The 230,686-nt window shown below is 64.7% G+C and carries 191 protein-coding genes and 3 pseudogenes (1 of these 194 cut by a window edge); 110 read left to right on the plus strand and 84 right to left on the minus strand.

What is annotated here, in order from left to right; translation table 11 throughout:
• Positions 1 to 65 precede the first annotated feature (65 nt).
• Positions 66 to 9,995, plus strand: a complete 9,930-nt coding sequence (locus tag AKN83_RS28610) for a filamentous hemagglutinin family protein (protein WP_063695576.1) — start codon at positions 66 to 68, stop codon at positions 9,993 to 9,995.
• A gap of 744 nt (positions 9,996 to 10,739) precedes the next feature.
• Positions 10,740 to 11,569: pseudogene (locus tag AKN83_RS28615) on the plus strand (ArdC family protein).
• Here the strand turns inward: AKN83_RS28615 and AKN83_RS28620 are convergent.
• Positions 11,542 to 12,444: a LysR substrate-binding domain-containing protein gene (locus AKN83_RS28620; protein ID WP_050404173.1), complete on the minus strand. Its 903-nt coding sequence runs from the start codon at positions 12,442 to 12,444 to the stop codon at positions 11,542 to 11,544. The pseudogene AKN83_RS28615 and the gene AKN83_RS28620 overlap by 28 nt on opposite strands.
• Before the next feature lie 104 nt (positions 12,445 to 12,548).
• On the opposite strand from AKN83_RS28620, the gene metC reads away from it, so the two are divergent.
• From metC to AKN83_RS41450, 6 genes are read left to right on the plus strand one after another with little or no spacing between them, the layout of a single operon-like run.
• Positions 12,549 to 13,754 carry a cystathionine beta-lyase gene (gene metC / locus AKN83_RS28625; protein WP_050404174.1) on the plus strand — a complete coding sequence of 402 codons (1,206 nt, stop codon included), beginning with the start codon at positions 12,549 to 12,551 and terminating at the stop codon, positions 13,752 to 13,754.
• Between the two features lie 28 nt (positions 13,755 to 13,782).
• Positions 13,783 to 14,622 carry a transporter substrate-binding domain-containing protein gene (locus AKN83_RS28630; RefSeq protein WP_050404175.1) on the plus strand — a complete coding sequence of 280 codons (840 nt, stop codon included), beginning with the start codon at positions 13,783 to 13,785 and terminating at the stop codon, positions 14,620 to 14,622.
• Positions 14,622 to 15,266 (plus strand): amino acid ABC transporter permease, encoded by a 645-nt coding sequence (locus AKN83_RS28635; protein WP_050404176.1) that lies wholly within the window; start codon positions 14,622 to 14,624, stop codon positions 15,264 to 15,266. The genes AKN83_RS28630 and AKN83_RS28635 overlap by 1 nt, the downstream gene beginning before the upstream one ends.
• The gene (locus AKN83_RS28640; RefSeq protein WP_050404177.1) at positions 15,266 to 16,036 is read left to right on the plus strand and encodes an amino acid ABC transporter ATP-binding protein; all 771 of its coding nucleotides are present in this window, start codon (positions 15,266 to 15,268) and stop codon (positions 16,034 to 16,036) included. Before AKN83_RS28635 ends, AKN83_RS28640 begins: the two co-directional genes overlap by 1 nt.
• A 10-nt stretch (positions 16,037 to 16,046) precedes the next feature.
• The gene (locus AKN83_RS28645; RefSeq protein ID WP_050404254.1) at positions 16,047 to 17,054 is read left to right on the plus strand and encodes a succinylglutamate desuccinylase/aspartoacylase family protein; all 1,008 of its coding nucleotides are present in this window, start codon (positions 16,047 to 16,049) and stop codon (positions 17,052 to 17,054) included.
• Complete coding sequence (locus AKN83_RS41450; RefSeq protein WP_050404178.1) at positions 17,051 to 17,434, plus strand: hypothetical protein; 384 nt, start codon at positions 17,051 to 17,053, stop codon at positions 17,432 to 17,434. Before AKN83_RS28645 ends, AKN83_RS41450 begins: the two co-directional genes overlap by 4 nt.
• A 355-nt stretch (positions 17,435 to 17,789) precedes the next feature.
• On the opposite strand, the gene aspT (AKN83_RS28655) is transcribed toward AKN83_RS41450, so the two are convergent.
• Positions 17,790 to 19,484 carry an aspartate-alanine antiporter gene (gene aspT / locus AKN83_RS28655; RefSeq protein ID WP_050404179.1) on the minus strand — a complete coding sequence of 565 codons (1,695 nt, stop codon included), beginning with the start codon at positions 19,482 to 19,484 and terminating at the stop codon, positions 17,790 to 17,792.
• 15 nt (positions 19,485 to 19,499) lie between these two features.
• Positions 19,500 to 21,191, minus strand: a complete 1,692-nt coding sequence (gene aspT, locus AKN83_RS28660) for an aspartate-alanine antiporter (RefSeq protein ID WP_050404180.1) — start codon at positions 21,189 to 21,191, stop codon at positions 19,500 to 19,502.
• Between the two features lie 335 nt (positions 21,192 to 21,526).
• On the opposite strand from aspT (AKN83_RS28660), the gene aspD reads away from it, so the two are divergent.
• On the plus strand, positions 21,527 to 23,158 hold the full coding sequence (aspD, locus tag AKN83_RS28665; RefSeq protein WP_050404181.1) for an aspartate 4-decarboxylase: 1,632 nt from the start codon (positions 21,527 to 21,529) through the stop codon (positions 23,156 to 23,158).
• 1 nt (position 23,159) lies between these two features.
• Here the strand turns inward: aspD and AKN83_RS40050 are convergent, their stop codons facing one another.
• A complete protein-coding gene (locus AKN83_RS40050; RefSeq protein WP_157113619.1) occupies positions 23,160 to 23,333 on the minus strand; it encodes a hypothetical protein in 174 nt (57 codons plus the stop codon).
• Positions 23,334 to 23,354: 21 nt separating this feature from the next.
• On the opposite strand from AKN83_RS40050, the gene AKN83_RS28670 reads away from it, so the two are divergent.
• Together AKN83_RS28670 and AKN83_RS28675 are read left to right on the plus strand one after the other, a co-directional pair.
• Complete coding sequence (locus AKN83_RS28670; RefSeq protein ID WP_050404182.1) at positions 23,355 to 23,543, plus strand: hypothetical protein; 189 nt, start codon at positions 23,355 to 23,357, stop codon at positions 23,541 to 23,543.
• A gap of 79 nt (positions 23,544 to 23,622) precedes the next feature.
• Positions 23,623 to 23,940 (plus strand): hypothetical protein, encoded by a 318-nt coding sequence (locus AKN83_RS28675; RefSeq protein WP_050404183.1) that lies wholly within the window; start codon positions 23,623 to 23,625, stop codon positions 23,938 to 23,940.
• A gap of 36 nt (positions 23,941 to 23,976) precedes the next feature.
• On the opposite strand, the gene AKN83_RS28680 is transcribed toward AKN83_RS28675, so the two are convergent.
• Entirely contained in the window at positions 23,977 to 24,372 is a 396-nt protein-coding gene (locus AKN83_RS28680) for a hypothetical protein (protein ID WP_050404184.1), read from the minus strand.
• Positions 24,373 to 24,534: 162 nt separating this feature from the next.
• Between AKN83_RS28680 and AKN83_RS28685 the strand changes: the two genes are divergently transcribed.
• A complete protein-coding gene (locus AKN83_RS28685) occupies positions 24,535 to 25,614 on the plus strand; it encodes an AI-2E family transporter (RefSeq protein ID WP_050404185.1) in 1,080 nt (359 codons plus the stop codon).
• Positions 25,611 to 26,045: a potassium channel family protein gene (locus AKN83_RS28690; protein ID WP_050404186.1), complete on the plus strand. Its 435-nt coding sequence runs from the start codon at positions 25,611 to 25,613 to the stop codon at positions 26,043 to 26,045. The genes AKN83_RS28685 and AKN83_RS28690 overlap by 4 nt, the downstream gene beginning before the upstream one ends.
• Before the next feature lie 8 nt (positions 26,046 to 26,053).
• On the opposite strand, the gene AKN83_RS28695 is transcribed toward AKN83_RS28690, so the two are convergent.
• On the minus strand, positions 26,054 to 26,722 hold the full coding sequence (locus tag AKN83_RS28695; protein ID WP_050404187.1) for a helix-turn-helix domain-containing protein: 669 nt from the start codon (positions 26,720 to 26,722) through the stop codon (positions 26,054 to 26,056).
• A gap of 243 nt (positions 26,723 to 26,965) precedes the next feature.
• Here AKN83_RS28695 and AKN83_RS28700 point away from each other — a divergent pair, with 243 nt between their 5' ends.
• The 3 genes from AKN83_RS28700 to AKN83_RS28710 all read left to right on the plus strand — a co-directional run bounded on the left by AKN83_RS28700 (position 26,966) and on the right by AKN83_RS28710 (position 30,068).
• Positions 26,966 to 28,810, plus strand: a complete 1,845-nt coding sequence (locus AKN83_RS28700) for a sensor histidine kinase (RefSeq protein WP_050404188.1) — start codon at positions 26,966 to 26,968, stop codon at positions 28,808 to 28,810.
• A gap of 67 nt (positions 28,811 to 28,877) precedes the next feature.
• Positions 28,878 to 29,510 carry a response regulator transcription factor gene (locus tag AKN83_RS28705; protein WP_083992306.1) on the plus strand — a complete coding sequence of 211 codons (633 nt, stop codon included), beginning with the start codon at positions 28,878 to 28,880 and terminating at the stop codon, positions 29,508 to 29,510.
• 54 nt (positions 29,511 to 29,564) lie between these two features.
• Complete coding sequence (locus tag AKN83_RS28710) at positions 29,565 to 30,068, plus strand: response regulator (protein WP_347336842.1); 504 nt, start codon at positions 29,565 to 29,567, stop codon at positions 30,066 to 30,068.
• Positions 30,069 to 30,084: 16 nt separating this feature from the next.
• Here the strand turns inward: AKN83_RS28710 and AKN83_RS28715 are convergent, their stop codons facing one another.
• Positions 30,085 to 30,633 carry an invasion associated locus B family protein gene (locus AKN83_RS28715; RefSeq protein ID WP_244522144.1) on the minus strand — a complete coding sequence of 183 codons (549 nt, stop codon included), beginning with the start codon at positions 30,631 to 30,633 and terminating at the stop codon, positions 30,085 to 30,087.
• 66 nt (positions 30,634 to 30,699) lie between these two features.
• The gene (locus tag AKN83_RS28720) at positions 30,700 to 31,587 is read right to left on the minus strand and encodes an alpha/beta hydrolase family protein (RefSeq protein WP_050404190.1); all 888 of its coding nucleotides are present in this window, start codon (positions 31,585 to 31,587) and stop codon (positions 30,700 to 30,702) included.
• A gap of 162 nt (positions 31,588 to 31,749) precedes the next feature.
• Here AKN83_RS28720 and AKN83_RS28725 point away from each other — a divergent pair, with 162 nt between their 5' ends.
• From AKN83_RS28725 to AKN83_RS28735, 3 genes are all read left to right on the plus strand, one after another.
• The gene (locus AKN83_RS28725) at positions 31,750 to 33,444 is read left to right on the plus strand and encodes a SulP family inorganic anion transporter (RefSeq protein WP_050404257.1); all 1,695 of its coding nucleotides are present in this window, start codon (positions 31,750 to 31,752) and stop codon (positions 33,442 to 33,444) included.
• 175 nt (positions 33,445 to 33,619) lie between these two features.
• The gene (locus AKN83_RS28730; protein WP_050404191.1) at positions 33,620 to 36,370 is read left to right on the plus strand and encodes a decarboxylase; all 2,751 of its coding nucleotides are present in this window, start codon (positions 33,620 to 33,622) and stop codon (positions 36,368 to 36,370) included.
• An 84-nt stretch (positions 36,371 to 36,454) separates the two neighbouring features.
• The gene (locus tag AKN83_RS28735) at positions 36,455 to 36,889 is read left to right on the plus strand and encodes a hypothetical protein (RefSeq protein WP_050404192.1); all 435 of its coding nucleotides are present in this window, start codon (positions 36,455 to 36,457) and stop codon (positions 36,887 to 36,889) included.
• Positions 36,890 to 36,928: 39 nt separating this feature from the next.
• Here the strand turns inward: AKN83_RS28735 and ppk2 are convergent, their stop codons facing one another.
• A complete protein-coding gene (ppk2, locus tag AKN83_RS28740) occupies positions 36,929 to 37,729 on the minus strand; it encodes a polyphosphate kinase 2 (protein WP_050404193.1) in 801 nt (266 codons plus the stop codon).
• A gap of 25 nt (positions 37,730 to 37,754) precedes the next feature.
• Positions 37,755 to 38,207, minus strand: a complete 453-nt coding sequence (locus tag AKN83_RS28745) for a hypothetical protein (protein WP_050404194.1) — start codon at positions 38,205 to 38,207, stop codon at positions 37,755 to 37,757.
• 155 nt (positions 38,208 to 38,362) lie between these two features.
• On the opposite strand from AKN83_RS28745, the gene AKN83_RS28750 reads away from it, so the two are divergent.
• The 10 genes from AKN83_RS28750 (at position 38,363) to AKN83_RS28795 (ending at position 52,282) form a co-directional block, all read left to right on the plus strand.
• Positions 38,363 to 38,806: a hypothetical protein gene (locus AKN83_RS28750; protein ID WP_050404195.1), complete on the plus strand. Its 444-nt coding sequence runs from the start codon at positions 38,363 to 38,365 to the stop codon at positions 38,804 to 38,806.
• Positions 38,799 to 40,031: an HlyD family secretion protein gene (locus AKN83_RS28755; RefSeq protein ID WP_050404196.1), complete on the plus strand. Its 1,233-nt coding sequence runs from the start codon at positions 38,799 to 38,801 to the stop codon at positions 40,029 to 40,031. Before AKN83_RS28750 ends, AKN83_RS28755 begins: the two co-directional genes overlap by 8 nt.
• Before the next feature lie 24 nt (positions 40,032 to 40,055).
• A complete protein-coding gene (locus AKN83_RS28760) occupies positions 40,056 to 40,469 on the plus strand; it encodes a hypothetical protein (protein ID WP_244522145.1) in 414 nt (137 codons plus the stop codon).
• Positions 40,470 to 40,578: 109 nt separating this feature from the next.
• A complete protein-coding gene (locus AKN83_RS28765; protein ID WP_244522146.1) occupies positions 40,579 to 41,889 on the plus strand; it encodes a type 2 periplasmic-binding domain-containing protein in 1,311 nt (436 codons plus the stop codon).
• 86 nt (positions 41,890 to 41,975) lie between these two features.
• Complete coding sequence (locus tag AKN83_RS28770) at positions 41,976 to 43,661, plus strand: DUF3300 domain-containing protein (protein WP_050404259.1); 1,686 nt, start codon at positions 41,976 to 41,978, stop codon at positions 43,659 to 43,661.
• Positions 43,658 to 44,590 carry a DUF2950 domain-containing protein gene (locus tag AKN83_RS28775; protein ID WP_050404198.1) on the plus strand — a complete coding sequence of 311 codons (933 nt, stop codon included), beginning with the start codon at positions 43,658 to 43,660 and terminating at the stop codon, positions 44,588 to 44,590. The genes AKN83_RS28770 and AKN83_RS28775 overlap by 4 nt, the downstream gene beginning before the upstream one ends.
• Positions 44,591 to 44,618: 28 nt before the next feature.
• Positions 44,619 to 45,041 (plus strand): hypothetical protein, encoded by a 423-nt coding sequence (locus AKN83_RS28780; protein ID WP_244522147.1) that lies wholly within the window; start codon positions 44,619 to 44,621, stop codon positions 45,039 to 45,041.
• A gap of 358 nt (positions 45,042 to 45,399) precedes the next feature.
• A complete protein-coding gene (locus tag AKN83_RS28785) occupies positions 45,400 to 48,504 on the plus strand; it encodes a DEAD/DEAH box helicase (protein ID WP_050404260.1) in 3,105 nt (1,034 codons plus the stop codon).
• Between the two features lie 784 nt (positions 48,505 to 49,288).
• Entirely contained in the window at positions 49,289 to 50,839 is a 1,551-nt protein-coding gene (locus AKN83_RS28790; protein WP_063695578.1) for a porin, read from the plus strand.
• 732 nt (positions 50,840 to 51,571) lie between these two features.
• Positions 51,572 to 52,282, plus strand: a complete 711-nt coding sequence (locus AKN83_RS28795) for a hypothetical protein (protein ID WP_050404200.1) — start codon at positions 51,572 to 51,574, stop codon at positions 52,280 to 52,282.
• A 27-nt stretch (positions 52,283 to 52,309) separates the two neighbouring features.
• Here AKN83_RS28795 and AKN83_RS28800 read toward each other — a convergent pair whose 3' ends face one another.
• The 5 genes from AKN83_RS28800 to AKN83_RS28820 form a co-directional block, all read right to left on the minus strand.
• Positions 52,310 to 53,092, minus strand: coding sequence for a tetratricopeptide repeat protein (locus tag AKN83_RS28800; protein WP_050404201.1), 783 nt, complete (start codon positions 53,090 to 53,092; stop codon positions 52,310 to 52,312).
• Between the two features lie 302 nt (positions 53,093 to 53,394).
• The gene (locus AKN83_RS28805) at positions 53,395 to 54,429 is read right to left on the minus strand and encodes an LLM class flavin-dependent oxidoreductase (protein WP_050404202.1); all 1,035 of its coding nucleotides are present in this window, start codon (positions 54,427 to 54,429) and stop codon (positions 53,395 to 53,397) included.
• Positions 54,430 to 54,672: 243 nt separating this feature from the next.
• Positions 54,673 to 55,596, minus strand: a complete 924-nt coding sequence (locus tag AKN83_RS28810; protein ID WP_050404203.1) for a glutathione S-transferase family protein — start codon at positions 55,594 to 55,596, stop codon at positions 54,673 to 54,675.
• 108 nt (positions 55,597 to 55,704) lie between these two features.
• The gene (locus AKN83_RS28815; protein WP_050404261.1) at positions 55,705 to 56,463 is read right to left on the minus strand and encodes an SDR family NAD(P)-dependent oxidoreductase; all 759 of its coding nucleotides are present in this window, start codon (positions 56,461 to 56,463) and stop codon (positions 55,705 to 55,707) included.
• A gap of 37 nt (positions 56,464 to 56,500) precedes the next feature.
• Positions 56,501 to 57,097 (minus strand): TetR/AcrR family transcriptional regulator, encoded by a 597-nt coding sequence (locus AKN83_RS28820; RefSeq protein WP_244522148.1) that lies wholly within the window; start codon positions 57,095 to 57,097, stop codon positions 56,501 to 56,503.
• Positions 57,098 to 57,175: 78 nt separating this feature from the next.
• On the opposite strand from AKN83_RS28820, the gene AKN83_RS28825 reads away from it, so the two are divergent.
• Positions 57,176 to 57,964 (plus strand): crotonase/enoyl-CoA hydratase family protein, encoded by a 789-nt coding sequence (locus AKN83_RS28825; protein WP_050404205.1) that lies wholly within the window; start codon positions 57,176 to 57,178, stop codon positions 57,962 to 57,964.
• 207 nt (positions 57,965 to 58,171) lie between these two features.
• Complete coding sequence (locus AKN83_RS28830; RefSeq protein ID WP_172803636.1) at positions 58,172 to 59,023, plus strand: division plane positioning ATPase MipZ; 852 nt, start codon at positions 58,172 to 58,174, stop codon at positions 59,021 to 59,023.
• Between the two features lie 21 nt (positions 59,024 to 59,044).
• Here AKN83_RS28830 and AKN83_RS28835 read toward each other — a convergent pair whose 3' ends face one another.
• The 4 genes from AKN83_RS28835 to AKN83_RS28850 form a co-directional block, all read right to left on the minus strand.
• Complete coding sequence (locus tag AKN83_RS28835) at positions 59,045 to 60,496, minus strand: glycosyl hydrolase family 79 N-terminal domain-containing protein (protein WP_050404262.1); 1,452 nt, start codon at positions 60,494 to 60,496, stop codon at positions 59,045 to 59,047.
• Positions 60,497 to 60,613: 117 nt separating this feature from the next.
• Positions 60,614 to 61,468 carry a sugar phosphate isomerase/epimerase family protein gene (locus tag AKN83_RS28840; RefSeq protein ID WP_050404207.1) on the minus strand — a complete coding sequence of 285 codons (855 nt, stop codon included), beginning with the start codon at positions 61,466 to 61,468 and terminating at the stop codon, positions 60,614 to 60,616.
• 3 nt (positions 61,469 to 61,471) lie between these two features.
• Positions 61,472 to 62,767 carry an MFS transporter gene (locus AKN83_RS28845; RefSeq protein ID WP_244522149.1) on the minus strand — a complete coding sequence of 432 codons (1,296 nt, stop codon included), beginning with the start codon at positions 62,765 to 62,767 and terminating at the stop codon, positions 61,472 to 61,474.
• Between the two features lie 176 nt (positions 62,768 to 62,943).
• A complete protein-coding gene (locus tag AKN83_RS28850; protein WP_050404209.1) occupies positions 62,944 to 63,816 on the minus strand; it encodes a phytanoyl-CoA dioxygenase family protein in 873 nt (290 codons plus the stop codon).
• Between the two features lie 97 nt (positions 63,817 to 63,913).
• Here AKN83_RS28850 and AKN83_RS28855 point away from each other — a divergent pair, with 97 nt between their 5' ends.
• Positions 63,914 to 64,924 carry a LacI family DNA-binding transcriptional regulator gene (locus AKN83_RS28855; protein ID WP_050404210.1) on the plus strand — a complete coding sequence of 337 codons (1,011 nt, stop codon included), beginning with the start codon at positions 63,914 to 63,916 and terminating at the stop codon, positions 64,922 to 64,924.
• A gap of 183 nt (positions 64,925 to 65,107) precedes the next feature.
• Here the strand turns inward: AKN83_RS28855 and AKN83_RS28860 are convergent, their stop codons facing one another.
• From AKN83_RS28860 to AKN83_RS28895, 8 genes are all read right to left on the minus strand, one after another.
• Positions 65,108 to 65,641: an NADH-quinone oxidoreductase subunit B family protein gene (locus tag AKN83_RS28860; protein ID WP_050404211.1), complete on the minus strand. Its 534-nt coding sequence runs from the start codon at positions 65,639 to 65,641 to the stop codon at positions 65,108 to 65,110.
• 12 nt (positions 65,642 to 65,653) lie between these two features.
• Positions 65,654 to 67,165: a hydrogenase large subunit gene (locus AKN83_RS28865; RefSeq protein ID WP_050404212.1), complete on the minus strand. Its 1,512-nt coding sequence runs from the start codon at positions 67,163 to 67,165 to the stop codon at positions 65,654 to 65,656.
• A gap of 16 nt (positions 67,166 to 67,181) precedes the next feature.
• Complete coding sequence (locus tag AKN83_RS28870) at positions 67,182 to 68,630, minus strand: hydrogenase 4 subunit F (RefSeq protein ID WP_050404213.1); 1,449 nt, start codon at positions 68,628 to 68,630, stop codon at positions 67,182 to 67,184.
• Entirely contained in the window at positions 68,627 to 69,289 is a 663-nt protein-coding gene (locus AKN83_RS28875; protein ID WP_050404214.1) for a hydrogenase-4 component E, read from the minus strand. The genes AKN83_RS28870 and AKN83_RS28875 overlap by 4 nt, the downstream gene beginning before the upstream one ends.
• Positions 69,289 to 70,245 (minus strand): respiratory chain complex I subunit 1 family protein, encoded by a 957-nt coding sequence (locus AKN83_RS28880; RefSeq protein WP_050404215.1) that lies wholly within the window; start codon positions 70,243 to 70,245, stop codon positions 69,289 to 69,291. The genes AKN83_RS28875 and AKN83_RS28880 overlap by 1 nt, the downstream gene beginning before the upstream one ends.
• Positions 70,236 to 72,251: a hydrogenase 4 subunit B gene (gene hyfB, locus AKN83_RS28885; RefSeq protein ID WP_050404216.1), complete on the minus strand. Its 2,016-nt coding sequence runs from the start codon at positions 72,249 to 72,251 to the stop codon at positions 70,236 to 70,238. Before hyfB ends, AKN83_RS28880 begins: the two co-directional genes overlap by 10 nt.
• Entirely contained in the window at positions 72,248 to 72,520 is a 273-nt protein-coding gene (locus tag AKN83_RS28890; protein WP_050404217.1) for a helix-turn-helix domain-containing protein, read from the minus strand. Before AKN83_RS28890 ends, hyfB begins: the two co-directional genes overlap by 4 nt.
• Positions 72,521 to 72,674: 154 nt before the next feature.
• Positions 72,675 to 73,502 carry a CHAD domain-containing protein gene (locus AKN83_RS28895; RefSeq protein WP_050404218.1) on the minus strand — a complete coding sequence of 276 codons (828 nt, stop codon included), beginning with the start codon at positions 73,500 to 73,502 and terminating at the stop codon, positions 72,675 to 72,677.
• Between the two features lie 381 nt (positions 73,503 to 73,883).
• On the opposite strand from AKN83_RS28895, the gene AKN83_RS28900 reads away from it, so the two are divergent.
• The 3 genes and pseudogenes from AKN83_RS28900 to AKN83_RS28910 all read left to right on the plus strand — a co-directional run bounded on the left by AKN83_RS28900 (position 73,884) and on the right by AKN83_RS28910 (position 76,150).
• On the plus strand, positions 73,884 to 74,318 hold the full coding sequence (locus AKN83_RS28900) for a MarR family winged helix-turn-helix transcriptional regulator (protein ID WP_050404219.1): 435 nt from the start codon (positions 73,884 to 73,886) through the stop codon (positions 74,316 to 74,318).
• A 77-nt stretch (positions 74,319 to 74,395) separates the two neighbouring features.
• Positions 74,396 to 75,163, plus strand: coding sequence for an enoyl-CoA hydratase-related protein (locus AKN83_RS28905; RefSeq protein ID WP_050404220.1), 768 nt, complete (start codon positions 74,396 to 74,398; stop codon positions 75,161 to 75,163).
• Positions 75,164 to 75,269: 106 nt separating this feature from the next.
• A pseudogene (locus AKN83_RS28910) lies at positions 75,270 to 76,150 on the plus strand (aldose 1-epimerase family protein).
• A 21-nt stretch (positions 76,151 to 76,171) separates the two neighbouring features.
• Here AKN83_RS28910 and AKN83_RS28915 read toward each other — a convergent pair.
• Together AKN83_RS28915 and AKN83_RS28920 are read right to left on the minus strand one after the other, a co-directional pair.
• Positions 76,172 to 76,375 carry a hypothetical protein gene (locus tag AKN83_RS28915; protein ID WP_050404263.1) on the minus strand — a complete coding sequence of 68 codons (204 nt, stop codon included), beginning with the start codon at positions 76,373 to 76,375 and terminating at the stop codon, positions 76,172 to 76,174.
• 132 nt (positions 76,376 to 76,507) lie between these two features.
• A complete protein-coding gene (locus tag AKN83_RS28920) occupies positions 76,508 to 77,242 on the minus strand; it encodes an SDR family NAD(P)-dependent oxidoreductase (RefSeq protein WP_063695579.1) in 735 nt (244 codons plus the stop codon).
• 200 nt (positions 77,243 to 77,442) lie between these two features.
• Here AKN83_RS28920 and AKN83_RS28925 point away from each other — a divergent pair, with 200 nt between their 5' ends.
• The 3 genes from AKN83_RS28925 (at position 77,443) to AKN83_RS28935 (ending at position 80,078) form a co-directional block, all read left to right on the plus strand.
• Positions 77,443 to 77,856, plus strand: a complete 414-nt coding sequence (locus AKN83_RS28925; RefSeq protein WP_021077459.1) for a DUF3830 family protein — start codon at positions 77,443 to 77,445, stop codon at positions 77,854 to 77,856.
• Between the two features lies 1 nt (position 77,857).
• Positions 77,858 to 78,796, plus strand: coding sequence for an allantoinase PuuE (puuE, locus tag AKN83_RS28930; protein ID WP_050404221.1), 939 nt, complete (start codon positions 77,858 to 77,860; stop codon positions 78,794 to 78,796).
• A 139-nt stretch (positions 78,797 to 78,935) separates the two neighbouring features.
• Entirely contained in the window at positions 78,936 to 80,078 is a 1,143-nt protein-coding gene (locus tag AKN83_RS28935; protein ID WP_050404222.1) for a mechanosensitive ion channel family protein, read from the plus strand.
• A 13-nt stretch (positions 80,079 to 80,091) separates the two neighbouring features.
• Here AKN83_RS28935 and AKN83_RS28940 read toward each other — a convergent pair whose 3' ends face one another.
• Genes AKN83_RS28940 through AKN83_RS28960 form a run of 5 tightly spaced genes read right to left on the minus strand, consistent with a single transcriptional unit; the run spans position 80,092 to position 85,466 of the window.
• Positions 80,092 to 81,624 carry an ABC transporter ATP-binding protein gene (locus tag AKN83_RS28940; protein WP_083992309.1) on the minus strand — a complete coding sequence of 511 codons (1,533 nt, stop codon included), beginning with the start codon at positions 81,622 to 81,624 and terminating at the stop codon, positions 80,092 to 80,094.
• Positions 81,621 to 82,304: a biuret amidohydrolase gene (gene biuH, locus AKN83_RS28945; RefSeq protein WP_050404223.1), complete on the minus strand. Its 684-nt coding sequence runs from the start codon at positions 82,302 to 82,304 to the stop codon at positions 81,621 to 81,623. The genes AKN83_RS28940 and biuH overlap by 4 nt, the downstream gene beginning before the upstream one ends.
• A gap of 18 nt (positions 82,305 to 82,322) precedes the next feature.
• Positions 82,323 to 83,249, minus strand: a complete 927-nt coding sequence (locus tag AKN83_RS28950; RefSeq protein WP_063695580.1) for an ABC transporter permease — start codon at positions 83,247 to 83,249, stop codon at positions 82,323 to 82,325.
• A gap of 1 nt (position 83,250) precedes the next feature.
• Positions 83,251 to 84,360 (minus strand): ABC transporter permease, encoded by a 1,110-nt coding sequence (locus tag AKN83_RS28955; RefSeq protein ID WP_050404224.1) that lies wholly within the window; start codon positions 84,358 to 84,360, stop codon positions 83,251 to 83,253.
• Positions 84,357 to 85,466: a BMP family ABC transporter substrate-binding protein gene (locus tag AKN83_RS28960; RefSeq protein ID WP_050404225.1), complete on the minus strand. Its 1,110-nt coding sequence runs from the start codon at positions 85,464 to 85,466 to the stop codon at positions 84,357 to 84,359. Before AKN83_RS28960 ends, AKN83_RS28955 begins: the two co-directional genes overlap by 4 nt.
• Positions 85,467 to 85,838: 372 nt before the next feature.
• On the opposite strand from AKN83_RS28960, the gene AKN83_RS28965 reads away from it, so the two are divergent.
• From AKN83_RS28965 to AKN83_RS28975, 3 genes are all read left to right on the plus strand, one after another.
• Positions 85,839 to 87,110, plus strand: coding sequence for an allantoate amidohydrolase (locus AKN83_RS28965; RefSeq protein ID WP_050404226.1), 1,272 nt, complete (start codon positions 85,839 to 85,841; stop codon positions 87,108 to 87,110).
• Positions 87,111 to 87,259: 149 nt separating this feature from the next.
• On the plus strand, positions 87,260 to 88,498 hold the full coding sequence (locus AKN83_RS28970) for an ATP-binding protein (protein WP_050404227.1): 1,239 nt from the start codon (positions 87,260 to 87,262) through the stop codon (positions 88,496 to 88,498).
• Between the two features lie 149 nt (positions 88,499 to 88,647).
• Positions 88,648 to 88,869: a hypothetical protein gene (locus AKN83_RS28975; RefSeq protein WP_050404228.1), complete on the plus strand. Its 222-nt coding sequence runs from the start codon at positions 88,648 to 88,650 to the stop codon at positions 88,867 to 88,869.
• Here the strand turns inward: AKN83_RS28975 and AKN83_RS28980 are convergent.
• The gene (locus AKN83_RS28980; RefSeq protein ID WP_050404229.1) at positions 88,817 to 89,788 is read right to left on the minus strand and encodes a LysR family transcriptional regulator; all 972 of its coding nucleotides are present in this window, start codon (positions 89,786 to 89,788) and stop codon (positions 88,817 to 88,819) included. The genes AKN83_RS28975 and AKN83_RS28980 overlap by 53 nt on opposite strands.
• 86 nt (positions 89,789 to 89,874) lie before the next feature.
• On the opposite strand from AKN83_RS28980, the gene AKN83_RS28985 reads away from it, so the two are divergent.
• Entirely contained in the window at positions 89,875 to 90,957 is a 1,083-nt protein-coding gene (locus AKN83_RS28985; RefSeq protein WP_050404230.1) for a YeiH family protein, read from the plus strand.
• A 13-nt stretch (positions 90,958 to 90,970) separates the two neighbouring features.
• Here AKN83_RS28985 and AKN83_RS28990 read toward each other — a convergent pair whose 3' ends face one another.
• Entirely contained in the window at positions 90,971 to 91,984 is a 1,014-nt protein-coding gene (locus tag AKN83_RS28990; RefSeq protein WP_050404231.1) for a formamidase, read from the minus strand.
• Between the two features lie 295 nt (positions 91,985 to 92,279).
• On the opposite strand from AKN83_RS28990, the gene AKN83_RS28995 reads away from it, so the two are divergent.
• Complete coding sequence (locus tag AKN83_RS28995; protein ID WP_050404232.1) at positions 92,280 to 92,957, plus strand: cysteine hydrolase family protein; 678 nt, start codon at positions 92,280 to 92,282, stop codon at positions 92,955 to 92,957.
• A 97-nt stretch (positions 92,958 to 93,054) separates the two neighbouring features.
• Here the strand turns inward: AKN83_RS28995 and AKN83_RS40055 are convergent, their stop codons facing one another.
• Both AKN83_RS40055 and AKN83_RS29000 read right to left on the minus strand, forming a co-directional pair.
• The gene (locus tag AKN83_RS40055; protein ID WP_157113622.1) at positions 93,055 to 93,216 is read right to left on the minus strand and encodes a hypothetical protein; all 162 of its coding nucleotides are present in this window, start codon (positions 93,214 to 93,216) and stop codon (positions 93,055 to 93,057) included.
• Between the two features lie 376 nt (positions 93,217 to 93,592).
• Entirely contained in the window at positions 93,593 to 95,281 is a 1,689-nt protein-coding gene (locus AKN83_RS29000; protein ID WP_050404233.1) for an aspartate:alanine exchanger family transporter, read from the minus strand.
• A gap of 569 nt (positions 95,282 to 95,850) precedes the next feature.
• On the opposite strand from AKN83_RS29000, the pseudogene AKN83_RS41455 reads away from it, so the two are divergent.
• Positions 95,851 to 95,982 (plus strand): annotated as a pseudogene (locus AKN83_RS41455) (cysteine hydrolase); the annotation flags it as partial.
• Between the two features lie 361 nt (positions 95,983 to 96,343).
• On the opposite strand, the gene AKN83_RS29005 reads toward AKN83_RS41455, so the two are convergent.
• The 4 genes from AKN83_RS29005 to AKN83_RS29020 all read right to left on the minus strand — a co-directional run bounded on the left by AKN83_RS29005 (position 96,344) and on the right by AKN83_RS29020 (position 100,393).
• The gene (locus AKN83_RS29005) at positions 96,344 to 97,168 is read right to left on the minus strand and encodes a carbohydrate ABC transporter permease (RefSeq protein WP_050404234.1); all 825 of its coding nucleotides are present in this window, start codon (positions 97,166 to 97,168) and stop codon (positions 96,344 to 96,346) included.
• Positions 97,165 to 98,103, minus strand: a complete 939-nt coding sequence (locus AKN83_RS29010; protein ID WP_050404235.1) for a carbohydrate ABC transporter permease — start codon at positions 98,101 to 98,103, stop codon at positions 97,165 to 97,167. Before AKN83_RS29010 ends, AKN83_RS29005 begins: the two co-directional genes overlap by 4 nt.
• The gene (locus AKN83_RS29015) at positions 98,100 to 99,422 is read right to left on the minus strand and encodes an ABC transporter substrate-binding protein (protein ID WP_050404236.1); all 1,323 of its coding nucleotides are present in this window, start codon (positions 99,420 to 99,422) and stop codon (positions 98,100 to 98,102) included. The genes AKN83_RS29010 and AKN83_RS29015 overlap by 4 nt, the downstream gene beginning before the upstream one ends.
• A gap of 116 nt (positions 99,423 to 99,538) precedes the next feature.
• The gene (locus tag AKN83_RS29020) at positions 99,539 to 100,393 is read right to left on the minus strand and encodes a VOC family protein (RefSeq protein WP_050404237.1); all 855 of its coding nucleotides are present in this window, start codon (positions 100,391 to 100,393) and stop codon (positions 99,539 to 99,541) included.
• Between the two features lie 78 nt (positions 100,394 to 100,471).
• On the opposite strand from AKN83_RS29020, the gene AKN83_RS29025 reads away from it, so the two are divergent.
• On the plus strand, positions 100,472 to 101,845 hold the full coding sequence (locus AKN83_RS29025) for an NAD(P)/FAD-dependent oxidoreductase (protein ID WP_050404265.1): 1,374 nt from the start codon (positions 100,472 to 100,474) through the stop codon (positions 101,843 to 101,845).
• Between the two features lie 9 nt (positions 101,846 to 101,854).
• On the opposite strand, the gene AKN83_RS29030 is transcribed toward AKN83_RS29025, so the two are convergent.
• The 4 genes from AKN83_RS29030 to AKN83_RS29045 all read right to left on the minus strand — a co-directional run bounded on the left by AKN83_RS29030 (position 101,855) and on the right by AKN83_RS29045 (position 107,044).
• Positions 101,855 to 103,480 carry an ABC transporter ATP-binding protein gene (locus AKN83_RS29030; protein ID WP_063695581.1) on the minus strand — a complete coding sequence of 542 codons (1,626 nt, stop codon included), beginning with the start codon at positions 103,478 to 103,480 and terminating at the stop codon, positions 101,855 to 101,857.
• On the minus strand, positions 103,477 to 104,307 hold the full coding sequence (locus AKN83_RS29035) for an ABC transporter permease (RefSeq protein WP_050404238.1): 831 nt from the start codon (positions 104,305 to 104,307) through the stop codon (positions 103,477 to 103,479). Before AKN83_RS29035 ends, AKN83_RS29030 begins: the two co-directional genes overlap by 4 nt.
• A 2-nt stretch (positions 104,308 to 104,309) precedes the next feature.
• A complete protein-coding gene (locus AKN83_RS29040) occupies positions 104,310 to 105,287 on the minus strand; it encodes an ABC transporter permease (protein ID WP_050404239.1) in 978 nt (325 codons plus the stop codon).
• Between the two features lie 143 nt (positions 105,288 to 105,430).
• Positions 105,431 to 107,044, minus strand: coding sequence for an ABC transporter substrate-binding protein (locus AKN83_RS29045; RefSeq protein WP_050404240.1), 1,614 nt, complete (start codon positions 107,042 to 107,044; stop codon positions 105,431 to 105,433).
• 433 nt (positions 107,045 to 107,477) lie between these two features.
• Here AKN83_RS29045 and AKN83_RS29050 point away from each other — a divergent pair, with 433 nt between their 5' ends.
• The gene (locus tag AKN83_RS29050; RefSeq protein ID WP_021077434.1) at positions 107,478 to 107,777 is read left to right on the plus strand and encodes an HU family DNA-binding protein; all 300 of its coding nucleotides are present in this window, start codon (positions 107,478 to 107,480) and stop codon (positions 107,775 to 107,777) included.
• Positions 107,778 to 107,898: 121 nt separating this feature from the next.
• On the opposite strand, the gene AKN83_RS29055 is transcribed toward AKN83_RS29050, so the two are convergent.
• Both AKN83_RS29055 and AKN83_RS29060 read right to left on the minus strand, forming a co-directional pair.
• The gene (locus AKN83_RS29055) at positions 107,899 to 108,678 is read right to left on the minus strand and encodes an SDR family oxidoreductase (RefSeq protein ID WP_050404241.1); all 780 of its coding nucleotides are present in this window, start codon (positions 108,676 to 108,678) and stop codon (positions 107,899 to 107,901) included.
• Positions 108,679 to 109,002: 324 nt separating this feature from the next.
• A complete protein-coding gene (locus tag AKN83_RS29060; RefSeq protein WP_157113623.1) occupies positions 109,003 to 109,989 on the minus strand; it encodes an ABC transporter substrate-binding protein in 987 nt (328 codons plus the stop codon).
• 471 nt (positions 109,990 to 110,460) lie between these two features.
• Between AKN83_RS29060 and AKN83_RS29065 the strand changes: the two genes are divergently transcribed.
• The 11 genes from AKN83_RS29065 to AKN83_RS29115 all read left to right on the plus strand — a co-directional run bounded on the left by AKN83_RS29065 (position 110,461) and on the right by AKN83_RS29115 (position 124,310).
• Entirely contained in the window at positions 110,461 to 111,558 is a 1,098-nt protein-coding gene (locus AKN83_RS29065) for an ABC transporter substrate-binding protein (RefSeq protein ID WP_430641584.1), read from the plus strand.
• Positions 111,536 to 112,552, plus strand: a complete 1,017-nt coding sequence (locus AKN83_RS29070; RefSeq protein ID WP_050404242.1) for an ABC transporter permease — start codon at positions 111,536 to 111,538, stop codon at positions 112,550 to 112,552. Before AKN83_RS29065 ends, AKN83_RS29070 begins: the two co-directional genes overlap by 23 nt.
• Positions 112,546 to 113,343 carry an ABC transporter ATP-binding protein gene (locus tag AKN83_RS29075; protein ID WP_050404243.1) on the plus strand — a complete coding sequence of 266 codons (798 nt, stop codon included), beginning with the start codon at positions 112,546 to 112,548 and terminating at the stop codon, positions 113,341 to 113,343. Before AKN83_RS29070 ends, AKN83_RS29075 begins: the two co-directional genes overlap by 7 nt.
• Positions 113,337 to 114,509, plus strand: a complete 1,173-nt coding sequence (locus AKN83_RS29080) for an acyl-CoA dehydrogenase family protein (RefSeq protein ID WP_050404244.1) — start codon at positions 113,337 to 113,339, stop codon at positions 114,507 to 114,509. The genes AKN83_RS29075 and AKN83_RS29080 overlap by 7 nt, the downstream gene beginning before the upstream one ends.
• A gap of 33 nt (positions 114,510 to 114,542) precedes the next feature.
• Positions 114,543 to 115,637 carry an LLM class flavin-dependent oxidoreductase gene (locus AKN83_RS29085; RefSeq protein WP_050404245.1) on the plus strand — a complete coding sequence of 365 codons (1,095 nt, stop codon included), beginning with the start codon at positions 114,543 to 114,545 and terminating at the stop codon, positions 115,635 to 115,637.
• Entirely contained in the window at positions 115,634 to 116,575 is a 942-nt protein-coding gene (locus AKN83_RS29090; protein WP_050404246.1) for an ABC transporter substrate-binding protein, read from the plus strand. Before AKN83_RS29085 ends, AKN83_RS29090 begins: the two co-directional genes overlap by 4 nt.
• A 399-nt stretch (positions 116,576 to 116,974) precedes the next feature.
• Positions 116,975 to 117,820, plus strand: coding sequence for a CmcJ/NvfI family oxidoreductase (locus tag AKN83_RS29095; RefSeq protein ID WP_050404247.1), 846 nt, complete (start codon positions 116,975 to 116,977; stop codon positions 117,818 to 117,820).
• A 156-nt stretch (positions 117,821 to 117,976) separates the two neighbouring features.
• Positions 117,977 to 119,236, plus strand: coding sequence for an MFS transporter (locus AKN83_RS29100; protein WP_050404248.1), 1,260 nt, complete (start codon positions 117,977 to 117,979; stop codon positions 119,234 to 119,236).
• Between the two features lie 29 nt (positions 119,237 to 119,265).
• On the plus strand, positions 119,266 to 120,924 hold the full coding sequence (locus tag AKN83_RS29105; RefSeq protein ID WP_050404249.1) for a hydantoinase B/oxoprolinase family protein: 1,659 nt from the start codon (positions 119,266 to 119,268) through the stop codon (positions 120,922 to 120,924).
• A 7-nt stretch (positions 120,925 to 120,931) separates the two neighbouring features.
• On the plus strand, positions 120,932 to 122,971 hold the full coding sequence (locus tag AKN83_RS29110; protein ID WP_050404250.1) for a hydantoinase/oxoprolinase family protein: 2,040 nt from the start codon (positions 120,932 to 120,934) through the stop codon (positions 122,969 to 122,971).
• A gap of 106 nt (positions 122,972 to 123,077) precedes the next feature.
• Positions 123,078 to 124,310, plus strand: a complete 1,233-nt coding sequence (locus AKN83_RS29115; RefSeq protein ID WP_050404268.1) for an ABC transporter substrate-binding protein — start codon at positions 123,078 to 123,080, stop codon at positions 124,308 to 124,310.
• Between the two features lie 177 nt (positions 124,311 to 124,487).
• Here the strand turns inward: AKN83_RS29115 and AKN83_RS29120 are convergent, their stop codons facing one another.
• Together AKN83_RS29120 and AKN83_RS29125 are read right to left on the minus strand one after the other, a co-directional pair.
• Positions 124,488 to 125,702, minus strand: coding sequence for a mandelate racemase/muconate lactonizing enzyme family protein (locus AKN83_RS29120; RefSeq protein WP_050404251.1), 1,215 nt, complete (start codon positions 125,700 to 125,702; stop codon positions 124,488 to 124,490).
• A 336-nt stretch (positions 125,703 to 126,038) separates the two neighbouring features.
• Positions 126,039 to 127,280 carry an amidohydrolase family protein gene (locus AKN83_RS29125; protein WP_050404252.1) on the minus strand — a complete coding sequence of 414 codons (1,242 nt, stop codon included), beginning with the start codon at positions 127,278 to 127,280 and terminating at the stop codon, positions 126,039 to 126,041.
• A gap of 154 nt (positions 127,281 to 127,434) precedes the next feature.
• Between AKN83_RS29125 and AKN83_RS29130 the strand changes: the two genes are divergently transcribed.
• Positions 127,435 to 127,854 carry a nuclear transport factor 2-like protein gene (locus tag AKN83_RS29130; RefSeq protein WP_050404253.1) on the plus strand — a complete coding sequence of 140 codons (420 nt, stop codon included), beginning with the start codon at positions 127,435 to 127,437 and terminating at the stop codon, positions 127,852 to 127,854.
• A 117-nt stretch (positions 127,855 to 127,971) separates the two neighbouring features.
• On the opposite strand, the gene AKN83_RS29135 is transcribed toward AKN83_RS29130, so the two are convergent.
• On the minus strand, positions 127,972 to 128,730 hold the full coding sequence (locus AKN83_RS29135; RefSeq protein WP_063695582.1) for a GntR family transcriptional regulator: 759 nt from the start codon (positions 128,728 to 128,730) through the stop codon (positions 127,972 to 127,974).
• A 203-nt stretch (positions 128,731 to 128,933) separates the two neighbouring features.
• Here AKN83_RS29135 and AKN83_RS29140 point away from each other — a divergent pair, with 203 nt between their 5' ends.
• From AKN83_RS29140 to AKN83_RS29190, 11 genes are all read left to right on the plus strand, one after another.
• On the plus strand, positions 128,934 to 129,788 hold the full coding sequence (locus AKN83_RS29140) for an ABC transporter ATP-binding protein (RefSeq protein ID WP_050405935.1): 855 nt from the start codon (positions 128,934 to 128,936) through the stop codon (positions 129,786 to 129,788).
• A gap of 2 nt (positions 129,789 to 129,790) precedes the next feature.
• Entirely contained in the window at positions 129,791 to 130,567 is a 777-nt protein-coding gene (locus tag AKN83_RS29145; protein WP_050405874.1) for an ABC transporter permease, read from the plus strand.
• 42 nt (positions 130,568 to 130,609) lie between these two features.
• The gene (locus AKN83_RS29150) at positions 130,610 to 131,635 is read left to right on the plus strand and encodes an ABC transporter substrate-binding protein (RefSeq protein ID WP_050405875.1); all 1,026 of its coding nucleotides are present in this window, start codon (positions 130,610 to 130,612) and stop codon (positions 131,633 to 131,635) included.
• A 136-nt stretch (positions 131,636 to 131,771) separates the two neighbouring features.
• A complete protein-coding gene (locus tag AKN83_RS29155; RefSeq protein ID WP_050405936.1) occupies positions 131,772 to 133,214 on the plus strand; it encodes an amidohydrolase family protein in 1,443 nt (480 codons plus the stop codon).
• A gap of 176 nt (positions 133,215 to 133,390) precedes the next feature.
• The gene (locus AKN83_RS29160; protein WP_050405876.1) at positions 133,391 to 135,814 is read left to right on the plus strand and encodes a CaiB/BaiF CoA transferase family protein; all 2,424 of its coding nucleotides are present in this window, start codon (positions 133,391 to 133,393) and stop codon (positions 135,812 to 135,814) included.
• Positions 135,814 to 136,890, plus strand: a complete 1,077-nt coding sequence (locus tag AKN83_RS29165) for an ABC transporter ATP-binding protein (RefSeq protein ID WP_050405877.1) — start codon at positions 135,814 to 135,816, stop codon at positions 136,888 to 136,890. The genes AKN83_RS29160 and AKN83_RS29165 overlap by 1 nt, the downstream gene beginning before the upstream one ends.
• Entirely contained in the window at positions 136,887 to 137,909 is a 1,023-nt protein-coding gene (locus AKN83_RS29170; RefSeq protein ID WP_050405878.1) for an ABC transporter ATP-binding protein, read from the plus strand. The genes AKN83_RS29165 and AKN83_RS29170 overlap by 4 nt, the downstream gene beginning before the upstream one ends.
• On the plus strand, positions 137,906 to 139,453 hold the full coding sequence (locus AKN83_RS29175) for an ABC transporter substrate-binding protein (RefSeq protein WP_050405879.1): 1,548 nt from the start codon (positions 137,906 to 137,908) through the stop codon (positions 139,451 to 139,453). Before AKN83_RS29170 ends, AKN83_RS29175 begins: the two co-directional genes overlap by 4 nt.
• A 3-nt stretch (positions 139,454 to 139,456) precedes the next feature.
• Positions 139,457 to 140,413 carry an ABC transporter permease gene (locus tag AKN83_RS29180; protein WP_050405880.1) on the plus strand — a complete coding sequence of 319 codons (957 nt, stop codon included), beginning with the start codon at positions 139,457 to 139,459 and terminating at the stop codon, positions 140,411 to 140,413.
• Complete coding sequence (locus tag AKN83_RS29185) at positions 140,410 to 141,294, plus strand: ABC transporter permease (RefSeq protein WP_050405881.1); 885 nt, start codon at positions 140,410 to 140,412, stop codon at positions 141,292 to 141,294. The genes AKN83_RS29180 and AKN83_RS29185 overlap by 4 nt, the downstream gene beginning before the upstream one ends.
• Before the next feature lie 17 nt (positions 141,295 to 141,311).
• Positions 141,312 to 144,614: an acetyl-CoA carboxylase family protein gene (locus AKN83_RS29190; protein ID WP_050405937.1), complete on the plus strand. Its 3,303-nt coding sequence runs from the start codon at positions 141,312 to 141,314 to the stop codon at positions 144,612 to 144,614.
• A 93-nt stretch (positions 144,615 to 144,707) separates the two neighbouring features.
• Here the strand turns inward: AKN83_RS29190 and AKN83_RS29195 are convergent, their stop codons facing one another.
• On the minus strand, positions 144,708 to 146,342 hold the full coding sequence (locus AKN83_RS29195; protein ID WP_050405882.1) for a flavin-containing monooxygenase: 1,635 nt from the start codon (positions 146,340 to 146,342) through the stop codon (positions 144,708 to 144,710).
• Positions 146,343 to 146,604: 262 nt separating this feature from the next.
• On the opposite strand from AKN83_RS29195, the gene AKN83_RS29200 reads away from it, so the two are divergent.
• From AKN83_RS29200 to AKN83_RS29210, 3 genes are all read left to right on the plus strand, one after another.
• On the plus strand, positions 146,605 to 148,206 hold the full coding sequence (locus AKN83_RS29200; protein WP_050405883.1) for a GMC family oxidoreductase: 1,602 nt from the start codon (positions 146,605 to 146,607) through the stop codon (positions 148,204 to 148,206).
• Positions 148,207 to 148,223: 17 nt separating this feature from the next.
• The gene (locus tag AKN83_RS29205; RefSeq protein WP_050405884.1) at positions 148,224 to 148,673 is read left to right on the plus strand and encodes a hypothetical protein; all 450 of its coding nucleotides are present in this window, start codon (positions 148,224 to 148,226) and stop codon (positions 148,671 to 148,673) included.
• A 90-nt stretch (positions 148,674 to 148,763) separates the two neighbouring features.
• Complete coding sequence (locus AKN83_RS29210; RefSeq protein WP_050405885.1) at positions 148,764 to 149,798, plus strand: S1C family serine protease; 1,035 nt, start codon at positions 148,764 to 148,766, stop codon at positions 149,796 to 149,798.
• A 286-nt stretch (positions 149,799 to 150,084) separates the two neighbouring features.
• Here the strand turns inward: AKN83_RS29210 and AKN83_RS38865 are convergent, their stop codons facing one another.
• Positions 150,085 to 150,369 (minus strand): hypothetical protein, encoded by a 285-nt coding sequence (locus tag AKN83_RS38865; protein WP_347336843.1) that lies wholly within the window; start codon positions 150,367 to 150,369, stop codon positions 150,085 to 150,087.
• Positions 150,370 to 150,551: 182 nt separating this feature from the next.
• On the opposite strand from AKN83_RS38865, the gene AKN83_RS29215 reads away from it, so the two are divergent.
• The 4 genes from AKN83_RS29215 (at position 150,552) to AKN83_RS40060 (ending at position 153,182) form a co-directional block, all read left to right on the plus strand.
• A complete protein-coding gene (locus AKN83_RS29215) occupies positions 150,552 to 151,460 on the plus strand; it encodes a LysR family transcriptional regulator (RefSeq protein ID WP_050405938.1) in 909 nt (302 codons plus the stop codon).
• A gap of 100 nt (positions 151,461 to 151,560) precedes the next feature.
• Complete coding sequence (locus AKN83_RS29220; protein ID WP_063695592.1) at positions 151,561 to 152,451, plus strand: NAD-dependent epimerase/dehydratase family protein; 891 nt, start codon at positions 151,561 to 151,563, stop codon at positions 152,449 to 152,451.
• Positions 152,452 to 152,454: 3 nt separating this feature from the next.
• Complete coding sequence (locus AKN83_RS38870; RefSeq protein WP_083992311.1) at positions 152,455 to 152,772, plus strand: DoxX family protein; 318 nt, start codon at positions 152,455 to 152,457, stop codon at positions 152,770 to 152,772.
• A gap of 245 nt (positions 152,773 to 153,017) precedes the next feature.
• Complete coding sequence (locus tag AKN83_RS40060) at positions 153,018 to 153,182, plus strand: hypothetical protein (RefSeq protein WP_157113625.1); 165 nt, start codon at positions 153,018 to 153,020, stop codon at positions 153,180 to 153,182.
• Between the two features lie 590 nt (positions 153,183 to 153,772).
• On the opposite strand, the gene AKN83_RS29230 is transcribed toward AKN83_RS40060, so the two are convergent.
• The 5 genes from AKN83_RS29230 to AKN83_RS29250 all read right to left on the minus strand — a co-directional run bounded on the left by AKN83_RS29230 (position 153,773) and on the right by AKN83_RS29250 (position 161,273).
• The gene (locus AKN83_RS29230; protein WP_050405888.1) at positions 153,773 to 154,552 is read right to left on the minus strand and encodes an alpha/beta fold hydrolase; all 780 of its coding nucleotides are present in this window, start codon (positions 154,550 to 154,552) and stop codon (positions 153,773 to 153,775) included.
• Between the two features lie 4 nt (positions 154,553 to 154,556).
• Positions 154,557 to 155,852: an O-acetylhomoserine aminocarboxypropyltransferase gene (locus tag AKN83_RS29235; protein ID WP_050405889.1), complete on the minus strand. Its 1,296-nt coding sequence runs from the start codon at positions 155,850 to 155,852 to the stop codon at positions 154,557 to 154,559.
• A 45-nt stretch (positions 155,853 to 155,897) separates the two neighbouring features.
• On the minus strand, positions 155,898 to 157,202 hold the full coding sequence (pncB, locus tag AKN83_RS29240; RefSeq protein ID WP_050405890.1) for a nicotinate phosphoribosyltransferase: 1,305 nt from the start codon (positions 157,200 to 157,202) through the stop codon (positions 155,898 to 155,900).
• Positions 157,203 to 157,263: 61 nt separating this feature from the next.
• Complete coding sequence (locus AKN83_RS29245) at positions 157,264 to 160,806, minus strand: molybdopterin cofactor-binding domain-containing protein (protein ID WP_050405891.1); 3,543 nt, start codon at positions 160,804 to 160,806, stop codon at positions 157,264 to 157,266.
• Positions 160,806 to 161,273 carry a (2Fe-2S)-binding protein gene (locus tag AKN83_RS29250; protein WP_050405892.1) on the minus strand — a complete coding sequence of 156 codons (468 nt, stop codon included), beginning with the start codon at positions 161,271 to 161,273 and terminating at the stop codon, positions 160,806 to 160,808. The genes AKN83_RS29245 and AKN83_RS29250 overlap by 1 nt, the downstream gene beginning before the upstream one ends.
• A gap of 278 nt (positions 161,274 to 161,551) precedes the next feature.
• On the opposite strand from AKN83_RS29250, the gene AKN83_RS29255 reads away from it, so the two are divergent.
• From AKN83_RS29255 to AKN83_RS29290, 8 genes are all read left to right on the plus strand, one after another.
• On the plus strand, positions 161,552 to 163,000 hold the full coding sequence (locus AKN83_RS29255; protein WP_050405893.1) for a hypothetical protein: 1,449 nt from the start codon (positions 161,552 to 161,554) through the stop codon (positions 162,998 to 163,000).
• Positions 162,997 to 163,905, plus strand: coding sequence for a UPF0280 family protein (locus tag AKN83_RS29260; RefSeq protein WP_050405894.1), 909 nt, complete (start codon positions 162,997 to 162,999; stop codon positions 163,903 to 163,905). The genes AKN83_RS29255 and AKN83_RS29260 overlap by 4 nt, the downstream gene beginning before the upstream one ends.
• 16 nt (positions 163,906 to 163,921) lie before the next feature.
• Complete coding sequence (locus AKN83_RS29265; RefSeq protein ID WP_050405895.1) at positions 163,922 to 164,506, plus strand: amino acid synthesis family protein; 585 nt, start codon at positions 163,922 to 163,924, stop codon at positions 164,504 to 164,506.
• 29 nt (positions 164,507 to 164,535) lie between these two features.
• Complete coding sequence (locus tag AKN83_RS29270) at positions 164,536 to 165,750, plus strand: ABC transporter substrate-binding protein (RefSeq protein WP_050405896.1); 1,215 nt, start codon at positions 164,536 to 164,538, stop codon at positions 165,748 to 165,750.
• A 151-nt stretch (positions 165,751 to 165,901) separates the two neighbouring features.
• Positions 165,902 to 167,791 carry an ABC transporter permease gene (locus tag AKN83_RS29275; RefSeq protein WP_050405897.1) on the plus strand — a complete coding sequence of 630 codons (1,890 nt, stop codon included), beginning with the start codon at positions 165,902 to 165,904 and terminating at the stop codon, positions 167,789 to 167,791.
• Positions 167,788 to 168,579, plus strand: a complete 792-nt coding sequence (locus AKN83_RS29280) for an ABC transporter ATP-binding protein (protein ID WP_050405898.1) — start codon at positions 167,788 to 167,790, stop codon at positions 168,577 to 168,579. The genes AKN83_RS29275 and AKN83_RS29280 overlap by 4 nt, the downstream gene beginning before the upstream one ends.
• Entirely contained in the window at positions 168,576 to 169,280 is a 705-nt protein-coding gene (locus tag AKN83_RS29285) for an ABC transporter ATP-binding protein (protein WP_050405899.1), read from the plus strand. Before AKN83_RS29280 ends, AKN83_RS29285 begins: the two co-directional genes overlap by 4 nt.
• Positions 169,281 to 169,295: 15 nt before the next feature.
• Complete coding sequence (locus AKN83_RS29290) at positions 169,296 to 169,751, plus strand: MarR family winged helix-turn-helix transcriptional regulator (protein ID WP_050405900.1); 456 nt, start codon at positions 169,296 to 169,298, stop codon at positions 169,749 to 169,751.
• Positions 169,752 to 169,812: 61 nt separating this feature from the next.
• On the opposite strand, the gene AKN83_RS29295 is transcribed toward AKN83_RS29290, so the two are convergent.
• The 3 genes from AKN83_RS29295 to AKN83_RS29305 form a co-directional block, all read right to left on the minus strand.
• Complete coding sequence (locus AKN83_RS29295; protein ID WP_050405901.1) at positions 169,813 to 170,490, minus strand: hypothetical protein; 678 nt, start codon at positions 170,488 to 170,490, stop codon at positions 169,813 to 169,815.
• A 2-nt stretch (positions 170,491 to 170,492) separates the two neighbouring features.
• The gene (locus AKN83_RS29300) at positions 170,493 to 171,893 is read right to left on the minus strand and encodes a selenium-binding protein SBP56-related protein (protein ID WP_050405902.1); all 1,401 of its coding nucleotides are present in this window, start codon (positions 171,891 to 171,893) and stop codon (positions 170,493 to 170,495) included.
• A gap of 194 nt (positions 171,894 to 172,087) precedes the next feature.
• Entirely contained in the window at positions 172,088 to 173,284 is a 1,197-nt protein-coding gene (locus tag AKN83_RS29305) for an amidohydrolase family protein (protein ID WP_050405903.1), read from the minus strand.
• A gap of 172 nt (positions 173,285 to 173,456) precedes the next feature.
• Here AKN83_RS29305 and AKN83_RS29310 point away from each other — a divergent pair, with 172 nt between their 5' ends.
• Entirely contained in the window at positions 173,457 to 174,230 is a 774-nt protein-coding gene (locus tag AKN83_RS29310; RefSeq protein WP_050405904.1) for a ferredoxin--NADP reductase, read from the plus strand.
• Positions 174,231 to 174,316: 86 nt separating this feature from the next.
• On the opposite strand, the gene soxA is transcribed toward AKN83_RS29310, so the two are convergent.
• The 9 genes from soxA to AKN83_RS29355 form a co-directional block, all read right to left on the minus strand.
• Positions 174,317 to 175,090, minus strand: coding sequence for a sulfur oxidation c-type cytochrome SoxA (gene soxA, locus AKN83_RS29315; RefSeq protein WP_050405905.1), 774 nt, complete (start codon positions 175,088 to 175,090; stop codon positions 174,317 to 174,319).
• Positions 175,087 to 175,407 carry a thiosulfate oxidation carrier complex protein SoxZ gene (soxZ, locus tag AKN83_RS29320; protein WP_050405906.1) on the minus strand — a complete coding sequence of 107 codons (321 nt, stop codon included), beginning with the start codon at positions 175,405 to 175,407 and terminating at the stop codon, positions 175,087 to 175,089. Before soxZ ends, soxA begins: the two co-directional genes overlap by 4 nt.
• The gene (locus AKN83_RS29325) at positions 175,407 to 175,871 is read right to left on the minus strand and encodes a SoxY-related AACIE arm protein (protein ID WP_050405907.1); all 465 of its coding nucleotides are present in this window, start codon (positions 175,869 to 175,871) and stop codon (positions 175,407 to 175,409) included. Before AKN83_RS29325 ends, soxZ begins: the two co-directional genes overlap by 1 nt.
• A gap of 13 nt (positions 175,872 to 175,884) precedes the next feature.
• Positions 175,885 to 176,334 (minus strand): sulfur oxidation c-type cytochrome SoxX, encoded by a 450-nt coding sequence (soxX, locus tag AKN83_RS29330; RefSeq protein WP_244522150.1) that lies wholly within the window; start codon positions 176,332 to 176,334, stop codon positions 175,885 to 175,887.
• The gene (locus AKN83_RS29335; protein ID WP_050405909.1) at positions 176,327 to 177,598 is read right to left on the minus strand and encodes an NAD(P)/FAD-dependent oxidoreductase; all 1,272 of its coding nucleotides are present in this window, start codon (positions 177,596 to 177,598) and stop codon (positions 176,327 to 176,329) included. Before AKN83_RS29335 ends, soxX begins: the two co-directional genes overlap by 8 nt.
• Before the next feature lie 56 nt (positions 177,599 to 177,654).
• Positions 177,655 to 179,835 (minus strand): xanthine dehydrogenase family protein molybdopterin-binding subunit, encoded by a 2,181-nt coding sequence (locus tag AKN83_RS29340; RefSeq protein ID WP_050405939.1) that lies wholly within the window; start codon positions 179,833 to 179,835, stop codon positions 177,655 to 177,657.
• 13 nt (positions 179,836 to 179,848) lie between these two features.
• Positions 179,849 to 180,298: a (2Fe-2S)-binding protein gene (locus AKN83_RS29345; protein WP_050405910.1), complete on the minus strand. Its 450-nt coding sequence runs from the start codon at positions 180,296 to 180,298 to the stop codon at positions 179,849 to 179,851.
• A gap of 153 nt (positions 180,299 to 180,451) precedes the next feature.
• On the minus strand, positions 180,452 to 181,864 hold the full coding sequence (locus AKN83_RS29350) for an MFS transporter (protein WP_050405911.1): 1,413 nt from the start codon (positions 181,862 to 181,864) through the stop codon (positions 180,452 to 180,454).
• 213 nt (positions 181,865 to 182,077) lie between these two features.
• Positions 182,078 to 182,866: an IclR family transcriptional regulator gene (locus tag AKN83_RS29355; RefSeq protein ID WP_050405912.1), complete on the minus strand. Its 789-nt coding sequence runs from the start codon at positions 182,864 to 182,866 to the stop codon at positions 182,078 to 182,080.
• A gap of 123 nt (positions 182,867 to 182,989) precedes the next feature.
• Between AKN83_RS29355 and AKN83_RS29360 the strand changes: the two genes are divergently transcribed.
• Entirely contained in the window at positions 182,990 to 184,810 is a 1,821-nt protein-coding gene (locus tag AKN83_RS29360) for a flavin-containing monooxygenase (RefSeq protein ID WP_083992312.1), read from the plus strand.
• Positions 184,811 to 184,853: 43 nt separating this feature from the next.
• Positions 184,854 to 186,797 carry an alkyl/aryl-sulfatase gene (locus tag AKN83_RS29365; protein WP_050405913.1) on the plus strand — a complete coding sequence of 648 codons (1,944 nt, stop codon included), beginning with the start codon at positions 184,854 to 184,856 and terminating at the stop codon, positions 186,795 to 186,797.
• A 143-nt stretch (positions 186,798 to 186,940) separates the two neighbouring features.
• Here AKN83_RS29365 and AKN83_RS29370 read toward each other — a convergent pair whose 3' ends face one another.
• The 6 genes from AKN83_RS29370 to AKN83_RS29395 form a co-directional block, all read right to left on the minus strand.
• Positions 186,941 to 187,645 carry an ABC transporter ATP-binding protein gene (locus AKN83_RS29370; RefSeq protein ID WP_050405914.1) on the minus strand — a complete coding sequence of 235 codons (705 nt, stop codon included), beginning with the start codon at positions 187,643 to 187,645 and terminating at the stop codon, positions 186,941 to 186,943.
• On the minus strand, positions 187,638 to 188,387 hold the full coding sequence (locus tag AKN83_RS29375) for an ABC transporter ATP-binding protein (protein WP_063695593.1): 750 nt from the start codon (positions 188,385 to 188,387) through the stop codon (positions 187,638 to 187,640). The genes AKN83_RS29370 and AKN83_RS29375 overlap by 8 nt, the downstream gene beginning before the upstream one ends.
• Positions 188,388 to 188,394: 7 nt before the next feature.
• Entirely contained in the window at positions 188,395 to 189,381 is a 987-nt protein-coding gene (locus tag AKN83_RS29380) for a branched-chain amino acid ABC transporter permease (RefSeq protein ID WP_050405915.1), read from the minus strand.
• Positions 189,381 to 190,250: a branched-chain amino acid ABC transporter permease gene (locus AKN83_RS29385; RefSeq protein WP_050405916.1), complete on the minus strand. Its 870-nt coding sequence runs from the start codon at positions 190,248 to 190,250 to the stop codon at positions 189,381 to 189,383. Before AKN83_RS29385 ends, AKN83_RS29380 begins: the two co-directional genes overlap by 1 nt.
• Before the next feature lie 16 nt (positions 190,251 to 190,266).
• Positions 190,267 to 191,517, minus strand: a complete 1,251-nt coding sequence (locus AKN83_RS29390) for an ABC transporter substrate-binding protein (RefSeq protein ID WP_050405917.1) — start codon at positions 191,515 to 191,517, stop codon at positions 190,267 to 190,269.
• Positions 191,518 to 191,825: 308 nt separating this feature from the next.
• Positions 191,826 to 192,893, minus strand: a complete 1,068-nt coding sequence (locus AKN83_RS29395) for a glycosyltransferase family 4 protein (RefSeq protein ID WP_050405918.1) — start codon at positions 192,891 to 192,893, stop codon at positions 191,826 to 191,828.
• A 310-nt stretch (positions 192,894 to 193,203) separates the two neighbouring features.
• Here AKN83_RS29395 and AKN83_RS29400 point away from each other — a divergent pair, with 310 nt between their 5' ends.
• From AKN83_RS29400 to AKN83_RS29420, 5 genes are all read left to right on the plus strand, one after another.
• Positions 193,204 to 194,967: an ABC transporter ATP-binding protein gene (locus AKN83_RS29400; RefSeq protein ID WP_050405919.1), complete on the plus strand. Its 1,764-nt coding sequence runs from the start codon at positions 193,204 to 193,206 to the stop codon at positions 194,965 to 194,967.
• A gap of 85 nt (positions 194,968 to 195,052) precedes the next feature.
• On the plus strand, positions 195,053 to 197,254 hold the full coding sequence (locus AKN83_RS29405) for an amylo-alpha-1,6-glucosidase (RefSeq protein WP_050405920.1): 2,202 nt from the start codon (positions 195,053 to 195,055) through the stop codon (positions 197,252 to 197,254).
• A gap of 48 nt (positions 197,255 to 197,302) precedes the next feature.
• On the plus strand, positions 197,303 to 197,887 hold the full coding sequence (locus AKN83_RS29410; RefSeq protein ID WP_063695583.1) for a PRC-barrel domain-containing protein: 585 nt from the start codon (positions 197,303 to 197,305) through the stop codon (positions 197,885 to 197,887).
• An 88-nt stretch (positions 197,888 to 197,975) separates the two neighbouring features.
• A complete protein-coding gene (locus AKN83_RS29415) occupies positions 197,976 to 199,214 on the plus strand; it encodes an MFS transporter (RefSeq protein ID WP_050405921.1) in 1,239 nt (412 codons plus the stop codon).
• A 245-nt stretch (positions 199,215 to 199,459) separates the two neighbouring features.
• On the plus strand, positions 199,460 to 201,007 hold the full coding sequence (locus AKN83_RS29420; protein WP_244522154.1) for a L,D-transpeptidase: 1,548 nt from the start codon (positions 199,460 to 199,462) through the stop codon (positions 201,005 to 201,007).
• Between the two features lie 80 nt (positions 201,008 to 201,087).
• On the opposite strand, the gene AKN83_RS29425 is transcribed toward AKN83_RS29420, so the two are convergent.
• Together AKN83_RS29425 and glgA are read right to left on the minus strand one after the other, a co-directional pair.
• On the minus strand, positions 201,088 to 202,146 hold the full coding sequence (locus tag AKN83_RS29425; RefSeq protein WP_050405923.1) for a class I SAM-dependent methyltransferase: 1,059 nt from the start codon (positions 202,144 to 202,146) through the stop codon (positions 201,088 to 201,090).
• A 191-nt stretch (positions 202,147 to 202,337) separates the two neighbouring features.
• Positions 202,338 to 203,765 carry a glycogen synthase GlgA gene (gene glgA, locus AKN83_RS29430; protein WP_050405924.1) on the minus strand — a complete coding sequence of 476 codons (1,428 nt, stop codon included), beginning with the start codon at positions 203,763 to 203,765 and terminating at the stop codon, positions 202,338 to 202,340.
• Positions 203,766 to 203,915: 150 nt separating this feature from the next.
• Between glgA and AKN83_RS29435 the strand changes: the two genes are divergently transcribed.
• The 8 genes from AKN83_RS29435 (at position 203,916) to AKN83_RS29470 (ending at position 213,036) form a co-directional block, all read left to right on the plus strand.
• Complete coding sequence (locus tag AKN83_RS29435) at positions 203,916 to 205,154, plus strand: CaiB/BaiF CoA transferase family protein (RefSeq protein WP_050405925.1); 1,239 nt, start codon at positions 203,916 to 203,918, stop codon at positions 205,152 to 205,154.
• A 180-nt stretch (positions 205,155 to 205,334) separates the two neighbouring features.
• Entirely contained in the window at positions 205,335 to 206,813 is a 1,479-nt protein-coding gene (locus AKN83_RS29440; protein WP_244522151.1) for an ABC transporter substrate-binding protein, read from the plus strand.
• Between the two features lie 6 nt (positions 206,814 to 206,819).
• Positions 206,820 to 207,770 (plus strand): ABC transporter permease, encoded by a 951-nt coding sequence (locus AKN83_RS29445; RefSeq protein ID WP_050405927.1) that lies wholly within the window; start codon positions 206,820 to 206,822, stop codon positions 207,768 to 207,770.
• Positions 207,757 to 208,626, plus strand: coding sequence for an ABC transporter permease (locus AKN83_RS29450; protein ID WP_063695584.1), 870 nt, complete (start codon positions 207,757 to 207,759; stop codon positions 208,624 to 208,626). Before AKN83_RS29445 ends, AKN83_RS29450 begins: the two co-directional genes overlap by 14 nt.
• Positions 208,623 to 209,609, plus strand: coding sequence for an ABC transporter ATP-binding protein (locus AKN83_RS29455; protein ID WP_050405928.1), 987 nt, complete (start codon positions 208,623 to 208,625; stop codon positions 209,607 to 209,609). The genes AKN83_RS29450 and AKN83_RS29455 overlap by 4 nt, the downstream gene beginning before the upstream one ends.
• Entirely contained in the window at positions 209,606 to 210,574 is a 969-nt protein-coding gene (locus AKN83_RS29460; protein WP_050405929.1) for an ABC transporter ATP-binding protein, read from the plus strand. Before AKN83_RS29455 ends, AKN83_RS29460 begins: the two co-directional genes overlap by 4 nt.
• A gap of 143 nt (positions 210,575 to 210,717) precedes the next feature.
• A complete protein-coding gene (locus AKN83_RS29465) occupies positions 210,718 to 211,788 on the plus strand; it encodes an alcohol dehydrogenase (RefSeq protein ID WP_050405930.1) in 1,071 nt (356 codons plus the stop codon).
• Between the two features lie 165 nt (positions 211,789 to 211,953).
• The gene (locus tag AKN83_RS29470; RefSeq protein WP_050405942.1) at positions 211,954 to 213,036 is read left to right on the plus strand and encodes an isocitrate/isopropylmalate dehydrogenase family protein; all 1,083 of its coding nucleotides are present in this window, start codon (positions 211,954 to 211,956) and stop codon (positions 213,034 to 213,036) included.
• Positions 213,037 to 213,074: 38 nt separating this feature from the next.
• Here the strand turns inward: AKN83_RS29470 and AKN83_RS40065 are convergent, their stop codons facing one another.
• The 3 genes from AKN83_RS40065 to AKN83_RS29485 form a co-directional block, all read right to left on the minus strand.
• A complete protein-coding gene (locus AKN83_RS40065) occupies positions 213,075 to 213,386 on the minus strand; it encodes a hypothetical protein (protein WP_050405931.1) in 312 nt (103 codons plus the stop codon).
• Positions 213,387 to 213,607: 221 nt separating this feature from the next.
• Positions 213,608 to 214,936 carry a L,D-transpeptidase family protein gene (locus AKN83_RS29480; RefSeq protein WP_050405932.1) on the minus strand — a complete coding sequence of 443 codons (1,329 nt, stop codon included), beginning with the start codon at positions 214,934 to 214,936 and terminating at the stop codon, positions 213,608 to 213,610.
• A gap of 316 nt (positions 214,937 to 215,252) precedes the next feature.
• Entirely contained in the window at positions 215,253 to 215,648 is a 396-nt protein-coding gene (locus AKN83_RS29485) for a helix-turn-helix domain-containing protein (RefSeq protein ID WP_094194089.1), read from the minus strand.
• 571 nt (positions 215,649 to 216,219) lie between these two features.
• Between AKN83_RS29485 and AKN83_RS29490 the strand changes: the two genes are divergently transcribed.
• Complete coding sequence (locus AKN83_RS29490; RefSeq protein WP_157113627.1) at positions 216,220 to 216,531, plus strand: hypothetical protein; 312 nt, start codon at positions 216,220 to 216,222, stop codon at positions 216,529 to 216,531.
• A 51-nt stretch (positions 216,532 to 216,582) separates the two neighbouring features.
• Here AKN83_RS29490 and AKN83_RS29495 read toward each other — a convergent pair whose 3' ends face one another.
• The 3 genes from AKN83_RS29495 to AKN83_RS29505 form a co-directional block, all read right to left on the minus strand.
• Positions 216,583 to 217,902: a dicarboxylate/amino acid:cation symporter gene (locus AKN83_RS29495; protein ID WP_050405934.1), complete on the minus strand. Its 1,320-nt coding sequence runs from the start codon at positions 217,900 to 217,902 to the stop codon at positions 216,583 to 216,585.
• Between the two features lie 100 nt (positions 217,903 to 218,002).
• Entirely contained in the window at positions 218,003 to 219,511 is a 1,509-nt protein-coding gene (locus AKN83_RS29500) for a sensor histidine kinase (RefSeq protein WP_083992314.1), read from the minus strand.
• A 124-nt stretch (positions 219,512 to 219,635) separates the two neighbouring features.
• Positions 219,636 to 220,910 carry a serine hydrolase domain-containing protein gene (locus AKN83_RS29505; protein ID WP_050404609.1) on the minus strand — a complete coding sequence of 425 codons (1,275 nt, stop codon included), beginning with the start codon at positions 220,908 to 220,910 and terminating at the stop codon, positions 219,636 to 219,638.
• A gap of 144 nt (positions 220,911 to 221,054) precedes the next feature.
• On the opposite strand from AKN83_RS29505, the gene AKN83_RS29510 reads away from it, so the two are divergent.
• The 9 genes from AKN83_RS29510 to AKN83_RS29550 all read left to right on the plus strand — a co-directional run.
• Positions 221,055 to 221,969: a dioxygenase family protein gene (locus AKN83_RS29510; RefSeq protein ID WP_050404608.1), complete on the plus strand. Its 915-nt coding sequence runs from the start codon at positions 221,055 to 221,057 to the stop codon at positions 221,967 to 221,969.
• Between the two features lie 343 nt (positions 221,970 to 222,312).
• Entirely contained in the window at positions 222,313 to 223,623 is a 1,311-nt protein-coding gene (locus AKN83_RS29515; protein ID WP_050404607.1) for a CmpA/NrtA family ABC transporter substrate-binding protein, read from the plus strand.
• Between the two features lie 61 nt (positions 223,624 to 223,684).
• Positions 223,685 to 224,587, plus strand: a complete 903-nt coding sequence (ntrB, locus tag AKN83_RS29520) for a nitrate ABC transporter permease (protein ID WP_050404606.1) — start codon at positions 223,685 to 223,687, stop codon at positions 224,585 to 224,587.
• Between the two features lie 10 nt (positions 224,588 to 224,597).
• Entirely contained in the window at positions 224,598 to 225,392 is a 795-nt protein-coding gene (locus tag AKN83_RS29525; RefSeq protein WP_050404605.1) for an ABC transporter ATP-binding protein, read from the plus strand.
• Positions 225,393 to 225,471: 79 nt separating this feature from the next.
• Entirely contained in the window at positions 225,472 to 225,894 is a 423-nt protein-coding gene (locus AKN83_RS29530) for a globin family protein (RefSeq protein ID WP_050404604.1), read from the plus strand.
• Between the two features lie 205 nt (positions 225,895 to 226,099).
• Complete coding sequence (locus AKN83_RS29535; protein WP_172803638.1) at positions 226,100 to 227,002, plus strand: SMP-30/gluconolactonase/LRE family protein; 903 nt, start codon at positions 226,100 to 226,102, stop codon at positions 227,000 to 227,002.
• A 207-nt stretch (positions 227,003 to 227,209) separates the two neighbouring features.
• Positions 227,210 to 228,049: an aldo/keto reductase gene (locus tag AKN83_RS29540; RefSeq protein ID WP_050404614.1), complete on the plus strand. Its 840-nt coding sequence runs from the start codon at positions 227,210 to 227,212 to the stop codon at positions 228,047 to 228,049.
• A gap of 194 nt (positions 228,050 to 228,243) precedes the next feature.
• Entirely contained in the window at positions 228,244 to 229,233 is a 990-nt protein-coding gene (locus AKN83_RS29545) for a DMT family transporter (RefSeq protein ID WP_050404613.1), read from the plus strand.
• 197 nt (positions 229,234 to 229,430) lie between these two features.
• Positions 229,431 to 230,686: the beginning of an autotransporter domain-containing protein gene (locus AKN83_RS29550; protein WP_063695586.1), read on the plus strand. Its footprint extends 3,007 nt past the window's final position; 1,256 of the gene's 4,263 nt are visible here — the first part of the coding sequence; its start codon is at positions 229,431 to 229,433; the stop codon falls past the right edge of the window.

The following is a 230,686-nucleotide window of genomic DNA, read 5'->3' on the forward strand; positions in this document are numbered from 1 at the left end:
CGAGGGCACGGTCCTCGCCGGTGTGATCGACGGCGAAACCCAGATCGCCAAACGTCCTCGCCGGTGTGATCGACGGCGAAACCCAGATCGCCAAACGCCCGGCCGGCGTCACCGACGGCTACAAGCTGACCCAGAACACCCTGCCGCTCGCCGGCACGCTGGCGCTCGGGCAGTACAACGGCTACGGCCTCGCCGGCGCCTACACCACCGATGTGACGTTCGGCAATGTCGCGCCGGTCACCGGCAATCTCGGCTTGACCTCCGCGCTGCCGACGGATCGCGCCAACACGGCCTGGTTCGACGCGCCGACGCTCAACAGCTTCGGCCTCGGCGGCGTCAACATCAACACATCAAACAAGATCGCGATCAATGCACCGCTCGAGTTCTCGGCCGGGGCGCAGGTCAAGCTGATCGCGCCGACCGTCGATATCGCAGCCGACATCACCGCGCGCTCCGGCAGCGTCACGGTCAGCAACATCCTCAATGCCGCAACCGGCACGGTCACGCTGACCAATGCGACCGGAGGCGCGTCGCTGACGCTGGAATCCGGCGTTACCATCGATACCCGCGGGCTCTGGGTCAATGCGCAGCTTGACCCGAACAGCGCATCAGGTCTCGGCTTCCTCGACGGCGGCAACGTCACCTTCGATTCCACCGGTGACGTGACGCTCGCCGGTGGCAGCGCGATCGATGTCTCATCGGGCGGAGCCATTCTTGCCAACGGCAAGACGAAGGGCGGCAAGGGCGGCAATGTCACCCTCATCGCCGTGGATCCCGCCGGCGGCGGCACCGCCGTCAATGGAACGTTGACGCTCGGCAGCAGCATTCGTGCGGCCGGCGTCAGCGGCGGAGGCACACTGACCATCTCGACGCCGGGGACCGTGGTCATCAGCGATCAAGCAAGCCTGTTCGGCGGCACGCTGCAAGCGAACACGCCCGCGAAGGCGAACCTCGTCCTGGCGCAGCCGCTGACGATTCCCGCCGGCCAGCCGCTGCCGATGCCGTACAGCACGGTGCTGACGCAGACGCCTCTCGATACACCGCTGCCGGGCGGCGTTGTGCCAGGAGATCAGCGCACGGATGGCAGCGGGCAGAACGGCGTCACCGTTCAACAGGATTGGATCGTGCCGACTAGCATGTCGGCCATCGATTACAATACTCTCACAAACTACACGTCCGGCCAGACGATTCCGGCGGGCACGAACGTTTCTGCTTTCGGTGGCGCCTTCCCGGTCGGCTATGTCGTCCCGTCCGGGACATTTCCGAATGGCATCAGAACGACGGCCTTCACCTACACGATTGCCGCCGGGAATGTGAGCTCGACGGCCACCACGTATGCGCCCGGCGCCGTGATCCCTGCCGGAACCAGCCTCGGCGTCACCGTCGCGGTCCAGTCGCCGGTCGTCCTCACACCAAGCCTCTTCGCATCCGGTTTCGCCAACTACGACGTCAACGGCGGGACCGAGACGCTGGTGACGAATGGGACGGCCGTTGCGCCGACCATGCCGGTCTACCGGTTCACGGCCAGCAGCTACGCCGCGCGGAGCGGTGCCGATCCGGCAACGGCACTGACGTTGTGGCAGCCGCCGCTGTTCACCGAAAACCCGCTGAGCGCGACGCTGACGCAGCGGACCGGCGCCAGCGTAACGCTGCATGCATTGATCAAGGGCGGCCTGGAACACGGCGGCGGCCCGATCGTGATCGGCGACGGTGCGTCGATCACGGTCGATCCCGGTCAGAGCATCAAGCTCGATGCCTATAATCAGATCACGATGGACGGCCGGCTGACCGCGCATGGTGGCAGCATCACGCTGATCAACGAGTCCGACAATTCACTGGAGGCCTCGCGCAACTTCGACGCATACGGCCAAGGCCGTGCCCTGTCGCTCTGGATCGGCGCAAACGCCGCGCTCGACGTGTCGGGCGCGGCTTATACGGCCACTGACAATGCGGGGCGGGCCTATGGCACCGTCACCGATGGCGGCAGCATCAACCTGGGCGGCGCAACCGGCTTCGTAATCGTCCGGCCCGGCGCCGAACTCAACGCCGACGGCGCCAACATCACCGTCAATTCCGCTGCCGGCATGTCACCAAATGCGGTCGGCAGCGCGCAGGCGGTCGTGAGCAATGGCGGCTCCATCACACTCAGCTCGTCGAGCGGCCTCTATCTCGACGGCAATATTCACGCCGCGGCCGGCGGTGCAGGGGGGGCGGGCGGCAGCCTGTCGATCTCGTTGCTCAGCGCAGTCTTCCCCGCCGACGGCTCCTTCGTGCCCGCAAATGCGCTTGTACCCAGCACGATCATCGTGACCCAGACGCACCAAGCGTTGCTGCCCGTCGACATCGCACCGGGGACCGATGCTTCGAACCTGACATTCGGCCAGGCCTTGGTCAGTGCCGACATGGTCAAGGCCGGCGGCTTCGGCAATCTGTTGCTGAGCTCGGGCGACTACATGCAGTTCTCCGGCAATGTGTCGCTCGCGCTTGGCCAAAGCATTACGCTCACGGCTGCGGCCTTCACGTCGGGCGCCGCGGTGCCGGGCCTGCCGGTGCCCGTCGGCTCGCCGAGCCAGCCAGATCCTTCCGCGCCGATTCCGACCGGCGACGTCCTGCTGTCGGCGCCCTATGTATTGCTGCGCGAACCAGTGGCAACCACCGCCGGATTCATCGGCAATCCCGGCTCGGCCGGCGTGCCGAGCAGGGCGAGTTTCGAGGTCGATGCCAACCAGATCGACGTGCAGGGGGTGATCCAGTTCTCCGCGTCCTCGCCGAACAGCATGTATGCGCCCGGCTTTGCCGACATCAGGTTCGTGAGCAAAGGCGACATCCGCTTCCTGGGCATCCCCACGGCGGGGCAGCCGACGAGGCTCTCGACCGACTGGAATCTCGAACTCATCGCCGCCCAGCTCTATCCGGCCACGGGCGTTGTCGCGATCGTCACCGCCGGGCAGAACAATTTTACCGCTGCGCAGTTGGATCAGCCGCCCACGCTGACCATCGGCCGCAGCACCGACACCATTCCGGATGCACCGCTATCCGTATTCGGCAGCCTCGCGCTCGCCGCGCCAATTGTCGAACAGGGCGGCATCGTCCGTGCGCCATTCGGCAGCGTCGTGCTCGGCAACAACAATCCGTTCGACAACCGAATTCCGACGCAACGGGTGGACGTGCTGCCGGGCAGCCTGACCTCGGTCTCGATGGCGGGCATGACCATCCCTTATGGCGGCACCGTCGATGGCGTGACCTACAGCTACAACGGCGCGAGTGTTCGTCCAATCGGGCTGACTAACCTGACCTCGGAAGGCAATCCGCTCTCCGGCATCATGCTGGATGGGCAATCGGTCAACGTCCAGGGCGGCGCCACGCTCGACCTGTCCGGTGGCGGAAATCTGACCGGCGCGGGCTTCATCTCGGGCCGCGGCGGCTCGGTCAACGTGCTCAACACGCCGCTGATCAACGCCAACCCGGCTACGCCTGTCAGCAAGGCAAGCGACAAGGTCTATGCCATTTTGCCCGGCTACACGTCGGCCTATGCGCCCGTTGCGCCGGAAAATGGCGCCGGCGATCCGGCGATCGGCCAGCAGATCACGATTCCGGCAGGCGTGCCGGGCCTGCCTGCCGGCACCTACACGCTGTTGCCGTCGAACTACGCGCTATTGCCCGGGGCTTATCGCATCGAACTTGGTGCGGCCGCGCGCACGCCGATCAGCAGTCCAGTTGCGATCGGCAACGGCACCTACGCGGTCTCCGCCTACACGGGGGTTGCCAATACCGGGATCAGAAGCGCACTTGCATCTCAGGCGTTGATCACGGCCGGAGTAGCGGTACGCAAGTATTCTCAATACAATGAGCAGAACTACAGCGACTTCCTGATCGCGAACACGACGCAGTTCGGCGGCGTGCGGCCACTGCTGCCTGCGGACGGCAAGACGCTGGTCGTTGCGTTCGAGCAGCCATCGACGACGCCGGCTGCAGAGGCATTGTCGTTCGAGGGCACCGCATTGTTCCAACCCGGCCAAGGCGGCTTTGCCGGCCAGCTGGTCACCCGCGGCGTCGGCGAGATCTACGCCGATGCTCCGACCGCGGGCTTTGCCGGCGTATCGGTCCGTGCGGCAGACCTGGATGCGATCGGCGCGCCGCGGTTGATCGTCAACGGCTACGACGCCATCGTCAACGGCACGGTGACCTATATCGGCGGGAGCGACATCTTCATCCGCGACGGGGTTACGCTGACGGCAAGTGAAGTGTTCCTAGTCGGCGGCAATATCACGATCGGCAACAACGTCACGCTCAGCACCATCGGGCAGGGGCCCGCGCCGTTCGACTCCACCTCCCTCGGCATGAGCTACACCACCGCCAGCGGCACCACGGTGCTGGCGCTGTCGAACGGCAACCTCAATTTTCTCGGGTCGAACGGAGGTTCCGGTTCGATCACGATCGGTGCCAACTCGCAGCTCTATTCCGAAGGCACGCTGGTGTTCGCCACCAACGGTGCATCGAGCATCGATCCGTCCGCGCATTTCGGATCGCGCAACATCACGCTCGCGGTCGGCAGCATCAATATCGGGGACAGCGGTACGATTGCCGCGGCCGGCGCGCCGGCCGGCTTCCTTTTCAATCAGGCCCTGTTCGATGTGCTCGTGCACGGCGACCCCACCCATGCCGCGCCGGCGCTGGAGAGGATCACGCTGAGCGCGGCGAGTTCCGTCAACCTGTTCGGTTCGGCCGGACTCGACGCCACCGGCACCGGCATCAATCTCGTGCTGAATACGCCGGCGATCTACGGCTACGGCAGCGCGGGCGATACCGCGACCATTGCAGCTGGCAAGATCACCTGGAACGGTATCGCCGGCGCGACCCCGCCGGCGCTTGGCGCGGGTGGACTTGGGAGCGGTCTCGGCACGCTCAATCTCGTCGCAAGCGAGATCGACCTCGGCAAGTTCGCATCGCTGGACTCGACCACCCCGAGCCGCGTCATCTACGGCTTCGACAACGTCAATTTCACCGCGAGCTCGCAGATCGTCTCCGCCGGCAACAGCTCGCTCTACGTCTTCCAGGCGCCGAGCACGGCTGCCGGCGCGGTGTTCGGCCAAAGCGGCACCGGCGGCAATTTGACGCTGTCGACGCCGCTGCTGACCGGCACGCAGAAGTCGATCATGAACTACACCGCCGGCGGCGCGCTTGATATCACCGTGCCCGCGGGGCTCGCGCCGAGCGCGGCGACCTCCACGGTCTCCGGCGCCGAGATCGACCTGACCGGCGACAGCGTTGCGATCGCCAGCACCGTCCTGTTGCCGAGCGGCAAGCTGGTGGTGAACGCGACCAACGGCATCTCGCTCGGCAGCACCAGCCGCATCGACCTCTCCGGCCAGCCCTCGACGATCCAGCGAGCGACCGTCTACGGCTTCGGCGGCACCGCGATCTTCACCACCAGCCAGGGCGGATTCACGCAGGCGGCCGGCTCGGTGATCGATGTGTCCGCTACCAACGCCAGCGCGGGATCGATCAGCGTCAGTGCGCGTAACGGCACCGTTTCGTTCGGCGGTCGCCTCGTCGGCAGTGCCACCGGCAGCAACACCAGCGGCGATTTCAGCGTCACCGCCGCGAACATGAGCAGCGCCGATTTCGCCGCGCTCAATGCTCTCCTGACTCAAGGCGGCTTGTTCGACGCCCGCAGCTTTGACATCAGGACCGGTGACCTCGTGATCGGCGACGGCGTCAAGGCGCACAGCATGACCGTGTCGGTCGACAGCGGCGGCTTGATTGTCGCCGGCACGATCGACGCCAGCGGCGCCGCCCCCGGCACGATCCGCCTTTCCGCCGGCCACGGCCTCACGCTTGCATCGAACTCCGCGCTCGATGTTCACGGCACGGTGCTGCAGACGGACAGCTACGGCCAGCCGATCGAGGCCAAGAACCGTGGCCATATCGAATTGACGGCGGCGGGCGGTGCGCTCACGTTGTCTTCGGGCGCAACCATGGATCTCTCGACGCCAGACGGCATTGCTTACGGTGACGTAGTGCTGAACGCGCAGCGCACCGGCGAAACCTCTGGTGACATCGCGATCAGCGCCTCAGGCTCGCTCACGATCAAGGGAGCGAACAGTATCGCGCTCAATGCGTTCTGGACCTACGACCTGCCTGCTGGCAGCACCATCAACCAGGCAACGCTCGATGGTTACGACGTGGCGAGCACGGCGTTCATCAACGCGGCGCTCGGCAATACGCGCCTGACGGCGAACTTAGCCGGTTTGTCCGCCTACGGCAGCAGGTTCCATCTGCGTCCGGGTGTCGAAATCACCTCGAGCGGCGACCTTTCGACGTCGGGCAACATCGACCTCTCGATATATCGCTACGGACCGAGTGCGGATACCAATACGGCGTCGGCGACCTACGGTGCGGGAGAGCCGATGGCTCTCGTGGTTCGCGCCGCCGGCAATTTCGCCGTCAATGGAAGCATCTCGGACGGCTTCCAGATGGCAGGCGAGGCGCCAGCGCTCTATTCGGCGGTTGCCGACATCACCGTGAGTTCTGCCTTCCGGATTGTCCGCACAAACTATCTGTTGAGCATTGGTCAGACGGTGCAAACGACTGCCGCCTGGACTGTTCCGACAAGCTGGGGCCTGTTGGTGCCGTTCTATCCGAGGGACCTAAGCGGCCATCGCTATGCCCCCGGGCAGACCATTCCGGCCAATACTATTCTTAACCTGGTGGTCGTTCCGGTCTCCGAGGCATCTTCCGTCGGCGGCGTATTCGCCGCGCCGTCGGGGCCCGCCATCCCGGCCGCAAGCGACGGTACCTCGCCTTGGTCCACCATGTTGGCGAGCGGTTCGCAATCGGCATCGCTGCGGCTGACGGCCGGCGCCGACCTCTCGGCCGCCGACCAGCGCGCGCTGCAACCGGCTCGCGCGCTCAACGGCGGGGGCAATCTGACGCTCAGTGATCCCGCCTATGGCGACTCCGCCAATGGCGCCTACTTCAGCGTGGTTCGCACCGGCACCGGTAGCCTCGAATTGCTCGCGGGCGGCAGCTTCAGCGAAGCAACGCCGTATGGCGTCTACACCGCCGGCACGCAGGCCGCCCCGATTCTGGTCAACGGCAGCAATCCATACGACGTGATCGGCGCGATACGAAATGGCGTCACGCATGCCTGGTATCCGGAGCATGGCGGCGATCTGCTGCTGGTGGCGCAGCAGGATGTCACCGGCTACATCGCGACCGCAGACAACTCGTCCCGCTATGTCGACTCGAATCGGATCGGCAACTGGCTGCAAACCCAGGGGGGCGGCGGGCTGTCGGCGGATCCGACCGCGTGGTGGATCAACTTCGGCACCTTCGTCAAAGCCGACCAGAATGCATCCGGCGCTTCCCTCGTCGGCTTCCAGGGGATCGGTACGCTCGGCGGCGGCAACCTGACGGTCATCGCAGGCCGCAATGCCGGCGCGGCCGACGGCGGCGGCGCAAATACGTCGACCGGGCTCGATCTTGCGGTCGCTTCGACCGGGCGGCTGCTGCCGAACGGAACGCTGTTGCAGACCGGCGGCGGCGACCTGACGCTGAGCGTCGGAGGCATTCTCAATCCCATGAATCCACTCACCGCGTCCGGCGCCTTCGTGCCCGATTATTTCGGTTCGGTTGCCGATCTGCGCGGCAACATCAGCGTTCGTGCCGGCGCGGTCGGAGATGTGGCCCAGAATGGCAGGAGCGGAGGCGCCTCGTCGGTCGATCCGCGCACGCTTGATCCATCCACCTTCAAGGATTCGATGAAGACGCAGGGTCCGACGTTCACGCCGGGCGACGGCACCGTCAGCATCACCACGCGCGGCGACCTCGTGATCGGCGGGGCGAGCGACGCCGGCATGGCGGCACCGGTCAGCGTGAATGGCGGGCCCTACACCCAGGTCAACGGCGACGGATCGACCACGCTGATGAGTTCGGGCGGGCGCACCAATTTCACGCTGTGGACGTCAGCCACCGCGATCGATCTCTACGCGGCGGGCGGCGATGTGGCGCTATTGGCGGGAGACAGCGCCGGCAGGCAGAACGCGAACGGCTTCTATCCGGGAACGCTGATCGTGGCAGCCGCCAACGGCGATATCCGCTTTGGCGGGGGTCTCTCGATCGAGATGATACCGTCGCAATACGGCCAGCTCGATTTGCTGGCGGCGGGCTCGATCTACGGGCAGGGCCAGGTACTGTCGATGTCGGGCGCCGACATGACCTCACTCGCGACGCCGCTCCATCCGGTGCTCGACCTCGGCGCGACAAGAACCAACGCGTCGCCGGACGCGGCCTACCGCACCAAGCCTTTCAATCCGATCGCCTTCGGCGAGGACACGCCCGTCTCCAACCTGCATCAGGGGGATACCCAGCCCGCGCGGGTCTATGCGGGGGTCGATATCGACGATCTCGAGCTTGGGGCGACGCTGAGCATGTTCCGCAGTGCCTCCAGCGGCTTCTATCCCCTTCATAGCACCTGGTATCTCGCGGCCAAGCCGTTCGAAGTGATAGCCGGTCGCGATATCGTCGGCCTCGGTGCTGTGCCGGATGTGTTCTTCAACACCGATCCCACCAGTGTTTCGCTGATGCAGGCCGGCCGCGACATCATCTACCAGTCGGTCAACGTGGCCGGTCCGGGCCTGCTTCAGATCCAGGCCGGCCGCAACCTGTACCAGGGCTACTATGGTTCGCTGACCAGCGTCGGGGATCTCGTCAATCCTGCCAACAATGCGGGCGGCGCCGACATCGCGGTGCTGACCGGCGTCGGCGCGAACGACCCGGACTATTCCGATTTCGCTCGACGCTATTTCGACCCTGCCAATCAGCTGGCAAGCGACGGCACACCGCTCGCCGGCAGCGGCAAGGTGGTGCATGCCTATGGCGCCGAGCTGTTGGCATGGCTCCAGAAGCGTTACGGGTACAGCGGAAGCGCAGCCGATGCGCTCGCCTTTTTCCTGGCGCTGCCGAGCGAGCAGCAGGGCGTGTTCGTCCGCCAGGTGTTCTATGAAGAACTCACCCTCGGCGGTCGCGAGTATAATGATACGGCCGGGCCGCGTTACAAGAGCTATCTGCGCGGCCGCGAGGCGATCGCGATGCTGTTTCCCGACCAGGATGCGAACGGCAGGCCGCTCACTTACTCAGGCGGGCTTACGATGTTCAGCGGCTTCGCGAAGGACGCTTCCAACAATCCGTATCAGGCCGATACCGGTATCCACACCCAGTACGGCGGCGCGATCCAGGTCCTCAATCCGGGCGGGCCAACCATCCTCGGTGTTGAAGGCCTTGTGCCGGGCGCAGGTTCAGGCCTGATCACGCAGGGACGCGACAGTCCGATCGACATCTATTCGCTCGGCAGCATCCTGCTCGGCCAGAGCCGCATCATGACGACCTTCGGCGGCGACATCCTCGCCTGGTCCGCCACCGGCGACATCAACGCCGGCCGCGGCTCGAAGACCACCACGATCTTCACGCCGCCGCTGCTGAGCCATGACAGCTACGGCAATGTCACGCTGTCGCCGGCTGCGCCAGCGAGCGGCGCCGGCATCGCCGCGCTCGCGACCATTCCGGGCACGCCGCCGAGCGACGTCGATCTGATCGCGCCGCTCGGTACCATCGATGCGGGCGAAGCCGGCATCCGCGTCTCCGGCAACGTCAATCTCGCCGCGTTGCAAGTCATCAATGCTGCCAACATCCAGGTGCAGGGCACCTCGACCGGCATTCCGACGGTGCAGGGACCGCCGGTCGCTGCGCTGACAGCCGCGTCAAACACCACCGCAGCCAGCCAGCAAGCCGCTGCGCCGCCGCCAAAGACGAATGACCAGCCTTCGATCATTATCGTCGAGGTCATGGGTTACGGCGGCGGCGACGGCACCCCGTCCGAGGCGGCGCCGGAGCAGCAGCGCAACCCGCGCGACAAGCGGACCTACAACGAGAACAGTGCTTTCCAGGTCATCGGGCTGGGTGACTTGACTGGGTCTCCGCACGGCAATCGTTGATCGGGGAGAAAATCGGGACCGCAGTTGCAGGAAGTCGGGTCGGGATGCACGAACATCGACAGCGTCGGCACGCCGTCATGCTGCAAGCGGCGCGCGACAGGCTGGGCTTGGTCTTCCGCCGCGCCAAATGAAGCGCCCAAACCCGCGAAACAACCGACTCTAAAGATGGCTTCGCTCAGGCCTCCAGCTTCATCTCATGGATGTCCAAAGATTACAGTGCAATTTCAATGTTATAGGAGTTCGCAGTTTTGTTCTGGGTGGCGCGCCATAAATCTCAATGACTTAGATTCATTTTGGCAAAGTCGTCGAATATCGGTTGATGAGCTTCGGCGAACGTTGGCGAACTCGGCCAAGCTAATCAGCAGGCTCAACAGCCCTCATTGAGGGGAGCAGATCGGAGTATCGCGGGGCCAAGCAATGGTGACGACCAGGCACGGGCGGTCTCTTCGGTTGAGAGAAACGGCGATTGCTTGACTGCCAGTTTGCTCAGCAAACGATCCGGCTCACCAACTCGATTCCGCTGTTCGTTCTCGGCGCCATTTTTCGATGTACTCCATTGTGGCGGTCGATCGAGCCAATCTGGGCTTTGCGAGGCCTTCATTCACAGCAAGTAGCCAGTCTGCAATGATAAGTTGCGAGGCCCGGACGCGCCGACGGATAGAGTTCATATACATAGAGTGCCGGCCGGGTTCTGCCGTGACGGGTTACAGGCTGCGAGAGAGGCTCGCGGCGCCCGTCGCGGAGATCCGCGATGTCCAGACACCATCTTCGGGCGTGCGCCGGCGAGGCGGCCGCGTGCCGTGGGTACCGCTCTGGGGTACCGCGGGGCGCGGCGTCGTTGGCCATGCCGAAAAGCGCCGCGACCGGCCGTCAATACAGCGGCATCAAGGTTCTCACTGCCACCGAACGCGCATTCACAGGCCAGAGCTGGCTTACGTTCCGCTAGGCGCTGTCATTCCGTGGTCACGTCCGCAAGGGCGAGCGAGGGACCACCGTTGTTTATGCCGACCGCTTTGTACCAGTCGACGAAAAGCGGCGCGCCAGCGAAACAGTCGACGATGCGCAGGCCATCCCGTTGCTGAAGCGCTTCACGGTGTTCAACATCGATCAGTGCGATGGCTTACCTTCTGAGATCGCAGTGACGGCGCCACCTCCGCCGTCGGGCCTCATCGCGCCAGATGTTGAATACTGATCAAGGCGAGCGGGATCGACTTCCGCATTTGCGGCAATCGCGCCTTCTACGTGCCGGCGGAAGACTACAGGTGCCGCCACCGCAAACCTATCTCGAGCCGATCAACTGGTATCGAACGGCCTTGCACGAGTTGGCGCATGCCAGCGGCCATGCATCGCGTCTCAACCGCCTCGCTGGCGAGCAAGGGTCGCGGATTATCTCCTCCGTTTCGTTACCAACTTCGCTCCAACTTAAAGCCTCCGAAGCGGGAATCGGCGACCACAAAGCCGCGCGACATGGTTCACCGACCGCTCCCGCCGTATCCTCACTAAGGGCAGCGGCCACGTCGTCGACACCCGGACGAACTCCAAGCCGTCAACCGGCGCCTTTGAAGCTAAAATAGCTGCGCGCTTTCAAGAGCTCGTCAATCATGCCTTTGTAGGTTTGAGAGGTGCGGATGTCTTCGCGAAACAGAAGCACGCTGCGGAACTCGATCTGCGGCCGAAGTGGCCGCAAAATCAACCCAGTGTCAGTGAGACCCGCAGCGGAGGTCGGATTCACCATGCCAATTCCGACGCCTGCGAGAACCAGCGCACACACCGTTATAGAACTCGGCGTTTCCGCCACGATCTGCGGCCGGATATCCTGATTTCGCAGCACCGCCTCCAACCGGTGCCGCGCGCGGTCCTCGGGCGCCAAGGCAATGAAATTGCGCTTATGCAAATCGGCGGCTTCAACGAACGGCTTTTTGGCAAGTGGATGGCCGGGGGGTAGCGCGCAGACCGCGTGCACCATCCCAAAGTCCTGGTGGTGTACACCAGTGAGATCGACCTCGTCGGCGGCCAACCCCATATGAAAGCTTCCGCTGACCACCAGTTCCCGAACCATGGACGAGGCGTGAATCTGCAGCGTCAGCGGAATACGGGGATGCCGCTTCTGAAACGCGCGGATTGCACGAGGCACGAGCGTGTTACCGAGGGCCGACAGGCTTGCGATGCGGATCGCGCCCATGCCGAAATCCCTAATGCGCGCGGCCTCGGCGCGCAGCTTGTCGAGACCGACAAAAGCTTTGTCGACTTCAGTGAAGAGAAGGCTTCCCTCGGCGGTCGGCGTCAACCGACCACTCGTTCGGTCGAAAAGGGGAAAACCGACAGATTTCTCGAGTTCAGCAATCGCGCGGCTCACCGCCGGCTGAGTTATGTCGAGCATTTTCGCGGCGCGCGAAGCCGAGCCCGAGATGATGACGGCCCGGAATGTATCGATCTGCCGATAGTGCATCGCTCAGCCTATAAAATGAACTCATAGGTCTATACCATTACGTCAATTGAATGCATACCCCAGCCGGCTATCCTCGATCCGATCCGATCCGATCCGAGGTTTCCATGCATGATCTGACACGCTGCGTCCATCATCCTGCCGTCTCACATGAAGGTTTCGCCAGCCTGGCAGTCCCAACTTATCGCGCCTCGACCATTGTCTATCCCGATCTGCAATCTTTCGCCGAACGGTCCAAGCGCGGTACGGATGGATACAGTTACGGCCTGCACGGCACGCCGACAACGCGGACGCTAGAAGCTCAACTAACGGAACTGCACGGGGGTATCCGGACCGTGTTGGTACCTTCGGGCCAGGCCGCGGTGACGGTCGTTTTTCTTTCCGTACTAAAGCCCGGCGACAAGGTGCTCATCCCCGATACGGTCTATCCGCCGGTGCGCCGGTTTTGTTCGGACTATCTAGTGCCGCGCGGCATCCTGTTCGAGGTCTATGATCCCCTGATTGGTGCCGATATTGCCGGTCTCATCGACGACCGGACCCGTCTGATCTGGGTGGAGTCGCCGGGCTCCGGCACCATGGAAGTCCAGGATGTGCCGGCGATCGTTCGCGCCGCCAAGGCGCGGGGCGTGCTGGTCGGCTGTGATAACACCTGGGCCAGCCCGCTCTTGTTTAAGCCGTTGAAGCATGGCGTCGACTTTGCGGCGGAGGCGCTCACGAAATACGTCGGCGGCCATTCTGATCTTTTGCTTGGATCGATCACCGTGGCCGACCTCGAACTCCGCAATGCGCTCAAGGACACCATGCGCATGCTCGGCATTGGCGTCTCGCCAGACGAGGGATCCCTTGCTCTACGCGGCATCGAGACGATGGGCGTGCGCGTCAAGCACATGGGACACGTTTCCGAAAAGTTCGCGAGACTTCTCGGCGCCTTTCCCGCCGTGGAAAACGTCCTCCATCCGTGCCTGCCATCCTGTCCCGGCCACGACATCTGGGTACGCGATTTTGCGGGCTCCAGTGCGGTGTTCAGCATTCAGTTGAGGCCCGAATTTAGAAATCGGCTGGCGGCGGGATTGTCCGCTCTCAGAATTTTCGCAATCGGCGCATCCTGGGGGGGCACGAGAAGCCTGATTGCGCCAATGAACATGGAAGGCGATCGCAGCGTGCGGCCCTGGGACGAAGCCCGTCCTCTGATACGCATCAGTGTCGGTCTCGAAGATCCCGAGGATCTCTGGCTCGATCTCGTTCACTTCTTTGAAGCGCTTCAGCTAAGGCGATCGGGCGTTGAGACAACTCGCGATCGCTCGAACGTCTAACCTACTAGCTGTCACAGGGAGAGCACGCATGAAGTCGAAGTATGTCCCATTGCTGTTCGCATCGTCATTGGCCGCTTTGGCTATCACCTCACCGGCATTCGCTGACAACGATACTAAGCTGGCGAGCATTCGAAGCAAGGGCGTCATGCGTGTCGCAATCACCCAGACAAGTCCTCCTTGGACCTATCTCGGAGATGACAATCAGCCTGCCGGTTACGACGTCGAAGTTGTCAAGGAAGTTGCCAAACGTATGGGCGTCGCCAAGTTGGAATTCGTTATCGACAGTTACAAGAATTTTGTCGAAGGGTTGGAAGCGGACAAATACGATACGGTCTTCAACGATCTATCGCCGACCAAAGAACGCAGTCTGCGCGTGGATTTTGCCGAGCCCTATGGCGTAGAGGACTTTCGCATTTTCGTTAAAGCCGGCAACAAATCCATTCGCGGCATAAACGATCTCAAAGGAAAATCGGTCGGCGTCACCACGGGTAGCGCCAATGAGGCATGGTCAATCTCGCATCTGCCGGGCGCGACCATCAAGGGATACGATAATGGCAGCTTCATCTTTCAGGATTTGAACAACGGCCGGCTCGACGCCGTGATCATCTCTCATTTCGGCGGGCTGAAATACGCGAAGGCAACAAATATGGGCGTCGAGGAAGCCAGTGATCCTCTGACTTATTCGATCGCTGCGCCAGCGTTGCGCAAGGGTGAGCCATCGCTCAAGGCGGCGCTCAGTTCGGCGATCAAGTCAATGTCAGGGGATGGAACACTCGACAGTTTTGCCCATCGTCTAACGGGCGTGACCTATTCGATCACGCAGGCGATTGCAACGGCCCAAAAAGAAGCAGCCGGAGAATCGCAATAATGGATCTCTTCCTGCGCGCGTTGCCGTTGTTTGCAATGGCGCTTCCCATCACATTATTTCTGGGAACGTCGTCCTTCATTTTCGGGTCTGTGTTGGGAATGCTGGTCGCGCTCATGCGGTTGTCGGGAGTGACACTGTTGCGATGGGGCGCCTTCGCCTATGTTTCCATCTTTCGCGGAACGCCGTTGCTGGTGCAGATCCTGCTCGTCTATTTCGGGCTTCCGCGCCTGGGCATTGTACTCAATCCGCTTGCGTCTGCCATTCTGGCGCTAACGTTATTCTCGGCGTCGTATTTGAGCGAGAATTTCCGCTCCGGCATCCTTGCCGTTGAAAAGGGACAATGGGAGGCAGCCGCAACCCTCGGGATGAGCCGGATCAAGACATTCACACGGATAATTATGCCGCAGGCGCTTCGCATCGCTACGCCGACAGTGGGCAGTCGTCTGATCGCACTGATGAAAGACACCTCCCTCGCATCGACGGTCACGGTGGTAGAACTCACGCGCGTCGCCGAACAGGTGGGAGCAGCGAGCTTCCGCTACCTCGATATGTTTCTCATGGCCGGCGTGATCTACTGGACCATCAATCAGCTTCTGACCGTCCTGCAAATGATAATTGAAGACCGCCTGTCGAGGCACATGTGATGACATCGACCGATCAAGATTTGGTTTGCGTCTCTAATCTCACTAAGCGCTTTGGCGATCTCGAGGTGCTTAAAGGCATCGATTTTTCCGTCCGGGCCGGGGAAGTCGTCGTTATCGTCGGACCCTCCGGTTCCGGCAAGACGACGCTATTGCGGTCGCTCAATTTTTTGGAAATGCCGACATCGGGTTCGGTTTCCGTCTGCGGCGTCGAGGCGGTGTTCGAAGGCGGCAAGTGTATATCGCCGCATGCTGCAAGGCTCTTTCGCGACATCCGATCCAAAACCGCTATGGTGTTCCAGAGTTTCAATCTTTTTCCGCATATGACGGCGCTCCAAAACGTCATCGAAGGCCTCGTCAGCGTCAAGAATGTTAAGAGACCGGAAGCCGCCGACGAAGGCAAGCGGCTCCTCACTCTGATGGGGTTGATGGACAAAATCGATGTCTACCCCTCAAGGCTTTCGGGCGGCCAGAAGCAGCGAGTCGCCATTGCCCGCAGTCTTGCCATGAAACCGGAGGTCATGTTGTTCGATGAGCCGACATCGGCATTGGATCCCGAACTTCGAGGCGAAGTGCTGGCTGTGATGCGGGACATCGCCAAGTCAGGGACAACCATGATTGTTGTGACTCATGAGATGCAGTTTGCGCGCGATATAGCCGATCAGGTCGTTTTCATGGATAATGGGGTTATCGTCGAAACCAATCCTCCTGAGCGCTTCTTCGGCGCTTCGGAAAACATGCGCGTTCGCGCCTTCCTCAACGGAATTGCGTGATGGATCGATGATGAAAAGTCGGATCTGGACGGAAATCGATTTCGGCAAAACGGGCGTGCAATCCGACTTTGCCCGAGTGCCTTATTCCTCTAACACCTCGGCCTACGGCTGGATTCCCGTGCCCATGGTCTGCATCAATGGGCAAAGCGGCCCAACAGCGTTGTTTACCGCGGGTACGCATGGTGATGAATATGAGGGACAAGTGGCCCTTCTCAAACTCGCTCGCGAACTTTCGTCGGCCAAAATTGCCGGACGTGTTATCATTCTTCCCGCGTTGAATCAGCCCGCCGTGGCTGCGGGACGCCGCAATTCACCATTGGACGACGGTAACCTCAATCGTCTGTTTCCAGGCGACGCCCAAGGCACGCCGACAGAAATGATCGCGCATTATGTGGTCACCGAATTATTGTCTATGGCAGATGTGATTATCGACCTTCATTCGGGCGGCTCGTCGCTTGATCATTTGCCATTGGCGCTGGCTCGCGAAGGGAAGGCCGAGGAAGAAACAAAGCAGATCCATCGCCTTCTCAGAAGTTTTGCAGCGCCCTTCAGTGTTATCACCAAGGGCACTGGGGGAGGAGCGGCAAGCACGCTTTATGCAGCTGCCGAGCAGCTTGGTGTTCCCGCCATCACGACGGAGCTAGGCAGCGGAACGACGCTCTCGCGGCAAGGGCTGGAATTTGCCGAAGCCGGACTTCGACGCGTGCTGCGCGACTACGGGATCGCGCCTGATCTGGACGTCGTTCAAGCGCCTGTCACGCGCTTCGCGCGATCTTTGGGACCAGCGAGTTCGATTTTTGCTGTCCATGCCGGTCTGTTCGAGCCCTTCGTGGAGCTTGGACAGGCGGTGACGCGCGGACAAGTGGCTGGAAACCTGCACCGTCTCGACGACCCCCTGGCGAACCCATCGGTGCTGACTTTCAAAGCCGATGGCATCGTTTGCTGGCGCCGATTTCCGACATTAACCGCGGCAGGTGATGCTCTGTATGGAATGATGTCAAACTCAATCGAAGAATGATTGTTACGGGCGCGGATCAGCCGAATCTGAGCCCGATCATCTCGGCAATCGTGAAACGCCCAACCGGCCGTGATGTCCCGATTCTCGTTACCGCAAAAAGCATGACAGACGGCGGCGTTTTGCGTGATCTGTTCGAGCATGACAATGGCGGACATTTGCAAGACGTTGCCTTGTTGGACCGCCTTGTCACCGACAAGCTGAAACTGGAAGCCGAACAGGTCGCCACCGAAGGCTGGAAGTGGATTTCGGTGGCGGTCGACTTCCCCTACGGCCATGCCAAACGTGCGTCGAAAGCCTCGATAAGTCGTTCCAACAATCGGGAGGCAAGGAAGTACCGGCATATTTTCATACCGACCGATGGATCGGAAATGGCGGGGTAGCGCAAGGGCTGGCGCTCGCAAAATCCCTCGGCGCCAAAGTATCGGTCATCTTCGTCGTGGAGCGCTCCTTTCGGAAATAGGAGCACGGAATGGCGAGATGCTCGCAGGATACGCCGAGGTGCGCAAGGAACGGGCCGCCAGCGCACTGGATCGCGCGGTGCCTGCGGCCAAGGAGGCCGGGTGCTCCTGCGAGACGATTCAAGCGGGGAGCCGGCAATCCCATTGGGCCATCATGCACCGGCCAAGGATAGGGCTGCGACCTCATGGTCACGTTCTCGCGCGGGCGCAGCGGACTTTCCGCGCTTCTGATCGGCAGTGTAACCATGTTTGGCTATGCCACTACGTGCGCGTCGGCTCATCCAGCGAAAACCACCACCATGACCGATCCCCAGGTGGTTAGCAGAATGTTTGAGATCGGATAAGCGGGCGTATAGCCCAGCACTACCACCGAGCTGCCGGAGCGCTCCTGGATCGCGGCCATCGCAGCCGTGACCGTCTGCGCTCCGGTCAATGCGCCGAGCAGGAGGATCGAATTCATGTGCAGCACGAAATGACCGAAGCAGAAGCCGACGATCTGCGGCAACAGGGTCACGATCATGCCGCCCAGAAGCAAGCCGATGCCCGCCTCGCGGATGGCGGAAAGGAAAATCGGCCCCGCATGAATCCCGGTCAGGCCGACAAAAGCCGCCAGTCCGAGCGACGTCATCAGGCTGATGGCGCCATCCGGGATCCGGCCGAAATACGGCAGACGAGTGCGGAGATAGCCGACCAGAAGTCCGGCGAGCAGAGTGCCGACGCTGGTGCTCAGTGAGATCGTGATACCGCTAACCGTAAAACTCACGAGAACGCCAACGAGCCCGCCGAGGAAAATCGCGAGCCCCAGCACGACGAAATCGATGCTGGTGCTCGGCGCGATGATGACCCCGATGCTCTTGGCCGCATTCTGCACCACCGGCTCAGGACCTACGAGGCGAAGCAGATCGCCGCGCTGCAGGACCACGCCGGCCGCGATCGGGAGCGATTCACCACCTCGGCTCAATGAGCGCAAATAGAGGCCGCGCGCCCAGTTCTGTTCCGAGGCCTGCCCGAGACTCATCCCCGCAAGCTTGGGATTGATCAGGAACACATCAGCCGGGACCAGAGGGATATCGAGCAGTTCCCGGTCCTCCACCTCCGCGCCGCGCGGTTCGATCAGTTCCACGATCATCTGGCGCGGCGCGGACACCGCGACAACATCGCCTGCCGCGAGCATTGTTCCGGGGTCCGCCTCGAGGATGTGCTCGGCGCGTCGGATGCGGTGAATAAAGACGCGTTGCCCGGGGACGCGCGCTTCGGCGGCGGCAACCGTCAGTCCGGCGATCGCCGCGTGGTCATCAAGGCGGTAGGCGCGCAGCTCGAACTTGCGCCAGGCGGACGCCAGGTCAGGCCGGGCGCGCGTGATGCCCAGGGTTCGTTCTAATTTGAGCGCCTCGGTCTTCAGATCGATCTTCAGCAGCGCCGGAACGACGATCGTGCAGAACGTGATCACGCCGGCATAGCCGAAGATGTAGCAGACCGCATCGGCCACTGCGATGTGCGAGACAAACAGCGCGCGCTGAGCGTCGGACACGGGCAGCGAATTGACGGCGTCGGTCGCCGTACCCATTGCAGCGCTCTGGCTGAGTGCGCCGGACAGGAGTCCGGCGGCAAAGCCGGGGTCAAGTCGCAGCACGTGTGCCACGACGATCGCGGCGGCAAGACCGGTGAGGCTCACGACGACAGCCATCAGCATCGGCTTCAGCCCATCGCGCTTCATCGCCAACACGAATTGCGGGCCGACCGAATAGCCCACCCCGAACAGGAACAGCAGGAACAAGAACGATTTGGTCATGCCGGAGACCGGCACATGCGCGAAATCGCCGACCGCAAGGCCCGCGAACAGCGCCCCCGTGACCGGGCCAAGGCTGAAAGCGCCGATCCTGAAGCTTCCGATCCAGTAGCCCGCGGCGATCACCAGGAACAGCGCGAGCTCTGGATAACGGACGAGGAACTGCTGCAGCCAGATCAACATCGTCGCGCGCTGCGGCTATGTCATCATCATCACCAGCACCATGCCCCAGATGGTCAGCAGCGTGTTTCCGACCGCGTAAGTGACGGTATAGCCGAGGCCGGGAATCTGGCTCTTGGCGCGATCGTTGATCATGCCGAGCGAAGCAGTCGTCGTGCGCGCGCCGGAGCAGCATCCGAGCAGGATCGCGTCGTGGAAGCGGAACAGGTATTTGCCGACGAACATCGCCAGAATCAGCGGCACGGTGGTCACCACGACGCCCCACAGGAAGAGGCTGAAGCCGAGCTTTTGCAGTCCGGCGACAAATCCCGGCCCCGAGGAGATGCCGACCACGGCAATGAAGACGTTCAGGCCGACCGAGTTCATGAACCACACGGTGGGTGACGGGATGCGACCGAACGTCGGGTGCACGGACCGGAGCCAGCCGAAGAACAGGCCCGAGATCAGCGCGCCGCCGGAGGTGGAGAGGGTGAGCGGCACGCTTCCGATCTTGTAGACGAAGGCACCGACAAGGGCGCCGATCGCAATTGCCGCGCCGATGAAGGCGACGTCGGCAATGTCGGTCGCACGATCCGGGCGGCCCAGCATCTTTGTGGTGGCCGCGACATCGGACGTGCGGCCGACCAGGGTGACGATGTCACCGCGGTTGATCTTCGTGTTCGGCAGGATCGGAATCTCGGTCGCGATCGCGCCGCGGGCGATCCTGCGCAGGAAAACGCCGCGGGCGCCCGGTTCTTTCGCCAGTTGCTCCAGCGTCTTGCCATCGACGTCCTTGCTGGTCACGTAGATATCGACGCCCTCGATCGGCACCGCCAGCAGCTCGCGATCGTCGACTTCCTCGGCCTGCTCGCCGATCAGCTGCACGAGCACATCGCGGCGGCCTGCTACGGCAACGACGTCGCCGGCGTGAATCACGGTGTCGGAGGTCGCCTCCTCGATCTTCCCTCCTTGCCGCAGCCGGAGGACGAAGACGCGATGATCAGGAATCAGTGCTTCAGCCTGTGCGACCGTCTTGCCGACCACAGGTCCGCGTTCGCGAACGCGGTAGGCGCGCAAATCAAACTGGTGCCAGGCCGTTCCAGGGCCGCCCAGCTCCTTTTTGCCGCCGTGCTGCTCTTCGTATTTCTTGCATGCGGTCTCGAGATCGATGCCGAGCAGCGCCGGTCCGAGCAGCGCCAGCACGATCGCCGACCCGACCGTGCCGAAGATGTAGGTTACGGCGTAGGCGACCGGCATGGCATCGAGCAGCTTCTTGGCTTCGTCCGCGGGCAGGCCAAGGCGATTGATGGCGTCGGTCGCGAGCCCCATCGATGCTGAGATCGTCTGCGAGCCGGCATAGAGCCCGACGGCCGACCCGACGTCGTAGCCGGCGAGCTTCGCGCCGAGATACGCCGAGAGCAGACAGAAGACACAAACCACGGCCGCGAAGACAGCCTGCGGAATGCCGTCCTGCGCGATGCCACGCACGAATTGTGGTCCGACGCCGTATCCGATCGCAAACAGGAACATCAGGAAGAAGAACGGCTTCAGTGGACCGGAAATCGTGATTCCGATCTGGCCGATGATGACCGCGGCGACCAGCGTCGCGGTGACTGCGCCCAGGCCGAGGCCCTTGTAGGTGAAGGATCCGAAATAGTAGCCGAGGGCCAGCGAAAGGAAGATCGCGATTTCGGGATAGGTGCGGAGCGTCTGGAAGAACCAATTGATCATGATGTCACCCGTTCATGCTGTCCCGGGGCTTCGGCATGCGATCGCTTCGATCTCGCGGGGTAGCCGAAGAGGGCGAGCAACCGTATCGACCGACATCAGACGGCGGCTGGGGAGGACGATGTTGATCTATGTCAACCGCAACTGCCAGAGCCGCGTGATTCCATTGTCTTGCCGACAACGCATCCGTGCGCCTCCGTGATCGCAAGGCCTGCACGAGACCGTTGACATAGATCAAGCCTCGTCAGCGGCTGCCGATCATGCTGCGCGCGATTGCGCAGGCAACAGAGCCTGTCGTTTCCATTCCACCAGCTTGCATCGCCCCGGGAGTGTCAAAAATGGCCGATCTTCTGACCTTAAAGAAATTCGAGGCGCTGAGCCCGTTCGAGATCAAGGATGAGCTGATCAACCTCGCGAAGAGCAATTCGAAGCGGAGTCAGATGCCCTTCCTGAACGCCGGCCGGGGCAACCCCAACTGGATCGCCACGACGCCGCGCGAGGGCTTCTTCCTGCTCGGCCAATTCGCCGTCACCGAGAGCAAGCGGGTGATGGAGCATCCGGCGGGGATCGGCGGCATGCCGCAGGCAAAGGGCATTGCCGGGCGGTTCGAGGCCTGGCTCGCACAGCACAAGGACATGCCGGGCGCGAGCTTCCTGACAGAGATGCTGCCCTTTGCGGTGAAGAAATTCGGTTTCGATCCCGACGCCTTCGTCCACGAACTGGTCGATTCGATCATCGGCGACAATTACCCGGTGCCCGACCGCATGCTGGTGCACAACGAAAAGATCGTGCACGAATATTTGATGTGGGCAGTCTGCGGCGAGCCCCGGCCGGCCGGAAAGTTCGACATCTATGCCGTCGAGGGCGGTACGGCGGCGATGTGCTACCTGTTCAAGTCGCTGAAGGCCAATCGTTTGCTGGTGCCTGGTGATACAATTGCGCTGGCTACGCCGATTTTCACACCCTACATCGAGATGACGCATCTGGAAGATTACGATCTGAAGGTCGTTCAGATCAGGGCTCCTCAGGAAAACAAATTCCAGTTCACCGACGAGGAAATCAGGAAGCTGGAGGATCCGAAGGTCAAGGCCTTCTTCGTCGTCAATCCGTCCAACCCTCCGGGGATGGCGTTGAGCAAGGAGACGGTCGCCAAATTGGCCAATCTGGTCAGGACCAAGCGCCCCGACCTGATGATCCTCACCGACGATGTCTACGGAACTTTCGTGCACGACTTCCGCTCGCTGCTCGGCGAGCTGCCGCACAACACCATCGGCGTCTACTCCTATTCGAAATACTTCGGCTGCACCGGATGGCGGCTCGGGGCCATCGCCATCCACGAGGACAACATCTTCGACAAGAAGATCGCCAATCTTCCGGACGAGGCCGTGAAAGCGCTCGACAAGCGCTATGGGCCGCTGACGCTTGAGCCGCGCAAGCTCAAGCTGATCGATCGCATCGTCGCCGACAGCCGCGACGTGGCGCTCAATCACACCGCCGGATTGTCGTTGCCGCAACAGGTGATGATGAGCCTGTTTTCGCTCTCGGAAATGATGGACGTGAACAAGGCCTATCAGGCTGCCTGCATGGAAATCGTCAACAAGCGCCTGTGGTCACTGCTCGACGGGCTCGGTCTTGCCGACAAGCTAGTCCCGAATCCGAACTACGATGCCTATTACGCCCTGATCGATTTCGAGTTCTGGGCCCGAAAGAACATCGGCGATGATGCCGTTGAATACTTGAAGAAGAATGTTCACCCGCTGGACCTAGCGTTCAGGCTGGCCGAAGCTCACGGAATCGTGCTGCTGAACGGAGGCGGCTTCGATGCACCCGAGTGGTCACTTCGTGTATCGCTTGCGAACCTCCCTGACGATGTCTACGACGATATCGGTCGAGGCGTCCGGACCATCGCCAGAGGCTATCGCGATGCCTATGAGGCGGCGACCGGGACCCAGGGCGGCGCGCGGCGTTGAGTTATCCAGCTGATTGAACCGTGGTTGGCGCCCCGGCGCGAAAGCTGTCGCGGATGATGCTGCCCAGGCGTTCGCCATTGAGGCGTCGGGCCGTCAACCCGGCGATATAGTCCGATTGGGTGAGCCGGCTTGTCGCACGCCAGACGGATTGTTTGGCACAAGCTGCACTGGTCATTCGTGGTATCCGTGATCTACCATGATCATCATGGAGAACGGCAGCGACATATTTCGGCGAACGTTTCACGCCCGGGAGGCGGGCGACGTACGCAATTGGCTGCATCGCCGGCTTGAAGCGATCGACGGCGATTTTGTTTTCAGGATAACGGTCGTGCTGGCCGGGATGCTGTCGACTGTCGCGTTTGCCTTCGGCTTGCTGTCGCTCTGAGCCTTCCGTCCGGAGCGAACGAACTCATGTCGGCGATGAGTTGGCCGCCTGCAGCTCAAGGCCCAGCCGGTGGCGATCAATGCGTTTCAAAATAGCGGCACATTCGACCGGACGCCGGACCCGTCCGGCGGCAAGGGCAGGGATCGGCGCCGCGGCCGCGATTGCGCTGTTCTGCTGTGCGCAGCAGACCGTCGCGTTGCCGCTGACGCCTTTCGGTTCCGAGACCCAGGCTCGGCGGCATTGTCCTGGCGATACCGTGGTCTGGCTCGATTTTCGCCGGGGACGCTACTACTTCAAGGGGCAGAGCCGCTACGCCAGAGGCTTCGACGGCGGTTTCGTGTGCGGGACCGAAGCCCGAGAGAGCGGCTACCGTCGTTCGTTGTTCGGCCTGCGATGATTTCACCCTGAGCGAGCCAGGCGCCCGACGGTCGATTCACCAACCGTAGTAACGCGGCTGGGCGTAGTAGGCCGGCGAATAGCCGTAGCCGTAACCTGCGCCAGGCGGGCAATAGCCGTATCCGGAGCCATAGCCGTATCCGCCGTAATAGGGATATCCGCTGTAGGCCGAACTCGCGATAGCCCCGCCAACGATCGCACCGGCAGCGGCCGCGCCCCAGCCGCGATAGCCCCAGCCGCCATAGCCTCCTCTCCAACCGCGATAGCCCCAGCCACCGCGCCAGCCACCACCCCAACGGACCTGAACGGCGTCGTTGTCGACCGCGCCCTTCATGGCAGCGATGTTGGTCGGTAGTGGCGCCGCCTGGCTCACGCCAATCCCGACCGTGCTCGCAAGCAGGGTCAGAGCCAGCAAGGTTTTGGTGTTCTTCATGACATCCTCCAGATCTGGGTGACGCGCGCGACTGTCATCGAAGCGCCGGAGGCAAACCTGTCAGCCCGCGCCATTCGACGCTTGATCTGGATCAAGCAGCGTCTGTCGAGTCGATGGCACCGCTTCCCATCTGCCTGCTGACGCGCAATCGAAAGCACGCTCTTGAAAACCATTCGCCAGCTCGTGGCCGGAGATGAATTCATCCAGCTCGCAATTCGTCTCGGATTGTTGGCGCTGCTGATCTACTGGTCGTTCGTCCTGGTCCGCCCGTTCGTGCCGATCCTGGCCTGGAGCGTGGTGCTCGCGGTTGCGCTGTATCCGGTGTTCAACTGGCTCACCGGCATGCTTGGAGGCCATACAGGCATCGCGGCCCTCGTGCTGACCTTGACCGCCTTGGCAATCGTCATCGGACCGGCCGCCTGGCTCGGAATCGGGGCAGTGGAGGGGGTGAGGGAGCTCGCCGAACAACTGAGCGCCGGCAACGTCGTCGTGCCATCGCCAATGCCGGAGATCAAGGATTGGCCGTTGATCGGCGGCCCGCTCTATGACTTCTGGGATCGGGCCTCGACCAATCTGCGCGCCGTGCTGCGGGAAGCCGTGCCGCATCTCAAGCCCCTGGCCGGGATCCTGTTTGCGTTTGCGAGCAATGCCGGGGTCGGGGCGCTGAAGTTCCTGTTGGCGGTGGTCGTGGCCGGGTTTCTGTTTCCGAACGGACGGCAGCTTGCCGCCGCGTGCCGCGGCTTCTTGTCCCGTATCGTGCCGGAGCAGAGCGAGCACTTCCTCGATCTTGCCGGCGCGACCATCCGGGCCGTCTCCCAAGGCGTGATCGGCGTCGCCGTCCTGCAATCATTGCTGGCCGGCGTCGGGTTCAAGCTGGCGGGCATTCCGAACGCCGGCCTGCTGGCGTTCGTCGTGATGCTGCTGGCGATCGTGCAGATCGGAGCGGCGATCGTGCTGTTCCCCGTCATCATCTGGCTCTGGTCGACCAAAGACTTCACGACGGCGCTCGCGCTGACGCTGTTCTTCCTGGTGGTCGGCGTCCTCGACAATGTGCTGAAGCCGCTGGTGATGGGGCGAGGCCTGACCACGCCGGCGCTCGTCATCTTTGTCGGGGTGATCGGCGGGACGCTCGCCCATGGCATCGTGGGGCTGTTCATCGGCCCGATCATTCTCGCGGTCGCCTGGGAGTTGATCACGGCGTGGATCCGCGACGACCGTGCCCGCCCGGCAGGCGCGCGATGACACTGCTGCAACTCATCGTGGGATCGACGGTCAGCGCGATCAATATCGTGTTGCACTCGTTGTTCACCGTCATGGTAATCCGGCTGGTGCGGAACGTCGCCCTCAGCTCCCCGGGCCGGTTTGGATTGCTGCTCAGCGGTATGATGGTTGCGACCGCGCTGAGCCTGATGGTGGCTCACACGCTGGAGATCATGGTGTGGTCACTGGCCTATTATGCAACGAGTGCAGCACCCGAGGGTAGCGATCTGATCTATTTCGCCTTTGTGAACTACACCACGCTTGGCTACGGCGACGTGATCCCGGTGAAGGCATGGCTGTTGCTCGGACCGATGGCTGCCATGAACGGCATTCTGATGTTCGGCTGGTCGACGGCGGTGCTGTTCGAGGTGCTGCAAAAGACCATCGAGCGTCACGGGATGCGGTCCTCGTAGCGTCCCGCTCAGTCGTCCAGCCTGGAGAGCTGGTCGCGGTCAACCAGCATGATTTCACGCTGGTTCGAGCCGAGGAAATTGAGCGCTCCGTAGGCGTGCAGCTTGGATAGCGCCCGCGAGACGGTCTCCAGAGTGAGTCCGAGATAGTCGGCGATATCACGCCGGCACATCGGCAGGGCGACGACGCCGACACCGGTCAGCCGGCGATCCATTTCGAGCAGGAACGCGGCCACCCGCTCCAACGCTGTCTTGCGGCCGAGCAACAGCATGTGGTCTTCGGCATGCTGCAGGTTGCTGGTGGTCATGATTAGCAGGTTGCGAGCCAGCGCGGAATCGGAATGCGCCACCCGTTCGAGACTGCTCCGCCTGATCAGGCGCACATCGGTGTCGACGATCGCTTCGGCTGTGAAGCGATGGAATTCGGTATTCTCAAGGCCGAAAATGTCTCCGACGAGATGAAAAGCGCCGATCTGGCGCCGTCCGTCGGAGAGCAGCTTGTAGCTACGGGCAGCTCCTGAAAGCACCTGGTAGACATACTCCGCGGGCTCGCTCTCGCCGTAGATCTCGGCGCCCCTTCTGTAATGGAATTCGCTGGTGATGAAGGTGGCGTGCGGGGCGGTCAGCCCACCGAGGACGCTCGGTACATCGGCCGGTCTGACATTGACGCGAGCGAACATGGACCAACTCTCTGTACGATGACTTGCGGCGCGGGTCGCGCCTCGAAATGCTTGTCCGCGCGCAATGACTACGACACGTCCCGACCGGGCTCTATTGATCTTGAGGCCATTGTCCCAAAGGACAGGGGCGGAATGCGGCAATTTGTTCGTAATTGCTACGCAAGTCCTGGACTACTTTTCAATTTTCACGACGATAGCCTGGTGCTAGCTTTCTGAACCACTGGTCTTCGGGCTCCGAACGCTATGGGCAAGGCAATTCGGCTCTCTGGACTGATCATCCTGCTGGCTACGTTGCTGGCGCCGGCTGGTCTCGCGGCGCAAGAGACACGTCGGCATTCCATGCTGGTGCTGGACCAGTCCGATCGGCGGGACGCCTTCTACTATCAGGTTTTCGCCGGACTGCGCGATGCCGTGAGCGCGCACGGTCACGCTCCGACCACCGTCTATACCGAAAGTCTCGATCTCAATCGCTTCGGCGGTGAGACCTATCAGGACGGTTTCCGCAGATTTCTCGAGGAGAAATATCGGGACCGGCCGATCGGCGTCGTGGTTGCCGTTGGCGCAGCGGCGCTTGAGCTTGCGATCCGCTGGCGCCCCCAGCTCTGGCCCAATACGCCGATCGTCTTCGCACTGGTCGAGGAAGCCGACTTCAGGCGAATGCGACCGCCTCCCGATGTCACCGGCAGCATACTCAGCCTGAAGTTCAAGGATGCCGTCACGGCCGCGCGAGCCGTCGTGCCCAAGCTCAATACCGTCGTGGTGGTTGGCGCGGATTGGGAACAGCAGGTCCTGTTTCACAACTGGAAGGACCAGGTTGCGGCCGGCATCCCGGGCCTCGACATTGTCGAGATCGTCGGACGTCCGATGCCTGACGTCATCGAACAGCTCGCCGCGCTTCCCGACCACAGCGCGATCATTTACACCGGCCTCTACAGCGACGGTAAGGGTAACTACTATCCGCCCTCGGATGCCCTCGCCGCTGTCGCAGCGAAGGCACATCGTCCGATCGTAGTCGCGGCGGAGACGTTGCTCGAGCCGGGCGGCATCGGCGGATTTGTCATCGTGCCGTCCCTGATCGGCGCCGACGCGGCACAGCGGGCGCTGCGGATACTGGATGGCGAAGCGCCGGAGAGCCTGCCGCCGTCGGTCATCGATGCCGTGAAACCGATCTTCAATTGGCGTCAGATGCGGCGCTGGAACGTGAGCGAAGCCAATCTGCCGCAAGGCAGCGAAATTCGCTTCCGCGAACCGAGTTTTCTTGAAAGATATCGTTGGCGCGCGATTGCGCTCGGCACCGCGCTGCTGGTCCAGACCTTGCTGATTGGATTCCTGCTGCACGAGCGGCTTATGCGGCGCAAGGCGGAGGTCGACGCCAGCAATCAGCAGTCCCAGCTTGCCCACATCAATCGTCAGGCGACCGCCGGAGAGCTGTCGTCCTCGATCGCCCATGAGCTCAATCAGCCGCTCGGCTCGATCTTGACCAATGCGGAGAGCGCGGAGCTGATCCTCAGTTCGCCCGCGCCGGACCTTCAGGAGGTGCGGGAGATCATTTCCGACATCAAGCGCGACGATCTGCGCGCGAGCGAGGTGATCCGACGGATGCGCAGCCTGCTGAAGCGTGCGCCGTTCGAGAAGAAGGAGATCGACCTGAACCAGACCATGCGGGAGGCTTTCGACTTCCTCAAGCTGCAGGCCTCGGCGCGCAATGTCGCGATCTACCTGCAGACGTCGCCGCAGACCCTGTGGGTGAAGGGTGACCCGGTTCAGTTGCAGCAGGTTATCCTCAACCTCGCGGTCAACAGCATGGACGCGATGGCCAAAATGCCATACGGGCGCACGATCATCGGGCGTACCGAAGTCAACGGCGCGGCGTCGGCCGTGATTTCGATCTGCGATTCCGGTCCCGGAATTCCCCAGGAGCGGCTGAACGAGATTTTCGATCCGTTCTTCACCACCAAAGAGCAGGGAATGGGCATCGGCCTGTCAATCGCCAGGACGATCGTGCTGGCGCATAGCGGTCAAATCTGGGCCGAGAACCAATCGGGCGGCGGAGCGGCTTTCCATCTTTCATTGCCGCTGGCGGCATAGTCCGTTTGGGCTCTTCCTTCGGCAGGAGGCAGTGCTAATTTAAAGCGGTCGTGGAGGAGAGAGGGCAATGCACGCTTACGTGCATATTGTCGACGACGACGCCTCGTTTCGCACAGCGCTCGAGCGCCGGCTCAAGCTCGCCGGCTACCAGGTTGCGACATATGCATCGGCCCGGCAACTGCTCGATCGATTGCCAGGCGACGAAGAAGCCGGCTGTATCCTGCTGGACGTTCGCATTCCCGGAATGAGTGGCCCGGAGCTGCAGACTCGTCTTAACGAGCTGGAGTCGACGCTTCCGATCGTCTTCCTCACCGGACATGCCGACACCGCGACCACCGTGCAGGCGATCAAGGCTGGAGCCGAGGATTTTCTGACCAAGCCGATCGCGTCGGGACAGCTGATCGAGGCAATCAATCGCGCCGTTGCCCGACACGAGCTGGTCCGCAGCCGGCGAACCAGGCTCGACGCGCTTCGCGCGCTGCTGGCGAGGTTGACGCCACGCGAGCGGCAGGTGTTCGATCAGATCGTGCGCGGCCGGATCAACAAGCAGATCGCCTATGAGCTCGGTACCACGGAGCGCACCATCAAGGCGCATCGTCACCAGGTCATGGAGAAGATGCAGGTGCAGTCGCTTGCCGAACTGGTCTCGATCGCCGAGCGGCTCGGCGCGCGGGAGCTCGATGATGAGGTCAAGGGTTGACCGGTGCGGGCGGCCTAAGGCGGTTCATGTCCCATGGTACAATATGAAAGCTCTGTGACGGCGCGTATTTCCAAAATTGGCCGCGACGATGTCGCGCGCCGGCGAGACGTCGATGCGTCCGTCGCCAAGGCGAGGACGCTGGGCATCACGTCGAGATTCAGCGATAAGGTAGAGGCGCCCGATTTGCCGACCGCGAAAATTGTCCTCGTCGTAGACGATAATCCGTCGATGCTCCGCGGAATTGGGCGGCTGCTACGGGAATGCGGATTTGCATCCAGATTGTTCGAGAGCGGAAATGCCTTGTTGATGGATGGCGAGTTGGATTGCGCATTGTGCCTGATCCTGGACGTCAATCTCAGCGATGGTTCAGGGATTGAACTGCGACACCGCCTGACGGATCGAGGCATCGAGGTTCCCGTCATCTACATCACCGGAAATGACAACCCGGCGACGCGCATGGCCGCAATGGCATCGGGATGCGTGGCCTATCTGACCAAGCCGTTCACGGCAAAATCGCTGATGCAGCCGATCGAACAATTGCTGGCTGGGGTGGTCTAGCGATCGCGGGTCTCGATCATTCGTCAATGGCCTGGTCGAGTGTCAGCGCCGGTGCGCCCTTGCGCACGGTCGCAAAGCCGCCGAGTGGCACAGATGTCGTCACCGTCAGAATGCTGGTGTCGACCACGTCGATCGCGAGCGCCTTTCCGCCGTCCATTTCCTCGATCAGCCTGGGATCGGCAATATCAGCCGCAATACACATGTTGCTCACGCACCAGGTATAAGGCATGCGATGGACCTGCTGCTGGTCAACGGACAGTTTGACCCCGGCTTGCAGGTACATCCCGACCGGAAGGAACAGCTGGAGACGGGAAGACCCGTCTTCGCGCTCGATCAGATCGACGCGAACGGCGGTCTGGCCGGTCCCGAAAGTGCCGGTGATCGTCGTTCGGCATAATGTCTTGGCGCCGCCTGCGGTGAAGCAGAGCTTCCGCCAATCGCCAAATTTGACGTCCCGCGCCACGCGTGCGCCTCGCGAGACGACCTCGGCGCCGTCCTTGACTGCCGCGGGCGGCGGGGGCGACTGCTGGCTGTGCGCAGCGCTGGTGCCGGCAACGAACAGCACCGACGTCGCCAAGGCACCGTACAGGGTACGAGATCGGACCATGGGCACTCCTCCAGCAAATTGCGCCTAGCGAACCTTGTCGAGAAATCGCTCGACCAATGGCGACCAGATGGGAATGGAATCGGGAGAACCGATCAGGAAATGCCCTTCGTCGCCGAATGGCGGCAACAGGTGGTACTCGGCTCGGCCACCGGCGCTCGTGAACGCTTCATACATTCGCTTCGAGAGGGCCGGACCGAAGAAGGTGTCGTTCTCGATGTAGAGCCACAGCATGGGTACCCGTGACGTATGGCCGAAGAAGCCGGTCGCTTTGACCAAACGATCGGGATTGCAATTGTTGTTGGGCTTGCCATCGACCCGGCCGCCGCGGCCGGCTGCAAAGGTGATGATGGCCTTGACTTGCGGAGGATTGAGGCTCGACAGTGCGATTGCGGCCCAACCACCGGCCGATTGCCCGACGACGATGACGCCATCCCGCAGGGTGCGCTGTTCGGCGGCCATGTAGTCGATGATCCAGAGATCGACCTGCGCGACCGCGAGGCCCGGATCGAGGAAATTGGGATTGCTGCATTTCCCGACCTTGGAAAAGAACGGACCATAGAGACCGCGTTCCGGAATATCGATGGCCGCCGCGCCGTAGCCGGTACCGACTGGCGCAATCACGAGATAACCGCGCCGTGCAAACCACATCGCGGCGTCGCGAAACTCGACCAGCGGGAAGAAGCTCCGATCCCTAGCGTTCAGCGACACGCCATGATTCATGATGACCAGCGGGAAGGGGCCGTCACCCACCGGGCGGACCAGGTAGGCGAACATCGGCAGTGGGAGCGGCAGTGCCCAGATCTCCTCCTGGATGCGTTGGGATGCGCCTTGGTCATCGGTATGTGCCGGAGCGGTCAGGCCAAGCAGCACAACGGTTGCGGTTGCGAGGATCCGTAAGCGGTGCTGACGCATGCCATGCGCTCCAGCGGTCGTCCGGCAAACGTGTGGGTCACGATAATCAAGCCGAGCCTGGTTAGAAGCACATCGCCGGCAACGAGGTTTGATCTGAGTCAACGAGCATCGGCCCTTGCGGCGCGACGACATCCGACCATTGCGTTTCATATGGCGGGCATGATGTCGGTCCAGGATGAGACGAGCTGGATCCGCTGGTTTCCGCCGGCGAATTGGCTCGCTGGCTATTGCGGATCCTGGCTCGGAGCGGATGCGATCGCCGGAGTCACGCTGGCGGCCTACGCGATTCCGGTGTCGCTGGCATACGCCGGGCTCGCCGGCCTGCCGCCGCAGATCGGCGTCTACGGCTATCTGCTTGGCGGCGTGGGCTACGCCTTGTTCGGCTCGTCCCGGCAGCTCGCGGTGGGACCGACCTCGGCGATCTCGCTGATGATTGCCGGCGCCGTTGGCATACTCGCCGGCGGCGATGCCACGCGTTATGAACAAATCGTCAGCCTCGTTGCCTTCAGCGTCGCGGTGCTCTGCGTGATTGCCTGGCTGTTCAAGCTCAGCCTGCTGGTACGGTTGATCAGCGATAGCATCCTGGTCGGCTTCAAGGCCGGAGCAGGGCTCACCATCATCATGAGCCAGCTGCCGAGCCTGTTCGGCGTAGCGGGCGGCGGCCACAATTTCTTCGACCGTGCGATCAAGATCGCCGGCCAGCTCGGCGATACAAGGCCACTGGTGCTCGGAATTGGTGTGGCTGCGACCATGCTGCTCCTGCTCGGCGAGCGCAGGCTGCCCGGAAAGCCCGTCGGGCTCGCCGTGGTCGCGCTCTCGATCCTCACCGTCTCCATCCTTGGCCTTGCGGAAATAGGATTGCCGGTGACCGGAAAGATTCCGACCGGATTGCCGGCGCTCGCGCTGCCGACGTTCGGCCTGCTCGAATTTGACGACCTCTTTCCGATTGCCGCCGGATGCCTGGTGCTGGCCTATGTGGAAGGTGTGTCCGCTGCGCGAAGCTTCGCGGCAAAGCACGGCTACCCGCTGAATGTCCGGCAGGAGTTCTTGGGACTCGGCGCGGCCAATCTCGCTGCAGCGTTGGGGCATGGCTATCCCGTCGCCGGCGGCCTGTCGCAGTCGGCGGTCAATGACGCTGCCGGCGCCCGGACGCCCTTGGCTCTCGTATTCTGCTCTGTGACCCTTGCACTCTGCCTGCTGTTCTTCACCGGTCTTCTAACCAATCTGCCGAAGACCGTGCTTGCCGCGATCGTCTTTTCGGCGGTCTACAAATTGGTCGATATTCGAGCACTCGCCCGAATGTGGCGGATCAGCCGGATCGATTTCTATGCGGCGGTCATCGCACTCGTATCCGTGCTGTTCCTCGGAATCCTGCAGGGCGTGCTGCTGGCGGCCGCCGCCTCGATCTTCCTCCTGCTGCTGCGAGCGTCCCAACCCAACGTCGCGTTTCTTGGCCGTCTCCCGGGTAGCGGCCGCTATTCCGACCGGGCGCGCCATGACGGCGTGGAGCCGCTAAACGGGGTGGTCGCCTTTCGCCCTGAGACCTCGTTGCTTTATGTCAATGCCGAGACGATCTTCGAAGCGGTGCTGACCGCACTGCAGACGTCCCCCAACGTCAAGCTGGTGGCCTGTGACCTGTCGGCCTCGCCATTCATCGACCTGGCGGGGTCGCGCATGCTGCACGATCTCCACCAGGAACTCACATCGCGCGGAATCACGTTCTGCATTGTCGGCGCACACGCGCAGTTGCGCGATCTGCTTCAGGCGGATGGTCTTGCCGACAAGACCGACAGCGGAGACTGGATGCGCACGCTCGACAGCGTATTGAGCAGCAGAATGGCATCGGCAAGCCACTGACGCGTGTGGCGGGGCGGGCCGCTCCCGGCTCCAGCTCGGTTGCATCGCAAGATATCCCGGTCGCTCAGCCAATAGGGTTTGTCTCAATCTGGTTGCGGCTTGACTTGGATCAAGCCGGGCGGTGGGCACCGTTCCTACGATTGGAGCGAACCAGCGCCAAAATCGGGAGATATCGATGGCCAACGACGCGAAGCCGGCACAGCAGCGCATCGACCAGTTCTTCTCCGGACCCGGCGGGCGCGCGGACAATTGGCGCGATCTGGTCGAGGCGGCAAAGGCGTGGAGCGGCGGCGGCGACCGTGCGCCGTATGACGCGGCGCTGTCGGCGATTGCGGTCACGGAGGAGTTTCACGGCTACCCGGGCCTGCGCTTGATGACGGCGCTGAAGGAAGCCGCGGCGGCGGGCGACGCCGCCGCCTCGCATATGCTCGCGGCGCGGATCGCGCAGGCGCTTCAGACAAAATCGTTCCGCCAGCATGCCGGTGACTGGAGCACGCAGGACGACGGCAACGGCGACGTTCCGGATTTGCTCCCACCAACGCTCGGACATTCGGCTGCGCGCCGTCCCTACTTCGAGACCCTGATCGTGACGGGAGTGCCTGCCAGCAACTGGCCGGGACTCCTGGCGGAATGGCGCAAGCTGCGGCGTCCGTTCGACGCCTTCATCTATGAGCCTGTGGTCGTCGGCAGCCTCGAGGACGCGTTCTGCGCCACCATCCTGAACCCCAATTTTGCAGCGGTCGTGATCAATGAGGGCTTCGCCCTGCGTTCGCGTCACGACGCGCCGGTGCTTCGATCCATGATGACCGCGATGGGGCTCAGCCATGAATCCGACGCGTCTGCATTGGGGCTGGCTCACATCCTGAAGCGGGTTCGTCCGGAGCTCGACATCTACCTGATGTCGAACCGCGACGTGGAAACTATCGCTGGCAATCCCGCGGCCGACGTGGTGCGCCGGGTGTTCTACTCGGTCGAGGATATCCTCGAACTGCACCTTTCAATCCTCGAAGGCGTACAGGATCGCTTCGACACGCCGTTCTTCGACAATCTGAAGAAATACGCGCAGCGGCCGATCGGGACCTTCCACGCGCTGCCGATCGCACGGGGCAAGTCGGTCTTCAAGTCCGACTGGATCCGCGACATGGGTGAATTCTACGGGCTGAACCTGTTCCTGGCCGAGAGCAGCGCCACCACCGGCGGCCTCGACAGCATGCTGGAGCCGACCGGCAACATCAAGAAGGCGCAGGAGAAGGCCGCACGCGCGCTCGGCGCAGATCGCGTCTACTTTGTCACCAACGGCACCTCGACCTCGAACAAGATGGCGGTGCAGGCGCTGCTGGGTCCCGGCGACATCGCGATCGTCGATCGCAACTGCCACAAGTCGCACCACTACGGCATGGTGCTCGCCGGCGCGCAGCCGCTCTACGTCGAGGCATTCCCGATGACGGAATACTCGATGTACGGCGCGGTGCCCCTGAAGACGATCAAGCAGGCGCTGCTGAACGCAAAGGCCGATGGCCGGCTCGACCGGGTCAAGATGATCGACCTGACCAATTGCACCTTCGACGGTCACATATACAACACTCGGCGGGTGATGGAGGAATGCCTCGCGATCAAGCCCGACCTGATCTTCCTCTGGGATGAGGCCTGGTTCGGCTTCGCGCGGTTCTCGCCATTCCTGCGGCGGCGAACCGCGATGGGCGCGGCGAACGAGATCGAAGCCTGGATGCGCGATCCAAAATCGGTTGCCGCCTACGAGAAGCAACAGGCCGAGCTCGGCAAGAACCCGTCGGACGAGGTGCTGCTCAAGACCAGGCTTATTGCTGATCCGCGTCAGATCCGGTTGCGGGTCTACCAGACCAACTCGACGCACAAGTCGATGTCGGCGATTCGGCAGGGTTCGATGCTGGCGGTCAAGGACATCGAGTTTCACACGGTCGAAGCGCAGTTCAAGGAGGCCGTATTCACGCACGCATCGACCAGTCCGAACCAGCAGCTGATTGCAAGCCTCGACGTCTCGCGGCGCCAGATGGAGCTCGAAGGTTACGGACTAGTGGCCAATGCCATGGAAATCGCGTTTGCCATACGCAATGCGGTCAACACCAATCCACTGATCTCCAAGTATTTCCGTGTCCTCGGCGCGGACGCGATGGTGCCGAAGCAATATCGCCAGAGCGGGTTCACCGATTACCTCGCTGATGGCACCAACTGGGCGAGCGCGCTGAAGAGTTTAAACGACGACGAGTTTTGCCTCGATCCGACCCGCATGACGCTGGTCTGCGGCACGGCCGGCTACGACGGAACGCAGTTCAAGGGTCTGCTTGCCAGCCGCTACAACATCCAGGTCAACAAGACCTCGCGTAACTCTGTCCTGATCCAGTCCAACATCAACAACACGCGGAGCGACGTCGCGCATCTGGTCCGGGTGCTGGCCGAAATCTCCGGCGAAATCGATCGCGGCCTGGCCAAAGGCGGAGCGAACGCCAGGGTCGATTTCGACATGCGGGTCAACAGTCTGATGAAGGACGTGCCCGACCTGCCGAACTTCTCGCATTTCCACGAGGCCTATCGCGGCGATGCGGGCACGAAGACGAACGAAGGTGACATCCGCAGCGGGTTCTATTCAGCCTATGATGCTGCCGGATGTGAATACATTCGCTTGAACGATCCCGAGATCGACCGGCGCCTGAAGAACGGTCCGGCTCTCGTCTCCGCGAGCTTCGTGATCCCGTATCCGCCGGGCTTCCCGATCATGGTCCCTGGCCAGGTCATCACGCAGGAGACCATCGACTTCATGCGCAAGCTCGATGTGAAGGAGATCCATGGCTATGACGCGGCCGAGGGTCTGAAGCTCGTGACCACCGAGGCGCTGGCCAGGATGGGCAGGCCGCGGGCAGCCGCGCCGAAGCTGAAGGCTGCGTCATAAAGGGAAGATATCCCGCAAGGCGCCTTCGCATTCTTGCGGCGATGATCCTTGCGCAACAGGTCGTAACGCAACCGGAGGGACACTATGAGGAAAGTGAGTTTGATCGGAGCTCTTGCTGCACTGTTGTTGGGATTGGCCGGCTTCAGCACACCGTCGCTGGCCGAAACCGGCTCGGTCGCCGTCATCTTCACCAAGGGTGGCTTCATCGTCGGTGTCGGAGGTGGCGAGGGCGTCTTGACCCTGCGCGGCAAGCACTATCCGTTCACGGTATCGGGCATGAGCGTCGGCTTCACGATCGGCGCCTCGACCACCAAGCTTGTCGGTCGCGCCTTCAACCTCAGAGGCCCCGCGTCGATCGAAGGCTCCTACAGCGCGGCAGGCGCCGGCGGGGCGATCGCCGCGGGTGCCGGCGGCGTGCAGTTGCAGAATGCCAATGGCGTGATCTTGCAGCTTAGCGGGCCCAAGGTGGGTGCCGAGGTATCGGCCGCGGTGGGCGGCGTTTCCATCCGCTTGAAATAGGTCTGAAAGACGAGGCCGCGCCCTGCGCGGCCTCATCTTTCAATAGCGCTCTTCGACGAACTTCATCCCGCGCAGACCGGCTTGATCGTTGTAGCGACCCTTGTTGGAGCGTCTGGGCAGCTTGACTTTGTCGCGTTTGATCCGTCCGTGCGGAATTGTCTTCAGCAGAAACGAGATGCAGTTCAGCCGCGCCCGCCGCTTGTCGTCGGAGCGGATGATGTGCCAGGGCGCATGCTTCGAGCTCGTCGCCTTGAACATCAGATCGCGTGCCCGGGAATAATCGTACCAGCGCCGGTAGGATTCCGTGTCCATCGGGCTCAGCTTCCATTGCCGCAGCGGATCGTCGATCCGGGCCCTGAAGCGGCGTTCCTGCTCGTCCATCCCGACCTCGAGCCACAGCTTGATCAGGATGATGCCGCCCTCGATGATGTACTGCTCCATCTGCGGGCAAAGCGAGAGGAAGCGCTTGTGCTCCGCCGGCGTGCAGAATCCCATCACGTATTCGACGCCTGCGCGATTGTACCAGCTACGATCGAAGATCACGATCTCGCCGGCAGCCGGAAATTGCTGCATGTAGCGCTGGAGAAAGAGCTGGGTCTTTTCACGGTCAGATGGTGCCGGGAGGGCCACCACGCGGAACACGCGCGGGCTGACCTTCTCGGTCAGGGCCTTGATGGTTCCGCCCTTGCCGGCCGCATCGCGTCCCTCGAACAGGATGATGACCCTGAGCTTGTGAGTCTGCACCCATTCTTGCAGATGGCAGAGCTTGACCTGCAGCTTTTGCAGCTCTTCCTCATAATCCTTGCGCTTCATCTTCTCTGCGGACTTGTCTTTCGCCATCGATACCCGTCCGTCGTTTGAGCTCTTAGCCCCAGGCAATGACGATGCCGATGTCGCCGGGCATGCCACCGGGGTAGTCGACGACCTGGTAGCGGATGCGGTAGCCGCGCGGCTGCAGATAGTCCGCCCAGAGCTGGTATATTTCCTTGGGAATGCCCGTCAGCGTCTTCTCCCAGCCAGCCTCCATCTGATTGATGGCCCGCCCGTTGTCGGTGCACAGCGTGTTGGGGAAGCGATAGACCTGCACTTCAGTCAGTCCGTTGCGCATCGCGCGCTGAATCACGGTCGAGGCCAGCTTGACCTTCTCGTCCTCGCTGAGGCCGGACGGCTTGCTCAACCGCTCGATCAGGGCGCGCTTCTCGGCCTCAACAGCCGCCGCGCGCTTGGCATGCTCCTCTGCCTTTTCCGTTTCCTTGAGCGCTGCCTGCCTCTGGATCTCGTGCGCATTCGGGATCAGGTCATCGATTTTCTCTCGCATGGCTGGGGTCTCCTGGGCCCGATCTTCCACCGTGCCTGCGAACGGTAGGGGCGAGCCGACCAGCTTCCTTGATCCAGATCAAGCAAGCGCGGTAGGATGATCAGCAGTGTCGATCAAGATTTGCCTGCGTTTATGTTGCAACCGGGAGACTTGGCTTGAACGAACAAATCCATCCGGCAGCCCCGCATCATCTGCCGTTCTTCATTCCCGGCGCCGACGGGTCGGATACCCTGATGGTGGTGATGGGCATCTTCCTTGTAGCGACTGTCCTGTGGGTCGGCACGCTCTACTGGAAACTGCACAGCCTGCCGGAGCGCATGGCGCACAAAAGCCAGAAGCTTCAGTTTGAATTCGTCGCCGTCCTCGGCCTGATATCGCTTTTCACCCACATGCATATCTTCTGGATCGCCGGCCTGCTGCTGGCACTCATCGACCTGCCGGATTTCGGCACGCCGATCCGCAGCATTGCCGGCTCCGTCGAGCGCATCGCTGATGCCACGCCGGGCGCGCCCGCTGCCGAACCGGAATCCGAAGCCGCATCTGACAGCAGCCCCGACGCCCGGACGCGCTCGAAGCAGGAGGTGCACGACCATGCTTGAGCTCATGATCTGCTCGCTGGTGACGATCCTGCCGGATTACCTCTACCGCCGCTATCGGCAAGGCAAGCGGTTCGGCAAGGAGATCACGTTCTTTTCCGTCTGGTACGAACTGAGATGGGGGATCACCGGCTGCCTGATGCTTACGATCTCGCTGATCACGATGATCTTCTACTTCCATCCATCGACAACCTCCGCGGCGATCTACTTCAGGACCGTGCCGATCCTGCCCGAAGGTTCCGGCCGGGTCGTCGAGGTCAATGTCGACTTCACCGCGCCGGTGAAGAAGGGCGATGTCCTGTTCCGGCTCGATAGTTCGAAGCAAGAGGCTGCCCTCGAGACAGCCAAGCGGAAGGTCGCCGAAGTCGACGCGTCGCTGGTCTCGGCGCAGGCCGACGTCGTCAAGGCGGATGCTCAGATCGGGGAGGCGAAAGCATCCTTGCAGCAAGCCAAGGATGAACTGGACGTGAAGAGCGAATTGCAGCGCCGCAATCCGGGCATCGTGCCGCAACGGGACATCGAAAAGCTGCAGGTGCTGGTTGACCAGCGGCAATCCGGCGTCGACGCGGCCAATGCCGTCAAGGAATCGGCGGCGTTGCGCGTCTCCACGTTGTTGCCGGCCGAGAAGGCGAGCGCCGAGGCCGCGCGCGCGCAAGCGCAAGTGGATCTCGACAAGACCTTCGTCCGTGCCGGCGTCGACGGCCGCGTCGAGCAATTTCTGGTTCGCCCCGGGGACCTCGTCGCCCAGATCATGCGGCCGGCCGGAATCATGATACCGGACGAAGCGGGCCGCAACAGGTTGCAGGCGGGCTTCGGGCAGATCGAGGCCCAGGTGATGAAGCCCGGCATGGTCGCTGAAGCCGCCTGCATGTCGAAACCCTGGGTGATCATCCCGCTGGTTGTCACCAGCGTGCAGGATTTCATCGCCGCCGGTCAGTTTCGGTCCAGCGAGTTGTTGGTCGACCCGCAGAACCTGCAAAAGCCGGGTTCGATCCTCGTGTTCCTTGAGCCGCTCTACAAGGGTGGCCTTGACGGCGTCACACCGGGCAGCAGTTGCATCGTCAATGCCTACACCAGCAACCATGACGTGATTGCCGATCCGAAAACCGGCGCGTTGAAGGGTTTTGCCCTCCACGCCGTCGACGCGACCGCACTCGTTCATGCACTGCTGCTTCGGATCCAGGCTCTGCTGCTGCCGATCCAGACGCTGGTGCTCGGTGGTCACTGACGGGCGCGAACAGGGAGACTGCAGATGAAGCCGGACGGCAAGCTTCGCGCAATCGTGGTGGCGGGCATGATCTTCGCACTGCCGGATCATTCGCTCGCGTTCGATCTCGCCGGCGCTTGGGCCACGAGCGCGAACCAATGCGGCAAGGTGTTCGCCCGCAAGGGCAGGGCAAACCAGGTCACGTTCACGAATTTCTCCGGGGTCTATGGCGGCGGCTTCATCGCAGAGGCCGATCGCCTGAGGGGCAAGTTCGAGAACTGCAAGATCAAATCGCGCAAAGATGACGGCAAGGACATCAATATCATCGTGGGTTGCGCTTCGGGGATCATGGTGTCCAACGTGCAGTTCTTCCTCAAGGTCGTCGACGACGACACCATCACGCGCGAGTTTCCGGGTATCGAGGGGATGCAGGTCTCCTATTATCGCTGCAAGCTCTAGCGGCATGCAGCCTTTGACCAAATTCCGCGGCCCGATATGATTGAGCGTTGTGAAGCAAAATCCGATCAACATCGGATTGACCGAGTAGCGCGCCGTGGATCCGAGCAATTTGCCAAGGTCGTTGCGCATCGCCCTGGTCGCCGGGCTCGTGCTGATGCTCGCGGGGGCCACTTTGTTGGCCTATCGCTGGTATCTTCGGCCGACAACGCTCACGGTGGCGGTCGGTTCGCTCGATGGCGAGGCGAACAAGCTCGTTTCGGCGATCGCCGGCAAGCTCACGGAGTCGAAGGCCACGGTCCGGCTTCGCCTGGTCCAGACCACGGGGCCGCTCGAGTCTGCCGCTGCGTTCGCGTCCGGAAAGGTTGATCTCGCGGTGGTGCGTGGCGATGTCGGCGACCTGTCACAGGCCCAGGCCGTGACCGTGCTGGCCCATGCCGCCGTGCTGATCGTTGCTCCGCCCGGGGTTTCGATATCTGACGTGACGGAGCTGAAGCGCACCACGCTCGGCGTGATCGGGGTCGACACCAATCAGAAGCTGATCAAGGTGTTGTCGGGCGAATACGATCTTGCGCGCGCAGGCGTGACGTTCAAGCCGCTTCTGCCCTCGGACGCGCGCCGGGCGCTGGAAACTAAGGAAGTCCGCGCCATCCTGCTCGTGATTCCTCTGACCGAGAAATATCTGTCCCTCCTGCGGAGCGTTGTCCCGCACACATCGCGAACCGGCCCCGTGATGATTGCCATCGAGTCCGCGGGCGCGATTGCAGAAAAGGAGCGCGCCTACGAAAGCTTTGACGTGCCAAAGGGAACATTGCGGGGCTCGCCGCCAATTCCTCCCGATGACCTGACGACACTGCGGACCTCATTCTACCTGGTGGCGCAGAAGACGCTCGGCAACGACCTGATCGGCGACCTGACTCAGTCGATCATGACCGCACGGCACGATCTGCTTGCTGAATTGCCCGGGCTGGCGCAGATCGTGACGCCCGACACCGACGCGGACGCCTACATCCCCGTACATCCAGGCGCTGCCGCGTTCTACGAAGGGACCCGGGAGAGCTTTCTCGATCAATGGGGAAATGCGATTTTCCTGGCGCCGATGATCGCTGGGGGCCTTGCATCGGTGCTTGCCGCCGCCTGGAAATTTCTCCGGCCGGCCGAGACCCCGAGCCGCAAGGAAGCGCTCGACATGCTTTATGCGCTGGGACCTCGGATCCGCGCGGCCGAGCATGTGCCGGAACTGGAAGAGATCGAGCGGGAAATCGACCAGGTGCTGCGGATGCAGCGCAGCCAGCCGGTCGGGGACGACAAGGGCGAGCGTGCCGTCACCGCGGTGAACGTTGCGGCCCATCGGCTCGAAAGTCTGATCCACGATCGCCGCGCCCATCTTGCGTTGCGGCAAGCGGACCAGGTCGGAAGCTGAGCGAGCTGGCGCTTTCCTTGATCTCGATCAAGGGGCGGACGTGGCCGTGCCCGATGCTGTCGACCGTCGTGTCGATGGAGGTGGCCATGTTCCGTTGGGGCAAGACCCTGCTTGCGGTTGCGCTGGTGTCGGTGACATCAGTTGCGGTAGTCGCGCAAACCGCTGACAAGCCGCCGGTCCAGGCCAGCCAGCCGACCGCGGCAGCGGCGCAGCCGGCTGATCAGTTGCTGAAGCCCGAGCAGCTGGAAGCACTGGTGGCGCCGATCGCGCTCTATCCGGACTCGCTGCTCGCCAACGTATTGGCGGCTTCGACCTATCCGCTGGAGGTGGTGCAGGCCGATCGCTGGCTGAAGGAGCGCAAGAGCCTGAAAGGCGACGCGCTGAAGGCCGAGGTCGAGAAGCAAGCTTGGGATGACAGCGTCAAGGCGCTTGCGAGCACCGCCGACGTGCTCGCGATGATGAGCGACAAGATCGACTGGACGAAGAATCTCGGCGATGCGGTGCTGGCCCAGCAGGCCGACGTGATGGACGCGATCCAGCGCCTGCGCAGCAAGGCGCAGGCGAACAACAAGCTGGTGACAACCAAGCAGCAGAAGGTCAGCGTCCAGACCCAGGAGAACAAGCAGGTCATCGTTATTGAGCAGACCGATCCGGACACGGTCTACGTGCCGTATTACGATCCCGCTACTGTCTACGGCACCTGGCCTTACGCTGAATACCCGCCGTACTATTTCGGCTATCCGTCCTATATCGGTGCCGGTGTCATCGCGGCAGGCCTGGCCTTCGGCACAGGATGGGCGATCGGACGCTGGGGCAATTACTGGGGCGGCGGCTGCAACTGGGGCAATCGCAACGTCTATGTCAATCACCGGACCGCCAACATCGCAAATGGCTGGCAGCACAATTCCGCGCATCGCCAGGGCGTTCGCTACAACAACAGCAGTGTGCAGCAGCGCTTCGGCGGCAACACCAACCGGGCCGGTGTCAGCGACCGGATGAACTACCGCGGCCGCGACGGTCAGCAGGTCCTCAACCCCGGCGGCGATCGGCAAGGCGCGGACCGCGCAGGCGACCGGGCGGGAGACCGCGGTGGTGATCGCGGCGGAGACCGTGCAGGTGATCGTGCCGGAGATCGTGGAGGCGATCGCGCCGGAGATCGTGCCAAGGGTGGCGACCGTGCCGGTGCAACCGATCGTGCCAAGGGTGGCGACCGCAGGGGGACCAGCAACAAGGGCGGTGGCGATCGCGCAAAGGCCGCCAACCGAGGCAATACGGGCAATCGCGCGGCTGCGGCAAACCGTGGCGGCGGTGGGAACCGCGGCGGTGCCATGAACGTGTCGTCCGGACGGGCAGCTGCGGCGGCGTCGGCGCGCGGGCGATCGAGCATGGCCAGCATGCCGCGCGGCGGCGGCGCAAGCTTCGCCGGCCGCGGTGGCGGCGGAGGTGGTTTTCGAGGCGGTGGAGGAGGTGGTGGCTTCCGTGGCGGCGGGGGTGGACGGCGTTCCGACATCGCGCTCAAGCACGATATCGAGCTGCTTGGATATCTCGCCAACGGCCTCGGCTATTACCGTTTCAGCTATCTCGGCAGCAGCAAAGCCTATGTCGGCGTGATGGCACAGGAAGTCGAGCAAGCAATGCCGGCGGCGGTGACACGCGGCGCCGACGGCTATCTCAGGGTCTATTACGACAAGCTCGGGCTCAAATTCCGCAGCTACCACGACTGGCTTGCCGCCGGTGCCAAGATTCCATCTCCGTCGGAGGCTTCACGATGACAGGCACTTCGTACTTGCGATTGGATCGCCTGGCTTTGATCGGCATCACGGTGGTAGCGGCATTCGTCTTGCTGCTAGCTCCGGCTCGCGCTCAGCAAGGCTTCCCCAATCCGGAAGATGCGGCATCGGCGCTGGCAGCGGCCGTCAAGGCCGGTACGAGCCGGGCCATGCTGAAGGTGCTGGGTCGCGATGCTGCCGACATCATCGAGTCCGGCGACGATGTCGCCGACGCCAATGCGCGAGAGCGCTTCCTGTCGGCCTACGACGCCAGGCACTCGATCAAGGCCGACGGCAACAAGAAGGCCACCCTGATACTGGGGCCGGACGATTTCCCGTTCCCGATCCCCCTCGTCAACAATCAGGACGGCTGGAGTTTCGACGCGGCTGCGGGACGTCGCGAAATCCTCTACCGCAGGATCGGCCGCAACGAGCTTGCGGCGATCCAGACTTGTCTCGCCTATGTCGACGCGCAGAATGAATATGCCGAGAAGGATCGCGGCGAGGGCGTGGGCACCTATGCCCAGCGCATCGTCAGCAGGCCGGGCAAGACCGACGGATTGTTCTGGCGCGACGACAAGGATCCGAGCCCGCTCGGTGAGCTGGCGGCCCAGGCCGCGGCGGAAGGCTACAAGGTCGGCGAGCAGGCCGAGCCGTACCACGGATACTACTATCGCATCCTGAAGGCCCAGGGCTCCGATGCCCCGGGCGGTGCGCTGAACTATGTCGTGAAGGGCAAGATGATCGGTGGATTTGCACTGGTCGCCTGGCCCGCCGAGTACGGCAATTCCGGCGTCATGACGTTCCTGGTCAACCACGCAGGCATTGTCTACCAGAAGGACCTCGGCCCACGCACCGATTTTCTCGCCAAGCGCATGATCGCTTTCGATCCGGATCACACCTGGAAGAAAGTGGATCTTACCAATCCTTGAACGAGGAGGAGCTGCCGCGATGCGATGCATGATCCGCTCCGTCGTATTGGCGCTTGTGGCGATGGTCTTGTTGGTCACGCCATGCTCGGCGCAGGCGACCGGTCATGTCCAAGTCAAGTTCGTGAAGGCAGCTCTCGTCGTGGGCGGCGGCGGAGGGAGCGGCACGCTCATCTACCGCGGCCGTCACTATCGGTTCATCGTGTCCGGCTTCAGCCTCGGCGTAAGCGCGGGTGCCTCAGTGACCTGGCTGGAAGGTACTGCCTCAGGCATCAGGGAGGTCAACGATTTCGCCGGCAGCTATACGCTGGTCGGAGGAGGCGGTGCGTGGGCCGCCGGTGTCGGCGGCGTGAGCATGCGAAATGAACACGGTGTTCTGCTTACGCTCAAAGGGCCGAAAGCAGGACTGGAATTTGCGGCAAATCTGGGCGGGCTTACCATCTCGCTCAGATGAACTTCACGGCACATGCAAGACGATTCGGGCGTCACTCCGCGCGGCCTGATCCGATGTGCGGGTTGAGTTACAATAAGGACGGTGGCGCGGAGCGAGACATCCCCAACGCCGCAATTGATCCCGAACCCGACGCTATCCAACGCGAGTGCGAGACTGTATTGAGGTCGCCGGCTGCGGGCGTCGGGGGGCGCCGGCGGCCCGCGATCGACCTCGGCTGCTTGTTACCGGGCGATCGAACTTGCGCAATAACGATGGATTTGACGTGGCGAAGACCAAGAAGGCCCGCGCGGCTGCTGGCGCGAAGAAGAACAGCAAGGGATCGACGCGTTTCGGGATCTCATCCTCCTCGCCACTCGGCATGCTGGGGCTGCATCTTCTCGAGCAGTGGAAGAACTCCGGGCGTGACGGCATCGTCTTCCTTGCGGACAGCGAGAACAGGGCGGAGCGCCTCGGCAGCGTGCTGCATTCGCTCGATCCTTCGCTCGAGGTGCTGGTGTTTCCGAGGCTGAATACCTTGCCGTTCGACGGGCTGGAGCCGTCGCGCGAGATCGCCGGCCGGCGGAGCTCGGTGTTGCGGCGTCTTGCGAAGAGCAGGAAGCCGGTCTTCCTGGTGTCGACGGCCGAGGCGATCATGGAGCGGTTGCCGCTGCCCGCCAGCTGGGGCCGCCTCAGCATCAGCCTGAAGGTCGGTGCGCGCCATTCCGAGCAGGATCTCAAGGATCGTCTGGAAGCTCTGGGATACGATCTCGACGAAGAGGCGGATTATCCCGGAAGCGTCCTGTTCCACGGCATGACGTTCGAAGTGTTTCCTGCCGGCGCGCTTGGGCCGTTCAGGATCGAGCATTCCAATGGCGTGATCCGCAGGATCGCGGGGGTGGATCCCAACGAACACGACGTCGTCTTCGATACGGAGGAGCTGCTGATCGATCCGATGTCGGAACGGATCGCATTGGGAGGCAAGCGGGCCCAGCGGGCGGCGCTGCCGGATTATTGTCAGCGCGCCCGCTGGATCGCTGACGCGGGCGTCGCAGGTCACGCCGACAGCTGGCTGAGCACGATCAAGGAGGCGGCCGGCCGCAGAGAGGCGGACCGCGAGTATTTTGCGCCTGCCGACTGGAAGCGGCTGACCAAGCGCATGACTGCGCTGCCTCGCAAGGCGGCGTTCACTCCGACGCCTGATTTCTCGAAGGTGGCCTCGTCGCGAAAAGCGCTCCGCGCATTCGTCGCCGACACGCAGCGCGCCGGATCGCGGCTGCTGTTTGTTGCGGCGGTGGAGGACGACCTGCGCGCGATGGAGCGCATGAGCGGGATCAAGGCGGAGCGCCTCGCAGATTGGAGCGAGGCGGCGAAGGGGTGGAGCGGCGAAGCGGCATTGCTGGCTGACTTCGACACCGGCTTCGTCGGTTCTGGCCGCAAGCCGCTTGTCGTCGTGACGGCGACCGACGTGCTCGGCAGCCGCGCGCATCATCCGCAGCCGATGGCCAGAGCCTGGAGTGCGGCTTTCGATCATCCCGACGTGCCGGACCGCGGCGCGGTCGTCGTTCATCTGCAGCGCGGGCTGGCCGTGCTCGATGGTTTGCAAACCTACGACCTGGGGAAGGAATCATCGCGCGAGATGATCCGCCTGGCATTCGCCGGCGATGACGCCGTGCTCGTTCCGCCCGCCGACCTTGCGCTGATCTGGCCGTATGCGGCCGAGCGCGGCAGACTGACACTGGACAAAGCGGACGGAAGCACGTGGTGGGCGCGACGCACCAAAGCGGAGCAGGAGATTCAGCTTGCCGCCAAGGCGCTTGCCAAACACATCGCGCAGCGCCGCCGCCGGCGCGCGCCCAAGCTGGTCGCTCCCGGTCCCGCATACGAGCGGTTCGTCGCGCGCTTTCCGTATTTCACGACAGTCGACCAGGCAAAGGCAATCCGGGACGTGCTGGATGATCTTGCATCGGGTCATCCGATGGACCGGGTGGTCTGCGGCGATGTCGGGTTTGGCAAGACCGAGGTTGCGTTGCGCGCGGCGGCGGCGGTTGCCCTGTCAGGCAAGCAGGTTGCCGTCGTCGTGCCGACGACCGTTCTGGCAAGACAGCACGTCGCAACGTTCCGCAAACGGTTCGCGCCGCTCGGCATCGACGTCGGCAGCTTGTCACGCGCAACGTCGGCTGCGGAGATGAAGCAGACGAAGCAAGCTCTGCGAAGCGGAAAGATGAAGGTTGTGGTCGGCACCCAGGCGATCGCCGCGAAGGACGTCAAATTCGCCAGGCTGAGCCTCGTCATTGTCGACGAAGAGCAACACTTCGGGGCGGCGGAGAAGGCCAAGCTTTCGGGCCTGGCGAAGAGCGTCCATACGCTCTGGATGAGTGCTACGCCGATCCCGCGCACGCTTGCGGCAGGTCTCGCCGGATTCAGGGACCTCAGCGTGATCGCATCCCCGCCGGTGCATCGGCTTCCGGTCGTGACCAAGATTGCGCCGCTTTCGGATGCCGCTATTGCCGCCGCCCTGCTGCGCGAGCAGCGACGTCACGGACAGAGTTTCCTGATCTGTCCGCGCATCCAGGACCTAGATCCGCTACTGGCGCGCGTGCAGGCGATGGCCCCGGAGCTGCGCATCGTTTGCCTGCATGGCAGGCTGCCGGCCGACGAGCTTGACGACCGAATGATGAGCTTCGTCGAAGGCGAGGCCGACGTGTTGCTGGCGACCAACATCGTGGAAAGCGGTCTCGACATTCCCCGGGCGAACACCATCGTGGTCTGTTGGCCGGAGAAGTTTGGTCTGGCGCAGCTCCACCAACTCAGGGGGCGGGTGGGACGCGGCGGCACGCGCGCCTTCGCGTACATGCTGACGGAAACGAATTCGGAGCAATCGGGCAAGCGGTTAGCCGTTCTCGAGGAGTTCAGCAAACCAGGCGCCGGTTTCGCGATCAGCGAGCGCGATCTGGACCTCAGAGGTGCGGGGGATCTGCTTTCCGAGCGGCAATCCGGCCACGTGCAGGTATTCGGGCCGGTGCTCTACAGCCACCTTCTGAAACAGGCTTCGGAGAAAACCAACGACAGGGCTGCGGATCTTTGGGTGCCCGATCTCAACCTTCCACTCGCGGATCTGCTGCCGAGAAGTTACGTGCAATCGGAATCAATGCGCCTCGAAATCTATGGCCGCGTCGCGCGGTGCCGGAGCGAAGACGATCTGGAAGATCTGGAGGAAGAGACCTCTCGCCGTTTCGGCAAGCTGCCGTCGGCCGGGAGGGATTTCTTCACGGCGGCAAGGCTCAGGATTGATTGCAAGCGGCGAGGTATCGTGAGGCTCGACGTCGGGCCGGAGGCCGTCGCAGCGACATTCCTCCCGGGGCGGCTGCCGAAATCCAGAGCACGATCATTACAACGCGACGGCGATCGCGTTTTTTACTCAGGCAAGACCAACGAACCGCCGTTCGAGCGGATCGACGAGCTGCTCGATATATTGGACGAGTGAGTACGACGTTACTCCTGGCCGAGCCTTCATCGTCGGTATTCCCTGACGCGAACGATCACGTCGCCGCTTCGCGGCTCGTGCTCTCTCTTTTCAGCGACGGACTTCATCGCGCGGCGGCTGCAGAGAACAAATCGACTGATTCCGTCCGCTGACATCGCCGTGACATGTAGCGCCGGTAGTGCAGGTGCGAGGCGGTCCGTCCGCCGTCTTCCAGCCTGCTCCGAGCAATCGGAATGCCCCCTTCCAGGTATGAGTCGACGGTATCTGGAGCGGGCTATGTCGTTCAGATACCGGCATTTTTGAGCTCAAATATTGTGCACGGAGCCGGAATCAGCGGCGCCGGAGCGGGCTTCGATTTTCGCTTTCTCAGTAGGAGTACGCGTTTTGCACATCGTTCCGCCCGGTGTTGCCCAAACTTGTGCCCGCTAGCGGTATCTCAAATATTTACGTTGTATTTCAATGACTTGACGAAATACCGCAGTTCAAATGCCCGTGATATTTGTGCAACATTTGCCCGAAAACAGCCGTAACTTACCTCAACGCGAGCGGTCTTTTGTTGCGTGATCGGGGGCCTTCTGTCTCATATGGAACTGCGACGGAGGGGGGCATCCCAAGGTCGTCCCGTTCTAGGTGGTTCGCTTAAGTCCCTCGCGTTCATGCGGGTGTGTCCGAAGGCGCGAAGCGACTGAGCGGGGATTTAAGGGACAAAGGGAACCAACCTGAGGGTGTTGCTACCCGGCGGAACCGGAACCTTCCCTGAGATAGAGCAACTTGGAGGTTTAACATGAAGATGGTTAAGAGCCTTATCCTCGGCTCGGCGGCGGCTCTCGTCGCGGTCGGCGGAGCTCAGGCGGCCGATCTTCCCGTCAAGGCCAAAGCGGTCGAGTACGTGAAGGTTTGCTCCCTGTATGGTCCCGGTTTCTATTACATCCCGGGCACCGATACCTGTATCAAGCTGGGCGGCTACCTGCGCGTCGACGTCCTGGCGAACACCAACTCGGACCACACCGGCAACACCTCGGGTGCCGCCGGCGCACAGAACCGGTTCACCAACGGCTACACCTGGCGCTCTCGTGAAGACCTGAACATCGATACGCGCACCGCGACCGAGTACGGCGTCGTCCGCACCTTCTTCGATGCGACGTTCTCGTGGACGACGGACACCTACGCTGGTCTGGGCAACGGCGCGACCGTTTACTCGCCGATCGGTACGGTTGGTGCGCCGAACAACGCTGGTTCGGGCAACGTGGCCGCCGGTACCGTCGGCGTCTACTACGCCTTCATCCAGTTCGCCGGCTTCACCATGGGTAAGGCGGTCTCGCAGTTCTCGGCTCCGTGGGCCAACTATCCGGGCAACAACTTCGACGGTCTCGTCGGCGGCGGCGGTACGATCACTGGTGTGAACCAGTTCACCTACACCGCTCAGTTCGGCAACGGCGTGTCGCTGTCTCTGTCGGCTCAGGATCAGACGGCCTACTACCAGGCTGGCGTGAACAACATCCTCGCGGGTGGCGCTTACGGCACCAGCGACTACGCCGGCACGATTTCGCCGGACCTCGTCGCGATGCTGCGCGTCGACCAGGCTTGGGGTCTGTTCCAGGCGTCGTTCGCGGCGCATGACAACCACGCGGCCTACTACGGCGGCACTGAGTTGACCGGTCATCCGGACGACAAGTGGGGCTGGGCTGGTCAGTTGGCCTTGTCGATCAAGAACATCCCGACCGGACCTGGCGACACCATCAACTTGCAGGGCGTCTACACCAACGGTGCGACGCGCTACAACATTCAGGACCTCGCTGGTTCGGCTGGTGCCAACACCATTTATGGTGGAACCAATCTGCCGGGCGTGTACCAGAGCGTTGGTCTCGGTATTGCTCCTGACAGCGTGTTCGGTGCCATCGGCGGCGTGAACACCGGGCAGCAGCTGGTCACGACCTGGGGTTTCCGCGGTGCATACGTGCACAACTGGAACCCCTACTGGAACACCTCGATCTACGGTGCTTATGCCGGCATCACCTACAACGATACGGCTAAGACCCTGCTCTGCGGCGTCGGTGGCGTGGGCGGCTCGGTCCGTACCACCCTCAATGCTCTGGGCGGCGCGATCACCACCTGCAACCCCGACTACAACATCGCGCAGATTGGTACCCAGACCCAGTGGACCCCGGTCAAGAACCTGACTTTCACGGCAGACCTGACCTACACCCACCTGGATCAGAAGTACGCTGGTACGGTCTCGGCGCCCAGCGCCACGATCGGCAAGCCTGCTGCTCTTTACGAGCTGAAGGACCAGAATACGGTTACCCTGCTGCTCCGCGCTCAGCGCAACTGGTAATACCGGTTGATCTGACTGCAAGCTAACAGAGCCCCCGGTGGAAACGCCGGGGGTTTTGCTTTACCCGGTGGGGACTGCTCACTAGCCATTTTTCTTTCGCGCGACGTCATAATTGGGTCATTGACGCAGACCAATCCACGGCGGACGTTTGTCCTGCCATGACGGTAGCCCAACAAATAGTTCGTATAATCCGCGAGCAGCCAGGTCTCACAGAGCGCCAACTTGCTGAGCGCATCTTCGGGGAGGGAGCCTCCATACAGCGCGTCAATCCAACGTGCCGAAAGTTAGTGGCGATGGGTTGGCTGCAACGGCATGGCCGAGGATGGGCGGCGGATCCGTTCACCTATCATCCTGCGAAACCTAACCTCTGAGCCGAGAGAGTTCGGCTGATCCGTTTATCGCGATGAAGGGCTATCGCAAGGATTCGAAATTGCCCATAGGGAGGCGTCGATAGGGCGAGTTACAAATTGATCTAACGCTCGTTAAACGAACGCTCCAGCATAACGAGATTCTATGACGTTGAAGCTTGCTCTCCCCCCGGAATTCCATAAACCGACAAAGAACTTTTAAGCCCATAGTTGTTCCGCTGGTGTGTGTCAGAGCCAACAAAAGGCCCTGTCCTCCAGCACTTCTTAGTCTGCTAGCGACCGTAGACGTTCACGCTTGTTCGCGAAAACGCGCTTGAATGGCTGCGACGCGTTGATGTCGTCCATCAGGAGATCGGAGCGCCCAATGTCCACCACCAACAAGCTGACGCTCAATTTCCGCTGCCCGGCGGAGCTTGAGGGGCTGATACCGCGGCCCATTCCGGCAGCGCAGGGCATTCCCGACTGGCTCAAGGCCATGCCTGCGACGGCCTTCTCTTCGATCAACCTGCACGACGAGGACACCATCAAGCGCTGCCCGCCATTCGTGGACGCGATGACCTGCGGGTTCCTGCTGCCGCTGGTCTGCGATCTCAAGGTCGAGGATGGCGAAATCACCTGGGACCACGACCTCCCGCCGGGAGGCACACCCGAATTTCCGCGTTCGCCGATCGGATTTCACGATCCGGGTCAGGTCAGCGGCACACCATTGTTCGAAGCGGGCCGCTTCTTTCTGAAATTCCACAATCTGTGGACCGTCGAGGCGCCTGAAGGCTACGCGATCTACTTCACGCATCCCGTCAACCGCTTCGACCTGCCGTTCACCACACTCAGCGGCCTGGTCAATTCCGACCTCTATACCGACAATTGGGTGCACTTCCCGGCATACTGGCACGACCGGAATTTCCGAGGTGTCCTCCCGAAGGGGACCCCCATCGCGCAATGCATTCCGGTCAAACGAGACGACTGGATCGCAGAGACATCTTCCTTCACCGCGGAACAAGCCAAGCGCGTCGGTGAATTCCGGAGTGAGCTCAAGCGCCAGCCCAACCTCTACCGCAGAAAATTCAGGGCCTGAGGCGCGACGAGATTTCGTTCAATCCGCTCAGCCTGCTTCCCCGCCGAGGAATTTCGCAGCGTCGCTCTGCGCGAAGAAGAAGCGGCCACGCGATCCCGCGGCCATGACGAACGCCGCGCGTCCCAGAAGCTGGGGCTGACCACGAATGACGGAACGCAGCTCCGCTTCGGCAGCGTCCCGCTCACCCTGCTCGAATAGCGATGTGGCAAGGTAGGCGCGGGTCGAGCGATCATCGGGGTACTGGGCAAGCACGCGACGGAACGCATCGGCGGCCGCGGTGTAGTCGCCGTGCAGGATCAGGACCCGCCCGAGTTGGTTGAGAACGTCGGGGCGTCCCGGCGCAGCATCGCGCGCGGCGGTCAGGACACGCGCAGCCCGCGCGAAGTCATTGGTATCATGCAGCAGCCGCCCGAGATCAAGCTTCAGATCGACGCTGTCAGGGGCCAGCGCGAGGCCGGCCTCGACCGTGCTGATCGCCTCGTCGTATTGACCGGCCTTGGCAAGCTGCCCGGCGAGTTCCTGAAATGAAGGGAGATATGGCGGGCGGCGTGCAACCGTGCGCCGAAGCTGTGCCAAGCCGTCCGTGGCCCGCCCCGCACCGCACAACAATGCGCCAAGCAACGTCTCGACCTCGCCATCGTCGCCGCGGCGCGCAACCCGCTCGAGCGGCGCAATCGCCTCGGCTTCCCGCTTCTGTCCCCTCAAAGCATGGGCGAGCAGAAGCGCCGCGTTCCTGTCTGTGCGGCTGGATTTCAGGATATTGACTGCAATCTGCTCCGCCTGAGCGAATTGCTGCGTTCGTAACGCCATTGCGCCTTGTTGCAGCGCTTGAGCGAGGAAATTGTTTTGCCTGCCACTCACGGGAAGCTTCCGGAGAATGCGAGAGAGAATGTCATTCGGACTTAGCCTGCGCCCCTCTGCGCGTCCATCAACAGTCTCGTGAAAGCACGACATGATGACAACCGGAGCAATCCGCTTGCCAGAACACCCTGACCATGATGCTCAAAGTCCAGCGCAACTGGTGGATCCCGGTCGACCACTGAGATGATCTAACAGAGCCCCCGGCGCTAAAACGCCGGGGGTTTTTGCCTTCAAGAGCTGGCTCTCGTCGATCAGGCGGCGAGCATGTCGCGCACCATCGGCACCACCTTGCTGCCGTAGAGCTCGATGCTCTTCATCAGTTTCTCGTGCGGCAGCGGCCCCGCCGAATATTTCAGCTGGAAGCGCGCCGCGCCGAGCGCCTTCACGGTCGCCGCGATCTTGCGGGCGACGGTTTCCGGCGCGCCGACATAGAGCGACCCATGCTCGGCCTCGGCGACGAACTCGTCGCGGCCCATCGGCGGCCAGCCGCGCTCCTTGCCGATTCGGTCGCGCATCACCTTGTAGTCGGGCCACAGCTCCTCGCGGGCCTGTGCGTCGGTCTCGGCGACGTAGCCTGGCGAATGCACACCGATCGGCTGCGGCGTCCGGCCGAACTGCTGGTAGGCGCGCTGGTGCAGGTCGACATAGGGCGCAAACCGCTTGGGATCGCCGCCGATGATCGCGAGCATCAGCGGCAGGTCGTAATGCGCCGCGCGCACCACCGATTCGGGGCTCCCGCCGACGCCGATCCAGGTCTTGAGCCGGCCGTGCTCGACCGGCGGATAGACCGACTGGCCCTTGAGCGGCGGCCGCAGCTTGCCTTCCCAGCTCACCGGCTCCTGCTTCAGGAGCTCGGTGAACAAATCGAGCTTCTCCTCGAACAGCTCGTTGTATTGCCTGAGGTCGAAGCCGAACAGCGGGAACGACTCGGTGAACGAGCCGCGGCCGAGGATCACCTCGGCGCGGCCGTTCGAGACCGCGTCGACGGTGGCGAAGCGCTGGAACACGCGGATCGGATCGTCCGAGCTGAGCACGGTCACCGCGGAGCCGAGGCGGATGTTCTGGGTGCGCGCGGCGATCGCCGCCAGCACGGTCTCGGGAGAGGAGATCGCAAAGTCGGCCCGGTGGTGCTCGCCGAGCCCGATGAAATCGATCCCGAGCTGATCGGCCAGCACCGCCTCGTCGACGACGTTGCGGATCACCTGGGCGTGGGGCAGCGGCGCGCCGGCCGCACCCTTGGTGACGTCGCCGAATGTGTCGAGCCCGAATTCGAGAGAGGTCGTCATCGCATAGTCCAGTTGTCGGCGTGGCGGTGAATCCGCCACGGGCCACCCATCGCACGCGGGCCGAAAGATCGTGGTGCTGCGGAGATATCCGCAAGCCTGCGCTGTGGAGCCTTTGGTTGGAGATGCAGCAGAACTATGGCCTGTTCGCCGACCGGCAAGGTCACGTCGCGAAACGCAGCGTTTCCAGGCCGCTTGTATCCGGCCGTGGTTTCGAGGCTGCGGCGATCAGCCCGCGGTGACCAGTCAGCCCGGGATGACCAGGAAGCCGGCCCGCGGGAAATGCACCACCACGTCGCCTGTGCGATCGTCTGACCGGCGGATCGCGATGTGCTGTGCCGACAGCGAGACGATCTCGCCGCGGACCGGGATCTTGCCGTAGTCATCCGGCATCACGCTGACGATATCGCCGGGCTTGCGGCCGTTCGGATCCGCGGGGTCGCCGAAAACCGGCGACTCCGGCTGCGCCTTCGCCGCGATCTCGAGCGCGTCGGCGGACGATATCTCTGTGCGCGCGCCGTGGCCGATGGCACGGATGCGCTGCTCCCAGGCCGCAACGCGCGGGAAGTGCTTCATGATCTCGTCCATCGTGGCGAGGCTCTGCCGCGCGTACCACACGTTCATGTAGGCGCTGACGTCGGCGAGGCTGAACTCGCCGAACAGCCATGATCGGCCGTCGCCGAGTTGCGTCTCGATCCAGTCGACATTGGCGCGGAACTGGTCGCGCATCTGCGGCAGCGCTGCGGTCATCGCCGCGACGTCGAACTTGGCGCCGCGCAGCTTCTCGCGATCCGCGATGAATTCCTGCGGGACCTTGTCGCCGATGAAGCCGAACACGAGGTTCACGGTGTTCTGGAAGAACGGCCGGTCGCTCCACATGCCGATCGCCCAAGGCATGCCGGCATTGCCGGCGGGAAACAGCGTCGGCACCGGATAGCGCCGCTCCAGCTCGCGGACGATGATCTGGGTGTCGCAATAGATGTCCGCGCCGATCTGCATCGTCGGCGTGCGGCGATAGCCGCCGGTCATCGGCATCAGTTCCGGCCGCGGCATGATGCGGGAGATCCGCACCGAGTTCCAGGCCAGCTTCTTGAATCCGAAGATGACGCGGATCTTCTCGGAGAACGGCGACTGATCGAAATGATGCAGGATCGGCGTGGGCTGCGACATGGCCTTCTCCCGGGATATGGGCGTGATCTCCTCGGATATTGCCACTTAGCCTGACAAGATTTCGCGGTATCGCAACCCATTTCTCCCCGGAAAATGACGCGCGCGCCGTCAGAACGGCTCCGCCCATGGCCGCAGGTCGAGCTCCAGCGTCCATGCACTGCGATGCTGGTGATGCAGCACCCAATAGGCGTCCGCGATCGCCGCGATGTTGAGCAGCCCATCCGGCCCGCGGTCGTCCTTCAATTGCGGACGCAGGCTCAGCAGCCGATCGCCCTCAATGCCGCCGTCGACCACGACATGGCCGACATGGATGCCTTGCGGCCCGAATTCCCGCGCCACGCTCTGCGCCAGCGCGCGCAGCGCGGCCTTGGCGGAGGCGAACGGTGCGTAATTGGCCTTGCCGCGCAGCGATCCGCTGGCGCCGGTGAACACCAGCGTGCCGCCTCCCCGCGCCAGCAGGGCGGGGATCGCGGCCTGTGCGAGCTGGAAGCCGCCGAGCGCGTGCTCGCGCCAGTGCTCCTCGAAGCGCTGCTCGCTGACCTTGAGAAACGGCGCCGGCCGGTTGGAGCCGGCGTTGTGCACCGCCATCGCGAGCGGCGCGAGCTTCCCGGCCGCCTCGACGAAGCGGGCGGCACCCCCTGCCGTCGAGGCATCGCCGACGACATGGGCGACCCTGGCGCCGGTTGCCGCGAGTTCGGCCGCCGTTGCGGCAAGCTTCTCGGCGTTGCGCCCGGCGATCGCGACGGGATAGCCGCCGGCCGCAAAGCGGCGCGCAATCGCGGCGCCGAGGCCGTTGGATGCGCCGACGCCGGCGATCAGCACGCTGCCTTGCACCGCGGTCGGCTCGAGGTTGGATCGGTCGTTCATGGCTTGCTCCATCCAGGTGCCCGCGGTGCAGGCGACATCATTCGTCGGACGCCATCGCGACGATGCCGTCGCGCACCGTGCGCAGAACCGCGTCGGATCGCTTCGGATCGGTCAGCACGCGCGAGATCGCAAGCGCGCCGACCATCGCGCTGACCGCGACGATCGCACGGGAATCGTCATCGTCGCCGAACGTCTCGGCGACCTTGGCGATGAAGGACTCGATGTGCGGCTCCATCACCGCGCGGCATTGTTCGTCGGCGCGGCCGACATCGGAGATCAGCGCGCCGATCGCGCAGCCTGATTCCGGCTGGTCGCGATGGGTACGGCTGAGATAGCTGCGGACCAACGTGTTGATGCTGACCGGCTTGTCGGGATCGCGCGCTGCGTGCGCCGAAGCTTCGCCTGCATTCAGCGCCTGCTGCAGCGCCGCGGCGATCAGCTCGGAACGCGAGGCAAAATGCCCATAGAAGCCGCCATGGGTCAGCTTCACCTGCTGCATCAGGCTGCCGATACTGAGCGCGTCGAGTCCCTTGTCGCGGATCTGGCTCGCCGCCTCGTTCAGAATCCGCTCACGGCTCCTGGCCTTGTCGGCCTGGGAATGGCCCATGTCGGTCAACCCCTGTTTGACTCTCATTCTGGATTATGACCATCATGCATCTGGATGACAAGCATCATCCAGAAAAATTGTCAGTCACAAGGCAGGGAGGAGCAGATGTCCGGCAGCGCGAGCGAGGGGCGGGTCCGTCACGAGCGGCACGACCGCATCCTGAAGATCATCATCGACAATCCCGCGAAGAAGAATGCCTTCAGCCCGGAGATGATGGCTGAGCTGTCCGACGCGCTGACACTGCTCGACACTGACGACGGTCTCTGGGTCGGCGTGCTCTGTGCCGCCGGCGGCAGTTTCACCGCAGGCCTCGACATGCCGAAATTCTTCGGTCCGACCGCGTCGCGCAAGCCGCTGCCGGAGGGCAACGTCGATCCGTTCGGATTGTCGAAGCGGTGCCGCAAGCCGATCATCACGGCGGTGCAGGGCATCGTGTTCACCGTCGGCATCGAGATGATGCTGGCCGGCGATATCGTTATTGCCGCGGACGACAGCCGCTTCTGCCAGATGGAGGCGAAGCGCGGCATCGCGCCGCTGGCCGGGGCGCATTTCCGCTACATCAGTCGCGCCGGTTGGGGCGATGCGATGTATCACCTCCTGCTGTGCGACGAGTTCACCGCCGCGGAAGCGCATCGGATCGGCCTCGTGCAGGAAGTCGTGCCGGCCGGTCAGCAAATCGAACGGGCGATGGCGCTAGCCGAGATCATCGCGCGCAACGCGCCGCTCGGAATCCAGGTGACGAAAGAGGCCGGCCGCAAGTTCATCGAAGCCGGCGAGCAGGCGGCGATTGCGATCATCCCGCAGATCCGCGAACGCGTGCTCAACACGGCTGACGCGGCCGAGGGCATCAAGTCATTCGTAGAGCGCCGGGCCGCGGTGTTCCAGGGACGCTAATCCCAGGGCGCAAGCCTAGCGAGACTCGCTGCGTTCACGATACGTGCACGGATGGCGCCTGTGACAATGTTGTCGCAGCCGCATCTATTTCGATCGCGACGACCGTACGACGACTCTTGTCGGGATTCATCGAATCAGGGAGATTCGAATCCATTCATTAAATTCGATTTCGTCCCGCTTTCACTCAAGCGTCCGGTATGGATTCCCATGACAAACGCACGAGTAATTGTAATCGGAAATAACAAGGGCGGCTCGGGCAAGTCGACAATTGCCATGCACGTCGCTGTCGCGCTGATCAAGGCAGGTCAGCGTGTCGCCACCATCGATCTCGACAACAAGCAGAAATCGCTGACGCATTACGTCGAGAACCGGCGGGATTGGGCGCGGGAGTCCGCGCTCGAGCTGGGCATCCCGACGCATATGTGCTTCGAGACCGTGAGCGGCCGGAGCAGCGAGGTCGAGACGCTCGGGCGCAGCGCGCTTGCCGAGATCGTCGAGCGGCTCAGCCGGTCGCATGATTTCGTCGTCATCGACTGCCCCGGCCACGACACCTATCTGACGACGTTCACGCATTCGCTGGCCAACACGCTGATTACGCCGCTGAACGACAGCTTCGTCGACTTCGACGTGCTCGGCACCGTCGATCCGAACGACTTCAAGGTGACCGGGATCAGCCATTATTCGAAGATGGTGGAGGAAGCGCGCCGCGAGCGCAGCGCGCACGATCAGCCGGCATTCGAGTGGGTGGTGCTGCGCAACCGCCTCTCGACGCTCGGATCGCGCAACAAGCGTCTGGTCGGCGAGGCCCTCAGCGAACTGTCGAAGACGCTGAATTTCCGCCTGGTCGACGGCCTGGCCGAGCGCGTGATCTTCCGCGAGTTCTATCCACGCGGACTGACCGCGGTCGACGATGTCAATCAGCTCGCGCTCGGCGGCCGGCCGACCATGTCGCACGTCACCGCATGGCTTGAGATGGAGCGGCTGATGACGGCGATCATGCTCAGTCATCTGGTGGCGCGCCCGGCGGAGTCGGTCGACGCCAACCGCGACGCGGCATAGGCAAAGTCGGATCGCTGATCGCTACCGGCAGTCGGCGTTGCCCGCATTGGCAATGGTCAGGAACGTGATCGTTGCGGGAGCGAAGATGATCGCTCCCGCGGGAGCCGGCTCGCCATTCAGGGCGGGCATCTGATCGGAAGGCCCAAGCGCAAGCGTGCTGCCGTTGAGCCGAACATTGCCGTCGACAAGCCTTTCGCTCGCCAATGTGTAGCGTTGCGAGGCCGCCGGCAGTGTCAGCCTGCGCCGCATCCGCCGATCATTGTTGATGACGAGCAGGGCTATTCCATCAGGCGTATCGCGCGCGCAATGTGCGTAGACGTGCAGACCAGGCTGCTCGGCGACGCGGGCATCGAGCACGGTGGTTCCCATGAGCCGTCGCCACAGCAGCGCGGCCCAGTAGTTCGGCCGCGGCAGATGATTTTCCTCGTCGAGCAGCCCGTAGTCGCTCGCGGCAAGCGTGTTGTGCATTACCACCTGAACGCCGGCCTTGGCGAGCCGCCCGAGCTGATCGAGATAGCGGAACGTATCGGTGAAGGTCGCGGCCCAGGGATTGCCGCCGCATGCAGTCTCCGCGGTCTCGGTCAGCCAGATCGGCTTGCCCGGCGCAAGCCGGTCGCGCAGCGCTCGGTACAAGGCGAATGTCCTGCCGGTTCGTGACAGCCATTGGTCCGACAATGCCCGCGTCGCGGTGCGATCGCCGGCGCATCGCGCCGAGAGCGCGCCATAATGATGGTAGGAGACCGCGTCGATGCCTTGTGCCGAGACGGTGAAGCGCGCTCGAGCATCCGCGCCGGTGCCGATCGTGCCCGGGCCGAGGATCGCCACGTCGGGTGCGGCCTCCTTCATGAATGCGCGGAACGTTGCAAAATCGCGGCCGTAGGCCGCGGCATCGTAGTGCTCGGGGGCGCTGCCGATGGCCGGCAGATCGGGCTCGTTCATGAACTCAGCTGCAGCGATCTGGCCGCCGGTCGATTTCGTGAAAGCGAGAAGTTGCCCGGCCTGTTCGGAGGTCCATCGGCCTCCAGCGTCACGCGTGCCGGTGCTGATCGCAAAGGACGTGACGATGGGAGCGCCGACGGCAAGCGAGAAGTCGATCACGTCCCGCCACTGCCGTCGCGTCAGCACGCCCTTGAAGCCAGCCGGCGGCGCAGCCGGTGGCGCGTCGGAATCCGCAAAGAACGTGCTGTTGGCCCAGGTCCCGCTGACGCGTAGGTATGCGGGCGCGAGAGCCGCTGCGAGCTTGCGTAGCCTGCCATCGTGCAGATCGATCGGCGTGCGCGCCGCGAACCGTTCCGGCTTTGCACCCGGCCTTGCGGCGGCATAGGGCTTCCAGAATTGCCCGCCGGTCACCTCAACCATCTCGATGTTGTAGGACTGGAAGCGCGGGTCGATGGTCGCGACGCGCGGCATCGTCGCGACGTCAAGCGTCGGTTCTGCCGCGCTCGCCCTCGCGTAGACGAAGACGGCGGCCATGGCCCAGGCGACGCATGCGATGCGGCGACGCGGATATGCGCTTACGACGCGCACGGCTCCTCGCGGCGTTCGAGTTGCGGTGGCTCACAATGCCGCCGCGACCCGCCTGAATCAACGCTATGGCGCGCCCTGCGGCTCGTTCGCGATGCGGTCCCACAGCGCACGGATCATGTCCTTCATGACCAGCGCGTCCTGCCAGCGGTCGGACAATTCGCGGCCGTCGGGCCCGGTGATGGCATAGGGCGGCGGACCGAGCTCGCACAGGAATGTCAGCGTCGCATCCGGCCCGGCGCGCCTCCGCCAGGAGCGGATGCCGTAGTCCCACCAGTCCATGAACAGCGACACCCAGTCCTGATGCTGCGGAAAGCGGGGCGAAATCTGCACCTGCTCGCGGCTCGCGATGCGGCCGTGGATGCCCCAGGCATGGTCGAGGATGCGATGGATCATCGCATGATTGACGTCATCGACCGGCCAGGCAAATTCACGTCCGACCAGATAGTGCGAGAGATCGGCAGTCAGCCGCAGATCGGGAAAGCAGTCGAGCAGATCGAGCGTGAACAACAGGTCGGTCGTCATGCGGTCGCGATGGGTCTCGACATGCACGGCGACGCCGGCCTCCGCGGCGAGCCGTCGCCAGCCTTCGAGCAGCGGGACGCAATCGGCGAGCCGGCGCGGCCGAACGTCTGGCTGCAGGTTGACATGATCGGCGCCGAGTTCGGCGACCAGCTCCAGCACCGGCTTCAGGTCGTCGACGTTCTTCGGATAGCATTGCGCCTGCCAGATCATGCCGTGCGCGCGCAGGAAGCTCGTCACCTCGCGTGCAAAGCTAGGATCGATGAAGCGCACGCCGGCGCCGTCAAACCCGGCATCGCGGATCATCGCGAGCTGGGTTTGCAGCGGCCATTCGTCCTCATCGGCCACCCGCCGCTCCATCGCCCAGAGCGACTGCAGGACGCGCAGCTGCTGCGTCACCGATCAGGCCCGCGCCGGGATCGCCGCGGGCAGCTCGGCCTGTTCGCTCATGTCGGCGGCGATGTTCTCCTGATAGGTCTCCGGACCGATCCAGATCGCAATCACCGTGCAGGCCGACAGGAACATCGCGTAGCAGGCGACCGGCCACCAGGTGCCGTAAGCCGCCACCAGTGCGGTGGCGACGAACGGCGCCGGGCCGCCCGACAGCAGCGAGCCGAGCTCGCGCGCGAAGGCAAAGCCGGCGAAGCGACGCTGCGGCGGGAACAGTTCGGCGAAATACGCCGCCTGCGGCCCGAACATTGCCGCCGTCACCACGGCGCGCGCCAGTATGAAGGCGAGCGCGATCATGATCCACTCCTTGGTGCCCACCATCCAGAAGAACGGGAAGGCGAGCGCGACGCCGGCAAGTGCGCCGAACATGTAGACCGGCCGCCGTCCGATCCGGTCAGACAAGGCGGCAAAGCCGAGGATCGCAAACAGCTCGACCGTGAAGGCCAGCATCAGCGCGCTGAGCGCATCGGCTTTCGGCACGCCGAGTGTAGTAATGACGTAGCTCAGCCCGAATACCGGGAAGAAATAGCCGAGTCCGTTTTCGGCCATGCGCGCGCCGAGCACGACGAAGAAGTTGCGCGGGTGCCGGCGCAGCGCCTCCATCGCGGGATTGCTCTCGACCTTGCCGCGCGCCACCACCGCATCGGTATAAACCGGCGTCTCGGTGATGCGCACGCGGACGAAGATGCCGACCACGATGAGCAGGAAGCTCGCCAGGAAGGGTAGGCGCCAACCCCAGCTCATCAGCTGCTCGCGCGGCAGCATCGTCACCAGCGCGAAGGCGCCGGCAGCGAGCAGATTGCCGACGGAAACACCGAGCGGCGCGAAGCCGCCCCAGAAGCCGCGATGCTTCGGCGGCGCGTTCTCGACGAGGTAGATCACCGCGCCGCCATACTCGGCGCCGGCGCCGAGGCCCTGGATGACGCGCATCGCGACCAGCAGGATCGGCGCCCAGATTCCGATCTGTGCATAGGTCGGCAGGAAGCCGATCGCGGTGGTGCCGATACCGATCATCAGCAGCGTTGCGACCAGCACTGGCTTGCGGCCGTAGCGATCGCCGAGGATACCGAACAAGAGGCCGCCGAACGGCCGCACCACGAAGCCGACGCCGAAGGTCAGGAACGACAGCAGCGTGCCGACGACAGGATCGCTCTTCGGAAAGAACAGCTCGCCGAACACCAGTGCGGCCGCCGTGCCGTAGAGGAAGAAGTCGTACCACTCGAGCGCGGAGCCGATGCTAGCGGCCATGATCACACGCAGGCGCGATGTGCGAGCACCATCTCTTGCCATCTCGGTCATTCGTTTCCCCGTTATGTCTGTTTTTATGGTCATTTTGATCGAGCACGATCTCCGCGTTTGCCGCGTGGGATCGTGCCCGTGAAAGCAGCAATGCCCGCGGCTGGCCGCGGGCATCGTCGTCAGTCTCAGGCGGCGCGCGTGAAATACGATTTCTTCGACGCCGACTGCGTCTCGTAGATCGATCCTTGTCGCTTGGCCGGCGGCAGCGGCATCCGCACCGGCACGTCGGTCAGCCGCGGGGTGACCACCGGCGGCCCCGCCAGCAGCCGGCTGTTGAACTCGTCGAAATCCTTCACGCCCATCAGCGGCCAGGCGTCGCTGGCCGCCACTTCATAGAGCAGCAGATTGCGCGGCCGGTTCGACGTGTTGGTCGCCGAGCCGTGCAGCGCGCGGACGTGGTGGAACGACATGCTGCCGGCCTTGCCCATGCAGGGCACCGCGCGCTTGATGTCGTCCTGGATCAGGTCCGGATCGATCAGCCCGGCGAAACAGCCGTCCTCGCCGTGATGATCCCACATCGTATCGCCGGTGTGCGATCCCGGCGTCACCAGCATCGGGCCGTTCTCGATGTCGCAATCGTCGAGCAGCACGCCGATCGCGAGGATGTCGTCATTGGTGTGCGGATAGAACGCCCAGTCCTGATGCCACTCGACCGGCGAGCCGTATTGCGCCGACTTCATGTTGAGCTTGGAGCCATGCAGCCGGAGTCCGGGACCGATCAACTTCATCAGGATCGAGATCACAGCCGGGCTGCGGACGATTTCGTCGAAGATCGGGTGCACCTTGTGCGGCGCCTTGATGCGGCGGACGCGCGGATTGTCCGGCGTGTGGCCGGGCTCGAGGTCGTAGACGTCGGTGTGCTCGGTCACGGCAGAGGCCCCGGCGACCAGTTCCGCGAGCACGGTACGCACCCTGGCGAGGGTCTCTTGGTTGAGCACCTCGGGGACCACGATCACACCGTCGCGTTTGTAGGCTTCGGCCTGTTCGTCCGAAATCATGCCGTTTCTCCTTTTTGCTTCATGTTAGCGCTAACATTGAGCAATGCTAGCGCTAACATCATGGCTTGGCAATCCGGAATCGTGCAGGCTCCGGCCTATGAGCTCCGAACTAACCGCCCCTGGGACCGGCCCGGCCGGTGCCGCGCCCACCCTTTCAGAGGTGGCCAAGCGCGCCGGCGTCTCCTCGATCACGGTGAGCCGGGTGGTGCGAATGCCGGACCTGGTCGCCCCTGAGACGAGGGCGCGGGTCGAGCGGGCGATGCGCGACCTCGGCTATGTCCCGAACCTGGTCGCAGGCGCGCTGGCGAGCGCGCGGACCAACTCGGTCGGCGTGCTGGTGCCGACCATCGCCAACGCGATCTTTGCCGACACGGTGCAAGGTCTGTCCGACAAGCTCGAACCGCTCGGCTTCTCGGTGATCCTGGCGCAGTCGCGCTACGATGCGACGCGCGAGGACCGCATGCTGGCGGCGCTGCTGTCGCGCAGGCCGGAGGCGATCATCATGGTCGGCTCGCCCGCGACGGAGGAGGGCAGTCGCCTGCTGCGCAATGCGCGGATTCCGATCGTCGAGACCTGGGATCTGCCGGCCAATCCGATCGATGCGGTCGCGGGCTTCGACAATTACAAGGCCGGTGTCGCGGTCGCCAAGCATCTGGTTGCGCAAGGGCGCAAGCAGCTCGCCTTCATCGGCGGCGACGATCCGCGCGGCACGCGGCGCTGGTTCGGCTTCAGGGACGAGGCGCTGGCCAGCGGCCTCTCCGAGCCGCGCCGGCTGATCCTCGACCGCAAGGACTCCGGCAGCGTGGCGGCGCATGCACGCCTGCCCGGCGTCGATGCGGTGTTCGCCGCCAACGATGCGCATGCGATCGGCTTCATGTCGGGTCTGCGCAAGGCCGGCCTGCTGCGTGACGGGCCTGCGTCAGTGCAGCCGGTCGCCGTGATCGGGCTCGGCGACCTCGAGATGGGCCAGCTGATCTCGCCGACATTGAGCACGATCAGCGTGCATGGCGATGCGATCGGCCGCACCGCGGCGACACTGACACTGGAGCGCGGTGGCGAGCGCCGCATCGATCTCGGCTTCGAGCTGGTGCTGCGCGACAGCGGCTAAAGCGCGATGAGTTTGGATCGAATCGGTTCGGCCACGGATTCGGCTCACCTCTCCCCGATGGGAGAGGTCGATTTGCGAAGCAAATCGGGTGAGGGGCTGCAGCTCCACAGAGAGACCGTAACCCCTCACCCGGCGCTTCGCGCCGACCTCTCCCAAGGGAGAGGTAAATCTGCGCGCGTGCTCTCACCGTGCCGCGACGCCGGAGTCCACCGCCTCGAGCAGACCGATGAGGCCGCGTAGAATGGCTATCGGCGAAGGTGGACAACCCGGAATGTGGAGATCGACGGGAACGACCGCGGAGACCCCGCCGACCACCGCATAGCTGCCGGCAAAGCATCCGCCATCCCTTGCGCAATCGCCCGCAGCGACGACCCATTTGGGATCTGGCGTCGCCCGGTATGTGCGCTCCAGCGCCTCGCGCATGTTGTTCGTGACCGGACCTGTGACGAGCAGGACATCGGCGTGGCGGGGCGAGGCCACGAACCGGATTCCGAACCGTTCGACGTCGTAATAGGCATTGCCGAGCGCGTGAATCTCCAGCTCGCATCCGTTGCACGAGCCCGCATCAACCTCGCGGATCGAGAGGCTGCGGCCGAGACGGCGTCGTGCGGTGCGGCCGACCGCGGCCGCGAGCTCCGCAAGCGCCGCATCGTCCGGCCGCGGCGCCTGTTCGGTCAATGGCTGGCGAAACAGGCTCTCGAACAAAAGTTTGCGCATCGCCCCCGGTCCTCAGAGGTCCTGCCCCGAATAGGAGCAGTTGAACGATTTGTTGCAGAGTGGGAAGTCCGCCACGATGTTGCCTTCGATGGCCGCCTCGAGCAGGGGCCATTGAAACCATGACGGATCGCGCAGATGACATCGGTCGATCCGATCGCCGTTCAGGCGGAGCCAGACCAGGATGTCGCCCCGGAAACCTTCGACCAGCGCGATGCCTTCGGCCGCTTCGCTCGCAGCCCGCAGCGACACCCTGACCGGGCCGGCCTCGAGGCCAACGAGGATCTGGTACGCCAGCGCAAGGCTCTGCTGGACCTCGCGGATCCGGATCCAGACCCGGGCGTTGACGTCGCCGTCGCCGAGAACAGGGACTTCGAAACGCAAGCCATCATAGGGGAGATAGCCGGGCTTGCGTCGGGCATCATGGTCGCGGCCGCTCGCACGCCCGACATAGCCGCCGGCGGCGAATTGCCGGGCGAGCGCCGCGGTCACGATGCCGGTGCCGACGGTGCGATCCTGCAACGAGGCGGTGTTGTCGTAGAGTTCGATCAGCGCAGGGAAATGCCGGCGGATCTGGTCGAGCGCGGCCCGGATTGCGTTGGGTCCATCGCCGGCGATGTCGCGCGCCACGCCGCCGGGAACGACAAGGTCGCGCATCAGGCGGTGGCCGAATGCAGCGTCGGCCGCGCGCAATACAGCTTCGCGCAGCACGGCGCAATGCGCCTGCATCAGTGCAAATGACGCGTCGTTGCAGATCGCACCGATGTCGCCGAGGTGATTGGCCAGTCGCTCGAACTCGGCCATCAGTGCGCGCAGCAAGACCGCGCGGGGCGGCACCGCGATCTGCTGCGCGGCCTCGACCGCTTGCGCGAATGCCAGCGCATAGGCGACCGTGCTGTCGCCGGAGACCCGGCCGGCGAGGCGCGCGGCCTGCTCGACGGCGCTCCCCGTCATCAGTCCTTCGACGCCCTTGTGGGTGTAGCCGAGCCGCTGCTCGAGGCGGACCACCGTCTCGCCGCTCGCCGTAAAGCGGAAATGTCCGGGCTCGATGATGCCGGCATGCACCGGGCCGACCGGAATCTGATGCAGACCGTCGCCTTCGGCCGGAAGGAATTGATAAGGCGCCGGATCCGGTGCTGCATCGAGGCGCTCGCCCAGCGGGAAACGCATCGGCCATCGGCCATGATCGAGCCAGGGACGGGGATCCGGCGTGCCCGCGGCCTGAAGCCCGAAAAGGTCGTGGATGGTGCGCTCCAGGCGAAGCGCCGGAGGATGGCAGGCCGCGACCGAGGGGAAGCGGCGGTCGGGACAATCGAGGCTGACCACGCCGATGTCGGAGGTGCGCTCGTCGACGATGGCCATATGCACGCAGGATGGTTCGCCCCAAAGCCCGAGCAGGCTCAAGCCGCCATCGGCGAGGGCGCCGGCGGCGGCACGCCAGGCATCGCTGTCCACCACCGCACGCGGCCATGGATGGTGCCGTTCGACCTTGCGGCCTGCCCGGATCAAATCGATCAACGTCGGCATATCCCGTTCTCCCTCGCTAACCCAGGAGGTTGGCGACGTGCTGGAACCAGACGACGAGCGGCCCCGGAAGGTAGATGCCCGCAGTCAGCACCAGCGCGAAATGCGCGAACATCGGCAGATAGGATGCATCGGCCGGCGCGGCACTGCCGCGCGGCTCGCCGAACGCAAGGCTGGTCAGGCGCAGGATCAGCGCGCCGAAGGCGAGCAGCAGGCCGAACACCAGCGGGATGGCGAGCAGCGGCTGGCGTGCGAACGTGGAGCTGACGATCAGAAATTCGCTCATGAAGATGCCGAGCGGCGGCAGGCCGGCGATCGCGATCACGCCGATCACGAGACTCCAGCCGAGGGCCGGATGGGATTCAGTCAGGCCGCGAATGTTGGCGATCCGCTGCGTGCCCTTCACCTGTGCGATGTGGCCGACGGCGTAGAAGATCCCCGACTTGGTGAGGCTGTGCATCACCATGTGCAACAGGCCGGCGAAGTTGGCGAGCGGCCCGCCCATCCCGAACGCAAACACGATGATGCCCATGTGCTCGATCGAGGAATAGGCGAACAGCCGTTTGATGTCGCGGCGGCGGTAAAGCATGAAGGCCGCGAACAGCAGCGAGGTCAGTCCCATCGTCACCATCAGCGGGCCCGGCGATATCGCATCCGGATTGACGGTGAGCAGGATCTTGAAGCGGAGCACCGCATAGAGCGCGACATTGAGCAAGAGGCCGGACAGCACGGCGGAAATCGGCGTCGGTCCTTCGGCATGCGCGTCGGGAAGCCAGGCGTGCAGCGGCGCCAGGCCAACCTTGGTGCCGTATCCGAGCAGCAGGAAGATGAAGGCGACGTTGAGCAATGCCGGATCGAAGGTTGCGGCGCGGCTGATCAACACCGTCCAGACCATGGCGTCCTGGCCCTCGCCGATGACCGGCAGCGCGGCCATGTACACCAGGATGGTGCCGAACAGCGCGAGCGCGATGCCGACGCTGCCGAGGATGAAATACTTCCAGGCCGCTTCCAGCGCCGCATGGGTCCGGTAGATGCCGACCATCAGGACGGTGGTGAGCGTGGCGATTTCGACTGCGACCCACATCAGGCCGATATTGTTCGACACGAACGCGAGGTTCATGCCGAACATCATGATCTGATACATGGCATGGTAGAATCGCAGATAGCCCGGCGTCAGCCGCCCGGTCTCGAGCTCATGGGCGATATAGCTCGCGCTGAACACGCTTGTGGTGAATCCCACGAAGGTGTTGAGCACGATGAAGACGATGTTGAGATCGTCGATCAGCAGGTACTGGCCGGGCTGCGGGCGCTCGATGACGAGCAGCGAAAGTGCCGCCAGCAAGGTGCCGAGGCTGGCCAGGATATTGAGCGCCGCGGTCAGCCGGTAACCGGGCAGCGCCGCAAGCACGGCCGCGGCACAGATCGGTATCAGGAGAATCCAGGCGACGGCATCCGACGCGGCGGTCATCGACGCTCCCCCCTGAATTCATCGAGCGCGCCGACGTCGACGGTGTCGAACCGTTCCCGGATCCGGAACAGGAACACGCCGATGACGATGAATGCGATCAGGATCGAGAACGCGACGCTGATCTCCACGACGAGCGGCATGCCCTTGGCGCCGGTCGCGGCCAGCACCAATCCGTTTTCCAGCGACATGAAGCCGACGACCTGGCTGACGGCGTTGCGACGCGTCACCATGACGAGCAGTCCCAGCAATACCACCGACAGCGCGAAGGCGAGGTCTTCGCGCGCCAGCGGATCGGCGGCGCCGGTCACGCGGAGCATCACCATCATGGAAAGCGCGACGAGCCCCATGCCTGCCAGCATGGTCAGGCCGATACCTACCGAGGTCTCGATATCGCGATGAATACCGAGCTGCTTGACGATCCGGTGCAGCGCCACCGGGATGATGGTCGCCTTGAAGACCAGCGCGATCACGGCCGTTACGTAGAGATGCGGTGCGTTCTGGACGAATGCCTGCCAGGCCACGGAAAGCGCGAGCACCACTGCATGCAACGCGAAGATGTTGAGCAGCGCATACAGGCGGTCCTGGTAGAGCATCATGAAGCTGATCAGGACGAGCCCGCCGGCGAGCAGATGGGCGATGTCGAAGGCGAGGTTGTGCATCAGAAGCCCCGTGACACGAAACGAAGCAGCGTACCGAGCAGGCCGAGCATGAGCGCGGCGCCGAGGAACTCGGGGACACGGAAAACCCGCACCTTCGCCGTCGCGGTCTCGAACACGGCAAGCAGGAAGCTTGCGACCGCAAGCTTGAGGATATAGGCGGCAACGCTCACCAGATAGGACAGCGGACCCGCGCCTTCGGTGGTGATCCGCCAGGGGAAGAACACGCAGATGATCAGCGAGATGTAGAGCAGCAGCTTGAGGAAGGCGCCGAACTCGATCATGGCGAGGTGACGTCCGGAATATTCGAGGATCATCGCCTCGTGCACCATGGTCAGCTCCAGATGCGTCGCCGGGTTGTCGACCGGAATGCGGGCATTCTCGGCGAGCGCCACCATGATGAGGGCGATCATCGCCATGCCGAGCGAGACGCGCAGTCCGACTTCCGACGACGCCATGAAGGTCGCGACCGTCGACAGCTGGGTCGAGCCGGCAATCAGCGCGACGCAGAACACCATCAGCAGCATGGCCGGCTCGGCCAGCGCGGCGATCATCACCTCGCGGCTGGAGCCGATGCCGCCGAAGCTGGTGCCGACATCCATGCCGGCAAGCGCGAGGAAGAAGCGCGCGCTGCCGAGCAGGGCGACGATCGCGATCAGGTCGGCGCTCCAGCTGAACTCCAGGCCTGTTGCGAATGTCGGGACCAGCGCCGCGGCGACCCAGATGGCCGCGAACGTCACATAAGGCGTGACGCGGAACAGCCAGGATGCGTTTTCGGCGAGCACCACCTCCTTGCGCAGCAGCCGCAGCAGATCGCGATAGGGTTGGAAGACCGACGGTCCCCTCCGGCGCAACAGGCGGGCCTTGACCTTGCGCACGACGCCGGTCAGGAGCGGCGCGAGCAGCAGCACGAGCGCCATCTGGCCCAGCTGAACAAAGATGTCCGAGATCACGACCATATCGCGAGCACCAGCAGCAATGTGATCAGGGTTGCAAACACCAGACTGAGGTAGCGGCGGATGGTCAGGAACTGGAGCTGGTTCAGCCGATCGGCGAAGAACCAGACGACTTCGGTGACGGGCGTGTACAGCCGCTCCCAGACCAGATCGTGCATCTCGACCTTGAAGCGGGCCGGCCGCAATTCGCCCGGCGCGGGCATGTCGACATGCTCGCGGGCCTGGAAAACCAGGGTGCCGAACACGCGGCGGATCGGCTGGACGAAGCTCGTTCCGGAATACTGCGCCGCCGGCGTCGGATCGGTGAAGCCACAGCCCCAGGCAGGTCCGCGCCGGATCGCGCGCGAGGCAAAGCGATGGATGAAATACACCGCAAGCGACGCCGCCGCCGTGATGAATACAAACACCAGCAATCCGTTGTAGGAACTGCGGCTCTCCGCGATCGGCGCGATCGAAAGCCAGGGATCGTCCGCCTGGAGCGGCATCCGGTGGCCGGTCATGGCCTGCGCGACCGGCGAGAGCGCGTCGATCACCAGGCCCGGCAGAATGCCGGCGAGGAAGCAGAGCGCGGCGAGGCAGAACATCGCGGCAAGCGAATAGCGATCGACCTCGCCGGCGGCTTCCGCGGCCGGGCTGCGCGCGCGGCCGAGAAATGTGATTCCGAAGGCCTTGACGAAGCATGCGGCGGCGAGCGCCGCCGCCAGCGCCAGCAAGGCGCCGACCGCGGGCACCATGATCTTCAGCACCCATTGCGGCAGATCGGGGCTCTGGAGGACGGCCTGAAACATCAGCCATTCGGAAACGAACCCGTTGAACGGCGGAAGCGCCGAGATAGCGACGCAGCCGACGAGAAAGGCGAAGCTCGTGAGCGGCATGCGGTGGATCAGGCCGCCGAGCTTCTCCATGTCGCGTTCGCCGGTCGACGTCAGCACGGCGCCGGCCCCGAAGAACAGCAGGCTCTTGAAGAACGAATGGTTGAGCACGTGGAACAGCGCGGCCGTGAAGGCGAGGGCCGCGGCCAGGCCGAGGCCGCTCGCCTGAAATGCCAGCGCAAGGCCGAGGCTTGCGAAGATGACGCCGATGTTCTCGATCGTGCTGTAGGCGAGCAGGCGCTTGAGATCCTTCTCCATCAATGCGTAGAGGATGCCCATCACGGCGGTCGCGCCGCCGAGGATGAGCACGACGGCACCGGCTGACCAGCTAGGCGGCCCGAGCAGATCGAACACGACGCGGATGAATCCGTAGATGGCGACCTTCGTCATCACCCCGCTCATCAGCGCCGAGACATGGCTCGGTGCTGCGGGATGGGCCAGCGGCAGCCACACATGCAATGGAACCAGGCCGGCCTTCGATCCGGCGCCGAGCAGCATCAGCGCGAGCACCAGTGCGGCTTCGGACGGGGTGTGCTGGGCGGTGCGGATAGCCACAAAACTATAGCTCCCGCCCGCTCCCGCCAGCAGGCCGAAAGCGAGCAACAGAGCCAGCGTCCCGAAGCTTGCCATCACGAGATAGACATAGCCTGCGCGCGTGTTGTCTGCCTCACGGTGATGCGCCATGACGAGCGCCCAGGATGCGAGCGACATGAATTCCCAGCATAGCAGATAGGTGAACGCATCGTCGGCCAGCACAACGAGGTTCATTCCGGCCAGGAACGCCGGAAAGAAGGGCAGGATGCGCTTTGGCGCTGACTCGTGATTGCCATAGCCGAGGCCATAAAGACTTGCGGCCGCACCGCCGAGATTGACCACTGCGAGAAAGAATGCGGCGAGCGCGTCGAGGCGGAAATGCGATCCCAGCCACGGCAAGCCGACAGGTAATGTCAGTGCGGTCGTGCCGGGGTGGGCGATGAGCGCGAACAGGGCGCCAGCCAATGCGACCAACGAGATCGCAAAGGTCGTGCCGTAGACAATGGCCGTCGATCGACGCGATCCGCCTGCTGCGATCGCGAGAGCGGTCGTTCCCAGCAGTGCAGCAACACACCAGACCTGCTGAGTGACCGCCGGGATCATGTCTGCACCTTGGGCGAGCCGGATCCGGCCTTCAATCGCACGCCGCGGCCGCCGCCGTTGCTGGCGGCACCCTCGTTGATGACTTCGACCCCGGCCGTGCCGAGCGCGTCGATCAGTTTCACAAGCGAATCGACATTGCCTCGGATGGTGCCCTCGCTCGCCTCCATGCGCTGGATGGTTGGCACCGAAAGTCCGGACAGCTCGGCGAGCTGCCGTTGGTCGATGCCGAGCAAGGCTCTGGCAGCTCGTAGCTGGGCCGCGGTGATCATCGATTGAGGCCGAGAGTCGAGTTTATTTGAATATCAGTTATGCACAATAAGTAGTAATGCTACAAGAGTAATAAATGATGTTTCATACATCAATTCTGGGCAGCCGGAGCTTGGGCCGCAGCGGCGCGCCGACGGAAGATGCACGGCTGCGCGCTCAATCGGAGATTTTTCGGTAGATCGCCGCGGCGCGGCGCAGCAGCCGGCCCTTGCGCTTCCGCGCGTGCATGCGCTGGTGCTTGGCCTTGCGCTGCCGGGCGCGTTGCGCCAGCGCATCGGCGCTCTCGAACAACTCGCGACGCACCTCGTCATCGTTCAATTCGCCCAGCAGCTGCTGTCCCTTGCGCAGATGCTTCAGGACGGTCCGCCATGACGCGTATTCGTCGGGAGGCAATCCGCCTTCCGAGAACTCGATGGCGTAGCGCAGCCGCTTGCTGGCAAGCCGGACACGGTGCCGCTTGTTCTTGCCCATGCCCTGCAGCCCGCGGCTCTTCTGGCACAGCTTGCCATGCCACCGTGCCAGCCGGCGGGCATGAAACACCGACACCGGCACGGCCCGCCGTTGCGCGGCACGGCGGTCCTGCCGCGTGGTCCAGGGGCCGCTGCCGACCCAGTCCCACATGCCGTCGAACCATTGCCAGTAACGGTCGCTCTGCAAGGCTTCCTTGAGGGCTTCGAACGCATCGGCGCGTGCCGTCCTGAGCATCAGCTCTTCCGGCAAGCCCTTGCTGTTCTCGATCGCGACGTCGAGATCGCGCGTCGCACCCAGATGCGCGCTCAGCCACTTCAGCTCGGACTTCAGCCGCTTCCATTCGGTGTCCGCCACCATCGGGCCGTAGAAGGCGACCGCGGCCTTCAGCCGCGTCAGTGCAATACGGGTCTGGTGGAGCGCAGCCGGGTCGCCATTGCTCACGGCCTCGTGGTTGGTCGCGACTTCCTCGAGACATTCGGACAGGATCAGGCGAAACGCGGTTTCGCAACGCATGGCTTCGCTGAGGTGGCGCGGCCGCTTTGGGCGGACAACGCGCCCCCTGTCCGGACTTGCCGCTGACGTCATGACACTCCCGTGGCGCCGCCGCCGTCGCAACGCGACACATGGCTCCGGGCGGAAGATTTCCCGTTTGATCGTTGTCGATCAAGGGTTTTCTGCTGGGACGCAATGCAGCGATCCAGCGGCGCAATTAAAATGTCGCAATCAATCCTGTCGCGGGGGCTCATTCCAGTCAATGTGCGGAGCTCGCACTGTCGGAGGCGCCGGAGTTTTGGCGCTGCCGCAGAACGCGACGCGACAGTGGATTTCGGCGATCATAAATATTTCGTGCGCGAAATATCTTGATATTTCGCATGCGAAATATATAACAACGCCATGAAAGCGGAACACCGGCTGATCTTTCTCCTGACCGTGGCCTATCGGCGGCTGCAGCGCGCCATCGATCAGGAGACGGCCGCGCACGACCTGACGTCGGCGCAGGCGGGCGTGCTGTTCTTCCTCGGGCGCAACGACGGCGCGCTGATCGGCGACGTCTCGCAGGCGCTCGACATCGTGCCGTCGGCGATGACAGGACTCGCCGACCGGATGGAGCGTGCCGGCCTCGTCAAGCGCCGCCGCGACGGTGAGGACGGGCGCAGTCAGCGGCTGCATCTGACCGCGGCGGGGCAGGAACTCGGCAAGCGCGCCGCAACCAGGACCCGGGTGATCAACAATCGCCTGATGGACGGATTTTCGGAAGCCGAGATCGACGTGGTGTCGCGCTGGCTGACCAGCCTGCAAGACAAGTTTCCGAAGGACAAAGACGGCTAGCGCGCCTTCAGGCGAAACGGGTACCAGTTCGCGTCAAGCAGACGCATCAAACAGGAAGCAAGCAATAGGAGCGAGAGATGAGTGAAGTGGTCGTAGCGCTGGACGGTGGCGTTCTCACCGTGACGATGGAGCGTCCGGACAAGAAAAACGCGATCACCAACGCGATGTATGGCGCGATGGCCGACGCGCTCGAGCGCGCGGAAAGCGATACTGCGATCCGCGCCGTGCTGCTGCAGGGCGACGGCGACAGCTTTACCGCAGGCAATGACCTTGCCGATTTCGCGGCGGTGTCGCGCGGCGTGCAGGGCGAGCGTCACGTGTCGCGCTTCCTCGCCGGGCTTGCCAAGGCGACGCGGCCGCTGGTTGCCGCGGTGCAGGGCAATGCGGTCGGGATCGGCACCACCATGCTGCTGCATTGCGACCTCGTCTACCTCGCGCCGACCGCGCGGCTGATCACGCCGTTCGTCAATCTCGCGCTGGTGCCGGAAGCGGCCTCGACCTATCTGCTGCCGCAGCGCATCGGCCATGCGCGGGCCTATGCGATGTTCGCGCTCGGCGAGCCGGTCGAGGCGGAGACCGCGGTCTCCATCGGCCTTGCCAATGCCGTGGTGCCGCTTGCGGATCTCCGCGCCAAGGCACGTGCGGCGGCGGACGCGCTGGCGAAGCGGCCGTTCGGCTCGCTCCAGCACACCAAGGCCTTGATGCGGGATCCCGCAGGGATCAGCGCGCAAATGGCGCGCGAGAGCGAAATCTTCCAGCAGCGGCTGATGAGTGCGGAAGCCCGCGAGGCCTTCGCCGCCTTTGCCGAGCGCCGCCAGCCTGATTTTTCCAGGATCGCCGGGTAGGCAAGCAGGGCCGCCCCGCCGGGGCGGCCCGATCGCTTTGGGGTTGACGGCATCGCCAGCATCGAACATCTCCTGTCGGGGCATGACGCAACCCGCGAGGCGAGGCATGGGCGACAGTTACACGCTGCGCGGCGATGGAATCGCCGCAATCATTCAAGCCCAGGGCGCCGAACTGTCGTCGCTCAGGAATGCCCAAGGCACCGAATTGCTGTGGCAGGCCGGCGCGCAATGGCCGCGCCACGCGCCGATCCTGTTCCCGATCGTCGGCCGGCTGAAGGACGACACGCTGCGCCACAACGGCAAGACCTATCCGATGACGCAGCACGGCTTTGCGCGCGATCGCCGCTTTGTCTGGGTCGAGCAGGGACCGCGATCGTGCAAGCTCGCACTCACCGACGATGCGGAAACGCGCGCACGCTATCCTTTCGCGTTCAGGCTGGAGGTCACCTACACCGTCGGTGACGCCGATCTCGACGTCGCCTTCGAACCGGCGACGACATCCTGCCCGCCTCGCTCGGCGGTCATCCCGCTTTCAACTGGCCGCTGGTGCAGGGGCTGCCGAAGGAGGCTTACACGCTGACCTTCGGCAAGGCTGAACGCGCGCCGATCCGGCGGTTGACGGGTGGATTGATGCGCCAGCAGCCTGAACCCAATCCGGTCAAGGGCAGAACGCTTGCGCTGTCGGAGGAACAGTTCGATGACGACGCGATGGTCTTCGATCAGGTCGCAAGTACATCGATCCTCTTCACGGCGACACTAGGCCCAGCAGCAGCCACCCAAGGCCCGGCGATCGAAATGTCCTGGCGCGGCTTCCGCGAGCTCGGCATCTGGTCGAAGCCTGGCGGCGCGCCGTTCCTCTGCATCGAGCCGTGGCACGGCTTTGCCAGCCCCGCGGAATTCGACGGTGAGTTCGCCGACAAGCCCGGCCTGATGCACATTGCGCCGGGCGCACGTCGGTCGCTGGGCTATCGCATTCGCGTCAGCTGAGGGGTCGTTTTCCCGATCGGCTCAATGCGCTGCGCGGGTGCTGAGCACGCTCGTGATGGCGCCGACCGATGGCGGATTTTCATGCGCCCAAGCCTCGTGCGCGGCCAGGTCGCGATAGTGTTCGGCCATGCGCAGCAGCCGCTCCCGGATCCCGGCATTTGCCTCGTCCTTGGCCTGATCGGCCAGCTGTGCGGCGCGTTCGAGAAGCGTTTTCGGATCGATCACGACAGGCTCCAAATCCGGTTTCGCCTAGCGGACAACTGTTACAGCCAAGCACAGTTCCTGCCATGGTTTGATGACAACGCCGGTGATGCGCCGCAGGTCCAACGTTCGATGCCGTCGAGGCTGCTCGGGAACCTAGTTGAACGCCATGCCGCCGCTCATCGCGATGGTCTGACCGGTCATGTAGGGATTGTTGACCAGCAGCATCACGGCCTGTGCGACTTCCTCGGCGGTGCCGAAGCGGCCGATCGGGATCCGGCTGACGAGGCCGCTCTGTCCTTTCATCATGTCGGTCTCGATCAGCGACGGCGCGACGGCGTTGACGGTGATGCCCTCCTTGACGAGGCGCGCGGCATAGCCGCGGGTCATGCCCTCCATCGCCGCCTTCGACGCGTTGTAGTGCGGCCCGATCGCGCCGCCGCCGCGCGCCGCGCCCGAGGAGATGTTGACGATGCGGCCCCATTTCCGGGTGCGCATCATCGGCAGCACGGCCTGCGTGCAGAGAAATGCCGATTTGAGGTTCACCGCGATGGTGCGGTCGAAATCCTCTTCAGTGAGATCGTCGACACCCCTGACGATGGCGATGCCGGCATTGTTGACGAGGATGTCGACCGGGCCGAGCTCGGATTTGGCGCGCGCGACGAGGCCCGTGACGGCCGCCGCATCCGAGACGTCGGCGGCGATCGCCACGGCCCGGCCGCCGGCAGCGATGATGCCCTTTGCCAGCGTCTCCGCTTCAGCCGACCGCTCGCGGTAATTGATGGCGACGGCAGCACCAGCCTCCGCCAGCATCTTGACGATGGCCGCACCAATGCCGCGCGAGCCGCCGGTCACCAGCGCCACATGTCCGTGAAGGCTGTTTGTCGTCATCGGCCGTCCTCCCTTGCGAATGCGGAGAGGTTCGCAAACGGGGAGCCGGGGAGCAACGCAACCCTGCTCAAATCTGCGTTGCCGCAGGCGCTCTTGCGGGCAAAAAACCGGCATCCGGAGCCGGAATCGGCCTTGCGTCCGGCGCGGGCCGGCGTCAAAGGTTGGGGCATCATTCTGTCCAGCCCACCCACGAGAGTCCGATGAGCAAACTGATTGTCCGCGCCGGCGATTTCACCTTTGACGCCCGTTTCGAGGAGCAGCTTGCCCCGAAGACGGTGGCCGCGTTCCGCAAGGCGATGCCGTTCGAGAGCCAGGCGATCCATGTGCGCTGGAGCGGCGAGGGCGTCTGGATGCCGCTCGGCGATCTCGACTTCGGCGTCTCCTATGAGAACCACACCAGCTATCCGGCGCCGGGCCAGATCATCCTCTATCCCGGCGGCATCAGCGAGACCGAGATCCTGCTCGCCTATGGCGGCGTGCATTTCGCCAGCAAGATGGGCCAGCTCGCCGGCAATCATTTCATCACGCTGACCTCGGGGCTGGAGAACCTCACCGCGTTCGGCAAGACCGTGTTGTGGAAGGGCGCGCAGAACATCCGCTTCGAGGAAATCTGATGTGACCGAGGCCCGCTATCCGCGCGATCTCCGCGGCTACGGCCGCAATCCGCCGGATCCGAAATGGCCCGACGCGGCGCGCGTTGCCGTGCAGTTCGTGGTCAATTTCGAGGAGGGCGGCGAGAACAACATCCTGCACGGCGATCGTGCCTCGGAAGCGTTCCTGTCCGACGTGCTGGGCGCGCAGCCTTGGGTCGGCCAGCGACACGCCAATATCGAGACCATGTTCGAATACGGCTCGCGCGCCGGCTTCTGGCGGCTGTGGCGGATGTTCACCGAGCGCAAGCTGCCGGCCACGGTGTTCGGGGTCGCGATGGCGCTGAAGCGCAATCCGGATGTCGTCGCGGCGATGCAGGAAGCCGGCTGGGATATCGCCAGCCACAGCCTGCGCTGGGTCGAGCACAAGGACATGTCTGAGGACGAGGAACGGGCGGAGATCGGCCGCGCCATCGCCGTGCACACCGAGGCGACCGGCGCGCGGCCGCTCGGCTGGTACACCGGTCGCTCCTCGATCAACACGCTGCGGCTTCTGATGGAGGCGGGCGGCCTGCGCTATCTCTGCGATTCCTATGCCGACGATCTGCCGTACTGGATCAAGGCCGCCGGCACCGAGCCGCATCTCGTGATCCCCTATACGCTCGACGCCAACGACATGCGCTTCATCAACCCGCAGGGCTTTGGCGGCGGCGACGAGTTCTACACCTATCTGAAGGACAGTTTTGACGTGCTCTATGCCGAGGGCGCAACGTCACCCAAGATGATGTCGGTCGGCCTGCACTGCCGCGTCGTTGGCCGTCCCGGCCGCGCTGCCGCGCTGATGCGCTTCCTCGATTACATCCAGAAGCACGACCACGTCTGGGTGCCGACCCGGCTTCAGATCGCCGAGCACTGGCACGCCAATCTGAAGCATCTCGCAGCGGACGCGTTCGAGATCGCCTAGCGCGGTTCCGCGTCAGCCGATCCAACGCGCCATCCCGAGTGTCCGAGTTGCACCGAACGAATTGCTGCGTTGCACAGACGTCAGAAGCGATCCGGGATTCCGCGCGTTAGCGGCCTGCAATGCGGGAGCAGGCGGGTTGATGCGGAATATCCTTGCCGAAGTGGAACACACGTTTCGATGGGTTCCCGATTGGGTCGTAGGTCTCGGCCTGATTACGGGCGCGATCGTCGTTGCGCTCATCGTTCACTCGATCGCGCAGCGTCTCGTCCATCGGATGGTTGGATCGAAGAACTCGGTCGCGCCGTTGCTGCTCGACCGGACATCGGGGCCGTCACGGCTGGCGCTGTGTCTTGCCGCCGTCGCGCTGGTGCTACCGCTGGCGCCGCTCGACGATCTGCTGCGGCAGACGCTCAGCCATGTCTTCGGCGTCGCCGTGATCGCGCTGGTTGGTTGGATCTCGATCCGGGCCGTCGATATGGCGTCGGCCAGGTATCTCAACAGATTTCGCCTCGACGTCGCCGAGAATTTCCTGGCGCGCAAGCACGTCACCCAGGTCCGCGTCTTCAAGCGGGTCACCGACACGCTGATCGTCATCATTGCGGTTTCCACCGCGCTGATGACATTCGACTCGGTCCGGCAATACGGCGTCAGCCTGTTCGCTTCGGCCGGCGCCGCCGGCTTGATCGTCGGTCTTGCGGCAAGGCCGCTGCTCAGCAATCTGATCGCCGGCGTGCAGATCGCTGTCACACAGCCGATCCGGATCGAGGACGCCGTCATCATCGAGAACGAATGGGGCTGGGTCGAGGACATCGCCTCCACCTATGTCGTGATCCGGCTGTGGGACTGGCGGCGCATGGTGGTGCCGCTGTCCTATTTCATCGAGCGTCCGTTCCAGAACTGGACGCGGGACGCGCAATCGCTGATCGGCGCAATCGCGCTGCATGTCGACTACAGCGCCGACGTGCCGGCGATCCGCAAGCGGCTGGAGCAGGTGGCCAAGGAGTCGCGGCTCTGGGACGGCGCCGTCGTCAATCTGCAGGTGATCGACACCCATCCGCGCACCATCGAGCTGCGCGCGCTGGTCAGCGCACGCAATGCGCCGCAGTCCTGGGACTTGCGCTGCGAAATCCGCGAGAAGCTGTTGGCGTTCATCCGCGACGAAATGCCCGACGCGCTGCCGCGGGATCGGGCGATCCTCGCGCCTGCCGTCGATGATTTCGGCCGGGCGTTCCTGCGCGGTGCGCCGGCACGCCAGCGCGGGGCGGCGCCGTCACGCAATTAGCTCATGACCTGCTTCAGTGCCCGGCCATATGCCGGCCGATCTCCGTGAGGTCGGCCTCGCTGGCGCGGGCCTCGTGCACGAACGCGCCGTGGAACATCACGACCAGCCGGTCCGACAATTCCAGCAGCTCGTCGAGGTCTTCGCTGACCAAGAGCACCGCAGCGCCCCGATTGCGCGCCGCCATGATCTCGGCGTGGATCTGCGCCACCGCCGCAAAGTCGAGCCCGAAGCACGGATTGGCCGCGATCAGGACCTCGACGTCGCCCGAGAGCTCGCGCGCCAGCACCGCGCGCTGCACATTGCCGCCCGACAGCGCCGCGATCGGCGTTTCCGGCGTGCGGGTCTTGATCTTGTAGCGGTTGATCTTGCGCTCGGCGTCTTCGCGGAACGCCGACCGATCCAGCCACCAGCCGCCGCGTGCGAACGGGGCGCGGTCGAATTCGCGGAAAGCGATGTTGTCGGCGACGCTCATGCCGCCGACGCAGGCGTTCTTCAGCGGCTCCTCGGGCAGCAGCGACATCTTGTGGCGGCGCATCTCCTCGCGGCTCGCCGCATAGGCTTCGCCCTGGACGCGGATCACACCGCTCTCGGCTTCGCGCTGGCCGGCCAGCACTTCGACCAGCTGGCGCTGGCCGTTGCCGGAGACGCCGGCGATGCCGACGATCTCGCCGCTCTTCACCGTCAGCGACACGCCGTGCACGGCGATCGCGCCGGCATCGTCGAGCGCGGTGAGCTTGTCGAGCTCGAGCCGCGGCGCGCCGGTCTCGCCGGTGCGCGGCGGCTGCACGGTCAGCTGCTCGGCGCCGATCATGGTGCGGGCCATCTCGTCGGGCGTGAGGTCGGCAACGCGGCCGGTGCCGGCGAGCTTGCCGCGGCGCAGGATCGTGACGTCATCGGCAAACGCCATCACCTCGCGGAACTTGTGTGTGATCATCAGGATGGTCAGTTCGCCCGCGACCACCATGGCGCGCAGCATGCCGAGCACCTCGTCGGCCTCGCCCGGCGTCAGCACCGAGGTCGGCTCATCCAGGATCAGGAAGCGGCGCTTCAGATAGAGCTGCTTGAGGATTTCGCATTTCTGCCGCTCGCCGGCGGAGATGTCGGAGACCTTTGCGTCGAGCGGCACCTTGAACGGCATCCGCGAAAGGAAGGCCTCGAGCTCCTTCTTCTCCTTGCGCCAGTCGACCACAGAAGGCACATCATCGCGCGCCAGCACCAGGTTCTCGGCGACCGTCATCGCCGGCACCAGGGTGAAATGCTGGTAGACCATGCCGAGCCCGAGCGCGTGCGCGTCCTTGGGATTGGCGATGGCCTGCTGGCGATCGCCGACGATGATATCGCCCTCGGTCGCGTGGTAATAGCCCATGATGCACTTGACGAGCGTGCTCTTGCCGGCGCCGTTCTCGCCGAGCAGCGCGTGGAACGAGCCCGGGCGCACCTTGAGCTCGACATTGTCGAGCGCAAGGAAATCGCCGAACCGCATCGTCATGGCGATGGCGTCGACGCCGAACGCGCCTGTGGGTAGCGGCGGTTCGCCGATGATCACGACAGCGCCCCGATCAGATCGGCGGACTTCGTCACCGCGCCGAACACACCGCCCTGCATCTTGATCATCTTCAGCGCATGATCGTGGTTGCTCCTGTCGGTCGCGCCGCAGCAATCCTCGACCAGCACGCATTCGAAGCCGCGGTCGTTGGCCTCGCGCATCGTGGTGTGGACGCAGACGTCGGTGGTGATGCCGGTCAGCACGATGTTCTCGATGCCGCGCAGCCGCAGCATCAGCTCGAGATCGGTGGCGCAGAACGAGCCTTTCCCCGGCTTGTCGATGATGGGTTCGCCCGGCAGCGGCGCGAGATCGGGAATGATCTCCCAGCCCGGCTCGCCGCGCACCAGGATGCGGCCGCACGGCCCGGGATCGCCGATCCCGGCGCCGATCTGGCGCGAGCGCCAGCGCTTGTTGGCGGGCAGGTCGGCGAGATCAGGCCGGTGGCCTTCGCGGGTGTGGATGATGTGAAAGCCCTGCGCGCGCATCACCGCGAGCAGCTTCCTGATGGGCTCGATCGGCGCACGGGTCAGCGAGAGGTCGTAGCCCATCTTGTCGACATAGCCGCCGACGCCGCAGAAATCGGTCTGCATGTCGATGATGATCAGCGCGGTATTCTCTGGCCGCAAATCGCCATTATAGGGCCAGGCGTAGGGCTCGGACTTGATGAAGCGCTCGGACATGGAATGATCTCGCTGGCTCTATCGGGTGATCGACAATTCGGCGGGCGCGCCGGTCAGCGTGCGCTTCGGCGAGCAGGTGATGATCATGATCGCCAAGGTGAGGATGTAGGGCGCGGCGTTGAACAGATGATAGCCGGAGGTGATGCCGACCGATTGCAGCGCGGGCCCGAGGGCTGCGGCGCCGCCGAACGCAAGCGAGGCCCACAGGCACAGCATCGGATCCCAACGCGCGAAGATCACCAGCGCCACCGCCGTGATGCCCTGTCCGGAGGAGAGGCCTTCGTTCCAGCTGCCGGGATAGAACAACGACAGGAACGAGCCGCCGATGCCGGCGAGGAAACCGCCGACCATGGTGGCGCGCAAGCGGATCAATAACACGGAATGGCCCATCGCGCGCGCCGCGTCGGCGCTCTCGCCGGCGGTGCGGATCAACAGGCCCCAGCGCGTGGTTTTGAACGCCCAGTACAGCAGCGGTGCGATCGCGACGCCGATCAGGAACAGCACGTTGATGCGCAGCGCCGCGCGCACCTGCGGCACGTCGCTCCACCAGCCGAAATCGATCGCCGGCAGCCGTGCCGCGGTCGGCTCGATCAGCGGCTTGCCGAGGAAGAACGCCAAGCCAGTTCCGAGCAGCATCAGCGCGATGCCGACCGCGATGTCGTTGACGCGCGGCAGCGAGCAGATGCCGGCATGCAGCGCGCCGAACAGCGCGCCAGTGATCCCGGCCGCGAGCACGCCGAGCCAAGGCGAACCGGAGAGATAGGAGATGCCGTAGGCGCTCATCGCGCCCATCACCAGCGTGCCCTCGAGGCCGAGATTGATGCGGCCGCTTCGCTCGGTGATGCACTCGCCGAGGCTGACGAACAGGAACGGCGTCGAGACGCGGATGGCGCCGCCGAACACGGCGAGCGGAACGGTCCAGAGCCCGAGCGATGCGTCCGCCATGTCAGGACTTTCCCTTCAGGAAGCCGATCCGCCCGTAGAGCGCGTCGCTCGCCAGGACGAACACGAAGATGATGCCTTGCAACACCAGCACCGAGGCGTCGGGCAGGCCGAGCCGCCGCTGCAACAGGCCGCCGGAGGCCGAGATGCCGCCGAGCAGGATCGCCACCGGAATGATCGCGAGCGGATTCTGCCGCGCCAGGAACGCGACAAGGATGCCGGTGAAGCCGTAGCCGGCCGCGAGGTTGGCATTGGTGCGGCCCTGCACGGCCGCGACCTCGATCATGCCGGCGAGGCCCGCGCTGCTGCCGGCAAGGAAGCAGACGGTCAGGATCAGCTTGCCGACCGAGAGCCCGACGATCTTGGCGGCGCGGATGTTGCCGCCGGCAACCCGCGCGGCGAAGCCGAAGGTGGTGTGATAGATCAGGATGTAGGCGGCGACGGCCGCAACAAGGCCGAACACCAGCCCCCAGTGCACGTCGGTGCCGGGAATGGTGCCGATCATGTTGGCGGCGCCGATCTCGCGGGTCGACGGCTTGTTGAGGCTCGCCGGATCGCGCATCGGTCCCTCGACCAGATGGTTCAGAACCGCGAGCGCGATATAGACCAGCAGCAGGCTCGAGATCGTCTCGTTGACCCCGCGATATTGCCGCAAGCCTCCGGACAGCGTGATCCAGAGACCGCCGCCGATCATGCCCGCGATGACCATCGCGATCTGCACCACGATCGGCGCCGCACCCTGCAGCGCCAGCGCTGCCGATGTCGCCGCCAGCGCGCCGATCAGCAGCGCGCCTTCGCCGCCGATGATCACCATGCCGAGCTGCGCCGGCAGCGCCGTGCAAAGCGCGGTCAGGATCAACGGCGCGGCGCGGGTCAGCGTGTTCTGCCAGGAGAACCACGTCCCGAACGCGCCGTAATACATGTAGAAATAGAGGTCGAGCGGGTTCTTGCCGTAGAGCGCGATGAAGCCGCCGAACACCCCGAGCGCGCCGACCAGCGCCGCGCCCGGGATCAGGATGTATTCGATGCTCGCGCCGTAGCGCTGGAGGAAACCGGGATCGGCGGCCGGAGCAACGCCGGCCGCCTCCACCGATTCCGCCGCCTCGGTCGTCACGCGGTGGCTCCGATCACGCCCTCGACCAGATAGTCCATCTTCTCGAGTTCGGGATCCTGCTGGCCGCGGTCGGTGCCGGAAGCAATCACCGTCTTGCCCTTGTTGTCGGCGATCGGACCCTTGAAGATGGTGTAGTCGCCGGACATGAACTTGGCCTTGACGTCGTCGGCAGCTTTGCGCGCCTCCGCCGAGACCATCTCGCCATAGGGCGAGACCTTGACGATCTCTTCCTTGAGGCCGCCGCGATAGAAGTTCGGGATCGCCTCTCCAGCCACGATCATCTTGACGAATTTCGGATAGAGCGCTTCCCAATTCCATTCGGCGCCGGTGAGATAGGCCTTCGGCGCCAGCGGCGACTGGTTGACGTGATAGCCGCACACCATCGCGCCGCGGCGCGCTGCGTTCTCGACCATCGTCTTCGGTCCGTCGACATGGCAGGTCAGCACGTCGACGCCTTGGTCGATCAGGCTGTTGGTGGCCTCGGCTTCCTTGACCGGCATCGACCAGTCGCCGGTGAAGATCACCTGCGTGGTCGCCTTGGGATTGGCGAGCCGGGCGCCGAGCGTGAACGCGTTGATGTTGCGCAGCACCTGCGGGATCGGCTTGGCCGCGACGAAGCCGAGCTTGCCGCTCTTGGTCGAATAGCCGGCGACGATGCCGGAGATGTATTGCGCCTCGTCGATGTAGCCGAAATAGCTGCCGGCGTTCTTCGGGTCCTTGTCGGTCCACAGCCCGCCGCAATGCTCGAAGCGCAGCTTCGGAAATTTGGCCGCCATCTTGAGAACGTGCGGGTTGTAGTAGCCGAACGAGGTCGGGAACAAGAGTGTGGCACCGTCGAGGTTGATCATGGACTCGATGGTCTTCTCGACCGCATCGGTCTCCGGCACCTTCTCTTCCTCGACCACCTTGATGCCGGGAAGCTTCTTCAGCGCCGCGGCGCCCTGCGCGTGGGCCTGGTTGTAGCCGTAGTCGTCGCGCGACCCGACATAGATGAATCCGACCGTGGTTTCCGCTGCCGCTGCGCCGCGAACGCCGAGCGTGCTGCCGAGCGCCAATGCTGCGCTTCCCTGCAATAAATGCCTTCTTGAAATCCTGCCAAAATCCATCGCCTGCTCCCTCCGGCGGGCCGGCCCGCCTGTCCTTGCCGCAGCCGCCATAGCGACGGCGCTTGACGGAGTGTCGCAAGCTTCGTGCCAGAGCCTGTTTGGCGATCACAATTCCATAAGCGTTTGAATATGAAAGAGAACGTTGAACGGCACGTGGCGGTTCGGACCGCGATCGGCGTCGATTTGCCTATTTTTCGAGCTATCTATCGGTGTTGTATGCAATACCGTTAAGCAGTCGCTAACCGCCGGACGGCCGATGCAAGTCCTCATGGGACGGGATGCTCAAACCGCGATTTGCCGGCTGGTGAATCGGATCGGGCCTGCTACGAGTGAGGCGGGCTGCAGCGCCGGGGCGGACTGATGGGAAACAGCATGAGCGAGACCAAACCGTCCTCGAATCCGTCGTCCCTTGGCGAGGAGATCGTGGCGCGGATCGATCAACTCGCGGCGATCTCCGAGACGCCGGAGTATCTGGCGCGCGTCTTCCTCACCGACGAGCATCGCAAGGCGGCCGATCTCATCCTGTCGTGGATGCGCGAGGCCGGCATGAGCGCGCATCTCGACGCCATCGGCAATGTCTGCGGCCGCTACGAGGGTGAGCGGCCAGGCCTGCCGGCCCTGATGCTCGGTTCGCACTACGACACCGTGCGCGACGCCGGCCGGTGGGACGGCCCGCTCGGTGTCATCACCGCGATCGCCTGCGTCGCCGATCTCAACCGGCGCGGCAGGCGGCTGCCGTTCGCGATCGAGATCGTGGGTTTTGCCGACGAGGAGGGCGTGCGCTTCGCCTCGACCCTGCTCGGCAGCCGCGCGGTCGCCGGCACCTTCGACGAGAGCGTGCTCAACACGCGCGATCGCGCCGGCACCTCGATGCGCGATGCGCTGATTCAATTCGGGCTCGACCCCGATCATATCGGCAAGGCGGCGCGCGCCCGCCGCGAGCTGCTCGGCTATGTGGAGCTGCATATAGAGCAGGGGCCGGTGCTGGAACAGAACGCGCTGCCGGTCGGCGTCGTGTCAGCGATTTCAGGCGCGACGCGGCTCGCTGCCAATCTCACCGGCGTCGCCGGCCATGCCGGCACCGTGCCGATGAAGCTGCGGCGCGACGCACTGACGGGCGCGGCCGAATGCATCGTTGCGATCGAGGAGTTCTGCAGGAGCGACGAGGCCGGCCTGGTCGGCACCGTCGGCTACATCAACGCGATGCCCGGCGCCACCAACGTGATCCCGGGCAAGGTGTCGTTCACGATGGACATCCGCTCCCAGAGCGACACGCATCGCAAGCGTGCTGTCGCCGATATCGTGCGGCAGATCGAGGCGATCGCAAGGCGTCGCGAACTCGCCTTGCAGATCGACGTCACCCACGAGAACCGCAGTGTGCCCTGCGCGCCATGGCTCAAGACGCAGATCGCCGCGGCGGTCGCGGCCGAGGGGCACGCCGTGTTCGAGCTGTCGAGCGGCGCCGGCCACGACGGCATGGCGATGGTCGACGTCGCCGATATCGGCATGATCTTCGTGCGCTGCCGCGGCGGGATCAGCCACAATCCCGCCGAGCATGTCGAGCTCGCCGACGCCGACACCGGCGCGCGCGTGCTGCTGCGCCTCGTCGAGAATTTCCGAGCGCACGGTACAGTGAATAGCTGAGGCCGCCGCGAGGCGGCAGGTACCGATCCCGGCTCCGCCAACCTCAACCCGTGCCGATTCTGGACAGGGCCGACGCCAATGCCGGCTTGGCTCCGCCTATTGCGGGAACATCGTGAACCGCTAGACTTGGCGTCAACGGGGGGAAGGACATGCGGTCGTCCGTCGTCCAGGACGTTCAGTTCCCAAAGCAACCGGCGCTGCAGCTGATCTATGACACGGCGCCGATCGGTCTTGCTTACCTCTCTCCGGATTGCCGTTACCTCCAGATCAACCAGCGGCTCACCGAGATATGTGGCATCTCGGTCGAAGGCCATCTCGGACGCACGGTGCATGATTGCGTGCCCGGACTCGCCACCGCGGTCGAGGGCATCGTTCGCTCGATCATGGAGACCGGAGAACCAGTGACCGGCGTCGAGGTGTACGGCCAGCGTCCGGGCCACAATGACGAACGATGCTGGATCACGCATTGGCATCCGCAGCGCGAGCCGAACGGCAGCATCGTCGGGGTCAACGTCGCGGCCGAAGAGATCACCGACCGCAAGCGCAGCGAACGCGAGATCCGCGCCGCGCGCGATGCAGCCGAGAAGGCCTTGCATCATTTGCAGGAGACCCAGGCGTCGCTGATCGAAGCGGAAAAACTTGCGGCGCTGGGTAGGCTGGTGGCCGGCGTCGCGCATGAGATCAACAGTCCGGTCGGCACCAGCCTCACGGTCGCCTCGGTGCTGGAGCAGAAATGCGCGGCCTTCGCCGCCGAGGCCGCGCGCGGCAAGCTGAAGCGCTCGACCCTCAGTGATTTCATCGAGGTGGTCGAAAGCGCGTCGGCGCTTTTGGTCGGCAACCTCAAGCGCGCGGCGGACCTGGTGCAATCCTTCAAACAGGTAGCGGTCGATCGCAGCTATTTCGACCGCAGCCAGTTCGATCTCGGCGAGGTGACCGAGCAGGTGCTTTCGAATTTGCGTCCGGCCTTGCCGAAGAACAATCTGGCGCTCGGGGTCGATTGCCCGTCCGGTCTTGCGATGAACAGCTATCCCGGCCCCTACGGCCAGGCGCTGACCAATCTGTTCGTCAACTCGGTCGTGCACGCATTTCCGGACGGCAAGGGCGGCACCATCACGATCCGGCTGCGCGCGCTGTGTACCGACCAGGTGGAGATCCTGTTCGCCGACGATGGCTGCGGGATGAGTCACGACGTGCTGCGGCAGGCCTTCGATCCCTTCTTCACCACGCGCCGCGACATCGGCCGCATCGGGCTCGGCCTCCACATCGTGCACAACATCGTCACGAACCGGCTGGGCGGCGAGCTCCTTCTGGACAGCGCCCCGGGCATGGGGACCAGCGTGCGGATCACGCTGCCGCGCCTGGCGCCGCAGCGCGCGATCGATCATTGAGGCCGGACTGGCGGGCTGAGAAGGAAATGCTCTCCGGCTTTCGGGCTGGAAAACGTCCTTCCAAGGTACCGGCGCAAAAGGCATTCCGTGACCCTTGCTTCTGCCCCCGTCGTCGCGACATTGTTGCGGTATTCTTTGTTGGTACGACGATGAGCCAATCCGCATTCGAGCCCTTCGGTGAGCCGGTTCCCGCGGTCGATTCCTCGGCCGCGAGCGAGGGTTTGTCGAAATGGCTGAAGACCGCGGGCACCAGCGTGTTCTGGGTGCTGGTGGTCGGCATCGTGCTGGCGCGCGCGGTCTATTTCGAGCCCGGCGTGTTCAGCTTCGAGCACGCGATTGCGTGGGCGCAGGGTCTGTTCGCCGCGCTTTAGCCGCCGGCATGCGCGGCGCCGTCTTCGCGGCCCGCGTCTCCCGAATGATCCCCTCGAACGCCACCGCCGCCGGCACGTCCAGCCGGCCGGGCGATTTCAATTGCCACAGCGTGCGCTCGATTTGGACGCCCTTGATCGGGATCACCTTGAGCTTTCCGAGCTTGACCTGATCGTCGATCGTCGCGACCGACACGATGGCGACGCCGACCCCGGCCGCCACCGCCTGCTTGATCGCCTCGGTGCTGCCGATCTCGAGCGTGCGCTGCGGTTCGACGCGGTGGGCGGCCAGCGCCTGTGCCACCACCTCGCGGGTGCCGGAGCCGGGCTCGCGCACGATCAGGATTTCGTCGTTCAGCAGGCGGACGTCGATCGGCCCTGTGGCGGCTGCGAAGCGATGATCCGGACCCGCGATCAGGACCATCACATCGGTGCGCCAGGCGGCGCTGATCAAGTTCTCGTCCTCGACCGGCCCCTCGACCAGCGCGATCTCGATCTCATGTCCCAGCATCAGCGCAGCGATGTCAGAGGTGTTGGCGCTCACCACATGCAGGTCGATGCCGGGAAACGCGCGGTGAAACACGCCGAGATATTCCGGGATCATGTAGGTCGCGATCGTGGTGCTGGCGCCGATGCGCAGCGAGCCGCTATCGAGATTGCGCAGTGCCTGCAATTCGTCCTCGGCGGCCCGCTCGGCCGCGAACAGCGTCTCGGCATGGCGGGCCAGCGCCGCGCCCTCCCGGGTCGGCCGCACCCCCTTCGGCGTGCGGTCGAGCAGCCGGCAGCCGACCTGCAGTTCGAAATCTCGCACGCCCTTGGAGATCGCCGGCTGGCTGATGTGCAGCAGATCGGCGGCGCGGGAGAAGCTTCCAGTTCTCGCCACGGCCGCGAACAGGCGGAGCAGGTGCAGGTTGAGGGACATAACTTCTCTCTATCGGGGCAGTTCGAAAAGATATTAGCCAAGAGGCGCCCATAGGCGCATAAAATCTTCTCTGAAAAGAGGATTTCGTGCCGCAACAAGAACAAGACCAGGGGCAGAAGCAGGGCGTGCTGAGGCGCGTATTCCTGCTCATTCCGGGCATTCTGCTCTGCGGGGTGGTCACGATCGTCTCGCTCGGCATCCAGGCCGCCGAAGAGCGGGTTTTCGAGCACCCCTATATCGAGGCCCTGGTCGTTGCGATCCTGCTCGGCATGGCGGTCCGCACCGCCTGGGAGCCCGCGGAGCGCTGGCGCTCGGGCATCGCCTTCAGCGCCAAGCAGCTGCTCGAGGTCGCGGTGATGCTGCTCGGCGCGTCCATCAGCTTCGCCGCGATCCTGGCCTCGGGCTGGCTCCTGATCGGCGCGATCGCGCTGACCGTCGTCATCATGCTTGCGGTGAGCTATGGCCTCGCCCGCCTGCTCGGGCTCAAGGCCAAGCTCGCGATCCTGATCGCCTGCGGCAACTCGATCTGCGGCAACTCCGCGATTGCGGCGGTAGCGCCGGTGATCGAGGCCGATGGCGATGACATCGCCTCGTCGATCTCGTTCACCGCCATTCTCGGCGTGCTGATGGTGCTCGGCCTGCCGCTGCTGATCCCGCTCTTGAAGCTGACGGCGACGCAATACGGCATCCTCGCCGGCCTCACGGTCTATGCCGTGCCGCAGGTGCTGGCGGCGACCGTGCCGGCCGGCATCGTCTCGACCCAGATCGGCACGCTGGTGAAGCTGGTGCGCGTCCTGATGCTGGGCCCGATCGTGGTTACCCTTTCGCTGCTCGTGGCGCGGCGGCGCAAGGCAGGCACCGAGGCCGGCACGGCCGAGGAGGGTCCTGCAAAGGCAGCCGCGATCAGCCCGTTCAAGCTGGTGCCCTGGTTCATCATCGGCTTTTTGGTGCTGGCCGCCCTGCGTTCGTTCCAGCTGGTGCCCGACATCGCAATCGCGCCGGTGACGAAGACGGCCGCGATTCTCACCGTCGTGTCGATGGCCGCGCTCGGGCTCGGCGTCGATGTGCGCGTGCTCTCGACCGTCGGCGGCCGCGTGACGGCGGCCGTCACGCTGTCGCTGATGCTGCTGCTGGCCCTGAGCATCGGCCTCGTGCACTTCTTCAAGTAGCCGCGAGGGGGCGCTACTCGGCGGCCTTCGCGGTCTTGCCGAACAGCCGGGTCGGTGCAGGAAAGCCGCAGGACGTGCCGTCGGTGATCTTGACCTGGTCTTCCCAGGGCAGGCGGAAGCGGCCGGACACCATGTCCTGCATGAAGGTGTAGGGGCAATCCATCGCGCCGCCCTTCACCGCGACATAGCCGCGGTGCCAGAGTTGATAGATGTTGTTCTCGACGCCCCAGTTGATCCGCGCCTCGCGCACGAGGTCGGGCCGCACCTCGGCGGTGATGATCTCGTCGGCCCGCCCCGTGGTCCCGTGCGCGATGATGCTGCCGTCGAAATTGACGATCATGCCTTCGCCCATCGAATCGAACGAGCCGTCCGAGCCGCACATGCAGACATTGGCCGTCACCATCAGGTTCTGGAACGCGTTGGCCTGGTTGGTGAAGCGCCAGCTGTCGCGGATCGGCGCGGTGTAGCCTGCGGTGCGGATCATGATCTCGGCGCCCTTGTAGGCGCATTCGCGCGCCATCTCCGGGAACATGCCGTCGTGGCAGATGATCAGCGCGATCTTCGCGCCCTTCGGCCCGTCGATCACGGGAATGCCGATGTCGCCCGGCTCCCACGGCTCGACCGGAATCCAGGGATGGAATTTGCGGTAGTAGAGCTTGATCTCGCCGTGATCGTCGATGATCAGCCCGGAGTTGTAGGGGTTGCCGTGCGGATTGAACTCCATGATGGAGAAGCAGCCCCAGATCTTGTTGTCGATGCAGGCCATCTTGAACGCCGCAACTTCAGGCCCGTCGAGCCGGCACATGATCTCCGGGTTGGTATCCATCGATAAACCATGCAGCGAATACTCCGGGAAGACGACCAGATCCATGGTGGCGAGATTGCGCCGCGCCTTGCCGACCATCCAGACGATGCGCTCGGTCTGCCGTGCCAGATCGGCCTTGGTCGCGACCGCGGGCAGCTGCAGCTGCACCAGTCCGATCACCACGCCGTTGGGTGATTTGTTGAGGCCGCCAAGTCCATTCATGCCTGTCCTCTCGCCTGTTTGAAATGGGCTGTCTTTCGCGAACGATGGTTTTCGTTCGGTCGGGCTTCCCGTCCGGCTTCCGGTTAGCAACGATCATGCCAGCAAGATCGAACGACCGGCAAATCAGGTGCCGGTGAGAGCGCGGGAGGATGGCGCGGAGAACGGCTGCGCGCGTGTCCCAACAGATTGAGATGCCGGACGTTTCGGGCGGTTGCGGTCGGCGGGCGTATCATTGCGCGATGGCACGCGGTTTGCTTAATCAGGCGCAGGTCTTCTCGCAGTCGGGGTGTGCGTCATGGCGAATTCAAGCGGGACAATCGCGGCGGAGCCGGCGCCGATCACGCTGGACTGGAGCAGGACCGCGCTCGTCATCATCGACATGCAGCGCGATTTCATGGAGCCGGGCGGCTTCGGCGAAACGCTCGGCAACGACGTCAGCCAGCTTGCCCGTGCGGTGCAGCCGATCGCCGCGGTGCTCGCGGCAGTGCGTGACGCCGGCTTGCTCGTGGTCCATACCCGCGAGGGCCATCTGCCCGATCTCTCCGATGCGCCGCCGGCGAAAGTCGAGCGCGGCGCGCCGTCGCTGCGGATCGGCGATCCCGGACCGATGGGGCGGATCCTGATCCGCGGCGAGGCCGGACACGACATCATCCCCGAGCTTTATCCGCTCGAGAGCGAGATCGTGATCGACAAGCCGGGCAAGGGCGCGTTCTACGCCACCGAATTCGGCGACATCCTGCAGAAATACGGCATCGAGAATCTCCTGGTCTGCGGCGTCACCACCGAGGTCTGCGTCAACACCACGGTGCGCGAGGCCAACGACCGCGGCTACCGCTGCGTCGTGATCTCCGACGGCTGCGCGTCCTACTTCCCGGAATTCCACGAGATGGGCCTGAAGATGATCAAGGCCCAGGGCGGCATCTTTGGTTGGGTCACCGATTCAGCCGCGGTGCTGCAGGCACTGACTGGTTAAAGCGCGATGAGATCGAGTTGAATCGTCATCGCGCTTTAGCTCCTTGTTTGAGCATGATCTTCTCGGAAAACCGCTTCACACTTTTCCGGATCATGCTCTAGAATGCTTCCTCGTTAGCAACACCCACGCGCGCCAACAGCACGCAGCGGCCGAACTCTGATGGTCTGGCTCCCCGGCCCAGGCCTTCTTGTTCATCATCGGCTAGCATCTCGAGTTGTTTTGCGAGCCCCGAAAGGCTGTTGGCGATGTTACGCAGCACATTCGCCTGCTTTGGGGAGACTGCGCGGTCTTTTGATTGACTCCTGTAGCTCCGGGCCAAGTCTCGGCATTCCGCTGCTGTTAGCACCAAAGGGCTCCGCGTCAATCCAGACAAAAAGGCCGCCGGCCCTTGGGGAAGCCAGCGGCCCTGGGGCAGGGTATTGCTCGCGTAGTGGGGGCTACGCGCTTTCTGATTAGCCCACCCACCGCCGGCCAACTTGAGCGAGATCAACTCCGCTTCCACGTGGGGCGCGCGGCCGGGTAACGTCCTGTTGTTGGCTTATGGTCCAACCGGACTTCGCGGCAACGCTCCGAAGCCGAACATCAATCGCTCCGGCCGACGAAATCGATCAGACAGCAGACGATGTGACAAGCCCTCAGCCGCCATATGTGCTGGCCACGATGATCGGGCCGAGCACCGTCAAGATCACATTGCCAACGGCGTAGGGAACGGCAACGCCGAGGACCGGGGTCTGGCTCTCCGCCATCTCGCAGGCGCCGGTTACGGCGGCATCGACGGTCATCGCGCCTGCCAGCGCGCCGCAGGTCACCACGGGATTCATGCGTAGCACGTAAAAGGCAAACAGTGTGGCGACCACCAGTGGCACGATGGTAATGACAAGGCCCATGCCGACAAGCATCAGGCCGTGCGCCTGAATCGCGGTCCAGGCGGCTGCGCCGTTGCCAAGACCTATCGCCGCGATGAAGCCGCCCAGTCCGACATCGATCAGCGTTTGCTGCGCGGCCGGCGGCAGCGCGCCTATGGTTGGCCGGCGCGAACGCAACCAGCCGCAGACGAGGCCGGCGATCAGCGCGCCGCCGCCGCCACCAAGAGTGAGCGCGACGCCGCCAACTTTAATACTGGCAAGACCCGCCAGCAGGCCGACGGCGATACCGGCGGCAAGGAAGGCGATATCGGCGCGGTCGCCTGTCCGCAGGATCTGGCCGACGTTGCCGGCGGCTCCCTCGATATTCCTTGTGCTGCCGACCAACGTCATGACGTCACCCACATAGACACGCGTATCCGCGCTCAACGGCACTTCGCGGCCCATCCGCGTCAGCGCACGCAGGAAGACGCCGCGCGCATTGCCGCCGACCTGTTCGGCCACGTCTCTGAGCGACCGACCGTGAAGCTTGCGATTGTCGACCAGCACTTCGATCACATTGCCGGGAATTGCCTTAAGGATCTCGTCGGCGTCGATTTCGTTGCCTATGATAGGTCTGGCGGCGACGAGGGCTGCGGTGCGTCCGGCGATGACGATGTTGTCGCCAGCCTCCAGCGCGGTGTCCAGATGCGGCTCTATGTCGATCCCTTGACGAACGATGCGTTCAACGACGGTCCGGCTGCCGATTTGCTCCTCAATCGATTTGACCGATCGCCCAGCGGCGGTCGACACGAGATAGGCGCGAGCTTGAAACTTCCGGTACGAGAGATTTTCGGCTGGCGGTGCTTCGCCCCCGGCAAGCTCGGCTTCCAGCTTCTTGGCCTCGGCTTTAAGGTCGACGCGCATCAGCTTCGGTGCGACGAACGGTACAAATAGCAGTGTCAGAATGTAGCCGAGCACATAGGTGACGGCGTAGCCGGCTGCGATATTGGCTTCCTGCTGCTTCAGCACGTCGTCTGGCAGGCCGAGCTGGGCCAGCGCGCCCGACGCGGTGCCGATAACGGAGGATTGCGTCAGCGCACCCGCGGCGATTCCCGATGCCGTGCCAGGATCAAGTCTGAAGCTGAATGCGAACGCAAGCACGATCAGAAGCCCGGTGCCTCCCAGCACCAGCGCCATCGCGACCTGCGCCAGCGTACGCAGGCTGAGCGAAGCGAAGAACTCAGGCCCGGAGCGGTAGCCGATCGTGAATACAAAGAGGCTGAAGAGGATGACGCGGAGCACGGGAGGGAATGCAAAGCTGCCAAACTGCCCGATCAGCACCGCCACGATGAGAACACATGCCGTGGTCCCGATCGCAAATCCGTGAATCTTGACGCGGCCCAGGATCGTGCCGACGGCAATGGCCAACAGCAAGAAGATTTCCGGAGCAGCGGAAATGATCCACCTGATGGTGCTCATATTGCATTTCTCCTGACCAGCCTTGCGGGAGTGTAATTCCGGAAATTCAAGGGATTGCTTGATTCATATCAAGCGGAGGCATGCAGCGCTTGCGAGGGAAGAGCGGACGCCGTTGCCTCACTCGTCGGCTGGCCAGTGCCTTGCGCGGCTCGTCGACACAACGCGGATAGCCGTCCCGCGAAGTGTTCTCATCTGCCGCGCGTCAGGGTTCGGCTTAAGAATTCCGGCGAATTCAGCTGGGAGAGCGGGAAACTCAACGCCCAAGACTGAGTAAGAGGACTCCAAAGATTTGACGCGGCTCAAAATTGTCTGATGCCTTGAGCAGTATGATTCAGCTCCAAGACGCGGGAGTTGTCTCATGGACGACGAAATCCTTTATACGGCGAGCATTGTGATCTTGGGACTAACCCCATTTGCGTTCGCTGCGATCGCAATCTTTATGTGAGAAGCTGGCCTCGGTTCGCGGTTTCTTCATTTCTGCGCATCGGCTAACGGCCCAAAGGCGGAGACCGAGACATCGGATCCCGCGCCGCTGTCAACACCGCGGCGGCCAACGACCGCGCGGCTAACGCTGCGTCGTGATCTCTGACGGCTGCGCATCCTACTTCCCGGAATTCGACGAGATGGGCCTGAAGATGATCGGGGCCCAGGGCGGGATCTTTGGCTGGGTCGCCGATTCAGCCGCGCTGCTGGAGGCACTGGCTGGCTGGAGCGTGCGACGGCGAAGACACTCCGATCCTCTTACGCTTGCGGAACGGAGAAGAGTTCGTAGCCCGGATGCAGCGCAGCGAAATCCGGGACCGGTCTCCGCGGCCCGGAATCCCGGATTGCGCTGCGCTGCATCCGGGCTACTGGCCCGGCGGAGCGGCGGCAGAAGTTCACCTCACCCTTGGGTAAGCGCAGCATGCCGCACAATTTCGGAATATTAGAAATATATCCCTGAGTTGCCCGACGTGTCAAGTTGCCTGATCGCGCACCGGCTGCCGTCAGCTACTGTGCATGGGGTTGTTTTCGATATTTTGGCAGCGGCCCCCTGCGACAGCCCGATATCATCATCTTGCCCTAGCCGCCTTTCACCGCGCCCGCGGTGAGACCGGCGACGATCTGGCGCTGCGCCATCACGGTGAGCAGCAGCACCGGTGCCGTCACGATCAGCGCTGCGGCGGCGAGCGGGCCCCAGCTCAGCTGGTCGAACGAGATCATGTTGTAGACCGCGACCGGCAGCGTGCGGGTCTCGCGCCCGGCCAGCACGATGCCGAAGACGAAATTGTTCCAGGAGAAGATCACCGCGAGGATGAAGGCGACCGCGAGCCCGGGCCTCGCGATCGGCAGCGCGACATGGCGGAACACCTGCCAGCGCGTGGCGCCGTCGATCAGCGCGGCTTCCTCGAGCTCCAGCGGCGTGGTCTCGAAATAGCCGATCATGATCCAGATCACGATCGGCACCGTGACCACGAGGTGGATGATGATCTGCGGCACCAGCGTGCCGAGCAGGCCGAGCCACTGGAACAGCAGGAACAGCGGGATCAGATACGAGAGGCCCGGCGTGATGCGCGCGATCAGGATCACGATCGCCGATTTATGTGCGGCCATCCGCGCAATGCCGTAGCCCGCGGGCACGCCGACCAGCATCGCAAGCGCGGTGGCGCAGCCGGTGACGACGAGGCTGTTGCTGAAATAGGTCAGGAAGCGGTTGGATGCGAACACATCGGCATAGTTCCTCCAGGCGAAATGCTCCGGGATGAACACCGGCGGATAGGAGGCGTTGTCGATCTCGAATTTCAGCGACAGCGAGGCCATCCAGAGGAAGAACAGGATCGCCGGCGAGACGATGACGAACACCGACAGCCACAGCCCGATCCGGCCGAGGATAGCGCGCGGGTTCATGCCTCGCTCCCGAGCTGCGACGTCCACAGCAGGCGCTTGCGCAAGTAGAGCAGCAGCGCCGCCAGCGCCACGATCAGCAGGAAGAACACCACCGCGATCGCCGAGCCGTAGCCGAGGTCGTAATAGACGAAGGCGACGCTGTAGAGATAGACATTGATGGTCTCCGACGCCGATCCCGGTCCGCCTTGCGTGATCGCGAAGATGATGTCGAAGCTCTTCACCGCGTCGATCATGCGGATCATCCCGGCGATGAACAGGAACGGCATGATGAGAGGAAGCGTGATGAAGCGGAACACCTGCCAGAAATTGGCGCCGTCGATCTGCGCGCTCTCATAGGGCTCGGTCGGGATCGCGGCGAGGCCGCCGAGCACGATCAGCATCACCAGCGGCGTCCATTGCCAGGTCTCGACCAGCACCAGCGAGGGGATCACCGTCGTCGGGTTGAACACCCAGAGCTGCGGCGGCAGGCCGACCAGCGACAGCAGATAGTTCAGGATGCCGAGCTGCGGGTGGAACATCATGGTCCACACCAGCGCGATCGCCACCGGGGTCGCCATCATCGGCATGATGAAGATGCCGCGCAGGAAGCCGCGCGCGGCGAATTTCTGATGAAACACCACCGCCGCCAGCGTGCCGAACACCAGCGGCAGCACCACCGACAGCGCGGTGTAGGACAGCGTGTGCCCGACCGCCTCGACGAAGCGCGGATCGGTCGGCAGCCGCAAATAGTTGGCGAGCCCGACGAAGACGGTCGGCGAGCCGACCTTCCATTCCTGCAGGCTCATCCAGATCGTGAACACCCATGGAAAGATGATCACCGCCAGCACCACGACGAGTGCCGGGATCACGAACGGCCAGTAGGACGGCGGCCGCCATTCACGCGCCGGCGGCTGGTTCTCGACCGCCGCCAGCTCAGCCTGTGTCACCACGCTCACGCTTTTTCACTGCGCTCCAGGATGGGGCGAAATTGCTCGTGTGCCTTCTTCAGCTCGGTGGCGGGATCGGCGCCCGACAGGGTCGCGGTCAGCGCCGCGCCGACGATGTCGCGGAATTCGGCGACCGGGATGATGACGGGCAGGCCGAGCTTCGAGATCTTGGCGGAATCGACCACCGATTGCAGCCATTCCTTGGTCTTGACGCCCTTGGCGACCTCGGCGTCGTCGACGATCGAATTGCGGAACGGCACGCCGCCGCCGGCCTGCAGCAGGCGCGCGCCCTGTCCCTTCGAAACCACCCATTGGCAGAGCAGATAGGCGGCTTCCTTGTTCTTGCTGGCCGCGGCGATGCCGACGCCGTCGCCATAGGTCGAGGAGAACTTGCCCTTGGGGCCGGCGGGCACCAGCGTGTAGCCGACCTTGCCGACGACGCGCGAGGCGGCGGGGTCTTCCAGTGGCGGCGCCCAGCCGTCGGCGTCGATCCACATCGCCGCGCGGCCTTGTGTGAACGAGGCCATCGACTCCATCCAGTTGAAGCCGGCGACGCCGGGCGGCGCGCATTTCGTCAGCAGCCGCTGATAGAGTTTCGTGGCCTCGATCGCCTCGGGGCCGTCGGTCAGGATGTTGCCCTTGGCATCGAGGAATTCGCCGCCATAGTTCAGATAGAAGTTGGTCCACATCGCCATGTTGGCGTTGCGCAGGCCGCGGCCGACGAAGCCGTAGATGCCTTCCTTGGAATCGGTCAGCTTTTCGGCGGCGACCACCATCTCATCCAGCGTCTTCGGGACCTCGACGCCCTTCTTCTGGAACAGCTCCTTGTTGTAGTAGAGGATGAAATAGTCGACCGACCATGGCAGCGACAGCATCTGGCCCTTGTCGTTGCGCGCATATTGCAGGCCGGCGGCCGAGAAATCGCTCTCGACGAGGTCCGGCAGCGTCATGCTCGGATCCTTGAGGTAGCCCGACATGTCGGCGAGCCAGCCGGCCTTCTCGAATTGCCGCTTCTGCACGTGATAGCTCAGATGCACGACGTCGAAGCTCGGCTTGCCCGACGACAGTTCGATCACGCATTTCTGGCGCTGCTGCTGCTCGGGGACCTGCTCGGATTCGACCTTGATGCCGGTGAGCTCGGTGAATTCCTTGATGTATTTTTGCAGATTGTCGCCGCGCGGTCCCTTGACGAGGCTGACTTCCAGCGTGGTGCCGGAATATTTCTTCCAGTTGACCTCGGCGCGGGCCGGAAATCCGGTCAATCCAACGGCGCCCGCGGCGGCGGTGCCGGCAAGCATCTGCCGGCGCGAGATCAGGTGATGCGACATTCTTCCCTCCCAGGACGGTTCTTGTTTGGGAGAGATACTAGCGTCTCAACTTTCCGTGCCTAGCCCCCACATGCGCGGCGCCGCTGCATAACGTTGCGCCGCGCATGGTATGGCAGTTATGCCTTGACGAAGGCGAGCAGGGTGCCGTTCGCCGCCGCCGGCGGCACGGTGATGCCGCCGCTGCTCTTGACGCCGGCAGAGCCCAGCGCCTTCTCGGTGGCGGCGAGGTCGGCCGCGATCACGAGACCGGCGCCGCCGCGCTCGGGCAGGCCATCCAGCGATACGCCGGGATAGCGCTTGCCGAGCTGGTCCCTGGTCAGGAACACGAAGTCGGCGCGATCGCCGCCGGACGGCACCGCAACCGCACTGTCGGAATCATTCCTGACCGCGATATCGATCATCCTGGAGAGATGCGCGGCGTCGGTTGCGGGATCGGGCGAGACGATCAGCACCTGCTTGAGACGTTTTGCCCCATTGGCGTGCGTCATCAATTCGGGAATCCACACCGTCTCGCGGGTCTTGTGCTGGCAGGCGAAGATCCGGACGCCGCCCGGCGCCTCGGCGGTCGGCCACTGGAAGGTGCGGAATTTCGCCGCCGAGACGGTGCCGTTCGGCAAGGTCACTGGGCGCTCGAAATCGGTCGGCCCGACCGGCGGATAGCCGCGCGCGCGGATCTCCTCGGCGCCGGCGGTGGAATCGACGGCGGTGAACGCGATGCGTTCGATGCCTTCGCCGCGCTTCTCGAGGAAGGCGCGCGCCGGCGCATTGTGTTCGGTCGGCGTCAGCACGCCGAGCAATTCCATGTAGTCGGGGTCGAACATGATGGTGTAATTGCCCGATCCCATATGCGCGCTATGGGTGCCGCGCGGCGACACGGTGAAGCCGAGCCGCCTGTAGTTCTCGGCGGCCTTGTCGAGGTCCTTCACCATGACCACGGCGTGATCGATTCCAATGACGTTCTTGAGTGCCACTTGTTGTCTTCCCGGCTGAAATAGGAGAGTAGAGTAAAGCTAACCAGAATGGCCGGGCGCCCGCAAGAAAGGATCATGATGAGCAGCAATGCCGTGCGCTGGCCCAATTCGCTCTGGGCAGCAGTGACGCCTTCAGGCCCTGATTGTCCCGAATTGACCGGTGCGCAGCAAGCCGATGTCGTCATCATCGGCGGCGGCTTCACGGGCCTGTCGACCGCGCTGCATCTGCGCGAGGCCAATGTCGGCGTCGCGATCGTCGAGGCCGCCGAGCCGGGCTGGGGCGCGTCCGGCCGCAACAACGGCCAGGTGATCCCGACGCTGTCGCGCCCGGATCCCGATGACATCATCAAGCGGCACGGCGCTGCCGGCGAGCGCTTCGTCGCGATGCTGCGCGACAGCGCGGCCATGCTGTTCGACGTCGTCAAGCGCTACAATATCGAGGCCGAGCAGGAGCAGGCGGGCTGGGTGCAGCCGGTGCATTCGCCGGGCCGCATCAAGATCGCGGAGCGGCGGGTGCAGCAATGGTCGAAATTCGGCGCGCCGGTCGAATTGCTGTCGCGCGACCAGACCAGGGACATGCTCGGCTCGGATGCCTGGTACGGCGGTTTCTGGAACAGGACCGGCGGTCACGTCAATCCGCTGGCGCTGGCGCGGGGCCTTGCGCGGACCGTGCTCGACCTCGGCGCGCGGATCTATGCCCGTTCGCCCGCGCTGAGCTTCGAGCGTCGCGGCGATCGCTGGGTGGTGAAGACCGAGCGGGGCGAGATCTCCGGCCGCGCGCTGGTGGTCGCAACCAATGCCTATAGCGGCGAGTTCGCGAAATCGCTGGTGCCCGAGATCGCGACCGAGGTGATGCCGGTGCTGTCGTGGCAGATGGCGACGCAGCCGCTGTCGGACAATGTCCGCAAGACCATCATCCCCGGCAGGCAGGCGATGTCGGATACCCATGGCGAGCTGTATTTCGCGCGCTACGACGCCCGCAATCGCCTCGTCACCGGCGGGGCCGTGCTCGGTCCGGGCGACAAGACCGGGCGGCTCAAGACACGAGTGACCGAGCGGTTGCAGCGGCTGTGGCCGCAGATCGGCGACGTCTCCTTCGACTATGTCTGGAACGGCTATGTCGGGATGACCGCGGATTTCCTGCCGCGCATGCATCGGCTCGGACCGAACGCCTATGGCTGGACCGGCTGCAACGGTCGCGCCGTCGCGCTGACGCTTCCGCTCGGCCGCGAACTGGCGAAAGCGGTGCAGGGCGTGCCGGAAAGCGAGCTGGCGCTGCCGTTCACCGAGCCGGTGCAGTACATGGCGCACGGACTGCTGCGCAAGCTCGCGCCCTGGATGCTGGTGCTGTACCGGCAGCGCGATGCGCAGGAGCTGGTCAAGGGCGATCGCTTCGAGCTGCTGCGTTGGGCGGAGCATTTGCTCGCCGCGCGCCGCTCGCAGCAAAGGTGAGCGGCCCGATCAGGCGATCAAGGCATCGCGCTTGCGCGTGAAGTCGCCGCCGGGGATCGCCGACAGCAGCGCCTGCGTATAGGGATGCTGCGGCCTACCGAACACCTCGGCGGTCAGCCCTTGCTCGACCACGGCGCCGTCCTTCATCACGGCGACGAGATCGCAGATCTGCGCCGCGACCCGCAGATCGTGTGTGATGAAGATGATGGAGAGGCCGAGCTGCTGGCGCAGTTCGGCGAGCAACCTCAGGACTTGGGCCTGCACCGAGACGTCGAGCGCCGAGACCGGCTCGTCCGCCACCAGCACATCGGGCTTCAGCGCCAGTGCCCGTGCGAGCCCGATGCGCTGGCGCTGGCCGCCGGAGAATTCATGCGGGAATCTGTCGCCGGCGGACGGATCGAGGCCGACCAGTTCGAACAGTTGTCGGGCTTCGGCGATCGCGATCGCCCGATCGGCGCCGTGCACGATCGGTCCCTGCGCCACCAGCTCGGCCGCCTTGCGGCGCGGATTGAGCGAGGCGAACGGATCCTGGAACACCATCTGGATGTGCCGGGTCGCGCGCCTGATCTCTTCGCGGCCGAGCCTCGCCCAGTCCTTGCCGTTGAGCACGATCGATCCGCTGTCGGGATCGATCAGCCGGACGATGCAGCGCGCCAGCGTCGATTTGCCCGATCCGGATTCGCCGACGATGCCGAGCGTCGCGCCGCGCGGCAGGCGCAGCGAGACGTTCTTCACTGCCTCAGTCACTCGTGCGCCGCGGCCGAGGAAGCCGCCGGTGCGGTAGGTTTTCGAGACGCCGTCGATGGTCAGAATGTCCTTGCCGGAGAGGATGCGCGGCGGCGGCGCCGTCAGCGGCGGGACCGCCGCGATCAGCTGCCTGGTATAGACATGCTGCGGGTCGTTCAGCACCTTGTCGGCCGTGCCTTGCTCGACGATCGCGCCGTGCTGCATCACCACGACGCGGTCGGCGATCTCGGCCACCACGCCGAAATCATGGGTGATGAACAGCACCGCCGTCTTCTTGCGCTGCTGCAGATCGCGGATCAGCTTTAGGATCTGCGCCTGCGTCGTGACGTCGAGCGCGGTGGTCGGCTCGTCGGCGATCAAGAGCTTCGGATCCAGCGCCAGCGCCATCGCAATCATGGCGCGCTGGCGCTGGCCGCCAGACAGCTCGTGCGGATAGGCCTTTGCGGCGGCCTTGGGATCGGGGATGCGCACGTCCTCAAGCAGCGCGAGCACGCGCCCATTGATCTCGGCTTTCGAGAGAGCGGTGTGGATCGCAAACATCTCGCCGATCTGGTCGCCGATGGTGCGCAGCGGATTGAGCGCCGTCATCGGCTCCTGGAAGATCATCGCAATCCCGGCGCCGCGCACCTCGCGCATTTCGGCGCTATCTGCAGCGCAGAGGTCGCGGCCGTCGAACATCATGCGGCCCCGTTCGATCGTGACCTCATTCGGCAGCAGCCGCATGATGGCGTTCGCCATCATCGATTTGCCGGAGCCGGACTCGCCGACCACGCAGAGGATCTCGTTGGAGGCGACCGAGAGGGAGACATCGGACAACGCATGCGGCCGGTCGGCGCCCTTGGGCAGGCGCACCGTCAGGCCGTCGAGCGAAAGGACGGTGTCGCTCATCGGCTCTTCAGCCTCGGATTGAGTGCATCGTTGAGGCCCTGGCCGACCAGCGACACCGCGAGCACGGTGACGAGGATCGCAATGCCGGGGATCGCCGAGACGTACCACTGCACCCGGAGCACGTCGCGGCCGAGTCCGATCAGATTGCCCCAGGAGGCGACGTTGGGATCGGACAGCCTCAGGAACGCCAGCGCGCTTTCCAATAGGATTGCGACCGCCATCACCACGCTGGCATAGACGATCACGGGCGGCAGCGCGTTGGGAAGGATCTCGCCGAGAATCAGCTGAAGGTCTTTCATGCCGAGCGTCTTGCCGGCCTGGACGAATTCGCGGTTGCGCAGCGACAGGAACTCGGCGCGGGTCAGCCGCGCCGGCGCCGGCCACGACACCACGCCGACCGCAATCGTCACCGTGGTCAAGGTCGAGCCGAACACCGCGACCAGCACCAGTAGCAGCACGAAGTTCGGCAAGGTCTGGAACGCTTCCGTGATCCGCATCAGAACGTTGTCGACCCAGCCACCGTAATAGCCGGCGAAGGCGCCGACCAGGATGCCGATCAGAATCGCGATCACGGTGGCGACGCCGCCGATCAAGAGCGATATCCGCGCGCCGTAGAAGATCTGCGCGGCGATGTCGCGGCCGGAATTGTCGGTACCGAGCAGGAAGCGCGGGTTGGAGAACGGCCAGACTAGCGGCCGGCCCGCCAGGGCGAGCGGATCGCGCGGATAGAGGAAGCTGGCGCTGACCGCCATTGCGACGATCAGCAGCAGCAGGATCAGGCCGATCACGGCGGCCGGGCTGCGGAAGTAGCGTTTCGCTGCGTCCATCGTCAGCCCTCCGCCGCGATGCGGGGATCGAGCCGTGCGTAGAGCAGGTCGACCACGAAGTTCACGACAATGACCAGCAGCGCCGACACGAAGACGATGCCGAGCAAGGTGTTGAGGTCGCGCTGCACCACGGATTCATAGGCGAGGCGGCCGAGGCCGGGCAGCGAGAACACGCTCTCGACCACGACCGAGCCGCCGAGCATGGTGCCGGCCTGCAACCCGATCAGCGTCACCATCGGCAGCAGCGCGTTGCGCAGCACGTGGCGGGTGATGACATGGGTCTCGTCCAGACCCTTGGCGCGGGCGGTGCGGACGAAATCGAGGTTCAGGACCTCGAGCATCGAGGCGCGCATGATGCGCAGATAGATCGCCAGGAAGATCAGCCCGAGCGTCAGCGTCGGCAGCACCAGATGCGCGGCGATATCGAGCACGCCCCGGACTCCGGTCTGTACCGTTCCGATGTCCTGGAAACCGCCGGATGGCAGCCATTGCAGATAGACCGAGAACACCACGATCGCCATCAGCCCGAACCAGAACGAAGGGGTGGCGTAGAAGATCAGGCCGAGTGTCGAAATCAGGGTGTCCGGCCAGCGGTTGACGCCGCGCGCGGCGATCACACCGAACAGGAGGCCGAAGAAGAACGCGAACGATAGCGAAGCGGTCATCAACAGGATGGTCGGCGGCAGCCGTTCCAGGATCACGGTCGCGACCGGCTTGCCGTAGATCGAGGAGAACCCGAGATCGAGCCGCACCAGGTGCCACAGATAGTTGCCGAGCTGCGCCGGAACCGAGAGGTCGAGCCCGTAGAATTTGCGCAGCTGTTGTGCGGTCGCGGCGTCGCCGCCGCCCATCTGCGCCATCAGAGCGTCGACGGTGTCGCCCGGCGCGAGCTGCAACAGCAGGAACACGCCGATCAGGATCAGGAACAGGGTCGGGATCGAGGCGGCCAGCCGCCGCCCCGCAAGGCTTAGGATACGCATGACTTTTACTCTGTCATTGCGAGCGAAGCGAAGCAATCCATCGCGCAGCGCGCGCGGAAGGATGGATTGCTTCGTCGCTTTCGCTCCTCGCAATGACGGTGTGGATGGATCCGCGCTCCATTGAGATTGAAACTGCGGTCAACTCACGCGCTCAGCCAAAGATCGTGCCAGCTCGCCGAGCCCCAGCGCGGCGTGTTGGAGTGGTTGCGCGCCTTGGCCGTGATCACGGTGACGAAGATCTGCTCGATCGGCATCCAGACCGGCAGCTCGGTGTTCACCTCCTTGACGAAATCGGCATAGAGCGCCTTGCGCTTCACCGGATCGACCTCGGTCGCGGCATCGTCGATGGTCTTGTCGACCGTCTTGTCCTCCCAACCCCACTGGTTGGTCCACGGCGCGCCCTTGGGCTGGCCGGAGCGGTACCACACCGTGGTCGAGACCGCGGGGTCGTTACGGTACTGGTGCCAGCCGGTGGCGAGATCGAAGGCGTGGTCGTCATAGACCTGCTTGAGGAAGCCGCCGCCGTCGTTGCGCACGATGTCGACCTGGATGCCGACTTCGCCGAGCGACTGCTGAATGAAGGTCGACCACAGCGAGATGTCCTCGCCCCACGGCGCCGGCAGCAGTTTCAGCGCGAAGCGGTTGCCGCCGGTGGCCTTGAAGCCGGCCTCATCCAGCAGCGCGATCGCCTTGGCCTTGTCGTAAGGGTATTGCGGTGTGTTCGGTCCGGGATAGAAATCGGTGGAGGTCGACGGGATCGGGCCGGTGCCGAGCTTGGCGAAATCGCCCAAAAAGTTCTCGATGAAGAACGGCACGTTGATCGCATGCGCGATGGCGCGGCGGACGCGGATGTCGGACAGTTCCTTGCGGCGGAAGTTGAACTCGATGGTGTTGGTGCGGGCGTTGCCCTCATTGCCCTTGGTCTGGACGATGAAGCGCTTGTCCTTGCCGAGCCGGGCCATGTCCGAGATCGTCAGCCCCGAGAACGGGCTGTAGTGCAGTTCGCCGGCCTCCATCTGCGCGGCCGCGGCGGCGCGGTCGGTGATCACCTTCCAGACGATGCGGTCGAGATAGGGGGCGTTCGGGCGCCAGTAGTCGGGGTTGCGTTCAGCGATGATGTATTGGCCGCGCTCGTATTTGACGAATTTGAACGGGCCGGTGCCGACCGGCGCCAGATTGGTCGGGTTCTGCCTGATGTCGCCGCTCTCATAGAGATGCTTGGCCGAGACGTAGCCGAGGTCGGGCAGGGCGCGCAGCAGCAGGTTCAGCGGCATCGGCCGCTCGTAGCGGAAGATCGCGGTCTGGGGATCGGGTGTATCGACCGAGGTGAGGAACAGCTGCAGCGTCGATCCGTAGTTCAGGATCTTCTTCCACATGTTCATCGCGGTGAAGGCGACGTCCTCCGAGGTGAACGGCTTGCCGTCGTGCCAGGTGATGCCCTTGCGCAGCTTGAAGGTGACGGTCTTGCCGTCCGGCGTCGCCTCCCAGCTCTCGGCGAGCACGCCGACCGGCTGGCCGCTGGCGTCGAGGTCGACCAGATTCTCCTGGATCTTTCCGCCGATGATGTAGACGCCGGTCGAGGCCTGGATGCTCGGGTTCAGCTGGCGCTGCTCGGCGCCGTAATGGACGTTGAACACGCCGCCCTTGCGCGGGGTTTCCTGCGCGAATGCCCGCATCGGATTGATGACGTTGGCCGCAATCGCGGCCGAGGTCAGCAGGGCCGTGCGGCGGTTGATCTCGAGGCGGGACAAATCCATACGCGGGGTCTCCAGAACATACATAAAGGCTTGCGGCAGGGGCCGGCCGATCGGCCGTGGCGCCCTTTACGATGTTACGATGGAATGGGAACCCGAGTCATTTTCTAATGCCTCGGTCTTTTGGAGGATCGTTTCCGAAACCTGAAGTGGCGCGCTGCGACGCGCCGCAACCCGAACTGTACGCAACATTGTCGCGCGCGGGCGGCGCGGGATGCGTCGAGTGATTCTCTCGGGGGGGGCCGTTTCGGGAGCCCCGAAGCCGCGCAAACGCTGTAATTTTAGGGGTCGGAAGCGACTTGACTGGAGAAAACACTGGAAAAAACCCTGATTCGGGGGCTGTCCACAGCGATATTGTCGTGGCGAGTGCAGAAAACACTGTTTTTCTCGGCGTTTTCCGCCATATCGTGCCCACTCCAGAATCAATGGAGCAACCATGGCTACCCAACTGTCGAAGTCGCAAGTGATCGAGAAGATCGCGACCACCACCGAACTCTCCAAGCGCGACGTCAAGAACGTTTTGGACTCGCTCGTCGATGTCGGCCACAAGGAGCTGAAGAAGGCCGGGGTGTTCCTCGTCCCCGGCTTCGCGAAGTTCGTTGTGGTCAAGAAGCCTGCGACCAAGGCGCGCAAGGGCACCAACCCCTTCACCGGCGAAGAGATGATGTTCAAGGCCAAGCCGGCCCGGAAGATCGTCCGCGCACGGCCGGTCAAGGCCGCCAAGGACGCGGTTTAAGATGGAAAGGCCTCCGGTGACGGAGGCCTTTTGCTTTTGAGCCGTCGCTACCTGCCCTAGGTTGCTGCCTGCCAAAGCAAGACCCTGGAGCTTCGACTTCGGCTGGATCGAAGCCGAAGCTCTAGACCACCGGCGACCGGCCACCATCGACATTGATGGCGGTGCCGGTGATATAGGAGCCTTGCTCCGAGGCCAGGAAGCAGGCGAGGTTGGCGAACTCCTCCGCCGTGCCGATCCGGCCGAGCGGCGTGCCCTTGGCAAGGTTCTTGGCGAACTCCCCGAAATCGGTGTCCGGCGCTTGGGCGGCGTGCCGCTTGACCCACTGATCACTCATGATCAGCCCGACCAGGAGCGCATTCACCAGGATGTTGTGCTCGCCGCCTTCATTGGCCATGACCTTGGTCAGGGCCATGCCCGCGGCGCGCGACACCGAGGTCGGCGCGGAATTGCCGGCCGGCGCCTTGGCGAAGGTGTTGAGCACGTTGATGATGCGGCCCCATTTGCGCTGCTTCATGCCCGGCCACACCAGCCGGCTGAAGCGGATCGCAGCGAACAGTTTCAGGTCGAGGTCTTCCTGCCAGGCTTCGTCGCTGATGCTCTCGAACGCCAGCGTGCGCGCGGTGCCCGCGTTGTTGACCAGCACGTCGATCTTGCCGAGATCGGCGACGATCTGGTCGTGAGCCTTGTTGATGTCGGCGGCTTTCGCGACGTCGCAGACATAGTCGCGCACCACGAGGCCGTCCCTGGCGAGTGCCTCGCGCGCGGCGGCGAGATCGGCCGCGCCGCGGGCGAGGATCGCGACCTTGGCGCCGGATTCCGCAAACCGCCGTGCCACGGCGATCCCGATGCCCTTGCTGCCGCCGGTGACAACCGCGACGCGGTCCTTCATGGATAGGTTCATTGTTGTTCTCCCTGGGGCTGGCCCTCGGAGAACGCTATCAAACCGACAGCGCGACCAACAAGGTCATGCAGAGCAGATGTGCTGTGACGATGATCGCGAGATGGAGTGGGCCGGGCACCTGTCTGCTGTGGCTCTGCATGTGCGTTCTCCCGGTTGCACGGTGAGGCGAGCACCGCTGCCTGTCTCCCTCCCCCTGGAAGGGGGAGGGCCGGGTGGGGGGTTGCTCTCCACGGACGCCGGCGCTCGCGGAGGCAGGATCCCCACCCGGTTTGCGCGTTCGCGCAATCCGACCTCCCCTTTTCAAGGGGAGGTGAAGAACCGCCGCTAGTTCAGGCTCGCGCCGGCGGTAAAGCTGCGGTCGACGGCCTTGCTAACATCCAGCGTCTTGCCGAGGATACCGTAGCGCGTGGCGCGGTCGGAGGCGGCCTGAACCTCCTTCACCACGGCCTCGTCGATCGCGATCGGGCTCGTCTTCTGTGCGGTGTAGGCGGCAAGCAGCACGTCTTCCGGCAGTTTCGTAAGTTCGGCCGTGCTCTTCGCGTATTCGGCAAGATGGTCGAGCGACCACAGCCGCGCCTTGTTCAGCCGCTGTACGAGGTCCTGCACCGCCGCGCGCTTGGTCGCGATCGCATTGTCGGAGGCGACGATGAAAGTGACGGTCGGTGTCAGCCCCTCGCCGTCGGCGACCACGCGCGCGTTGTCCTTCAGCGTCGCGTAGGAGACGTAGGGCTCCCACACCGCCCAGCCGTCGATCGAACCGGCAACCAGCGCGATCTTGGCGTCGACCGGGCCGAGCGGGGCGAAGCTGGCATCCTCGATCTTGTTGCCGGCCTTCTCCAAGGTCGCGTCGATCAGGAACTGGCCCCAGCCGCCGCGGGTGCCGGCGAGGCGCTTGCCCTTCAAATCGGCTGCGGTCTTGATCGGCGAATCCGCCCGCACCAGGATCGCCTGGGTCTTCGGATCGGCGCGCGTGCCGCCGATCGCCTTGATCGGTGCGCCCGCGGCATAGACCGTGAGGAAGGCGAGGTCGCCGGTGTAGCCGACGTCGAGCGCACCGGCATTGAGTGCTTCGAGGATCGGCGCTGCGGCCGGGAATTCCGACCATTCGATCTTGTAGGGCAGGTCCTTGGCGAAGCCGGAAATCTCGAGCAGCGAGCGGTTGCCGCCCTTCTGGTCGCCGACGCGCAGCACGATCGGGTCTGCCGCGAACGCCGCGGCCGACGTCGACAGCGTGATCACGGCGGTGATCAGCGCGGCCGCGGTGCGGCGGGTGAGAGTGTTGGGAGAACCCGAGCGGGTCAGTTTGCGCATATGCATTTTCTTTCTGATTCATTCGCTGCTCGTCGGGAAGCGCGGCAGCGTTCGAGCAAGTCTATGAGCAAGCCGTTCGCCGTCAACGAAACGGAAAACTGAAATCAGCCCGCGCGCAGCAAGGATGATCTCGCCGGACCGTCATGCGTAGAAGACATCGCGCAAGCGGCGATGTTTCGCTCAAATTTGGTGCAACCGGAGGCGTTCTGTTTCAGGTCTGCGCCGTTATGAGGGCGAAAATCCTTTCATCGTCGCGCGCTGCGATCGTGGAGAGTTCGGCTGCCGCGCCGACCACATTCGAAATTCCATTTCATTGACGATGAAGTTGCCGCGCCGCATCATTCCCGGGTTGCTTTGAGTGCAATAGCGCCGGAGAAATCCGCTTTTTCTGAACCATGAGCTTCGAACGACGGGGCGCGCAGACGGAGACCTTCTGCGTGCGGGGCGGAGCCTTGCCGAAATGCAGGAGTGATGATGTCGACGAACAACAAGAAGACGGTGATGGATCGCCGCACCTTGCTGCGCGCGGGCGCCGCCGCAGCCTTTGCCGCGCCGATCGGCGCCTATCACGCACAGGCCTTTGCGCCGCGCGCGATCACGCCGGCGATCGATTTCTCCGAATTTCCGATCTGCAAGACCGCATCCGATGCGCCGCCGTTGACCGGCGCGCCGCGCAAGCTGAAACTGTCCTGGAACGCCGGCGCGGTCTGCCTTGCGCCGCTGCCGGTTGCCATCGACCACGGCTTCTTCCAGAAGCAGAATCTCGACGTCGAGCTCGTCAACTATTCCGGCTCGACCGACCAGCTGCTGGAGGCCATCGCCACCGGCAAGAGCGATGCCGGGCTCGGCATGGCGCTGCGCTGGCTGAAGCCGCTCGAGCAGGGCTTCGACGTCAAGATCGCCGCCGGCACCCATGGCGGCTGCATGCGCGTCCTGACCCGGACCAATTCCGGTGTCGACAAGCTCGCCGATCTCAAGGGCAAGATCGTCGCGGTCGGCGATCTCGCAGGTCCTGACAAGAACTTCTTCTCGATCCAGCTCTCCAAGCTCGGCATCGATCCGGTCAGGGATGTCGACTGGCGCGCCTATCCCGGCAATCTCCTGAACGTCGCGGTCGAGAAGGGCGAGGTGCAGGCCTTCCTGTCGTCGGACCCGCTGGCCTATCTCTGGCTCAAGGACACGCAGTACAAAGAGGTCGCCTCCAACCTCGACGGCGAGTACCGCGACAAGAGCTGCTGCATCGTCGGCCTGCGCGGCAGCCTGGTGCGCGAAGAACCGCATGTCGCGCGCGCCATCACCCAGGCGCTGCTCGATGCCGCGATGTTTACGTCGCAGAATCCGGACAAGGCGGCAAAGTCGTTCCAGCCCTATGCGCCGAAGGCGGCGAGCCTCGCCGATCTCGAGGCGATGGCGCGCTACCACACTCATCACCATCATCCGACCGGCGAGGTGCTGAAGCGCGAGCTCAAGGGCTACGCCGACGACCTGAAATCGGTGCAGGTGTTCAAGCAGAGCACCGACACGGCCAAATTCGCGGAGCGGATCTATGTCGACGTATTCAGTGTCTGACACGGCGGCCACCGCCGCGCCGCGCGCCGCGGTCACCTTCTCGAATCTGTCCGGCAGCTATGGTGTCGGGCTTGCGGCGAGCCTCGTCTGGCTCGCGTTCGGGCTGTCATGCCTCTATTGGCCCGATGTCGGCGACTGGTCGCGAACCTCTTCGCTCGGCATCGGCGCGATCGTCATCGCGGCCTTCATCCTGTTCGGCACGTTCAGCGCCGATTATCTCGGCGGCGCCGGGCAGGCGCTGCGCAAGCGCGCACCATGGCTGGTGGCGTTCGGCGCCTTCATCACGCTGTGGGAGGTTGCGACCGCGAAATTCGCCTGGCTGCCGCTGCCGTTCTTCCCGCCGCCGCAGTCGATCCTCGAGGTCTATACCGACGATCTGCCGAAACTGCTCGACAGCGTGTTCGCCTCGATCAAGCTGCAGCTGGGCGGTTACATCATCGGCGCGACCGTCGGCTTCATCACGGGCGTCTCGATCGGCTGGTCGCAGAAGATCGGCTACTGGGTGCATCCGGTGCTGCGCTTCATCGGGCCGTTGCCGGCGACCGCCTGGTTGCCGATCGCGTTCTTCACCTTCCCGTCGAGCTGGAGCGCCTCGACCTTCCTGATCGCGCTCGCCACCGGCTTCCCGGTGACGGTGCTGACCTGGTCCGGCGTGGCAAGCGTCAGCAGCGCCTATTACGACGTCGCGCGCACGCTCGGCGCCAAGCCGTCGTTCCTGGTACTGAAAGTCGCGATCCCCGCCGCGCTGCCGCATGTGTTCGTCGGCCTGTTCATGGGGCTCGGCTCGTCCTTTGCGGTGCTCGTGGTCGCCGAGATGATCGGCGTCAAGGCCGGCCTCGGCTGGTACCTGCAATGGGCGCAAGGCTGGGCGGCCTATGCCAACATGTACGCGGCGCTGATCGTGATGTCGCTGCTCTGCTCCGGCGCGATCACGCTGCTGTTCAAGACCCGTGATCGCCTGCTGGTCTGGCAGAAGGGCGTCGTCAAATGGTAGTGCAATCCGCAGCCGAGGCGATCACCTATCCCGCGGTCGGCGCCGAGCTCGATATCGAGGGCGTCAGCCACGCGTTCGATATCGACGGCACAACCTTGCCGGTGCTCGACAACGTCAGCCTTTCGATCGCGCCGGGCGAGTTCGTGGCGCTGCTCGGCCCGTCCGGCTGCGGCAAGTCGACCCTGCTGCGGCTGGTCGCAGGGCTGGAGAAGCCGCGCAGCGGCTCGCTGCGCGAGGATGACGCCCGCATCAGCGGCCCGCATCCATCGCGCGTCGTCGTGTTCCAGGACCCGACGCTGTTTCCGTGGCGCTCGGTGTGGGACAATGTCGCGCTCGGGCTGGAAGCGCAGGGCATCCTGAAGGCGCAGCGGCATCGGGTCGATGCCGTCATCGAGCTGGTCGGGCTGTCCTCGTTCCGCAACGCCTATCCGCACCAGCTTTCCGGCGGCATGGCGCAGCGCGTGGCGCTGGCGCGCGCGCTGGTCAATGATCCGAAGATCCTCGTGCTCGACGAGCCGCTCGGCAAGCTCGACTCGCTGACGCGGATCGCGATGCAGGCCGAACTCGTGGCGCTGTGGCAGCGCAAGGGTTTTACCACGCTGCTCGTCACTCACGACGTCGAGGAAGCGCTGGTGCTCGCCAACCGCGTCATCGTGCTCTCCGATCGTCCGGCGCGGATCAAGGCCGACATCGCGGTCGCCCGGCCATATCCGCGGCATCGCGGCGATCCATATTTGGCTGATCTGCGCAAGCAGATCCTCGGCCTGCTCGGACTGGAGGCGACATGGTGACGACAGCGGCGCGGGAGCTGCCGCCAGCGAACGAGCCTGAGCACATCGCGCGCGCATTGCGGCTCGCCGAGGTGTTTGCCGCGCGCGCCCCCGCACATGATCGCGACGCCAGCTTTCCGTTCGAGAATTTCGCCGATCTCTCGCGCGAAGGCCTGCTGGCGCTGACGGTACCCGCCGCGCTCGGCGGCGCAGGTGCCGGTGCCCGCGATGCCACGCGCGTGCTCGGCATCATCGGCAAGGCCGATCCGTCGACCGCGCTGGTGCTGTCGATGCATTACATCCAGCATCTGGTGATGGCGCGCAGCACGCGCTGGCCTACCCGGCTGTCGCGCAAGCTTGCGAAGGAGACGGTCGAGGGCGTGGCGTTGATCAACGCGCTCCGCGTCGAACCCGAGTTGGGCTCGCCCGCGCGCGGCGGCCTGCCCGCGACCACGGCGCGGCGCACCGAGACCGGCTGGCGGCTGACCGGCCGCAAGATCTATTCGACCGGCACGCCGATCCTGAAATGGTATTCGGTCTGGGCGAAGACCGACGAGCAGGACGCCCGTGTCGGCTTGTTTCTGGTTCCTGCCGGATTGCCGGGAACGCGGATCGAGCAGACCTGGGATCATCTCGGCCTGCGCGCCAGCGGCAGCCACACCGTGGTCTTCGACGACGTCGTGTTCCCGCTGGATTACGAGATCGACGTCCGCAAGCCCGACGACTGGAAGGTTCCTGACGTCACCCAGGCGACCGTGCACGCGATCTTCGTCGCCGCGATCTATGACGGCATCGCCCGCGCCGCGCGCGACTGGCTGGTCAAGTTCCTCACCGAGCGGGTGCCGGCCAACCTCGGCGCGCCGCTGGCGACGCTGCTGCGCATGCAGGAGGTGGTCGGCGGCATCGAGGCCCGGCTTGCGGTCAATGCCCGCCTGATCGACAGCTTCGCCGCCGATTTCGATAACGGCTTCCCGCTGTCCGCGATCGAGTCTAACATCATCAAGCTGACGGTGACCAATAACGCCGCAGCAGTGGTGGAGGATGCCTTGTCGCTGACCAGCAATCACGGCCTGTCGCGAACCAACCCGCTGGAGCGGCACTACCGCGACGTGCTGTGCGGCCGCGTCCATACCCCGCAAGACGATGCCACCCGCGTCTCCGCCGGACGCTTCGCGCTGGGCGTCTGAAAACAACAGCCAACAACAACGGAGTTGCCAGTCATGCCGGTCGAGTTCATCGGCTTCATCACCAACAACAATTCGTCCGAGACCATCGTCCGGTCCGGCCCGGTACTCGATCCGCCCTATATCGAGACGGTGGCGAAGGCCCATGAGCTCGCCGGCTTCGACCGCGCGCTGCTGGCGTTCCACTCGACCACGCCCGATGCGCTGCAGGTCGCGCAGCATGTCCTGACTATCACCAAGCAGCTGAAAGTGATGATCGCGCAGCGGCCGGGCTTCACGGCGCCGACGCTGCTGGCGCGCCAGCTTGCGACGCTGGATCAGTTCTATGGCGGCCGCGTCTCGCTGCACGTCATCACCGGCGGCAACGCCATCGAGCTGCGCCAGGACGGCAACACGCTCGACGACAAGGACGAGCGCTACGCCCGCACCAGCGAGTTCCTCGATATCGTACGGCTGGAGTGGACCAGCGAGAAGCCGTTCAACTACAGCGGCAAGTATTACAACGTCGAAAACGGCTTCTCGCAGGTGAAGCCGTTGCAGAAGGGCGGCATCTACACCTTCGTCGGCGGCGGCTCGGACGCTGCGGTCGAGGTCGCGGGCAAGCATGCCGACACGTTCGCGCTGTGGGGCGAATCCTATGCGCAGGTGCGCGACGTCACCGCGCGGGTTCGCGCCGCGGCGGCCAAGCACGGCCGGCCGACGCCGCGCTTCAGCCTGTCGGTGCGGCCGATCCTCGCCGACACCGAGGAGAAGGCATGGGCGAAGGCGGAGCATATCCTCGCGCGCGCCACCGCGTTGCAGGACCAGACCGGCTACCGTCGTCCCAATCACGCGACCGACGGCGCAAAGCGGCTCTTGGCGCTGGCCGATCAGGGCACGCGCATCGACAAGCGGCTGTGGACCGAGATCGCAAAGCTCACCGGCGCCAACAGCAATACCACCGCGCTGGTCGGTACGCCCGAGCAGGTCGCCGATGTGTTCGCGGACTACTATGATCTTGGTGTCAGCCATTTCCTGATCCGTGGCTTCGATCCGCTGGTCGATGCCATCGACTATGGCCGCGAGCTGATCCCGCTCACGCGCAAGTTGATCGAAGCGCGCGACCAGCAGCGCGGGATCGCCGCCGAATGATCCGTCTCATTGTCGCGGCGGCGCTTGCGCTCGCCGCCATCGACGCCGCCTTCGCGCAAGTGACGCTGCGCGTCGGCGACCAGAAGGGCAATTCGCAGGCCGTGATGGAAGCGGCCGGCGTGCTCAAGGACGTTCCCTACAGGATCGAGTGGAAGGAGTTCGCCGCCGCGGCGCCGCTGCTGGAGGCGATTGGCGCGGGCGCGATCGACACTGGTCTCGTCGGTGACGCGCCGTTCACGTTCGCGGCTGCCGCGAAAATTCCGGTCAAGGCGATCGCGGCGGTGCGGCAATCGCGCGACGGGCTTGCGATCGTGGTGCCGGAGAATTCCGCGATCAAGAGCTTCGACGATCTGCGCGGCAAGAAGATCGCAACCGGCCGCGGCTCGATCGGCCATCAACTGATCCTGGCGGCGCTGGAATCCAAGGGCTGGCAGGCGAGCGACGTGCAGATCGTGTTCCTCGCGCCGTCGGATGCCAAGGTCGCCTACACGCAAGGCTCGGTCGATGCCTGGTCGACCTGGGAGCCGTATGTCAGCCAGGAAGAGGTGCTGTTCAAGTCGCGCCGCGTCATCACGGCCGACGGCATCACGCCCGGTCTCGGCTTCCAGGTCGCGACGCCGGATGCCATCAAGGACAAGCGCGCCGAGCTCGAGGATTTCGTGCGGCGGCTTGCAGCCGCGCGCGCCTGGTCGCAGAACAATATCGAGGGCTACGCTGCGACCTGGGGCCGGCTGATGAACATCCCGCCCGCGGTGGCGGTGAACTGGCTGACGCGGGCCAAGATCCGCATCGCGCCGATCGACGACAGCGTGGTGGCCGACGAGCAGAAGACCATCGACCTCTACGACCGCTGGGGCCTGATCCGGCAGAAGATCAACGCGGCCAATGTCGTCGACCGGTCGTTTGGCGCGGCGGTGGAGAAGGGCGCCGGGCTGTAGCTTTGCGAATGCGCGATCTCTGCTGCTTGCTGCACATCTTGAGAGAGCGCGGCGTGTGACACCCCCTCTCCCTAACCCTCCCCCGCAAGGGAGGAGGAAACCCTTCCGTTGGTGCCTTCCTCACATCGATGCAGCTAGCGCAGGATGTTTACCTTCGTGAGGTGAACACATTGGTCGGGCTCCCTCTTGCGGGGGAGGGCTGGGGAGAGGGGTAAGCCGCGGGCGCGCCTGTTGGCGTGATCGCGAAATAACCATCCACTTCGCGATGGCGACGCCGGAAGGATTTTTCCGGGTTCTTACCGGGGGGACTAGCAACGTTGCTATTTTCTGGACGCCCTTGCGGCGTCGTCCGGCACCGCCAAGATCAAACAGACGAACAATCGAGTCCGGGAGATCACCGTGGGCCTTCAAGAAACTCGCATCGAGTCGCTGCCGTTTGTGACCGCTGAACTGAATTATCTCGCGCCGACGCCGGGCAAGCCCCGGACCTACGCTTTCGATCCGCCGCCCGGCGAACCCAAATCCACCGCGCTGCCCGAACCTCACAATGTCCCGATCTTCGACGGGCGCCTGATCGCCGACAGCTTCTCGCTCGATCGCGAGGGTTTTGCGCTGGTCAAGCATCCGACCATCGTGAAGGATTATTACGACGACAACGAAGTCCGCAACGTCTACTACCCGGCCGTCGAAGCCTTCCTCAAGGCAACGCTGAAGGCGGATCGCGTCTTCATCTTCGATCATACCGTGCGCAAGCGGGTCGAAGGTGCGGCCGATATCCGCGGCGGCGGCCCGCGCCAGCCGGCAACCCGGGTCCATGTCGACCAGACCGCCGTCTCCGGCCGCAACCGGGTGTTCGAGCATTTGCCGGACGAGGCAGAGCAACTCGTCAAGGGCCGCGTCCAGGTGATCAATCTGTGGCGCCCGATCCGCGGCCCGTTGCTCGATTCACCGCTCGCGATGGCCGACGGCACCACGGTCGCCCCGGAGGATCTGGTCGCGTCCGACCTGATCTACCCGAACCGCAGCGGCGAGACCTATTCGGTGAGGTACAATCCGAACCATCGCTGGTTCTACATTCCCGAGATGACGCCGGACGAGGCGATCCTGCTGAAGTGCTACGATTCGGCGACCGACGGCCGGACCCGGTTCGGGCCGCATACCGCCTTCGTCGACCCGACCACGCCTGCGGACGCCGCGCCGCGCGAGAGCATCGAGCTGCGGACGCTGGTGTTCCATAAGCAGTAGCAGTCATCACAGGTGCGCTCCCTCTCCCGCTGCAAGCGGGAGAGGTGAGATGAGCCTGCGGATAGGCTGAACCCACCAGCTCTGCCGCCAAAGTTGGCACCATCAGCCCAATAATGTTACGCCCGCCCCCGCAACTGCTCGGGGAAAGGGCTGCTCATGGACGGCGTGGTGACGAAGGAAGCAGCGGGGATCGGGTTCCGCGCCCTGGTCCTTGCACTTCTGGCATTGGCCTCTGGCCACATGCTGTCGACGCTGCTGCGCACGATCCCTGCGATCAGCCTCGATCTGATGGCGCGTGATTTCGGCACCTCGCCGCAGGCGCTGGCGAGCCTCACCTCGATCTATCATTTCTCCTTTGCCGCCTCGCAAATCCCGGTTGGCGCCGCGATGGACCGTTTCGGCGTGCGGCCGGTGTCGCTGAGCCTTCTCGGAGGTACCGTGGTCGGGACTTTGGTCTCGGCGCTCGCCACGGGCCGTGCGAGCTTCGTGCTCGGGCAACTGATGCTCGGCATCGCCACCTCCGGCATGCTGATGTGCCCGATGACGCTGGCGGCCAAGCAGATGTCGGCGGCGAAGTTCGGCCTGTGGTCCGGCCTGATCCTCTCGATCGGCAATATCGGCATGCTGCTGTCGGCAAGCCCGCTGGCCTTCGTGGTCGATCAGTTCGGCTGGCGCGCCGGCTTCTGGGGCTCGGCCGGCTTCGGCATTGTGGTGCTGATCGCGGTGTTCGCGCTGGTGCCGCGGCAGCCGGCGGCGCATGCCGATGATTCCTCGCCCTTGCTGCAGATGGCCGAGGTGCTGCGGCTCGGCCTGTCGCGCGGCCTGCGCGGACTGATCGCGCTGTCGCTGGTGTCGCTCGGTGCCTCGCTGGTGCTGCGCGGCCTATGGGGCGGGCCGTGGCTGATGGATATAAAGGGGCTCAGCCGCATCGAGGCCGGCAATGTGCTCGGCCTGTTCACGCTGGCGATGATCATTGGCCCGGCCTGTATCGGCGCCATCGATCGCAAGTTCGGGCATCGCCGCACCATGGTGGCGTCGACCCATGCCATTGCCGCGGTGCTGCTGGTGCTGATGGCCGCCGGCGCGCCGCACTTCCCGGTCTCGAACCTGCTCGGCGTTGCCGTGATGCCGGTGCAATATGACCTGGTGCTGCTGGTTCTGATCGGGTTTGCGACCTCGGCGCAGCCGCTGATCTACGGCATGACGCGGCAACTCGTCGCCGCCAAGGACACCGGCAAGGCGCTGTCGTCGGTCAATCTCGCGTTCTTCCTCGGCGCGGCGCTGCTGCAATTCAGCACCGCTGGCGTTGCCGCGCTGTTCGGGCTGCCCGCGGTGCTGCTGTTCATCGCCGGTGCGCTGGTGATCGGGATCGTGCTGTTTTGGCTCTATACCTCGGCGGCGGTGGCGATAAGATAGCGGTCTGTTCCACCGCTCCCGGAAATCACGTGTCCACGCCTGCCAAGATCGATCCGATCACCCGTTCCGTCGTCCAGCACCGCCTGTCGTCGATCGTGAAGGAGATGGGCGAAGCCATGCTTCGCACCTCCTATTCGCAAATCCTCAATTCCAGCCGCGATTTTTCGCTGGCGATCTGCGACACCAGCGGGCGGCTGATCGCGCAGGCCGACCATATCCCGGTGCATGTCGGCGCCCTGCCGTGGGCGACGCTCGCGGTCGAGGAACGCTTCAAGGATGTCGCGCCCGGCGACGTCATTCTGCTCAACGACCCCTATCAGGGCGGCAGCCATCTGCCTGATCTCACCGCCTTCGTGCCGGTGTTCGACGGCGGCAAGCGATTGCTCTGGACCATCGTGCGCGCGCATCAGAGCGACATCGGCGGCGCCACCCATGGCGCCTACAATCCGGCCGCGACCGAGATCTACCAGGAAGGCATCCGGATTCCGCCGATCAAGCTCTACGAGGCCGGCAAGCCGCGCGAGGACCTGCTGGACCTGCTGGCGCTCAATATCCGCAACCCCCGTGAATTCCGCGGCGACCTTGCGGCGATGCTGGGTGCCGCGCATCTCGGCGAGCGCCGCGTCGCAAAGCTGTTCAGCGAGTTCGGCGTCGAGACCGTCGAAGCCGCGATCGAGGCCATTCTCGACGCGACCGAGCAGCAGACCCGCGCGGTGGTGTCGAGCTGGAAGGATGGCATATTCTACGGCGAGGCGCTGCTCGACGACGACGGCCATGGCCGTACCGACATCAAGATCGCAGCCAAGGTGACCAAGAAAGGCAGCGACATCGAGGTCGATCTCACCGGTTCCGATCCGCAGTCGACCAGTTTCGTCAACTCGTCGCATGCCAACATGCAGGCTGCGGTCGCGATGGCGTTTGCCTATCTGATCGACGCCGATATCCCGAAGAACACCGGCGCGCTGCGGCCGCTGAAGGTGGTGGCGAAGCAAGGCACCATCGTGTGGGCCGATCCCGGCCGTCCCGTGACCTTGTGTACCAGCCATCCCTCCAACGAGATCGTCGAGGCCATCATCAAGGCGATGTCGGCGTCCTGCCCGGATCGCGTGATGGGCGGCTGGGGCCGCAGATTCCGCATCGCGATCCAGGGCGAGGATCCGCGCAACGGGCGCAATTTCATCTGGCACATGTTCCAGGCACGGCCCGGCGGCGGCGCATCGCCGGGCGGTGACGGTTATTCCTCGATCGGTGAGTGGCACTCGGTGGGCGGACTCAAATTTGGCAGCATCGAGGTTGCCGAGGTGCGCTTTCCCTTGCATTTCCGCCAGCACGAGTTCCGACCGGATTCCGGTGGCGACGGCCAGCATCGCGGCGGCCTCGGCGTCGCGCTCGACATGGTGCTGGAGACTGAGAAACTCGCCAAGGGCAACACCGCCGGCGACGGCGCGCGCCACGGCCCCTGCGGCATGCTGGGCGGCAAGGACGGCCAGCCGCATCGCTACCGCCTCCTGTCGGAAGGCCGCGCGCCGCGGGTGCTGAAGACCAAGGAGGTCGGCATCGAGCTGCGCCCCGGCGATTGCCTGGAGATCCGCTCGTCCGGCGGTGGGGGCTGGGGGCCGCCCGAGAAGCGATCAGCGGAGGCGCGGGCGCGCGACGCGGCTCAAGGTCTGGTTTCGAAGGCGTTATAGGGCAGCGATGTACACGATTGGGGTTGACGTCGGCGGCACCTACACCGACCTGGTTGCGACTGATCAAACCGGGCGCACCGTGTTCGCGAAATCACCATCCACGCCGGCCGATCAGTCGGTCGGCGTCATGGCGGGACTCGAAGAGCTGGCGCGCCGCCTCGGCGTTACGCGCGCGGCGATGCTGGCTGCGACCGATCGGCTGGTGCACGGCACGACGGTTGCGACCAATGCGCTGCTGGAACGCAAGGGCGCCAAAGTCGCGCTCTTGACCACCGAGGGCCATCGCGACGTCGTCGAGATGCGCGAGGGACTCAAGCCGGATCGCTACGATCTGCGCACGCCGCCGCCCGAGCCGCTGGTGCCGCGCGAGCGGCGCTTCGGCGTGCGCGAGCGGCTGAAGGCCGACGGCAGCGCCGCGGTTGCGCTCGATGCGACGGCACTCGGCGATGTCATCGCCGAGGTGAAGCGGTCGGGCGCGAACTCCGTCGCGGTCTGCTTCCTGCACGCCTATCTGAATCCGGCGCATGAGCTCGCCGCGGTCGAGCGGCTTAGCAAGGAGCTGCCCGATGTCAGCGTGTCGCGCTCGAGCGACGTGCTGCCGCAGATCAAGGAATACGAGCGCGTCTCGACCACGATCGTGAACGCCTATGTCGCGCCGACGGTGCGGCGCTATCTCACCAATCTGGAGCGCAGCCTGCACGAGGCCGGCTTCAAGGGCTCGCTGTTCGTCGTGCTGTCGCATGGCGGCATGGCGCCGGTCGAGGAAGCCTCGCGGCTTGCCGCGGGCACCGTGCTGTCGGGGCCGGCCGGCGGCATCTCCGGCAGCCGCCGCTGCGCCGAGATGCTCGGGATTCCCGATCTCGTGCCGTTCGACATGGGCGGCACCTCGACCGACATCTCGCTGATCGCAGACGGCGAGGCGTCGCTGTCGGCCGACGGCATACTGGCCGGCCAGCGCATCGCGCTGCGCAGCCTCGACATCGCCAGCATCGCGGCGGGCGGCGGCTCGATAGCCGGCGTCGATGGCAGCCGCACGCTCCGGGTTGGGCCAGAGAGCGCGGGCTCGGTGCCGGGGCCGGCCTGCTACGGCAATGGCGGCACGGCCGCGACCGTCACCGATGCCAACGTCGTACTCGGCTATCTCGATGCGAGCGCCTTCATGGGCGGCGCACGGCCGCTCGATCGCGCGGCGTCGGAAGCCGCGGTCGACCGCATCGCCGAAGCGCTCGAATTGTCGCGGATCGAGGCTGCCGCCGGCATCTACAAGATGATCAACCTGAAGATGGCCGACGGCATCCGCCTGATGACCTTGCGCCGCGGCGTCGATCCCCGAAAATTCGCGCTGCTCAGCTTCGGCGGCGCCGCCGGCATGCATGCGGCCGAGGTCGCGCGCGAGCTCGAGATCAAGCGCATCATCGTGCCGACGGTCGCCTCCGTGCTGTCGGCCTGGGGCATGCTGACCAGCGATCTGCGCTATGAGGTCAGCCGGACCCATTACGGCACGGGGCGCATTTCCGCCGACGAGGTGAGGGCGCTGTTCGCCGGACTGGAAGAGCAGGCGGCCGGCCGCTTGCGCGACTGGTTCAAGGGCGACATCGCGATCGAGCGCTCGGCCGAGATGCGCTATGGCGAGCAGGTGTTCGAAATCGACGTGCCGCTCGGCGACCTCGACCTCTGCGCCGCGGATCTCGTGGCGCAGATCGAGGAGCGTTTCCATCGCCGCCACGAGGACCTCTACACCTATGCCTCGCGCGGGCAGGAGGTGGTGTTCGTCAACGCCCGCGTGGCCGCGGTCGGCAAGGTGGCGCCCGGCGGCGGCGACATTGGTGAGGCTGCCTCAGCCGCACCCTGCGCGCCGCGCGGCAAGCGGCAGGCCTGGCTCGGCGCCTGGCGCGAGGTGCCCGTCTATGCGCTCGACGATCTCAAGCCCGGCCATGCGCTGGCCGGTCCCGCGATCATCGAGGCCGAAACCACCACGGTTCTGGTCGACAGCGGTGATCGTGTTACGGTCAACCCGCTGGGCTGGCTCGACATAACATTGCGCTGAGCGCCGTCTCCGCCATCAACAATTCATTTTTCCGGCATTGGCTTGGGCGATAAGCTCTGCGCGCTGGGAGGGAGCGCCGGTCGGTGCCGGCGTTGTGGCGATGTTGATGCAAACAACAAGACAAACTGCGCTTTCGATATCACTGGCCTTCGCAGCTGTTCTCGCGTCGGCGCCGCTGCACGCCCAGCAGGCGCAGGACGCGGCCGGCGGCGAGATCCGCGTCGGTAACGTGATGCCCTACACCGGGCCGCTCGCGGCGTTCGCGACCATCGGGCGCGCCGAAGCGGCTTATTTCGACATGGTCAACGAGCATGGCGGCATCAACGGCCGCAAGGTCAGGTTCATCTCGGTCGATGACAGCTCCAATCCGAAGACCGCAGTCGAGCAGACCCGCGATCTCGTCGAGAAGCAGGACGTGCTGTTGATGTTCGGCTCGTTCGGCACGCCGAGCAACCTCGCCGTCCGGAAATACCTCAACGAGAAGAACATCCCGCAGCTGTTCGTCGCCTCCGGCGACGAGGAGTGGGCACATCCGAAAACCTTTCCCTGGACCATGGGCTGGCAGCCGACCTTCCGCGCCGAGGGCCGCATCTACGCCAATTACATCCAGGCGGCGTATCCCTCGCGCAAGATCGCGGTGCTGTGGCAGAACGACCAGTTCGGCCGCGACCTGTTCAGGGGATTGCAAGAAGGGCTCGGCGATACCGCGGGCATGATCGTCGCCGATCTCGCCTTCGACGCATCGGAGACCAGGATCGAGAACCAACTCGGGATATTGAAGGACTCCGGCGCCGACATCCTCGTTTTCGACGGCGCGCCGGCGATCGCGGCGCGCGCGATCCGCGTCGTGGCCGGGATGGATTGGCATCCGGTGTTCATCCTCGACAATGCCTCGGCCTCGATCGCCAGCGCGCTGCAGCCAGCTGGCCTGCAGAATTCTCTGGGCGTGATCTCGACCTCGTTCCTGAAGGATGCCGGCGACGCTTCCTGGAAGAACGATCCGCAGATCAAGGCATGGGACGCCTTCATGGACAAGTACTATCCCGACGGCGACAAGGACGACATCTACGCCGTGTTCGGCTATGCCGCCGCCGACACGCTGATGCAGGTGCTGCGCCAGTGCGGCGACGATTTGTCGCGCGCGAACATCATGCGGCAGGCCGCCTCGCTGAAGGACTATCAAAGTCCGATCGCGCTGCCCGGGATCGTGATCAACACCGGGCCGAAGGATTTCCGCCCGATCAAGCAGATGCGGCTGGTGCAGTTCGACGGCAACGCCTGGCAGCCGATCGGCGACGTGATCGAGAGCGCGTTCACACCGGTGCGCGAGGATAATTGAGCACCGCAGCCGCTCCAACACCGTCACCCTGAGGAGGCCGCGCAGCGGCCGTCTCGAAGGGGCGACGGCCCCGGCTGGTGGCCGTGCATCCTTCGAGGCTCGCCCAGCGGCGCAATTGCGCCGCAAGGCTCGCACCTCAGGATGACGGAGCAAAAGTGGTGCTGTTGGCGATAAGCGCTACTTCTTCAACCCGTAATTCAACAGCCCGCCCTTGTTCTTCGGCGGATGCGCGCGCAGGCCTTCCTCGTTCGGCTCGGTGCCCCAGCCCGGGCGATCCGGGATCACGAGATGGCCGTCGACGAACTCCGGCACGTGGGTGAACAGCTCGTGGTCCCAGGCCAGCCGATCGATGTCGGTCTCCATGATCCGCAAGTTCGGCACCGCGGCGCAGAAATGCGCGTTCATCATGGTGCAGAGGTGGCCGTAGAAATTATGCGGCGCGACGTTGACCTCGAAATGCTCGGCGGCGGCGGCGATCTTCATCGATTGCCAGACCCCGTTCCACGGCGTGTCGATGATCGCGACGTCCATCGCCTGCTCGGAGAAGTAGGGCAGGAATTCGCGCAGGCCGAGCAGCGTCTCGCAGGATGAGATCGGGTGCGGGCTCTGGCGGCGGATATAGCCGAGCGCCTGCGGGTTGAAGGTGTCGATCTCGACCCAGAACATGTCCATCTTCTCGATGGCGCGCAGGATCTTCAGATAGCCTTCGGTCTTGGCGTTGAAGTTGAGGTCGAGCAGCAGGTCGACATCCGGCCCCGCGCCGTCGCGGATCGCCTCCAGATGCATGCAGAGATTGCGCAGCACGGTTCGATCGACATTGATCTCGGGCTGGAACGGCGAGCCGAAGCCGGGGCGCCAGCCTTGCGGTTTGCCGTCCGTGTAGACGAAGATGTTGGTCTTCATCGCCGAGAATTTCTTCTCGCGCACCTCGGCGCCGATCGCCTTGACGCCGTCGAGGTCGGTGATGGCGGGCTTGTACCAGTCGGGGTGATTGATGCGCCAGGTCGCGCAATGCGACCAGTAGACCCGCACGCGGTCGCGGATCTTGCCGCCGAGCAGATCGTAGCAGGGCACGCCGAGCGCCTTGGCCTTGACGTCGAGCAGCGCGTTCTCGATGGCGCCTAACGCCAGCGCCACCACGCCGCCGGCGGCGGGGCGGGTTGCGGCGAACAGCTCGACATGGATCCGCTCGTGCTCGAACGCGTTCTTGCCGACAACGCGTGCCGATAGCCGCTCGATCGCCGCGGTCACGCCGGGCGCGCCGAAGCCTTCGTCATATTCGCTCCAGCCGACCAGCCCGTCCGCGGTCGTCACCTTGACGAAATGATAATTCCGCCAGCCGGCATCGCAGGCGAGCGTCTCGACGCTTTTGATCGTGGTGGATTTGCTCATGGTTTCCTGCCCGGGCCGTTGTTGATGTTGGGAAGTACCAACAACGGATCGGCCGAGGCGTCAATTCGCGCCAGGGCAGGGCGACAATGCAGCCCCGTCATTGCGAGGAGCGTAAGCGACGAAGCAATCCAACTTTCCCCGAGCGATGCGATGGATTGCTTCGCTACCCTCGCAATGACGGGGAGGGAACGTATGCACCAGCCGTCACCCTGAGGAGCGCGCTCTTGCGCGCGTCTCGAAGGGTCGACGGCCGGCTCTCTCCGTGTGGGTCTAGCGGGGCCGTGCATCCTTCGAGACGCCGCTTCGCGGCTCCTCGGGATGACGGTGAGGGAGTGTTCAGCTCTGAGGCCGGAACAATGTCGGCCGCTGCCGTTCGAACGTCTTGCGGCCGCGCTTGAAGCCCATCAGCACGTCGGGCAGTTCCGCGATGGCGTTGGTTCCGCTGTCGGTGTCGAGCACGACGATGTCGGCGGGATGGCCGACCGCGATGCCGTAATCCCTGAGGTTCATCAGCCGCGCCGGCAGTTCGGTGACGAGGTCGAGGCAGGTGTCGAACTCGCCGATTCCGGCATGCGCGGCGTTGGCGTAGAGATTGGCCATCCGCAGCAGCGAGGCATCGCCGAACGGTGTGAAGGGATTTTGCACGTTGTTGGTCGCGACCGAGCAGAGCACGCCATCGGCGACCAGCCGATGTGCGGCGGTCATGCCGCGCGGGGCGTTGTGGGTGGCGTCGCGCCCCATCAGATAGAGGTCGGTCGCCGGCAGCACGGTGACCGCGACGCCGGCCGCGGCGAGCCGCGCGCTGGCCGCCCTCAGGCTGTCAGGCGGCAATGCGGATAGTTTGGTCGCGTGCCCGATCGCGACGCGTCCCTGATAGTTGCGCCGCTCGGTCTGCCGGCAGACCTCCTCCATGTGCGACCACGACGGATCGAGGTCGAAGTCGAGATGGAAGTCGACGTCGATGTCGAACTCCTGCGCCAGATCGAAGATGCGCGCAATGTGCGCGTTCGGATCGGTGTCGACATAGGGGCAGCCGCCGATCGCTTCGGCGCCGTCGTTGAGGGCCGTAACCAGCAACTCGTCGGCGCCGGGATCGTTGGTCAGGCCCTCCTGCGGGAAGACGCAGAGCGACAGATCGAGCGCCCAGGCATAGTCGCGCTTCAGCGCCTTCACCGCCTCGAAGCCGCGCAGGCCGATCCGCGGATCGATCTCGACATGGCTCCGCATTCGCGTGGTGCCCGCGGTGATCGCGCGCTCGATCACTTTCGAGCCGCGCGCATAGACGTCCTCGACCGTGAAGTCGCGCTTCATGGCCGACACCGCGCGGATCGCTTCCGCGAGGCTGGCGTGGTCGTGGCCGCAGCGGCCGAGCAGGCAGGCCTTGTCGAGGTGGATATGGGTGTCGACGAAGCCCGGCAGCACCAGCCGTCCGCCCAGATCGACCTCGACGGCCTCGCAGGCCAGCTGCGGCGCGATCGCGGCGATCCGGCCATCGGCGATGCCGATATCGACCGCCGACGCGGAGCCGCGCGTCGCGGCACGACGGAGGACCAAGTCGAAGGCAGGTTTCGCGTTCATCGGAGGAGGCGACATGGGCTGGTTTGAGCCTAGCGGAAGGGAGGGGAAGGAGCAGCACCAGATTGTGTGCAGATTGGCTGCCGAATTGTCTAAAAAAGATGCATACACTTTTTCAGCCAGATTGTAGAGTCCTGATCATGCCAGGAGGCCCGCCATGCCCGTCACCGCCGAAGCCGACGCCCGCCCGATGTCCGATGCCGAGATCGTCGAGGCGTACCTGACGGCGTCGATGATCCCCGATCCCGACGCGGCCGCGGCCTACATGAAGCCCGGCACGGTGATCACTTTCACCGGCGGGCGCGAATTCGACCATCCGCGCGGGCCGACCGGCTTCAACGCCAGGCGCTATCGCTGGGTGAAAAAGAAGATGGACCGCTTCGACGTCTGCCCCGGCGCCGGCGAGACCGTCGTCTACAGCGTCGGCACGCTCTACGGCGAATGGATCGACGGCACGCCGTTCGAAGGCAACCGCTACGTCGACCGCTTCGTGGTGAAGGGCGGGCAGATCGTCAAGATGGACGTCTGGAACGACAGCGCCGAGCGGATTTTGCTGCAGCGGGGGATCGAGGCGTAGGGAACGCGCAGCCGTCATTGCGAGGAGCGAAGCGACGAAGCAATCCATGTCACGGCAAGCGGCGCGATGGATTGCTTCGCTTCGCTCGCAATGACGGGGATAGAGTCGAGGCAACCGTCAGCGCCGCGCGGCCTTCGGCAGCTTCACCACCTTCTCGCCGCTCGCCTCGTCGGCGTAGGGCGCGAGGATATCCAGCAGATCGCGGCCGCGCTGCGGGCTCGGTGCGACCAGCGCGCGCGTCGCCACGGAATCCAGGTGGTGGTGCATCAGCTCCATCGCCTTCGCCACATCGCCCTTCACCAGCGCCGCGATGATCGCGCGATGCTCGTTGATCGCGCATTCCGATGAATGCGGCCGGCTGTACAGCGACAGCGTCAGGCAGCAGCGGTAGGCGACCTCGCTGACGTAGCGCACCAGGATCGGGCTGCTCGTCATGTGGGCGAGCAGGATGTGGAATTCGGTGGCGAGCCGGATCGACACCGCGTCGGCGCCGTCGCGGGCACGATCCTCGGCGTCGACATGGGCGGTGAGTTCGGCGATCTGGGGTTTGGTCAGCTTGCCCGCGAGCTGCCGCACCACCAGCCGCTCCAGCTCGATGCGGATGTCGAAGGCATCGCGCGCCTCCTGCCAGCTCGGTGTTGCAACGACCGCGATCCGGTTCCGGCGCAGCTCGACGAGGCCCTCCGCGGCCAGTTGGCCGAGCGCATGGCGCGCGATGGTGCGGCTGACGCCGAAACGCTCGCCGAGCGAATCCTCCGGCAGCTTGGCGCCGGGCTCCAATGCCTGCTCGATGATCGCGCGCCGCAATGCACGGCAGATCACGCTGACCTTGTCGGTCGATTCAGCCGTTTTGCTGGTGCGGTCGCGCCCCGCCATTGCCGCGAATCCTTCTCGAAAGGTGCTTAGAACGCCTCTTTATCATACCGCAAAAACAATCGACCGCCCGAATTGCATGCAGTTCTAGCTGTGGATTGCCCAAAAGGAAGCCGGCTCTCCAAGGCACTAGGCGCGCGATCCCCCTGATTTCCAACGGGTTCGGCACTGGCATCCAGCTTGCATGCACTTTGCCCGTGATGCGCATGCAACCAAACTCCGAATTTGCCGGCGAGCCGATGGCCGCCGGATCCGCGCCGACTGCGATCGAGCTGTCGGAGGCCTCCGTCACCTTCGGCCGCGGCGCCCGTGCCGTGCCGGCCCTGTCGACCACCACGCTGCGGATCGCCGACGGCGAGTTCGTGGCGCTGGTCGGGCCATCCGGCTGCGGCAAGTCCACCATCCTGCGGCTGGTCAGTGGCCTGGCGCGGCCGACCACCGGCGTCGTCATCGTTGGCGGCCGCGAGGTCGCGGCGCGGGCGATGCGGGTCGGCATGGCGTTCCAGAACCCGACCATGCTGCCGTGGATGACGATCGAGAAGAACATCATGCTGCCGCTGAAGATCGTCGAGCCGTTCCGCTCGCAATTCCGCAAGCTGCGCAAGACCGAATTCCGCGACAAGGCCAATGCGCTGCTGGAGCAGGTCGGGCTGAAGGGGTTCGGCGGCCGCTATCCCTGGCAGCTCTCGGGCGGCATGCTCCAGCGCGCCAATCTGTGCCGGGCGCTGATCCACGAGCCGCGCATGCTGCTGCTCGACGAGCCGTTCGGCGCGCTCGACCAGTTCACCCGCGAGGAGCTGTGGGGGATCCTGCAAGAGCTATGGATCACCCACAAGCCGACCGTGCTCCTGGTCACCCACGATTTGCGCGAGGCCGGCTTCCTCGCCAGCCGCATCTGCGTGATGAGCGCGCGTCCCGGCCGCATCCTCGATGATTCCAGAGTCGATTTCGCCCGCCCGCGCACCGTGGCGATGACGTTCGAGCCCGACTTCGTCGCGCTCAACCAGAAACTCCGCGCCTTCATCGTCGATGCGCGCACCGCGGCGCGCGAGGGAGCCTGACCATGCCCATGTCAGACATCAGGCAGAAGGCCTGGTCGGCGGCCCTGATCGTGCTGTTCTTCGTCGCCTGGGAATTGTTCTGCCTGATGACGGGCATGTCGGACCTGGTGCTGCCGCGACCGTCGCAGATCTTCGTCACGCTGTTCGAGAAATTCCCGATCCTCTGGCCGCACATCATCCAGACATTGCTGACGACCATGATCGGCTTCGTGCTCGGCGTGGCGCTGGGCGTTGCGCTGGGCGCGGTGATCGGGGTGTCGAAAACCGCTTATGATACCTGCTATCCGCTGCTGGTCGGCTTCTCCTCGATTCCGAAAGTGGCGGTGGTGCCGATCTTCGTGCTGTGGTTCGGCTCCGGCACCGTACCGGCAGTGCTCACCTCGCTGTCGATCTGCTTCTTCCCGATCGTCGTCAACATCGCCACCGGCCTTGCCACCACCGAGCCCGAGCTCGAGGACGTGCTGAAGGCGCTCGGCGCCAGCAAGTTCGACATCCTGTGGAATGTCGGCTTGCCGCGGACGATGCCGTTCTTCTTTGCCTCGCTGAAGGTCGCGGTCTCCTACGCCTTTGTCGGCGCGGTGCTGTCGGAAACCGTGGCTTCGAACCGCGGCATCGGCAACGTCATGATGACCGCATCCTCCAATTTCAACGTGCCGCTGGTGTTCGCCGGCCTGTTCGTGCTCGCCGGCCTCGGCGTCGCGCTCTACGTCCTGTTCTCGCTGATCGAGGGCCGGGTGACGGGCTGGGCGACGCGCAAGGACAACGTCATCGCCACCTGAATCGTTTCGTCATCGCCGTTCACTGGAGTTGAGGAGGTCGTCATGCTGAAGACAATAAGCGCTGCACTATTGGGATTGGCCGTGGTCGCGGGGCCCGCGCGCGCCGAGGACACCACCATCAAGTTCACGCTGGGCTGGAAGACGCAAGGCTCGGACGCTGCGTTCTTCTACGCCAAGGACAACGGCTATTTCAAAGAGGAAGGCCTCAACGTCGTGATCGACCAGGGCGAGGGCTCCGGCGCGACGGTGACGCGCATCATGTCGGGTGCCTATGACGCCGGCTTCGGCGACATCAACGCGATCATCCAGAACGCCGCGGCCAAGCCGCAGGATGCGCCTGTGATGGTCTACATGATGTGGAACCAGCCGCCATTCGCGATCGTCGCCAAGAATTCGAGCGGCATCAAGTCGATCAAGGATTTCGAGGGCCGTACGCTCGGCGGCGCGCAGGGCACGCCGACCACGCGGCTGCTGCCGGTGTTCGTGCACAAGAACGGGCTCGACGGCGAGAAGATCAAGATCTCCAATATGGCGCCGAACCTGCAGGAGCCGATGCTGATCAAGGGCGACATCGACGCCGCGCTGGTGTTCAACATCACCAGCTACTTCAACCTGGTGCTCAACCGCCAGGACCCCGACAAGGACTTCAAATGGTTCTCATTCGGCGACTACGGGCTCGATCTCTATTCCAACGGCGTGATGGTCTCGCGCAAGCTGATTGCCGCGAACCCGAAGGCGGTAGCCGGCCTCGTCCGCGCCATCAACAAGGGCGCGATCGCGGTCGCCAGGGACCAGAACGCCGCGATGAAGGCGGCGCTCAACTACGACAATCTGATCAATGTCGAGGTCGAGAAGCGCCGGCTGCAATATTCCTTCGAGAAACTGATCGTTTCGCCGGAGATGAAGGACATCGGGATCGGCGACGTCAGGGACGACCGCATGGCGCGCGCCATCGGCTTCATCGTCGAAGGCTACCAGCTCGCCCGCACGCCGACGCCGGCCGAGGTGTTCTCGCGCGAGTTCCTGCCGCCGCGCGCGGAGCGCGAGCTGGTGTATACTGCGAACTGACTGGCCCGTCATTGCGAGGAGCCAACGGGTCGCGCGACGCGCGCCCGATGACAGGCTCCGCGGCGAAGCAATCCATCTTTCCGCATGCGGAGGCATGGATTGCTTCGCTTCGCTCGCAATGGCGACCAAGCGGAGCATGTTGATGAACGTCACGGCAACTCGTCTGTTCAGCGGTTCTGACCAGGGCATCCGCAAGAACGTCATGCTCCGTCACGTCGACGGCGTCATTACCGAGATCTCCGAAGCCGCGCGCCCGGAGGCCGCCCCACGCTCTCTGATCCTCCCGGCCTTCATCAACGCCCACGACCACGCCCGCCCGCGCGCATCTTCGTTCGGCGCGGTCGGCATGCCCCTGGAGAGCTGGATCCTGCGCACGGTGGTCGGCACGCCGGTCGATCCCTATCTTACCGCAGCGTCGGCGCTTGCCCGCGCAGCGCAGGCCGGCTGCGCGGCGATGATGGTGCACTACACTCGGCCGAGCGGCACCATGCCGTTGCTCGACGAGGTCAAGGCGATCGGCCGCGCCGCCGGCGATGTCGGCATCCGCATCGCCTTTGCCATGGCGGTGCGCGACCAGAATCCGATCGTCTATGGCGACAGCGAGCCGGTGCTGGCAGGGCTCGCCAGCGACGAGCGCAAGACGATCGAGGAGCTGTTCGTCCGCACACCGATGTCGCCGAAAGCCTACATCGAGCTGACCGATGCGATTGCCGCCGCGATCGGCGGGCCGAAGGTCGACGTGCAGCTTGGTCCTGCTGGCGTGCAGTGGTGCTCGAAGCCGCTGCTGGAAGCGGTTGCCGAGAATTCCGCGCAGACCGGCCGCCGCGTCCACATGCATCTGCTCGAGACGATCTATCAGCGTGCCTGGGCTGATGAGCGCTTTCCCGGCGGCATCGTCCGCTATCTCCGCGACATCGGCTTGCTCTCCGAACGGCTGACGCTGGCGCATTGCATCCACGCCCGGCCCGACGAGATCGAGATGATCGCGGCGTCGGGCGCGCGCATCGTCACCAATTTCTCCTCCAACCTGCATCTGCGCTCCGGCCTGGCGCCGATCGCCGCCGCGCACGCGTGCGGCTGCGCCATCGCGGTCGGCGTCGATGGCCTGGCGCTCGACGAAGACGACGACGTGCTGCGCGAGATGCGGCTGGTGCAGATGATGCACGGCGGGCTCGGCTTTAAGCGCAGCTGGACACCGCAGGAGTTTTTCGCGCTCGCGATCCGCAATGGCCGCCGCGCCACCGGTGCGCCCGGCACCGGCGAGCTCGCCGTCGGCGCGCCGGCCGATTTCGTCAGCATCGATCTCGACCGGCTGGAGCGCGATCAGATTGTTGATGCTGATCCGCTCGACCTCTTGTTCGCACGCGGCAATGCGTCGCTGCTCTCTGAGCTTGTGGTCGATGGTCGCACCGTCGCCAAGGCCGGCCGGTGCCTTGGTGTTGACCTTCCCGCCATTGAGCAGGAACTTCGCGGCATCCATCGCGCGAGCGCGGCCACATACGCGCATGTCTTGCGCGCATGGCCGCGACTGTCGCATCGGCTGCAAGGCTGGTTCGAAGCGCAACTGACCTGCAATTAGCTGCACAATCCACGCTTCGCGCTGCGCAGCAGCGCCGATCATGCACGCTCTAATTCCGTCAAGCGGAAGAAAATTCCACTTGCATCACACAGTCGGCGCGGCTTCAAGTTCAACTCAACAAAGAAACTGAATCAGCCGCTGTCACCGGCTGGTCATGTTGTTCGCGAGGAAGCCTGATGGGTGCGTTGTCGCATCTGCGGATTGTCGAGATCGGAAGTGCAGCGGCGACGAGCTATTGCGCGCGGCTGTTCGCCGATTTTGGCGCCGACGTGCAGAAGGTCGAGCCGCCGGAGGGTGATCCGCTCCGCCGCACCGCGCCGCTGACGCCGCAGGGGCACAGCGCGTGGTTTGCGTTTCTCAATTTCAACAAATCGAGTGTCGTGCTCCAGCAGGGCGACGCCGCGCGCCTGCGCGAGCTGGTCACGGGCTGCGACATCCTGCTCGACGGGCGCGGCATCGCTGCGGCGGATTGTCCCGACATCGATCTCGCTGCGATCAAGCGCGACAACCCGGGCCTGATCCATCTCGATCTCAGTTGGTTCGGCGATCGCGGTCCCTATGCCGATTTCGCGGCAACCGACTCCACGATCCGCGCGCTCACCGGCCTCGTGAAGCTGGTTGGACCCGAGCAGGGACCGCCGATGCACGCGCCGGATTTCCAGACCGGGATCCTCGGCGGGCTGTGGAGCTTCATCGCTGCGGCGTCTTCGGTGCTGGGACGTATGCAGGACGGGCGCGGCCGCGAAAGCCATCTCAGCCTGTTCGAGGCCTCTATCGCCGTCACCGAATACATCATGTTCGAGGCGTTCCAGCGCGGCGACATCATGCGGCGGATCGGCGTCAACCGGTTCTGGCCGACCTTTCCGGTCGGCATCTACGAGACCAAACAGGGCTGGCTCGGCGTTACCACGGTGACCCCGGCGCAGTGGCGCGCGTTCTGTGAGATGCTCGGGCTCGATGAGCTGCGCGACGATCCGACGCTGGTCATGGGCGTCGACCGGCTGCGCCACGTCGCCGAAATCGAAGGCAAGATCCTGCCGAAGCTGAAGCAGCGCACCGTGCAGGAATGGTTCACTGAAGGCCTCAAGCGCAAGATCCCGATCGTGCCGGTGCCGGAGATATCGGACCTGATCGCCGATGAAGAGAAACTTGCGCGCGGCGCCATCGTTCCGATCACGGTCGGTGACGAGGCCGGCTTCTCCGCCGGCACGATGCAGCGGCTGACGGCAACGCCGCCGCTGCGGGGCGGCCGGGTACCCGATCTCGGCGAGCAGCAGGCGAGGCGTGAGGCCGCGCCGCGTGTGCCGGGGCCGAAGCCGGCTGCGACCGATCGCCTGCCGCTCGAGGGCATCCGCGTCGTCGACTTCTCGATGGGCTGGGCCGGGCCGATCTGCACCCGCACGTTCGCCGATCTCGGCGCCGACGTCATCAAGATCGAGGCGACGCAATATCCGGACTGGTGGCGCGGCGTCGACCGCCGTCCGGCCTATGTGCTGGAGCAGATGTACGAGAAGTCGGTGCGCTACTGCATCATGAACCGCAACAAGCGCGGGATCACGCTCGATCTGACCCGGCCGAAGGGGCTTGCGCTCGCAAAACGCCTGCTCGCCGATGCCGACCTCGTGGTCGACAATTATTCGGTCGAGGTGCTGCCCAAGCTCGGCCTCGGCTACGAGGTGCTGAGCAAGCTCAATCCGAAGCTCGTGATGATGTCGATGTCGGCGTTCGGCGCGGGCAGCGTGCACCGCGATTGCCGCGCCTATGGCTCGACCCTGGAGCAGGGCTCCGGCCTGCCGAGCGTGGTCGGCGATCCCGGCGGCCCGCCGGTGATGAGCCACACCGCGTTCGGCGACGCCGTCGGCGGCCTCAACGGCGCTGCCGCGGTGTTGACCGCGCTGATCCATGCAAAACTCACAGGGCAGGGCCAGTTCATCGATCTCGCACAGATCGAATGCATGATGCCGTTCGCCGCACCCTGGATCGTCGCGCATTCGATCGACGGCAAGCCGCCGTCCAAATTTGGCAACCGCCATCCCGATTTCGTGCCGCATGGCTGCTTTCGCTGCGAAGGCGACGACAACTGGATCGTGGTCGCGGTATCCGACGACGCGATGTGGCCGAGACTCGCGCGGCTGCTCGGCCGCGAGGATTGGGCGGCGGACGACACGCTCAGGACGGCCGCGGGCCGCCGCGCGATCGAGGCCGAAATCGAGGCTGCGATCACGGCATGGACCTCGAACCGCGAGGCCGATGCGGCGATGGCCGCACTGCAATCTGCTGGCGTCGCCTCCGGCGTGGCCCGCCTGCCGATCGATCTGCTTGACGACCCGCAGCTTGACGCCCGCGGCTTCATCCAGCAGGTCGACCGCGCCTTCATCGGCAAGCATCCGCAGCCATCGATGCCGTTCCGCGAAGGCGATGCGCCGTTTGCGATCCGCTCGGTGCCGCCGACGCTCGGCGAGCACAATCGCGAGATTCTTTCCGGCATGCTCGGCCTCTCCGACGCCGAGCTGGAAGAGCTCACCCGCGAGGGCATCATCGGCACCGAGATGCTGATGGAGGAGCAGCTGGTGAAAGAGAAGAAGCGGGCGGCGGGCTGATGGCAGCAGGGCCACCGGCACAGCGCAGGACGGAGGTTGCGCGCGACGGCGCACAGCCGCTGCTGTCCGTGCGCGGGCTCGGCATCCGCTTCAAGACCACGCAGGGCATCTGGCAGGCGACGCGGCGGATCGATTTCGATATCGCGCCGGGCGAGCGCGTCGGCATCGTCGGCGAGAGCGGCTGCGGCAAGACCATCACCGGCCTGTCGATCCTGCGGTTGTTGCCGGGCAACTTCGCCGGGCTCGACGGCAAGATCCTGTTCGACGGCACCGATCTCGCCTCCTGCAGCGCGCGACAGATGCGCGCCATCCGGGGCAAGCGGATCGCGATGATCTTCCAGGAGCCGATGAGCGCGCTGGATCCGGTCTTCACCGTCGGCCACCAGATCGCCGAGACGCTGCGCGTCCATACCGATGTCAGCTACGAGGAAGCCCGCGCCAAAACGCTGGAGATGCTCCGCCGCGTCGGCATCGCCTCGCCGGAGCGGCGGATCGACGACTATCCGCACCAGCTCTCCGGCGGCATGCGCCAGCGCGTGATGATCGCGGCGAGCCTGATCTGCGGGCCGCAGCTGCTGATCGCGGACGAGCCGACCACCGCGCTCGACGTCACCGTGCAGGCGCAGATTCTCGAGCTGCTGCGCGACATCAGCGAGACCTCGAAGACCGCGCTGATGCTGATCACCCACGATCTCGGCGTCGTCGCCGAGACCTGCACGCGGATGATTACGATGTATGCCGGCGAGGTGATCGAGGACGCCACCGTCGACGAGGCGCTGGTGCGGCCGCTGCATCCCTATACGTCCGGCCTGTTGCGCTCGCTGCCGCATCTGAGCCCGCGCCACGGCCGGCTGCCGTCGATCCCCGGCCGGGTGCCGTCGATCGCGGAGATGCCGGCCGGCTGCCGCTTCCGTGCCCGCTGCGCCCATGCGGCCGAAGGCTGCGAGGCCGAGCAGAAATTGCAGGATGCCGGCGGCGGCCGCAAGGTGCGCTGCTGGCGCTTTGCCGAGCTCAATCTGCCGGGCGCGCTGCACCCGCCCGAAACGCCTACTGCTGCGAAGGTCGCGACGCAATGACCGCGGCATCCGCTGAACAGCGCGACGAGCCCATCGTCTCGGTGCGCGACCTCCAGGTTCGCTTCCAGACCTCGGACCGCCGTGCCACCGTGAAGGCGGTCGACGGCGTCAATTTCGACGTTCGCCGCGGCGAGACCTTCGGCATCATCGGTGAGTCCGGCTCGGGCAAGACCACGATCGGCCGCGCGCTGGTGTTCCTGCTGAACCCCAGCGCCGGCGCCATCCTGCATGACGGCATCGACCCGATGGCACTGTCGCGCCGGGAATTTCAAAATCATCGCCGTGACTACCAGATCATCTTCCAGGATCCGAATGCCGCGCTGAATCCACGCATGACAATCCTTGCGTCCGTGCTGGAGCCGCTGGAGCTTGCCGGTGTCGGCAGCCGCATCGAGCGCGAGCGGCAGGCGCGCGAGGCATTGGAGCGCGTCGGCCTGCCGCAGGAGTTCGGCGAGCGTTATCCGCATCAGCTGTCCGGTGGCCAGAAGCAGCGCGTCGTGATCGCGCGTGCACTGACGCTGAAGCCGAAACTGATCGTCTGCGACGAAGTGGTGGCCGCGCTTGACATGTCGATCCGCGGCGACGTGCTCAACCTGTTTGCCGATCTGCAGCGCGATCTCGGCCTGACCTACGTCTTCATCACCCACGATCTCGCCGTGGTGTCGCATATCAGCGAGCGCGTTGCGGTGATGTATCTCGGCCAGTTCGTCGAGCTTGGGCCCACTGAAGAGGTCGCCGAGCGGCCGCTGCATCCCTACACAATCGCGCTGCTGTCGGCCGAGCCGCGGCCGCTGCCGTCGTCGATGCGACAGGAGAGTCGCATCGTATTGCAGGGCGAGGTGCCGAGCCCGATCGATCCGCCGGCGGGGTGCCGCTTCCGCACCCGCTGCCCGCACGCGCAGCCGCTCTGCACCGAGCGCGTGCCGGAGTGGCGCGAGCTGAAGCCCGATCACTGGGTGGCCTGTCATTTCGCCGACCGCCCGAATTATTTGCCCAACGTACCGGAGAGAACGCCATGACGATGACGACACGACGCGAGGCCATGGCGCTGATCTCGGGCGCGCTGGCGAGCACCAGGCTTGGCGGCCGCGCCTTCGCACAAAGCGCGCCGAAGAAGGGCGGCACCTTGCGGATCTCGGCGCCGGCCAATCCGTCGAGCCTCGATCCGGCGACCGGCGGCGCCGGCTCCGACCACGCCTTCCTGTTCACGATGTACGACACGCTGACCGAATGGGAGTTCGACACGCTGAAGCCGAAGCCGGGGCTTGCCGAGAGCTGGAAGTTTACCGATCCGAATACGCTGGTGCTCAACATCCGCTCAGGTGTCACCTTCCATGACGGTACGCCGCTCGATGCGGAAGCCGTCAAGTTCAACCTCGATCGCAACCGGAGCGATGCGAAGTCGAACATCAAGGCCGATTTGTTGTCGGTGGAGGCGGTCGAAGTCACCGGCCCGCAGCAGGTGACCTTGAAGCTGAAGACGCCGGATACCGCGCTGCCGGGCATCCTCTCCGATCGCGCCGGCATGATGGTGTCGCCGACCGCCCTGAAGGCAGCTGACGGTGGCGTCGTGACCCGCAAGCCGGTTGGCGCCGGTGCTTATGTGTTCGTGAGCTGGGCCGACGGCGAAAAGATCGTGGTCAAGCGCAACGAGAAATACTGGAAGCCGAACCGGCCCTATCCGGACGGCATCGAATTCTCGATCATTCCGGAACTGACGACGGGGGCGCGCTCGGTTTCCGCGGGCCAGAACGACCTGATCTACCAGCTGCCGCCGCGGCAGAAGGCGATCATCGAACGCGCGTCGAGCGTCAAGGTGGTGCACGGCCCGACGCTCTACGTGTTCCAGATCTTCCTGAACTGGGCCAAGCCGCCATTCGACAATGTCAAGGTCCGCCAGGCGCTGAACTTCGCGATCGATCGCGAGGCCTTCGTCAAGGCTGCGCTCGCCGGCCTCGCCGAGCCGGCCTGCATGAACTTGCCGAAGGCGCACTGGGCTTATGATGCCGAGGTCGCAAAGCTCTATCCTTACGATCCCGACAAGGCGCGCAAGCTGCTAGCAGAAGCCGGTTTCAAGGAAGGCACCCCGATCGAGATCGGCGGCTACACAGATCAGGATTCGGTGCAGCGCGAGGAGATCCTGATCGAGCAATTGCGCAAGGCCGGTATCAACGTGAAGTTCGTCAACGGAACGGTCGCGGAAGCCTCTGCTGCATTCTTCGGTGCGGAGAAGAAGGGTGCCGGCTTGCTCTCGGCCTGGACCGGGCGGCCCGACCCGAGCCTCACTTATTCGCTGATGTTTACCGGGGAAGCCTATTACAATGCCGGCCGCGCCTCGGTGCCTCCGGAGCTCGAGGCCGCAATCAAGGACTCGCGCGCCTCGGAGGATATCGAGGTCCGGCGCAAGGCCTTCGCCGCCGTGCAACGGCTGGTGATGGAAAACGCCTTCGTGGTGCCGCTCGCGTTCCAGTTCGAACTGGTCGCCATGAACAAGAAGGTGCAAGGCTATCGGCCGAACCTGCTCGGCAAGCCGAAATACGACGACGTCTGGCTGGAGAGTTAATCGATGGCGCGACGGTCACCGGTCAAGGTCATCGGCAGCCGCCTGTTGCAGGCGCTGCCCGTGATCGTGCTCGCGACCTTGATGGTGTTCGCGTTGCTCAAGCTGGTGCCCGGCGACATCGCCGTGACGCTGGCAGGTGACAACGCCACCGATGCGCGGATCACCGAGATCAGGCAGCTCTACGGCCTCGACCGGCCGTTCCTGGTGCAATACGGCGCCTGGCTCGGCCATGTCGTGCAGGGCGACCTCTCGCAATCGCTGCTGACCGGCGAGAAGGTCGCCGATTCGATCGGGCGCGCCTTCCCGAATACGCTCTTGATCGTCGTGATCGCGCTGATGCTGGCACTGGTCACCGGCATTCCGATGGGCGTGATCGCCGCGATCAAGCCGAACGGCTGGATCGACAAGCTGATCAGCATGATCGCTTCGCTCGGCGTCGCGGTGCCCGGCTTCTGGCTTGCGATGATCCTGGTGGCGGAGTTCTCGCTGAAGCTGAACTGGCTGCCGGCGACCGGCGCGAAATCCTTCAGCGCCTCGCCGATCGATGCCATCAGGCACGCGCTGCTGCCGGGGATCGCGATCGCGGCCTATGGCATGGCGGAGGTGGCGCGCCAGTTGCGCGGCGCGTTGCTGGAGGTGCTGTCATCGCAATATGTCCGCACGCTGCATGCCAAGGGCCTGTCGATGTCGCGGATTCTCTGGCAACACGGCCTGAAGAATGTCGGCGTCAATCTGCTGACGATCATCAGCCTTTTGGTCAATCGCATGCTGGCGGCGACCGTCGTGATCGAGGCGGTGTTCGCGATTCCCGGCCTCGGCAGCCTGATCGTGCGCGGCGCGATCCAGCGCGATTTCCCGATCGTGCAAGGCGTCGTCTTCACCATGGTGGTGGTGGTGATCGTGGTCAATCTGGTCACTGATCTCTTGTGTGCCGCTGTCGATCCGAGGATCGAGCAATGACCGACACGGCGCTCGCCTTTCCGAAGGCTCCGGCCAGGCCGACCCGGCTGCGGCGTTTGCTGCGCTGGCTCGCCGGTGATCTCCGTGCGGCGCTGTCGATCCTGGTGCTGTCTGTGCTCGTCATCGTCGCGATCGGCGCGCCCTGGATCGCGCCCTATGCGCCGACCGCGCAGGACGTCAACAACATGCTGGCGCCGCCGGGGCCTGCGCATCTGCTCGGCACCGACGATCTCGGCCGCGATGTGTTCTCGCGCCTGATCTACGGCGCGCCGGCCACCGTCTATGCCAGCCTGCTTGCGGTCGGCGTTGCGGTCCTGATCGGGCTGCCGGTCGGCCTCGTCGCCGGCTATTTCGGCGGCTGGATCGACGACATCATCAGCCGCGTCATCGACACTTTCCTGTCGTTCCCCGCCATCGTGCTGGCGATCGCGGTCACCGGCGCGCTCGGCATCGGGCTCACCAACGGCATGATCGCGATCGGCATCACGATGTTTCCGGCGCTGGCGCGCATCGTCCGCGCCCGCACCCTGATCGTGCGGCAGGAGCTCTATGTCGATGCTTCCCGCGGCTTCGGCGCGCCGACCTGGCATATCCTTGTACGACATGTGCTGCCGAACACGCTGCAGCCGGTCATCGTGCAGGTGACCTTGCTGCTCGCAGCGGCGCTGCTGGCGGAGGCCAGCCTGTCGTTCCTCGGCCTCGGCATCCAGCCGCCGGACCCGAGCTGGGGCGCCATGCTGGCGCGTGCCTATCAATATATGGAAATCGCTCCGGAGCAGATGTATGCGCCGGGCGTTGCCATTCTCGTCGTCTCGCTGGCGTTCAACGCGCTGGGCGAATCCTTGCGTGTCGTGCTCGATCCCACGATGAAGGATCGCTGACCTCTGGTGGAATGATCATGTCGTTCAAGAAATTACTGATTGCCAACCGCGGTGAGATCGCGATCCGCATTGCCCGCGCCGCCGCCGAGAGCGGCATCGCGACGGTCGCGATCTATTCCGCCGACGACGCGGCCTCGCTGCATGTCCGATCCGCCGACGCGAGCCACGAGATCCCGGGCCGCGGCGCACGGGCCTATCTCGACATCGAGGCTGTCATCACGGCCGCCAAGGCCACGGGTTGCGACGCGCTGCATCCGGGCTACGGCTTCCTCAGCGAGAACACAGAGTTGGCGCGGCGCTGTGCCGACGAGAAGATCACATTCGTCGGCCCGTCTCCGGACGCGCTCGATCTGTTCGGCGACAAGGCCAAGGCAAAGGCGCTGGCTAAAAAGTGCGACGTACCGATCATTGCCGGCACGTCGGGTGCAACGACACTCGACGAGGCAAAGGCCTTCTTCGCCTCGCTAGGCGCCAATGCCGCCGTGATGGTCAAGGCGATCGCCGGCGGTGGCGGGCGCGGCATGCGCGTGGTTGAGGACCTGGCGAAGCTGGATGAAGCCTATGCGCGCTGCCAGTCGGAGGCCAAGGCGGCGTTCGGCAGCGATGCGGTCTATGTCGAGCGGTTGATCCGCAAGGCGCGCCATATCGAGGTGCAGATTATCGGTGATCACCATGGCGCGATCAGCCATCTCTGGGAGCGCGAATGCACCATCCAGCGCCGCAACCAGAAGCTGATCGAGGTGGCGCCGAGCCCGTCGCTGAGCGAGAGCCTGCGCGCCCGCATCATCGAGGCCGCAAAGCAGCTCGCGTCGGCCGCGCGCTACGACAATCTCGGCACCTTCGAATTCCTGGTCGATGACGAAGCCGGGGAGGGCGAGGGCGCCTTCGCCTTCATCGAGGCCAATCCGCGGCTCCAGGTCGAGCACACCGTCACCGAGGCGGTGCTCGGCATTGACCTCGTGCGGGCGCAGCTCGCGGTCGCCGCCGGCGCGACGCTCGCCTCGCTTGGGCTGGCGCAAGCAGCCGTGCCGCTGCCGCGCGGCTATGCGATGCAGCTGCGTGTCAACATGGAGGTGATGGACGAGAAGGGCGTGACGAAGCCGACCGGCGGCACGCTCAGCGTGTTCGACCTGCCGTCCGGCCCCGGCGTTCGCGTCGATACGTTCGGCTATTCCGGCTACCGGACCTCTGCGGCGTTCGACTCGCTGCTGGCAAAGGTCATCGTGCATTCGCCGAGCCCGAAATGGACCGAATTGGTACACAAGGCGTCGCGCAGCTTGCGTGAATTCCGCATCGGCGGCGTCGCCACCAACATCCCGTTCCTCGGCGCGATCCTGGCGCATCAGAGTTTTGCGCGGAACAAGATCAGCACCAACTTCATCGATACCCATGTCGCGGCGCTGGTTGGCGCCGCGCAGGCGCATGCCGCGCCGCTGCTCGAGGTGAGCGAGGCGACTACGGTCAAGGCGGCCGCCAGCGAGGCGGCGCCGGAGGGCTCGCTCCCGGTGCCCGCGCCGTTGCAGGGCACCATCGTTGCGATCGAGGTCGCGGAAGGCGATCTGGTCCGGCCCGGCCAGCAGATCGCGGTGCTGGAATCGATGAAGATGGAGCATCTCGTCACCGCACCGCATGGCGGCCGGGTGACGAAGATCGCCGGCGGTCCCGGCGTCACGCTGATGCATGGCGAGCCGATCCTGTTCCTCGAGCCCGCCGAGGTCGATGGTCATCACACCGCGGAGGAAGCCGCGACCGATCTCGATCACATCCGTCCTGATCTGGCCGAGTTGATCGCGCGCAAGGCGATCACGCTGGACGAGAACCGCCCGGCCTCGGTGGAGCGCCGCCGCAAGACCAACCAGCGCACCGCGCGCGAGAACATCGCGCAGCTGGTCGATGAGGGCTCGTTCGTCGAATACGGCTCGCTTGCGATCGCGGCACAGCGCCGCCGCCGCAAGGTCGAGGACCTGATCAAGAACACGCCGGCGGACGGCCTGATCGCCGGCGTTGCCACCGTGAACGCCAAGGATTTCGGCGCTGACGGCGCGCGTTGCATGGTGATCTCGTACGACTACACCGTGCTCGCCGGCACGCAAGGCCACATGAACCACAAGAAGATCGACCGCATGCTCGGCCTTGCCGAGCAGTGGCGCATGCCGCTGGTGTTCTATGCCGAGGGCGGGGGCGGCCGTCCCGGCGATACCGACCGGCTCGGCATGACCGGCCTCGACGGCCCGTCCTTCGTGCAGTTCGCAAAGCTGTCCGGCCTGGTGCCCGTGGTCGGCGTGGTCTCGGGCTATTGCTTCGCCGGCAACGCCGCGATGCTCGGCGTCTGCGACGTCATCATCGCTACGAAAAATGCCTCGATCGGCATGGGCGGCCCGGCGATGATCGAGGGCGGCGGGCTCGGCGTTTATCATCCGGCGGAGGTCGGCCCGGTCTCGTTCCAGTCGCCGAACGGCGTGATCGACATCCTGGTCGAGGACGAGGAAGAGGCGACCACGGTGGCGCAGAAATATCTGTCCTACTTCCAGGGCGCGGTGGCCGACTGGAAGGCGCCGGACCAGCGGCTGCTGCGCCGTGCGATCCCGGAAAATCGCCTCAGGGTCTACGACATCCGCAACGTGATCGACCTGCTGGCCGACGAAGGCTCGGTGCTGGAGATCCGGCGCGATTTCGGCGTCGGCATGATCACGGCCTTCATCCGGATCGAAGGCAAGCCGTTCGGCCTGATCGCCAACAATCCGAAGCATCTCGGCGGCGCGATCGATGCCGCGGCCGGCGACAAGGCCGCGCGCTTCATGCAGCTGTGCGATGCCTTCGACATCCCGATCGTCTCGCTGTGCGACACGCCGGGCTTCATGGTCGGCCCCGAGGCCGAGAAGACCGCGATCGTGCGCCATGTCGCGCGGATGTTCGTCACCGGCGCCAGCATCACCGTGCCGCTGTTCGGCGTCGTGCTGCGCAAGGGCTATGGTCTCGGCGCACAATCGATGATCGGCGGGGGCTTCCACGCCTCGTTCTTCACGGTGGCATGGCCGACCGGCGAGTTCGGCGGCATGGGCCTCGAAGGCTATGTCCGCCTCGGCTTCCGCAAGGAGATGGAGGCGATCGCGGACCCCGTCGAGCGCGAGACGTATTTCCAGACCAAGGTCGCCGAGCTCTACGCCAACGGCAAGGCGGTCTCGATCGCCTCGGTGCTGGAGATCGACGAGGTGATCGATCCCGCCGACACCAGGCACTGGATCATGGCCGGCCTCCGCTCGGTGCCAAGGCCGGAGCCGCGCACGCACCGCAAGCGCCCGTGCATCGATGCGTGGTAGGGGCTGACGAAGCGTGCATCAAACTCGGTGTCGTGCCGGCCTTCGCCGGGACGACGGCGGTCGATCGGCGGGCGCCTCGCGTCGGTGCGAGAGTTAGCCCAACTGCAACTCCGCATACCCCTTTGCGGCCACCTCGTCGCACCGCGCCCGGTAAGCCGGCGCGCTGCCGCTGTAGCGGGCGACAATGCGGGTCTGCTTGCCCTCGACATTGCGGTTGATGCCGGTCATCCAGGAATCGACCTCGTTCGACAGCAGCCCGACGCCGAGCGCCTTGACGTGATCGGTCCAGCCTGCGGTGCCCTCGGGCGTCGCGTCGAGGAAGGTCAGGCCTCTCTGTTGAGCGAAGCGGAGCAGGCCGGTGACCCAGTCGACGCTGTACTCGATGCTGCGCGGGATGTTGCCGAGCGCGGTGTGCGGGCCCATCAGCATCATCATGTTGGGGAAGCCGTCGACCATCAGCCCGAGATAGGTTTCCGGCCCGTGCGCCCACTTCTCCTTGAGCCGCGCGCCACCGGCACCATGGATATCGATCTTGTCGAAGCTGCCGGTGATGGCATCGAAGCCGGTGGCGTAGATGATGATGTCGAAGGCGTAGTCCTTCTCGGTGGTGCGGATGCCCTCGGGTGTGACCTTTTCGATCGGCGTCGCCTTCAGGTCGACGAGCTCGACATTGTCGCGGTTGTAGACCTCGTAATAGAAGGTCTCCAGCGGCAGACGCCGTGTGCCAAAACCGTGGTTTGTGGGGATCAGCATCTCGGCAACCTTCGGATCCTTGACGCGCTCACGGATCTTGCGCGCGACGAAGTCACTGATCGTGGCGTTTGCCGCCCGGTCGATCAGGATATCCTTGAAATTGCCTTGCCAGATGCCGAAGCCGCGCTCGCCATAGAGTTTTTCGTAGAACGCCTCGCGCTCGGCGTCGCTGACCTCGAACGCACCGCGCGGATCTGGCGTATGGACGAAGCAGGCGAAGGTCTCCTTGCAGCGCGCGAAGATTTCTGGATAGCCGGCCTTGATCTTCGCCTGCGTCTCGGTGTCGATCTTGCCGTTGTGCAGCGGCGCCGCCCAATTGGCGGTGCGCTGGAACACGGTGAGATGTCCGACCTCGCCGGCGATGGTCTGGATGGTCTGGATGCCGGTGGCGCCGGTGCCGATCACGGCGACGCGCTTGCCGGTGAAATCGACCTTCTGTTTCGGCCAGCGCGCGGTGTGAAACGATTGCCCCCTGAAATCGTCGATGCCCTCGATCCGCGGCAAGGTCGGGGTCGACAGCGGGCCGATCGCGGTGATCAGGAAGCGGCAGCTGTGCTGCGCGCCGTTCTCCAGCGTGACCTGCCAGCTTCGCGTGTCGTCCTGGTAGATTGCTGACGTGACGCGGCTCTCGAACTGGATGTCGCGGCGAAGGTCGAACTTGTCGGCGACGTAGTTGCAGTAGCGCAGGGTCTCGGGCTGCCCGGCGAAATGCTCCGACCATTCCCATTCCTCGAGCAGCTCCTTCGAGAACGAGTAGCCGTAGGAATAGCTCTCGGAATCGAAGCGCGCGCCGGGATACCGGTTCCAGTACCAGGTGCCGCCGACGCCGGTGCCGGCCTCGAACACCCGCGTCGTGAGGCCGAGCTCGCGCAGCCGGTAGAGCTGGTACATGCCGGATAGGCCGGCGCCGATGATGATGACGTCGTAGTCCAGCGCAGCCGTCTCGAGGCTGTTGTCCTGGCGCAAGGCTGCCACCTGTCGTCGCTCCCTGATCGGTTGATTGCCCGCAAGGCTAGCCGGTCCTGCTGCCGCCGACAAACATCGCGGCGCGGGGCAGCCATCGCGATTTGCCGGGTGCAGCTTCGCTGCATCCGTTCCGTGCGGCGGGCTGCCCGCTGCGCGGCTTTACTCTGCCGCGGAATTTCCTCTATCGTCGCTGCGATTTGTGCAGGTCATTCCGGATTCGATGCTTCGCATCGCGCCGCAATGACGGGGTCATAAAGCCCAAGGAACAAGAATGAAGAACGATCCCGTTGACGTCCTGATCATCGGCGCCGGGGCCTCCGGTGCCGCGATAGCCTGGAGCCTCGCCGATACCAAGATGCACATCCTCTGCCTTGATCAGGGCGGCTGGATGAACCCTGCCGAATATCCGAGCACCGGCCGTGACTGGGAGGCGAAATTCTACGGCGAATGGTCGTCGAGCCCCAATGTCCGCAAACGGCCGGAGGACTACCCGATCAATGACGACAATTCGCCGATCAAGGTCGTCAACTTCAACGCCGTCGGCGGCTCGACCGTGATGTACACCGCGCACTGGCCGCGGCTCCATCCCTCCGACTTCAAGGTGAAGACGCTCGACGGCGTCGCCGACGACTGGCCGATCGATTACGACGCGCTGACGCCGTTCTTCGAGGAGAACGATCGCATGATGGGCGTCTCGGGCCTGTCGGGCGACCCGCTGTCGCCGCTGAGCCATCCGCCGATGCCGCAGCAGCCGCTCGGGCTGTCCGGCCCGCTGATCGGTAAGGCCATGAACAAGCTCGGCTGGCACTGGTGGCCGTCCGACACCACGGTCGCGACGACGGATTACGAGGGCCGGGCGCGCTGCATCAATCTCGGCCACTGCACGCCGGCCTGCGCGCAAGGCGCCAAGGCCTCGACCGACATTACCTACTGGCCGCACGCGATCCGCGCCGGGGTCGAGCTCAAGACGCATTGCCGGGTGCGCGAGATTCTGACCAACGAGCACGGCATGGCCTCCGGCGTCGTGTACTACGACAAGGACGGCGTCGAGCAATTCCAGCCGGCCGAAGTCGTCATCATCGCCTGCAACGGCGTCGGCACGCCGCGGCTGCTGCTCAATTCGGTGTCGGGGAAATTTCCGAACGGCCTCGCCAACTCGTCGGGCCTGGTCGGCAAGAACCTGATGTTCCATCCTTATGCGCAGATCTACGGCTACGTGAAGGAGCCGACCGACAGCAACCGCGCGCCGCCGACCTGCCTGTGGAGCAAGGAGTTCTACGACACCGATCTGTCGCGCGGCTTCGTCCGCGGTTACGGCATCCAGTTCGGCCGCGGCGCCGGGCCGGTGTTCGAGGCGGTCGCGAGCGAGCAGAAGGGGATCCTGCCCTGGGGCAAGGATCACCACCGCGTCTTCCGCAAGCTCAACGGCCATCGCCTTGCGGTATCGGCGATCTGCGAGGATCTGCCGGAGGAGCACAACCGCGTCACGCTCGATCCGGTTTTGAAGGACAGCCACGGCATCCCGGCGCCGAAGATCGACTACACGATCAGCGCGAACAGCCGCAAGATGATGGACCACGGCCTGGCGCGCGGCCGGGAGATCCTCGAGGCCGCCGGCGCCACCGACATCTGCATCAACGATCCGATCCCCTGGGGCGGCTGGCATCTGCTCGGCACCGCGCGGATGGGCACCGATCCGGCGCGCTCCGTGGTCAACGAATGGGGCCGCGCGCACGACGTGAAGAACCTGTTCATCGTCGACGGCAGCATCTTCGTCACCTCGGGCGGGGTGAACCCGACCTCCACCATCCAGGCCCTCGCGCTCTACATCGCCGACCAGATGAAGCAGCGCCTCGCCAATCTGTTCGACTGAGACCGCCAGAGACCGACATGTCCGATAGCAAACAACTGACCGCAGCCCAGCGCGCCGATCTCCGCACCGTCGCCGCGATGATTGTGCCCGAAAGCGCCGAGTACAAGGTGCCGGGGGCCGATGATCCGGCGATCCAGGCCGACATGCTGGCAACGCTCGGCCGCGACACCGCGCTGGTCGCGCAGGCGCTGGATCATCTGGCTGATCTCGCCGGCAAGCCGCTCGCCGAGCTCGATGAGGCCCGGCGCGACGCGGTGGCGCAGGAGTTTCGCAAGCTTGGCGGCGTCGCCGCGGCGACGCTCGTCCGCGTCGTGCTGCAATGCTACTACCGCGACGACCGGGTGCTGCGCTCGCTCGGGCTCGAGCTGCGCGCGCCGTTCCCGAAGGGCCATGTGCTGCCGGACGGCGACTGGTCGCTGCTCGATCCGGTCAAGGCGCGCGGCGGCACGTTGCGGCGGGCGACCTAGCCGATCGGGCAGGTGCAGGGCAGGCACGGGCGTAACCACTTGCGACGGCGGGAGCCGGTCACCATCTGAGGGGACCAAAGGATTCTCGCCATGCTGGATTTTACCTCAGATGCCGCCGGTGACGCGCTGTCACCGCGAACGGCTGACGCTGCCCAGGTCGCATCTCAAGTCGATGACCGGGCCTTGCTGGATGCCTATTCCAATGCCGTGATCGACGTCACCGACCGCGTCGGTCCCGCCGTGGTCCGGGTCGAGACCGGGCCGAAGGTGCGGAGCGCCCGCGAGCGCGGCGGGCTCGGCTCGGGCATCGTAATCTCGCCCGACGGGCTCGTGCTGACCAACAGCCACGTGGTCGGATCGTCGAAGGAGATCCGCCTGCGCGACACCGAGGGCTTTGTCACCGATGCCCACGTGCTCGGCGTCGATCCCGACACCGATCTCGCGCTGCTGCGCGCCGACGGCGCGCGCGATCTGGCCTATGCCTCGCTCGGCAATTCCAAGACGCTGCGGCGCGGTCAGCTCGTGGTCGCGATCGGCAATCCGCTCGGCTTCGAATCGACGGTCACCGCCGGCGTGGTGTCGGCGCTCGGCCGCTCGATCCGCTCGGTCAGCGGGCGCACCATCGAGGACGTGATCCAGACCGACGCCGCGCTCAACCCCGGCAATTCAGGCGGGCCGCTGGTGTCGTCGAACGGCGAGGTGATCGGCATCAACACCGCGATCATCAACGGCGCGCAGGGCATCTGCTTTGCGGTGGCCTCCAACACCGCGCAGTTCGTGCTGTCGGAGATCATCCGCCACGGCCATGTCCGCCGCGCCTATATCGGCGTCGCCGGCCAGACCGCGCCGGTGCCGCGGCGTCATGCGGTGCTTGCCGGCGTCGAGAACAAGATGGGCGCGCTGCTGATGCAGATCGAGCCGGACAGCCCGGCCGCGCGCGCCAGCCTGTTGCCCGGCGATGTCGTGATCGGGCTCGACGGCATCGAGATCCACGGCGTCGACGACCTGATCCGTGCACTCGATCACAGCAGGATCGACCGCACTTTGTCGATGGACGTGCTCCGCCTTGGCCGCCTGCGCGCGATCGACATCCACCCGATCGGGAGGAAGCCGGCGAAGCAGTGAGCGTTGCGCGATCCGCGCACGAGATGCACCCTCTCCCCCTGTGGGAGAGGGTGACGAAATCGAGCGGAGCGAGATGAAGCCGGGTGAGGGGTTCCCCTCCACTAGCTCATCTGTGGAGACAACCCCTCAGCCAGCGCCGTAGCCGACGCTGCGCGTCGGCGTTGTTTAGAAACGGCGGCCGTTGGCCGCCTATGCCACCTTCTCCCACAAGGGGAGAAGGAAGAGGGGTTTGCGGCAGCGCCGCCAGCAGTTCGTCGGAATGCGATCCGCTGCGCGTGATCGCAGCTCACCACCCGTATGGCCACCGCCACCCCTCATAGAGATCCCAAGACGACACCAGGGGCGGCGCATAGGGATCGACCCGGTCGTCTTCAGGGCGATAGCGATAGCGTGGAACAATATAATAATCCCACGGAGTCGGCGTGATCATGGGCGTCGTGATAACGACCCTCGCCCGTTCATGAACGACTTGTGCCTTCCGCGCCCGGGCTTCAGCACTGGACACTCCGAGGTTGCACAGCACCAAGGCTGCTCCGAGAGCGCACGCGAAGCTCGCAATCTTCATCTTCATGCATCGGCCTCCTGACCTGAGAGTGCACGCTCCATGTGCACCAAATGACGCACCACATTAGCATAGACTGAAAGAAAGGCGGCGCCTATCGACCCTTTGCAGACTGCGCCGCCTTCCAGGCGGTGAGCGTTCGAGGCATCGCCGCCTATCCCCGTTCGGCGCATTCGCCTATGGTCGGCCACATGGATATAGCCGGCTTCGACCTCAACTTGATGAAGGCCTTTGATGCGCTATACGCGGAGCGCCATGTGACGCGCGCCGGATCGCGGATCGGCCTCAGCCAGTCGGCGATGAGCGGGGCGCTCACGCGCTTGCGAGAGCTTCTTGGCGACGAGCTCTTCGTGCGAACGCCTTCAGGCATGCAGCCGACGCCCCGCGCCCATGACCTTGCCGGTCCCGTCTCGGATGCGCTCCGGCTGCTCCGGAGCGCGCTGCAGGCCGATAGCTTCGACCCGGCGACGGCCGACAATACCGTCACGCTCGCGATGAGCGACTATGCGGCGTTCGTTCTGTTGCCGCCGCTCATGGCCCGCCTCAGCATCGATGCCCCGCACGTCAACGTGCGGGTCTGCGGGATCTTCGGGCGTGACGAAGCCGTCACGCTGCTCGACAGCGGCGAGGCGAATCTGGCGATCGGTTTCCCCGTCGAGACGTCGGCGCGCATCATCAGCAGCCCGCTGTTTTTTGAGAGTTTCGCCTGCGTCGTGCGGAAGGGGCATCCGGCATTCGCGGATGGTCCAAGCCTCAAGGCTTTCGCAGCGGCGCCGCATCTTCTGGTCTCTCCGGAAGGCGACCGCTCCGGGATCGTCGATCTGAGGCTTGCCGATCTCGGCCTCGAACGGCGCGTCGTGCTGAGCCTGCCACAATTCCTGGCCGCGCCCTTCGTGATCGCCGGGACCGACCTCGTCGCGACGCTGGCCTCGCGGGTCGCACGGAGGTTCGCCGGGACCGGAGCAGGCATCGCAATTTATGATCCGCCGCTCGAACTGCCGACCTGGCCGCTCCACCTGATGTGGCACCGGCGGGCGGATACCCATGGGGCCATTGCCTGGCTGCGCGGCATCATCACCAAAATCGCCGCCTCGGCCTGACGCCATCGGCGCGATCGATAACGCCACATCAGAACTCGCGATTTCCATCCGCATGGCCGTTCCGCTTTGTTGGGTTCACCGAAATTGAAGGGTGATCGAGATGCGAGTTTTGGTAACAGGCGCGACCGGCTTGATCGGCGGTGCGGTCGCGCACCGATTGAAAGAGGCAGGTCATGACGTCGTGGGGCTGGCCCGGTCGCAAGCCAGTGCGGCCAAGCTGCTCGACCGAGGCTTCGCGGCGGAGATGGGTGAACTTGCCGACCCGGCGAGCCTGGTCGCGGCGGTGCGGGGCGTGGACGCCGTCGTCCATGCCGCTTCGCCCAACGATCAGAACGCTGCGTCCCTCGATGAAATTGCGACACGTGCGATCCTCGCAGCCCAGCGTGGAACGGGTCAGCGCTTCATCTATACCAGTGGCAGCCTGGTCTACGGTTCCACGGGTGACACGCCAGCGACCGAGCGCACGCCGCTGAACCCGATCGAGATGGTCCGCTGGCGCCAGGCGCTGGAACGCGAGATCCTCGCCGCCGAAGCCGAGGGCGTCCATCCCGTCGTTATCCGGCCCGCCTGGGTCTATGGCAATTGGGGCGGCGCCGCGATGATGATGGTCGCATCGGCGAAGGAACATGGTGCAGCGCTTCATGTCGGTGACGGTCAAAATCGCTGGTCGACCGTGCATGCCGACGATCTGGCCGATCTCTATGCGCTCGCGCTCGAACGGGCGCCGGCGGGATCCGTCTTCAATGGCGCGCACGGGTCGGCGCCGCGGCTCATCGAGATCGCACGCGCAGCGAGCGAGTTGGGCGGTGCCAGGGGCCGCGTAGCGGCATGGCCGCTCGAAGAGGCGCGCAAGGTGCTCCGGGGCTTCGCCGATGCGATCGCCTCCGATCAGACCATCTCGGGCGACAAGGCGAAGCGTGAGCTCGGCTGGAATCCTTCACGCGGATCGATCATCGACGAGTTGCGCGCTTATGCGTTGGCGGTGGCTTAGGTCATGCACGTGATATTCATCAGGCTGCTAGCCGCCGCCTTCGCCGGTGCAGGTCTGTTCAATGCGATCGCGACGTCGACGACGCGGAGCAACTTTGTCCGATGGGGGTATCCGGCGTGGTGGTGCCGGGTCACCGGCGGATTGGAGATATCGGCCGCAATCCTGGTCGCACTACCGGCAACCCGCACAGCGGGCCTGGTCCTCTGCGCCGTCATCCTCGCAGCGGCAGCTTTGACCGTCATGCGACATCGGGATTTTTCCCATCTCGCACCGATCGCCTGCTTCGCTGCCTTGCTGGTGATGGCGAGCTGGATGCCCTGAAAGATCGCTGGCTCCTGACACTTGAGGAGGGTGCCGATCGGCTTGGGATGCCCGGGGGACGCCCGCTGAGCAGGGGTCACAGCAAGTTGTTCGAATAATGAAGATCACATCAGGAAATTGCCAGGGGCTAACGAGAATGGCGCGAATTTGTGCGCGAATGCTGTGAATTGCTTCACAGCGCTTTCGCAGATCAAGCCTAAGATGATGACGCGCAACGAAGCGCTGTTCTGAATAGGAAATTGGTCATGGCGATCTCGCACACCATGCCGTCTTCTGTTCGCAGTCATGACGGCTTGATTATTTTTGGCTACATAGCGTTTTCAGTACTGATGCTCGCTACAATCTATTTTGCATCGAGCGGGCCAAGCTTCACTGATGCCGATTTGGCAACCATGACGATGATGCCGTAATGCGCTTGGTCTCGTGGTGCTTCTTCAGCGCGCTTGTCTTGGCCGTAGCCGTTTGGGCTCTGCTAGGTCCGCCGAAGGCGGACGCGACAAGCGTGCTTCCCGCGATTTCAAGAATGCGCTGAGCAGAAATGAAAGGGGGCCCGCCGAGTGAGGCGGCTTCGCTTCGTTCCGTTGGTTTGGCTTTTTCCTCCCTGGACTTCGGCCGATCATCGCAAGGTGGTCGGCCGTTCCTTTTGTGGATGCCGCGGCAGGGTCGAGCCGAACACGTCGCAGCTGGTCTGCGACCACGTCATCCCGCATCGTGGCGACGAGCGCCTGTTCTAGGATGAAGGCCAACGCGGGCCTGAAGCAGCTGCTTGATGCCCCTGGCAGGGTTCGCAGAAAATTCGGAATAATAGAAGATATCGCTGAGTTGCCCGACGTGTCAAGTAGCTTGTCCTGGGGCCGGGGGCGGCCCCTGCTACTGTGCATGGGGTTGTTTTCGATATTTTGGTGGCGGTCATCCAGCGCGGACTTGTGTCCGCGACCTTCACCGACATCCGCCTTCGCCAACGCTACGGCGGACACGAGGGGAGAAGGGAAGTGCGTCGCTACCGCAACGCCGCCAGCAGCTCGTCGGGCTGCTCGACCATCATCATGTGGCCGGCGCCCGGCAGCACCACGATGCGCGCATTCGGTGTCGCGGCGGCGAGCGACTTGCCGGCCTTGGCGGGGGTCATCATGTCGCGCTCGCCGAGCACGAAGGTCGCGGGCACCTTGACCGCAGCGGCGGCGGTCAGCGCGTTCTGATAGGCGTTGCAGGCGTTGAGGTCGTTGTAGAGTACACCCGGTTTCGCCTCCTGCAGCACCCGCTGCGCGCCCTGGTGCATCCACAGGCCGGGCGCGAGGCTGCCGCCGAGCTCGGCCTTGAAGCCGAGGCCCCAGATCGAGACCATGTCGATCGCGGCGACGTCGTTGGCCTCGGCGGCCTTCAACAGATCGGGGCCGACCGTCATGGTCGCGGCGGTGCCGATCAGCGCGAGGCCGGAGACCCTGTCGGGATGCCGCGCCGAGGTCTCGATCGCGATCAGCGAGCCCATCGAATGGCCGATCAGTCGCGCCTTCGCTGCGCCGGCGGCGGCGATCAGCGCCGCGATCCAGTCGGCCATCTCGGCGATGGTCGCGAGCGGCTTGCCGACGGAGCGGCCGTGGCCAGGCAGATCCGGCGCCAGCACGGAATAGCCGTGATGCGCGAACCAGCGGCTGTGCAGCGCCCAGGTCGAGGAATCGAAGCCGGCGCCGTGGATCATCACCATCGCCGGCAGCGAGGGATCGAACGGCTTGCCGCCGGTCGCGATGAAGGTGTCTGACCCGTTGACGGAAAGCTGCATGGGCTCAAGTCCTTTGCGAGGCGCGCAGCGCCTGGCCGAGATCGTCGATGATATCCTGCGCGGTCTCGATGCCGACTGAGAGCCGCACCAGCTCCTCGCCGATGCCGGCGGCCTTGAGCTGATCGGCATCCATCTGCTGGTGCGTGGTGCTGGCGGGGTGGATCACCAGCGTCTTGGCGTCGCCGACATTGGCGAGATGGCTGATCAGCTTCAGCTGCTCGATGAACTTCTTGCCGGCGGCGCGGCCGCCCTTGATGCCGAAGCTGATGATCGAGCCGGCGCCGCGCGGCAGCAGCTTCTTGGCCAGCGCGTAGTCCGGATGGATCTCCAGCGACGGATGCAGCACCCAGTCGACTGCCTTGTTCGCGGCCAGCGCGTCGAGCACCGCATGGGTGTTGCTGATGTGGCGGTCCATGCGGACGCCGAGCGTCTCGATGCCTTGCAGCAGCTGGAAGGCATTGGTCGGCGACAGGCAGGCGCCGAAGTCGCGCAGGCCCTCGGTGCGGGCGCGCATGATGAAGGCGGCCTTGCCGAACTGCTCGTCGAAGACGATGCCGTGATAGCCGGCATAGGGCTCGGTGAGCTGCGGGAACTTGCCGGATGCGCGCCAGTCGAACCGGCCGCCGTCGACGACGACGCCGCCGATCGCGATGCCGTGACCGCCCATCCATTTGGTGGCCGAGTTCATCGTGATGTCGGCGCCGAGCTCGATCGGCTGGCTCAGATACGGCGTCGCGAAGGTATTGTCGATCAACAGCGGGATCTTCGCGTCGTGCGCGATTTGTGCTACCGCCGGGATGTCGAGCACCTCGAGGCCGGGATTGCCGATCGTCTCGCCGATCACGAGCCGCGTATTGGGCTTGATCGCGGCGCGAAACTCATCGAGCGCGCGCGGCTTCACGAATGTCGTGGTGATGCCGAAGCGCGGCAGCGTGTGCGCCAAGAGGTTGATGGTGCCGCCATAGAGCGAGGCGGAGGCGACGATGTGGTCGCCGGCATTGAGCAGCGTCGCGATGGCGAGATGCATCGCGGCCATGCCGCTCGCGGTGCAGATCGCGCCGACGCCGCATTCGAGCGCGGCGATCCGTTCCTCCAGAACCGCAGTCGTCGGATTGGAGATGCGCGTGTAGATGTGGCCGGCGCGTTCGAGGTTGAACAGCGCCGCGGCGTGGTCGGCGTCCTGGAACACGTAGGATGTGGTCTGATAGATCGGCACCGCGCGCGCGCCGGTTAAGGGATCGGGGCGCTGGCCGGCGTGCAGGCTCAGGGTTTCGAAGGCAGGCGGCTTGGGTGCGGGCATGCGAAGCTCGTCAGGTCAGTCGATCGGAGTGATCGGTGCGTTGGTTTAGACGTGAACTGCGGTGCGAACACGGCCGACATTGCCGAATACGCGCAGATAGCGCTCGACCTCGGACGGGATGCCGGTCGCCTTCTCCGGGTTGTCGGAGAGCTTGACGGCGGGGCGTCCGTCGACCGACGTCACCTTGCAGACGATCGAGATCGGATCGAGCTCGGCGGTGCCGTCAGGCGCGCAGCCGACGAAATCGTTGGTGAGGTTGGTGCCCCAGCCGAAGCTGACGCGCACGCGGCCCTTGAAGTGATGGAACGTCTCCTCGATCGAGCCGACATCCATCGCGTCGGAGAACACCAGCAGCTTCTCCTTCGGATCGCGGCCCTTCTGCTTCCACCACTTGATGATCTCTTCGCCGGCGGTGATCGGCGGCGCGCTGTCGGGACGAAAGCCGGTCCAGTCGGCGACCCAGTCCGGCGCATCGCGCAGGAACGGCTTGGTGCCGAACGCATCGGGCAGCGCGATCAGCAGGTTGCCGCCATAGGCGTGGCGCCATTGATCGAGGATGCGATAGGGCGCCCAGCGCAGCTCCTGGTCGTCGTTGGCGAGCGCTGCGGCAACCATCGGCAGCTCGTGCGCGTTGGTGCCGATCGCCTCGAGGTCGTTGTCCATCGCGAGCAGCACGTTCGACGTTCCGGTGAAGGACGGACCGAGGCCTTCCTTCACCGCCTCGACGCACCAGCGCTGCCACAGGAAGCCGTGGCGGCGGCGCGTGCCGAAATCGGACAGCCGCAGGCCGTCCAGCTTGCGCAGCCGCTCGACCTTGGCCCACAGCTTGGCCTTGGCGCGGGCGTAGAGCACGTCGAGCGCGAAACGGCCGTAGGTCTTGGTCGCCGCGCGCGAGCGCAGCTCGTTGAGGATCGCGAGCGCCGGGATTTCCCACATCGTGGTGTGGGTCCATGGCCCGTGGAAATGCAGCTCGTACTGGCCGTCGACCTTGTGCAGCTCGTATTCGGGCAGGCGGAAGGTCGAGAGCCAGTTGATGAAATCGGGCGAGAACATCTGGGTCTTGCCGTAGAACGTGTTGCCGGCGAGCCAGATCAGTTCCTTCTTGGAGAAGCGGATGGTGCGGGCGTGGTCGAGCTGGGCGCGCAGCTCGCCCTCGTCGATGACCTCGGCAAGCCGGATATGGGTCGACCGGTTGATCACCGAAAAGGTCGTGCGCGTGTCCGGATAGCTTTCCCGGATCATCTGCTGCATCAACAGCTTGTAGAAATCGGTGTCCAGCAGGCTGCGCACGATCGGGTCGAGCCGCCAGCCGTGGTTGTAGGTCCGGGTCGCGATGTCTGTCACGGTCATGCGGGAACCTTAGCCTGCCCCGCGCCGCCCGCCCAGTGGGTATCGGGCGGAACATGGCAGGTCAGCGCGCTATGGTCCGCCGTATACGGCCGACCGTGGCGGCGACATCGGTCCAGGCCGGCTTGCCCGGGGCAAATTGCTGCCGGAGGAAGGCGGCGAGCTCGGCGACCTGGCCGTCGCTCATGCTGTCCTTGAAGGCCGGCATGTAGCCGAGATCGGTCACCGCGGGCTTGGCGATGCCATGCAGGATCACCTGGATCAGATTATCGGGGGCGTCGCTGTGCAGATTGCTGTTCAGCGCCAGCGACGGCCGGCTGCCGAACAGCGGCGGGCCGCCGACCTCATGGCAGACCGCGCAGGCGCCTTGATAGATCCGTGCGCCCGCTGACGCCGCGGTGGTGACGGCTGTGCGTGTCTCGAGCTTTGCGGCCAACGCATCGTGGGCCGACCGATCGGCGGCCTCGTTGAACGAGGCGAGATAGACCGCCATCGCGCGGATGTCCTGGTCGGGCAGCGCGGCGAGTTCCTGCACGACCGGTGCCATTGGCCCAGCGGCGACACCGTGCAGGCGGGACTCGCCGGTGCGCAGATAGGTATAAAGCTCGTCCTCGCTCCAGCGGATCGGGGCCTTCGACAGCGATGTCAGCGCCGGCGCCTCCCAGGCCTCCGCGAAGCCGCCGGCGAGATAGGCGCTTTGCCGTTCGGCGCCGAGCGCATTGCGCGGCGAGTGGCAGGCGCCGCAATGGCCGAGCCCCTCGATCAGGTAGGCGCCGCGATTCCAGATATCGGACTTCGATGGATCGGGCTGGAACGTGCGCGGCTGATGGAACAGCGCATTCCACCCGGCGAGCAGCGGCCGCAGGTTGAACGGAAAGGCGAGCGCGTTCGGCGGCGTCTCGGCGCGCACCGGTTTTTGCGCCATCAGGTAGGCATAGAGCGCCTGCAAATCGGCATCACTGGTCCTGGCAAAATGCGTGTACGGAAACGCCGGATAGAGATGCCGCCCGTCGCGATGAATGCCCTCGCGCATCGCGCGCTCGAACGCGGGATAGGACCAGGCGCCGATGCCGGTGTCGATATCGGGCGTGATGTTAGTCGTATAGATTGTGCCGAACGGCGTATCGAGCGGCCGGCCGCCGGCGTTGGTGATGCCGTGCTCCGACGTGTGGCAGATCGCGCAGGCGCCGAGTGCGGCGAGCTCCTTGCCGCGCGCGATCGTTGCAGTTGAATAGACCGAGGCATCAGGCCGGGCGATCGGCGCAATCGCGCGCCACGGCAGCACCGATGCGCCGATCCCGATTGCCGCTGCGCAGAGCGCGGCAATGCCGGCGAGCACCCCTCCGCGTTTTGCAAACGGATTCTGCCATCTGTTGAGGTCGGCCGTCGGCGCAGGCGGCGGAAGAGGGGCGGGCGCTGCGGGTTGCTCGCCGCGCAGTCCCTTCAAGATGCGCTCCGGCGTGAACGGTGGCTCGCGGAAGCGGACGCCGGTCGCGTCATAGATCGCATTGGCGATCGCAGCCGCGCTCGGCACCGAGGCGGACTCGCCGACACCGAGCGGCGGCTGGTCCTGCCGCGGCAGCATCAGCACGTCGATCTTGGGCAGCTCGGGGAATTTGATGATGGGGTAGGCGCCCCATTCCCGCGCCGTCACCGCGCCGCGCTCGAACGAGACCTGCTCCATCAACGCGCGGCTGGTCGACTGGATCACGTTGCCTTCGATCTGGTGCCGCACGCCTTCCGGATTGATCATCAATCCGGAATCCTGGCCGGCAACGACGCGCGTCACGCTGACCTCGCCGGTCGCCTTGTTGACGGCGACGTCGGCGATCCAGGCCGACCACGCCGCGCCGTAGCCCGGAAATTTGCTGTGCACGTAGAGCGCATAGGCAAAGCCGCGGCCGCGCACGATGTCGCCCTCGGCCTCGGGCTCTTTCCATACCGGGCGCGGCGTCCAACCGGCGCGCTCGGCAACCGCGTTGACGAGATCGACCGCACGCTTGTCCTTCAGATAGCGCAGCCGGTATTCGATCGGATCGACCTTGGCCTCGGCGGCAAGCTCGTCGATATAGGATTCATGCGCGAACGTATTGGGCAGCGCCGAGACGCCGCGAAGCCAGGACGCACGCACGATCGGCGCCATGTCGTGGGCGGCGACGCGCATGTTCTCGTAATCATAGGGCGGGATCGCGGTGCGGTCGCCCATCTCGAACACTGCCGCTTCAGGCGCGATCCGCCCGGTGAGCAGCAGCGCCAGGGTCGGCGCACCGTTCGAGGGATAGCGCGTGGAGAAGTCGTAACCGGCGACGCTGCCGTCGGCGTTGAGCCCGCCATTGACGTCCATCAGCTGCGCGGTGCCCTTCGGCTCCCAGGCATGTTCCTGCTCGCGGGTGAGCTGGACGCGCACCGGACGGCCGACCGCGCGCGACAGCAATAGCGCATCGGCGGAGACGTCGTCGGCGCAGTTGCGGCCGTAGCAGCCGGCGGCCTCCATCCGGATCACGTCGATCTCGGATTCCGGCCGCTGGATCAAAAGTGCCAGATCGCCGCGCAGGATGTGCGGGTTCTGCGTGCCGGACCAGACCCGGATCGCGCCTTCGTTGTAGTCGGCGACCGCGCAGGACGGGCCGATCGAGCCGTGCATCTGGTAGGGCCAGACGTATGTCCGTTGCATCGGCTTGGCTGCCGCCTTGATCGCGGCATCGACGTCGCCCTTGTCGATCAATGTGCGCGGCGTCGAGGGATTGGCGCGCAGCGCTTGCTCGATGTCGGAAAGATCGGTCAAATCAGGTCCCGGTTTCCAGCTCACCTTGAGCTGCGCAGCGGCCTTGATCGCGTTCTCCTCGCGCTCGGCGACGACGCCGACGAAATCGCCGATCCGCACCACCGCGACGAGGCCGGGGATATCACGCACCGAGGCTTCATCGACCGCGATCAGGCTGGTGCCGACGAACGGGCCGGCGTCGACGCCGGCATAGGGCGGACGGACGACGCGGCCGTGCAGCATGCCGGGCACGCGCACGTCGTGCACATAGACCGGCTCGCCGGTGGCCTTCGCCGGCAGGTCGACGCGCGGCACCGATTTGCCGACCACGGAATACGCGCTCGCTTCCTTGACCGCGACGTCGTCGGCGAGCTCGAGCCGGATGGTCTCGTCCGCGATCAGCTCGCCGTAGCTGATGCTGCGATTGTCGTGACCGCGAATCAGGCCGTCCTCGATCATGAGCTCATCGACCGGCAGCTCCAGCCGCTCGGCCGCGCGCGCGAGTAAAAAATGCCGCGCTTGGGCTGCGGCTTTGCGTAAGGGAATGGCGGTGATCTGGATGGTCTCGCTCGCGATCGTCGCGCCCTGGTTCGGCACCACGCCAGTATCGCCGAGGATCACGACCACGCGGGCAAAGGAGACGTCGAGCTCTTCGGCAACGATCTGCCCGAGCGCGGTGCGGATGCCGGTGCCGAGATCGACATGGCCGTTATAGGCGTTGACCGAACCGTCTGATGTGATGGTGATGAAGGTCTCGAACGCGCCTTCCGCGCCCAGCACCGCCGGGCGAACGACCGACAGCGAGCCGCGCTTGCGTTGCTCGGGAGCCTTCGCCTCAACCATCAGTCGCGCGCCTCGAGCGCGTGGCCGGCGGCGCGCATCGCTGCGCGGATGATCTCGATATGCGCGCCGCAGCGGCAGAGATTGTAGCGCAGCGCTTCCAACACCTCGTGCTCGGACGGATTGGGATTGCGGGTCAACAGCGCCTTGGTGGTGATGATCATGCCGTTCAGACAATAGCCGCATTGCGCGGCCTGCTCGCGGATGAAGGCATCCTGCACGGGATCGGGATGCTCGCGGCTGCCGAGCCCTTCGAGCGTGACGATGCTGCGCCCTGCGCAGCCCTCGATCGGAATCACGCAGGCGCGCGCGGCGACGCCGTCGATCAGCACCGCGCAGGCGCCGCACTCGCCGAGCCCGCAACCATATTTCGGTCCGTTCAATGCGAGGTCGTTGCGCAGCACGTAAAGCAATGCGGTGTCGGGAGCGGCGTCGACATCATGATTCCTGCCGTTCACGGTCAGGCGCATTGCCCTGGTTCTCCCCTTGATGTTTGCGCTGCAATGTCAGCGTCAAATCCGCCAATGAGGATAACGTTTGTATACAAACGTGCAAGCGGCGGCATGCCGCGCTGCAGCGAGTGCACGCTTTATGAACAGGGTGCGCAAGCGAATGGCAGCTTTTGATCGCAAAGCCCGCTTGACAGGTTTGAGACCTGCGCGCAGGATCATTCGTATACGAACGATATAGGCAGGGAGGCGGAAGCGCAGTATGATCGACCGCCGCCACAAGTCCAGGCTTGGTCACGATGGCTGACACAATGACCGCCGCCGCCGGCGACAAGATCCGCTGCGATGCCTGTCCGGTGATGTGCTACATCAAGCCGGGCGCGGCCGGTGCGTGCGATCGTTATGCCAATCACGACGGAACGCTGGTGCGCGTCGACCCGCATGTGGTGCTGGAGCGCACGGTCTCGCATGGCGGCAAGCTGGTGCCGTTTCAGGTCAGCGGCGATTGGGACGGCAAGATCGTCCGCCAGCCCGAACTGTTCGTCACCGCGATCGGCGCCGGAACCACCTATCCCGACTACAAGCCGGCGCCCTTCATCGTGTCGTCGGAGGTCGACGGCGTCGACATGGTCACCGTGGTGACCGAGGGCATTTTCTCGTATTGCGGCGTCAAGGTGAAGATCGACACTGACCGCTATCTCGGGCCGGAGACCGCGACCGTGCGGGCGGACGGGGAGGCGGTCGGGCATGTCACGACCAGCGAATATGGCTCGCAGATGCTCTCGCTCGGCGGCGTGCATCATCTGACCGGCGGCTCCAAGAAGGAGGGCCGCGTCACCTGCGACACGCTGATGGATCTCTCGAACTGCAAGGCGGTGGAGTTGACCATCGACGGCGGCGCCACCGTCGTGGTGCAAGCCGGCAAGCCGCCGATCGTCAACGGCGTGGCGGAAGAGCGGATGCGGGTCGGCTGCGGCTCGGCGACCATCGGCATGTTCGCCAAGCAATGGCATGGCAAGGTCGATGAGGTCGTGGTGGTCGACGACCACATCACCGGCGTGCTCAGCGAGCACCAGGCCGGCAAGCTGCTCGATATCGCCGACACCGGCATCAAGATGAAGGGCCGCCGCTCGACGCCCGGCCGCTATTTCCAGGTCGCCGATCCCGGCACCGGATGGGGCGGCACCAACATCTCCGATCCGCTGTCGATCCTCGGTCCCTTCAATGCGAAGGAGGCGCGGCCGGGGCTCACCATGCTGATGGTGTCGACGACCGGCGAGCACGCGTCCTACTACGTGCTGGACGAGGCCTTGAGGCCGATCGAGACCGAGATGCCGCCAGACCTCAAATTCTCGGTCGAGCGCATCCAGGAGAATTGCGAGCCGGCGCTGTGCACCGTGCTGTTCATGGGCGGCGCGGGCGGATCGCTGCGGGCCGGCGTCACCGATAATCCGGTGCGGCTGACGCGCTCGGTGAAGGATGCGCTGACGCGGGTAACCAGCGGCGGCGCGCCGGTCTATGTCTGGCCCGGCGGCGGCATAACCTTCATGGTCGATGTCACGCAGATGCCGGCCGGGGCCTTCGGCTACGTGCCGACTCCGGCGCTGGTCGCGCCAATCGAGTTCACGATGCGGCTGTCGGATTACGCGGCGCTCGGCGGCCACATGGACTACGTCCGGCCGCTGTCGTCGCTGCGGGACAGCGCCGAAGTGCGGCCGATGCCGTATCTTCCCGGGCGGCGCGCATGAGACGGCTCCCGCAAATCGCGCTTCTTCCCGACGGCAAGCGGCTGCATTTGCAGGACGGTCCCATTGATCTCATCGTCGAAGCCAAGGGCAGGGACAAGGACGTCAGCGCCGCCTATCAGGCAGCGGCGGAGCGCTTCACCGGCTTGCTTGATGAGCTTTGCGCGGAACTCGCCGAGCTGCGCAGCGCGGCCGATCCGCAGCGCGGCGGGCTGAAAGGCGTGGTCGCGCGGCGCATGCATGCGGCGGTTGCGCCGTTTGCCGCCGACGGCTTCATCACGCCGATGGCGGCGGTCGCAGGCTCGGTCGCCGAGGAAATCCTCGGCGCGATGCTGCAGGCCGCGACGCTCGACCGCGCCTATGTCAACAATGGCGGCGACATTGCCTTGCATCTTGGCGATAGCGAGCAATTCACCGTCGGCTTGATGGACCGGCCCGACCACCGTGGCGTGATGCGCACCATGACCGTCGACAGCGACATGCCGGTCCGCGGCATCGCGACAAGCGGCCGTCACGGCCGCAGCTTCTCGCTCGGCATTGCCGATGCCGTCACCGCGCTGGCGCGGACGGCGTCAGCGGCCGATGCCGCGGCGACCGTGATCGCCAATGCGGTGGATCTGCCGGGTCATCCCGCGATCCTGCGCGTTCCCGCGAGGGAGTTGCAGCCGGACAGCGATCTCGGCGCACGGCTGGTGACGCGCGATGTCGGGCCGCTGTCGGACCACGAGATCGAGCAGGCGCTCGAGGCGGGAGCTGTGCGGGCGCGCGATCTCCTGACGTCGGGATTGATCGAGGGCGCGGCATTGCGTCTACTGGGCGAAACGCGCCTTGTCGGTGCAGCTGGGAACGGGACGCCGGCGCCGCACGCGTTTAAAAGAAGAGAGTCAGAAATCGTGCTGCAGGCATGACCGGGAGCGAGGCACAATGAGCGCCGTCATTCGCAAGATCGTCACCGTGGTCGAGGAGACCCATCTGGAGATGGGCAAGACCATCGACCCGCCGACCCGCCGCGCGGCCGCGATCGCCGTGATCGAAAATCCCTTTGCCGGCCGTTATGTCGAGGATCTGTCGCCGCTGATCGCGATCGGCGAGGAACTCGGCGAATTGCTTTCCAAGCGGGCGGTCGCCGCGCTCGGCATCGACGGCGCCAAGGCGCACAGCTACGGCAAGGCTGCTGCCGTCGGTGAAAATGGCGAGCTGGAGCATGCGGCAGCGATCTTGCATCCCAAGATGGGGGCGCCGGTGCGCAAGGTGCTCTCCAAGGGTGCGGCGCTGATCCCGTCGTCGAAGAAGCGCTCAGGTCCCGGCACCACGCTGGATATTCCGCTCGGGCACAAGGATGCGGCCTTCGTGCGCAGCCATTTCGATGGCATGGAGGTGCAGATCAACGACGCGCCGCGCGCCAACGAGATCATGGTCGCGGTTGCGGTGACCGATAGCGGGCGGCCGCTGCCGCGCGTCGGCGGGCTGACGGTCGACGAGGTCAAAGGCGAAGACGGATTGCGATAATCTCTTTGAAAGAAAAACTGGAGGACGGGATGCGTGGTTATTTCGTAGGGGCGGGATTGGCGATTGCGGTCGCGGCCATGGCAACGAGCGCCATGACGACGCAGGCCATGGCGCAGAGCGAAATCAAGATCGGCGAGATCAACTCTTACTCCTTGCTACCGGCGTTCACCGAGCCCTACCGCAAGGGCTGGCAACTCGCAGTGGAGGAGATCAATGCGGCCGGCGGCATCGGCGGCAAGAAGCTCGTCGTCATTTCCAAGGATGACGGCGGCAAGCCGGCCGATGCGCAAACCGCGGCCAACGAGCTGGTGTCGAGCGAGAACGTCGCGATGCTCACCGGCACGTTCCTCTCCAATATCGGCCTTGCTGTCTCTGACTTCGCCAACCAGAAGAAGGTATTCTTCCTGGCCGCGGAGCCGCTGACCGACGCCATCACCTGGTCGAAGGGCAACCGCTACACGTTCCGCCTGCGGCCGTCGAACTACATGCAGGCCGCGATGCTGGTGGAGGAGGCCGCGAAGCTGCCAGCAAAACGCTGGGCGACAATCGCGCCGAACTACGAATACGGCCAGTCGGCGGTCGCGGTGTTCAAGAAGCTGATGTCGGAGAAGCGGCCCGACATCCAGTGGGTCGACGAGCAGTGGCCGCCGCAGGGCAAGATCGACGCCGGCCCAGTGGTGCAGGCGACTGCCGCCGCGAACCCCGAGGCGATCCTCAACGTCACCTTCGGCGCCGACCTCGTCAAGCTCGTGCGCGAAGGCAACACCCGCGGCCTGTTCAAGGGCCGCACCGTGGTCAGCTTTCTGACCGGCGAGCCGGAATATCTCGATCCGCTGAAGGACGAGACGCCGGAGGGCTGGATCGTCAGCGGCTATCCCTGGTACTCGATCAAGACGCCCGAGCATGACGCATTCCTGAAGGCCTATCAGGCCAAGTACAACGACTATCCGCGGCTCGGCTCGATCGTCGGCTACCAGACCATCAAGGCGGCGGCCGCAATCCTCGCCAAGGCCGGTTCGAGCGATCCGGAGAAGCTGATCGCGGCGGCGGAAGGCATCTCGATGTCCTCGCCGTTCGGCGAGATCACCTTCCGCAAGATCGACCACCAGTCGACGCTCGGGGCCTTCACCGGCAAGACCGCGCTGAAGGATGGCAAGGGCATCATGGTCGATACGGCCTATCGCAAGGGTTCGGACTATCTGCCCAGCGATGCCGAAATCGAGAAGCTGCGGCCGAAGGATTGAGGCTGCGAATAGAGCGGAGCCTCGTGGTTCGAGACGCGCGGCGTTGCCGCGCTCCTCACCATGAGGGTCTTGCCCCTCATCCTGAGGAGGCGCGAAGCGCCGTCTCAAAGGATGAGGCCCCGATGCAAGTTCACGTCAAAGCGGACCGCCCATGGCCTTCTACGTCGTCCAGTTCCTGACCGGTCTTGCCAGCGCGGCGTCGCTGTTCCTGGTCGCTTCGGGCCTGTCGATCATCTTCGGCGTGACGCGGATCGTGAATTTCGCGCATGGCGCGTTCTACATGCTCGGTGCCTATGTCGCCTTCACGCTGACCGAGCGCTTCTCGGGCGCGTTCGGCTTCTGGGGCGGCATCGTCGTCGCGGCGCTGGCGGTTGCCGCGATCGGCGTGCTGGTCGAGATGGTGTTGCTGCGCAGGATTTACCATTCGCCCGAGTTGTTCCAACTGCTCGCCACGTTCGGCCTCACGCTGATGGTCGAGGACCTCGTGGTGCTGATCTGGGGGCCGGACGATCTGGTCGGCCGCCGCGCGCCAGGCTTCAAGGGTGCGATCGATTTCTTCGGCCAGAATATCCCAAGCTACGATCTGTTCCTGATCGTGCTCGGGCCCGTCGTACTCGGGGTGCTCTGGCTGTTGTTCCAGCGCACCCGCTGGGGTGTGCTGGTGCGCGCGGCGACGCAGGACCGCGACATGGTTGCCGCACTCGGAGTCAATCAGAAATGGCTGTTCACCAGCGTGTTCGCGCTCGGCGTCTTCCTCGCAGCGCTCGGCGGCGCGCTGCAGATTCCGCGCGATGCGGTCAATCACGCGATGGATTTGCGCGTCATCGTCGAGGTCTTCGTCGTCGTCGTGATCGGCGGCCTCGGCAGCATCATCGGTGCCTTCGTCGCGGCGGTACTGGTGTCGGAGCTCAATGCCTTCGGCATCCTGATCTTCCCGAAGATCTCCATCATCCTGGTGTTCCTGGTGATGGCGGTGGTGCTGATCGTCCGTCCGTGGGGGCTGTTCGGCAAGCCGGAAGCGCCGGTGCGGCGCACGCCTGGCCTGACCGTCAATCCGTGGCGGCCGCTGACAGCGAACGAACGGCTGGCCGCCATCGCGGTGCTCGTCGTCGCTGCCGCGCTGCCGTTCGTCGCCGGCAACTATGTGCTCACGGTCGGCTCGGAGATCGCGATCTTCGTGATCTTCGCGGTCAGCCTGCACTTTCTGATGTCGGTCGGCGGGCTCGCCTCGTTCGGCCACGCCGCTTATTTCGGCCTCGGCGCGTATGGCGTGGCGCTGCTCGCCAAGATGGCGGGCTTGCCGATGATCGCCTGCCTGCTGCTCGGCCCGCTGCTCGGGCTGCTGGGCGCTGCCGTGTTCGGCTTCTTCGCGGTGCAGCTCTCGGGCGTCTATTTCGCGATGCTGACCCTGGCGTTTGCCCAGATCGTCTGGTCGATCGCGTTCCAGTGGGTGTCGGTCACCGGCGGCGACAATGGCATTCTCGGGGTCTGGCCGGAGAAATGGGCGGCGAGCCCGTCGCATTTCTACTGGCTGTCGCTCGGCATTGCCGCGCTCGCGGTCGTGATCCTCCGCATCATCGTGTTCTCGCCGTTCGGCTTTGCGCTGCGCGCCACGCGCGACTCGCCGCTGCGCAGTGAAGCCGTCGGCATCAACGGCAAGCGGATCCAGTGGACCGCGTTCGTGATCGCGGGCACCGTTGCCGGTCTCGCCGGCGCGCTGTTCGCCTACCTCAAGGGCAGCGTGTTCCCCGACAATATGGGCATCTCGCTGTCGGTCGATGCGCTGGTCATGGTGCTGCTCGGCGGCGTCGAGACGGTGTCGGGCGCGGTGGTCGGCGCGATCGTCTACAAGGCACTCAACATCTGGCTGGTCAGCCAGACCGATTGGTCGAAACTCGTGCTCGGCGCCTTCGTGGTGCTGATCGTGGTCGCCTTCCCGAAGGGCATCGTCGGCACGCTGGAAGCGTTCCTGCATCGCCGCCGCAAGTCTTCATCGTCGGCATCGCCCGTGCTGACCTCCCGCATCGAGACTGCCGAATGAGCATGGCCCCCACATTGCTGTCGGTCGAGGACTTGACCAAATCGTATGGTGGCGTGCATGCCGTGCGCGGCGTCTCGTTCGAGCTGCGCGCCGGCGAGATCCTCGCTTTGATCGGACCAAACGGCGCGGGCAAGAGCACCTGCTTCAACGTGCTCAACGGCCAGATCATTCCGGACTCCGGTCGCGTCAAGCTGCTCGGCGAGGACACCACCGGCAAGAAGCCGCGCGTGATCTGGCGGATGGGCGTCGGCCGCACCTTCCAGATCGCGGCGACATTCCCGACCATGACAGTGCGCGAGAACGTGCAGGTCGCGCTGGTGTCGCATGGCGGGCAATTGTTCAACCTGTGGGCCTCGACCGCGCGGCACGCGCGCGAGGAGGCCGGGCGGCTGCTCGACCTGGTCGGCATGGGCGCCTATGCGGAGCGGCCTTGCGGCGAGCTCGCCTATGGCGACGTCAAGCGGCTCGAGCTTGCGATCGCGCTCGCCAACCAGCCGAAGCTGCTCTTGATGGACGAGCCGACCGCCGGCATGGCGCCGCGCGAGCGCGTCGAGCTGATGCGCCTGACGGCGCGGATCGCGCGCGAGCAGTCGATCGGCGTGCTGTTCACCGAACACGACATGGACGTGGTGTTCGAGCATGCCGACCGCATCCTGGTCCTGAACCGCGGCACCTTGATCGCCGAAGGCTCGCCCGAGGAGGTCCGCGGCAACGCCCAGGTGCGCGCGATCTATCTCGGTGAGGGCCTGGTCTATGATGCGCGGCACCGCGAGGGAGCATCCGCATGAAGCTCACGGTGAAGGACCTCAACAGCTTCTACGGCCCGGCGCACATCCTGTTCGACATTGCGCTCGAGGTCGGCGAGGGCGAGGTGGTCGCGCTGCTCGGCCGCAACGGCGCCGGCAAGTCGACCACGTTTCGCTCCATCGTCGGCCTGGTCGAGAACCGCTCGGGCCGCGTCATGTTCGAGGGGAGGGACGTCTCTGATCTGCCGACGCATGCGATCGTGCGTGGCGGGCTCGGCTATGTGCCGGAGGAGCGGCGCATCTTCACGGATTTGACCGTCGAGGAGAATCTCGAAGTCGGCCGCCAGCCCAAGCGGCCTGGCGCGCCACAATGGGATCGCGACAAGCTGTTCAAGCTGTTTCCAAATCTTGGCGAGATGCGCGGCAGGCCCGGCGGGCGCATGAGCGGCGGCGAGCAGCAGATGCTGACGATCGCACGCACGCTGATGGGCAACCCGTCGCTGGTGCTGCTCGACGAGCCGTCCGAAGGGCTGTCGCCGAAGATCGTGGAGCAGATGGTCGATGCGATCCTGGCGATGAAGAAAGAGGGTGTCAGCATCGTCGTCTCGGAGCAGAACCTGCATTTCGCCCGGCTGATCTCGGATCGCGCCTATATCATCGAGCGCGGCCGGATCTGCTTTGGCGGCACCATGGCGGAACTCGATGCGCGTCCGGATGTCCGCGACGCACATCTGTCGCTGTAACGGCGAGGTGGGACGATGGCGAGGAGTGCGGCACAGAAGCGAAGCGTCAAGGCGGCCAAGTCGGGATACGTTCTCGACGAGCAGATCGGCTTCATCCTGCGCCAGGTGTCGCAGCGCCACGCCGTGATCTTCGCCCGCGAGATCGGCATCAACCTGACGCCGACGCAGTGGGCGGCGCTGTCGAAGCTGTCGGAGGTCGGGGCATGCTCGCAGAACCAGCTCGGGCGGCTGACCTCGATGGACGTTGCGACCATCAAGGGCGTGATCGACCGCCTGACCGCACGCGGCCTGACCGAGACCTCGCCCGATCCCGACGACGGCCGCCGCCTTCTGGTGAGCCTGACGCGCGCCGGCCAGCAGATGGCCGACAAGGCAGCTCCGAATGCGCTGGTGATCTCCCGGGAGACATTGGCGCCGCTCGACGCCAAGGAGCGCGAGACGCTGATGGCGCTGCTCGGCAAGCTGCGGTGATCGGCAGGCGCAGGAGATGGGTAGAGCGCAGCGAGACTCGTCGGCTTCGTTTCGCTGAGCTCTACCCACCCTTCGATTCCAGGCCAAGCACCAGCGCGACGGCGCCGACCAGCACCAGGCTGAGGGCCCACACCGTGTCCAGGTTGAACCAGCTCCGGGCCACGAATTTGAGACCGAGATAGCGGTAGACCAGCCACGCCAGACATCCGCCGGCCGCGATCATCGCGCTGGCATGGACGATGGCGACCAGCACGGCCATGGTGAGGCTGGTGTCGATCAGGGCGCCGGCGGCTGCGTGGCCGTGGTCCGGCTCGGCCGCGCGGCATAGTCCGAGATAGACCGGCACCAGCATCAGCGCCGCGCCGTGGGCGATCGCCACCGCGAACGACCAGAAAGCGAGCTGCGTCGGCGGTATGCGCGCCAGCGACCGCGGATGGCGCCGCTCGATCAGCCGATAGATGCCGAAAGCGATCACAGTCGCGCTGGCGCCGATCCGGATCGTGCGCTGCCATTCGACGAGGGTGATCAGCAGCGCGAAGGGGAGGATCACGAGCAGCATCGCCAGCAGGTGACCGATTGCGAGCGGGCCAAGCGCGGCGAGCAGCGCGCGCGAACTCCTCTGCATCAATCCGGCCGAAACCGCGAGCGGCCAGCCCATGCTCGGGTTGATCCCGTGGTAGACGCCGCTCGCAATCACCGCCAGCCACAGCCAGACCGGTGTCCAGTCGGCCGCACTCACGTTCAGGCCGACGGATAGCAGAACGAATCCGTCGAGCAGTCGCCGCCGTCGAGCCGGATCTGGTGTGCGCGGTAGCCGTCCGGGAAGCCGACCCAGTAGTCCTCGGCGAGTTCGAGCCCGCCACCCGGGCTGGCATGCGCCATCACCTCGGCGCCGGGAATGCCGTCGGGATAGAACTGGTCATCCCAGGTCGAGTACAGCGAATTGGTCCAGTAGACCCGCTTGCCGTCGCGGCTGATCTCGACCATCTGCGGACCGCCGGCAAATGCCTGTCCGTTGGGATGCGGAGTGCGGCTGATGATGCCGCCGATGCGGACCGATCCGGCGAGCTTCGGCTTGCGCGGATCGCTGACGTCGTATTGGCGCATCTCACCGGTGGCCCAGCAGGAGACGTAGAGGAACCTGTCGTCCATCGACAGGTCGATGTCGGTCACCAGCGGCGGCACGGCGCCGAAGCCCTGCAGCAGCGGCGGCAGCTGCTCCTTCGGCGCGGGCTCGGGCGGAATCGTCGCCGTCTTCTCGATATGAAACTTGCCGCCCTCGCGCCACCAGGTCCAGATCGAGCCCTCGAGGTTGGTGGTGTCGACCACGACGCCGACGAAGCCATATTCGCGAACCGGATCGTGCGCGGGCCGCACCTCCAGCGCCATCTGATGGTTGGCGCCGAGATCGATGGTCTGCACATTGCGGCGCGCGTGCAGATCCCAGAAGTGGATGCGATGGCCGTATTTGTTGGAGAGCAGGTCTTCCGGCACGATGCCGTTCTCGAATTGCGGCGGCAGCGCCCATTCGCTGCTCACCATGTAGTCACGCGGCAGGTTCCACCAGAAGTCATAGTGCTTGGTCTGGGGACCGCGATCGATCTCCCAGCGTCCGAGCACCTCGAAGGTCTCGCAGTCCATGATGAAGACGCCGGGCGGCCCGTCGGTACCGTCCTTGCCGCCGCCGCCGAGCGTCGAGACGTAAATGCCGTCCGGGCCGCAGTGGATGGTATGCAGCCGCGAATAGCCGGTCTTCCTGAACACCTCCTCGGGCTCGATGATCTTGTGGATCTTCGCCTGGGTCGGATCCGGCCTGGTGTCGATGACGTAGATCCGCGACGACCGCATACCGGGCACGATGAGGTAGCGGCGTTCGATGAAGGCATGTCCCGCAAGCGGGGACAATGCCGACGAACACGCGTTCCAGCCGAAATGGTGAAACTCGTCGCCCTTGTTGGGCATCGTCACGGTGTGGACGATCTTGCTGTAGGTGGGTGAGCCCGGCTTGACGTCGATGACGGCGAGCGCGTCGGGCTTGGAGAAGTCCGGGCTGAGCAGCACAGTGTAGGCGAAGTTCTCGGCCGGAGCTTCCATCGCAAGCTTCGGCGACGCGTGAAACGTGGGATCTGGCCTCATCGTCATCGTGCTGCCTCCTGTTTGCCTGGTGTGGACCAACACGGCACGGCGGCATGCGACGGGAACTAATCGTCGCGCGGCTCCTGCGAGCGCCGCCGGCTGGGTTCGCGTGGCGGCACGATATACCTCAATGATGACGTGCGAAAGCAACGTTCCGGTGGGGTAATACGGATGCCGGCGCGCCCCGGATATCGAACTGCTTACTTCGCCAAGATCTCCGGCACCTTGCCTGCGGGCGGTGTGTTGCGGCTGCGCTGGGTGCGGACGATGCCGTCGATGATGGTCATGCCGATGCCGGGCAGATCGCCGAGCTGGACGCTCTCCAGGATGTTCTTGCCCGGCGAATGCTGCGCCTTGTCCATCAGCACGAAATCGGCGGAGCGGCCGACCTCGATCAGGCCGCAATCCAGCTCGCGCATCCGCGCGGTGTTGCCGGTCGCGAGGCAGAACGCCAGCTCGGCCGGCAGCTCGCCGAGCGACGACAGCAGCGAGACCATGCGCAAAATGCCGAGCGGCTGCACGCCGGAGCCCGCCGGCGCGTCGGTGCCGAGGATGACGCGATGCAGATCGCCCATCTCGCGCGCGGTGCGCAGCGTGAACAGCGCCGAACGCTCATTGCCGTTGTGCACTAGCTCGAGGCCACGCTTGCAGCCCTCGCAGATGCAGCGGATCTGATCGTCGGGCAGCGCGGTGTGGCCGCCATTGATGTGGCCGACCACGTCGGTGTCGGCCTCCAGCACCACGTCCTTGTCGATCAGGCCGGAGCCCGGGATCGAGGGGCCGCCGGTATGGATCGTGCTCTGGATGCCGTATTTGCGCGCCCAGCCGACCATCTTCCGCGCGGTGGGGCCGTCCTTGACGCCGCCGAGCCCGACCTCGCCCAGCAGCTTGACGCCGGCGGCGGCCATCTCCTTGAAATCGTCTTCCACCATCTCGCATTCGATTACGGGCGCGCCGGCATGCACCTTCACGCCGCCCGGCCGCAGCGTCCAGAACGCGCGCTGCGCGAAGATCGCCATCGCCTTGACGCCGACCACGTCGCGCGGCCGGCCGGGCATGTGCACTTCGCCGGCGGAGATCATGGTGGTGACGCCGCCATGCAGATAGCTGTCGATCCAGTTGATCTGGTTCTGCCGCGGCGTCCAGTCGCCGGCGACCGGATGGACGTGGCTGTCGATCAGGCCCGGCGCGACCGTCGTGCCCATGGCGTCGACGATCGTGGTGGCGCCTTCGGTGTCGACGTCCTTGAGGCGGCCGATCGCGGTGATCTTGCCGTTCTCGGCGACGATGGTGTCGGCATCCAGGATCGGCCGCTCCAGGGCTCCCGACAGCAATAGCCCGATATTGCGGATCACCAGCTTGCTGGGGCCGGTGGCCTGGGGCGCGTCGTGAGCCATGGGTGTTTTCCTTCTGTTTTCTTTCCGGAATTGCCCGGGAATTTGAGCCCGGCTTGACTTTTCGATCAAGCCGGATTATTCGTTTGTATACGAATGATCGTATACAAACGATCCGGCCGGTCAACTGGTTCAAGCCCTTGCCCCGCCGCAGCACAAATCAGGGGTTGGTGCGATGAGCAATTTCAACCAGGAAAGCGTCCTCAGCGTTCATCACTGGACCGACACGCTGTTCTCCTTCAAGACCACGCGCAATCCGTCGTTCCGCTTCCGCAACGGCGAGTTCACCATGATCGGGCTCAAGGTCGGCGAGAAGCCGTTGCTGCGCGCCTACAGCGTCGCCAGCGCGAACTACGAAGACACGCTCGAGTTCTTCTCGATCAAGGTTCCGGACGGCCCGCTGACCTCGCGCCTCCAGCACCTGAAGGAGGGCGATGAGATCATCGTCAGCCGCAAGGCCACCGGCACGCTGGTGATCGACAATCTCGAGGACGGCCGCAACCTCTATCTGATCGGCACCGGCACGGGGCTGGCGCCGTTCCTCAGCGTGATCAAGGATCCCGAGACCTACGACCGCTTCGAGAAGGTCGTGCTGCTGCACGGCTGCCGCCGCGTCAAGGAGCTCGCCTATGGCGAGATGATCACCGAGCACTTGCCGCAGGACGAACTGATCGGCGATCTGGTGCGCGATCAACTGATCTACTACCCGACCGTGACGCGCGATCCGTTCCGCAACCGCGGCCGCATCACCGACCTCATCACCTCGGGCAAGCTGTTCGCCGATATCGGCCTGCCGGCGCTCGATGCCGCGCATGACCGCGTCATGATCTGCGGTTCGCCGGCGCTGGTCGCCGACACCCGCACGCTGCTGGGCAGCCGCGGCTTCATCGAAGGCAATCACGGCGAGCCGGCGCAGTTCGTGGTGGAGAAGGCGTTCGCCGAACGCTGATCTTCGCGGCGAAGGCTGAAGCAATCCATCTTCCGGTACAGCCGGGAGCAATGGATTGCTTCGCTTCGCTGGATCAACCCGATGCGCTAGGGCCTGACCGCCGGCGTCTCGATCGGCATGCCGTGCGCCCGCGTCATCAGATAGAGCTCGAGCTCGACCAGTTCCGGCGAGCCGTAGTCATAGGCCTGCGCCCGGATGCCGGTGATGCAGGCGCGCAGCCGCCGCTGCAACGAGCCGAGCGATTGCCATTCCAGCCGGTACAGCGGGTAGCCAGTCGGCTGCCCTTGCGTGATCGCGCTGCCCGCGAGCTTCTTGTCCCAATTGTCGTCGTGGCAATTGGCGCAGGCCAGATTGAGCTGGCCCTGCCGCTGCATGAACAGTTCGCGGCCCTTGTCGACGAACGGCGCCAGCTCGGGATCGGTGCCGGCGGCGATCGGCATGCCGCGCGATTGCTGCGCGACATAGGCTGATAGCGCCAGCAGCTCGCGGCTTTCATAGGCGAACGGCGAAGCCTGCTGATGGTTGGTGCGGCAGAGGTTGATCCGCCCTTCGAGGTCGATCGGCTTGCCCAGCGTCTTCTCGAAGGCGGGGTAGTGCGCCGCGACGCCCTTCATGCTGACGCCCGCGTCACCGTGGCAGTCGGCGCAGGCCTTGTCCGCGCCGCCGGCCTTGCGCGTCCACAAAGCCTCGCCGTCGAGCACGAACAGCATGCCGGGATTGGCGGTGTCCTCGTCCTGCATCGCCTTGGTGTCCGCGCTCATGAAGCTATAGCCGGAGCGGCGTTCGGCCAGCGGGATCTCCGTGGCGAGCGCCGCGCCCGACATCGCCGTCAGCAGCGCGATGCAGACCGCAAATTTCATTCGACCGTGATCGAAGCCTGCGCGGTCTCCGAAAACCCCTTGTCGCCGATCCATTCGAACTCGAACTTGCCGCTCTCGGTCACGGTGGTGAAGAAGGTGATGAACGGATTGGCCGCGATCGCCGGATAAAGATCAGCGCGGAACACTTCCGTGCCGTTGAAGCGGCAGGTGAAGCTCGTGATGATGTCGCGCGGCACCACGCTGCCCGACGCGGTGTGGCGATAGCCGGTCTCCATGATGTGCGACATCAGCGTCTTGATCTCGATGACGTCGCCGCGCTTGGCCTTCTTCGGTATGTTGATCAGGGCCGACGGCATCAGGTCGCCTCCTCGGTGCAGGCGGCGAGCGTCACCACGACATCTGCGGTCGCCGACCAGAACGTGTCGTCGGACAGCCGTGCGATGGCGGTGACCTTCTGGCTGTCGGCGAGGCGGATGCGGGTCGATATCTGGGCGCGTCCGGCGCGCGGTCCCAGATAGAAATTGCCGATGTTCGGCTGCGGGTTCTTCTCGTTGAAGATGTGGATGCTCTTCACATACTCGTCCGCCGTCATCGGGCTTAAGACGCTGACTGTCATCGGCACCGTGTTGCCGTTCTCGACCAGCGGCGGGATGTCGAGCTTGACCTTGCCGGTGCGCACATTGGCCTCGCCGACGACATTGCGGATCGCGGCCTGCAGCATCGCCGGCGTTGCGTCCACGGGACGCACGATCACCAGCGCTGCGGCGCCTCCGGCAAGGCCCAGAACCGTGCGGCGTGTCGTGTGGTTTGAATTCGCCATCGATTGGTCTGTCCTAGTTCCGCAGTGTCACAAGATAGGCCACAATATCCTCGATCTGCTCCGCCGACAGGATCGGCTTGCCGCGCCATGACGCGCCGACCCGTGTGAGCCCGTCGACTCGATAGTAGGACGGCATGATCGTCGCACCATTGAGATGCGCCGCATCGACCAGCCGGAGCCGCAACTGTCCCTCCGACCAGCGGCTGCCGCTGCCGGTGAGGTTCGGCGCGAGGTCGCCCTGGAACGCCTGCTCGGGAAATGGGCCGCTGTGACAGAGGATGCAAGCGGAGGAACGCTCGACGACCAGCGCGCGGCCGCGGGTTGCGTCACCCTTGGCTCCGGTTAGCGAAGCGGGGATCGCATCGCCGATCACGGTATAGGGCCGCAGCTCTTCGGCGCCGGCGGGCGCACAGGCTGCGAACAGTGCCGCGGCGAGCAACGTTGCGAGGGCGAGCCTAGCCAAAGATGTCTCCCGTAATCGTCCCGAACCAGGCGAGTGCCTGGTCGGCCTCGCGCTGGCGCACCTCGGGCGGCGCGTCCACCGGGCTGGTGGTCACCTCGGCCTCGGCGTACTGATCCTCCTTCGGCTGATAGATGCCCTTCAGCGAGAATGCATAGCCCGGCGCGACGGTGTTGTAGCAGGCGCCGTCGAGCCGCGGCGTCTCCGGCGGCTTGCCCGCAAGTGCGTTCACGATCGCGGCTGCACAGGCCCGGCCTTGCGCCGCCGCCGCGGAGGCGGATTTCGGAATCCCGCCGGCGATCGCGGCATCGCCGATCACGTGGATATTGGGCACGAGCTTCGAGGCAAAGCTGACCGGATCGATCGGACACCAGCCGGTGTGGTCGGCGGCGCCGGCGATCTCCGCAATGCGGCCGGCGCGTTGCGGCGGGATCACGTTGGCGACCGCGGCGGTGTAGTTGCCGAAGTCGGTGACGATTTCGCTCGTCGCCGGATTGACCGACGTCACGCGTCCGCCTTGCGACAGCGCGATCCGCTCGATCATGTCGGGATAGAGCTCCGCCCAGGCCTTCTCGAACAGCTTCTGCTGCGAATAATTGTCCTTGGCGTCGAGCACCAGGATCTTCGATTTCGGCTTGTTGGCCTTCAGGTAATGCGCGATCAGGCTGGCGCGCTCGTAGGGCGCGGGCGGACAGCGCAGCGGCGCGGCCGGCACCGCGATCACGACCAGGCCGCCATCGTCCATCGCCTCGAGCTGCCTGCGCAGCAGCATGGTCTGCTCGCCGGCCTTCCAGGCGTGCGGCATCTTCTCCGCCGCAGCCTCGTCATAGCCGGGCAAGGCGTCGAAGTGCAGGTCGATGCCGGGAGCCAGCACGAGCCGGTCATAGGAGAGCGTTGTGCCGTCAGAGAGCGCGATGCTGCGCGCCTGCGCGTCGACCTTGGTGGCTGCCTGTGCGGCAACCGTGATGCCGTCGGCCGCAACCTTGTCGTAGCTGAACTGCTGCACGGCAAGCTCGCGCAGACCCGCGATCACCTCGTTGCTGAACGGGCAGGCGGTGAAGGTCTTGTTCGGTTCGACCAACGTGACCTGAAGTCTTGCATCGAGCCGCCGCAGCGCCCGCGCGCAGGCCGCGCCGCCGAAGCCACCGCCAATAACCGCGATGCGCGGCGCCGCTTGCGCCAGCGCCGGACGCGCCAGCGCGGCCGCCGCGACGACGGCGGCGCCACGGACCAGATCCCTGCGCGTCGGACGACGCGTGACGGTCATGCACGAGATTCCGAAAGAGGAAGCGGTGGCCGGTCGGGGCCGCCGCTTCCGGTTGATCAGGCGAAGGAGATGTTCTGGTTGCGCAGCGGAAAGCTGCGGATGCGCTTTCCTGTCGCCGCGAAATAGGCGTTGAGCACCGCTGGCGCCGCAACGCCGATGGTCGGTTCACCGACGCCGCCCCAGAACCCGCCGCTCGGCACCATCACCGCTTCTACCTTCGGCATTTCGTTGATGCGCATCGAGTTGTAGGTGTCGAAATTGGTCTGCTCGATGCGGCCGTCCTTCACGGTGCAGCCGCCGTAGAACAGCGCGCTGAGGCCGTAGACGAAGGAGCCCGCGATCTGTCGCTCCACCTGCGCCGGATTGACGACATAGCCGGGGTCGGTGGAGGCGACGATGCGATGCACCTTGATCTTGCTACCGTCGGTCACCGAGATCTCGGCGGCGCCGGCAACGTAGCTGCCATAGCCCATCACCTGCGCGATGCCGCGATAGACACCCTGCGGCGCCGGCGTGCCCCAGCCGATTTTCTCGGCTACGGCATTGAGCACCGCGAGATGCTTGGGGTGCTTGCCCATCAGCTTGCGGCGGAATTCGAGCGGGTCCTGGCCGACCGCCTGGGCCAGCTCATCCATGAAGCATTCCATGTAGATCGCGTTGTGATTGACATTGACGCCGCGCCAGAAGCCCGGCGGGACGTGCGGATTGCGCATGGAATGCTCGACCAGCAGGTTCGGCACCGAATAGCCGATCGCGGCCTCGCCGGATTGCGCCACCCCCTGGAACGCGGCGGGGTCCATGCCGTTCTGCAGCGCTTCCGGGCGTAGCGAGAACAGGATGGATTGACCCGATAGCCGATAGTGCAGCGCCACCAGATTGTTGTCGGCATCGAACGCGCCGGTCAGCTTGCACTGCGTGATCGGGTGATATTTGCCGTGCTGCATGTCCTCTTCGCGCGACCACAGCAGCTTGATCGGCGTGCCCGGCATCTGCTTGGCGATCGCCACCGCCTGCCGGACATAGTCGGTCATGCCGCGCCGGCCGAAGCCGCCGCCGAGCATCAGCTTGTGCACGTCGACCTTCTCGGCCGGCAGGCCGGAGGCTTCGAGCGCCGCCGCGAACGCCGCCTCGCCATTCTGTGTGCCGCACCACACCTCGCATTTGTCCGGCGTGTAGAGCGCGGTGGCGTTCATCGGCTCCATCGTGGCGTGGTTCTGATAGGGATAGCTGTAGACGGCTTCCACCTTCTTGGCCGCGCTGGCGATCGCCGCCTTGGCGTCGCCATTCTGGTTGCCGACATAGGCCGGCTGCGCATTGTCGAGCCCCTCGGCCAGCCACTTCGCGATCGTCTCGCTGGAGACTTTTGCGTTGTCGCCTTCGTCCCAGACGATCGGCAGCGCATCGAGTGCGGTCTTGGCGTGCCACCAGGTGTCGGCGACGACGGCAACCGCGCTGTCGCCGACCGGCACCACCTTCTTGACGCCCTTCATGCCCGCGATCTTGGCTTCGTCAAAGCTCTTCAGCTTGCCGCCGAACACCGGGCAATCCTTGATCGCGGCGTTCAGCATTCCCGGCAGCTTGATGTCGATGCCGTAGATCATCTTGCCGGTGGTCTTGTCGACGGTGTCGAGACGCTTCAGGCCCTTGCCGGCGATGGTCCAGTCCTTCGGGTCCTTCAGCTTGACGTCGGCCGGCGGCTCGAGCCTGGCCGCGGCTTCCGCGACCTTGCCGTAGGTCGTGGTCTTGCCCGACGGGGTGTGGGTGATCACGCCGTTGGAGACTTTGCACTCGGTGGCCGGCACCTTCCACTCATTGGCCGCGGCCTGGATCAGCATCACGCGCGCGGTGGCGCCGCCCTTGCGGACATAGTCCTGCGAGGTGCGGATGCCGCGGCTGCCGCCGGTGGAGAAGTCGCCCCAGGCGCGCTTGCGGGCGACGCTCTGGCCGGGGGTCGGATATTCGGTGGTGACCTTCGACCAGTCGCATTCCAGCTCTTCGGCGACGAGCTGGGCGAGGCCGGTCAGCGTGCCCTGGCCCATCTCGGAGCGGGCGATGCGGATCACCACGGTGTCGTCAGGCCGGATCACGACCCAAGCGTTGAGTTCAGGCGTGCCGTCGGCGGCGCGCACCACGGAGGGGCCGCCGAACGGCAGATCGAGACCGAGCGCGAGACCGGCGCCGGCGGCTGCCGTGCCGATCACGAAGGCGCGGCGATTGAGCGTGACGTGCTGGTTCATGGCTGCCTCCTCATCATGCGTTCGCGGCAGCATGGATCGCCTCGCGCACCTGCTGGAAGGTGCCGCAGCGGCAGATATTGGTGATGGCGTCGTTGATGTCGTCGTCGGTCGGCTTCGGATTGTCCTTCAGCAGCGCTGCGACGGCCATGATCATGCCGCTCTGGCAATAGCCGCATTGCGGCACGTCGCTCGCGATCCAGGCGAGCTGCACCTTGTGCATCACGCCGCCAGCCGCGAGGCCCTCGATGGTGGTGATGTCCTTGCCGGCCACTTCGCTCACCGTCACGCCGCAGGAGCGCATCGCAACGCCGTCGATATGCACCGTGCAGGCGCCGCATTGTGCAATGCCGCAGCCGTATTTGGTCCCCGTCAGTCCGACATTCTCGCGAATCGCCCAGAGCAGGGGCGTGTCGTCCTCGACCTCCACATTGATCGTCTTGCCGTTGATTTTGAGGTTTGCCATCGCTTTTCCCTGAATGGTCCAATCCTCCGATTGAACTTCGGGGCGATGTTGGCCTTGAAACTGGAACGGTTCAAATCAAGAATATGCGCTTGCAGCGCGGAAGAAAGTTGATGGCGCGGTGTATGGTCGCGCTCCGCGCATGCAACATGCCTGTCATGCCTTTTGCGGTGAGGCGACGGCCAGCCGCAGGAAGCTCATGACGCTACCGAGCACGGCAAATCCGGCGCCCAGCGCCAGCGCCACGGTTGCGCCCTCGCGATCGGCAAGCGCGAAGCAGAGCGCGGCAAGCGCGGCACCGGTGGTCTGTCCGGTCAGCCGCGCGGTCGCGACGATGCTGCTGGCGCTGCCGCTGCGATGCGATGGCGCGCTCGACATGATCGCCTTCATGTTGGGCGTCTGGAAGAAGCCGAAGCCGATGCCGCAGATCATGGTGCGCCAGACGATGTTGGCGATGCCGGGCTCGGCCGGCAGGGTCGCGAGCAGCACCATCCCCGCGCCGAGCAGAAGCATGCCGATGCCGCCGAGGATGCCGGCCGGATAGCGATCCGACAGTCGGCCGCCGATCGGCGCCATGAAGGCTACCACCAGCGGCCAGGGCGTCATGAAGAAGCCGGTCTCGACCTGCGAGCGGTGCAATATGTCCTCGAAGTAGAACGGCAGCGACACGAAGGCGAGCCCCTGCACAGCAAATGAGCAGACGGCCGTCGCGGCCGACAGCGCGAAGATCGGACGGCGGAACAGATCTATCGGCAGCATCGGCGCCGGATGATCGGCATGCCGCCGGGTCAGGATCCAGCCGAACAGCAGGGCTCCGACGAGCTCGGCGATGACGAGCGCAGGCGCCGTCTTGTGGGCGGCGCTGCCGATGCTGATGATGAAGAGCCCGAGGCAAGCGCAGGCCAGTGCCGCACCGGCGAAGTCGAAGGCGTGGGTGGCGCGCGGCGTCTTCGGCAGCGTCTTCACGCCGATCAGCAAGGCGACGATGCCGAACGGAATGTTGACGGCGAACAGCCAGGGCCATGGCCCGAGCGCGAGGATGCCGGAGGCGATCGTCGGTCCGAGCGACATGGCGCTCGCGACCACGAGCGCATTGTGACCGAAGCCGCGGCCGAGCATCCGGCTCGGATAGACGAAGCGGACCAGCGCAGTGTTGACGCTCATCAGGCCGCTGGCGCCGAGCCCCTGCAAGGTGCGCGCGACCAGGAGGCTCGGCAGCGACCAGGCCAGCGCGCAGCCGAGTGACGCCAAGGTGAACAACAGGAGGCCGCCGAGATAGATTCGCTGGTGTCCGACGATTTCGCCGAGCGCACCGAGCGGCAGCAGCGTCGCGACCAGGGCGATCTGGTAGACGTTGACGACCCAGACCACTTCGGCAGGGCTGACATGCAGATCGCTGGCGATCGCGGGCAGCGCGATGTTGGCGATCGCGGTGTCGAGCGAGGCCATCGCCAGCGCGGTGAAGATCGCGGCTACCGCCCAGCGCCGCCGTTCCCAAGGCAAGCCATCTGGCAGTCCATCGGTGATCGGCGCAGCAGCCGCGCCGGTGGTCGGGGTCTTCTCGAGCATGCCTGAAATTGTCTCCGGGACCGCCATGTACTACGCCGGCAGTCCGTTCCCCAGCCGCGCCATTGCATGATGCATATGCGAAGCGGCCCTGCCGGGAGTACAATTGCATACGGGTGGACGCGGGCAGCGCCGTAACCACCGCCGGGACGACATTTCCCGATGCGCGATTGTGCATCTGTGGGTTCGCCGCGCGAGCCCCGGGAATGACGGAGTCTAACCTTCCTCCGCCAGCGCGCGGATGCTGCGCGCGAGTCCAAGGATGCGCGGGCCGCATTCGCGCTCGATCTGCTCGGCGCTGAAGCGGTAGGAGGGAACGCCGCAATTGACCGACAGGCATTCGCCGGTCGGCGTGCGATAGAGCGGGGCGGCGACGCCGAAGATCTCGCGCCGCCATTCGCCGAGCGAGATGGCAAAGCCGCGTTCGCGGCATATTTCCACATCGGGCAATGTGCGTTTCTGCACGTAGTCGAACTCGTCGGGACGCTCGGCCTTGACGCGCGCAACATAGGCGCCGAGCTCCGGCTCGGTGAACAGCGACAGCAGGGCGCGCCCGACCGCGGTCGGCGCCAGCGTGCTGACAAAGCCGACATCGGGCACATGCGGTGCGGTGTCCGTCGTGCGCAGCGTTTCGACATAGATGAAGTCGATCCCGAACGGCATCGCGATCGACACGGTGCCGCCGGCATAGGTCGCGAAGTCGCGCATCAGCGGACGGGCGAGCTGGCGCACCTTCAGGGCTGACAGCACGGGATAGGCGGCGGCGAGCGCGCCGAGCCCGAGCACGAAGCGACCCTTGGCATCGCGCCGGAGATAGCCGAGTTGCTCCAGGGTGTAGGTCAGCCGCGACACCGTCGGCCGCGACAGGCCGGTATGCAGCGCGAGCTCGGCATTCGACAGCGAGCCCGGGTGGCGACGGAACGCCGCCAGCACGTCGAGCCCGTGCGCCAGAGTGGTCGCAAAGGACGGATCCGCCTGAATTTCGGCAGGAGAAGATGCTGTCATACGGAATATTGGTCTCGGACTGCCTGATTTGTCAATATATCGAAATGAATTTGCAAATCGTGTCGATGTCAGGTTATCTGCCGGACATAAAGACAAAGAACCGCTGGAGCGAGGCGCCTTCCGATGACGATGACCGAGCAAGCCCGAGACGCAAAGCCCGCCGCGATCGACAAGGCGCGGCTGCGCCTGAAGTATCAGGAGGAGCGCAACAAGCGGCTGCGTCCCGACGGCAATGACCAGTATCTCCAGATCAAGGGCCAGCTCGCGCATTATCTCGACGACCCATACACGCCGGTCGTGGAGCGCGCGCCGAAGACCGACCATGTCACCTTCGCCTTCATCGGTGGCGGCTTTGCCGGGCTCGCCACTGCGGCCCGGCTGACCGAGGCCGGGGTCAAGGACGTCCGCATTGTCGAGAAGGGCGGCGATTTCGGCGGCACCTGGTACTGGAACCGGTATCCCGGCGCGCAATGCGACACGGCGTCGATGGTCTACATGCCACTGCTCGAAGAGACCGGTCACATGCCGTCGGAGAAATACGCGCATGCGCCGGAAATCCTGGCGCACTGCCAGCGGATCGGGCGGCAGTTCAATCTCTACGACAACGCGTTGTTTCATACCGAGGTGACGAGCCTCGACTGGGACGCGGCGCAATCGCGCTGGATCATCCGAACCAGCAGGGGCGACGCCTTCAGCGCGCAATATGTCGGCATTGGCACCGGCCCGCTGCATGTGCCGAAGCTGCCCGGCATTCCCGGCATCGAACGCTTCAAGGGCCACTCGTTCCACACCAGCCGCTGGGATTACGACTACACCGGCGGCGATCCCCGGGGCGCGTTGATGGACAAGCTTGCCGACAAGCGCGTCGGCATCATCGGCACGGGTGCTACGTCGGTGCAGTGCATTCCGCATCTCGCGCGCGCCTGCAAGGAACTCTACGTGTTCCAGCGCACACCGTCGTCGGTCGACGTGCGCGGCAATGGCCCGATCGACCCGGACTGGTTCGCCGATATCGCAACCCCGGGCTGGCAACAGCGCTGGCTGGAGAATTTCACCGCCAACCAGGCCGGTGGATCGGCCGAAGAAGATCTGGTGCAGGACGGCTGGACCGACCTGTCGAAACGGATTCGCGCCAAGGTGATGCTGCTGCCGCGCGAGCAGCGGACCGTGGAGAACATGCGGGCCGTGTTCGAGGATTCCGACTTCGAGAAGATGGAGGAGATCCGCAACCGGGTCGACAGGATCGTCGGTGACCCCGAGACAGCCAGGAATCTGAAAGCCTGGTACGGCCAGCTCTGCAAGCGGCCATGCTTCCACGACGCCTATCTTCAGGCGTTCAACACGCCGGGCACCCATCTGGTCGATACCGATGGCAAGGGTGTCGAGGAGATCACCGAGAACGGGGTCGTCGTCGCGGGCAAGGAATACGAGCTCGACTGCATCATCTACGCATCGGGCTTCGAGGTCGGCACCGAGTACAAGCGGCGGGCGGGGTTCGACGCGACGGGCCGGGACGGCATCAAGCTGTCGGAGTATTGGGCCGAGGGCATGCGCACCAAGCACGGCATCCATGTGCATGGCTTCCCCAACCTGTTCTTCGTGCAGCCGACACAGGGCGCCAACCTGATCTCCAACGTGCCGCATAATCTGACGGAGGCGGCGCGCACCATCGCCCTGATGGTCGGCCATGCACAGGACAACGGTTTCAAGGAAATCGAAGTCAGCAAGGAAGCCGAGGATCGCTGGGTCGAGCTGCTGCTGACCGCGGTCGGTCGCATGATCGGCGGACCTGACTGCACGCCCGGCTATTACAACAACGAGGGACGCGAGCCAGGGCCTGCGGCCAAGCTCAATGTCGGCTATCCGGCGGGCGCGTTGGCCTACTTCAAATATATCGACGAGTGGCGCAACAGCGGCCGGTTCGAAGGCCTGCAGTTTCGCTAAGCGAACGGGACTGATCTTCGCCAAACGAGGGAGTGCTTGAGTAATGACCCAGACGACCGCAGGTGAAACGTCGCACGAAGGTCCGAAGGCGGCATCCGCGCCGGTCATTGCGCAGCACGAGGCGACGCTGAAGGCGCTGCCGTTCGCCGACACCAGGGATTTCGACGACGCCGCGCGCGGCTTTCTCGGCACGATCGAGAACGCGCGCGTCACCTCGGCCCAGGGCAGGGTGGTCTGGAGCCTCGAGCCTTACGGCTTCCTCTCCGAGGAGAAGGCGCCTGCGACCGTCGATCCGAGCCTGTGGCGGCAGTCGCGGCTCAACATCCATCACGGCCTGTTCGAGGTGGTGCCGGGCGTTTACCAGGTGCGCGGGCTCGACATCGCCAACATGACGCTGATCGAGGGCGACAAGGGCGTGATCGTGGTCGACACCCTGACCTCGATCGAGGGTGCCCGTGCCGCGATGGAGCTGTACTTCCGGCACCGCGGCAAGAAGCCGGTCGCCGCCGTGATCTTCACCCACACCCACACCGACCATTGGGGCGGCGCGCGCGGCGTGCTCGATGACGCCATGCTGGCGGCGGGCGTGCCGATCATTGCGCCTAACTTCTTCATGGAGCACGCGGTCTCCGAGAACATCATCGCGGGACCGGCGATGTTGCGCCGCGCGCAATACCAGTTCGGACCGTTCCTCGCCAAGGGCGTGCGCGGCCAGGTCGATTGCGGCCTCGGCAAGACGATGGCGGCCGGTGGCGTCGCGCTGCTGCGGCCGACCGACCTGATCATCGCGACCGGCGACAGGCGCGTCATCGACGGCGTCGAGTTCGAATTCCAGATGGCGCCGAACAGCGAAGCGCCGGCAGAGATGCATTTCTTCATTCCGCGCTACAAGCTGCTCAACCTCGCGGAGAACTGCACGCACAATTTCCACAATCTGCTGCCGTTCCGTGGCGCCGACGTCCGCGATGCGCTGGCGTGGTCGAAATATCTCGGCGAGGCGCTGCAGATGTGGGGCGGCAAGGCCGAGGCGATGTGCGGCCAGCATCATTGGCCGGTCTGGGGAAAAGAGCGGATCGACACCATGATCCGCCAGCAGCGCGACCTCTACAAATACGCGCATGACCAGACCATCCGCCTGATGAACCACGGGCTCAACGCGGCCGAGATTGCCGAGACGATCCGGCTGCCGCAGAGCCTGGAAGGCGCCTGGCACGGCCGCGGCTATTACGGTCACATCAGGCACAATGTGAAGGCGATCTACCAGAAGTATCTCGGCTGGTACGACGCCAATCCGGTCAATCTCGATGCCTTGCCGCCGGTTGCGGCCGGCAAGAAGTATGTCGAATATATGGGCGGCGCCGATGCGATCCTGAAACGTGCCGCCGCGGATTTCGCCAAGGGTGAATTCCGTTTCGTCGCGCAGGCCGTCAGCCATCTGGTGTTCGCCGAGCCCGACAACCAGGAGGCCCGCGCCTTGCTGGCCGACACATTCGAACAGCTCGGCTATGCCGCTGAAAGTTCGACCTGGCGCAACGCCTATCTGTTCGGCGCGCAGGAGCTGCGGCAGGGCATGCCGAAGACGCCGCCGCGCTCGCCGATGCCGCGCGAGACGCTCGCTGCGCTGCGCACCGAGCAGCTCTGGGACGTGCTCGGCATCCGCCTCAACGGCCCCAAGGCCGAAGGCAAGCGCATCGTGCTGAACTGGAGTTTTACCGACACCGGCGAGACGTTCGTGCTCAACCTCGAGAACTCGGCGCTGACCTACGTCAAAGGCGCGCAGGCCGCCGATGCGCACGCCAGCTTCACGCTGGCGCGCAGCGTGCTTGACGAGGTCATTGCCAAGCTGACCACGTTCCCCGACGCTGTCGGCGCCGGCAGGATCAAGGCGTCCGGCGAGCCGCTGCGGCTCGGCGAATTGATGGCGCTGATGGACGAATTCCCGCGGATGTTCGAGATCGTCGAGCCGAAGCGGACGGCGGTGACCTAGGCCACGCTCGCGGAATTAGAACCATCACCCTGAGGAGCCGCGTAGCGGCGTCTCGAAGGGTCGACGGCCCGGCTGGTCGGACCGTGCATCCTTTGAGACGCGCTTCGCGCTCCTCACAGGATGACGGGTCGATAAGTGCCCGCTCAAATCCCGAGATACGCCGCCTGTACCTGCTTATTGCCTGCGAGCTCGGCGCTGGTGCCTTGCATGATCACGTTGCCGCTTTCCAGCACATAGGCGCGCTGCACCAGCGACAGCGCGCGGCTGACATTCTGCTCGACCAGCAGGATCGCGGTGCCCATCTTGTGGATTTCGCCGATCTTCTCGAAGGTCACGTCGGTCATCACGGGGGCGAGACCGAGCGAGGGCTCGTCCAGCATCAAGAGGCGCGGCTTCAGCATCAGACCGCGGCCGACCGCGACCATCTGCTGCTCGCCGCCGCTCATGGTGCCGGCGAGTTGCTTCCTGCGGTCGGCGAGGCGCGGGAAGATGCCGTAGACCAGCTCCATCGTGCGCGCGCGATCCGCCTTGGCTTTCGGGGTGTAGGCGCCGATCTCGAGATTTTCCTGCACCGTCATGTCCGGAAACACCTGGCGGCCTTCCGGGACATGTGCGATGCCGAGCTCGGGGATCCGGTAGGGCGGCAGCGTCGCGAGGTCGACGCCGTCGAACGTGACCTTTCCGGCGAACAGTTTGACGAGGCCGGAGACCGCGCGCAGCGTCGTGCTCTTGCCGGCGCCGTTGGCCCCGAGCAGGCCGACGGCTTCGCCCTCGCCGACCGAGATGCTGACGTCGGTGATGGCAGGGACCGAGCCGTAGCTGGCGCTGACGCGGGAGAGCTCAAGCATGGGCGTCTCCCTGCGCCGGCGGATGCACGTAGGAGCCGAGATAGGCGCGGATCACTTCCGGGTTCTCCACGATCTCCTTCGGCGCTCCCTCGGCGATCTTCTGGCCGTGGTCGAGCACCACGATGTGGCGGGCGACCGCCATGATCGCGCGCATCACATGCTCGACGATCACGATGGTCAGGCCGCGGGCGGAGAGCTTCTTCACCAGCGCCACCGCCTGGTCGATCTCGGCAGGGTTCAGCCCTGCCATCACCTCGTCGAGCAGCAGGATCCTTGGCTGCGTCGCCAGCGCGCGGGCCATCTCCAGCCGCCGCTGGTCGATGGTGGTGAGGTCCTTCGCCGGCGTCTGCTCCCTGGCGCTGAGACCGACGAATTCGATTGCTTCAAGCGCCTTGTCGCGCGCGGCGGCGACATGGCGGTCGCGCAGGAAGGCGCCGGTCATCACATTGGCGAGCACCGTCATCGCGCCGAACGGCTTTGCCACCTGGAAGGTGCGGGCCATGCCGAGTGCGCAGACGTCGTGCGGCCGGAGGCCCACGACCTCGTGACCGAAGGCGAGCACCGATCCGGAGTCCGGCCGATGAAATCCCGTGATCAAATGAAAGCTCGTGGTCTTGCCGGCGCCGTTCGGCCCGATCAGTGCCACCGTCTCGTTCTCCTGCACCGTGAAGCTGACGTCCTGCACCGCGCGCAGACCGCCGAACCGCTTGCTGAGACCCTTGATGACCAGTGCTTCCGCCATCGTAACCTCAGGCCCGTGCCGGCTTGCGCCGGACATAGCGGTGATAGACGTCGGTCGCAAACCCGATCAGCCCGGTCGGCCGCCACAGGATCACCGCCATCAGGATCAGGCTATAGACCGTGAGCTGGATGCCGCCGACCGAGCTGCCGAGCCAGCTTTGCAGCAGCGCCGAGGTGGTCTCCAGCAGCACGGTGCCCATGACCGGCCCCCACAGCGTGCCGATGCCGCCGACGATCGACACCAGCGCCGCCTCGATCGAGACGTTGAAGCTGAACGCGGTCGCGGGATCGATAAAGTAGATGTACTGGGTGTAGAAGGTGCCGGCGAGCGCGGTCAGGAATGCGCTGATCATGTAGATGTCGCGCTTGACCTTCGGTGCGTTGACGCCGATCGCCTCGGCCGCGTCCTCATCCTCGCCGATCGCAACGAGGTAATAGCCGATCCAGGATTGCTCGATCCGGTGGGTGATCCACAGCCCGACGACGAGCAGGCCGAGCACGACGTAGTAATACGACGACTTCTCCTCGAACTGCATCATCAGCGGCGCGCTGCCGAGATTCGGGATCGTGGTGCCTTCGGCGCCCCAGGCGAAATCGCGAAATTTCAGGAAGATCAGCATCAGTACCTGCGCGGTCGCGATGGTGGCGATCGTGAAATAGGGGCCGCGCAGGCGGAAGCAGAGCCAGCCGATCGGCAGGCTCGCCAGCATCGCGACCACGCCGCCCGCGATCATCCCGATCCATGGCGAGATGCCGTAGTTCACCTGCATGATGGTCGAGGTGTAGGCGCCGAGCCCGAAATAGGCGGCGTGTCCGAGCGACAGCTGCTTGGCATAGCCGCCCATCAGGTTCCAGGCGACGCCGATGAAGGAGAACAGCAGGATGCGGATGAAGATGTCGATCGCAAACGACGAGGTGACGAGCTGGGGCAGCGCCAGCATGACGACGGCCCCGATCGCCAGCCGCAGCCATTTCATGTGGTCTGAGGTCTGCATCAACGGCCCCTCCTGGCGCCGAGCCCGCTCGGCCTGAAGGCAAGGGTCAACAGCAGCAGCGCGAACACCACGATCAGGCCTGAATCGGCGCCGACGAACTGGATGCCGAGCGATTCGGCCACGCCCATCATCAGGCTCGCGACCAGCGCGCCCATCACATTGCCGAGCGTGCCCATCACGACCGCAACGAACGCCATCAGCACGAACACCTGGCCGACGAACGGATAGGCCGAATAGAACGGCATCAAGAGCGAGCCGGCGGCACCGGCCAGCGCCAGCGCGGTGCCGAACGCGACTGCGAACACGCGGTTCGGATTGATCCCCATCAGCATCGCGACGTCGCGGTTCTGCGACGCCGCGCGCATGGCGCGGCCGAGGTCGGTGGTGTGCAGGAACACCCAGAGCAGCCCGCTGAGCGCCATCGCGACCGCAAAGGCGATCAGCTTCGCCACCGGAATGTACAGCCCTCCGATGTGCCACGCTTCATCCGAATAGGAGGTGTGGACGGTGCGGTAGTTGGCGCTGAACAGCATCAGCGCGAGATTGAGCAGCAGCAGCGACAGCGCGAAGGTCAGGAAGATCTGCGGCATGTCGTTCGGCCCGAGCACTCTGCGGATCAGGAAATGCTGGATCAGGACGCCGGCGATGAACAGCACCGGCATCGAGATCACCAGCGAGACCAGCGGATCGACGCCGAATTGGGTGGCGAGGAAGAACGAGATATACATCCCGATCATTACGAACTCGCCCTGGGCGAAATTGACGATCTTGACCACGCCGAAGATCAGCGTGACGCCGATGCTGACAAGCGCGTAAATGCCGCCGATGAGCAGGCCGTTGATGACAGCCTGGGCCAGTGTCTCCCACATGCGATGCGACCGCGGTTCAGGTCTTCATCAGCGGGGCGCGGGCGTCTTCCTTGGGGAAGATGCTGGCGAGGTCGGCATTCTGCCATTGCACGCCGACCGGGCGGCCATAGACGTTCTTGCCGTCGGGGCCGAACTTCACCTTGCCGCCGGGCGCCATCGCCGCATAACCCGAGGAGACGTCGAGCGTCGAGAGCGCCTCGCGGACCTTCTTCGGATCGGCAGAGGCGGCGCGCTCCAGCGCGTCAGCCAGCATGAAGGTCTGCGCGACCAGGCCGCCGGCATATTCGAACGCGAACTCGCCGGTCCGCTTCTTGAACTCGGCGTTGACCTTCTGCGCATCGTCGTTGACGTCGTGGTTCCAGTGCGCCACGCCCTGCAGGCCCTCGGCGGCCTTACCGACATTCTTGTAGAAGTCCGGCATCACGAAGCCGCCGGAACCGCCATTGATTGCGATGTTGAGCCCAACCTGCTTCACGGTGCGCACGATCAGGATGAGGTCGTTGAGATAGGACAGCGAGAACAGCGTGTTGGCGCCGGAGGCCTTGACCTTGTTGATCAGCGGGCTCGCATCGGTGAAGCCGGCCGAGTAGGGCTCGAACATCACGATCTCGACGCCTTCGCCGGGCGCCAGCTCCTTCAGCCCGTTCGAGGTCGAGGTGCCGAACGCGGTGTTCTCGAAGATCACGGCGACCTTGGCCTGCTCGCTGACCAGCTTGGCCATCTGCAACTGCGCCTTGGCGAATTGCGAGGCGCGCGCGAACGGCGTGAAGGTGTAGGTGCGTCCCTTGTTGAGCTGGTCGGAGCTCGATCCGGTGATGATCGGAACGTGAGCGCGCTCGCAGACCTCGCTCGCGATCAGGGTCAGCGCGCTGGCGTAGCAGCCATGGATCGCCGACAGTTTGTTGCCGGATATCAGGCGATCAGTTTCGGTGCGGGTCACCGTGGTGTCGCTCTGCACGTCGGAGACGATGAGGTTGAGCCTGGCGCCGCCGAGCGACTTGATGCCGCCGGCTTCGTTGACCATGTCGACCGCGAGCTTCGCTGCTGCAACGCAGCCGATGCCGATCTGCGCCATGCTGCCGGTGCTCGGATAGAGCGCGCCGATGTTGATCGGGTCGGCGGCCCAACCGCGCAACGGCACGGCGCCGAATGCGCCGGCCGCGAGCACGCCGCCCGTCTTGGCCAGGAACTTGCGGCGCGTCAGCTTCCGTGAGGCTTTGGTCGGCGCGGCATTATTAATGGCCGACGGCTTGCGGTCCCCTGTCATGGCGTTCCCCCTGTGCGACCACGGCACGGTTGCGCCGTCCGCGCGCTTATTATTTTTTGCTCAAGCGGGGCGCATAAGAGCACGTAATTCGTCAATCGCAAAGGCGATATCGGTCGCGTCATGGGGAAACGCGTTGCGACGGGTGCGTCGCAGCAATCGCCCGACGCGCGCGCTTCGTTGCGTGGCAGTTGCGCAGAACACTACGGCATTATTGACAATCGAATGACCCGACGGACCGGCGCAGCCCGACGGACCGGCGCAGATAGTGCCGACAGTCCGCCGGATCATTCAATTGGCCGCTGCAACTTCTATTCCGCGCTCGCCACCAGCTTGAAGCGCGGCTTGGCCTCCATCAGGCTGCGATAGGCGGCGAGATAGTCGAGCGCCATGCGGCGTGCGGTGAAGCGGGTCTCGAACTGCTTGCGGATCGCATCGCGGTTGAGCGTCGAAAGCCGGCCGACCGAGGAGATCGCGCTGATCTCGTCTTCGACGATGAAGCCGGTCAGCCCATCCTCGATGATCTCCGGCACCGAACCGCGGTTATACGCAATGACGGGCGTGCCGCAGGCCATCGCCTCGATCATCACGAGGCCGAACGGCTCCGGCCAATCGATTGGAACCAGGAGCCCGATCGCGCCGCTGAGAAAGTCCGGCTTCTCGCGGTCGCTGATCTCGCCGATGAACTCGACCAGCGGATTGTTGGTGATCTGCGGCTTGATCAACTCGTCGTAATATTCCTGGTCGGCGCGATCGACTTTGGCTGCGATCTTCAGCGGAATGCCGCAGCGGGTTGCGATCTTGATCGCGCGATCGACGCCCTTCTCCGGCGCGATGCGCCCGAGTACGGCGAGATAGGATTGCCTGGCCGGTTGCGGTGTCAGGAGATGCTCCGGCAGGCCGTGATGGATGGTGCGCACCCAGTGTGCCTGCGGCACCGGCCGGCGCTGCGCGTTGGAGATCGAGATCACCGGGACCTTGGAGAAAGTGTTGAAGACGGGCTGGTGCTCCGGCAGGTCGAGCCGTCCGTGCAGCGTGGTCACGAACGGCGTCGGCTGCCGCGCGAACAGCGACCACGGATAATAGTCGAGATGGAAATGCAGGAAGTCGAACTCGTCGTCGTCGGCTTTCTGCCGCACGCGCTCCAGCATCACCATGTGCAGCGCATTAGGGTCGCGGACGGAACCGTCGAGCCGCAGTGCCTTCGGCCAGGTCGCATCGAGCTTCGCGGAGGTCTGGGAATCGCCACTGGCGAACAACGTCACGTCATGTCCAAGTGTTACAAGTTCTTCGGTCAGCCAGTGCACGACCCGTTCGGTGCCGCCGTAGAGCTTGGGGGGAACAGCCTCCGTCAGCGGGGCAACCTGCGCGATGCGCATTTCTCCGTCTCCATGTTTGTAATGTGGATGAACCCTCAGCCCTCTGATGGCACCGACATGCCAAAGACGGGAACGTTCTCGCACGTGCGAGGTTCCTTAGATGTGAGAGATCTGCCGCTTCTTTCTTCCATCACACTGTGGTCTTGCTGATGCCATCACGCTCCAACAGGTTTTTGCCGACGCCAGCGTTGCAAAATTGTTGCGCACTAATGGCTGCATCAAGGAATCCCACCGCCGCCCTTCATGTCATCGTGCACGAGAGTGTCGACTAGAATTTTCTCGTTCACCTTCAACAGCTTTGCAGGACGTCATGGACCATCTGTCAGGATACGCGCATCGCCCATTCCCCTTTGTGCTGCGCTATCTGCGTCGGCGGCTGCCGTCGCATGTCGTGATTTTGTCGGCCGTCGTCGCGGCGGTTGCCTGCTCGGTAGGCACGCAGTACGGCGTGAAGAATCTGGTCGATGCGTTGTCGGCAGGGCCGTCGGCCGCGAGCGGCGTATGGCTGGCATTCGCTTTGCTCATGTCGCTGATCGCAGCCGACAACTTCCTGTGGCGGATCGCGAGCTGGACCGCGAGCTACACCTTCGTCAGCGTCAGCGGCGACCTTCGCCGTGACATGTTCCGGCATCTCACCGGCCACGCGCCAAGTTATTTCACGGATCGGCTGCCAGGCATGCTGACCAGCCGGATCACGGCAACGTCGAACGCGGTCTACACCGTCGAGAACATGTTCGTATGGAACGTGTTGCCGCCTTGCATCGCGACTTTCGCGGCCATCACCCTGGTTGGAACCGTCAGCCTGACAATGTCAGCAGTGCTGATCCTGATCGCGGGAACCATGGTGGTGGCGATGTTCCGCATGGCCGCCGCCGGCCGGCCGCTGCATGACGACTTCGCCAACAGGGCGGCGGCCGTGGATGGCGAAATGGTCGACGTCATCAACAACCTCCCGCTGGTGCGCGCGTTCTGCGGCCTCGGCTATGAGCACGACCGCTTCGACGCGACCGTCAATCGGGAACTCGTCGCGCGCGGCCGCTCCCTGCGCTATCTCGAAAAGCTCCGCCTGGTTCACGCCGGCGTGACCGTCATCCTGACCATCGCGATGCTGGCCTGGGCGCTCTCGCTCTGGCAGCAGGGCCAAGCCACCACCGGCGATGTCGTGCTGGTCTGCACGCTCGGCATCTCGATCCTCAGCGCCACCCGCGATCTCGCCGTTGCGCTAGTCGACGTCACCCAGCACGTCGCCCGCCTCACCGAAGCGCTGGCGACGCTGTTGCAGCCGCACGAGCTGAAGGACCATCCGGAGGCCGAAACGCTGGTCAAGAGCGGCGCGGCGATCGCATTCAACAATGTGTCGTTCCGCTATCCCGGCGGCTTGCAGGTGTTCGAGCGGTTCAGCCTGCGCATCCAGCCCGGCCAGCGGGTCGGTCTCGTCGGGCAGTCCGGCGGCGGCAAGTCAACACTGTTTACTCTTCTGCAGCGGTTCTATGACGTCGAACAGGGCAACATCACCATCGACGGCCAGGATATCTCCCGCGTCACCCAGCAGAGCCTGCGCGCGGCGATTTCGGTGGTGCCGCAGGACATCTCGCTGTTCCATCGTTCGATCCTCGAGAACATCCGCTACGGCCGGCCGGACGCCACCGACGACGAGGTGCTGCGGGCGGCGGTCGCGGCACGCTGTGACTTCATCGAAAGCCTGCCGGAGGGCATGAACACCATTGTCGGCGATCGCGGCGTCAAGGTCTCGGGCGGCCAGCGCCAGCGGATTGCGATCGCGCGTGCCTTCCTGAAGGACGCGCCGATCCTGCTGCTTGACGAGGCCACCGCGGCGCTCGATGCTGAATCCGAGGAGGCGATCCGCGAGGCGTTGTCGCGCCTGATGCGCGGGCGTACGGTGGTGGCGATCGCGCACCGGCTCGCGACGCTGCGCAGCTTCGACCGCGTGGTCGTGCTGCAGGGCGGCCGGATCGTCGAGGACGGTCCGCCCGATATCCTCGTGAAGGGCAGGGGCCCCTACCGCGACCTGGTCGCGCGCGAGATGGGGCGCCTCTCCACCAGCGCGGCCTGACCCCGCGTCATCGAAGCCTGTTCTTGCGTTCCAGTGCGTTCGTTCGAATCAGGAAAACGGCCAATAAAAGTCGCCAGAGGTTCAGATGGCAGCTGACGTCGTTACGCAGATCATCACTGCTCGCATCACGGAGCACGTCGCCGAATCGCCGTTCTACATTCCGATGACGGGCCCCGCGGCGCGGCCGCGGCGCTCGCTCAAGCATGACGACACTTTCATCGTGCTCGACAGCCACGGCGATATCGGAGCCTCGGCCGGTGGGCCGGACGGACTGTTCAATGCCGATACGCGCTACCTCGCGCGGCTGGAAATGGTGCTGGAGGACGTGCAGCCGTTGCTGCTCGGCTCCAACATGCGTGATGACAATTCGGCGTTGACGGTCGATCTCACCAATTCCGACGTCTATCGCGACGGCCGGCTCACGCTGCAGAAAGACACGCTGCATATCGTCCGCTCGATCTTCCTGTGGCGCGGCACCGCCTATCAGCGTATCGGCCTGCAGAACCACGGCGATCACACGGCAAGCTTCGATCTTTCGTTGCTGTTCGACAATGATTTCGCCGATCTGTTCGAGGTGCGCGGCGAGCGGCGGCCGCGGCGGGGCATCGGCTCGAGCAAGCTGCTCGGCCCGACCGACGTCGTGCTGGAATATTGCGGCCTCGACGAGCAGACGCGGATCACCGCGCTGCATTTCGATCCGCGGCCGACCCGGCTGTCGGTCAACGCCGCGACCTATCATTTTGATCTCGAGCCCGGGCAGGTGACCTCGCTGTTCGTCGCGGTGTCCTGCAACAAGCCGATCATGCAGAAGCCGGTGCCGTTCTTCCGCGGGCTGCTGGCGCATCGCCGCGAGATGCGGAACTCATCGGCCGGCGCCGCCAGCATCGAGACCTCGAACAACATCTTCAACGAGGTGCTGTGCCAGGCGATGGCCGACCTCAACATGCTGATGACGGAGACGCCGCAGGGCCGTTATCCCTATGCCGGCATTCCCTGGTATTCGACGACGTTTGGCCGCGACGGGCTGATCACCGCGCTGCAGATGCTGTGGCTCGATCCGCGGATCGCCAAGGGCGTGCTGAAGCGGCTTGCGCTGTTCCAGGCCAAGGCGGTCGATCCGCTGTCCGATGCTGCGCCGGGCAAGATCCTGCACGAGATGCGCGGCGGCGAGATGGCCGCGCTGCGCGAGGTGCCGTTCGCGCATTACTACGGCAGCGTCGATTCGACCCCACTGTTCGTGCTGCTCGCCGGGCTTTATTTGGAGCGCACCGGCGACTTGGAGACGTTGCGCGAGCTGTGGCCGGCGGTCGAGGCCGGCTTGCAATGGATCGACGGTCCGGGCGATCCGGATCGCGATGGATTCATTGAGTACCAGCGCGCGACCGATGAAGGGCTCCGCAATCAAGGCTGGAAGGACTCCTTCGACGCCATCTTCCACGCCGACGGCACGCTTGCCGAGGGCAATATCGCGCTGGCGGAAGTGCAGGGTTATGTTTTCGCCGGCAAGCAGCTGGCAGCGCGCGCGGCGCGCCGGCTGGGCTTTACGGACAAGGCCGCCAAGCTCGATGCCGAAGCCGAGCGGCTGCGCGAGCAGTTCGAGCAGGCATTCTGGTGCGAGGAGCTCGGCACCTACGCGCTGGCGCTCGATGGCGCCAAGCAGCCGTGCAGGGTGCGTACGTCGAATGCCGGACAGACATTGTTTTCGGGTATGGTGCGGGAAGATCGTGCGCGACGGGTCGCCGCCGATTTGATGAGCCAGAAATTCTTCTCGGGCTGGGGCATCCGCACCGTCGCCGCGGGGGAAGCGCGCTACAATCCGATGTCCTATCACGACGGCTCGATCTGGCCGCATGACAATGCGCTGATCGCGCTCGGCTTCGCGCGCTACGGCTTGAAACATTCGGTCGCGCATCTGTTCAAGGGCCTGTTCGATGCAGCGAGCTATATGGAGCTGCGGCGGTTGCCCGAGCTGTTCTGCGGCTTCCGCCGCGAGCGCCGGCGCGGCCCGGTGCTTTATCCGGTGGCCTGTGCACCGCAGGCTTGGGCGAGCGCGACGCCGTTCACGCTGCTGGAGGCCGCGCTTGGCCTCGAGTTCGACATCGCGCGCGGGGAGATCCGCCTGCGCGATCCGCGGCTGCCGGAATTCCTCAACGACGTGGTGCTGCGCGACCTCAGGCTCGGCGCGTCCAGCGTCGATCTGCGGCTGCGCCGCCATGGCGACGAGGTGTCACTCGAGGTGCTGCGCACGCGCGGCCAGATCCAGGTGTCGATCGTGCTGACGCATTGAGCGTCGTCGCACGGCAGGCGCGCGCCGGAAAATCGTGGGGAGAGTAGGATGCGTTTGAGGATCATGGTGATGCTGGTCGCAGCGGCGCTGCTGACATGCGCTGGTGTCCGCGCCGCCGATGATGAATCGCCGTCGCCGACGCCATCGCCGCCGGCGGAGCAGGCGCCGCCAGCAACCCAGGCGCCGCCAGCAACGCAGGCGCCGTCGGCCACGCCCGCGCCGCCGGCAGCCTCCGCGGTACCGAAGGAGCCGTCCAAAGAATCGTCCAAGGAGCCATCGCCACCACCCTCGGTGACGGTGATCGGTGCGCGCGATGCGCACGGCATTCTCGGGCGCGACGTGCGCAGTTCCGCCAATGAGGACATGGGGCGGATCGTCGACGTCATCGTCGATCGCGATGGCAAGGTCCGCGCCGCGGTGATCGATTTCGGCGGCTTCCTCGGCGTCGGCAGCCGCAAGATCGTGGTCGATTGGAACGCGCTGCGTTTCGCCGGCGTTTCCAGCAAGAGCGACAGCATCACGCTGGACCTGAACAAGCAGCAGGTGAGCGCTGCGCCGGAATACAAGGAAGATACGCCGCTGATCGTGCTCGGCGCGGCCGGCAATCTCCATCCATGGGACTACGAACATTAGGGGGCCAAAGCTGGTCGCGCGTCCGAACTCTTCCTTCGAGACGGTTGGCGACGATCGTGGCGAGCGATCTGCCGGCGGCGCCAACGTTGTGTCAATTGTTCCCAATCAGCCCAATCCAGAGCAGCCGCGCCGGCCGTCGCGCGAAAGCCAGCGCGGGCTCGACTGGTTCATCTTCTTCCTGGCCGACGTGCAGACCGGCTTCGGCCCCTTCATCGCGGTCTATTTGACGACGCAGAAATGGACCCAGGTCGAGATCGGCTTCGTGCTCTCGATCGGCGGCATCATCGGCCTCTTGGGCCAGGTGCCCGGCGGCGCGATCGTCGACGCAGCACGCTCGGAGCGGGTGGTCGCGGGTTGGGCGGTCGCCGCCATCGGCGCCGCCGCGCTTGCCTACGCGCTCTGGCCGATCTTTCCGGTGGTGACGCTTGCCGCGATACTGCACGCGCTCGCAAGCTGCGTGCTAGGTCCGGCGATCGCCGCGATCAGCCTCGGCCTGGTCGGGCCGCTGGCGATCGGCGAGCGGCTCGGCCGCAATGCGCGCTTTGCCTCGCTCGGCAGCGGCTCGGCCGCGGCGTTGATGGGCGCCTGCGGCTATTTCCTGTCGAGCCGATCGGTGTTCCTCGTGACCTTCATCCTGGCGATCCCGACGTTGCTGTCGCTGGCGCGGATCCGCGAGCGCGAGATCGACAATGCGCAGGCCCATGGCGAGGTGAAGCGCGAGATTCCGGACAAACGAGCGACTAGTATCATCGGTCTGGTGCGACAGCGGTCGCTCCTGATCTTTGCCGGCGCGATGATGCTGTTCCAGCTCGCCAATGCCGCGATGCTGCCGCTGATGGCAGGCGTCGTCACGACACGGTCGAGCCAATGGGCGCCGGTCCTGATCGCGGCTTGCATCATCGTGCCGCAAGCGATTGTCGCGCTGTGCTCGCCGTCGGTCGGCCGCAAGGCGCAGGCCTGGGGCCGGCGGCCGCTGCTGCTGATCGCGTTCGCCGCGCTGGCGATCCGCGGTCTGTTGTTCGCAACGGTGCGGGATCCTTACCTGCTGGTCATGGTGCAGATCTTCGACGGCATCACCGCGGCGATCTTCAGCGTCATGGTGCCGCTGATCGTGGCCGACGTGGCGTTCGGCAGCGGCCATTTCAACCTGGCGCAGGGCATCGTCGGAACCGCGGTCGGGATCGGCGCGTCGCTCAGTACGGTGCTGGCCGGCTATGTCAGCGACAAGCTCGGCAGCAGCACCGCCTTCATGGGGCTGGCCGGCGTCGCCGCGCTGGGGTTGTTCATGATCTGGCTGGTAATGCCGGAGACGCGGCGGACGGCATGACGCAGGCAGGTTTGGCCCTGCGGCGCTCTTCCTCCTGCATGCGCAGTCATATATGAGTGATTTGCTGGCGGAACGAGCCGGTAGTCCCGTGGATTAATCAATCCAAAATCGTGATCTGGTAGGGATCGACGCAGCGCGGGCAGGCATTTCGACCGAGGAATCGCATGGTAAATCGAACGACGACGGCGCAAATCACCGGAGCGATGCGGCGTTGGGGGCCTCCCGCCTTTGTGACCTTCGCGGCGATGGTCACACTTGCGTCATTGACCGGCGGCGTCGCGGCAAAGCAGCAGCGTCCTGCAGCAACGGTCGAGGCGACCGCGCCGCGCGCCGCGGGCGAGCCGATCATGGCGATCGTGTCGATCAAGGCCCAGAAGGTGACCTTCTACGACGCCGACGGCTGGATCTACCGCGCACCGGTGTCGAGCGGCGTCAAGGGACGCGAGACGCCGGCCGGTGTCTTTGCGCTGATCGAGAAGGACAAGGACCACCACTCGACCCTTTATGACGATGCCTGGATGCCGAACATGCAGCGCATCACCTGGAACGGCATCGCGCTGCATGGCGGTCCGTTGCCCGGTTATGCCGCCTCGCACGGTTGCGTGCGGATGCCTTACGACTTTGCCGAGAAGCTGTTCGACAGGACACGGATCGGGATGCGGGTGATCATCGCGCCGAACGATCCCGCCCCGGAGGATTTCACCCATCCCGCGCTGTTCGTGCCGAACGCCCAGGCCATCGCGGCGGCACCGGCACGCGCCGAGACGCTGTCCCGCGAAGCCGCGGATGCCGCCAAGGTGGCCGACGAGGCAAAGAAGGCTTCCGTGGCCGCGACGAAGGAAGCCGCCTTGTTCACACCGGCATCATTGCGCAAGCTGGAAAAGGCCAAGATCCGTGCCGAGGCCGAGCTTGCGTTCGCCGACAAGACCCTCGCCAATGCCAAGACCGACCAAGCCAAGGCACGCGCCGAGGATCTGAAGCAGAAGGCCGCCGCCAAGGCCGCCGAAGCGACGACGCAGTTCGAGGCGGCCCAGGGCGACGCCAAGCCGAAGCTCGACGCCGCAGCGGCCGCAAAGGACGCCGCCAAGGCGGCCGAGATCAAGAAGGCCGACACCCAGAAGGCGGCAACCGAGGCGAAACTCGCGCTTGAGCCGGTGTCAGTCTACATCAGCCGCGCGACGCAGAAGCTTTACGTCCGGCGCAACACCCATAAGCCCTGGGCCGATGGCGGCGAGGTGTTTGATTCAAGCATCGAGGTTCCCGTCACCATTCGCGATCCGGACCAGCCGATCGGCACGCATATCTTCACGGCGATGGCCCGCAATAACGACGGCAGCCTGCGCTGGACCGAGGTGACGATCGACGACGGCGACAATGCCAAGAACGCGCTCGACCGCGTCACCATCCCGCAAGATGTGCTCGATCGCATTGCGCCGACCGCCGTGCCGCGCTCATCGATCATCATCTCGGACGAGCCGCTGAGCGCCGAGACCAACTACCGCACCGAGTTCGTTGCCGTGCTGAGCAACCAGCCCCAGGGCGGTTTCATCACACGCAAGCCGACCCGGCCGATGGAACCCGACGACATGGTTGCGAGCGGGGACGGGGATGGTTTCGGCTTCTTCTCTCAGCGCAGCTGGAATCCCCAGTTCGGCACCCAATACGGCTATCCCCAATACGGCAATCCGCAAGCACCGACCCAGTACGGTTCCCCCTATTACGGCAATCCCCAAGCCGCCAATCCGCGTCGCCGCGGCGGCCAGAATTACTGGCAGTCGCAGCAGGACTGGTAGCAGGGCGCTGCGGCGGGATCAGCGAACACTCTGCGTGTCGGACGGCGGTGTGACACCGCCGTCCAATCGCGTTGGCGCCGTCACGGGCGAGCTTCCAGGATCAGGTTGAACGGCGTTTCTGCCGCGCGGCGGAAACGTGAGAAGCCACCCTGCCGCGCCACCTCGCGCAACCGGGTCTCCCCGGCCTGCGCGCCGAGTGCAAGCCCGACCTCCTGATCCAGCGACGCCGGCGTGCAGATCATCGTCGACGCCGCGTAGTAGACGCGCCCGATCGGATTGAGATTGTCCTCCAGCCGGTCGTTGGCGAACGGCTCGATCAGCATGCAGGTGCCGTCGTCAGCGAGGGTGGAGCGGGTATGCCTGAGCGCGCCGACCGGATCTCCCATGTCGTGCAGGCAATCGAAGAAGCACACCAGGTCATACCTGTTGGCTGGGAAGTCCTTGGCGGAGTGCGTCTGGAAATGGACGCGGTCCGACAATCCCGCCTCCTTCGTGGCCATCCGCGCCGTCTGGATCGAGCCGTCGTGATAGTCGAAGCCGTAGAAGGTCGATTTCGGAAACGCCTCCGCCATCAACCGGGTCGAGACGCCGTGGCCACAGCCGACATCGGCGACGACCGCGCCCTTCTTCAGCTTGTCGACGACGCCTTCGAGCGCCGGCAGCCATTCCTGCACCAGATAGTGCTTGTAGCTGGTGCGGAAGAACCGGGCGGTGCCGCAGAACAGGCACTCGCTGCGCTCGTTCCAGCCGACGCCCTTGCCGGTCTTGAACGCGTCGGTGATTTTCGGCTCGTCAAGAAAAGTCGCTCCGACAAGGCTTCCGACGGCGCCGAGGAAGACCGGGCTGTCCTCCTGGGCGAGCGCGAGCGCCTGCTCGGGCAGCATCGAGAATTTTCCGGTGGCGCTGTCATACTCGACGTAACCGGAAGCGGCCTGCGCCGAGAGCCATTCCTGAACGTAACGCCCGGCTGTTCCTGTTGCCTTGGCCAAGGCCGCCGCGTTCATCGGTCCTTGCTGGGCGAGAGCCTTGTAGAGTCCGAGCTTGTCGCCCAGCAGCATCAGCGAGGCGTTCATCGCCGCGCCGACATCGCCAATCATCTTTCCCATGAATGAATTAAGACGCTCCTCGTTGACGTCCATGATGTCGCTCCATCGCAATTGGGTTTTTGCAAAAAGTCCATCATTGCCAATTTCATGTGTGCGCTATCGTCCAGGCAGAAGGCCTTGGGCGCCGACATGATCGCACGAATGGGGTCGGCGGCGCAGGCTGAATGTCACAAGGCGGCTGGGATACCAGCTTGGCGACTTCACAAGCCTGCGAGGCGGACGCCTTACGCTGCTGCCCGCGGCATGATGAGCTTCCTGTACAGCGCGCCGTAGCAGGCGGCCGACAGGTCCCAGCTGTAGGACTTGGCCATCGCGCTGGCGCGCATGGCATTGAGGCGATCCTTGGCGCGATAGGCGTCGAAGGCGCGCCTGACGCCGCCGAGGAAGGATTCCGCTGACGGCTGCGAGAACAGAAAGCCGGTCTCGCCGTCGGCGATGGTCTCCGCCAGCCCGCCGGTCTGGTGGCCGATCGGCAGCGAGCCGAAGCGCTGCGCATACATCTGGCTGAGGCCGCAGGGCTCGAAGCGCGACGGCATCAGGGTGAAGTCGCTGCCGGCGAAGATCCGGCGCGCCTGCGCGTCGTTGAAGCCGATGATGACGCCGATCGCGTCGGGCCGGCGCCGGTGCGCGGCCACCAGCGCGTCTTCGATCGCGGGTTCGCCGCTGCCGGTGACGACGATCTGTCCGCCGTCCCGGATGATCTCGTCGGCGGCCGACAGCACGAGGTCGACGCCCTTCTGATGCACGAGCCGCGCAACCAGGCCGAAGATCGGCCCGCGCGAGACCGCAAGGCCGAACTGCCGGCGGACGTAGTCGGCGTTGGCCTGCTTGCCCTTCCAGTCGCCGGCACCGAACGGCTGCGCGAGCTGTGCGCAGTGGCGTGGGTCCCAGCTCTCGTCGATGCCGTTGAGGATGCCGGTCAGCTGGTCGGCGTCGGAGCGCACGCGGAGCAGACCTTCGAGCCCGCAGCCGAGCTCGGCGGTCGTGATCTCCCTCGCATAGGTCGCGCTGACCGTGGTCAGATGCGAGGCGTAGACGAGGCCGCCCTTGAGGAAGGACAGCTTGTCGTAGAACTCCAGCCCGTCGATGTGGAACGAGCTCTCCGGTGCGCCGATCCGTCGCAGCGAGTCGCGCGGAAACAGGCCCTGATAGGCGAGATTGTGGATGGTCAGGATCGACGGAATCCGTAGCTCACGCCATGCGAGGTAGGCGGGTGTGAGCGCGGCCTGCCAGTCGTTGGCGTGAACGAGGTCCGCTGCCCAATTCTTGTCCAGCGTTCCGGCTGCAAGTTCGGCAGCGGCGGAGGCAAAGCGGCCGAAGCGGATGTCGTTGTCGGGCCAATCGCGGCCGGACTCGTCGCCATAGGGATTGCCCGGCCGGTCGTAGAGCTGCGGACACAGCAGCACATAGACTGGCAGCCCGTCCTTGGTCGAGGCGCGCCCGAGCGTGCAGGCCGGCATTTCGGCGAGGGCCTCGCAATGTCCAACGATTTCAATATGAGTGAACTGTTCGACCACGTCCCGGTAGCCGGGAAGCATGATCCTGACGTCGCTCCAGGGGCGGAGCGCCCGGGGAAGTGCGGCGGAAACGGCGCCGAGCCCGCCCACGCGGACGAAATCGTCCATCTCCGTCGTGACGAATAAGACCTTCAACAAGCGCCCTCATTCCAGCCCGTGACAGGGCTCATGCAAGATCGGGTCCAATCTGCCTTTGAGTAAAATGCAAGACGGCCCGCGGTCCCGGTCTGGACGAGACGCTTTCCTGCCAGGGCGGCTCACTTTAGGGTCGCGCGACGCCGAACAATGGAAACGACGAAGCTGGAGGAAGCCTTGGCAACGACAATAGCCGCCGACGATGAGGGGAATTTGACACGGAGCTTTGACGGCCTTCGCGTGCTCGATTTTTCGACCACGATCGCCGGACCTCATTGCACGCGGATGCTTGCCGACATGGGCGCGGAGGTGATCAAGATCGAGCCCGCCGAAGGCGAGACGATGCGGACGCGGCCGCCGCTGCGCAACCATTGCTCGACGGCGTTCGGCCAGCTCAATATCGGCAAGCACAGCCTCGTGCTCGACCTGAAGTCGCCGGCCGGCGTCGAAGCCGTGCGCCGGCTGATCGCGACCGCCGACGTGCTGGTGGAGAATTTCCGCCCCGGCGTGATGCGGCGCCTGAAGCTCGACTATGCCTCGATCCGCGACATCAATCCGAAGCTGGTCTTCTGCTCGATCTCCGGCTACGGCCAGACCGGCCCGTCGGCGGAATTGCCGGCCTATGCCCCGGTGATCCATGCCGCGTCGGGCTACGAGATGGCGCATCTCGCCTATCAACCGGGCCGCACCCGGCCGGATTATTGCGGAATCTACCATGCCGACGTGCTGACCGGGGTCTACGCCTTCGGGGCGATCTCGGCGGCGCTTTATCAGCGCGGAGCGAGCGGCAAGGGCCAGCATATCGACGTCTCGATGCTGGAATCGATGCTGAGCCTGACCCTGAACGAGCTGCAGTGGTCGCAATTCGAGGTGAAGCAAACCCAGCGGCCGATGTTCGGCCCGATCGAGACCAGCAACGGTTACGTGATGGTGGCGATCGCCAGCGAGAAGACGTTCCAGAACCTGATGCAGGTGATCGGCCGGCCGGAATGGGTGTCCGATCCGCGATTCGCCAGATATTCCGATCGGCGGGAGAATTGGGCGGGCTTGATGGAGGGCGTGGAGGCGTGGTCGCGATCGGTCGACACGCAGGCCTGTCTTGCTGCGCTCAATGAATATGGCGTGCCGTCGTCGGCCTATCGCACGGTGCGCGAGGCGCTCGCCGATCCGCAAATCGCCCATCGCGGTGCGCTGGCCGAGGTCGAGGACGGCGGCGGCAGCTTCAAGGTGCTCAACCTGCCGTTCCGGATGTCCGGCGCTGCGGTCGGCGCGCGCAAGCGGATGTCGACACTCGGCGAGCACACGCGGTCCTATCTGAAGGAGATCGGCCTCTCCGAGGATCAGATCGCAGGCTTCGCAGCGCGACCGGCTAACACGGCGAGCAGTTAAGCCTGCGGCTTTTCATCCGTTTTACGGTCTTGTCGTGCGCGGCGATTCCGGACAAGCTGCTTGCCAACGTACGACGATCCGGAACACCGGACGTCGCCCACTTGGGAGGGAGCATCGATGAAGCTGGCCAGGCGCGCGCACGCAGTTGCGCGTATATTTCTTGTGGCGGGATTAGGTGCAGTGGCGTCAGCTGCACCGGCCCATGCGCAGAAGCAGGGCGGCACGCTCACCGTCGGCCAGGAACTGGACATTCCAGGCTTCGACCCTCTCAAGGTCGGCGTCTACGACACGTCAGCCAATACCGCTGCGGCCGCGATCTTCGACACGCTGATGACACTCGACGACAAGGGCGAGCCGGCACCGAAGCTCGCGCTGTCGTGGGAGCATGCCGAAGACTTCAAGACCTGGACCATCAAGCTGCGGCCCGGCGTCAAATTCCACGATGGCACGCCGTTCAATGCGCAGGCGGTGAAGGAGAACTTCGATCGCCAGAAGGATCCGGCCAACAAGTGTCGCTGTGCGTTCTACATCACCAGCATCAAGAGCGTGGACGTCATCGATGATCTCACGGTGCGCTACAATTTCAGCGACCCGTCGGTGAACTTTCCGGCGACCCAGTCGATCCAGAGCTCCAACAACGTGATGCAGTCGCCGACCGCGTGGAAGACCAAGGGCGATGACTACAACCGCAATCCGGTCGGCACCGGTCCGTATATCCTGAAATCCTGGACCGCCGGCGACCGCATGGTGCTCGAGAAGAACCCGGACTATTGGGACAAGGGCAAGCCCTATCTCGATCGCATCATCCTGAAGCCGCTGCCGGATGCGCAGTCGCGGTTTGCCTCGCTGCAGTCGGGTGAGGCCGACATCGTCTGGGACGACGAGGCCGACGCCGACAACATTATCAAGGCGCGCAAAGACACGAGTCTCACCGTGCATACCTATCAAGGCTCGGGGGCTGCAGTCGCTGCCTTCAACACCAAGGTCCCCCCGTTCGACGACGTGCGCGTGCGCCAGGCGCTGGTGATGGCGCTCGATCGCAACAAGATGTCGCAAGCAATTACCAATGGCCTGGCGCGACCGGCCAGCAATCCCTACGGCGACGGTTCCTGGGTGAAGTGCAAGGATGACGGCGCGTTGCCCTACGATGTCGAAAAGGCCAAGGCGCTGCTCAAGGATTACGGCAAGCCGGTCGAATTCAAGATGCTGGTCACGGCGACGCCGCGCGGCCGCACCGGCGGTCAGGTCCTGCAGCAATTCTGGAAGCGCATCGGCGCCAATATGGAGATCGAGCAGGTCGATCAGGCGACCATTCCGCCGCGCGCCTTCATGCGCCAGTTCCAGCTCACGCCGTGGCGCATCGTCGATCTCGCCGATCCCGATCCGCAGATGTATGCCAATTTCCACACCGGCAGCCCGGTTGCGCTGGCGAACTACTCCAATCCGGAACTCGACCGGCTGCTGGAGCATGCGCGAACCACCGCCGATGTCGCCCAACGTACCGAGGACTATTGCGCGATCAGCCGCCTGATCAACAAGGAGGCGATCTGGTTCTGGACCTTCCAGAATACGTACTACGCGATATCGAGCGTGAAGGTGAAGGGCGTGCCTAAAATGTTCAATGGGGTGCTCGACGTCTCCTACGCCTGGAAGGAATAGCGTTTCATGCTGTTCTTTGTCGCGCGCCGGCTCCTATACCTGGTGCCGGTGCTGATTGCGGTCTCGGTGCTGACCTTCGTCATCGCCTCGCTATTGCCTGGCGATCTCGCTTACGTGATCCTCGGCGACCAGGCGACGCCCGAGAATGTCGCGGCGCTGCGTCACGACATGGGGCTCGATCAGCCGATCTGGCTGCGCTATCTCGGCTGGCTGTGGCACATCCTGCAGGGTGATTTCGGACGATCCTTCCGCACCGGGCAGACGGTGTGGCAGGCGGTCAGCGACCGCGTCCCGGTCTCGTTCGAGCTGATGATTTTCGCTGAACTGATCGGGCTTGCGATCGGCGTGCCGCTCGCGATCGCCTGCGCCGCCAAGGCGGGCTCCGCGTTCGACCGCTTTATGACCGGCACGGCCTTTGGCATGCTGTCGGTACCGACCTTCCTGTCCGCGATCCTCCTGATCTATTTGTTCGCGGTCGAGCTGCGCCTGTTGCCGGCAACCGGCTACGTGCCGTTCACTGAGGACCCGGTCGCGAACCTGCGCTTCATGGTGCTGCCGGCACTGACGCTCGGGCTCGCGGAATGGCCGGGCATCATGCGGGTGCTGCGCTCCGATATGATCGCAGCGCTTCAGGAGGACTATATCGCGCTCGCCAAGGCTAAGGGCCTGAAGCCGTCGCGCATCCTGTTCGTGCATGCGCTGAAGCCGTCGTCGCTGACGCTCGTCACCATCACCGGCATCAACATCGGTCGGCTGATCGGCGGCGCCGTGATCGTCGAATCGATCTTCGCATTGCCGGGGATCGGGCGCCTACTGGTCGGCGCGATCTATACCCGCGACCTCATCATCCTGCAGGGCGTGGTGCTGCTGGTCGCCGCCGGCTTTGTGATCATGAACTTCATCGTCGACTTGCTTTACGCCGTGCTCGACCCGAGGATCCGCCATGGCCACGCTTGAGCTCAGCCTCGACGAGACCGAAGCGGCGCCAGTGCAGCGGAGGCGCCGGCTGGGCACGCTGTTCTGGTGTGCGATCGGCTGGACGGTGCTGGTGTTCGCGGTCGCGATCTTCGCCGACCTGCTGCCGCTGCCGAGCCCGACCGACATGGACATGCTGGAGCGGCGGGCGCCGATCTCGGCCGAACATTGGTTGGGCACCGACGGCCTCGGCCGGGATGAGTTGGCGCGATTGATCTATGGCGCGCGGATTTCGCTGATCGTCGGCCTCTGCGCGCCGATGATCGGGGTCACGATCGGCGGCGCGCTCGGCATCCTCGCCGGCTATTTCCGCGGCCGCTTCGAATCCTTCGTGGTCGGCAGCATGGATGTGCTGCTGGCATTCCCGCCGTTGATCCTGGCACTTGCGGTCACCGCCTATCTTGGCCAGTCGATCTTCAACCTGACCTGCATCCTCGGCGTGCTCGGCATTCCCGCCTTCATGCGGGTGGCGCGGGCCGCGACCTTGACGCTGGCGCGGCGCGAATTCGTCATCGCGGCGCAGGCGCTCGGCGCCACCCATGCGCACATCCTGCTGCGCGAGCTGTTGCCCAACGTGCTGCTGCCGCTGATCGCCTTCTTCCTGCTCGGCGTTGCCGTCACCATCGTGGTCGAGGGCTCGCTGTCCTTCCTCGGCCTCGGTGTGCCGCCACCGATCTCGAGCTGGGGCAGCATGATCGGGGAGGGGCGTGAAAGCCTCGATGTGGCGCCGCGGCTGGCCTTCATTCCGGCGATTGCGATGTTCCTGACGGTGCTTTCCTTCAACCTGATCGGCGATACGATGCGCGCGCTGACCGACCCGAGGCAGGGCGCGCTATGAGCGGGGCGCTGCTTTCGGTCGAGGACGCAGTAGTCGACTTGCCGACGCCGCGCGGCAACCTGCGGGCGGTGGATCATGTCGATCTCGCCGTCGGCGCCGGCAAGACGCTCGGCATTGTCGGCGAATCCGGCTGCGGCAAGACCATGCTGTCGCGGGCCGTCCTGCAGCTGCTGCCCAAGAAGGCCAGGCTGTCCGGCCGCGTGATGTTCGACGGCCAGGATCTCACGACGCTGTCGGCGGAGAAATTGCGCAAGCTGCGCGGCCGCTCGCTCGCGGTCGTGTTCCAGGATCCCATGACCTCGCTGAATCCGGTGCTGACCATCGGCACCCAGCTGATCGAGACCATTCAGGAGCACCTCGAGCTCGATCTTGCCCAGGCCAGGCAGCGCAGCACCGAGCTGCTGGCGGCGGTCGGCATTCCCGCGCCCGAGCAGCGGCTGGCGCAATATCCGCACCAGCTCTCCGGCGGCATGCGCCAGCGCGTCGCGATCGCGGTGGCGCTGTCCTGCGAGCCGCAGCTTCTGATCGCGGACGAGCCGACCACCGCGCTCGACGTCACGATCCAGGCCCAGATTCTCGATCTCTTGGCGCGCGAGCAGCAGCGCCGCCACATGGCGATGATCATCATCACGCATGACCTCGGCGTGGTCGCCGGCCGCACCGACGAGGTCGCGGTGATGTATGCGGGGCGGGTCGTCGAGCGCGCGCCGACGCCTGCGCTGTTCAAGCAGATGCGGATGCCCTACACCGAGGCGCTGCTCGCCGCGCTGCCGAAGCTCGACGTGCCGCCGCATACGCCGTTGCCGGCGATCTCGGGACGGCCGCCGGATCCGACCCGGCCGTTGAAAGGCTGCTCGTTCTCGCCGCGCTGTCGCTATTCCGCCGGGCGCTGCAGCACCGAGAAGCCGCGGCTCAGTCCGGCCGAGACACTGGAGCATCTCTATGCGTGCTTCCATCCGCTCGCGGCGGGGAGTGGCGCATGATGTTGCAGGTCGCATCCGATCCGCTGATGCAGGTGGAAAATCTCGTCGTCGAATATTCGGTCGGGGGCAAGACCATCCATGCCGTCTCCGATGTCAGCATCGAGATCGCGCGCGGCGAGACGCTGGGGCTGGTCGGCGAATCCGGCTGTGGCAAGTCCACGCTCGGCCGCGCCGTGCTGCAATTGCGCCAGGCGGTCTCCGGCAAGGTGCTGTTCGACGGCCACGATCTCACCACCTTGAAGGGCGAGGCGCTGCGCAACATGCGCCGGCGTGTGCAGCTGATCTTCCAGGATCCGATTGCATCGCTCAATCCGCGGCGGCGGATCGGCGATATCGTCGCCGAGCCGCTGGTGATCGCGGGCGTGAGGGATCCCGAGGAGCGCAAGCGGCGCGTCAGCGAGGTGCTGTCGGCGGTCGGGCTCGATCCCGCGCTGGTAAGCGGACGTCTGCCGCACGAATTCTCCGGCGGACAATGCCAGCGCATCTGCATCGCTCGCTCGCTGGTGCTCAACCCGGAATTCGTGATCTGCGACGAGCCGGTGTCCGCGCTCGACGTCTCGATCCGCGCCCAAATCCTCAATCTGCTGGAGGAGATGAAGGCGCGCTACGGCCTGACCTTGCTGTTCATCGCCCACGACCTCGCCGTGGTGAAGGCGGTCTCGGATCGCGTTGCGGTGATGTATCTCGGCCGACTCTGCGAGGTCGGTCCGTCGGAGCAGCTGTTTGCGCGGCCGGCGCATCCGTATACCGCGCTGCTTATCGAGGCGATTCCGGTGCCGGATCCGGATGTCCGGCCGACCACGAGCGTGCCGGTCGGCGAGCCGCCGTCGCCGATCGCGCCACCGTCGGGCTGCCGCTTCCGCACCCGCTGCCCGCGCGCCGATGCGCGCTGCGCCAGCGAAGTGCCGGAACTGCGCGTGGTTGCGCCCGGCCAGTTCGCGGCTTGCCATCATCCACTGATCTGAATACTCACGCCTCTGAATGGTAGCGCGTTGGCCTTCGAACGAGCTGCATGGCGGCTTGCTCGAATATGGGGGTCTTGAACGTTTGTCCCGGGCGGGCAGGCGTGGCAAGGTCCGCCGCAAGAACAAGCTTCGGGAGAACAGCGATGAAGAGTTTCCAGGTCGTCGATTTCAACGCCCCCTTGAAAGAGGTCGATCAGCCGACGCCGCAGCCGTCCGGCACCCAGGTGCTGATCAAGGTGAAGGCCGCCGGCGTCTGCCACAGCGACCTGCATATCTGGGAGGGCGGCTATGATCTCGGCCATGGCCGCAAGCCGCTGTCGCTGAAGGACCGCGGCGTCTCGCTGCCGCGCACGATGGGCCACGAGACGGTCGGCGAGATCGTCGCCTTCGGCCCCGACGTCAAGGACGCCGACAAGGGCGGCCTCAAAATCGGCGACGTCACGCTGGCTTATCCCTGGCTCGGCTGCGGCAAATGCCCGACCTGCCTCGGCGGCGACGAGAACATGTGCGCGATCAAGCCGAACGCGCTCGGCGTCTATTGCGATGGCGGCTATGCCGATCACATGACAGTGCCGCATCCGAAATATCTGCTCAACCTCAAGGGGCTCGATCCGGTCACGGCCGCACCTTACGCCTGCTCTGGGGTCACGACCTACAGCGCGCTGAAGAAGGTCGAGAAGGATCTCGACACCCCGATCGTGATCTTCGGCGCCGGCGGTCTCGGCCTGATGGCGCTCTCGCTGTTGAAGGCGATGGGCGGCAAGGGCGCGATCGTGGTCGATATCGACGCCAGGAAGCGCGAGGCGGCTGAAGCTGCCGGTGCGCTCGCCACCGTCGACGGCAAGGCGCCCGACGCGCTGGAGCAGCTCATCAAGAAGGCGGGTCAGCCGATCCGCGCCGCGATCGACCTCGTCGGCAACGCCCAGACCTCGCAGCTCGGCTTCGACTGCCTGACCAAGGGCGGCAAGCTCGTGATCGTCGGCCTGTTCGGCGGCGGCGCGACCTGGGCATTGCCGCTGATCCCAATCAAGGCGGTCACCATCCAGGGCAGCTATGTCGGCAATCTGCGCGAGACGCAGGAGCTGCTGGATCTGGTGCGGACCAAGAAGATCTCGGCGATCCCGGTCACGCCGATGCCGCTGGCAAAGGCAAACGAGGCGCTGACCAATCTGCAGAAGGGCCAGCTCGTCGGCCGCGCCGTGCTGACGCCGTAACGCGGCCCGGCCCATTCGTCATTGCGAGGAGTTCGTGACAAAATTGCAGAGCAATTTTGCACTGAAGCGACGAAGCAATCCATCTCTCCGCAAGCGGCGGCATGGATTGCTTCGCTTCGCTCGCAACGACGGGTGCAATATTCCCTGCCGATCCCGGAGATTTCCATGGCCGCCAACGACGCACTCCACATCGCAGTTCTCGGTGGCGATGGCATCGGCCCCGAGGTGATGGCGCCGGCACTCGAGGTGCTGCGCAGGATCGAGCCGTCGTCCGGCCTTAAATTCCGCTTCACCGAGGCGCCGGCCGGCGCCGGGCATTACAAGCAAACCGGCAGGTCGATGCCGGAGAGTACGATCCGGCTGTGCGAGGAGGCCGACGCGATCCTGCTCGGCGCGTGCGGCCTGCCGTGGGTGCGCTATCCCGACAACACCGAGATCGCGCCGCAGATCGAGTTGCGCATCATCTTCGATCTCTATGCCGGCGTGCGGCCCGCGCGATTGATCCCGGGCGTGCCGAGCACGATCGTCGGCGCCGATCAGAAGGGCATCGACCTCGTCGTGATCAGAGAATCGACCGAAGGCCTGTTCGCCTCGATGGGCAAGGGCGTCGTTACCGACAGCGAGGCGCGCGAGACCATGGTAATCACGCGCCGGACCTCGGAGCGGCTGTTCGATTTCTCGTTCCGGCTTGCCGAACGCCGCAAGGCGCGCGGCCGCGTCGGTGGCGGGCTGACATGCGTCGACAAGGCGAACGTGTTCAAGGCATTCGCGTTCTTCCGGAGCATTTTCGACGAGACCGCGAAGCGTCATCCCGACGTCAGGGCCGATCACCTCTACATCGACGCTGCTGCGGCCGCGCTGGTGAAGCGCCCGTGGGACTTCGACGTCATGGTGACCGAGAACATGTTCGGCGACATCCTGTCTGACCTCACCGCCGGCCTGATCGGTGGCATGGGCATGGCGCCGTCGGCCGACATCGGCGACCGCTACGCCGTGTTTCAGCCGTGTCATGGCACGGCGCCCGACATCATGGGGCAGGGCAAGGCCAACCCGACTGCGATGATCCTGTCGGCAGCGATGATGCTGGACTGGCTCGCCGACAAGCACTGCCTCGAGAGCGCCGCCGAAGCTGCCGAAAGCATCGAGCGTGCCGTCGACAAGGTCTATGCCGGTGGTATCAAGCCGTTCGAGTTTGGCGGCAGCAACGGCACAGCCGATGTCGCGAAGGCCGTGCTGGCGGCGCTCTAACAAAAAAGGTGAGGGGGCCGAAGCCCCCTCGTGGACGACTAGCGCCGATGTCCGCCGTGATGGCCGCCACCATGATGCCCGCCGTGATGGCGGTGCCCGTGATGATGATGGCGCGGATAGTAGTGCGGACGATGATGCCATCCGTGATGGCGCGGTCCATAGCCGTAGCCCGGTTGCCAGTAGCAGCGGCCCCAGCGATCGCAGACCTGGCGCACCTTGTCGACATTGGACGATTCGCCTGCGATGTGGCTAGCCTGCGGAAGCCCGTTCGGCATCGCCGATGCCGCACCGGACATCAACGCTGCGCTTCCGAGCGCGGCCAGTCCAATAATTGCAAGCTTGATATTCATTGAGATCTCCTTGGTTGAAGCCTGAAAACGTCCGTGTGGCCGCTTCGTTGCTGCGACAAAAAGACAGGCACGCACACTCGGTTCTGGCGACGGCGGTTCAACGTAGGAAATGCGGGAGTTGTGAGGTCGCTCCATGCGCGGGCGACAATTGGCCGCGCGACAGATTGGCGAGGCGCAAACAAAACGTGGCGACGTTTGGTCGCGCTTCGCGGAAAAGCGCTCTACTGCGTGGTCAGCGGATGTTCGGCTGCCTTGCTGAAGAAGGCAGCTTCCTCGGCGGTGGCTTCGAGGAGTTGCTGGTCCTGGTCGTAGACGTCGTTGCGGAACTGGATGGTCCGGTCCTTCGTCATCCACGCCGTGAGGTAGACCCAGGCTACCGGCACCTTCTTCAGCATGCGGACGTCCTGACGCTGTCCGGTGGTGATCGCGGCATCGATGGCAGCGCGGGTCCACTGCGGTTGGTCTTTCAGCAACCATGCCGCGAGATCGCGGACATTGTCGACGCGCGAGCAGCCGTGCGAATCGAAGCGATAGTCGTCGTTGAACAGGCTGTGCTGATTGGTGTCGTGCATGTAGACCGAATAAGAGTTCGGCATGTCGATCTTGACCGCGCCGAGCGCATTCCATGCGCCGCTCTGCTGACGCACCGTGATGTTCGGCGCGTGATCGCCCGACCAGTCGAGCGAACGCGGATCGATCGGGTTGTCGTGGGCGTCGAGCACGTCCATGTGCATGCGCGAGAGGTAGGTCGGATCCTTGCGCATATGCGCCGCGATCTCCGTCTTCGTGATCGATGACGGCACCGTCCAGGTCGGATTGAGGATGACGTCGGTGATCTCGGACGTCAGCGTCGGCGAAGGTTTCTCGGTCTTGCCGACGATCACGCGGTAGCGCCGCACGACCTTGTCGTCCTCGACGGCCTCGGCGAAGGTGGCGGGAATGTTGACGACGACATAGCGCTGCCCGAACTGGAAATCCATCTGCTCAAGCCGCTCCAGCGAAGCCTCCAGCTGCTTGATCCGCTTCTGCACGGGCACGTTGAGCGCAGCCAGCGTCCGCGGCGTCACCGTGCCGGTCGCCGCGAGCCCGTGGCGTGTCTGGAAGTGCTTCACGGCGTCGGCCAGGACTTCATCATAGGCGCCGGCGGCCTTGTCGGCGGAAAGGTCGCCGGTGATGATCAGACGCTTGCGCAACAGATCGTCATTGGCGCCCTGGACACCCAACGCAAATTTCGCGTCCGCAGGGATCGCGGGCCAACCGCCGCGGGCGGCGAGATCGGAATAGCTCTTCACCACGTCGCGAATGCGTTGGGCGCTGCCCTGGTCGTAGGTCGGCTCGCGCGACAACGCGAGCGCGGCAGCCGATCGCGTTTCCGCGCCCGTGGCCGACGCGGCCGGTTTGGCTTGGCCCGGCTGGGCGGCCGGTGCCGCAGGCAACAGCGCATGATGAGGCGGCACGGTTGCAGTCGGGCCGGGCGCACCCGCGGTTTGTGCGAATACCGGCAGAGCCGCAAGCATCGTAACCACGGCGACGAGTGTCAGTCTCTGCATATATCGATTCTCCGGACTGCGTCGCTTGCGCGAAAAAATGGAAGGCAGCGCGTTCGTTCGGAGGTGATGATCTATCTCGAGACCGTTGCGTCTTGGTTAAGTTTTGGTTGCAGTCAGAACGTTACCGTGACCGTCCTGCCGGCCCGGGGCTAGCGGCGCCGAACGGACGAAGAAAAAGCGCTGCCATCGCCGATGGCAGCGCTTTGACATCTTCCCGGTTCGACCGGCGCGTGGCGATCCCGATGACCGGTCGCGGCCGATCCGCTCGCTCTGGTCGATCGCGTTCGCGGTGTCGCGATCGTACCCGTGCTGCCGTTCAATCTTCGTTGGCGGCGATCGATTCCATCAGCGACACCAGTTGGCGCTGCACGGTCTGATCCTTGATCTTGCTGTAGGCGCGCAGCAACCGGAGGCTGAACGCGCTATCGAGGAACAGCAGGCTCTCGACTTCGCGGGCCTTGTTGTCGCCGTCGTAGAAGAAGGTCACCGGCACATCGAGCGCGCTCGCGATCTGCTGAAGGCGCGCGGCGCCGACGCGGTTCACACCCTTCTCGTACTTCTGAACCTGCTGAAAGCTGACGCCCAGCTTGTCGCCGAGTTCCGCCTGCGAGATCTTCTGCTCGACACGGCGCAGACGGATCCGCTTGCCCAACTCAATGTCCGGCTTGCCGGCGCTGCGCTGCTTCATCTTCTTTGCTGCTGATCTGTTCATTCTTGTGACCCGTCCTTCAAATCGAGAATCCCTGGCCCGGTCGGGTCAGGGACACGTTGATGATGTACCGCGTTAAGCTCAAGTGGATCGTCAGTTCGTCCGAACGACGAAATCCAAGAAGATCGCGGGATGGTATCCAAACGCATTTGCGCGCATTGGAAGCACCCAAGTACCGACTCGGTCGACTACCTGAAGTCGACCGCGCCGAGGTGTCTGTCGACACCCCGCCCTCTACATTTGGCAAAATATTGACCAAACCACAACTAGCGCGAGTTTGATCGACACAGATTTTGCGCGCATGCTTACTGGGCGGCATTGCACTGCGCCCGTAGTTCTACGGGCAGCCAATATTGTACGAGCGTCCTAGTATGGATGCAACCCCAGCTAGTGCATCCTGAGGTCGCGGCGACGGTCTGCGGTTGCTTGACGGAAGCACCGCAAATACGAAAAGTTTGCCGTAAGTCCAAGTCAGGCTTTCGGAATGTTGCTGGACAATTGCCTAAAAGTTCTGAATCATCAGAAACAATTGTGCGCCTACGGAAAGCCGGCGAACTCTGGCAGGAGAGGCCAAATGAAGCGGAAGAGGGGAACACCTCGACTCTACCTCGCGGCTTCGGGAGTGGAAGATATGCCGGTCGCAAATACGGAAGAACGATTGCTGGCGCTGCTGGCAACCCTGGAAGAATGTCAGGCGTTTCTGACTGACCGAGCGAACACGGAGACGGCGCGGCTGTTGTCCCTTGCCATCCTCGAGCTCCGGATGGAACTGCACAAGGTGACGGATTCCGAGCTGAAGGCACTGTGTGACATGATCGCGTCGGAAGAATCAGTGCAGGAACCGGCGACCAGGCAGTTGCCGCCGTATCTGCGGCTGATCAAGTAAGTCAGCGGCCCGCGCGATGCGCGGGACGCCTCCGGCCCTGTATCGTGCGGGTCAGCCCGCGGTGACGTCGACGGCCTCTGTGCCCTCGAGCACGCGACGGGCCTTATCCCGGTCGAGGTCACCTTCCCAGGCCGCGACCACGACGGTGGCGACGCAGTTGCCGATCAGATTGCCGACTGCGCGCGCCATGCCGATGAACCAGTCGACCGACAGCACCAGCACGAGGCCGATCGCCGGGATGCTCGGCACCGCATTGAGCGTCGCAGCCAGGATGACGATCGCCGAGCCCGGCACGCCGTGCGCGCCCTTCGACGTGATCAGCGACACGCCGAGCACCAGCATCAGGTCGCCGAACGACAGCGGCGTGTTGGTTGCCTGCGCGATGAAGACGACCGCCAGCGTCAGGTAGATCGAGAACGCGTCGAGGTTGAATGAATAGCCGGTCGGAATCACGAGGCCGACCACCGAATCCTTGACGCCGAAATGCTCCAGCTTGCGCATCACCTGCGGCAGCACCGCATCGGAGGATGCCGTTGCGACCACGATCATCAGCTCCTCGCGCAGGTAGCCGAGAAACTTGAGGATATTGATGCCGGCCAGCGCCATCACGGCGCCGAGCACGCCGAGCACGAAGATCGCGACCGAGACGTAGAACAGCGCCACCAGCGACAGCAGTTGCTTCAGCGAGCCGACGCCGTATTTGCCGACCGTGTAGGCGACGGCGCCGAGCACGCCGATCGGCGCGAAGCGCACGATCAGGCCCATGGCGCGGAACAGCACGGTGGAGACCGCGTCGATGAACGAGGAGATTTTCTCACCCTTCTCGCCGCCGACCAGCGCGAGGCTGACGCCGAAGATGATGGCGAAGAACAGGACCTGCAGCACGTCGTTGCGCGACAGCGCGTCGAACGAGGTGGTCGGGATGATGTTGAGCAGGAAGCTGCCGATGCCCTCGCCCTTCAGCTTCTGCGCGTTGCTGGCATAGTTGCCGAGTGCCTTGGCATCCAGCGTCGAAGTATCGATGTTCATGCCGTGACCGGGCCCGAACAAATAGGCCAGGATCAAGCCGACCACGAGCGCGACCGTCGTCATCGCCTCGAAATACACCAGCGCCTTGACGCCGACGCGTCCGACCTTCTTGAGGTCGCCGGCGCCTGCGATGCCGTGCACCACCACGCAGAACACGATCGGCGCCACGATCATCGAGATCAGCTTGAGGAAGGCATCGCTGAAGATTTTCAGCCCGATCGCGAAATCGGGCGCGGCCATGCCGATGATGATGCCGAGCAGCAGCGCGACCAGCACCTGCACGAACAGCGATGTGTAGAGCGGCTTGCGTGCAACTGTAGCGTCCGCGGCGATGGTCGACATGAACTCCCCCTGTTCTTGGCCGGTGTCCTGGTCGGCCGAACCTGTCCCATCTTAGCAACTTGCGTGCCAAGATGTCGCAGGTTTAGGGGCATTTGCCCGCTCAGTCGCCGGATTCGAGGGTGCTGGTCACCGTGTAGACGACGCCGTGGGGCAGGAAATCCACCGTGGCCTCGCCGCCCAGCTGGTCGCGGGCGCTGCGCTCGATCAGCCGGGAGCCGAAACCGCGCTGCACCGGTTCTGCGACCGGAGGGCCGCCAGCCTCCGTCCAGATCATCCGGAGTTTCGGTCCGGGGCCATCGTCCAGGATTTCCCAGTCCAGCGTAACCGTGCCGGTGTCGTTGGACAGCGCGCCATATTTGGCGGCGTTGGTCGCCATCTCGTGGAGGAGCATCGACAGCACCAAGGCAAGCCGGGGCGACAGCGGCACGCGGGGTCCGAACATCCTGACCCGTTCGGAGGCGTTCAGCAGATAGGGCCGCAGCACGCGGCTGATCACGTCCTGCAGGTCGGAGCCCTGCCATTTGTCGGTCGAGAGCAGATTGTGCGCCTCGGCCAGCGCACCGAGCCGTCCCTCGAACTTGTCGCGCTCGGCGCGGCTCGCGCTGCGGAAGGTTTGTGTGGCGATCGATTGCAGGATCGCCAGCGTGTTCTTGACGCGGTGGTTGAGCTCCTCGATCAGCAGGTCGTGCAGCATCTCGCCGCGCGCGATCGTGGTCGCCATCCGCACCGCAAAGCCGAGGCCGACCAGAAGCAGGATGCTGCCGATCACGCTGGTGATCGCGAGCGAGCGCCACAGCGGCGCCACCAGCGAGTTCTCGGCGATCCCGGCGGCGACCGTCCAGCCGGTGACGTGCGATCGGGTGAAGCCGGTGATCAGCGCGACGCCTTCGAGCGAGACCGTCGGCAGTGTCGCCTCGCTGCGGCGGAACATCTCGGCAAACAACGTCGGCGAGGCGCGCTGCCCGATGGTCGCTTGCGGGTTTGGCACGCGGGCGAGATTGACACCGTCGCCGTCGAAGATCGAGATGGTCCAGTCCTGGTTCAGGCGCTGCTTCTCGATCATGGCCTGGAAGACCTCGATCGGCGGGCTGAAGGAGATGTCGTAGAGCACTTCGCCGTCGCGGATCACCGGCACTTCGACGGTGATGATCAGTTGCTGCTTCACCTCGCCGAAGAACAGGTTGGAGTATTGCGGCTGCCGCGTCGTAAACACCTTCTCGACGATCTCGAGATTGTTGCGCGGCGGCAGGCTCGCGGTGTCCGGCGTCAGCGAGGAGAACGCCTGGCGTCCCCGGCGGTCGGCCACCAGCACCACGCCGTCCTTGCCATACTGGTCGAGGAAGCCCGTCGCGACGCGGCGGAAATTGCCGAAATCGCTGTCGCGCAGCGAGTCGGTCAACGCCAGCACCTGCAGCCCGCCGGTCATGCGCTGCATTTCGGCATCGAGCAGCAGGCGGATGCTGCGCGCCGTTTCCAGCACGCGCTGGGTCGCAGCCTGACGATCCCGCTGGTAATTGTGGAAGACGATGCCGACCGCGAAAACGATCAGCGGCAACATCGTCCCCGCGACCAGAAGCGCGAGACGCACTGGCAATGTCAGTTTCGGCACGAAGTCCCCGGGGCGGCGCCCATTTCGCTGTGAGCGTAGGGGCGGCGGGAAGGTTCCGCTAAAGCAAATGATGGTTATCTGAAAATTCTGTGGCGCACGGTGTGCGCCGCAGAACAACCCTTGGTCAGAGATTGCTCTCTGTGATCGCGGCATAAACCATGGTGCGCAGCTCGCGCCGCAGCGGATAGGCGCTCGACGGCAGCACCTGGGTCATGAAGATGGTGATTAGCTCCTCGGCCGGATCGATGAAGAACGATGTCGTCGCCGCGCCGCCCCAGTTGAATTCACCCGGGCTGCCCGCGATCAGCGTCTGCGCCGGGTGCATGGTGACGGCGAAGCCGAGGCCGAAGCCGATGCCGTTATAGGCGGCCTCGGCGAACATCGAGCGCGACATCGCCGGCAGGTCGACGCCGCCCGGCAGATGGTTGGAGGCCATCAGCCTCAGCGTCTTCGGGCCGAGCAGCCGGACGCCGCCGAGTTCGCCGCCATTGAGCAGCGCCCGGCAGAAGGTCAGATAGTCGGCCGCGGTCGAGCACAGCCCGCCGCCGCCGGAGACCAGCGAAGGCGGCGACAGGAACGAGCTGGTGGCCGGATCGTCCTGCAAGGTCAGCGTGCCCTTGCGCTCGGCAGCGAGCGGGTTGAAGCCGCCCTGCGGGTCGGCGGAATAGCAGGCGGCAAAGCGGTGCGCCTTGTCCGAAGGCACGAAGAAGTCGGTGTCGTTCATGCCGAGCGGCTCGAAGATCCGCTCCTTCAGGAACTGCTCGAACGGCATGCCGGAAATCTTGCCGACGAGATAGCCGAGCACGTCGGTGGAGACCGAGTAGTTCCAGGCTTCACCCGGCGAGAATTCCAGCGGGATCTTGGCCAGGTCCTCGATCATGCTGTCGAGCGTGCCGGCCTTGATGACTTCGCCGATCTTCTTCTCGCGATAGGCTGCGTCCACGTTGGAGCGCTGCTGGAAACCGTAGGTGAGGCCCGAGGTGTGGCGCAGCAGGTCGACGATCAGCATCGGCCGCGTCGGGGGGCGGGTCAGGAAGGCCGGCGCGGTGCCCGCGACGAACACGCCGAGGTTCTTCCATTCCGGAATATATTTGGCGACCGGTTCGTCGAGCGCGACCTTGCCTTCCTCGACCAGCATCATGAAGGCGACCGAGGTGATCGGCTTGGTCATCGAATAGATGCGGAAAATGGTGTCGTCCTTCATCGGCGCCTTGCGCTCGAGATCGGCAAAGCCCTGAACGGTGGAATGCACGATCTTGCTGCGGCGGTAGATCAGGACCTGGGTGCCCGGAAAGCGGCCGGCATCGATGTAGCGGCTCTTCAGATGCGCTTCGAGGCGGTTGAGGGCGGTGGTCGACATTCCCGCGGATTCGGGTGAGGCAGGCGTGGGAGCTAACATCGGGCATTTTCTCCGGCTGGCGAGGCAGCCCTTGATAGCCGAAAAGTGTCCGCTGCAGCAATCGGCCGCCGCTTACCGGCACCTCGCCGGTAGTGTACGCTCGCCCCTGCAATCGCGCCCTCTAGGGATACGGGAAACGCCGAGATGACCCAGTTCAACGAAACCGAACTCACGACAGCCGTCATCCGCAGCTTCGACCAGACGCCCGATCCGCGGGCCAAGTTCCTGCTGCAGGAACTGGTGAAGTCGCTGCACGATTACGTGCGCAAGACCGATCTGACCTTCGAGGAATGGGACCACGCCATCGGCTTCCTGACCCGCACCGGGCAGAAGTGCACGGACATCCGCCAGGAATTCATCCTGCTGTCCGACGTGCTTGGCGTGTCGATGCTGGTCGATGCCGTCAATCACCGCGATCGCGACGGCGCGACCGAGACCACCGTGCTCGGCCCGTTCTATGTCGGCGAGCACAAGGTGACGCCGCACGGCACCGACATCTCCGCAAGCCTGCCCGGCGAGCGCATGTTCGTGCAAAGCCGCGTCACCGACCTTGACGGCAAGCCGCTGGCCAATGTGCCAGTCGACGTCTGGCACGCGGACGACGACGGGTTCTATGACTCGCAGAAGCCGAGCTATGCCAGCGAAGGCCCCTCGTCACGGGCGCGCTTCATCACCGATGCCGACGGCCGCTTCTTCTTCCGCACCATCGTGCCGTGCAGCTATCCGATCCCGACCGATGGCCCGGTCGGGCAGATGATCACCCAGACCAACCGTCACCCGATGCGGCCGGCGCATGTGCACTTCCTGGTCAACGCCAAGGACCATGAGCCGCTGATCACGCATGTGTTCGTCGAAGGCGACAAATATATCGACTCCGACGTCGTGTTCGGCGTGAAGGACGAGCTGATCGCCAAGGTCGAGCGGCGCACCGATCCCGTGATGCCCGACGGCCAGCGCTCGGATGGTCCGTGGAGCCTGATGACCTACGAATTCCATGTGAAGCCCGGCGGCGGAATGGCGCCCGCGCCGCTCGGCACCAAGGTCGCCGAAGACGCCTGATCGCTGTCGAGCAAACCCTCTGCTCAATTCATGTGCGATGCACAAGAATTGAGCGAGTCGCATTTTTTGGCGGCGCGCTGCGACCCCTGCGCGCCGCGACAAGTTGCGCAAAACATTGCATTAAAATCGATTTTTGCACTGCAGTAGCTTGGCACAAGGCTTGAATAGTCAAGCTCCGACGCCATTGAAGTCGTCCCTCGAGGCCACCCCATCGGATTTCTGACGCCGCTCGTCCGGGCCTCCCCGGTGCATGCCCTTTTGCGCCCTGCGCGCGTCGCCACCCGACGGAGGGCGCTCGACGCACAGACGCATCACCGCAACGCAACGACGCAAAGGACGACCGATGACCAAACCCATCAACAAGCGCCCAGGCGATGCGATCAGCCGTCGCCGGCTCCTGAAGGCGAGCAGCGGCGCCGCCGCGCTGCTCGCCGCGGCCAGGTTCAACTTTCCCGCTGGTGCATTCGCTGAAGGCGCAGGCCCGGAAGTGAAGGGCGCCAAGCTCGGCTTCATCGCGCTGACCGATGCCTCGCCGCTGTTCATCGCCAAGGAGAAGGGCATCTTCGCCAAATACGGCATGCCCGATGTCGAGGTGCAGAAGCAGGCCTCGTGGGGCACCACGCGAGACAATCTCGTGCTCGGCTCCGAGGGCAACGGCATCGACGGCGCGCATATCCTGACCCCGATGCCGTATCTGATCTCGGCCGGCAAGGTGACGCAGAACAATCAGCCGACGCCGATGTACATCATGGCGCGGCTCAATCTGAACGGTCAGTGCATCTCGGTCGCCAAGGATTATGCCGATCTCAAGGTCGGCGTCGACACCACGCCGTTCAAGGCGGCGCTGGAGAAGAAGAAGGCTTCCGGCAAGCCGGTGAAGGCCGCGATGACTTTCCCGGGCGGCACGCACGACCTCTGGATCCGCTACTGGCTCGCCGCCGGCGGCATCGATCCCGACAAGGACATCGAGACCATCGTGGTGCCGCCCGCGCAGATGGTGGCCAACATGAAGGTCGGCACCATGGATTGCTTCTGCGTCTGCGAGCCGTGGAATCTGCAGCTGATCCATCAGGAGATCGGCTACACCGCGATCACCACAGGCGAACTCTGGGACAAGCATCCGGAGAAATCGTTCGGCCTGCGCGCCGCCTGGGTCGACAAGAACCCGAAGGCCGCGAAGGCGCTGCTGATGGCTGTGATGGAAGCGCAGCAGTGGTGCGAGAAGATGGAGAACCGCGAGGAGACCGCGGCAATCTGCGCCAAGCGTCAGTGGATCAACTGTCCGGTCGAGGACATCACCGATCGCATGAGGGGCAAGTTCGACTACGGCACCGGCCGCGTGGTCGAGAATTCGCCGCAGCAGATGCGGTTCTGGAAGGACAATGCGTCCTATCCCTATCAGAGCCACGACCTCTGGTTCCTCACCGAGGACATCCGCTGGGGCAAGTATGAGGCGGGTTTCGATACCAAGGCACTGATCGCCAGGGTCAACCGCGAGGATCTCTGGAAGGAGGCCGCCAAGGAGCTGGGGGTGTCCGACATTCCGGCCTCGACCTCGCGCGGCAAGGAGACTTTCTTCGATGGCAAGGTCTTCGATCCGGAGAATCCCGCCGCCTATCTGAAGTCGCTGTCCATCAAGCGCGTCGATGTCTGAACTCTCACAGGGCCGCGCTCGCCTGCGCGGCCCATCGCATGACCACGGAGATTGTCTGTCAATGTCGATGCATGCCATGAAGACCGAAGTGTCGGCGGTGGCGATCCCGCCAGCCGCTGCCGCGGCGCCGGTCGTGACCATGACGCCGAAGCGCCCGCCGCGCGCAGAAGCCTATGCGAGGATGGCGAAGGAGACCGCGGCGCGCGTGGTGCCGCCGCTGATCGTGGTCGCGCTGCTGCTGGTGGTGTGGGAGCTGATCTGCCGGCGCGCCGGCTCCAGCCTGCCGCCGCCTTCCAAAGTGTTCAGGGATACCAAAGAGCTGATCCTCGATCCGTTCTTCGACCATGGCGGCATCGACAAGGGCCTGTTCTGGCATCTCTCCGCCAGCCTGCAGCGCGTCGCCTACGGCTACTCGCTGGCGGCGATCGCAGGCATCGCGCTCGGCACGCTGGTCGGACAATCGGTCTGGGCGATGCGCGGGCTCGATCCGCTGTTCCAGGTGCTGCGCACCATCCCGCCGCTGGCCTGGCTGCCGTTGTCGCTCGCGGCGTTCCGCGACGGCCAGCCCTCGGCGATCTTCGTCATTTTCATCACCTCGGTGTGGCCGATCATCATCAACACCGCGGTCGGCATCCGCAACATCCCGCAGGATTACCGCAACGTCGCCGCGGTCGTGCAGCTCAATCCGCTGGAGTTCTTCACCAAGATCATGATCCCGGCGGCCGCGCCCTACATGTTCACCGGCCTGCGCATCGGCATCGGCCTGTCCTGGCTTGCGATCGTCGCCGCGGAAATGCTGATCGGCGGCGTCGGCATCGGCTTCTTCATCTGGGATGCGTGGAATTCCTCGCACATCAGCGAAATCATCCTGGCGCTGTTCTATGTCGGCATCATCGGCTTCGTGCTCGACAGGCTCATTGCGGGCCTCGGCAAAGTCGTGACCCGCGGCACGGCTGCAAACTGAGGGACGAGTCATGCAGGCCTATCTGAAGCTCGATCACATCGACAAGGTTTTCACCCGCGGCAGCACCACCACGGAGGTTCTGAAGGACATCAGCCTGACGATCGGGAAAGGCGAATACGTCTCGATCATCGGCCATTCCGGATGCGGCAAGTCGACCCTGCTCAATATCGTGGCCGGCCTCACCGGCGCCACCAATGGCGGCGTGCTGCTGGAGGATCGCGAGGTCAACTCGCCGGGGCCCGATCGCGCCGTGGTGTTCCAGAACCACAGCCTGTTGCCGTGGCTGACCGTCTACGAGAACGTCAAGCTCGGCGTCGACAAGGTGTTCGCCAAGACCAAGAGCAAGGCCGAGCGCAATGCCTGGGTCATGCACAATCTCAGCCTGGTGCAGATGGCACACGCCAGGGACAAGCGGCCGAGCGAGATTTCGGGCGGCATGAAGCAGCGCGTCGGCATCGCGCGAGCGCTCGCGATGGAGCCGAAGGTGCTGCTGCTCGACGAGCCGTTCGGCGCGCTCGACGCGCTGACCCGGGCGCATCTGCAGGATTCGGTGATGGCGCTGCACCAGAAGCTCGGCAACACCATCTTGATGATCACCCACGACGTCGACGAGGCCGTGCTGCTGTCGGACCGTATCGTCATGATGACCAACGGCCCGAGCGCGCGGATCGGCGAGGTGCTCGAGGTGCCGCTGGCGCGTCCGCGCAAACGGCTCGAGCTCGCGACCCACCCCGGCTATCTGAAATGCCGGCAGCGCGTGCTCGAATTCCTCTATGAGCGCCACAGCTTCGTCGAGGCGGCATGAGCAGCCCTCGGCTCACGTGAACAGTCTTTCTGCCTCGCCGCAATGGCGCGGCGAGGAAGCAGCGTGCACGGAGGCACACATGACGGAAGACCAGGTCAGGCTCGTCCAGCAGACCTTCGCCAAGGTCGCACCGATGTCGGAGCAGGCGGCGGTCATCTTCTATGACCGCCTGTTCGAGGTCGCGCCCGGCGTGAAGGAGATGTTTCCCTCCGATATGACCGAGCAGCGCAAGAAGCTGATGGCAACGCTTGCCGTCGTCGTCAATGGATTGAGCAATCTGCCGTCGGTGCTTCCGGCCGCGAGTGTGCTCGCCAAGCGCCATGTCGGCTACGGCGCCAGGCCCGAGCATTATCCGGTGGTCGGCGGCGCGTTGCTGTGGACGCTGGAGAAGGGGCTCGGCGACGCCTGGACACCTGACGTCGCCGCGGCATGGACCGCGGCCTACGGCACGCTGTCCGGCTATATGATTTCGGAGGCCTATGGGGCGCAGGCGGCGGAGTAGGGAGTCGCCTTGAGCCACCACTGGCGACCGGCACAACGATCCGTCCACGTCATTGCGAGCGCAGCGAAGCAATCCATCGGTCATACAGGCGGCGCGAATGGATTGCTTCGTCGCTTCGCTCCTCGCAATGACGCGTGAGGAGGTTTGGCCGCTCAGTCGATTCCGTCTATGGTCGCACCCGTTTGCCAACGAGTGCGAGCCCAAAATGATGTTCCTGGAAACGCCGCCGAAACTGATCCCGACCGAAATCTTCTCTGCTGTGCCCGCCGAATTCCGCCGCAAGGTGGCGAGCGAATGGGCCGACGCCAACCGGCCGGGCGCGGTGACCGACTGTTTCATCGAGGGGCCGTCGTTCGATGCGTCGGGCAATCTCTACATCGTCGACATTCCGTTCGGCCGCATCTTCAGGATCGCGCCGGACAAGTCATGGACGCAGGTCGCCGAGTATGACGGCTGGCCGAACGGGCTGAAGATCGACGCGAAGGGCCGCATCCTGATTGCCGACTACCGGCACGGGCTGATGGAACTCGATGCCAAATCGGGCGAGGTCACGCCGCTGCTGCGTTCGCGCAATTCGGAATCGTTCCGCGGCTGCAACGACCTGCACATCGCCTCGAACGGCGACATCTATTTCACCGACCAGGGTCAGACCGGGCTGCACGATCCGACCGGCCGGGTCTATCGTCTGCGGGCGAGCGGTGCGCTCGACTGCCTGATCGATACCGGCATCAGCCCGAACGGGCTGGTACTGGATCCGCACGAGGCGGTGCTGTTCGTCGCCATGACGCGGGACAATGCGGTCTGGCGCGCGCCGTTCATGAAGGACGGAAGCGTCTCCAAGGTCGGGCGCTTCTGCTCGCTGTTCGGCACGAGTGGACCCGACGGAATGACGATGGATAAAGCGGGACGGCTGTTCGTGGCCCACGCCTCGCTCGGCCACGTCTTCGTGTTCGCACCGAACGGCGAGTGCATCGCGCGCATCAAGTCCTGCGCCGGACCAAGCTGCACCAATGTCGCGATCGGGGGCGCCAGCCGCGACCGCCTCTACATCACGGAATCGGTGACGGGCACGGTGCTGGTCGCCGACATCAGCGGGATCGACGGTTAGCTACGGTCCGCCGTCGTCCCGGCGAGGTCGCGAGGCATAACCCCAAATCTACGTTACCGGACGACGCTGCGACCGCAATTTGCTTTCGCATCTGCCCCTGTGGTGATGAGTCCCGGCCTACGCCGGGGCGACGATGACGAGACATTGCTGCCCATTTCCTCTATCGTCGTATGGGGCGAGAGGCGACCCACGCACAACGAGGCGATCGTGCAGACAAAAAAATTCGGCAGCAACGGCCCGCAAGTCTCGGTAATCGGGCAGGGCACCTGGTATCTCGATCGCGGTGACCGCAAGGCGGCGATCGCTGCGCTGAAGCGCGGTATCGATGCCGGCATGACGCATATCGACACCGCCGAGATGTATGGCGACGCTGAACTCGTGATTGCAGACGCGATCGCCGGCCGCCGCGACGAGCTGTTCCTGGTCTCGAAGGTGTTGCCGAGCAACGCGTCGCGGCGCGGCACCATCACCGCCTGCGAGCGCTCGCTGAAGCGGCTGAAGACCGATCGCCTCGATTGCTATCTGCTGCACTGGCGTGGAACCACTCCGCTCGCCGAGACGGTCGCGGCGTTCGACGAATTGATCGCGGCCGGCAAGATCCGTTCCTGGGGCGTCAGCAATTTCGACGCAGACGATCTCCATGAACTGCGCGATGTCACGGGCGAGGGCAAGATCGCCTGCAACCAGGTGCTCTACCATCTGCGCGAGCGCGCCATCGAGCACGCCGTGATCCCGTGGTGCGAGCGGCATGGCGTGGCCGTGGTCGCCTACTCACCGTTCGGCCACAATGATTTTCCGTCCCCGTCGAGCAAGTCAGGTGCGGTGCTGCAATCGATCGCGCAGGCGCACCGGGCGACGCCGCGCCAGGTCGCGCTGAGCTTTCTCACGCGGCTGCCGCCGGTGCTCGCGATTCCGAAGGCGTCGACCGCGGACCACGCGGCGGAGAATGCCGTGGCGGGAACGCTCAAGCTCAGCGGCGACGAGATCGCCGCGCTCGATGCGGCGTTCCCGCGCGGGCCAAAGCCGCGCTCGCTGCCGATGCTCTAGTTCGAGGATTCACGAGAAGCTCCGCTCCACACAGTTCTTAACAAACTGTTGCGGTTGCGGCCGCGCACCGGCTGCGGCGGGCGGTCGCGCGCGCTGGTGCATATCGGAGTCCCGTTTTCGGGCATTGTTCTCGCAGCGGAATTGGCGTTCTGTACGAACAGCAGATTCCCCTTATTTTGCTCATTGAGATTGCCGTGACACCGCCCCCCGCCGTAGCCGCCAGGCTGGACAGCGTTCCTCTTGCATTGCCCGCGAAAACGTCCGTTGCACGCAAGGCGCCGGCCCACACCGACCGGCCGTTCAAGGGCATTGCGCTGATCCTGCTGTCGACCGTGTTCCTGGGCACCTCCGACGTCACCGCGAAATATCTGTCGTCGTCGCTGCCTTCGATCGAGATCGCCTGGATCCGCTTCCTGGTGTTCGCGCTGATCATGACGCCGGCGATGCTGCCGGGCTCGCCGCTGTTCGCGCTGCGCAGCAGCCGCCCCGGCCTGCACGTGCTGCGCGGCGCTGCGCTGCTCGGCTCCTCCCTGATCTTCATCACGGGGCTCGGCTTCCTGCCGATCGCCGAGGCCTCGGCCACCAGCTTCGTCTCGCCGCTGTTCGTCACTGCGTTGTCGATCGCTTTCCTCGGCGAGAAGGTCGGCATGCGCCGCTGGGTCGCGACCGCGGTCGGCCTCGCCGGCGTGTTCATCATCCTGCGGCCGGGCACCAGCGCCTTCCATCCAGCGGCTGTCTTCCCGCTCGTCTCGGCGCTGGCCTGGGCCGCCACCCTGATCCTGACGCGCATGATGAGCGGCAGCGAACGTCCGATCACGGTGATGACCTATTCGTCGATCGTGGGCGTCGCCATCGTCAGCGCGCTGGTGCCGTTCGTCTGGGTCACGCCGACCTGGCACGACATCATGTTCGGCATCCTGATTGGCGTCGCGTCAACCGTCGGACAGTGGATCGTCGTGCTGGCGTTCCGCTACGGCGATGCCTCGGTGCTGGCGCCGTTCTCCTACACGCAGCTACTGTGGGTCAGCATCCTCGGCTTCCTGATCTTCGGCGAAGTGCCCGATAGCTGGACCATCCTCGGCGCCGGCTTCATCGTCGCCTCTGGCCTCTACACCGCGCATCGCGAGCGCGTCCGACGGTCGCAGTTGCTGGACGTGGCCAACGAGCCTTCGCCGAACGCCTGACCAACGCGTATCCATTTTACAACAGATGCCCTGAATCCGACCTGATGCGCTGACTGTGCACGGCTTGAGAAGACGCGCCTCCCGCGAGTTGCAAGATAGCCCATTCGGGTCAAGCCGCGTCCGCGCGGCGCTATCGATTTGGGGCTGGGGCAATGCGAGAGTGGGGCTGCGCGCGAATCCGTCTGCGAGGCTGGTTGATGGTCGCGATCATCCTTTCAACCGCTCTGCTCGCCGGGCCGGTTGTCGCACAAAACGGCGGCGCCGGCGGCGAGGGTAACTATCAGTCGACAGGACAATATGGCGGTGCCGGCGGCATTCCCGGTGTGAGCGGTGGCGTCGGCGGCGACGGCGGCGCTCCGAATCGCTCATGCCAATGCACCGGTGGTGGTGGCGGCGGCGGCGCTGAGGGCGCCGCCGGAGGTGCCGGCGGCCCCGGCGGGAATAACGCCTCTCCCGGCGGCGGTGCCGGTGGCGCGGCCGGACAGGATGGCGTTGCTGGAACGATCGGTTCATTTACCGCGAGTGGTGGTGGCGGTGGCGGCGGCGGGCTCAGCGGAACGTCCAGCGCGACGCTGAACAACACCGGGATAGTGATGGGCGGCAATGGCGGCAGGGGCGGCGACGGTGGCGTCAACGCCTCGAACCCTTCAGCCCAAATCGCTGGCGGCGGCGGTGGTGGTGGTGCGGGCGGCAGTGCATTCACCATCACCGGCGCAGGAATCCACTCAAACAGCGGCAGCATCACAGGCGGCAATGGCGGTGCGGGCGGTGCCGGCGATGTCGGTGGCGGCGGCGGTGACGGCGGCAGCGGCATCGTCTTCAGTGCGCCAGGCGCAACGATCAGGAATTCCGGCTCGATCTCGGGTGGCGCGGGCGGTGGTGGCGGCGCGCAGGTGTCCGATGTCGACGCGAATCAAGGCGAGCCGTCCACCGGCGGCACGCGGGGGAAGCCCGGTGCAGCAGGCACGGGCGGTTCCGGAATCGTCGGTAGCGGCTTGACCATCATCAACAGCGGAACGATCACCGGTGGCGGCGGCCCGGGTGCGCAGGGCAACGCGATCGGCTTCACCGGCGGAGCCAATACGCTGACGTCGATCGGTGGAACGCTCAGTGGCAATCTTGCGATTGCAAATGGTGTCGGCGCCAGCCTGACGTTCCTGCAAACCAGCGCGGCCGGCGCGTCGGGCGATGTCACCATCTCCGGCATCACGGGCCTCAATGGCTTGGCCACCGACGCCTCGGTTGCCGTCAAGCTGGATGGTGGGCGCTCGCTGATCGTCACCGGTGCCAGCACCTACACCGGCGGCACCTCGGTGAGCGACGGATCGACGCTCGTCATCCGCAACAGCAATGCACTCGGCAGCGGCACGCTGAAGATGGGCGAGACGCTTGCCGGTCTCACCAGGCTGGTGCTGGACGGCAACGGCGTCAACATCGCCAACACCATCGTCAT

This window comes from Bradyrhizobium embrapense, assembly GCF_001189235.2.
Classification (GTDB): Bacteria; Pseudomonadota; Alphaproteobacteria; order Rhizobiales; family Xanthobacteraceae; genus Bradyrhizobium; species Bradyrhizobium embrapense.

Coding starts and splice junctions, on each gene's coding strand:
- AKN83_RS28620 (WP_050404173.1), bottom strand. CDS start 12,444: ATGCACTATCGGCAGATCGATACATTCCGGGCCGTCATCATCTCGGGC.
- metC (WP_050404174.1), top strand. CDS start 12,549: ATGCATGATCTGACACGCTGCGTCCATCATCCTGCCGTCTCACATGAA.
- AKN83_RS28630 (WP_050404175.1), top strand. CDS start 13,783: ATGAAGTCGAAGTATGTCCCATTGCTGTTCGCATCGTCATTGGCCGCT.
- AKN83_RS28635 (WP_050404176.1), top strand. CDS start 14,622: ATGGATCTCTTCCTGCGCGCGTTGCCGTTGTTTGCAATGGCGCTTCCC.
- AKN83_RS28640 (WP_050404177.1), top strand. CDS start 15,266: ATGACATCGACCGATCAAGATTTGGTTTGCGTCTCTAATCTCACTAAG.
- AKN83_RS28645 (WP_050404254.1), top strand. CDS start 16,047: ATGAAAAGTCGGATCTGGACGGAAATCGATTTCGGCAAAACGGGCGTG.
- AKN83_RS41450 (WP_050404178.1), top strand. CDS start 17,051: ATGATTGTTACGGGCGCGGATCAGCCGAATCTGAGCCCGATCATCTCG.
- aspT (WP_050404179.1), bottom strand. CDS start 19,484: ATGTTGATCTGGCTGCAGCAGTTCCTCGTCCGTTATCCAGAGCTCGCG.
- aspT (WP_050404180.1), bottom strand. CDS start 21,191: ATGATCAATTGGTTCTTCCAGACGCTCCGCACCTATCCCGAAATCGCG.
- aspD (WP_050404181.1), top strand. CDS start 21,527: ATGGCCGATCTTCTGACCTTAAAGAAATTCGAGGCGCTGAGCCCGTTC.
- AKN83_RS40050 (WP_157113619.1), bottom strand. CDS start 23,333: ATGACCAGTGCAGCTTGTGCCAAACAATCCGTCTGGCGTGCGACAAGC.
- AKN83_RS28670 (WP_050404182.1), top strand. CDS start 23,355: ATGATCATCATGGAGAACGGCAGCGACATATTTCGGCGAACGTTTCAC.
- AKN83_RS28675 (WP_050404183.1), top strand. CDS start 23,623: ATGCGTTTCAAAATAGCGGCACATTCGACCGGACGCCGGACCCGTCCG.
- AKN83_RS28680 (WP_050404184.1), bottom strand. CDS start 24,372: ATGAAGAACACCAAAACCTTGCTGGCTCTGACCCTGCTTGCGAGCACG.
- AKN83_RS28690 (WP_050404186.1), top strand. CDS start 25,611: ATGACACTGCTGCAACTCATCGTGGGATCGACGGTCAGCGCGATCAAT.
- AKN83_RS28695 (WP_050404187.1), bottom strand. CDS start 26,722: ATGTTCGCTCGCGTCAATGTCAGACCGGCCGATGTACCGAGCGTCCTC.
- AKN83_RS28700 (WP_050404188.1), top strand. CDS start 26,966: ATGGGCAAGGCAATTCGGCTCTCTGGACTGATCATCCTGCTGGCTACG.
- AKN83_RS28705 (WP_083992306.1), top strand. CDS start 28,878: ATGCACGCTTACGTGCATATTGTCGACGACGACGCCTCGTTTCGCACA.
- AKN83_RS28720 (WP_050404190.1), bottom strand. CDS start 31,587: ATGCGTCAGCACCGCTTACGGATCCTCGCAACCGCAACCGTTGTGCTG.
- AKN83_RS28725 (WP_050404257.1), top strand. CDS start 31,750: ATGTCGGTCCAGGATGAGACGAGCTGGATCCGCTGGTTTCCGCCGGCG.
- AKN83_RS28730 (WP_050404191.1), top strand. CDS start 33,620: ATGGCCAACGACGCGAAGCCGGCACAGCAGCGCATCGACCAGTTCTTC.
- AKN83_RS28735 (WP_050404192.1), top strand. CDS start 36,455: ATGAGGAAAGTGAGTTTGATCGGAGCTCTTGCTGCACTGTTGTTGGGA.
- ppk2 (WP_050404193.1), bottom strand. CDS start 37,729: ATGGCGAAAGACAAGTCCGCAGAGAAGATGAAGCGCAAGGATTATGAG.
- AKN83_RS28745 (WP_050404194.1), bottom strand. CDS start 38,207: ATGCGAGAGAAAATCGATGACCTGATCCCGAATGCGCACGAGATCCAG.
- AKN83_RS28755 (WP_050404196.1), top strand. CDS start 38,799: ATGCTTGAGCTCATGATCTGCTCGCTGGTGACGATCCTGCCGGATTAC.
- AKN83_RS28760 (WP_244522145.1), top strand. CDS start 40,056: ATGAAGCCGGACGGCAAGCTTCGCGCAATCGTGGTGGCGGGCATGATC.
- AKN83_RS28770 (WP_050404259.1), top strand. CDS start 41,976: ATGTTCCGTTGGGGCAAGACCCTGCTTGCGGTTGCGCTGGTGTCGGTG.
- AKN83_RS28775 (WP_050404198.1), top strand. CDS start 43,658: ATGACAGGCACTTCGTACTTGCGATTGGATCGCCTGGCTTTGATCGGC.
- AKN83_RS28780 (WP_244522147.1), top strand. CDS start 44,619: ATGATCCGCTCCGTCGTATTGGCGCTTGTGGCGATGGTCTTGTTGGTC.
- AKN83_RS28785 (WP_050404260.1), top strand. CDS start 45,400: ATGCTGGGGCTGCATCTTCTCGAGCAGTGGAAGAACTCCGGGCGTGAC.
- AKN83_RS28790 (WP_063695578.1), top strand. CDS start 49,289: ATGAAGATGGTTAAGAGCCTTATCCTCGGCTCGGCGGCGGCTCTCGTC.
- AKN83_RS28795 (WP_050404200.1), top strand. CDS start 51,572: ATGTCCACCACCAACAAGCTGACGCTCAATTTCCGCTGCCCGGCGGAG.
- AKN83_RS28800 (WP_050404201.1), bottom strand. CDS start 53,092: ATGGCGTTACGAACGCAGCAATTCGCTCAGGCGGAGCAGATTGCAGTC.
- AKN83_RS28805 (WP_050404202.1), bottom strand. CDS start 54,429: ATGACGACCTCTCTCGAATTCGGGCTCGACACATTCGGCGACGTCACC.
- AKN83_RS28810 (WP_050404203.1), bottom strand. CDS start 55,596: ATGTCGCAGCCCACGCCGATCCTGCATCATTTCGATCAGTCGCCGTTC.
- AKN83_RS28815 (WP_050404261.1), bottom strand. CDS start 56,463: ATGAACGACCGATCCAACCTCGAGCCGACCGCGGTGCAAGGCAGCGTG.
- AKN83_RS28820 (WP_244522148.1), bottom strand. CDS start 57,097: ATGAGAGTCAAACAGGGGTTGACCGACATGGGCCATTCCCAGGCCGAC.
- AKN83_RS28825 (WP_050404205.1), top strand. CDS start 57,176: ATGTCCGGCAGCGCGAGCGAGGGGCGGGTCCGTCACGAGCGGCACGAC.
- AKN83_RS28830 (WP_172803636.1), top strand. CDS start 58,172: ATGACAAACGCACGAGTAATTGTAATCGGAAATAACAAGGGCGGCTCG.
- AKN83_RS28835 (WP_050404262.1), bottom strand. CDS start 60,496: ATGGCCGCCGTCTTCGTCTACGCGAGGGCGAGCGCGGCAGAACCGACG.
- AKN83_RS28845 (WP_244522149.1), bottom strand. CDS start 62,767: ATGGCCGCTAGCATCGGCTCCGCGCTCGAGTGGTACGACTTCTTCCTC.
- AKN83_RS28850 (WP_050404209.1), bottom strand. CDS start 63,816: ATGATTTCGGACGAACAGGCCGAAGCCTACAAACGCGACGGTGTGATC.
- AKN83_RS28855 (WP_050404210.1), top strand. CDS start 63,914: ATGAGCTCCGAACTAACCGCCCCTGGGACCGGCCCGGCCGGTGCCGCG.
- AKN83_RS28860 (WP_050404211.1), bottom strand. CDS start 65,641: ATGCGCAAACTTTTGTTCGAGAGCCTGTTTCGCCAGCCATTGACCGAA.
- AKN83_RS28865 (WP_050404212.1), bottom strand. CDS start 67,165: ATGCCGACGTTGATCGATTTGATCCGGGCAGGCCGCAAGGTCGAACGG.
- AKN83_RS28870 (WP_050404213.1), bottom strand. CDS start 68,630: ATGACCGCCGCGTCGGATGCCGTCGCCTGGATTCTCCTGATACCGATC.
- AKN83_RS28875 (WP_050404214.1), bottom strand. CDS start 69,289: ATGCACAACCTCGCCTTCGACATCGCCCATCTGCTCGCCGGCGGGCTC.
- AKN83_RS28880 (WP_050404215.1), bottom strand. CDS start 70,245: ATGGTCGTGATCTCGGACATCTTTGTTCAGCTGGGCCAGATGGCGCTC.
- hyfB (WP_050404216.1), bottom strand. CDS start 72,251: ATGATCCCGGCGGTCACTCAGCAGGTCTGGTGTGTTGCTGCACTGCTG.
- AKN83_RS28890 (WP_050404217.1), bottom strand. CDS start 72,520: ATGATCACCGCGGCCCAGCTACGAGCTGCCAGAGCCTTGCTCGGCATC.
- AKN83_RS28895 (WP_050404218.1), bottom strand. CDS start 73,502: ATGCGTTGCGAAACCGCGTTTCGCCTGATCCTGTCCGAATGTCTCGAG.
- AKN83_RS28900 (WP_050404219.1), top strand. CDS start 73,884: ATGAAAGCGGAACACCGGCTGATCTTTCTCCTGACCGTGGCCTATCGG.
- AKN83_RS28905 (WP_050404220.1), top strand. CDS start 74,396: ATGAGTGAAGTGGTCGTAGCGCTGGACGGTGGCGTTCTCACCGTGACG.
- AKN83_RS28920 (WP_063695579.1), bottom strand. CDS start 77,242: ATGACGACAAACAGCCTTCACGGACATGTGGCGCTGGTGACCGGCGGC.
- AKN83_RS28925 (WP_021077459.1), top strand. CDS start 77,443: ATGAGCAAACTGATTGTCCGCGCCGGCGATTTCACCTTTGACGCCCGT.
- AKN83_RS28935 (WP_050404222.1), top strand. CDS start 78,936: ATGCGGAATATCCTTGCCGAAGTGGAACACACGTTTCGATGGGTTCCC.
- biuH (WP_050404223.1), bottom strand. CDS start 82,304: ATGTCCGAGCGCTTCATCAAGTCCGAGCCCTACGCCTGGCCCTATAAT.
- AKN83_RS28950 (WP_063695580.1), bottom strand. CDS start 83,249: ATGGCGGACGCATCGCTCGGGCTCTGGACCGTTCCGCTCGCCGTGTTC.
- AKN83_RS28960 (WP_050404225.1), bottom strand. CDS start 85,466: ATGGATTTTGGCAGGATTTCAAGAAGGCATTTATTGCAGGGAAGCGCA.
- AKN83_RS28965 (WP_050404226.1), top strand. CDS start 85,839: ATGAGCGAGACCAAACCGTCCTCGAATCCGTCGTCCCTTGGCGAGGAG.
- AKN83_RS28970 (WP_050404227.1), top strand. CDS start 87,260: ATGCGGTCGTCCGTCGTCCAGGACGTTCAGTTCCCAAAGCAACCGGCG.
- AKN83_RS28975 (WP_050404228.1), top strand. CDS start 88,648: ATGAGCCAATCCGCATTCGAGCCCTTCGGTGAGCCGGTTCCCGCGGTC.
- AKN83_RS28980 (WP_050404229.1), bottom strand. CDS start 89,788: ATGTCCCTCAACCTGCACCTGCTCCGCCTGTTCGCGGCCGTGGCGAGA.
- AKN83_RS28990 (WP_050404231.1), bottom strand. CDS start 91,984: ATGAATGGACTTGGCGGCCTCAACAAATCACCCAACGGCGTGGTGATC.
- AKN83_RS28995 (WP_050404232.1), top strand. CDS start 92,280: ATGGCGAATTCAAGCGGGACAATCGCGGCGGAGCCGGCGCCGATCACG.
- AKN83_RS29000 (WP_050404233.1), bottom strand. CDS start 95,281: ATGAGCACCATCAGGTGGATCATTTCCGCTGCTCCGGAAATCTTCTTG.
- AKN83_RS29005 (WP_050404234.1), bottom strand. CDS start 97,168: ATGAACCCGCGCGCTATCCTCGGCCGGATCGGGCTGTGGCTGTCGGTG.
- AKN83_RS29015 (WP_050404236.1), bottom strand. CDS start 99,422: ATGTCGCATCACCTGATCTCGCGCCGGCAGATGCTTGCCGGCACCGCC.
- AKN83_RS29025 (WP_050404265.1), top strand. CDS start 100,472: ATGAGCAGCAATGCCGTGCGCTGGCCCAATTCGCTCTGGGCAGCAGTG.
- AKN83_RS29030 (WP_063695581.1), bottom strand. CDS start 103,480: ATGAGCGACACCGTCCTTTCGCTCGACGGCCTGACGGTGCGCCTGCCC.
- AKN83_RS29035 (WP_050404238.1), bottom strand. CDS start 104,307: ATGGACGCAGCGAAACGCTACTTCCGCAGCCCGGCCGCCGTGATCGGC.
- AKN83_RS29040 (WP_050404239.1), bottom strand. CDS start 105,287: ATGCGTATCCTAAGCCTTGCGGGGCGGCGGCTGGCCGCCTCGATCCCG.
- AKN83_RS29045 (WP_050404240.1), bottom strand. CDS start 107,044: ATGGATTTGTCCCGCCTCGAGATCAACCGCCGCACGGCCCTGCTGACC.
- AKN83_RS29050 (WP_021077434.1), top strand. CDS start 107,478: ATGGCTACCCAACTGTCGAAGTCGCAAGTGATCGAGAAGATCGCGACC.
- AKN83_RS29055 (WP_050404241.1), bottom strand. CDS start 108,678: ATGAACCTATCCATGAAGGACCGCGTCGCGGTTGTCACCGGCGGCAGC.
- AKN83_RS29060 (WP_157113623.1), bottom strand. CDS start 109,989: ATGCGCAAACTGACCCGCTCGGGTTCTCCCAACACTCTCACCCGCCGC.
- AKN83_RS29065 (WP_430641584.1), top strand. CDS start 110,461: ATGATGTCGACGAACAACAAGAAGACGGTGATGGATCGCCGCACCTTG.
- AKN83_RS29070 (WP_050404242.1), top strand. CDS start 111,536: ATGTCGACGTATTCAGTGTCTGACACGGCGGCCACCGCCGCGCCGCGC.
- AKN83_RS29075 (WP_050404243.1), top strand. CDS start 112,546: ATGGTAGTGCAATCCGCAGCCGAGGCGATCACCTATCCCGCGGTCGGC.
- AKN83_RS29080 (WP_050404244.1), top strand. CDS start 113,337: ATGGTGACGACAGCGGCGCGGGAGCTGCCGCCAGCGAACGAGCCTGAG.
- AKN83_RS29085 (WP_050404245.1), top strand. CDS start 114,543: ATGCCGGTCGAGTTCATCGGCTTCATCACCAACAACAATTCGTCCGAG.
- AKN83_RS29090 (WP_050404246.1), top strand. CDS start 115,634: ATGATCCGTCTCATTGTCGCGGCGGCGCTTGCGCTCGCCGCCATCGAC.
- AKN83_RS29100 (WP_050404248.1), top strand. CDS start 117,977: ATGGACGGCGTGGTGACGAAGGAAGCAGCGGGGATCGGGTTCCGCGCC.
- AKN83_RS29110 (WP_050404250.1), top strand. CDS start 120,932: ATGTACACGATTGGGGTTGACGTCGGCGGCACCTACACCGACCTGGTT.
- AKN83_RS29115 (WP_050404268.1), top strand. CDS start 123,078: ATGCAAACAACAAGACAAACTGCGCTTTCGATATCACTGGCCTTCGCA.
- AKN83_RS29120 (WP_050404251.1), bottom strand. CDS start 125,702: ATGAGCAAATCCACCACGATCAAAAGCGTCGAGACGCTCGCCTGCGAT.
- AKN83_RS29125 (WP_050404252.1), bottom strand. CDS start 127,280: ATGAACGCGAAACCTGCCTTCGACTTGGTCCTCCGTCGTGCCGCGACG.
- AKN83_RS29130 (WP_050404253.1), top strand. CDS start 127,435: ATGCCCGTCACCGCCGAAGCCGACGCCCGCCCGATGTCCGATGCCGAG.
- AKN83_RS29135 (WP_063695582.1), bottom strand. CDS start 128,730: ATGGCGGGGCGCGACCGCACCAGCAAAACGGCTGAATCGACCGACAAG.
- AKN83_RS29140 (WP_050405935.1), top strand. CDS start 128,934: ATGCAACCAAACTCCGAATTTGCCGGCGAGCCGATGGCCGCCGGATCC.
- AKN83_RS29145 (WP_050405874.1), top strand. CDS start 129,791: ATGCCCATGTCAGACATCAGGCAGAAGGCCTGGTCGGCGGCCCTGATC.
- AKN83_RS29150 (WP_050405875.1), top strand. CDS start 130,610: ATGCTGAAGACAATAAGCGCTGCACTATTGGGATTGGCCGTGGTCGCG.
- AKN83_RS29155 (WP_050405936.1), top strand. CDS start 131,772: ATGTTGATGAACGTCACGGCAACTCGTCTGTTCAGCGGTTCTGACCAG.
- AKN83_RS29160 (WP_050405876.1), top strand. CDS start 133,391: ATGGGTGCGTTGTCGCATCTGCGGATTGTCGAGATCGGAAGTGCAGCG.
- AKN83_RS29165 (WP_050405877.1), top strand. CDS start 135,814: ATGGCAGCAGGGCCACCGGCACAGCGCAGGACGGAGGTTGCGCGCGAC.
- AKN83_RS29170 (WP_050405878.1), top strand. CDS start 136,887: ATGACCGCGGCATCCGCTGAACAGCGCGACGAGCCCATCGTCTCGGTG.
- AKN83_RS29175 (WP_050405879.1), top strand. CDS start 137,906: ATGACGATGACGACACGACGCGAGGCCATGGCGCTGATCTCGGGCGCG.
- AKN83_RS29180 (WP_050405880.1), top strand. CDS start 139,457: ATGGCGCGACGGTCACCGGTCAAGGTCATCGGCAGCCGCCTGTTGCAG.
- AKN83_RS29185 (WP_050405881.1), top strand. CDS start 140,410: ATGACCGACACGGCGCTCGCCTTTCCGAAGGCTCCGGCCAGGCCGACC.
- AKN83_RS29190 (WP_050405937.1), top strand. CDS start 141,312: ATGTCGTTCAAGAAATTACTGATTGCCAACCGCGGTGAGATCGCGATC.
- AKN83_RS29200 (WP_050405883.1), top strand. CDS start 146,605: ATGAAGAACGATCCCGTTGACGTCCTGATCATCGGCGCCGGGGCCTCC.
- AKN83_RS29205 (WP_050405884.1), top strand. CDS start 148,224: ATGTCCGATAGCAAACAACTGACCGCAGCCCAGCGCGCCGATCTCCGC.
- AKN83_RS29210 (WP_050405885.1), top strand. CDS start 148,764: ATGCTGGATTTTACCTCAGATGCCGCCGGTGACGCGCTGTCACCGCGA.
- AKN83_RS38865 (WP_347336843.1), bottom strand. CDS start 150,369: ATGAAGATGAAGATTGCGAGCTTCGCGTGCGCTCTCGGAGCAGCCTTG.
- AKN83_RS29215 (WP_050405938.1), top strand. CDS start 150,552: ATGGATATAGCCGGCTTCGACCTCAACTTGATGAAGGCCTTTGATGCG.
- AKN83_RS29220 (WP_063695592.1), top strand. CDS start 151,561: ATGCGAGTTTTGGTAACAGGCGCGACCGGCTTGATCGGCGGTGCGGTC.
- AKN83_RS38870 (WP_083992311.1), top strand. CDS start 152,455: ATGCACGTGATATTCATCAGGCTGCTAGCCGCCGCCTTCGCCGGTGCA.
- AKN83_RS40060 (WP_157113625.1), top strand. CDS start 153,018: ATGGCGATCTCGCACACCATGCCGTCTTCTGTTCGCAGTCATGACGGC.
- AKN83_RS29230 (WP_050405888.1), bottom strand. CDS start 154,552: ATGCAGCTTTCCGTCAACGGGTCAGACACCTTCATCGCGACCGGCGGC.
- AKN83_RS29235 (WP_050405889.1), bottom strand. CDS start 155,852: ATGCCCGCACCCAAGCCGCCTGCCTTCGAAACCCTGAGCCTGCACGCC.
- pncB (WP_050405890.1), bottom strand. CDS start 157,202: ATGACCGTGACAGACATCGCGACCCGGACCTACAACCACGGCTGGCGG.
- AKN83_RS29245 (WP_050405891.1), bottom strand. CDS start 160,806: ATGGTTGAGGCGAAGGCTCCCGAGCAACGCAAGCGCGGCTCGCTGTCG.
- AKN83_RS29250 (WP_050405892.1), bottom strand. CDS start 161,273: ATGCGCCTGACCGTGAACGGCAGGAATCATGATGTCGACGCCGCTCCC.
- AKN83_RS29255 (WP_050405893.1), top strand. CDS start 161,552: ATGGCTGACACAATGACCGCCGCCGCCGGCGACAAGATCCGCTGCGAT.
- AKN83_RS29260 (WP_050405894.1), top strand. CDS start 162,997: ATGAGACGGCTCCCGCAAATCGCGCTTCTTCCCGACGGCAAGCGGCTG.
- AKN83_RS29265 (WP_050405895.1), top strand. CDS start 163,922: ATGAGCGCCGTCATTCGCAAGATCGTCACCGTGGTCGAGGAGACCCAT.
- AKN83_RS29270 (WP_050405896.1), top strand. CDS start 164,536: ATGCGTGGTTATTTCGTAGGGGCGGGATTGGCGATTGCGGTCGCGGCC.
- AKN83_RS29275 (WP_050405897.1), top strand. CDS start 165,902: ATGGCCTTCTACGTCGTCCAGTTCCTGACCGGTCTTGCCAGCGCGGCG.
- AKN83_RS29280 (WP_050405898.1), top strand. CDS start 167,788: ATGAGCATGGCCCCCACATTGCTGTCGGTCGAGGACTTGACCAAATCG.
- AKN83_RS29285 (WP_050405899.1), top strand. CDS start 168,576: ATGAAGCTCACGGTGAAGGACCTCAACAGCTTCTACGGCCCGGCGCAC.
- AKN83_RS29290 (WP_050405900.1), top strand. CDS start 169,296: ATGGCGAGGAGTGCGGCACAGAAGCGAAGCGTCAAGGCGGCCAAGTCG.
- AKN83_RS29300 (WP_050405902.1), bottom strand. CDS start 171,893: ATGACGATGAGGCCAGATCCCACGTTTCACGCGTCGCCGAAGCTTGCG.
- AKN83_RS29305 (WP_050405903.1), bottom strand. CDS start 173,284: ATGGCTCACGACGCGCCCCAGGCCACCGGCCCCAGCAAGCTGGTGATC.
- AKN83_RS29310 (WP_050405904.1), top strand. CDS start 173,457: ATGAGCAATTTCAACCAGGAAAGCGTCCTCAGCGTTCATCACTGGACC.
- soxA (WP_050405905.1), bottom strand. CDS start 175,090: ATGAAATTTGCGGTCTGCATCGCGCTGCTGACGGCGATGTCGGGCGCG.
- soxZ (WP_050405906.1), bottom strand. CDS start 175,407: ATGCCGTCGGCCCTGATCAACATACCGAAGAAGGCCAAGCGCGGCGAC.
- AKN83_RS29325 (WP_050405907.1), bottom strand. CDS start 175,871: ATGGCGAATTCAAACCACACGACACGCCGCACGGTTCTGGGCCTTGCC.
- AKN83_RS29335 (WP_050405909.1), bottom strand. CDS start 177,598: ATGACCGTCACGCGTCGTCCGACGCGCAGGGATCTGGTCCGTGGCGCC.
- AKN83_RS29340 (WP_050405939.1), bottom strand. CDS start 179,835: ATGAACCAGCACGTCACGCTCAATCGCCGCGCCTTCGTGATCGGCACG.
- AKN83_RS29345 (WP_050405910.1), bottom strand. CDS start 180,298: ATGGCAAACCTCAAAATCAACGGCAAGACGATCAATGTGGAGGTCGAG.
- AKN83_RS29350 (WP_050405911.1), bottom strand. CDS start 181,864: ATGCTCGAGAAGACCCCGACCACCGGCGCGGCTGCTGCGCCGATCACC.
- AKN83_RS29355 (WP_050405912.1), bottom strand. CDS start 182,866: ATGACAGCATCTTCTCCTGCCGAAATTCAGGCGGATCCGTCCTTTGCG.
- AKN83_RS29360 (WP_083992312.1), top strand. CDS start 182,990: ATGACGATGACCGAGCAAGCCCGAGACGCAAAGCCCGCCGCGATCGAC.
- AKN83_RS29365 (WP_050405913.1), top strand. CDS start 184,854: ATGACCCAGACGACCGCAGGTGAAACGTCGCACGAAGGTCCGAAGGCG.
- AKN83_RS29370 (WP_050405914.1), bottom strand. CDS start 187,645: ATGCTTGAGCTCTCCCGCGTCAGCGCCAGCTACGGCTCGGTCCCTGCC.
- AKN83_RS29375 (WP_063695593.1), bottom strand. CDS start 188,387: ATGGCGGAAGCACTGGTCATCAAGGGTCTCAGCAAGCGGTTCGGCGGT.
- AKN83_RS29380 (WP_050405915.1), bottom strand. CDS start 189,381: ATGCAGACCTCAGACCACATGAAATGGCTGCGGCTGGCGATCGGGGCC.
- AKN83_RS29385 (WP_050405916.1), bottom strand. CDS start 190,250: ATGTGGGAGACACTGGCCCAGGCTGTCATCAACGGCCTGCTCATCGGC.
- AKN83_RS29390 (WP_050405917.1), bottom strand. CDS start 191,517: ATGACAGGGGACCGCAAGCCGTCGGCCATTAATAATGCCGCGCCGACC.
- AKN83_RS29395 (WP_050405918.1), bottom strand. CDS start 192,893: ATGCGCATCGCGCAGGTTGCCCCGCTGACGGAGGCTGTTCCCCCCAAG.
- AKN83_RS29400 (WP_050405919.1), top strand. CDS start 193,204: ATGGACCATCTGTCAGGATACGCGCATCGCCCATTCCCCTTTGTGCTG.
- AKN83_RS29405 (WP_050405920.1), top strand. CDS start 195,053: ATGGCAGCTGACGTCGTTACGCAGATCATCACTGCTCGCATCACGGAG.
- AKN83_RS29410 (WP_063695583.1), top strand. CDS start 197,303: ATGCGTTTGAGGATCATGGTGATGCTGGTCGCAGCGGCGCTGCTGACA.
- AKN83_RS29420 (WP_244522154.1), top strand. CDS start 199,460: ATGGTCACACTTGCGTCATTGACCGGCGGCGTCGCGGCAAAGCAGCAG.
- AKN83_RS29425 (WP_050405923.1), bottom strand. CDS start 202,146: ATGGACGTCAACGAGGAGCGTCTTAATTCATTCATGGGAAAGATGATT.
- AKN83_RS29435 (WP_050405925.1), top strand. CDS start 203,916: ATGGAAACGACGAAGCTGGAGGAAGCCTTGGCAACGACAATAGCCGCC.
- AKN83_RS29445 (WP_050405927.1), top strand. CDS start 206,820: ATGCTGTTCTTTGTCGCGCGCCGGCTCCTATACCTGGTGCCGGTGCTG.
- AKN83_RS29450 (WP_063695584.1), top strand. CDS start 207,757: ATGGCCACGCTTGAGCTCAGCCTCGACGAGACCGAAGCGGCGCCAGTG.
- AKN83_RS29455 (WP_050405928.1), top strand. CDS start 208,623: ATGAGCGGGGCGCTGCTTTCGGTCGAGGACGCAGTAGTCGACTTGCCG.
- AKN83_RS29460 (WP_050405929.1), top strand. CDS start 209,606: ATGATGTTGCAGGTCGCATCCGATCCGCTGATGCAGGTGGAAAATCTC.
- AKN83_RS29465 (WP_050405930.1), top strand. CDS start 210,718: ATGAAGAGTTTCCAGGTCGTCGATTTCAACGCCCCCTTGAAAGAGGTC.
- AKN83_RS29470 (WP_050405942.1), top strand. CDS start 211,954: ATGGCCGCCAACGACGCACTCCACATCGCAGTTCTCGGTGGCGATGGC.
- AKN83_RS40065 (WP_050405931.1), bottom strand. CDS start 213,386: ATGAATATCAAGCTTGCAATTATTGGACTGGCCGCGCTCGGAAGCGCA.
- AKN83_RS29480 (WP_050405932.1), bottom strand. CDS start 214,936: ATGCAGAGACTGACACTCGTCGCCGTGGTTACGATGCTTGCGGCTCTG.
- AKN83_RS29485 (WP_094194089.1), bottom strand. CDS start 215,648: ATGAACAGATCAGCAGCAAAGAAGATGAAGCAGCGCAGCGCCGGCAAG.
- AKN83_RS29490 (WP_157113627.1), top strand. CDS start 216,220: ATGAAGCGGAAGAGGGGAACACCTCGACTCTACCTCGCGGCTTCGGGA.
- AKN83_RS29495 (WP_050405934.1), bottom strand. CDS start 217,902: ATGTCGACCATCGCCGCGGACGCTACAGTTGCACGCAAGCCGCTCTAC.
- AKN83_RS29505 (WP_050404609.1), bottom strand. CDS start 220,910: ATGTTAGCTCCCACGCCTGCCTCACCCGAATCCGCGGGAATGTCGACC.
- AKN83_RS29510 (WP_050404608.1), top strand. CDS start 221,055: ATGACCCAGTTCAACGAAACCGAACTCACGACAGCCGTCATCCGCAGC.
- AKN83_RS29515 (WP_050404607.1), top strand. CDS start 222,313: ATGACCAAACCCATCAACAAGCGCCCAGGCGATGCGATCAGCCGTCGC.
- ntrB (WP_050404606.1), top strand. CDS start 223,685: ATGTCGATGCATGCCATGAAGACCGAAGTGTCGGCGGTGGCGATCCCG.
- AKN83_RS29525 (WP_050404605.1), top strand. CDS start 224,598: ATGCAGGCCTATCTGAAGCTCGATCACATCGACAAGGTTTTCACCCGC.
- AKN83_RS29530 (WP_050404604.1), top strand. CDS start 225,472: ATGACGGAAGACCAGGTCAGGCTCGTCCAGCAGACCTTCGCCAAGGTC.
- AKN83_RS29535 (WP_172803638.1), top strand. CDS start 226,100: ATGATGTTCCTGGAAACGCCGCCGAAACTGATCCCGACCGAAATCTTC.